Annotated in this window: 174 protein-coding genes and 4 pseudogenes (1 of these 178 running past the window's edge); 72 read left to right on the forward strand and 106 right to left on the reverse strand. The window is 71.9% G+C overall.

Annotated features, from left to right (window positions below):
* A protein-coding gene (locus B9S57_RS09715; protein ID WP_103515121.1) for a cupin domain-containing protein crosses the window boundary here: on the reverse strand, positions 1–193 show its 5' portion. 251 nt of this gene lie to the left of the window's left edge; only the first 193 of its 444 coding nucleotides appear in the window; it begins with the start codon at positions 191–193; its stop codon lies beyond the left edge, outside the window.
* A gap of 71 nt (positions 194–264) precedes the next feature.
* Entirely contained in the window at positions 265–1383 is a 1119-nt protein-coding gene (locus B9S57_RS09720) for a TcmI family type II polyketide cyclase (protein WP_103515122.1), read from the reverse strand.
* A 274-nt stretch (positions 1384–1657) separates the two neighbouring features.
* Between B9S57_RS09720 and B9S57_RS09725 the strand changes: the two genes are divergently transcribed.
* Positions 1658–3292, forward strand: a complete 1635-nt coding sequence (locus tag B9S57_RS09725) for an FAD-dependent monooxygenase (RefSeq protein ID WP_103515123.1) — start codon at positions 1658–1660, stop codon at positions 3290–3292.
* A 39-nt stretch (positions 3293–3331) separates the two neighbouring features.
* Here the strand turns inward: B9S57_RS09725 and B9S57_RS09730 are convergent, their stop codons facing one another.
* Entirely contained in the window at positions 3332–4852 is a 1521-nt protein-coding gene (locus tag B9S57_RS09730) for an alpha/beta fold hydrolase (protein WP_103515124.1), read from the reverse strand.
* 56 nt (positions 4853–4908) lie between these two features.
* Complete coding sequence (locus tag B9S57_RS09735) at positions 4909–5472, reverse strand: TetR/AcrR family transcriptional regulator (protein WP_103515125.1); 564 nt, start codon at positions 5470–5472, stop codon at positions 4909–4911.
* 114 nt (positions 5473–5586) lie between these two features.
* Here B9S57_RS09735 and B9S57_RS09740 point away from each other — a divergent pair, with 114 nt between their 5' ends.
* Positions 5587–6054 (forward strand): nuclear transport factor 2 family protein, encoded by a 468-nt coding sequence (locus tag B9S57_RS09740; protein ID WP_103515126.1) that lies wholly within the window; start codon positions 5587–5589, stop codon positions 6052–6054.
* 115 nt (positions 6055–6169) lie between these two features.
* A complete protein-coding gene (gene paaK, locus B9S57_RS09745) occupies positions 6170–7459 on the forward strand; it encodes a phenylacetate--CoA ligase PaaK (protein ID WP_103515290.1) in 1290 nt (429 codons plus the stop codon).
* 51 nt (positions 7460–7510) lie between these two features.
* On the opposite strand, the gene B9S57_RS36200 is transcribed toward paaK, so the two are convergent.
* The 3 genes from B9S57_RS36200 to B9S57_RS09760 form a co-directional block, all read right to left on the reverse strand.
* Entirely contained in the window at positions 7511–8404 is an 894-nt protein-coding gene (locus B9S57_RS36200; RefSeq protein WP_103515127.1) for a class F sortase, read from the reverse strand.
* Positions 8405–8494: 90 nt separating this feature from the next.
* Positions 8495–8995 (reverse strand): sortase, encoded by a 501-nt coding sequence (locus tag B9S57_RS09755; protein WP_103515128.1) that lies wholly within the window; start codon positions 8993–8995, stop codon positions 8495–8497.
* A 509-nt stretch (positions 8996–9504) separates the two neighbouring features.
* Complete coding sequence (locus B9S57_RS09760; RefSeq protein ID WP_103515129.1) at positions 9505–11004, reverse strand: acyl-CoA synthetase; 1500 nt, start codon at positions 11002–11004, stop codon at positions 9505–9507.
* A gap of 291 nt (positions 11005–11295) precedes the next feature.
* Between B9S57_RS09760 and B9S57_RS09765 the strand changes: the two genes are divergently transcribed.
* Positions 11296–13161: a serine hydrolase domain-containing protein gene (locus B9S57_RS09765; protein ID WP_103515130.1), complete on the forward strand. Its 1866-nt coding sequence runs from the start codon at positions 11296–11298 to the stop codon at positions 13159–13161.
* A 503-nt stretch (positions 13162–13664) separates the two neighbouring features.
* On the opposite strand, the gene B9S57_RS09770 is transcribed toward B9S57_RS09765, so the two are convergent.
* On the reverse strand, positions 13665–15239 hold the full coding sequence (locus tag B9S57_RS09770; protein ID WP_103515131.1) for an NAD(P)/FAD-dependent oxidoreductase: 1575 nt from the start codon (positions 15237–15239) through the stop codon (positions 13665–13667).
* Positions 15240–15292: 53 nt separating this feature from the next.
* Between B9S57_RS09770 and B9S57_RS09775 the strand changes: the two genes are divergently transcribed.
* Positions 15293–15535, forward strand: coding sequence for a hypothetical protein (locus tag B9S57_RS09775; protein WP_146057742.1), 243 nt, complete (start codon positions 15293–15295; stop codon positions 15533–15535).
* 10 nt (positions 15536–15545) lie between these two features.
* Here B9S57_RS09775 and B9S57_RS09780 read toward each other — a convergent pair whose 3' ends face one another.
* Positions 15546–17792 carry a serine/threonine-protein kinase gene (locus B9S57_RS09780; protein WP_103515133.1) on the reverse strand — a complete coding sequence of 749 codons (2247 nt, stop codon included), beginning with the start codon at positions 17790–17792 and terminating at the stop codon, positions 15546–15548.
* Between the two features lie 35 nt (positions 17793–17827).
* Positions 17828–18715 carry an oxygenase MpaB family protein gene (locus B9S57_RS09785; RefSeq protein WP_103515134.1) on the reverse strand — a complete coding sequence of 296 codons (888 nt, stop codon included), beginning with the start codon at positions 18713–18715 and terminating at the stop codon, positions 17828–17830.
* A gap of 139 nt (positions 18716–18854) precedes the next feature.
* Here B9S57_RS09785 and B9S57_RS09790 point away from each other — a divergent pair, with 139 nt between their 5' ends.
* A complete protein-coding gene (locus tag B9S57_RS09790; RefSeq protein ID WP_103515135.1) occupies positions 18855–19319 on the forward strand; it encodes a hypothetical protein in 465 nt (154 codons plus the stop codon).
* Positions 19320–19357: 38 nt separating this feature from the next.
* On the opposite strand, the gene B9S57_RS09795 is transcribed toward B9S57_RS09790, so the two are convergent.
* Both B9S57_RS09795 and B9S57_RS09800 read right to left on the reverse strand, forming a co-directional pair.
* Positions 19358–20512, reverse strand: a complete 1155-nt coding sequence (locus B9S57_RS09795; RefSeq protein WP_103515136.1) for a methyltransferase — start codon at positions 20510–20512, stop codon at positions 19358–19360.
* 70 nt (positions 20513–20582) lie between these two features.
* A complete protein-coding gene (locus tag B9S57_RS09800; RefSeq protein WP_103515137.1) occupies positions 20583–20789 on the reverse strand; it encodes a hypothetical protein in 207 nt (68 codons plus the stop codon).
* 212 nt (positions 20790–21001) lie between these two features.
* Between B9S57_RS09800 and B9S57_RS09805 the strand changes: the two genes are divergently transcribed.
* Positions 21002–21823 carry an endonuclease I family protein gene (locus B9S57_RS09805; RefSeq protein WP_103515138.1) on the forward strand — a complete coding sequence of 274 codons (822 nt, stop codon included), beginning with the start codon at positions 21002–21004 and terminating at the stop codon, positions 21821–21823.
* 3 nt (positions 21824–21826) lie between these two features.
* Here the strand turns inward: B9S57_RS09805 and glsA are convergent, their stop codons facing one another.
* Positions 21827–23179, reverse strand: a complete 1353-nt coding sequence (gene glsA, locus B9S57_RS09810) for a glutaminase A (protein ID WP_103515139.1) — start codon at positions 23177–23179, stop codon at positions 21827–21829.
* A gap of 52 nt (positions 23180–23231) precedes the next feature.
* Positions 23232–23726 carry a DUF1269 domain-containing protein gene (locus B9S57_RS09815; protein ID WP_103515140.1) on the reverse strand — a complete coding sequence of 165 codons (495 nt, stop codon included), beginning with the start codon at positions 23724–23726 and terminating at the stop codon, positions 23232–23234.
* A gap of 137 nt (positions 23727–23863) precedes the next feature.
* Between B9S57_RS09815 and B9S57_RS09820 the strand changes: the two genes are divergently transcribed.
* The gene (locus B9S57_RS09820) at positions 23864–24979 is read left to right on the forward strand and encodes a chemotaxis protein (RefSeq protein WP_103515141.1); all 1116 of its coding nucleotides are present in this window, start codon (positions 23864–23866) and stop codon (positions 24977–24979) included.
* Positions 24980–25090: 111 nt separating this feature from the next.
* A complete protein-coding gene (locus B9S57_RS09825; RefSeq protein WP_103515142.1) occupies positions 25091–25498 on the forward strand; it encodes a hypothetical protein in 408 nt (135 codons plus the stop codon).
* A gap of 88 nt (positions 25499–25586) precedes the next feature.
* Here the strand turns inward: B9S57_RS09825 and B9S57_RS09830 are convergent, their stop codons facing one another.
* The 7 genes from B9S57_RS09830 to B9S57_RS09860 all read right to left on the reverse strand — a co-directional run bounded on the left by B9S57_RS09830 (position 25587) and on the right by B9S57_RS09860 (position 34303).
* On the reverse strand, positions 25587–27965 hold the full coding sequence (locus tag B9S57_RS09830) for a phosphoketolase (RefSeq protein WP_103515143.1): 2379 nt from the start codon (positions 27963–27965) through the stop codon (positions 25587–25589).
* A gap of 22 nt (positions 27966–27987) precedes the next feature.
* Positions 27988–29394 carry an NADP-dependent succinic semialdehyde dehydrogenase gene (locus B9S57_RS09835; protein ID WP_103515144.1) on the reverse strand — a complete coding sequence of 469 codons (1407 nt, stop codon included), beginning with the start codon at positions 29392–29394 and terminating at the stop codon, positions 27988–27990.
* Positions 29395–29542: 148 nt separating this feature from the next.
* On the reverse strand, positions 29543–30040 hold the full coding sequence (locus B9S57_RS09840) for an ATP-binding protein (RefSeq protein ID WP_103515145.1): 498 nt from the start codon (positions 30038–30040) through the stop codon (positions 29543–29545).
* 154 nt (positions 30041–30194) lie between these two features.
* Entirely contained in the window at positions 30195–32291 is a 2097-nt protein-coding gene (locus tag B9S57_RS09845) for a xanthine dehydrogenase family protein molybdopterin-binding subunit (RefSeq protein ID WP_103515146.1), read from the reverse strand.
* Positions 32288–33304 carry a xanthine dehydrogenase family protein subunit M gene (locus B9S57_RS09850; protein WP_103515147.1) on the reverse strand — a complete coding sequence of 339 codons (1017 nt, stop codon included), beginning with the start codon at positions 33302–33304 and terminating at the stop codon, positions 32288–32290. Before B9S57_RS09850 ends, B9S57_RS09845 begins: the two co-directional genes overlap by 4 nt.
* Positions 33301–33873, reverse strand: a complete 573-nt coding sequence (locus tag B9S57_RS09855) for a 2Fe-2S iron-sulfur cluster-binding protein (RefSeq protein ID WP_103515148.1) — start codon at positions 33871–33873, stop codon at positions 33301–33303. Before B9S57_RS09855 ends, B9S57_RS09850 begins: the two co-directional genes overlap by 4 nt.
* 34 nt (positions 33874–33907) lie before the next feature.
* Positions 33908–34303 carry a hypothetical protein gene (locus B9S57_RS09860; RefSeq protein ID WP_103515149.1) on the reverse strand — a complete coding sequence of 132 codons (396 nt, stop codon included), beginning with the start codon at positions 34301–34303 and terminating at the stop codon, positions 33908–33910.
* A 357-nt stretch (positions 34304–34660) separates the two neighbouring features.
* Here B9S57_RS09860 and B9S57_RS09865 point away from each other — a divergent pair, with 357 nt between their 5' ends.
* From B9S57_RS09865 to B9S57_RS09875, 3 genes are all read left to right on the forward strand, one after another.
* Positions 34661–34999, forward strand: coding sequence for a DUF6479 family protein (locus tag B9S57_RS09865; protein WP_103515150.1), 339 nt, complete (start codon positions 34661–34663; stop codon positions 34997–34999).
* A 118-nt stretch (positions 35000–35117) separates the two neighbouring features.
* Positions 35118–36032, forward strand: coding sequence for a cation diffusion facilitator family transporter (locus tag B9S57_RS09870; RefSeq protein WP_103515151.1), 915 nt, complete (start codon positions 35118–35120; stop codon positions 36030–36032).
* 101 nt (positions 36033–36133) lie between these two features.
* A complete protein-coding gene (locus B9S57_RS09875; RefSeq protein WP_103515152.1) occupies positions 36134–36961 on the forward strand; it encodes a VOC family protein in 828 nt (275 codons plus the stop codon).
* 4 nt (positions 36962–36965) lie between these two features.
* Here the strand turns inward: B9S57_RS09875 and B9S57_RS09880 are convergent, their stop codons facing one another.
* Positions 36966–37538, reverse strand: a complete 573-nt coding sequence (locus B9S57_RS09880) for a DUF6328 family protein (protein WP_103515153.1) — start codon at positions 37536–37538, stop codon at positions 36966–36968.
* A gap of 304 nt (positions 37539–37842) precedes the next feature.
* On the opposite strand from B9S57_RS09880, the gene B9S57_RS09885 reads away from it, so the two are divergent.
* Positions 37843–38229, forward strand: a complete 387-nt coding sequence (locus B9S57_RS09885) for a VOC family protein (protein WP_103515154.1) — start codon at positions 37843–37845, stop codon at positions 38227–38229.
* 83 nt (positions 38230–38312) lie between these two features.
* On the opposite strand, the gene B9S57_RS09890 is transcribed toward B9S57_RS09885, so the two are convergent.
* The gene (locus B9S57_RS09890; protein WP_103515155.1) at positions 38313–38795 is read right to left on the reverse strand and encodes a GNAT family N-acetyltransferase; all 483 of its coding nucleotides are present in this window, start codon (positions 38793–38795) and stop codon (positions 38313–38315) included.
* A 37-nt stretch (positions 38796–38832) separates the two neighbouring features.
* Positions 38833–39246, reverse strand: a complete 414-nt coding sequence (locus tag B9S57_RS09895) for a DUF1992 domain-containing protein (protein ID WP_103515291.1) — start codon at positions 39244–39246, stop codon at positions 38833–38835.
* Between the two features lie 229 nt (positions 39247–39475).
* On the opposite strand from B9S57_RS09895, the gene B9S57_RS09900 reads away from it, so the two are divergent.
* Both B9S57_RS09900 and B9S57_RS09905 read left to right on the forward strand, forming a co-directional pair.
* Positions 39476–40051, forward strand: a complete 576-nt coding sequence (locus B9S57_RS09900; RefSeq protein WP_103515156.1) for a hypothetical protein — start codon at positions 39476–39478, stop codon at positions 40049–40051.
* On the forward strand, positions 40048–40584 hold the full coding sequence (locus B9S57_RS09905) for a hypothetical protein (protein ID WP_103515157.1): 537 nt from the start codon (positions 40048–40050) through the stop codon (positions 40582–40584). The genes B9S57_RS09900 and B9S57_RS09905 overlap by 4 nt, the downstream gene beginning before the upstream one ends.
* Before the next feature lie 107 nt (positions 40585–40691).
* Here the strand turns inward: B9S57_RS09905 and B9S57_RS09910 are convergent, their stop codons facing one another.
* Both B9S57_RS09910 and B9S57_RS35345 read right to left on the reverse strand, forming a co-directional pair.
* The gene (locus tag B9S57_RS09910; RefSeq protein WP_103515158.1) at positions 40692–41489 is read right to left on the reverse strand and encodes a tyrosine-protein phosphatase; all 798 of its coding nucleotides are present in this window, start codon (positions 41487–41489) and stop codon (positions 40692–40694) included.
* 103 nt (positions 41490–41592) lie between these two features.
* Positions 41593–42087, reverse strand: a complete 495-nt coding sequence (locus tag B9S57_RS35345; protein ID WP_103515159.1) for an SHOCT domain-containing protein — start codon at positions 42085–42087, stop codon at positions 41593–41595.
* Positions 42088–42457: 370 nt separating this feature from the next.
* Here B9S57_RS35345 and B9S57_RS09920 point away from each other — a divergent pair, with 370 nt between their 5' ends.
* The 6 genes from B9S57_RS09920 (at position 42458) to rho (ending at position 52213) form a co-directional block, all read left to right on the forward strand.
* Positions 42458–44842, forward strand: a complete 2385-nt coding sequence (locus B9S57_RS09920) for an excinuclease ABC subunit UvrA (protein WP_103515160.1) — start codon at positions 42458–42460, stop codon at positions 44840–44842.
* Between the two features lie 165 nt (positions 44843–45007).
* Positions 45008–46864 (forward strand): methylmalonyl-CoA mutase subunit beta, encoded by a 1857-nt coding sequence (locus B9S57_RS09925; protein WP_103515161.1) that lies wholly within the window; start codon positions 45008–45010, stop codon positions 46862–46864.
* On the forward strand, positions 46864–49107 hold the full coding sequence (gene scpA, locus B9S57_RS09930; protein WP_103515162.1) for a methylmalonyl-CoA mutase: 2244 nt from the start codon (positions 46864–46866) through the stop codon (positions 49105–49107). Before B9S57_RS09925 ends, scpA begins: the two co-directional genes overlap by 1 nt.
* Before the next feature lie 10 nt (positions 49108–49117).
* Positions 49118–50107: a methylmalonyl Co-A mutase-associated GTPase MeaB gene (gene meaB / locus B9S57_RS09935; RefSeq protein ID WP_103515163.1), complete on the forward strand. Its 990-nt coding sequence runs from the start codon at positions 49118–49120 to the stop codon at positions 50105–50107.
* A gap of 322 nt (positions 50108–50429) precedes the next feature.
* On the forward strand, positions 50430–50819 hold the full coding sequence (locus tag B9S57_RS09945; RefSeq protein WP_103515292.1) for a MerR family transcriptional regulator: 390 nt from the start codon (positions 50430–50432) through the stop codon (positions 50817–50819).
* A gap of 254 nt (positions 50820–51073) precedes the next feature.
* Positions 51074–52213, forward strand: a complete 1140-nt coding sequence (gene rho / locus B9S57_RS09950; RefSeq protein WP_219818558.1) for a transcription termination factor Rho — start codon at positions 51074–51076, stop codon at positions 52211–52213.
* Between the two features lie 100 nt (positions 52214–52313).
* Here rho and pgm read toward each other — a convergent pair whose 3' ends face one another.
* The gene (gene pgm / locus B9S57_RS09955; protein WP_103515165.1) at positions 52314–53960 is read right to left on the reverse strand and encodes a phosphoglucomutase (alpha-D-glucose-1,6-bisphosphate-dependent); all 1647 of its coding nucleotides are present in this window, start codon (positions 53958–53960) and stop codon (positions 52314–52316) included.
* 581 nt (positions 53961–54541) lie between these two features.
* Here pgm and B9S57_RS09960 point away from each other — a divergent pair.
* The 9 genes from B9S57_RS09960 to B9S57_RS10000 all read left to right on the forward strand — a co-directional run bounded on the left by B9S57_RS09960 (position 54542) and on the right by B9S57_RS10000 (position 64319).
* Positions 54542–55717 carry a glycosyltransferase family 4 protein gene (locus B9S57_RS09960; RefSeq protein WP_103515166.1) on the forward strand — a complete coding sequence of 392 codons (1176 nt, stop codon included), beginning with the start codon at positions 54542–54544 and terminating at the stop codon, positions 55715–55717.
* Positions 55714–57204 (forward strand): sugar transferase, encoded by a 1491-nt coding sequence (locus B9S57_RS09965; protein WP_103515167.1) that lies wholly within the window; start codon positions 55714–55716, stop codon positions 57202–57204. The genes B9S57_RS09960 and B9S57_RS09965 overlap by 4 nt, the downstream gene beginning before the upstream one ends.
* 15 nt (positions 57205–57219) lie before the next feature.
* Positions 57220–58569, forward strand: coding sequence for an O-antigen ligase family protein (locus tag B9S57_RS09970; RefSeq protein WP_181011303.1), 1350 nt, complete (start codon positions 57220–57222; stop codon positions 58567–58569).
* Positions 58566–60182 (forward strand): lipid II flippase MurJ, encoded by a 1617-nt coding sequence (locus B9S57_RS09975; protein ID WP_103515169.1) that lies wholly within the window; start codon positions 58566–58568, stop codon positions 60180–60182. The genes B9S57_RS09970 and B9S57_RS09975 overlap by 4 nt, the downstream gene beginning before the upstream one ends.
* Entirely contained in the window at positions 60172–60933 is a 762-nt protein-coding gene (locus B9S57_RS09980; protein WP_103515170.1) for a polysaccharide deacetylase family protein, read from the forward strand. The genes B9S57_RS09975 and B9S57_RS09980 overlap by 11 nt, the downstream gene beginning before the upstream one ends.
* A complete protein-coding gene (locus B9S57_RS09985) occupies positions 60930–62075 on the forward strand; it encodes a glycosyltransferase (RefSeq protein WP_103515171.1) in 1146 nt (381 codons plus the stop codon). The genes B9S57_RS09980 and B9S57_RS09985 overlap by 4 nt, the downstream gene beginning before the upstream one ends.
* Positions 62072–62740 (forward strand): lipopolysaccharide biosynthesis protein, encoded by a 669-nt coding sequence (locus B9S57_RS09990; protein WP_103515172.1) that lies wholly within the window; start codon positions 62072–62074, stop codon positions 62738–62740. The genes B9S57_RS09985 and B9S57_RS09990 overlap by 4 nt, the downstream gene beginning before the upstream one ends.
* A complete protein-coding gene (locus tag B9S57_RS09995) occupies positions 62737–63903 on the forward strand; it encodes a GNAT family N-acetyltransferase (RefSeq protein WP_103515173.1) in 1167 nt (388 codons plus the stop codon). The genes B9S57_RS09990 and B9S57_RS09995 overlap by 4 nt, the downstream gene beginning before the upstream one ends.
* A gap of 110 nt (positions 63904–64013) precedes the next feature.
* Complete coding sequence (locus B9S57_RS10000) at positions 64014–64319, forward strand: chaplin (protein ID WP_103515174.1); 306 nt, start codon at positions 64014–64016, stop codon at positions 64317–64319.
* Positions 64320–64406: 87 nt separating this feature from the next.
* Here the strand turns inward: B9S57_RS10000 and B9S57_RS10005 are convergent, their stop codons facing one another.
* Both B9S57_RS10005 and B9S57_RS10010 read right to left on the reverse strand, forming a co-directional pair.
* Positions 64407–65267, reverse strand: a complete 861-nt coding sequence (locus B9S57_RS10005) for a tyrosinase family protein (protein ID WP_103515175.1) — start codon at positions 65265–65267, stop codon at positions 64407–64409.
* Positions 65268–65286: 19 nt separating this feature from the next.
* Positions 65287–65751, reverse strand: coding sequence for a tyrosinase family oxidase copper chaperone (locus tag B9S57_RS10010; RefSeq protein ID WP_103515176.1), 465 nt, complete (start codon positions 65749–65751; stop codon positions 65287–65289).
* Between the two features lie 189 nt (positions 65752–65940).
* On the opposite strand from B9S57_RS10010, the gene B9S57_RS10015 reads away from it, so the two are divergent.
* Together B9S57_RS10015 and B9S57_RS10020 are read left to right on the forward strand one after the other, a co-directional pair.
* Positions 65941–67230 carry a cytochrome P450 gene (locus B9S57_RS10015; RefSeq protein WP_103515177.1) on the forward strand — a complete coding sequence of 430 codons (1290 nt, stop codon included), beginning with the start codon at positions 65941–65943 and terminating at the stop codon, positions 67228–67230.
* 111 nt (positions 67231–67341) lie between these two features.
* Complete coding sequence (locus tag B9S57_RS10020) at positions 67342–68526, forward strand: glycoside hydrolase family 26 protein (RefSeq protein WP_103515178.1); 1185 nt, start codon at positions 67342–67344, stop codon at positions 68524–68526.
* A gap of 97 nt (positions 68527–68623) precedes the next feature.
* On the opposite strand, the gene B9S57_RS10025 is transcribed toward B9S57_RS10020, so the two are convergent.
* A complete protein-coding gene (locus B9S57_RS10025) occupies positions 68624–70048 on the reverse strand; it encodes a hypothetical protein (RefSeq protein WP_103515179.1) in 1425 nt (474 codons plus the stop codon).
* Between the two features lie 161 nt (positions 70049–70209).
* Between B9S57_RS10025 and B9S57_RS10030 the strand changes: the two genes are divergently transcribed.
* Entirely contained in the window at positions 70210–71466 is a 1257-nt protein-coding gene (locus B9S57_RS10030; protein ID WP_103515180.1) for a molybdopterin-dependent oxidoreductase, read from the forward strand.
* A gap of 310 nt (positions 71467–71776) precedes the next feature.
* Here B9S57_RS10030 and B9S57_RS10040 read toward each other — a convergent pair whose 3' ends face one another.
* The 3 genes from B9S57_RS10040 to B9S57_RS10050 are packed head-to-tail and all read right to left on the reverse strand — an operon-like array spanning position 71777 to position 73937.
* A complete protein-coding gene (locus tag B9S57_RS10040) occupies positions 71777–72553 on the reverse strand; it encodes a methyltransferase domain-containing protein (protein ID WP_103515182.1) in 777 nt (258 codons plus the stop codon).
* Positions 72550–73209, reverse strand: coding sequence for a DUF2064 domain-containing protein (locus B9S57_RS10045; protein WP_103515183.1), 660 nt, complete (start codon positions 73207–73209; stop codon positions 72550–72552). The genes B9S57_RS10040 and B9S57_RS10045 overlap by 4 nt, the downstream gene beginning before the upstream one ends.
* Positions 73206–73937: a glycosyltransferase family 2 protein gene (locus B9S57_RS10050; RefSeq protein WP_103515293.1), complete on the reverse strand. Its 732-nt coding sequence runs from the start codon at positions 73935–73937 to the stop codon at positions 73206–73208. The genes B9S57_RS10045 and B9S57_RS10050 overlap by 4 nt, the downstream gene beginning before the upstream one ends.
* A 125-nt stretch (positions 73938–74062) precedes the next feature.
* On the opposite strand from B9S57_RS10050, the gene B9S57_RS10055 reads away from it, so the two are divergent.
* Both B9S57_RS10055 and B9S57_RS10060 read left to right on the forward strand, forming a co-directional pair.
* On the forward strand, positions 74063–74842 hold the full coding sequence (locus B9S57_RS10055) for a response regulator transcription factor (RefSeq protein ID WP_103515294.1): 780 nt from the start codon (positions 74063–74065) through the stop codon (positions 74840–74842).
* A complete protein-coding gene (locus B9S57_RS10060) occupies positions 74839–75951 on the forward strand; it encodes a sensor histidine kinase KdpD (RefSeq protein WP_103515184.1) in 1113 nt (370 codons plus the stop codon). The genes B9S57_RS10055 and B9S57_RS10060 overlap by 4 nt, the downstream gene beginning before the upstream one ends.
* A 29-nt stretch (positions 75952–75980) precedes the next feature.
* Here B9S57_RS10060 and B9S57_RS10065 read toward each other — a convergent pair whose 3' ends face one another.
* Positions 75981–77051, reverse strand: a complete 1071-nt coding sequence (locus B9S57_RS10065) for an NAD(P)-dependent oxidoreductase (RefSeq protein ID WP_103515185.1) — start codon at positions 77049–77051, stop codon at positions 75981–75983.
* Between the two features lie 261 nt (positions 77052–77312).
* Between B9S57_RS10065 and dhaK the strand changes: the two genes are divergently transcribed.
* Genes dhaK through B9S57_RS10080 form a run of 3 tightly spaced genes read left to right on the forward strand, consistent with a single transcriptional unit; the run spans position 77313 to position 79370 of the window.
* A complete protein-coding gene (dhaK, locus tag B9S57_RS10070) occupies positions 77313–78305 on the forward strand; it encodes a dihydroxyacetone kinase subunit DhaK (protein WP_103515186.1) in 993 nt (330 codons plus the stop codon).
* A 40-nt stretch (positions 78306–78345) separates the two neighbouring features.
* Positions 78346–78963 carry a dihydroxyacetone kinase subunit DhaL gene (gene dhaL, locus B9S57_RS10075; protein ID WP_103515295.1) on the forward strand — a complete coding sequence of 206 codons (618 nt, stop codon included), beginning with the start codon at positions 78346–78348 and terminating at the stop codon, positions 78961–78963.
* Positions 78960–79370: a PTS-dependent dihydroxyacetone kinase phosphotransferase subunit DhaM gene (locus tag B9S57_RS10080; RefSeq protein WP_103515187.1), complete on the forward strand. Its 411-nt coding sequence runs from the start codon at positions 78960–78962 to the stop codon at positions 79368–79370. The genes dhaL and B9S57_RS10080 overlap by 4 nt, the downstream gene beginning before the upstream one ends.
* Before the next feature lie 52 nt (positions 79371–79422).
* Here the strand turns inward: B9S57_RS10080 and B9S57_RS10085 are convergent, their stop codons facing one another.
* Entirely contained in the window at positions 79423–82914 is a 3492-nt protein-coding gene (locus B9S57_RS10085) for a phosphodiester glycosidase family protein (RefSeq protein ID WP_103515188.1), read from the reverse strand.
* 207 nt (positions 82915–83121) lie between these two features.
* Here B9S57_RS10085 and B9S57_RS10090 point away from each other — a divergent pair, with 207 nt between their 5' ends.
* Positions 83122–83622: an NUDIX domain-containing protein gene (locus B9S57_RS10090; RefSeq protein WP_103515296.1), complete on the forward strand. Its 501-nt coding sequence runs from the start codon at positions 83122–83124 to the stop codon at positions 83620–83622.
* Here B9S57_RS10090 and abc-f read toward each other — a convergent pair.
* The 3 genes from abc-f to B9S57_RS10105 form a co-directional block, all read right to left on the reverse strand.
* The gene (gene abc-f, locus B9S57_RS10095; RefSeq protein WP_103515189.1) at positions 83592–85289 is read right to left on the reverse strand and encodes a ribosomal protection-like ABC-F family protein; all 1698 of its coding nucleotides are present in this window, start codon (positions 85287–85289) and stop codon (positions 83592–83594) included. The two genes, B9S57_RS10090 and abc-f, sit on opposite strands and share 31 nt — an antisense overlap.
* A 303-nt stretch (positions 85290–85592) precedes the next feature.
* On the reverse strand, positions 85593–86801 hold the full coding sequence (locus tag B9S57_RS10100; protein ID WP_103515190.1) for a PP2C family protein-serine/threonine phosphatase: 1209 nt from the start codon (positions 86799–86801) through the stop codon (positions 85593–85595).
* 24 nt (positions 86802–86825) lie between these two features.
* Positions 86826–87668, reverse strand: coding sequence for a GNAT family N-acetyltransferase (locus tag B9S57_RS10105; RefSeq protein ID WP_103515191.1), 843 nt, complete (start codon positions 87666–87668; stop codon positions 86826–86828).
* A 384-nt stretch (positions 87669–88052) separates the two neighbouring features.
* Here B9S57_RS10105 and B9S57_RS10110 point away from each other — a divergent pair, with 384 nt between their 5' ends.
* A complete protein-coding gene (locus B9S57_RS10110; protein ID WP_103515192.1) occupies positions 88053–88925 on the forward strand; it encodes an RNA polymerase sigma factor SigF in 873 nt (290 codons plus the stop codon).
* A gap of 113 nt (positions 88926–89038) precedes the next feature.
* Here B9S57_RS10110 and B9S57_RS10115 read toward each other — a convergent pair whose 3' ends face one another.
* Together B9S57_RS10115 and B9S57_RS10120 are read right to left on the reverse strand one after the other, a co-directional pair.
* Positions 89039–89941 (reverse strand): NAD(P)-dependent oxidoreductase, encoded by a 903-nt coding sequence (locus B9S57_RS10115; RefSeq protein WP_103515193.1) that lies wholly within the window; start codon positions 89939–89941, stop codon positions 89039–89041.
* 46 nt (positions 89942–89987) lie between these two features.
* Positions 89988–90614: an adenosylcobinamide amidohydrolase gene (locus B9S57_RS10120; protein WP_103515194.1), complete on the reverse strand. Its 627-nt coding sequence runs from the start codon at positions 90612–90614 to the stop codon at positions 89988–89990.
* Positions 90615–90950: 336 nt separating this feature from the next.
* Between B9S57_RS10120 and B9S57_RS10125 the strand changes: the two genes are divergently transcribed.
* Positions 90951–91994, forward strand: a complete 1044-nt coding sequence (locus B9S57_RS10125; protein ID WP_103515195.1) for a PRC and DUF2382 domain-containing protein — start codon at positions 90951–90953, stop codon at positions 91992–91994.
* Between the two features lie 230 nt (positions 91995–92224).
* Here the strand turns inward: B9S57_RS10125 and B9S57_RS36340 are convergent, their stop codons facing one another.
* From B9S57_RS36340 to B9S57_RS10220, 20 genes and pseudogenes are all read right to left on the reverse strand, one after another.
* Positions 92225–92395: a hypothetical protein gene (locus tag B9S57_RS36340; RefSeq protein ID WP_181011295.1), complete on the reverse strand. Its 171-nt coding sequence runs from the start codon at positions 92393–92395 to the stop codon at positions 92225–92227.
* The gene (locus B9S57_RS10130) at positions 92392–94254 is read right to left on the reverse strand and encodes an acyl-CoA dehydrogenase (RefSeq protein ID WP_103515196.1); all 1863 of its coding nucleotides are present in this window, start codon (positions 94252–94254) and stop codon (positions 92392–92394) included. The genes B9S57_RS36340 and B9S57_RS10130 overlap by 4 nt, the downstream gene beginning before the upstream one ends.
* Before the next feature lie 45 nt (positions 94255–94299).
* Positions 94300–95250, reverse strand: coding sequence for a carbohydrate kinase (locus tag B9S57_RS10135; RefSeq protein ID WP_103515197.1), 951 nt, complete (start codon positions 95248–95250; stop codon positions 94300–94302).
* 112 nt (positions 95251–95362) lie between these two features.
* A complete protein-coding gene (locus B9S57_RS10140) occupies positions 95363–95611 on the reverse strand; it encodes a type B 50S ribosomal protein L31 (protein WP_103515198.1) in 249 nt (82 codons plus the stop codon).
* Positions 95612–95712: 101 nt separating this feature from the next.
* Positions 95713–97050: an MFS transporter gene (locus tag B9S57_RS10145; RefSeq protein WP_103515199.1), complete on the reverse strand. Its 1338-nt coding sequence runs from the start codon at positions 97048–97050 to the stop codon at positions 95713–95715.
* Entirely contained in the window at positions 97047–97679 is a 633-nt protein-coding gene (locus B9S57_RS10150) for a helix-turn-helix domain-containing protein (protein ID WP_103515200.1), read from the reverse strand. Before B9S57_RS10150 ends, B9S57_RS10145 begins: the two co-directional genes overlap by 4 nt.
* Before the next feature lie 67 nt (positions 97680–97746).
* Complete coding sequence (locus B9S57_RS10155) at positions 97747–98622, reverse strand: ABC transporter substrate-binding protein (protein ID WP_103515201.1); 876 nt, start codon at positions 98620–98622, stop codon at positions 97747–97749.
* Between the two features lie 5 nt (positions 98623–98627).
* Positions 98628–98825, reverse strand: a pseudogene (locus B9S57_RS10160) (GNAT family N-acetyltransferase); the annotation flags it as partial.
* A 5-nt stretch (positions 98826–98830) separates the two neighbouring features.
* On the reverse strand, positions 98831–99742 hold the full coding sequence (locus B9S57_RS10165) for a YihY/virulence factor BrkB family protein (RefSeq protein WP_103515202.1): 912 nt from the start codon (positions 99740–99742) through the stop codon (positions 98831–98833).
* Positions 99743–99863: 121 nt separating this feature from the next.
* Positions 99864–100181: a cupin gene (locus B9S57_RS10170; protein ID WP_103515203.1), complete on the reverse strand. Its 318-nt coding sequence runs from the start codon at positions 100179–100181 to the stop codon at positions 99864–99866.
* 32 nt (positions 100182–100213) lie between these two features.
* Positions 100214–101848, reverse strand: a complete 1635-nt coding sequence (locus tag B9S57_RS10175) for a glycoside hydrolase family 13 protein (protein ID WP_103515204.1) — start codon at positions 101846–101848, stop codon at positions 100214–100216.
* A gap of 106 nt (positions 101849–101954) precedes the next feature.
* Positions 101955–102896 (reverse strand): carbohydrate ABC transporter permease, encoded by a 942-nt coding sequence (locus B9S57_RS10180; RefSeq protein ID WP_181011296.1) that lies wholly within the window; start codon positions 102894–102896, stop codon positions 101955–101957.
* Positions 102897–102911: 15 nt separating this feature from the next.
* Positions 102912–103874: a carbohydrate ABC transporter permease gene (locus B9S57_RS10185; RefSeq protein ID WP_103515205.1), complete on the reverse strand. Its 963-nt coding sequence runs from the start codon at positions 103872–103874 to the stop codon at positions 102912–102914.
* Between the two features lie 88 nt (positions 103875–103962).
* A complete protein-coding gene (locus B9S57_RS10190) occupies positions 103963–105378 on the reverse strand; it encodes an extracellular solute-binding protein (RefSeq protein WP_103515206.1) in 1416 nt (471 codons plus the stop codon).
* A gap of 581 nt (positions 105379–105959) precedes the next feature.
* Positions 105960–110249, reverse strand: coding sequence for a discoidin domain-containing protein (locus tag B9S57_RS10195; protein ID WP_103515207.1), 4290 nt, complete (start codon positions 110247–110249; stop codon positions 105960–105962).
* 439 nt (positions 110250–110688) lie between these two features.
* Positions 110689–111873: a S8 family peptidase gene (locus B9S57_RS10200; RefSeq protein ID WP_103515208.1), complete on the reverse strand. Its 1185-nt coding sequence runs from the start codon at positions 111871–111873 to the stop codon at positions 110689–110691.
* Positions 111874–112245: 372 nt separating this feature from the next.
* On the reverse strand, positions 112246–113640 hold the full coding sequence (locus tag B9S57_RS10205; protein ID WP_103515209.1) for a condensation domain-containing protein: 1395 nt from the start codon (positions 113638–113640) through the stop codon (positions 112246–112248).
* A 129-nt stretch (positions 113641–113769) separates the two neighbouring features.
* On the reverse strand, positions 113770–114771 hold the full coding sequence (locus tag B9S57_RS10210; RefSeq protein ID WP_103515210.1) for a beta-ketoacyl-ACP synthase 3: 1002 nt from the start codon (positions 114769–114771) through the stop codon (positions 113770–113772).
* 52 nt (positions 114772–114823) lie between these two features.
* Positions 114824–115381, reverse strand: coding sequence for a flavin reductase family protein (locus tag B9S57_RS10215; RefSeq protein WP_219818559.1), 558 nt, complete (start codon positions 115379–115381; stop codon positions 114824–114826).
* Positions 115378–116385: an LLM class flavin-dependent oxidoreductase gene (locus tag B9S57_RS10220; protein WP_181011297.1), complete on the reverse strand. Its 1008-nt coding sequence runs from the start codon at positions 116383–116385 to the stop codon at positions 115378–115380. Before B9S57_RS10220 ends, B9S57_RS10215 begins: the two co-directional genes overlap by 4 nt.
* Positions 116386–116616: 231 nt before the next feature.
* On the opposite strand from B9S57_RS10220, the gene B9S57_RS10225 reads away from it, so the two are divergent.
* The 3 genes from B9S57_RS10225 (at position 116617) to B9S57_RS10235 (ending at position 121674) form a co-directional block, all read left to right on the forward strand.
* Positions 116617–117867 (forward strand): condensation domain-containing protein, encoded by a 1251-nt coding sequence (locus tag B9S57_RS10225; protein WP_103515212.1) that lies wholly within the window; start codon positions 116617–116619, stop codon positions 117865–117867.
* Positions 117868–117952: 85 nt separating this feature from the next.
* On the forward strand, positions 117953–120415 hold the full coding sequence (locus B9S57_RS10230; RefSeq protein WP_181011298.1) for an ATP-grasp domain-containing protein: 2463 nt from the start codon (positions 117953–117955) through the stop codon (positions 120413–120415).
* Positions 120412–121674 (forward strand): ATP-grasp domain-containing protein, encoded by a 1263-nt coding sequence (locus B9S57_RS10235; protein WP_103515214.1) that lies wholly within the window; start codon positions 120412–120414, stop codon positions 121672–121674. Before B9S57_RS10230 ends, B9S57_RS10235 begins: the two co-directional genes overlap by 4 nt.
* Before the next feature lie 71 nt (positions 121675–121745).
* On the opposite strand, the gene B9S57_RS10240 is transcribed toward B9S57_RS10235, so the two are convergent.
* The 6 genes from B9S57_RS10240 to B9S57_RS10265 are packed head-to-tail and all read right to left on the reverse strand — an operon-like array spanning position 121746 to position 134100.
* Positions 121746–126347 (reverse strand): condensation domain-containing protein, encoded by a 4602-nt coding sequence (locus tag B9S57_RS10240; protein WP_103515215.1) that lies wholly within the window; start codon positions 126345–126347, stop codon positions 121746–121748.
* Complete coding sequence (locus B9S57_RS10245; RefSeq protein WP_103515216.1) at positions 126347–129814, reverse strand: non-ribosomal peptide synthetase; 3468 nt, start codon at positions 129812–129814, stop codon at positions 126347–126349. Before B9S57_RS10245 ends, B9S57_RS10240 begins: the two co-directional genes overlap by 1 nt.
* Positions 129815–129817: 3 nt before the next feature.
* A complete protein-coding gene (locus tag B9S57_RS10250) occupies positions 129818–130039 on the reverse strand; it encodes an MbtH family protein (RefSeq protein ID WP_103515217.1) in 222 nt (73 codons plus the stop codon).
* 55 nt (positions 130040–130094) lie between these two features.
* On the reverse strand, positions 130095–132233 hold the full coding sequence (locus B9S57_RS10255) for an amino acid adenylation domain-containing protein (protein WP_103515218.1): 2139 nt from the start codon (positions 132231–132233) through the stop codon (positions 130095–130097).
* Positions 132230–133021, reverse strand: a complete 792-nt coding sequence (locus B9S57_RS10260; RefSeq protein ID WP_103515219.1) for a thioesterase II family protein — start codon at positions 133019–133021, stop codon at positions 132230–132232. Before B9S57_RS10260 ends, B9S57_RS10255 begins: the two co-directional genes overlap by 4 nt.
* Positions 133018–134100 (reverse strand): thioesterase domain-containing protein, encoded by a 1083-nt coding sequence (locus tag B9S57_RS10265; RefSeq protein ID WP_181011299.1) that lies wholly within the window; start codon positions 134098–134100, stop codon positions 133018–133020. Before B9S57_RS10265 ends, B9S57_RS10260 begins: the two co-directional genes overlap by 4 nt.
* Positions 134101–134326: 226 nt before the next feature.
* Here B9S57_RS10265 and B9S57_RS10270 point away from each other — a divergent pair, with 226 nt between their 5' ends.
* The 4 genes from B9S57_RS10270 (at position 134327) to B9S57_RS10285 (ending at position 140584) form a co-directional block, all read left to right on the forward strand.
* Positions 134327–135310: a TauD/TfdA family dioxygenase gene (locus B9S57_RS10270; RefSeq protein ID WP_103515221.1), complete on the forward strand. Its 984-nt coding sequence runs from the start codon at positions 134327–134329 to the stop codon at positions 135308–135310.
* 243 nt (positions 135311–135553) lie between these two features.
* The gene (locus B9S57_RS10275) at positions 135554–137470 is read left to right on the forward strand and encodes an ABC transporter ATP-binding protein (protein ID WP_103515222.1); all 1917 of its coding nucleotides are present in this window, start codon (positions 135554–135556) and stop codon (positions 137468–137470) included.
* Positions 137463–139253, forward strand: coding sequence for an ABC transporter ATP-binding protein (locus B9S57_RS10280; RefSeq protein WP_103515223.1), 1791 nt, complete (start codon positions 137463–137465; stop codon positions 139251–139253). The genes B9S57_RS10275 and B9S57_RS10280 overlap by 8 nt, the downstream gene beginning before the upstream one ends.
* A complete protein-coding gene (locus B9S57_RS10285; RefSeq protein ID WP_103515224.1) occupies positions 139250–140584 on the forward strand; it encodes a helix-turn-helix domain-containing protein in 1335 nt (444 codons plus the stop codon). Before B9S57_RS10280 ends, B9S57_RS10285 begins: the two co-directional genes overlap by 4 nt.
* A 31-nt stretch (positions 140585–140615) precedes the next feature.
* Here the strand turns inward: B9S57_RS10285 and B9S57_RS10290 are convergent, their stop codons facing one another.
* The 3 genes from B9S57_RS10290 to B9S57_RS10300 form a co-directional block, all read right to left on the reverse strand.
* Complete coding sequence (locus B9S57_RS10290; RefSeq protein WP_103515225.1) at positions 140616–141449, reverse strand: aminoacyl--tRNA ligase-related protein; 834 nt, start codon at positions 141447–141449, stop codon at positions 140616–140618.
* 131 nt (positions 141450–141580) lie between these two features.
* The gene (locus B9S57_RS10295) at positions 141581–141850 is read right to left on the reverse strand and encodes an acyl carrier protein (protein WP_103515226.1); all 270 of its coding nucleotides are present in this window, start codon (positions 141848–141850) and stop codon (positions 141581–141583) included.
* A complete protein-coding gene (locus B9S57_RS10300; protein ID WP_103515227.1) occupies positions 141838–143229 on the reverse strand; it encodes a condensation domain-containing protein in 1392 nt (463 codons plus the stop codon). The genes B9S57_RS10295 and B9S57_RS10300 overlap by 13 nt, the downstream gene beginning before the upstream one ends.
* Positions 143230–143395: 166 nt before the next feature.
* Here B9S57_RS10300 and sbnA point away from each other — a divergent pair, with 166 nt between their 5' ends.
* The 13 genes from sbnA to B9S57_RS10365 all read left to right on the forward strand — a co-directional run bounded on the left by sbnA (position 143396) and on the right by B9S57_RS10365 (position 157930).
* The gene (gene sbnA / locus B9S57_RS10305; RefSeq protein ID WP_258036336.1) at positions 143396–144391 is read left to right on the forward strand and encodes a 2,3-diaminopropionate biosynthesis protein SbnA; all 996 of its coding nucleotides are present in this window, start codon (positions 143396–143398) and stop codon (positions 144389–144391) included.
* A 3-nt stretch (positions 144392–144394) separates the two neighbouring features.
* Positions 144395–145417, forward strand: a complete 1023-nt coding sequence (sbnB, locus tag B9S57_RS10310) for a 2,3-diaminopropionate biosynthesis protein SbnB (protein WP_103515229.1) — start codon at positions 144395–144397, stop codon at positions 145415–145417.
* Between the two features lie 37 nt (positions 145418–145454).
* Positions 145455–146405 (forward strand): ornithine carbamoyltransferase, encoded by a 951-nt coding sequence (locus tag B9S57_RS10315; RefSeq protein WP_103515230.1) that lies wholly within the window; start codon positions 145455–145457, stop codon positions 146403–146405.
* The gene (locus B9S57_RS10320; RefSeq protein ID WP_103515231.1) at positions 146389–147330 is read left to right on the forward strand and encodes a 3-oxoacyl-[acyl-carrier-protein] synthase III C-terminal domain-containing protein; all 942 of its coding nucleotides are present in this window, start codon (positions 146389–146391) and stop codon (positions 147328–147330) included. Before B9S57_RS10315 ends, B9S57_RS10320 begins: the two co-directional genes overlap by 17 nt.
* A 1-nt stretch (position 147331) precedes the next feature.
* Positions 147332–148771 (forward strand): ATP-grasp domain-containing protein, encoded by a 1440-nt coding sequence (locus tag B9S57_RS10325; RefSeq protein ID WP_103515232.1) that lies wholly within the window; start codon positions 147332–147334, stop codon positions 148769–148771.
* Positions 148768–150048 (forward strand): type III PLP-dependent enzyme, encoded by a 1281-nt coding sequence (locus tag B9S57_RS10330; protein WP_103515233.1) that lies wholly within the window; start codon positions 148768–148770, stop codon positions 150046–150048. The genes B9S57_RS10325 and B9S57_RS10330 overlap by 4 nt, the downstream gene beginning before the upstream one ends.
* A 38-nt stretch (positions 150049–150086) precedes the next feature.
* Positions 150087–150362 (forward strand): acyl carrier protein, encoded by a 276-nt coding sequence (locus B9S57_RS10335; protein ID WP_103515299.1) that lies wholly within the window; start codon positions 150087–150089, stop codon positions 150360–150362.
* A 3-nt stretch (positions 150363–150365) separates the two neighbouring features.
* The gene (locus B9S57_RS10340; RefSeq protein ID WP_103515234.1) at positions 150366–151244 is read left to right on the forward strand and encodes a hypothetical protein; all 879 of its coding nucleotides are present in this window, start codon (positions 150366–150368) and stop codon (positions 151242–151244) included.
* Complete coding sequence (locus B9S57_RS10345; protein ID WP_103515235.1) at positions 151241–151873, forward strand: acyl-CoA dehydrogenase family protein; 633 nt, start codon at positions 151241–151243, stop codon at positions 151871–151873. Before B9S57_RS10340 ends, B9S57_RS10345 begins: the two co-directional genes overlap by 4 nt.
* A complete protein-coding gene (locus B9S57_RS10350) occupies positions 151870–153024 on the forward strand; it encodes an acyl-CoA dehydrogenase family protein (RefSeq protein WP_258036337.1) in 1155 nt (384 codons plus the stop codon). Before B9S57_RS10345 ends, B9S57_RS10350 begins: the two co-directional genes overlap by 4 nt.
* An 8-nt stretch (positions 153025–153032) precedes the next feature.
* Positions 153033–153389 carry a holo-ACP synthase gene (acpS, locus tag B9S57_RS10355; RefSeq protein ID WP_258036338.1) on the forward strand — a complete coding sequence of 119 codons (357 nt, stop codon included), beginning with the start codon at positions 153033–153035 and terminating at the stop codon, positions 153387–153389.
* Positions 153390–153406: 17 nt separating this feature from the next.
* The gene (locus tag B9S57_RS10360) at positions 153407–154495 is read left to right on the forward strand and encodes a MupA/Atu3671 family FMN-dependent luciferase-like monooxygenase (RefSeq protein ID WP_103515236.1); all 1089 of its coding nucleotides are present in this window, start codon (positions 153407–153409) and stop codon (positions 154493–154495) included.
* A 429-nt stretch (positions 154496–154924) separates the two neighbouring features.
* Positions 154925–157930, forward strand: a complete 3006-nt coding sequence (locus B9S57_RS10365; protein ID WP_181011300.1) for a carbohydrate binding domain-containing protein — start codon at positions 154925–154927, stop codon at positions 157928–157930.
* Positions 157931–157985: 55 nt separating this feature from the next.
* Here the strand turns inward: B9S57_RS10365 and B9S57_RS10370 are convergent, their stop codons facing one another.
* From B9S57_RS10370 to B9S57_RS10400, 7 genes are all read right to left on the reverse strand, one after another.
* Entirely contained in the window at positions 157986–159998 is a 2013-nt protein-coding gene (locus B9S57_RS10370) for a translation factor GTPase family protein (protein ID WP_103515238.1), read from the reverse strand.
* A gap of 131 nt (positions 159999–160129) precedes the next feature.
* On the reverse strand, positions 160130–161194 hold the full coding sequence (locus B9S57_RS10375) for an aldose epimerase family protein (protein ID WP_103515239.1): 1065 nt from the start codon (positions 161192–161194) through the stop codon (positions 160130–160132).
* Positions 161194–162231 carry a LacI family DNA-binding transcriptional regulator gene (locus B9S57_RS10380; RefSeq protein WP_103515240.1) on the reverse strand — a complete coding sequence of 346 codons (1038 nt, stop codon included), beginning with the start codon at positions 162229–162231 and terminating at the stop codon, positions 161194–161196. Before B9S57_RS10380 ends, B9S57_RS10375 begins: the two co-directional genes overlap by 1 nt.
* 65 nt (positions 162232–162296) lie before the next feature.
* A complete protein-coding gene (locus tag B9S57_RS10385; RefSeq protein WP_103515241.1) occupies positions 162297–163340 on the reverse strand; it encodes an ABC transporter permease in 1044 nt (347 codons plus the stop codon).
* Complete coding sequence (locus B9S57_RS10390) at positions 163337–164335, reverse strand: ABC transporter permease (RefSeq protein ID WP_103515242.1); 999 nt, start codon at positions 164333–164335, stop codon at positions 163337–163339. The genes B9S57_RS10385 and B9S57_RS10390 overlap by 4 nt, the downstream gene beginning before the upstream one ends.
* Entirely contained in the window at positions 164332–165939 is a 1608-nt protein-coding gene (locus B9S57_RS10395) for a sugar ABC transporter ATP-binding protein (protein ID WP_103515243.1), read from the reverse strand. Before B9S57_RS10395 ends, B9S57_RS10390 begins: the two co-directional genes overlap by 4 nt.
* Positions 165940–166040: 101 nt before the next feature.
* Positions 166041–167126 (reverse strand): ABC transporter substrate-binding protein, encoded by a 1086-nt coding sequence (locus B9S57_RS10400; RefSeq protein ID WP_103515244.1) that lies wholly within the window; start codon positions 167124–167126, stop codon positions 166041–166043.
* A 468-nt stretch (positions 167127–167594) separates the two neighbouring features.
* On the opposite strand from B9S57_RS10400, the pseudogene B9S57_RS10405 reads away from it, so the two are divergent.
* Positions 167595–169300 (forward strand): annotated as a pseudogene (locus B9S57_RS10405) (beta-L-arabinofuranosidase domain-containing protein); the annotation flags it as partial.
* A 91-nt stretch (positions 169301–169391) separates the two neighbouring features.
* Entirely contained in the window at positions 169392–171743 is a 2352-nt protein-coding gene (locus tag B9S57_RS10410; protein WP_103515245.1) for an AbfB domain-containing protein, read from the forward strand.
* A 134-nt stretch (positions 171744–171877) separates the two neighbouring features.
* On the opposite strand, the gene B9S57_RS10415 is transcribed toward B9S57_RS10410, so the two are convergent.
* The 4 genes and pseudogenes from B9S57_RS10415 to B9S57_RS10430 form a co-directional block, all read right to left on the reverse strand.
* Positions 171878–172351 (reverse strand): GNAT family N-acetyltransferase, encoded by a 474-nt coding sequence (locus B9S57_RS10415; protein WP_103515246.1) that lies wholly within the window; start codon positions 172349–172351, stop codon positions 171878–171880.
* 342 nt (positions 172352–172693) lie between these two features.
* Positions 172694–176023: a LamG-like jellyroll fold domain-containing protein gene (locus B9S57_RS10420; RefSeq protein WP_103515247.1), complete on the reverse strand. Its 3330-nt coding sequence runs from the start codon at positions 176021–176023 to the stop codon at positions 172694–172696.
* Positions 176024–176162: 139 nt separating this feature from the next.
* Positions 176163–176756: a hypothetical protein gene (locus B9S57_RS10425; RefSeq protein WP_374935924.1), complete on the reverse strand. Its 594-nt coding sequence runs from the start codon at positions 176754–176756 to the stop codon at positions 176163–176165.
* A gap of 289 nt (positions 176757–177045) precedes the next feature.
* A pseudogene (locus B9S57_RS10430) lies at positions 177046–177408 on the reverse strand (2-phosphosulfolactate phosphatase); the annotation flags it as partial.
* A 387-nt stretch (positions 177409–177795) separates the two neighbouring features.
* On the opposite strand from B9S57_RS10430, the gene B9S57_RS10435 reads away from it, so the two are divergent.
* Both B9S57_RS10435 and B9S57_RS10440 read left to right on the forward strand, forming a co-directional pair.
* The gene (locus B9S57_RS10435; protein WP_103515248.1) at positions 177796–178323 is read left to right on the forward strand and encodes a hypothetical protein; all 528 of its coding nucleotides are present in this window, start codon (positions 177796–177798) and stop codon (positions 178321–178323) included.
* Between the two features lie 121 nt (positions 178324–178444).
* Positions 178445–179101, forward strand: coding sequence for a bifunctional 2-polyprenyl-6-hydroxyphenol methylase/3-demethylubiquinol 3-O-methyltransferase UbiG (locus tag B9S57_RS10440; RefSeq protein ID WP_103515249.1), 657 nt, complete (start codon positions 178445–178447; stop codon positions 179099–179101).
* Positions 179102–179194: 93 nt separating this feature from the next.
* Here B9S57_RS10440 and B9S57_RS10445 read toward each other — a convergent pair whose 3' ends face one another.
* The 4 genes from B9S57_RS10445 to B9S57_RS10460 all read right to left on the reverse strand — a co-directional run bounded on the left by B9S57_RS10445 (position 179195) and on the right by B9S57_RS10460 (position 182726).
* The gene (locus B9S57_RS10445) at positions 179195–181093 is read right to left on the reverse strand and encodes a rhamnogalacturonan lyase (RefSeq protein WP_103515250.1); all 1899 of its coding nucleotides are present in this window, start codon (positions 181091–181093) and stop codon (positions 179195–179197) included.
* A gap of 37 nt (positions 181094–181130) precedes the next feature.
* On the reverse strand, positions 181131–181469 hold the full coding sequence (locus B9S57_RS10450; RefSeq protein WP_103515251.1) for a YkvA family protein: 339 nt from the start codon (positions 181467–181469) through the stop codon (positions 181131–181133).
* A 41-nt stretch (positions 181470–181510) separates the two neighbouring features.
* Positions 181511–181768, reverse strand: a complete 258-nt coding sequence (locus tag B9S57_RS10455; RefSeq protein WP_103515252.1) for a WhiB family transcriptional regulator — start codon at positions 181766–181768, stop codon at positions 181511–181513.
* Between the two features lie 100 nt (positions 181769–181868).
* On the reverse strand, positions 181869–182726 hold the full coding sequence (locus B9S57_RS10460) for a Scr1 family TA system antitoxin-like transcriptional regulator (RefSeq protein WP_103515253.1): 858 nt from the start codon (positions 182724–182726) through the stop codon (positions 181869–181871).
* 248 nt (positions 182727–182974) lie between these two features.
* Between B9S57_RS10460 and B9S57_RS10465 the strand changes: the two genes are divergently transcribed.
* Positions 182975–183388, forward strand: a complete 414-nt coding sequence (locus B9S57_RS10465; RefSeq protein ID WP_258036346.1) for an ATP-binding protein — start codon at positions 182975–182977, stop codon at positions 183386–183388.
* Positions 183389–183413: 25 nt separating this feature from the next.
* Here B9S57_RS10465 and B9S57_RS10470 read toward each other — a convergent pair whose 3' ends face one another.
* The 13 genes and pseudogenes from B9S57_RS10470 to B9S57_RS10530 form a co-directional block, all read right to left on the reverse strand.
* Entirely contained in the window at positions 183414–184109 is a 696-nt protein-coding gene (locus tag B9S57_RS10470; protein ID WP_103515255.1) for a ribonuclease H, read from the reverse strand.
* Between the two features lie 26 nt (positions 184110–184135).
* Positions 184136–184228: pseudogene (locus B9S57_RS10475) on the reverse strand (oxidoreductase); the annotation flags it as partial.
* A gap of 110 nt (positions 184229–184338) precedes the next feature.
* On the reverse strand, positions 184339–184836 hold the full coding sequence (locus B9S57_RS10480; RefSeq protein WP_103515256.1) for a peptidylprolyl isomerase: 498 nt from the start codon (positions 184834–184836) through the stop codon (positions 184339–184341).
* A gap of 153 nt (positions 184837–184989) precedes the next feature.
* Positions 184990–185475, reverse strand: coding sequence for a lamin tail domain-containing protein (locus B9S57_RS10485; RefSeq protein WP_103515257.1), 486 nt, complete (start codon positions 185473–185475; stop codon positions 184990–184992).
* 341 nt (positions 185476–185816) lie between these two features.
* Positions 185817–186050 (reverse strand): hypothetical protein, encoded by a 234-nt coding sequence (locus B9S57_RS10490; protein WP_181011301.1) that lies wholly within the window; start codon positions 186048–186050, stop codon positions 185817–185819.
* Between the two features lie 88 nt (positions 186051–186138).
* The gene (locus tag B9S57_RS10495; protein ID WP_103515258.1) at positions 186139–186567 is read right to left on the reverse strand and encodes a DUF6221 family protein; all 429 of its coding nucleotides are present in this window, start codon (positions 186565–186567) and stop codon (positions 186139–186141) included.
* A 167-nt stretch (positions 186568–186734) separates the two neighbouring features.
* Positions 186735–189179 carry a SpoIIE family protein phosphatase gene (locus B9S57_RS10500; RefSeq protein WP_258036339.1) on the reverse strand — a complete coding sequence of 815 codons (2445 nt, stop codon included), beginning with the start codon at positions 189177–189179 and terminating at the stop codon, positions 186735–186737.
* 56 nt (positions 189180–189235) lie between these two features.
* Entirely contained in the window at positions 189236–190150 is a 915-nt protein-coding gene (locus tag B9S57_RS10505; protein ID WP_103515259.1) for a PfkB family carbohydrate kinase, read from the reverse strand.
* Positions 190147–191136, reverse strand: a complete 990-nt coding sequence (locus B9S57_RS10510) for a zinc-dependent alcohol dehydrogenase family protein (RefSeq protein ID WP_103515260.1) — start codon at positions 191134–191136, stop codon at positions 190147–190149. Before B9S57_RS10510 ends, B9S57_RS10505 begins: the two co-directional genes overlap by 4 nt.
* The gene (locus B9S57_RS10515; RefSeq protein ID WP_103515261.1) at positions 191136–192011 is read right to left on the reverse strand and encodes a carbohydrate ABC transporter permease; all 876 of its coding nucleotides are present in this window, start codon (positions 192009–192011) and stop codon (positions 191136–191138) included. The genes B9S57_RS10510 and B9S57_RS10515 overlap by 1 nt, the downstream gene beginning before the upstream one ends.
* Positions 192008–192973 (reverse strand): carbohydrate ABC transporter permease, encoded by a 966-nt coding sequence (locus B9S57_RS10520; RefSeq protein ID WP_103515262.1) that lies wholly within the window; start codon positions 192971–192973, stop codon positions 192008–192010. Before B9S57_RS10520 ends, B9S57_RS10515 begins: the two co-directional genes overlap by 4 nt.
* A complete protein-coding gene (locus tag B9S57_RS10525) occupies positions 192970–194328 on the reverse strand; it encodes a sugar ABC transporter substrate-binding protein (RefSeq protein WP_103515263.1) in 1359 nt (452 codons plus the stop codon). The genes B9S57_RS10520 and B9S57_RS10525 overlap by 4 nt, the downstream gene beginning before the upstream one ends.
* 145 nt (positions 194329–194473) lie before the next feature.
* Positions 194474–195235 carry a DeoR/GlpR family DNA-binding transcription regulator gene (locus tag B9S57_RS10530; protein ID WP_103515264.1) on the reverse strand — a complete coding sequence of 254 codons (762 nt, stop codon included), beginning with the start codon at positions 195233–195235 and terminating at the stop codon, positions 194474–194476.
* 437 nt (positions 195236–195672) lie between these two features.
* Between B9S57_RS10530 and B9S57_RS34415 the strand changes: the two genes are divergently transcribed.
* The 3 genes from B9S57_RS34415 (at position 195673) to B9S57_RS10540 (ending at position 197416) form a co-directional block, all read left to right on the forward strand.
* Positions 195673–195819, forward strand: coding sequence for a hypothetical protein (locus tag B9S57_RS34415; protein WP_181011309.1), 147 nt, complete (start codon positions 195673–195675; stop codon positions 195817–195819).
* Positions 195820–195955: 136 nt separating this feature from the next.
* Entirely contained in the window at positions 195956–196741 is a 786-nt protein-coding gene (locus B9S57_RS10535) for an SAM-dependent methyltransferase (protein WP_103515265.1), read from the forward strand.
* Between the two features lie 27 nt (positions 196742–196768).
* Positions 196769–197416 (forward strand): class I SAM-dependent methyltransferase, encoded by a 648-nt coding sequence (locus B9S57_RS10540; RefSeq protein ID WP_103515266.1) that lies wholly within the window; start codon positions 196769–196771, stop codon positions 197414–197416.
* A gap of 12 nt (positions 197417–197428) precedes the next feature.
* Here B9S57_RS10540 and B9S57_RS10545 read toward each other — a convergent pair whose 3' ends face one another.
* The 6 genes from B9S57_RS10545 to B9S57_RS10570 all read right to left on the reverse strand — a co-directional run bounded on the left by B9S57_RS10545 (position 197429) and on the right by B9S57_RS10570 (position 205848).
* Positions 197429–200131 carry a SpoIIE family protein phosphatase/ATP-binding protein gene (locus B9S57_RS10545; RefSeq protein ID WP_103515267.1) on the reverse strand — a complete coding sequence of 901 codons (2703 nt, stop codon included), beginning with the start codon at positions 200129–200131 and terminating at the stop codon, positions 197429–197431.
* 81 nt (positions 200132–200212) lie between these two features.
* Positions 200213–202327: an MMPL family transporter gene (locus tag B9S57_RS10550; protein ID WP_103515268.1), complete on the reverse strand. Its 2115-nt coding sequence runs from the start codon at positions 202325–202327 to the stop codon at positions 200213–200215.
* A gap of 118 nt (positions 202328–202445) precedes the next feature.
* On the reverse strand, positions 202446–203192 hold the full coding sequence (locus tag B9S57_RS10555; protein ID WP_103515269.1) for a DUF2071 domain-containing protein: 747 nt from the start codon (positions 203190–203192) through the stop codon (positions 202446–202448).
* Between the two features lie 46 nt (positions 203193–203238).
* Entirely contained in the window at positions 203239–204252 is a 1014-nt protein-coding gene (locus B9S57_RS10560) for an NAD(P)/FAD-dependent oxidoreductase (RefSeq protein WP_103515270.1), read from the reverse strand.
* Positions 204249–204776 carry an isoprenylcysteine carboxyl methyltransferase family protein gene (locus B9S57_RS10565; RefSeq protein ID WP_103515271.1) on the reverse strand — a complete coding sequence of 176 codons (528 nt, stop codon included), beginning with the start codon at positions 204774–204776 and terminating at the stop codon, positions 204249–204251. The genes B9S57_RS10560 and B9S57_RS10565 overlap by 4 nt, the downstream gene beginning before the upstream one ends.
* Positions 204777–204789: 13 nt before the next feature.
* Complete coding sequence (locus B9S57_RS10570) at positions 204790–205848, reverse strand: type III polyketide synthase (RefSeq protein WP_103515303.1); 1059 nt, start codon at positions 205846–205848, stop codon at positions 204790–204792.
* 119 nt (positions 205849–205967) lie between these two features.
* On the opposite strand from B9S57_RS10570, the gene B9S57_RS10575 reads away from it, so the two are divergent.
* Positions 205968–206855: a UbiA family prenyltransferase gene (locus B9S57_RS10575; RefSeq protein ID WP_103515272.1), complete on the forward strand. Its 888-nt coding sequence runs from the start codon at positions 205968–205970 to the stop codon at positions 206853–206855.
* A 54-nt stretch (positions 206856–206909) separates the two neighbouring features.
* Here B9S57_RS10575 and B9S57_RS10580 read toward each other — a convergent pair whose 3' ends face one another.
* From B9S57_RS10580 to B9S57_RS10590, 3 genes are read right to left on the reverse strand one after another with little or no spacing between them, the layout of a single operon-like run.
* Positions 206910–207809, reverse strand: a complete 900-nt coding sequence (locus B9S57_RS10580) for a carbohydrate ABC transporter permease (protein ID WP_103515273.1) — start codon at positions 207807–207809, stop codon at positions 206910–206912.
* Positions 207806–208768 carry a carbohydrate ABC transporter permease gene (locus B9S57_RS10585; protein ID WP_103515274.1) on the reverse strand — a complete coding sequence of 321 codons (963 nt, stop codon included), beginning with the start codon at positions 208766–208768 and terminating at the stop codon, positions 207806–207808. Before B9S57_RS10585 ends, B9S57_RS10580 begins: the two co-directional genes overlap by 4 nt.
* Positions 208765–210105, reverse strand: a complete 1341-nt coding sequence (locus B9S57_RS10590) for an extracellular solute-binding protein (protein ID WP_103515275.1) — start codon at positions 210103–210105, stop codon at positions 208765–208767. The genes B9S57_RS10585 and B9S57_RS10590 overlap by 4 nt, the downstream gene beginning before the upstream one ends.
* Positions 210106–210566: 461 nt before the next feature.
* Between B9S57_RS10590 and B9S57_RS10595 the strand changes: the two genes are divergently transcribed.
* The gene (locus B9S57_RS10595; protein ID WP_103515276.1) at positions 210567–211481 is read left to right on the forward strand and encodes a diiron oxygenase; all 915 of its coding nucleotides are present in this window, start codon (positions 210567–210569) and stop codon (positions 211479–211481) included.
* Positions 211482–211490: 9 nt separating this feature from the next.
* Positions 211491–213152, forward strand: a complete 1662-nt coding sequence (locus B9S57_RS10600) for an FAD-dependent oxidoreductase (RefSeq protein ID WP_103515277.1) — start codon at positions 211491–211493, stop codon at positions 213150–213152.
* The last annotated feature ends 33 nt before the right edge of the window (positions 213153–213185 follow it).

Genomic DNA, 213185 nt, shown 5'->3' on the forward strand with positions numbered 1-213185 from the left:
CGTACACGAACTCCTCGGAGTACGGGTGGTAGTGCTCGCCGATGCGGTCACCGGGGGCGACGATGGCCAGGCCCATGAAACCGCTGGTGGCGCCCACCGCTGTGGGGGTGAGCAGGGCGCGCAGGTCGCCTCCGCGCCTGCGGTTGGGCTGAGTCTCGCTGAGGTCCACGATGCGAGGCCGGTGGGTGGTCATGGCTGTTCTCCTCCAGGCACGTTGTGCGGTGTGACGGCAGCACGGGGGTGACCGTGCTGCCGGTGACACGGTCAGGAATCGGTGGCCCGACGGTCGGTGATCAGATCCATCTCGGCCTGCTCCAGGAAGCGCGCGGCCTCTTCGTCGGTCGTCGGCAGGCCGTTCGCACCGCCGTCGAGCAGCCGGCCGAGCATGGCTGCCTTGCGGTGGTCGCCGATGCCGAGGGCGTGCGCGGGCTGTGCGCCGAGCGGGCCGCTCACCTCCAGGAGCCGCACCACGATGTCGTCGCGCTGGAATATCGTGCTGCTCTCGACGGGGCTCGACGCGTCGTTCGCCACTTCCTCGTCCTGGCCGGCGAGCAGCCGTGCCAGTGCCATGCCGCAGCCTTCCTTGGCCTGGTAGAAGAGCGCGTGCCGCTGGACGTCGCCGGCGGCGTGACGCCCTGCCGTCACGTGGTGGACGGTCGGGAGTGCCGCCCGGGTGAAGAACATCCGGGCGGAGTCGGGATCGCTGAGGTCGCGGTCCTGCTCCAGGTAGGGGTTGATGGCCTCCTCGACGGCCCTGACCTCGGGCTGGCGGGAGACGTGGCGCAGAGCCGCCATGAGGTCGCCCTCGACCTCGACCGCCCGCACGACACGGTTGCCGTGCATGAAGAGCGAGGTTCGGCGCAGCCGGGTGTTCTCGTCCACGCGGGCCTGGGGGGAGTCGTAGTCGGCGAGGATCTTCGCGACCATCTCCTCCGTGCCCGGCTTCACCGTGAAGGTGAGCGCGTGGCGCACGACGCCGTCGCCCAGCCGCGGGGCGGACTGGAGGCGGCTCTTGACGGGCTCGGGTGATTTCTCGAACGCGACCCCGGTCTCCCGCAGGACGCTGAAGCGGAGGGAGCGCGTGTCACGGACGCAGCTGTGCAGCGGCTGCACCGTCGCGACGTGCTCCTCGCTGTTCACCCACGCGAGGAAGGGCGGGGCGCTCTCCCACTCGCTGGTGATGAGCCACTGCGAGGGGTTCTCGATGGACTGGCACAGCTGGTCGCTGATGTGTCCGGGGATCGAGGCCACCTGGTTGCGCATGTGCTCGTACGCCTCGAGGAACTGGTTCTGGGCGCCGTCGTGCAGGTCCAGCAGCAGTATGACCCGGAGCCTCGAACCGTCGAAGGCGGACTGAGATATCCGTTCCGAGAGGGTTGTCATCTTTCGCTCTCCTTCGAGACGGTGCGGCGGCCACGTCCCGTGGCCCCTCGTCATCCGTCGGTTTCGGTTGGAAGCGGCGCAGGTCCCTGCCCGCCGGCACGTGGCATCCACCCCCGCATAGCGAGCATCGCTCCCGCGACTGATCGTGGAACGCTGGTACGGGCGGCGCGATATTTATGAACCGTTCAGGTGAGGCGCCGCCCGAAGCCCGGCCGAAGACCTCCCGCGAGGGCATGGACACTGCATCCGTCATGCGTCCGAGCTGGAGCAACTGATGAACGAGAACGTCGACCTACGCGTACCGGTCCTCATCGTGGGCGGCTCCCTTGTGGGCCTGTCCGCATCCCTCTTCCTGAGCCGGCTCGGCGTGCGCCACCTGCTGGTGGAGAAGCACAGCAGCACCTCGACGCACCCTCGGGGGCGCGGCAACAACGTCCGCACGATGGAGGTGTTCCGTGCCGCGGGCGCGGAGCACCTGATCCGCGATGCGGCGTCCGTGCTCGCGGAGAACCACGGCATCCTCCAGGCCGGATCGCTCACCGGCGACGACCAGGAGTGGCTGTTCAAGGAGATCGACCCGGGTGGCGGGCTCGCCCGGTTCAGCCCGAGCGGCTGGTGCCTGTGCAGCCAGAACGACCTGGAGCCCGTACTCGTCGGACACGCCCGCGCGCAGGGCAGCGAGCTGCGGTTCTCCACCGAGCTGGTCAGCTTCGAGCAGGACGCGGACGGTGTCACCGCCGTGGTGAAGGACCGGGAGACCGGGCAGCACACCACGGTGCGCGCGGACTATCTCGTCGCGGCTGACGGGCCCCGCAGTCCGGTCCGTGAGCAGCTGGGAATCGGCCAGACGGGTCCGGGTGACCTCTTCCACAACGTGAGCATCACCTTCCGCTCCCGCCGGCTCGCGTCCGTGGTGGGCGACCGGCGCTTCATCGTCTGCTATCTGACCGCCCCGGAGGCGGACGGGGCGCTGCTGCCCGTGGACAACGAGGAGCAGTGGGTGTTCCACGCGCCGTGGCAGCCCGACCGGGGCGAGACGCTGGAGGACTTCACCGACGAACGGTGCGCGGAGCACATCCGCAGGGCGGTCGGAGCGCCGGACCTGGACGTGGAGATCACGGGCAAGGCTCCGTGGCACGCCGCGGAGCGGGTCGCCGAGCGGTACGGCGCCGGCCGGGTCTTCCTGGCCGGCGACTCGGCCCACGAGATGTCGCCCACCGGGGCGTTCGGCTCCAACACCGGCATCCAGGACGCCCACAACCTCGCGTGGAAGCTGGCCGCCGTGATCGACGAGGTGGCGGGGCCGGGACTGCTCAGGACTTACGAGGCGGAGCGGCTGCCGGTGGCGCAGGCCACGAGCGCGCGTGCGTCGGCCCGTTCGAGCGAGCACAGCCACCCGGGATACGCCGGCTCGCCCGGACCCGGCGGCGGTCGCAAGGGCGGGATGCTCGCGGTCGCGCTCGGCTACCGCTATGTGCGGGGCGCCGTCCTGGACGTCGATCCCGGTCTCCCGGTGGTGCCGGAGGGCGTGGGCCTGACGGGCGACCCGGGTACCCGCGCGCCGCACATGTGGCTCGGCCGGGACGGCGGTCGTGTGTCGACGCTGGATCTGTACGAGAAGTCGTTCGTGCTGCTGAGCGACGCCCGGTATCCGGACTGGCGCACGGCGGCGGAGCAGGTGGCGAAGCGTCTGTCGGTCCCCTTGGACGCCTACGGGGTCGGCTCCGCCCCGGGTGCCGATCTGGAGCCCGAGAACGGGGCCGACTGGGCCGCAGCGCACGGCACGTCCGCCGAGGGCGCGGTGCTGGTGCGCCCCGACGGATTCGTGGCCTGGCGTTCCGAGGGCGCGGCGGCGGACCCGGAGGCGACGCTGTACGAGGTCATGCTGACTCTGCTCCACCGCGGCTGACGCGGCGGGACGGCGGGCGGGCCCCCGGGGGCCCGCCCGTCAGCCGATGCCGAACGCCCTGAGGGCTGCGAGGAATTCCTCCGGGTTGTCGGTGTGCACGAGGTGGCCCGCGTCGACGGAGACGAACTGCCCACCGGGTATCTGCCGTGCCGCCCAAGCCAGTTGCTCCTGATCGATGGGGCTGCGGGAGCCCCCGACGACCAGTGCCGGAGCGGTGATGTCGCCCAGGCACTCCCTCGCGGCCGGGTCAGGGGCGTTCAGCTGGGCGTCGGTGGAAGGGACGACCTGCCAGTCGAAGTCGAGGTCTCCCGCCGGTCGCTCGGCCGGGGGCCGGGGCGGGTCCAGCGGGAACAGGGGCGGCGCGTCCTCGATGACCAGGGTCCCGATCAGTGCGGGGCTCCGCTCGGCGAGCAGCAGCGCGGCCGCACCTCCCATGGAGTGCCCGATCACCGTGGCTCCGGACAGGTTGCGGGCCTCCAGGAAGGCGTGCAGGTCGTCACGGAAGAGCTCGAAGGAGTATCGGCCGGGCCAGTCGCTCAGGCCATGGCCGCGGAAGTCGAGTGCGTACACCCGGTGACGGTTCGCGAGCTGTTCGGCGATGCCCGCCCAGTCCAGGCTGCTGCCGCTCCGCCCGTGGGCGAGGACGACGGGCGGGGCCGAGGGGGCGCCCCAGGTGCGGTAGGCAAGGCGGATCCCGCCCGCCTGCACGCTCCTGACGTCGGGGTCGAGGAAGGCGGCGACGGCGCGGACGAAGGCGCCGGGGCCGTCCATCCACGGAAAGTGGGCGGCGCCGCGCTGGACGACGAACTCCGCCCGGGGGAAGAGCGCGGCAAGTTCCGCCGCGCGGTCGGGGCTGGGGCCACCGTCGTACTCCCCCGCGAGGACGAGCACGGGCACTCGCAGTTCCCGCAGCGCCGCGACCGTGGCTTCGGTGTCGAGACCGCCCTCGGGGTAGTAGTGCGACGCGGCGGCGGCGTTCCGCTGCACGGGCGACTGGGCGGCGTGCGTCTGGGCGGCCTCGTCCCAGCGCCCGTAGGTGAACGGCCGGATCCCGGCCCAGGCCTCGGGCGTCGCACGTCCCGCCTGGATCTCGTCCAGCGCGGCCCTGGCCTCGGGGTACCAGGGTTCGTGGGCGCGCAGTGCCGCGGCGTCGCGCCGGTCCTGGTCGGTGGCGGGAAGTCCCAGGGTGCCCGTTCCCGGTGTGACGAGGGTGAGTGAGTGCAGCCGCTGCGGGTACTTGGCCGCGTAGAGCGCGGCGAGTTCACCGGAGGCGGAGTGGCCCAGCAGATCGACGCGGTCGAGACCGAGGTGCGCGCGGAGCGCCTCGACGTCCTCGACGAGCCGGTCGATCCGGTACGTCTGCGGGTCCTGCGGGACGGCGGAGTCCCCGGTGCCGCGCAGGTCGAGCAGGACCAGTTGCCGTACGCGGGCCAGACCGCCGAGGTCGCCGAAGTAGCGGGCCGCCCGCATGGGGCCGCCGGGGAGGCAGATCAGTGGTTCGCCCTCGCCCACCAGGTGGTAGGCGAGGGCGGTTCCGTCGTACGTGCTGAAGATCGGCATGGCTGTCATCCAAACAGGGCGGGCGGCGCGGCGCGGGTGCGTACGCCCACAGCGAATCAGGTGACGGTGGTCGGGGCCAGCAGCCGTGCGGCCGCCCGCCCTGCCTGGAGGGCGGGTTCGGGCGTCCCGGACACGGCAGCGGTGACGATCGCGCCCTCGGCGAGCAGGACGTACGCGACGGCGGATTCCTCCGGCTGGCCCGCGGCCACCACCAGACCGGTGACGTAGGTACGGAAGGCCTCCTTGTGGAGGTGTGCGATGTCGGCGACGGAGGCGTCGGCCGCGCCGAGTTCACCGAAGGCGTTGATGAAGGCGCAGCCGCGGAATCCGGGCTCGGAGAACCAGGTGTGCAGCCAGTCGTAGACCGCGAGGACCCGGTCCTCGGGCGAGCCCTGGCAGCGGTCGACATGCGCGGCGAGCCCGGCTCGCCACCGGGTGTCCCGGGCTTCGAGACAGGCGCGGACCAGTGCGGACTTGGAGGGGAAGAGTGCGTACAGGCGTTTGAGGGAGACACCGGAGGCGGCTCGGATCTCGTCCATGCCGACCGCCTGGACTCCACGGGTGTAGAACAGGTCCTCGGCTGCTTCCAGCGCCGAGGACCGCGCGTGTGCGAGATCCACCCTGATTCCCCTTGCCGCCCTGCCCTGCACCTTGCGCGAGAACGCGCGTTCTCCTACCGTACGACACTTACGAGGAGAACGTACGTTCTCCTCCCGTGGCGAAGGAGAGACACCATGAACGCGCAGCCTCTCGCACCACCGTTCACACGGGAAACCGCGGTCGCGAAGGTGCGCCGCGCCGAGGACGGCTGGAACACGAGGGACCCGGAGAACGTCGCGCTCGCCTACACACCGGACTCCCGCTGGCGCAACCGTGCCGAGTGGGTGAGCGGACGGGAGGAGATCGTCGGCTTCCTGACCCGCAAGTGGGCCCGTGAACTCGATTACCGCCTCGTCAAGGAACTCTGGGCGCACGACGGTGACCGAATCGCTGTGCGCTTCGCCTACGAGTGGCACGACGACGCCGGCCGGTGGCACCGCTCCTTCGGGAACGAGAACTGGGAGTTCGACGGCGCCGGACTCATGCGGGTGCGCCACGCGTCCATCAACGACCTGCCGATCGGGGAGGCGGACCGCCGGTTCCGCTGGCCGCTCGGGCGGCGGCCCGACGACCACCCCGGACTCACCGCGCTGGGGTTCTGACCAGGAGTTGTCCACAGGTGACGCCTCCCCCTTGCCAGAACCCCTCACCTCCTGAATTACTGCTCCAAGGAGGCAACCGAATGGTCGGTCGCCGGTCGGCGAGGGGATGATCCGTATGACCGGGCTGCTGGACGCCGGCGAACGGCTGGGCCGCGAAGAGCTCGAAGCCCTCCAGTTGGAACGGCTCCGGGCCACGCTGCGGCAGGCCTACGAGAACGTCGGTTTCTACCGTGCGTCCTTCGACAGGGCGGGGCTGCGCCCCGAGGACTGCCGTACGCTCGCGGACCTCTCCCGCTTCCCGTTCACCGTCAAGTCCGACCTGCGCGACAACTACCCGTTCGGAATGTTCGCCGTGCCGGAGGACCGGGTGCGGCGGATCCACGCCTCCAGCGGCACGACCGGCCGACCCACGGTGGTCGGATACACCGATCGGGACCTGGACACCTGGGCCGACGTGGTCGCCCGCTCGATCAGGGCGGCGGGCGGGCGTCCGGGCCACAAGGCCCATGTGGCCTACGGGTACGGACTGTTCACCGGCGGGCTCGGGGCCCACTACGGGGCGGAGCGCCTCGGCTGCACCGTCATCCCGGCGTCCGGGGGCATGACGTCCCGGCAGGTGCAGCTGATCCAGGACTTCCGGCCCGAGATCATCATGATCACGCCCTCCTACATGCTGACGCTTCTGGACGAGTTCGAGCGCCAGGGCGTCGATCCCCGTTCGACATCGCTGAAGGTCGGCATCTTCGGCGCCGAGCCGTGGACCGAGCAGATGCGTGGTGAGATCGAGGAACGTTTCGCCCTCGACGCGGTCGACATCTACGGGCTGTCCGAGGTGATGGGGCCGGGCGTCGCGCAGGAGTGCGTCGAGACCAAGGACGGGCTGCACATCTGGGAGGACCACTTCTATCCGGAGGTCGTCGACCCGTTCACCGGCGAGGTCCTGCCCGACGGCGAGGAGGGCGAGCTGGTCTTCACCTCGCTCACCAAGGAGGCGATGCCGGTCATCCGCTACCGGACCCGGGACCTGACGCGGTTGCTGCCGGGGACCGCGCGCACCTTCCGGCGCATGGAGAAGGTCACCGGGCGCAGCGACGACATGGTGATTCTGCGCGGGGTGAATCTCTTCCCCACGCAGATCGAGGAGATCGTGCTCCGGACACCGGGGGTCGCCCCGCACTTCCAGCTGCGGCTGACACGGCAGGGGCGGATGGACGCGCTGACCGTACGGGCGGAGGCTCGGACCGGCGCGACGACGGACGAGCGCGAGGCTGCCGCCCTGTCGATCGCGGCGGCCGTCAAGGAGGGGGTGGGCGTGAGCGTCGGGGTGGAGATCGTCGATCCGGAGACCCTGGAGCGGTCGGTCGGCAAGATCAGGCGGATCGTCGACCTGCGGGAGGCCACCTGAGGCAGGCCACCCCCGCAGCGGTCGGCGCGTGGCAGTCAGCGCGCATCCCAGTCAGCGCGTCGCGGTCAGAACTGCGAAGACGACGACGTTGTCCTCGTAACCGGCCTTCTTGCTGTACGCGCCACCGCAGGTGATCACCCGCAGTTCGGGCCGGGCCGAGCGGCCGTAGACCTTCTCGTCGGGGAAGTCCTTCTTGCCGTAGACCTCCACGGCGTAGACGGTGAACACGGCGGTGCGCTGATCCGCCCGGACGATCTCGATGACCGCGCCCTTGCGCACGGAGCCCAGCTTGTGGAAGACGCCGGGACCGAGGCTGGTGTCCACGTGCCCGGCCGTGACGGCGGTGCCCACGGCACCCGGCACGGTCCCCCCGGCGTACCAGCCGGTGAGCACGGGGTTGTTGTCCGGCGGAGGCTCCAGGGCGCCCGCCGTGTCGAGCCCGAGCTTCATCATGGGCGCGTCCACCTTGGCTGCCGGGATCCTCAGCCGGAGCGGTGTCGAGGGCGGGAGCGGCTGCACGGCAGGGTTCGGGGCAGGGGAGCTCCGGGCGGGGACCGGCCCGGCGCCCGGCGCCTGCGGCGTGGGCCTCGCGGGGGCGGGGGCTGCCGGGAGAGGACGCAGAGGCGCAGGGCGGACGGGGGCTTCGGGCAGGAGAACCGGTGGCGCGGTCGGGCGTCGCACGAGGGAAGGCGGTTGAGCGCCGCGCTCGGAGGCCAGGTAGGCGGGGGCCGGCAGGAGCGCTGCGGGGACGGCCGGGCGGACCGCGGCCGGTGGCGCCGGGGCAGCGGGCGCCGCGGCGGCTCCGGACCCCGGTGGCTGTGGCGGTGTGCTGTCGCGCAACCCGCCGGCCACCAGGGCGGTGCCCGCCACGAGTGCCCAGACGAGGTGCTTGACCGCCGGGAACCGCTCGGACGGGGTGGTGCTGGTCCTTCGCCCGGTATCCATCGCATGTGCCTCTGCTTCGCAGCGGGTGGGTGGCGCGTCCGCGGGGACCGGACCGGTGGCGGCCGGTCCCCGCGGACGTACGTCGTACGGTCAGGAACCGGCCTGGGTGGTCCGGCGGCGCATCCTGACCACTCCCCCGGCCACGGCCCCGGCGAGCAGCACGCTTCCCAGCGCCAGCTGCGTGCCCTGGTCGGTGGGGGCTCCGAAACCGGCGTCCACCCCGCCGGAGGGCGCGCGCTCCGCGATCCTGTAGGTGTCCGTGATCATGATCCGCGGCGGACACTTCACCGTGACGGTGTCGGTGCCCGGCTCGGTCCCCCTCGGGATCTCGAACACGCCGACGAGCACACCCTTGCGTTCGCCCTCGAAGAGGTGGAAGGCGCCCGCCGCCTCCGAGGTGCCCTTGCCGTAGGTCTCCTTGCCGCAGGCTCTGGTACTGACGGTGACCTGCGAGCCGGGCGAGGCCTTGGCGGGGCTGATGCGAATGGTCTGGTCGCCTGAGGGGTCGGCCGCCGCTCCGGCGGCCGGGGCCGCGAGTGCGAGAGAGCCCACGGCCAGACAGATACCCGCACCGATGCGTGTGTTGCGCATGAGGATCCTCCAACGGGAGCAGGGTCCGGCCGGTCTGCGCGGCACCTCTGCTGTGCTCCCGAGGCAACCGACAGTCCGTCACCTGCGCAACACGAGGCGCCGCCCGCCACGTCACCCGGCCAGGTGCGCGGCCATGTCACCCGGCGATCGTTTACGCAGGTCACCCGATTCGGACCGTCAGCTGAGGAGGAGTCACGCACAGGACAGCGAACGGGCTAAGGGCCCTGCCCGGCGACGGCGGTCACGGCCTTGCCGATCCCCCTGATCGCTCCTCAGCCGTAACTCACGAACGGCTCTGCGACACCCGTACGACCTCGCCGGCCGAAGGACCGCCGGGGAGCGGAAAAGTGCTGGGTCCGGGGGATTTAGCCCGGACCGACGGAGCCGGCGGAGCGGTGCCGTCCCGTCGCCGCCGCCTCTGCGGCATCCGGCGTGCCGGGTGCCCGGGGCGCTCGCGCGGCGGGGATCCGGCCGCGCGAGTCCGGCCCCGATGCCGTCCCCAGGCGCCGTCAGGAGAACCGGTCCCGCAGTTCCCGCTTGAGGATCTTGCCACTGGCGTTGCGGGGGAGTTCACCGACGAACAGGACCCTCTTGGGGGCCTTGAAGTGGGCGAGTTCCGCGCGGGCGTGCTCGATGAGCTCGACCTCCGACGCCTCGCCCCGGAGCACCACGATCGCGGTGACGGCCTCGATCCAGCGCTCATCGGGCAGGCCCACCACGGCCGCCTCGGCCACCGCGGGGTGGGTGTAGAGGGCATCCTCCACCTGCCGTGAGGCCACGAGCACACCTCCCGAGTTGATGACGTCCTTCACCCGGTCGACGACGGTGAAGTAGCCCTCGGGGTCGCGCACGGCCAGATCACCGGAGTGGAACCAGCCGTCCCGGAAGGCCTCGGCACTCTCCTCCGGCTTGTCCCAGTAGCCCTGGCACAGCTGGGGGGACCGGTAGACCACTTCACCTGAGGTGCCGTCGGGTACCTCCTTGCCGTCTTCGTCGACCACCTTGGCCTCGACGAAGAGCACGGGCCGCCCGCAGGAGTCCATCCGCCCCTCGTGCTCGCCGGGGCCGAGGACCGTGGCGAGGGGGCCGATCTCGCTCTGACCGAAGCAGTTGTAGAACGCCAGGTCCGGCAGTCGCTCGCGCAGGCGCTCCAGGACCGGCACGGGCATGATCGACGCGCCGTAGTACGCCTTGCGCAGACCTCCCAGCTCACGGGTGGGGAACTCCGGGTGGTTGGCGAGCCCGATCCACACGGTCGGCGGCGCGAAGAGGCTGTCAGCCTTCCCTGCTTCGACCAGGTCGAAGATCCGCACAGCGTCCGGGGCGTCGAGGATGGTGTTCTCGGCACCGACCGCGAGGTAGGGCAGCAGGAACACGTGCATCTGTGCGGAGTGGTAGAGGGGCAGCGAGTGCACCGGCCGGTCGGTGGCCCGCAGGTCGAGCGCGGTGACCGCGCTGAGGTACTCGTGGACGAGCGCCCCGTGCGTCATCATCGCGCCCTTGGGCCGGGCGGTCGTACCGGAGGTGTAGAGCAGCTGCACCAGGTCGTCGGCGCCTGGTTCGCGCACGGGGGCGAAGGGGCGCGGCGTGTCCAGTTCGCGGAGGAGGGAGTCCGGCGCGTCGCGCAGCGGCCGTACGGGGCGGCGCTCGGGAACGCGCGGGGCAAGGTCCGGGTCGGTGAGCACGAGGGCGCTGCCCGACTGGCTCAGGATGTAGGCCAGGTCCTCGCCGGTGAGGTTCTGATTGACCGGCACATGGACCAGCCCGGCCCGGGCACAGGCCAGATAGGCGATCAGGTACACGTCCGAGTTGTGGGCGTAGGAGGCCACCCGGTCGCCGGGGACCAGCCCGTGGCCGGCGGTCAGCACCGCGGCCGCCGTGCTGACCGCCTCGTCCAGAGCGGCGTAGGTCCAGGACCGCTCGGCGTACCGTACGGCAGTGCGCCCGGGGGTGCGCCGCGCGCTGCGGGTCAGGACGCCGTCCACTGTGCTGCTGCGTACACCTGTCATGGCGTGATCCTGAGTGGCGCGCGGCCCGGAATCAAGAGGCCGGGGCAGCTGTGTCGGGCCGGGCCCGTCCCGTGGCATCGCCGGATCCGCCCCCCCTCGGCGGCGGGACCGGACGGAATCGGCAGCCAGGACGTCGTAGCTGACGGAACGTCAATTACTTGTCTCCTTCAGGACTCCCACGGCCGGCGACGGTGACAGTAATCTCTGCTTCGGCAGGAAGTTTCATCACCGTACGAGAATTCGAAAGTTACTTTCACTCGGGTGCTTTCGACGTGAGGGGAAGGGTTCCGGATGGCCGGAGACGTGTCGGACCGAGGAATGAGCCGTCGGAGGATGGGCGGCGGGATACTGGCACTGGGCGGGGCGCTCGCCCTCGCCCCGATCCCCTTTGCCGGGGCAGCGGGAGCGGCGGCCGGCGTCGAGCGGGGCGTGGAGCCGTCCGGTGGCGGCACGGCAACGGGAACCGGGACAGGTATGGGGTCAGGGCGGAGCCGACCGACACTGCGCCGTGGGTCGGCCGCGCGTGCCGGGCTGCTGGCGAACCAGCTCGACCAGCTCGTCACCGACGCGGAGAAGTACCTGGACGCCTCCCCCGTGCACCCCTGGTACGCGGGTGCGGTCCTGCTCGCGGGCCGGGGCGGCACCGTGGCCCTGCACCGTCCGGTCGGGAAGGCGGTGCGCTACTCGGCGTACGACGAGAAGACCGACACCGGGGTGGAGTTGCCGCCGGACCAGCAGATCGCGATGGCCGAGGACACGGTCTTCGACCTGGCGTCGGTGTCCAAACTGTTCACCTCGATCCTCGCCGTGCAGCAGATCGAGCGCGGCGAGCTGGAGCTGGAGGCCCGGGTCGCCTCCTATCTCCCCGACTTCGCCGGCGGCGGCAAGCAGGACGTCACCGTCCGTCAGCTGCTCACCCACACCTCGGGCTTCCGTGCCTGGATCCCCCTCTACAAGGAGCCGACCCGCGAGGGGAAACTGCGCCTGATCTGGGACGAGGTCCCCGTCTCGGCTCCGGGCACGGCGTATCTCTACTCCGATCTCAATCTCATCTCCTTGCAGCTGATCGTGGAGAAGATCACCGGCCGCACCCAGGACGTCCTGCTCCGCGAGGAGATCACCGCGCCACTCGGGATGCACCGCACCCGCTACAACCCGCCCGCCTCCTGGAAGCCGAAGATCGCCGCCACCGAGGACGCCCGGCTGCCCTGGTCGGGGCTGGAGCGCGGGATGATCCACGGTGAGGTCCACGACGAGAACGCGTACAGCCTGGGCGGAATCGCGGGCCACGCGGGTGTCTTCTCATGCGCCTGGGACCTGGCCGTACTGGCGCGCACCCTGCTGAACGGGGGTGCGTACGGCCGGTCCCGGATCCTGTCCGAGGAGTCCGTGGAGCTGCTGTTCACCGACTTCAACACCGCTTTCCCCGGCGACGAGCACGGCCTGGGCTTCGAGCTCTACCAGCACTGGTACATGGGTGCGATGGCCACTCCGCGCACGGCGGGCCACACGGGGTTCACCGGGACGAGCCTCGTCCTCGACCCGACGACGGACTCCTTCCTGATCGTCCTGGGCAACTCCGTCCACCCGGTACGCAGCTGGCGCTCGGGAAGCGCGCCCCGGGTTGCCACGGCCAACCGGATGGCGCGAGCCGTTCCCGTACGGCCGGCCCGGGGCGGCACCGCCTGGTTCTCCGGCATGGCGAGTGCGGCCACCGCGACGCTCGCACTGCCCGCGCTGCGCCCCACGGCAGCGCGCCCGTTGCTGAGCTGCGGCTTCTGGTGGGACACCGAGCCCGCTTCGGACCTCCTCGCGCTGGAGTCCTCGTCGGACTCCGGAGTGACGTGGCAGCACGTGCCGTTCACCACCGTGCCGACGGAGGGTGAGCACCCGTGGGAATCCCAGCCGCATCCGGACGGCTCGGCCTCCGGCTGGTCGGGGCGCCTGTGGCACCGGCTGGAGGCGGACCTGAGCACGTTGCGAGGGGGTGAGATCCGTCTGCGATGGCGTTACACCACCGACCAGTTGTACGTCGGGCGTGGGGTGTACGTCGACGGCATCCGGGTCGAGGACGGCGGCCGTACCCTCTTCGACGAGCGCCGGCCGGGTGACGCCCGCCGCATCGAGGCGACGGGTTGGACCCTCTCAAAGGACTGACCTCCTCGGTCGAACGACGGGGCCCGAAGGGGCCGGGGCCATCCGTGCCCCCGGAAGACGTGGCGGTGTGCGGACCGGCATGCGCGGTCCGCACACCGCCACGGGTGACGTCAGCACATGGCAGGCGTTCGGCGTGACGCTCGCCGAGGAGCGGTCCTGCCCGGACCGGGAGAGCGCGGCCCGGACGCCCGCCCCGGCCCGCCCCGGCCCGCCCCGGCCCGCCCCGGCCGACGGATACCCTCATCGCCGCGATACGGCTGTCACGGGGCCGGCCGGTTGTCGCGGCGGTTGCCGCTCCCGCCTCGGCCACGTGTCCGCCCCGCCGCCTCCAGGTTCCCCGCAGGGGCCGCGCACCCCTGCACCCCCGGGGACCGTGGCGGCCGCGCGGTGCCACCCCGCGCGAGCACCCGCAACTCGTTCAGCTTCTCCGCCGCCGACCAGATCGTCAGTCACGCCCAGGGCAAGGGCAAGGGCATGAAGGTACGGCCGGGCAGGGGCCTCGGTCACCGGCCCAGCGCCGCCATGGCGGCGTTGTGGCCCGGTACCCCGCTGACCCCTCCGCCGCGCACCGCACCGGCCCCGCACAGCAGCACGTTGGCGTGGGCGGTCTCCACGCCCCACCGGCCGGTCTCCCCGGTGGCGTAGGGGAAGGAGAGGTCACGGTGGAAGATGTGGCCGCCGGGCAGCCTCAGGTCCCGCTCCAGGTCGAGCGGCGTCTTCGCCTCGATGCAGGGGCGCCCTTCGGCGTCCAGGGCCAGGCAGTCGGCGATCGGCTCGTCGAGGTGCGCGTCGAGTTCGGCCAGCGTGGCGGCGAGGAGGGTGGCGCGTGTCGCCTCGTTGTCCGCCGTGAAGAGCCGGGCGGGGGTGTGCAGGCCGAAGAGCGTGAGGGTCTGGTAGCCGCGGGCCACGAGATCGGGGCCGAGGATCGACGGGTCGGTCAGCGAGTGGCAGTAGATCTCGGAGGGCGGGGCGCCCGGCAGGCGCCCGGCGGCCGCCTCGCGGTAAGCGGTGGCCAGTTGCTCGTACCCCTCGGCGATATGGAACGTGCCGGCGAACGCCCGGTGCGGGTCGACGGAGCGGTCACGCAGCTTCGGCAGCCGCGTGAGCAGCATGTTCACCTTCAGCTGCGCGCCTTCGGCCGGGGCAGGCTGATGCTCGCCGAGGAGCGCGGCCAGCGCCTGGGGCGAGGCGTTGACCAGGACGCGGGCGGCGCCGACGACGTGTTCGCCGCCGGGCGAGCGGACGGTGACCTCGGCGCGGGTCCCGTCGGTCTCGATACGGGTGGCCTCGTGCAGGACGCGGATCTCGGCGCCCGCCGCGCGGGCCGCCGCGGCCAGGGCGTCGGTCAGCGCGCCCATGCCGCCGACCGGGACGTCCCAGTCCCCCGTGGAATTGCCGATCACGTGGTAGAGGAAGCAGCGGTTCTGGACGAGGGAGAGGTCGTGGGCGTCGGCGAAGGTGCCGATCAGCGCGTCGGTGAGCACCACTCCGCGGACGAGGTCGTCGGCGAAGGTCTCCTCGACGGCGACACCGATGGGCTCCTCGAAGAGCATGCTCCAGGCAGCCGCGTCGCCCACGCGTGCCCGTAGTTCCTCGCGGGTCGGCAGGGGTTCGGTGAGGGTCGGGAACACACGCTCGCCGACCCGGCCCGTCATCCCGTAGAAGCGCTGCCAGGCGTCGTACTCCCGGTCGCCGCCGGTCAGGGCGGCGAAGGAGTCCCGGGTGCCCTCACCGCCGATGAGCAGCCCGGTCGGCCGGCCGCCGCGTGTCGCGGGGGTGTACGAGGAGACGGTGCGCTTGCGCACCGCGAAGTCGAGGCCGAGTTCGCGGACGATCTTCTGCGGGAGGAGGGAGACGAGATAGGAGTAGCGGGAGAGCCGGGCGTCGATCCCGTCGAACGGGCGGGTCGAGACGGCCGCTCCCCCGGTGCTGCCGAGACGTTCCAGGACGAGCACCGACCGACCGGCCCGGGCCAGGTAGGCGGCGGCCACCAGTCCGTTGTGGCCACCACCGACGATCACCGTGTCGTAGGCGGCGTGCGCGGGCGTGCCGGGTGAGGCGGTCTCGTCTGCGGGCATGTCCCTTCCTAACACGGGACGATCTCCGTGGACAGGGGTGCCGTGCCCGTGGCGTGGCAGCGGGGCAGGAGCTCTCGCGCACTTCGACGCCTCGGCTTCCGCGTGGCGTGCGGCGCTGCGCGGCGCGGACGACGCGGCGCTCGACGCCGTCGGGGGACAGCACCGAGCCGTACGGCAGTGGCCCGGAGGACTTCTTCGTGGACATCGTGTGGTGGGCCGACCGGGAACTGCTCCACCACGGAGCGGAGATCGTGCTGCTGCGCGATCTCTCCCGCGTGCGGGGTGGTCCGGCCTGAGGCCTGACGGTCAGTGCGGCGGCATCCCGCGCTGCCGGCGCAGGTCGGCGACCCTCCGGTAGAGGTCCACCGCCTCCGTGCTGCGGCCGAGTTGTTCCAGGCAGTGGGCCTCGTCGTTGCGGCTCGCGAGGGTGTCGGGGTGATCGGGCCCCAGAACCCGTTCGCGGATCTCCGCCACCGTGCGGTAGTCGGTGAGCGCGTCGCCCCAGCGGCCGAGCCAGCCCAGACCGACGGCCACCTCGCGTCGGCTGACGAGCGTGTCGGGGTGATCGGGCCCCAGGGTGCGTGCACGGATCGCGCAGACCTCGCCCGACTCGGCGAGCGCCTCCTCCCACCGGGCCATGCGGCCCAGGTTGACGCCGAGGCCGTGCCGGGCCCGGAGTGTTTCGGGGTCGGCGGGGCCGCCGACGCGGGTACGGTCCTCGGCCAGTGTCCGGTAGAGCTCCAGTGCCTCGGCGCTGCGGCCCAGCCGACCGAGGCTGATGCCCACCTCGTAGCGCGCGGACAGGGTGTCGGGGTGGTCGGCGCCGAGCACGGCGGCGCGTGCCTGTGCCACCTCACGGTAGGTCTGCAGGGCTTCGGTCCAGCGCTCCAGCCGGCCGAGTGTGTAGGCCACTTCGTACAGCGTGACGAGGGTGTCCGGGTGGGTCGCTCCCAGAAGACGGCCGCGGGCGTCCGCCACCTCGCGGGCCATGCGGTACGAGTCCTCCAGGCGGCCCAGTCTGCTGAGGTTGAAGGCGAGGTTGTGGCGGCAGCGCAGGGTGTCCGGGTGGTCGGGGCCCATCGAGCGCTCCCGCGAGGCGAGCACCGCAGCGTAGACCTGGTGCGCCTCGAAGTGGCGGCCGAGCTGGCCGAGGACGTACGCCGTCTCCTGCCGGGCCGCCAGGGTCTCGGGGTGGTCGGGGCCGAGGGCGCGCTCGCGGCTCTCCGCCACACGGCCGAACTCACCCAGCGCGTCCGCGGGGTGGCCGGTGCGGCTGAGGCTGAATCCGACCTCGTACCTGCTGGCCAGGGTGTCGGCGTGGTCGGGTCCGAGCACCCTTTCGCGCTCGGCGGCGACCGCGCGGTGGACGTCGCCCGCTTCCTCCCAGTGGCCGAGGCGGCCCAGGTTGAGGCCGGCGCTGTGCCGGCCGGCCAGGGCGGCGAGCAGCCCGGGCTCCGGGCCGGACCGGCCCGCCTCCTCGTGCGGAAGACTGCCCGTGAGTGCCTGTCCGGCGCCGGTGGTCCACGCCCCGGTCAGGGCGGCCGCCCGGTCGATGGCCGCCGTCCCGGGGTACGCCGAGCCGGTCGCCTTGAGCCCGGTGGTCATGTTGCGGGTCCAGGACGGCAGTCGGGGCCGGTGTTCCCCGGGGTGGCGGACCGGGACGGGCGGCGCGAGGCGGGCCCGCCCGGCCACCGGCTGCTCGCCGGTGCGCCCGAGAGCGATGCGCTGGCGCAGGTCACCGGCGTCGGCCGGCCGCTCCCCCGGTGTCTTGGCCAGCAGTTCCAGCACGACCCGGTCGAAGAACCCCGGGAGTTCGGCGCGGTGGGATCGCGGAGGTGCGGGCACGGTGTCGCGGTGCCCGACGAGCACGGCCCAGGCGTCGTCCATGTCGAACGGCGGAACGCCCGTGGCGATCTCGTACAGCACACAGCCCAGGGAGTAGAGATCGCTGCGGTGGTCGACCTCCCCGCCGCTGATCTGCTCCGGCGACATGTAGTGCGGGGTGCCCATCGCGATGCCGGTGCCGGTGAGCTTGGAGGTGAAGCCGATGTCGTGACCCAGCCGGGCTATGCCGAAGTCGCAGATCTTCACCGCGCCGTCGTCGAGCCGCATGATGTTCGCCGGCTTGAGGTCACGGTGCACGATGCCCTGCCGGTGCGTGTAGCCGAGGGCGTCGGCGACCTGCTCCGCGATGTCGACGACGTCGTCCACCGGCAGCGGGTGCTGCTCGTTGTCCTCGAGGAGCTGGCTGAGGTTACGCCCCTCCAGGAGCTCCATGACGAGGTAGAGGACACCGTCCCACTCTCCGAAGTCGTGGACGACGGTGACTCCGCGGTGCTGGAGCGCCGCGGCCACCCGGGCCTCGCGGCGGAAGCGCTCGCGCAGTATGCGGGTGAAGTTCTCGTCGTGCTGCGGGCCCATCGGTTTCAGACACTTGACGGCCACCTGCCGGCCCAGCGATTCGTCGCGCGCACGCCACACCTCGCCCATGCCTCCGCGCCCGATCAGATCGAGCAGCCGGTAGCGGCTCTGGATCAGCCTGGTGTCCGCCATCGCGTGTTGTCGCCCCCGTCTGCATCACTGCCCGCTCACCGCTGCGCCCTCCCCGGCCTGTCCAGTATGGCTGCCTGTCTGCGAAGTCTGTACGGTGCGGGTCGGCTGCCGGGGCCGAGCCGCACCATCGCCTTCGCGATGTGCCCGGGCGGCAGACGCCGGCGGAGGCGGCCGGGAATACCGCGCAGGGCGGTTCCGGCGGTCCGCAGGCGGCGGTCGACCACCGCCTGCGGAGGCGCGGCTCTGCCGTACAACGCGTGGGCGTACGCGGGCAGCGAGTCGTAGGCGAGTGCGGCCACCCGTCGCCAGAGCAGGGCACGTGCGGGCGCGAGCAGCGCGGGGACAGGCGGGTTGCGGAGGAAGTCGTCGACGTCCGACGCCTCCGGCCCGGCGGCGAGCAGCGGCCGGACCTCTTCGAAGTAGGCCCCGAGGGCCCTGGTCGTGGCGGGGACGTCCGGCGGGTCGAGCCCGACGAGGCGGGCGGCCTCCCGCTGCTCGTCGACGTAGCGGTCGGCCTGGGCGGCGGTCAGAGGGAATCCTGAGCGCCGCTCGACCTGGAGGTAGGAGTCGACCTCGGCGCAGTGCACCCAGAGCAGCAGTTCCGGCTCGTCGATGCCGTAGACCTCGCCGGTGACCGGGTCGGTGGCCCTGAGGTGCCGGTGGATCCTACGGACGCGCGCGCCGTACTGCTCGGCGGAGTCCGTGGTCCCGTAGGTCAGCGTGCCGACGAAGTCGGCCGTACGCAGCAGACGCCCCCAGGCGTCGTTCCGGAAGTCGGAGTTCTGCATGACCCCCCGCACGGCGCGCGGGTGGAGGGCCTGGAGGTAGAGGGCGCGGACTCCGGCCACCCACATCATGGGGTCCGCGTGCATCTGCCAGGTGACGGAGCCGGGGCCGAAGAGTCCCGCGTCCGGATCGTTCATCGGCTCGTGCCTTCCGTTCGGCGGTGGAACCGGGGCGTCGTACCGGGGTCGCACGGGGAGGGACGTGGTTCGTAGGATGACGTCCTGTCGCGGTGACATGCATACCGCAACTGCGAGCGTGACGGGGAGGGGTGGGGACGTGCCCAGGTGGGGACTGGTCGTGGAGCAGAACCTCGGCTACGGCCGCCAGGGCAGGATGTGGTCGGTCGGCGTGATGGACCATGTGGAGGGGACGCGCGAGGAGGCGCTCGCGGCGCTCAGGATCCGGGCCGAGCGCTTCGAGCCGGTCCATCCGGCCAACCCGAAACGCCGGATGCTCTACCGCGAGGCGGACGGTTTCCTGCTGGTGGTCGACGGGGTCTGGCAGCCCTTCCACTGCCGGTTCACGGTCGCTGAGCAGCTGTACGACAGTGACGCCCCGGAACCGGTCGCGGCGCAGCCGCCCGTCCCGGTGACGGCACCGGAGGACCCCGACGGGCCGGCGCGCGGGACGAAGGCCGCGTCCCCCGCTCCCGAGACCGCGCCCGACCCCGGGCCCCCGCCCGCCTGGGACGCCGAGGTGCCCGAGGTGCCGTCCTGGCTGGGGCGGGACGACCTCGCCTGACGTCGGTCGGCGGCCGGGACCGACTCTCCTGATCCCGGTCAGCGCTTGACGGCCCGCAGGACGACGAATTTCGGGTCGCCGGCCACGGTGACGCAGTTGCCGAAGATCCGGCGCAGCTGGGTGTGGTAGCCGAGGTGCCGGTTGCCGACGACCCACAGCTCACCGCCCTGGCGCAGCGCGGTTCGGGCTCCGTGGAACATGTTCCTGGCCGTGGCGTCGGTGACCGCCTGGTGCGAGTGGAACGGCGGGTTGGTGAGGACGAGGTCCACGCTCGCCGGAGCCATGTCCGCCATCGCGTCGCCGACGAGGAAGCCGGCCTCGGCGTCCGGCCCCGTGTTGTCGTGGAAGGTCGCCTCGGCTGAGGCGACGGCCTGGTACGACTCGTCGATGAAGGTGACGGCGGCATCCGGGTTGGCGAGGGCGGCGGCCGTCCCCACCACGCCGTTCCCGCAGCCGAGGTCGACGACGCGGTCGGGACCCGTGCGGTCCGGCAGGTGCTTCAGGAAGAAGCGGGTGCCGATGTCCAGGCGTTCGGCGCAGAAGACGCCTGCGTGGTTGGTGACGGTCCGGCCGGAGACCACACCGACGTCGTCGGGCAGGTCGTAGTGGTACGGCCACGGGCTGGGCGTCCTGGGCAGGGCCGGGTCGGGGGTGCAGAAGATGAGGCGGGCCTTCTTCACCGCGAGAGACGTGCGGGTGGGCCCGATGATCCGCTCGAAGAGCTTGAGGGTCGAGGTGTGGATCTCCTTCACCATGCCGGTGCCGATGACGACGGTGCCGGCGTGCACGGCGGGTGCGAGCCTGTGGAGCTGGTCCTCCAGGAGCGCGAGGCTCTTGGGCACCCGGACGAGCAGCAGGTCGACGCGTTCCGGAGGGGGGTCGAGGACCGAGAGCATGCGCACCGCGTCCGGTGCCGCGCCGTTGCGCGCCAGATTGGCCTGGGTGGCGCGCCGGGTGAGGTAGGAATCGGTGATCTGCAGGGGGCCCTGCGCGGCCAGCACCGTGGCGAGCGCACCCCAGCGGTCTCCGACGACGGCCACGGTGCCGGAGGGCAGGACCGGCTCGCTCTCCGCTCCCTCCAGCCGGCGCAGCAGGTATTCGTCGGCGGCGTCCCACGCACGGAGCGGGTCGCGGGGGTTCTCGGGAAAGCGGGCGAGATCGAATTCGCCCTGTGACGTCGTCAAACGGTTCATATTGCGTTCAGGCTAACCGAGGGGCGGGGAGCGTTCCGCATGCTCCCCGCCCCCGGAATGCCGCCCGGGTCTACGGGAGCCGCTTGTCCATGGCCGACCGGCCCTCCTCGGACAGCCTCCGCCTGGCCCAATCGAGGCTTTCGGGGGTCAGGTCCCGCCCGGAGGCGAGCACCAGGTCCTCCGCGGTGGGCTGATCGTTGCCACCGGTGTGCAGCAGACGGTCGGGGGTCACCCCTCGTACCTTCGGTGCGGATACGGATTCGGACTCTTCGCTCATACCGCCTCCTCGTCCTTGCGGCAATTCTCGCGCCGGGGCGGCATCCGCGCATCCGATGTCCCGGCAGGCCCGGAAAACCTGTCACTTGACTTGCACATGATGAATACGCAACGTTCACACGACCGGCACCGTGCGTGTGGAAGGCTCCCGATCGAGCAGACAGCATCCGGCCACCTCGACACCGTTTCGCCGCCCCGGAGAGGACACCCCACATGTCCAGTCGTCGCCGTTTCTACGCGCGTCCACTACTCGCGACAGCCGTCTCGATCGCCGTACTCACCGGCCTCGCCGCCACAGCGCCCGCCGCCACCCCCACGAACGACCCCGCGGCGTCGCCGGCCGCCGCTCTGGACGACACCTACTACCAGGACGCCCTGGGCAAGACCGGCACCGCGCTCAAGAGCTCCCTGCACACGATCATCAGCGACCAGACCACGCTCTCCTACACCCAGGTGTGGGACGCGCTCAAGGCCACGGACGAGGACCCGTCCGACTCGTCCCACGTGATCCTCCTCTACACCGGCCGTTCCCAGTCGAAGAGCACCAACGGGGGCAACACCGGCGACTGGAACCGCGAGCACGTCTGGGCCAAGTCCCACGGGGACTTCGGCACCTCGACCGGACCCGGCACCGACATCCACCACCTGCGCCCCACGGACGTCCGGGTCAACTCCGTCCGGGGCAACAAGGACTTCGACAACGGCGGGAGCACCGTGTCCGGGGCGCCCGGCAACTACACCGACAGCGACTCCTTCGAACCGCGCGACGCGGTCAAGGGCGACGTCGCACGGATGATCCTCTACATGGCGGTGCGCTACGAGGGCGACGACTCCTTCGCCGACCTCGAGCCGAACGACAGCGTGGACAACGGCTCGGCCCCGAACATCGGGCGGCTCACCGTGCTGAAGCAGTGGAGCCAGGAGGACCCGCCGGACAGCTTCGAGCAGAACCGCAACGAGGTCATATTCGACCAGTTCCAGCACAACCGGAACCCGTTCATCGACCACCCCGAGTGGGTCGAGGCCATCTGGTAGAGCTCAGTCCGGCCCGGCCACGACCTCCGCGCAGTGCGCGGCGGCCTCCTCACGGGAGCCGAAGCGCGGGAGGTCCTGGCCGGTCCGCTCCCGGAGCAGGTCCGGCGGACCCAGGCGGTCACCGGGATCGACCACGGCCGCACGCCGCCCTTCCCCGGCGAGCCGGGAGAGCCCGGCGTGCAGCAGTTCGAGGGCGACGGAATCGGTTCCCGTCACCTCACGCAGGTCGAGGACCACCGCACCGGCCCGCTCGGGGCCCGACTCGTCCAGGGCGTACAGCACGCGCTCGGCGGCCGTGAAGTCGAGGGCGCCCTGCGCCGCGACGACCCCGACGCGCTCCCGCGACACGCGCTCCCGCCGCCCGGACGGCGCGGAGGACAGGACGTCCGCGGTGGTGACCAGCGTGACGGTGGAGCCCGGGAGCGCCGGGTTCCTCATGAGGTGCAGCCCGAGGCGTTCCGAGAGTGCGCCGAGCGCCGCGTGGCCGCGCACCGAGGTGCCCGCCGTGTCCAGCAGGGGGCTGTAGGCGGCCAGTCCGAAGCGGGCCGGTCCTGCGGCGATCAGGCCGCCCGACACTCCGCTCTTGGCGGGCAGCCCGACCCGCAGCAGCCAGTCACCGGAGGCGTCGTACATCCCGCAGGTTGCCATCACCGCGAGGGCCTGCGCCGCGACCCCGGCGGACACGACCTTCTCCCCGGTGACCGGATTGACCCCGCCGTGCGCCAGGGTTGCGGCCATCACCGCGAGGTCGACGGCGGTCGCCCGGACCGCGCACTGCCGGAAGTAGGTGTCCACGGCGGCCACCGGATCGACGGGCAGCGTCCCGGTGCTGCGGATCAGATAGGCGAGCGCCCGATTGCGGTCCCCGGTCGCGGCCTCGGATCCGTACACGCCCTCGTCGACGTCCAGCTTCCGCCCGGCGAACCGGCTGAGGCAGGTCACGATGCGGTCGAAGGCGGGAGCCTCGCGGGTGTCGGGGACCAGGGCTGTGGTGACGATGGCTCCGGCGTTGACCATCGCGTTGGCGGGGCGCCCGGTTCCCGGTTCCAGACTGATGGCGTTGAACGCCTCCCCGCTCGGTTCGGCGCCCACCCAGCGGCCCACCTCGTCGAGGCCGAGCGAGGCCAGTGCGAGGGCGTAGACGAAGGGCTTGGACACCGACTGCAGGGTGAACGGGGTCTGCGCCGCGCCCGCTCGGTAGGTGTGGCCGTCCATGCTGACGAGGGCGAGCCCGAAGTCGTCGGGGTCGGATCGGGCCAGCTCCGGGATGTAGTCGGCCCGCCGGCCGTCGCGCACTCCGGCGAAGCGGCGGTGGAGATCGCGCAGTGCGTCGGTGACGGCCTCGGACGCGCTCACCTGGCGCCCTCCGGGTGCCGCGCGGGGCGCGGCGGGAGCGGCCCCTGCCGTGTCACTCCGCCTCGTCGCCGAAGATCTCGCGGAGCTTCGCCTCGCGTTCGGTGTCGAGGTTGCTGTGCAGCAGTTCGGCGCCGTCGCCGGGCAGCGACTCACTGATACGGCTGGGGACCTCGTCCATGGTGAGCAGGAAGAGCGCGGAGGTCCCCGGGGTCACCTTCTCCTTGACCTCGGCGATGAACTCGTCGTCGATCCCGATGTCGGCGAGCCTTCCGCCCAGCGCACCCGCCGCGGCGCCGATCGCGGCGCCCAGTAGCGGCATCAGGAAGATGAGCCCGAAGAGCATCCCCCAGAAGGTGCCGCTCAGCGCGCCGGCGCCGACGAGGTTGATCAGCTGTCCGGTCTTCGGCTTGGAACGCCCGGCCGGCCAGGTCACGACGGCGGCGTCGAGAATCCTGAGCAGCCCCTCCTTCTGGAGAGACTTCAGGGCCGTCTCCACGTTCTCCGCGCCTTCGGCCGACTGGAACTTCCACACAGTGAGCGTGGACATCGCACGCACCTCCGGAAAGCAAGGGAATAACTCGCTCATATTAGGATCAAAAGGTATGTATTGACTCGTTGAACGGCCCGCTCCACATCCAGGGGCGGCTCCAGCACCGAGGACCCCGAGCCCTCCGGGAGGGAACGATGGATACGGACGCCCTGACGCCGGACCTGCTGCAGAGACTTCGCGCGGCCAGGCCCTATCCGGCCCTGTCCCTCACGATGCCCACCCACCGCAGGGCGCCGGACAACGCCCAGGACGCCGTGCGGCTGCGGAATCTGGTGGCCGAGGCCGGCAGCCGGCTCGACGCCGATCCCCGCGTGGGCAACGAGGCACGGGCCGCGGTGAAGGCGCAGCTCGACCGCGCGGTGGCCGAGGTGGACCAGCGCCGCGCCCTGGAGGCTCTCGTCATCCTCGCCGATGCCGACGAGTACCAGATCTGGCAACTGCCGCGCACCGCACCCGAACGAGTGGTCCTGAGCGACAGCTACCTCACCCGCAACCTGGTCGCGGCGAAAGCCGGCGCACAGCCGTTCTGGGTCCTCAGCATCTCGGCGGAACACGCCTCCCTCTTCTCGGGCACGGGCGACGGCCTGCGCCCGGAGAAGAGGGAGGGCTTCCCGCTCACGGCCCCGCACGAGGCGCCCAACCCGCAGCGCGAGGAGCGGATCGGCGACACCCCGAGCACCTACAGCAGCGAGGACGCCCGCAACTTCCTCCGCACGGTCGACGGGAAGCTGCGCACGGTACTGGCGAGAGATCCGCGCCCGCTCTTCCTGGTCGGCCTCGCACCGGCACTCTCCCTGCTCGACGAGGTCGGCGAGAGCGCGAAGCCGGCCGCCGGGAAGGTCGCGAAGGGCACGACCGCGGAGACGACGCCGCCCGAGCTGCTCAAGGAGCTCACCCCGGCGCTGGAGGACTGGCGCCGGCAGGCGGCGGCCCGCATCCGGGAGAGGCTCGACAACGCGCACAGCAGCCGCTCCTTCGCGGGCGGGCTCGACGAGGTGTGGCTGGCCGTACGGGAGGGCCGGGCGGGACTGGTCGCGGTCGAGGAGCACTTCGACCGGACCGTGAGGGTCACCGACGGGCACCTGGAGCCGGTGGGCCCGGACACCACCTCGGCCACGGACGGCCAGGTCCGCGAGGACATCGTCGACGAGCTGGTCGAGGCGGCCCTGGACAACGGCTGCGAGGTGGCCTTCGTGGCGGACGACTCCCTCGCCGCCCACGGACGGCTCGCGGCGGTCCTGCGCTTCTGACCGCGTGTCCCTGAGTGAGTATTATGTGAATTATGTCTAGATTTGGCGCTCCGAAGTCGATCTCACTGCGTTGATCTCTCTGATCACGTCGTGCACGAAGGAGAGCCATTCATGGACCGATTCAGGCGCGCATCGGCGGCAGCCCTGCTGACAGCGGTGGTACTGGCCGGCGCGGTGGGCGGGGCCGCGGCGTCGTCCGGTGTCCCCGCACCGCCGTCCGGGGAGCGCGCGCAGGACCTGGCATCGCGGCCGGCCCTCTCCGCCTACGCGACCGCGCGCACCGTGGCGGCCTGGGAGGAGTTCCGCATCCACGGCTCCGCCCGCAACGTCGGCTCCGGCACCCCCGTCACGCTGCAGCAGAGGCAGGGCAAGCGCTGGGTGTCCCTTCCCGCCACGATGAGGACCGCCGGCAGCGGCGAGTACAGCCTGCGCGTGAAGCTGGGCATGAAGGGCGAGAACGCCCTCCGGATCGTGGGCGGCGGAGCCGTCTCGCCGGTCGTCCGCACGATCGTGAACTGAACGCCGCTCTCTCCTGCGCACTCGGGCCGGCCTGCTCCCCCCGCAGGCCGGCCCGAGTGCGTCGGGACGCGGCAGGACCACCCCGCGTTCAGCCCTCCCAGCTCCAGTCGGCCACTTCGGGCAGGTCCGTTCCGTGCTCCCGGATCCAGGCGTGATGACGGGTGCGGGCATCCGCCATCGCCTGCCGCACGGCGACGGCGCGGACCCCCAGGCCCGGTACCCGGTCGACCACGTCCATGACCAGCCGGTAGCGGTCCAGGTCGTTGCGGACCACCATGTCGAACGGCGTGGTGGTGGTCCCCTCCTCCTTGTAGCCCCGGACGTGCAGGTGGGCGTGGCCCGCGCGTCGGTAGGCGAGACGGTGCACCAGCCAGGGATAACCGTGGTAGGCGAAGATCACCGGCCTGTCCCGGGTGAACAAGGAGTCGTACTCCGCGTGGGGCATCCCGTGGGGGTGCTCCTCGTGCGGCAGCAACCGCGTCATGTCGACGACGTTGACCACGCGCACCGCGAGGTCCGGGAGGTGACGCCGCAGCAGCCCGGCCGCCGCCATCGTCTCCAGGGTGGGTACGTCCCCGGCACAGGCCAGGACGACATCGGGTTCCCGGCTGCCGTCCTCGGTGCCGGCCCATTCCCACACCCCGGCCCCCCGGGCACAGTGTGCGCGGGCCTCGTCGAGCGTGAGCCAGTCGAAGCCCGGCTGCTTGCCGGCGACGATCACGTTGACGTAGTCGCGGCTGCGCAGCACGTGGTCGGCGGTGGACAGCAGGGTGTTGGTGTCGGGCGGCATGTAGACCCGGACGACCTCGGGGCTCTTGTTGAGGATGTGGTCGACGAAGCCGGGGTCCTGGTGCGAGAAGCCGTTGTGGTCCTGGCGCCAGACGTGCGAGGTGAGCAGGTAGTTCAGCGAGGCGACGGGCGCGCGCCAGTGCAGCCGGCGCGAGGTGCGAAGCCACTTGATGTGCTGGTTGACCATGGAGTCGACGATGTGGGCGAATGCCTCGTACGAGGAGAACAGGCCGTGGCGTCCGGTGAGGAGGTATCCCTCCAGCCAGCCCTGGCAGAGGTGTTCCGAGAGCACCTCCATCACCCGGCCGTCGCGGGCCAGGTGCTCGTCGGTCGGAAGGGTCTCCCCCTGCCAGGCCTTGCCGGTCGCACCGTAGAGCGCACCCAGGCGGTTGGACTCGGTCTCGTCGGGGCCCACGACGCGGAAGTCCCTGCGGCCGGCGGTGGCCGCCATGACGTCCGCGAGGAGCTCGCCCAGGATCCGGGTGGGCTCGTGCAGTCCGGCCCCTGGCCTCTCGACCGCCACGGCGTGCTTCTCGAGGGGCGGCAGCGGAAGATCCCGCAGGAGCAGCCCGCCGTTGGCGTACGGCGTCGAGCCGAGCCGAGCCGTGCCCTCGGGGACGCAGTCCAGGACCTGGGCGGTGGGCCGGCCGTCGGCGTCGAAGAGTTCCTGCGGCCGGTAGGAGCGCATCCACTCCTCCAGTTGGCGCAGGTGGTCGGGGTTGTCCCGGACACCGGGCAGCGGGACCTGGTGGGCGCGCCAGGTGTTCTCGACGGGCAGGCCGTCCACCTCCGCGGGTCCGGTCCAGCCCTTGGGGGTGCGCAGCACGATCATCGGCCAGCGGGGCCGGGCGGACGTGTCCCCGGCGCGGGCCGCACGCTGGTACTCCCCGATGCGGTCCAGGGCGAGGTCCATGGCGGCGGCCATGGCGCGGTGGACGGCGGCGGGCTCGTCGCCCTCGACATGGACGGGGTCGTGGCCGTAGCCGCGCAGGAGCGCGTCGAGTTCGTCCTCGGGGAGCCGGGCGAGCAACGTCGGATTCGCGATCTTGTATCCGTTGAGGTGGAGGATCGGCAGGACGGCGCCGTCGTGCACGGGGTCGAGGAACTTGTTGGAGTGCCAGGAAGCCGCGAGGGGCCCGGTCTCCGCCTCGCCGTCGCCGACCACGCAGGCGACCAGGAGCTCCGGGTGGTCGAAGGCGGCGCCGTAGGCGTGGGTGAGGGCGTAGCCCAGCTCCCCGCCCTCGTGGATGGAGCCCGGGGTCTCCGGTGCGACGTGGCTGGGCACACCGCCGGGGAAGGAGAACTGCTTGAAGAGGGCTCCCATTCCGGCGCGGTCGCGGCTGACATCGGGGTACTTCTCCTCGTAGCTGCCCTCCAGCCAGGAGTTGGCGAGGACGGCGGGGCCGCCGTGACCCGGCCCCCAGACGCAGATCGCCTGCCGGTTCCGTTCCTTGACGACCCGGTTGAGATGGGTGTGGACGAGGTTCAGCCCGGGCGAGGTTCCCCAGTGGCCGAGCAGCCGGGGCTTGATGTGCTCGGGGGCCAGCGGCTCCTCCAGGAGCGGGTTGGCCATCAGGTAGATCTGGCCGACCGCCAGGTAGTTGGCGGCCCGCCAGTGCGCGTCGAGCGCCGCGACCTCGGAGTCGCAGAGCGCGGACGGCGTGTGGGCGTCGGTCATGAGGGCGTCTCCTCGGCAGGGCTCAGCGGGCGTCCGGGGCGGGGCCGTACCAGACGGTGGTGGCGTTGCAGAACTCCCGGATGCCATGCCCCGCCAGCTCCCGCCCGTAGCCGGAGCGCTTCACTCCGCCGAACGGCAGCGCGGGGTGGGACGCGGTCATGCCGTTGAAGAAGACTCCGCCGGCCTCCAGGTCACGCACGCAGCGGTCCATCTCCCCCTGATCACGCGTCCATACGTTGGAGCTGAGCCCGAAGGGGGTGTCGTTGGCCAGTTCCACGGCCTCGTCCAGGTCCGCGACCCGGTAGAGGGTCGCCACCGGACCGAAGGTCTCCTCGCGGTGGACGCGCATGGCGGGGGTGATTCCGGCGAGCACCGTGGGCTCGTAGAACCAGCCTCGGTCCAGCCCTTCCGGCCGGCCGCCACCGCACAGTGCGGTGGCACCCTCGGCGAGGGCGTCCTCCACGAGCTCCTCCAGGTCGGTGCGGCCCTGTTCGCTGGAGAGCGGTCCCACGTCGGTGGACTCCTCCAGCGGGTCTCCGACGGTCAGGGCGCGCATTCCCGCGGTGAACCGCTCGGCGAACGCGTCGTACACGTCGGCATGGACGATGAAGCGCTTGGCGGCGATGCAGGACTGGCCGTTGTTCTGGACGCGGGCGGTCACCGCGGTCTCCGCGGCTTTGTCGACGTCGGCCGAGGGCAGGACGAGGTAGGGGTCGCTGCCGCCGAGTTCCAGCACGGTCTTCTTCACCTCGTCGCCCGCGACGGAGGCGACCGCGCGGCCGGCCGGCTCGCTGCCGGTGAGTGTCGCCGCGGCGACCCGGGGGTCGCGCAGGACCGCCTCGACGGCGCCGGAGCCGATGAGGAGCGTCTGGAAGCAGCCGGCGGGGAATCCGGCCCTGGTGAACAGGTCCTCGATGTAGAGGGCGGTCTGCGGCACGTTCGAGGCGTGCTTGAGCAGACCGGTGTTGCCCGCCATGAGGGCGGGTGCGGCAAAGCGCATGACCTGCCAGAGCGGGAAGTTCCACGGCATCACGGCCAGGACGACCCCCAGCGGCCGGTAGCGGACCAGGGCCCGCGCGGCACCGGAGTCCTTGACGTCCGTGTCGTCGGGGTGCTCGTCGGCGAGCAGGCGTTCGGCGTTGGCCGCGTACCAGCGCATCGCCTTGGCGCACTTGGCGGCCTCGGCGCGGGCGGCCTTGACCGGCTTGCCCATCTCGGTGGTCATGGTGCGGGCGATGTCCTGCTGGTCCTCGTCGAGGAGATCGGCCGCCCGGCTCAGCAGGCGGGCGCGCTCGGCGAAGCCGGTGGCGCGGTGAGCGCGGAACGCCCGGTGCGCGGCGGAGAGCCTGCGCTCGGTCTCCTGCTCGTCCAGGGCGTCGAAGGTCCTGAGTGTCTCGCCGTTCGCGGGGTTGACCGTCGCGATGGGCATGGCAGTGTCTCCTTGCTGTGTTGTCCGGCCGTCCCGCGCCGTGCGTCCGTCCGGGGCGCGGCCCCCACGCACGCGTACCCGGCCGGCGCGGATCATGCGTGCCGGGGGCACACCGTCCGCGCCGGCCGGGCCGGCGCCGGGCTGTTCGTCACACGAGTTCGGCCACCGGCGTGCGCTCACCGACGGCAGCGCCGTCCTCGACCGGGCCGCCGAGGAACGTGAGGCCGCCGGGGAGGGGCGTACGCGGAAGCAGCCCGGTGGTGCAGGGCGTCTCGGCGTAGCGCGTGAACCACACGACCTTGCCGTCCGGGGTCCGGCAGGTCCCCCAACTGTCGCTCAGGGCCATGACGCGGCTGAGGCCGCCGCCACCGCCGTCGAGCAGCCGGGGCATCCGGGAATCCTGGTCGGCCACGGACACCGTCAGGTGCCGGCCCGTCCAGCGGAGCTCGACGACGCAGCGCTTGTCGTCGCCGACGTGTCGCTGGACGTTCGTCAGCAGCTCCTCCGCGGCCCGGCACACCGGCCGGACGTGCAGGTCGAGACTCCAGTGACGAAGGTGCGCGGCGACTATGCGCCGCACCTGGGAAATGCGCTCTGCCGACACCTGCAGTTCGACCAGATAGTGCCGGTCGAGTGGAACGGTCATCGTCGAGGCTCCTCACCGCGAGGGCTCACGTGCTTCACCCCGTTTGAACCAACGACCCCCGAACACGAAGCGTGAGCTGCAATCACTTCTGGGTCACTCATCAGGGTGACCCCGGGGGGCCGGTTGCGCAACCGAGAGCGCCGGTCACCGGGTGTCACGGCAGGTAGGGCAGCAGTTTGTCCGGGGTCAGGGGCAGTTCGCGCAGCCGGGCACCCGTGGCATGGCGGACGGCGTTCCCGATCGCGGCGGCGGTTCCGACGATGCCGATCTCCCCGATGCCCTTGCTTCCCATGGGGTTCAGGTGGGGGTCGTCCTCGTCGATCCAGTGCGCCTGGATGTCGGGGACGTCCGCGCAGGACGGGACGTGGTAGGAGGCCAGGTCGCTCTCGGTGAAGTCGCCGAAGACCGGGTCCATGGTGCTGCTCTCGGTGAGGGCCATACCGAGGCCCATCACCATGCCTCCGATGAACTGGGACCGAGCCGTACGGGAGTTGAGGATGCGTCCGGCGGCGTACACGCCGAGCAGCCTGCGCACCCGCACCTCGCCGGTGAGGGAGTCGACGGCCACCTCGGCGAAGTGGGCGCCGAAGGCGTGCCGTGCGTAGGGGGACTCCTGCGCGGTCTCCTCGCCGGTGTCGGCCGTGACCGTGATCCCCTCCGGCGGGAGCTGCCCGGTGTGCGCGGCGATCCGGTGCGCCAGGGCGGTGGCCGCCTTGTGCACGGCCCATCCCCAGGAGGCGGTGCCCGAGGAGCCGCCCGCGACGGACCCGGTGGGCAGGTCGCTGCTCCCGATGTCGACCCGGACGTTCTCCGGGGGTGTGTCCAGGACGGAGGCGGCGATCTGGGCCAGCACGGTGCGGGCGCCGGTGCCGATGTCGGTTGCGTTGACCCCGATGCGGTAGGAGCCGTCCGGGACGGCCCGCGCGGAGGCGGACGACGTCGCGACGAGGACGGGGTACGTCGCCGAGGCGACCCCGGTGCCGAGCAGCCAGGGCCCCTCCTCGCGGGAGGCGGGCTGCGGGTCCCGGCGGGACCAGCCGAAGCGCCTGGCGCCCTCGGTCAGGCACGCCGTGAGGTTGCGGCTGCTGAAAGGGCGTCCGCTGTCGGGTTCGGCCGACGGCTCGTTGCGCAGGCGCAGCTCGACCGGATCGATCCCGAGGGCGCTCGCCAGTTCGTCCATGGCCGATTCCAGCGCGTACATGCCCGAGGCCTCCCCGGGCGCCCTCATCCAGGACGGGCTGGGCACGTCCAGGGCCGCCACCCGGTGTTCGGTGCGGCTGTGGGGCGAGGCGTACATGACCCGGGCGGGTACGGCGGCCTGTTCGACGAACTCCTTGATCCGGGAGGTCTGTGTGACGATCTCGTGGGAGACACTGTTCAGGACGCCGTCCCGGTCGGCGCCGAGACGCACCCGCTGCAGGGTGGGCGCGCGGTGACCGACGAGCGCCGCCATGCAACGCCGTTCCAGGGCGAGCTTCACCGGGAGTCCGGTGTGCAGTGCGGACATCGCGGCGAGAACGGCCTGGGGACGGGGGGTGCCCTTCGACCCGAAGCCGCCACCGACGTGTTCGGAGATGACGGTGATGCTGCCCCGGTCGATCCCGAGGGCCTTCGCCAGGCTGTTGCGCACGGCGGTCGAACCCTGGCTGGAGTCGTGGACGGTCAGGTGCCCGTCGGCCCACCGGGCGGTGGAGGCATGCGGTTCCATGGGGTGGTTGTGCAGCGGTCGCAGGGTGTAGACGGCGTCGATCCGCACGGGTGCGGCGTCGAAAGCCCGCATGGCGTCGCCGCGTTCGCGCAGACCGGGGTGGCCGCCGTTGGCCTCCTCCGGGGTGTAGAGCCCCGGGTGGTCGCCGGTGAGGACGACGTCGTGCCCGGTGGTGGCGTACTCGACGTGCACGGCCGACGCGCCGGCCCGCGCGGCTTCGGGGCTCTCGGCCAGGACGAGGGCGACGGGCCAGCCACGGTGCGGCACCCGGTCGTCCTGGAGCACGGCGAGGATGGGGTCGTCGGCCTCCTCCAGCCGCGGCGCGTTGTCGTGGGTCAGCACGGTGTGCACCCCGGGCACGGCGAGCGCGTCGGCGGTACGGATCGCGGTGAGGCGACCGCTCGCGACGGTGGCAGGGACGATCCAGCCGTAAAGACAGCCGGGTGCGGTGTGTTCCGCGGCGTAGCGGGCGGTGCCGGTGACCTTGTCCCGGCCCTCCCGGCGGACGACGGGCGCGCCCGGCGCCCGGGAGGAGTCGCTCATGACGGAAGTCCTCGGTCACTAGGAGAGGCGGTCCGGGCGGCGAGTTCGGTGAGGGCGCCGACGGCGAGCCGGCGGGCGAGGTCCACCTTGAAGCCGTTGTCGCGCAGGGGCCTGGCGGCCGCCAGCTCGGCCTCCACGGCTCGTACGAAGACGTCCTCGTCCGCGTGGGCCCCGCGCAGCACGTCCTCGGCCACCCGGGCACGCCACGGCCGGTGCGCGAGCCCGCCGAAGGCGAGTGCGACCCGGTCGACACGGCCCTCACGCACGCTCAGCACGGCTGCGACGGAGGCCAGGGCGAAGGCGTACGAGGCGCGGTCCCGGGCCTTGCGGTAGAGGGAGACGGCGCCGGCGGGCGGCGGTGGCAGCACGACCTCGGTGATCAGCTCGCCCGGGCGGATGACCGTGTCCTGGTCGGGGTTGTCGCCGGGCAGCCGGTGGAAGTCGGTCACGGACACGGTCCGCTCCCCCTCGGGTCCGTGCAACTGGACGGTGGCGTCGAGGGCCGCGAGGGCGACCGCCATGTCGGAGGGGTTGGTGGCGACGCAGTCCTGCGAGTGGCCGAGCACCGCGAGGTCGCGGTGCGCTCCCTCGCGTGCCGGGCAGCCCGAGCCGGGAATCCGCTTGTTGCAGGGCTTGGAGACGTCCTGGAAGTACGGGCACCGGGTGCGCTGGAGCAGATTCCCGCCGGTGGTCGCGGTGTTGCGGAGCTGCCCGGACGCGCCCGCCAGCAGGGCCTGCGACAGGGCGGGACGGACGCCGCGCACGTCGGGATGGGCGGCGAGATCGCTGTTGCGTACGGTAGCGCCGACCCGAAGGCCGCCGTCGTCCGTCCGTGCCACCCGGTCCAGGGGCAGGCGGCTGACGTCGATGAGCAGGTCCGGCGACTCCACACCGAGCTTCATCAGGTCGACGAGGTTGGTGCCGCCTCCGAGGAACCGCGCGCCGGGATGCGCGGCTCCCGCACGGACGGCTTCGGCGACGGTTCCGGGGCGCAGGTAGGCGAAGGGTTTCACGGGGCCACGTCCTGGATCGCTTCGACGATGTGGGGGTAGGCGCCGCACCGGCAGAGGTTGCCGCTCATCCGCTCCCGGATCTCGTCCGCGCCGAGCGGGGCCGGTCCCTCGTCGGCGAGCGTCGCCGCAGGGGTCGCGTGCGACGGGAAGCCGTCCGCGGCCTCACCGAGCATGCCGACCGCCGAACAGATCTGCCCGGGGGTGCAGTAGCCGCACTGGAGCGCGTCCCGCTCCAGGAAGGCGGCCTGCACCGGGTGCAGCCGGTCGCCGTCGGCCAGTCCTTCGACGGTGGTGATGTGGGCGTCCTGCTGGGCGACGGCCAGCAGGAGGCAGCTGTTGGCGCGCCTGCCGTCGACGAGGACGGTGCACGCCCCGCACTGGCCGTGGTCGCAGCCCTTCTTGGTGCCGGTGAGTCCGAGATGCTCGCGCAGTGCGTCCAGCACGGTGGTGCGGTGATCCAGCGTCAGGGTCCGTGCCGTGCCGTCGACGTGCAGGGTGAACGTGGAACGGTCGTCGGGAACCGGCGCCTGCACCGCTTCCCCGCCGACGGTCCCGGGGGTGGCATCCATGTACGCGTACCTTCCGGTTCGTGTGGTGCGGTGGTCACGCGGGACGGTGGCTCTCCAGCCGCAGGCGGATCTCCTGCTCCTGGTCGCCGGCCGCCGTTCCGACGAGCCGGACGCTGAAGGCGTCCGCCAGGTGTGTGCGGAGGCGGTCGACCGCCCAGTAGCCGCCCTGCGCCTCGACCATCACCGGCGCGGAGAGCCGAGCCGGGCCCTGGCCCGCCTTCGCCTCGGAGACGTCGACGGTCGCCGTCCACACCGTGGGGCGGGTGTCCGACGCGTCCTCGGGCGCGTCGCTCGCCGGGCGGTCGGAGGCGAACGAGCGGCGCAGCACGTCGAAGACCGTGCGCGCGTCCTCCTTCGGGCACCCGGTCACCGCCACCACGACGTCGCCGCTCTCCTGGTGTTCCTGTGTCTGCTCCTGCGTGCTGTTCACCCTGGATTCCTTTCACTGGGGCATCCGGGCACCGACCGGCTGCCGGGACACCGGCGGCGGCCCCACCGGTTACCTGCGGCACATCACGTCGCCTCCAGCGGTCCCGGGTCTCCTTCCAGGCTCGCCCCACGGCTCCGTGTCGGCGACACGAACGACAACCGGGCCCGTACCGGGGTACGGGAGGGGCGACCCCACCCGGCACCCACCCCTGGGCCACCCCCAGTTCGCGAGGCACCGTCAGAGATCATGGTGTAGCCGATTTACACCATATGAAACACATTTACCGTGACATCGTCATAAAACATGAATTCATGTCAATGGCTGTCTGCGATCGAGTCCCCGGGGTATGCGCCATGCATGGACGTAACGAACGGAGCAAAGGACTCGCTCGCCGCCATCCTCGCCGACGACGGCCCGGGCGCGGTGGGCGTGATCGTCGGCGTCGCCGGACTCGCCGTGGTGATCCTGCTGATCGGTGGCTTCTGGTTCGGGATGCGGCGCCGGGACAAGGAGTCACCGCCTCCGCGCCCCGAGGAGCAGCCGCCCCGTCCGGACCACCGGACCGAGATCCAGGAGGCCGGAAGGCACCACCCGGACCGCTTCCCGGAGGACGGCCGGGCGATGACCCCGTACGAACTCAGCGACCGCGGTAACGAGGTGATCCCGCCGCCGGAGGACGACAACCGGCGTGACTGACGCACGAAGCGTGCCGCAGGCCGCAGGGGAGCAGCCGTCCGGGCCCGTCCGCGAACGGGCCCGGACGGCTGATTCCGGGCCGCACCGTCGATCGGAGGAACATGAAGCCGGGGGGCATATGAACCAGCCCGAGTCGGACCGCAGGACCCGTGTGACCGTCCTGGTCGCTTTCGCCGCCAATCTCGTGATCGCGGCGGCCAAGACCGCCGGCGGGCTCGTCACGGGGTCCCCGGCGCTCCTGTCCGAGGCCGCCCACTCCGTGGCGGACAGCGTGAACGAGGTCTTCCTGCTGGCCGCCCTGCGGCGCAGCCACCGTCCTCCCGACGCCCGCCACCCCTTCGGGTACGGCAAGGAGCGCTACTTCTGGTCGCTCCTCGCGGCCGTAGGAATCTTCGTCGTGGGCGGCTGCTTCTCGTTCTTCCAGGGCTTCGAGGCGCTGAGCAGCGACGACCAGGAGTCACCCGACGGATACACGGTGGGCCTCGTCGTCCTCGGAGTGGCCTTCCTCGCCGAGGGCGGCTCGCTGGTCCGCGCGCTGCTGCAACTCCGCCGGGAGAAGGGCGCCGCACGCGACCCCGCGCTGCGGACGGTGATCGCCGAGGACAGCACCGCCGTACTGGGTGTGCTGCTGGCCATGGCAGGGATGGTGCTGCACCTGGTCACGGGAGACGTCGTGTGGGAGGCCTCGGCCTCCCTGGGGATCGGTCTGCTGCTGGTCTACGTCGCCTTCCGGCTCGGCAAGGACGCCCGTGACCGGCTGATCGGGGAGTCCGCCGATCCGGAGCTGCGCCGTGGTGTGGAGGATTTCCTCACCTCCCAGGCCGAGATCGACAACGTCGCGGCCCTGTTCACCATGGGCCTGGGTCTCGACTCGGTGCTGGTCGCGGCCAGGGTCGATCTGGCACCGGGCATCGACAGCGAGGAGGTCGAGCGGGTCTCCGTCCGGATCAAGCGGTCGATCGCGGGGACCTGGCCGGAGGCCGAGCACGTCTTCCTCGACATCACGAACGCGCCGCCGCGCGGCGGGGTGTGATCGCGGCCGCCGCGTTGCGGGACCAGCCGACGCGCATGAGGCTGGTCCTGGCCGCGCGGCACCGAAGAAGTCATGCCGCAGAACCGATAGGGCAGTGGACCATGACTACTGGCGATCCGCGGACCGCGCCGGAACCGGCGGTGCTGAGCGGTGCGAGCGCTCCGTGCTGGGTGCACCTGGTGACCCGCGACCTGGAGGACGCCCAGCGCTTCTACGGCGCCGTCCTGGGCTGGACCTTCCGCGCGGGGCCGCTGGGCAGGGAATTCGTGATGGCACGCTCCCAGGGTGTGCCGGTGGCGGGTATCGGCGCCGTGGCGTCGGCCTACCAGGTGGCTGTGGCCTGGATGCCGTACTTCTCGGTCCGGGACGCCGACGTCGTCTCCGACCGTATCCGCGAGCGCAGCGGCACCGTGGGGGTGGGCCCGCTGACCGTCGGCCAGGGCCGTGCCGTCCTGGCCGCCGACCGGGACGGCGCGTCCTTCGGCGTCTGGGAGTGGACCGGTCGCGCGGCCACCCTCGCACCCTCCGGGAACCGGGCGCACGCCTGGCTCCGGCTGCGCACCAGGGACGCCTTCGACGCCGCCATCTTCTACGGCGAGGTCCTCGGCTGGGAGAGCGGGGAGCCGGGCGGGTGCGAGGTCGCGTACGTGAAGGAGGAAGTGCTCGTACGCTGCAACGGGCGCCCGCTGGCCCGGATCAGCTCCGGTGCCGTGGAAGCCGCGCCGGACCCCCAGGTACGGCCGCACTGGCAGGTGCAGTTCCCGGTGGCCGACGTGGGCGCGACGGTCCTCGCGGCGGAGCGGAGCGGCGGGAGCGTCATGGAGCGGCGCGAGGTGCAGCACGGCAGCGAGGCGACGCTGCGGGACCCCGACGGCGGGCTGTTCACCGTGACGGACGTACGCAGCCCGGAGGACGCGGACGAGGACTGACGGGTCAGGGGCGCGGACCCCGGTCCTCGGCGTCCCTGACCCCGTCGTCGCCGGGCCGGCGACCGGCCTCCCGGGCGATGGCCCACAGCGGGAACACGAACCAGCAGGCCAGGAACCACAGGGCCATCGCCCCGACCAGCCACAGGGCCACCACATTGTGCAGCGCCACCCGCAGGATGAGCAGCAGCGTGCAGCACATCGTGCAGAAGAGGAGGCCGAGCCCGAGTTTGGTCAGACGGGAGGCCCAGATGACCGTCTGCGGCTTCATCCGTCGGCCGGTGAGCAGCCGGTGGTACGACACGGGCCCTATCAGCACGGCAGCGGTGGCCGATCCCAGCATGACGGTCACGACGTAGATGTTCCGGTCGACGGTGGACAGGTCGGCGAAGCGGGGCTGGAAGACCACGGCGAGCAGGAAGCCGAACAGGATCTGCACACCGGTCTGCGCGACCCGGAGCTCCTGGAGCAGGTCGCCCCACTGGCGGTCCGCCCTCTCCTCCTCCGTCTCCTGTCGGCCGCCGCCCGGCTTCCCACCGGACCGGTCTCTCCCGTCACCGTCCCCGGGTATCTGTCCCATCCCTGCCTCCCCCACCTCGTCGAGGTGGTACTGGTGCCCCGCGAGGCCGTCATGATGCCTGGGTCCCCGCGTCCACCGGCAGCAGCGGGGCAGTCCGCCCGCCGACGCTCTCCATGGTCGCAGCCGCCGGGGAAAGCACCACACCACCGGCGGCCGGGGCCCGGGAGCCCGTTGCCGACCGCGGGCCACTGCCTCGACACACCGTGACGACTCGCTTAGGATCGTCGCACGGCATCGCGCGTCGGTCACCGTCCGGGTGAGGCGTGGAGGTAGCCCGTGAGATGCCCGTTGGAGGCATTCCACAGTGTCAGTCGAGTTGAACCACACCATCGTTCACAGCCGGGACAACCGCGAGTCCGCCGAGTTCCTGGCGCAGCTGCTGGGTCTCACCGTCGGAACGGAGTGGGGACCCTTCATCCCCGTCGTCCTCGCGAACGGCGTCACACTGGACTTCGCGACCGTTCCCGCCGCGTCGATCACCGTGCAGCACTACGCCTTCCTCGTATCGGAGGCGGACTTCGACATCGCCTTCGAGCAGATCGAGGCGCGGGGGATCGCCTACTACGCCGATCCCCACATGAAGCACCCCGGCGAGATCAACCACAACGACGGCGGGCGCGGGGTGTACTTCCCCGATCCCAGCGGTCACGGGATGGAGCTCATCACCCGTCCGTACGGCGGCTGGTCCTAGGGTCTTTCGTCCGGCGCGAGCCCGGCATGATCCAGACGAGAGGCCCGGTCGACGTCCGTTCCTGAGCAGGACGGCCGTCCTGCTCAGGAACGGACGTCGACCGGGATGGCCAGCTCGGGCCGGTCCCACATGACCGCGGGCGGGCGGGCCGCGACAGTGCCGGTGCGTTCGGCGCCCACGCTGCGGTAGAAGCCCTCGGCCGGCGGATGCGCGACCACGCGGACACGATCCAGACCGGCACGGCGCGCCTCGTCGCGCAGGTGGCCCACGAGCAGGCGCCCGATCCCCAGCCCCTGGGCGTCGTCGGCGACGAACATCAGGTCGAGTTCGGGCGGGGACAGGACCAAGGCGTAGAAGCCGAGCACCCGGCCGTCGTCGTCCACGGCCACGTGGACGGCGTGCGCCTCGATGTAGTCCGGGCCGACCTTGTAGCCCTCGACCATGGGCGCGTACGGGCCCTCGTAGGCGCGCGAAGTGGTGACCAGGCGGGTGAGCCGCTTGGCATCCCGTGCGACGGCCCGCCTGACACGGACCTCACGGCGTCGGCCCGTAATGCTCGATCTCATGAGGCGAGTATTACCCACTCCGGGCGCACCGCGGGCATCACACCTCTCGACGACCACCGCGGCCGGCGTGCCACTCCCCCACGACCGCCTCGACGTCGAAGGGCACCAGGTTCAGCGGCGGGCCCGCGGGCGGCCTGGCCAGCGCCTCGCGGATCCTGTCGTTCACCTCGCCCAGAACGCGCCGGACCTCCGCCTCCGAGCGGGCCCGGGACGCTTCCTCCAGGGCATCCTCCGCGACCTTGCGCAGCACGAGGGAGGGCGGGAGCGCCGACAGGCCCTCCCTCTCCATCTTTCCCTTGATCCACCACATCGGGTCGTACGGCCTCTCGAGGCCGGGAATCGGTTTGCCCGCGCCCGGCAGGTCCGCGAAGGCGCCGCGCTCCTCCGCCTCGCGGATCTGCCGGTCCACCCATGTCTCGAAGCTGACCCCTGCGGGCTTGCGCTCGGTCACCACATGCCCCTCTCGCCACGCGTTCCCGGACGGCTCGGCGTTCGTCCGGGAACGTCCGGTCCGGGGCGGTCCAGGATACCGGGAACATTCCCGCCTTGAACGGTGCCGAGTGGGTACACGGCTGGTGCGGACAGCCCGGCGGACACACCGAACCGGGCCCGAACCGGAAGGGGTTGACGAGAGTGGAAGAGCACCACGCACCGACCGCGAACCGACGGGAGCGCCGCCCATGACGACCGTGGTGATCATCGTCGCCGTCGTTCTGGTGGCAGCGCTCGCCTTCTTCCTCGTCCGCGGCCGGGTGACCGGCGGACATGGACTGCAGCGCCGCTTCGGACCCGAGTACGACCGCACCGTCGCCCGTCACGACGGCGACACCAAGGCGGCCGAGCACGAGCTCTCCGAGCGGGTGAAGCTGCACGGCTCCCTGTCCGAGCGGCCCTTGCCGGCGGAAGCCCGCGAGACGTACGCCCGCCGCTGGGCAGAGGTGCAGGAACGGTTCATCGACTCCCCCAGGGACGCGGTCGTCGAAGCCGACGCCCTCCTGGCACAGCTGGCTCGTGACCGGGGCTTCCCGGACGGCGAGAGCTTCGAGGAACAGACGGCCGCCCTCTCCGTCCATCACGCCCACCAGGTCGACGGCTACCGCAGGGTGCACACGGCCGTGCGCGGCCAGGGCGGCACGGAGGAGATGCGGAAGGCCCTGATCGAGTCCCGAGCACTCTTCGACGTACTGCTCGCGGACGCACCGGACGAGCCGGCCCCTAAGGACCGGCACGAGGCGAAAGGCAGTGCAGCAGCATGACCGAGCGCATCGAACACAAGACGGACCCCGTTCCCACCGAGGAGCCGCGGCTCAACGGCACTCCGGCCGCGGCGCCCGATGCGGCAGAGGCGAGGACGTCCGGGACCACCGGAACCACTGCCGCAACCGCGTCACGGGACAGCAGGAGCCTGAAGCCGAAGAGCGACGGCCCTGACGATCCCGGTGTCCCGCCCGCCCCGCGAACGGCCCCCGCCGTTCCGGCACCCGAGCGGACCGGCCACCACGGGACCACCGGCACCGAGGGACCTCTGGTGCCCCGTGACGCCCAGGACAAGCTCGCGCAGCGCATGCAGCAGGCGGTCACCGACTTCGTCGAGAGCCCGCGCAGGGCCGTCGAGGAGGCGGACAGCACCTTCGACCAGATCGTCTCGGGCCTGACCGAAGCCCTCACGGAACGCAGGCGGGTCCTGCGCGCGAGTTGGCAGGAGCAGGACACCGACGCCCAGACCGAGGAACTGCGGATAGCGCTCCAGCGCTACCGCGACATCAGCGAACAGCTGCTGAAGATCTGAGCGGTGCGCACGCCGCACGCCGGCCCGGTGCCACGTCCCCCGACGCGGCCCCGGGCCGGTTCGCGTCCACGGGCCGCCACGGACGTCACCCGACGCGAACCGGCCCGTCAGGCCGGAACGGCCAGGTCCGCGCTCAACTGCGCGGCCACGGCGGGAGGAAGGCGCAGCGCCTTGCTCAGATAGCCGTCCAGACCGCCCCAGCGCTCGTCCATCGCGTCCAGGGCCGCCTCGAGATACCGGGGCCGGGCCTCGATGACCGCGGAGGCGATGCACGGGTCCCCGCCCTCGTCGAGGAAGCGCCGTACGGCCGGCCCGTAGGCGGCGCGGACGGCACGGTTCACCGCCAGGAACTCCGCGCGTACGACCTCGCGCGAGGCGCCCGCCATCATCAGCAGCAGAGCGGTGGCCCAGCCCGTCCGGTCCTTCCCGGTCGCGCAGTGGAAGAGCAGTGGTCTCGCCCGCGGATCCGCGACCGTGTCCAGGAAGGCGCGGTAGGCCGCCGCAGCCCCCGGGGCGAGGACCATCTTCCGGTAGGTCTGCGCGAACAGTTCCTCCGCCTTCCCCCCGCCGAGCAGGGCGGCCGCCCCCTCCGGGTCGCTGAGCAGCGCCCGCAACCGGGCCGGCGCGACGCCCGGATTGTCGCCGAGGACGTCGGCGACGAAGAGCCTGGCACCCGTCGGAAGCCGGTCGGGCGCCCACTGGCGCTCCTCGGCGGTGCGCAGATCGACGACGGTGCGGATGCCGAGTGCGGCCACCGCCATGTCGTGCTCCGCGTCGAAATCGCTGAGCTGGCCCGAGCGCAGGAGGATTCCCTGCTTCAGGCGGCGGTGGCGTCCCAGGGCGATGCCGCCCAGATCGCGCAGATTGACAACGGTTGAGGCGGGGACGGCCCGGGCGGTCTGCACGATGAACTGCCTCTTTCCCGACAGAATGCAGGTCGGAATCAACGTCGCACGGCGTGCGAATATCGACATGGGGACGTGAGGTACCTGGGCGCCGGCGGCGGGGTCAGTCGGCGAGGATCCTCGTCTTCTGGGCCGCGAACTCGGCGTCGGTGAGGACGCCCTGCTGTCTCAGGCCGGCGAGCCGCTCGAGGAGCGTGATGACGTCGTCCCCGCCGTCCGCCGGTACCCTCTCGTGCGCCAGGAGCAGGCCCCCCGCCTCCTGGACCGCTCGGGTGAGGGGCACCGACCAGCGGTCCTCCCACACGATCAGGGCGGCGGAGCCCTCCTCGGGCACCCGGTCGAGCAGATCGAGGTCCGCGATCCGCGGCAGCCCGGCGGGCCGGTCCTCGGGCGGCTCGAACGAAACCAGCCCCTGAGGGTCCATCTCGCGCGGCGCGACGGTCTCGAGAGCGCCGCCCCCGGCTCTGCGCGCGTAGGTGAGGTCGAGGATGCGTACCGCCTCGGAGGCCACGGCTTCGGCCAGTACGGGCGCGATCGCCCCGGCGAAGCTTCCGCCGGGAAAGGTGACGACGAGGTACTCCACGGGTGCCACGGCCACGGTACGTCCTTCCCCTTGCGGTTCTGGGTCGACAGCAGCATAACTTCGGACAAACGGTGACGCATGGTGAAAGGCGATGATCGGCGAGGTGGGGCCGTGGCACCCCGCGGCCGGACCGCCCCAGGACCCGCGGCAACCGGTCAGGAATGAAGAAGCGGAGGCACCCGGCCCCCCGTAGCGTGATCTGCGGGGGCGACGGGCGTGCGCGGCGATGGACCGGAGTCGCCGGCGACGTGCGGTGCTCCGGCCCGCCCCGCAGGTGATTCCGGTCCGGACCGCGCCACCGGTCTGGTAGACAACCACCGTTGCCGCGACCACGCAGACGGGAGCCGCGAAGACGGCCCCGCGAACAGATGGAGAGACGACGAGCATGGCCACGAGGAAGAGCACGGGGGCGTCCGCGCCGCATGTGTCCGACAGTCACGATCTGATCCGTGTGCACGGTGCGCGTGTGAACAATCTGAAGGACGTCAGCGTCGAGATCCCCAAGCGCAGGCTCACGGTGTTCACCGGCGTCTCCGGCTCGGGCAAGAGTTCGCTGGTCTTCAGCACGATCGCCGCGGAGTCTCAGCGGATGATCAACGAGACCTACAGCGCCTTCGTCCAGGGCTTCATGCCGACGCTCGCGCGACCCGAGGTCGACGTCCTCGAAGGGCTGACGACCGCCATCATCGTCGACCAGCAGCGCATGGGGGCCGACCCCCGCTCCACGGTGGGCACCGCCACCGATGCCAACGCGATGCTGCGCATCCTCTTCAGCCGCCTCGGCGCACCGCACATCGGCCCGCCCGGAGCGTACGCCTTCAACGTGCCCTCGGTCCGTGCGAGCGGGGCCATCACCGTGGAGCGGGGCAACAAGAAGACGGTGAAGGCGACCTTCAGCCGCACCGGTGGCATGTGCGCGCACTGCGAGGGCCGGGGCACGGTCTCCGACATCGACCTCACGCAGCTCTACGACGACTCCAAGTCCCTCGCCGAGGGGGCGTTCACCATCCCCGGCTGGAAGTCGGACAGCTTCTGGACCGTGCGGGTCTACGCCGAGTCGGGCCTCCTGGACCCCGACAAGCCGATCAGCAGGTTCACGAAGAGGGAGATGCAGGACTTCCTCTACCGGGAGCCGACCAAGGTCAAGGTCGAGGGCGTCAACCTCACCTACGAGGGGCTGATCCCCAAGATCCAGAAGTCGTTCCTCTCCAAGGACAAGGAGGCGATGCAGCCGCACATCCGGGCGTTCGTGGAGCGGGCGGTCACCTTCACCACCTGCCCCGAGTGCGATGGAACCCGGCTCAGCGAGGCGGCCCGGTCCTCGAAGATCAAGAAGATCAGCATCGCCGACGCCTGCGCGATGCAGATCAGCGATCTGGCGGAGTGGGTCCACGGCCTCGACGAGCCGTCGGTCGCGCCCCTGATCGACGCGCTCGGACAGGCTCTCGACTCCTTCGTCGAGATCGGCCTCGGCTATCTTTCGCTGGACCGGTCGGCGGGCACGCTGTCGGGCGGCGAGGCCCAGCGCGTCAAGATGATCCGGCACCTCGGCTCCTCGCTCACCGACGTCACCTACGTCTTCGACGAGCCCACCATCGGCCTGCACCCGCATGACATCCAGCGGATGAACAACCTCCTGCTGCGGCTGCGGGACAAGGGCAACACGGTGCTCGTGGTCGAGCACAAGCCGGAGGCGATCTCGATCGCCGACCACGTCGTCGACCTCGGCCCGGGTGCGGGCACCGGGGGCGGCACCGTCTGCTTCGAGGGCACCGTCGAGGGGCTGCGGGCCGGCGGTACCGTCACCGGCCGCCACTTCGACGACCGGGCCGCCCTCAAGGAGACGGTGCGCAAGCCCACCGGCGCCCTGGAGATCCGCGGTGCCACCACGCACAATCTGCGGGATGTCGACGTCGATGTCCCGCTCGGGGTCCTGACCGTCGTCACGGGCGTCGCCGGCTCCGGCAAGAGCTCGCTCGTGCACGGGTCGATCCCTCCGGGCGAGAACGTGGTGTCGGTCGACCAGGGAGCGATCCGGGGGTCGCGACGGAGCAACCCGGCGACGTACACGGGTCTGCTCGACCCGATCCGCAAGGCCTTCGCGAAGGCCAACGACGTGAAGCCCGGTCTGTTCAGCGCCAATTCCGACGGCGCCTGTCCCAACTGCAACGGCGCCGGGGTCGTCTACACCGATCTGGCGATGATGGCCGGTGTCGCGACCACCTGCGAGGAGTGCGACGGCAAGCGGTTCCAGCCCTCGGTGCTGGAGTACCGCTTCGGCGGCCTCGACATCAGCCAGGTGCTGGCGATGCCGGTGGCGGAGGCCGCGGAGTTCTTCGGCACCGGCGAGGCACAGACCCCGGCCGCGCACCGCATCCTCGGCCGGCTCGCCGACGTGGGACTCGGCTACCTCAGCCTCGGCCAGCCGCTCACCACGCTCTCGGGCGGCGAACGGCAGCGGCTCAAGCTGGCCACCCACATGGCCGAGAAGGGCGGCGTCTACGTCCTCGACGAGCCGACCGCGGGTCTCCACCTCGCCGACGTGCAGCAGTTGCTGGGCCTGCTGGACCGCCTCGTCGACTCCGGCAAGTCCGTCATCGTCGTCGAGCACCACCAGGCGGTGATGGCGCACGCCGACTGGATCATCGACCTCGGGCCGGGCGCCGGCCACGACGGGGGCAGGATCGTCTTCGAGGGCACACCGGCCGATCTCGTCGCGGACGGATCCACCCTCACCGGCGAGCACCTCGCGGCCTACGTCGGCGGCTGACCGGGGCGGGCCCGGCGCCAATCCCCCTGCCCGGCGTCGGGATTCGCCTCCGGCCGTGTCCGCGGACAAGGCCGCTCTACCCAGGGAATCCCGTACATTTCGGAGAGTGCAAGGTCACAGCGTGTGGCCCTGCTGCTCGCCATAGCGCTGACCTAGCATCTGAGCATGACGGTCCTGCCTGCTGACGGGCTCTCTCCGGCCGCCGCGTTCCCCGCCCCTTCCCACGATCAGTGGCAGAGCCTTGTCGAAGGCGTACTGCGCAGGTCGGGCAAGGAAGTGACGGGACCGGCCGCCGAGGAAGCGCTGTCCACCGCACTCGGGGACGGGCTCACCGCCCGTCCTCTGTACACCTCCGCCGACGTGTCGGCGGACCCCGGCCTGCCCGGCTTCGCGCCCTTCACCCGGGGCAGCAGGGCCACGGGGAACACCGCGGGCGGCTGGGACGTGCGCCAGCGCCACGCGCTGGCCGATCCCGTACGCCTGAACGAGGCCCTGCTCGGCGACCTGGAGAACGGAGTCACCTCGCTGTGGCTGTCCGTCGGCGGGCCCGGAGGGGTTCCGGTCTCCGGCCTCGCCCGTGCGCTGGAGGGAGTCCTTCTCGACCTGGCGCCCGTGGCGCTCGACGCCGGCGCCGATCCCGGCCCCGCCGTACGGGAGTTGCTCGGGCTCTACGAGTCCAGGGGTGTGGCGAAGGAGGCCGCGCGCGGCACCCTCGGGGTGGATCCGCTCGGGCAGGCCGCGCGCACGGGGACGGACCCCGGGCTCGACGACGCCGTCCACTGGGCGCGGCTGTGCTCCCGCGCCTACCCGGAGCTGCGCGCTCTGGCCGTGGACGCGCTGCCGTACCACGAGGCGGGTGGCTCCGCCGCGGAGGAGCTGGGGCTCTCGCTGGCCACGGGTGTCGCCTACCTCAGGGCGCTGACGGGCGCGGGGCTCTCCGTCGAGGAGGCCTGCGCACAGCTGGAGTTCCGCTACGCCGCGACGGCCGATCAGTTCCTGACGATCGCGAAGCTGCGGGCCGCGCGCCTCCTGTGGGGCCGGGTCGCCGAGGTCTGCGGTGCCCCTGACGCGGGTGCGCAGCGGCAGCACGCCGTGACCTCGTCGGTGATGATGACGCGGCGCGACCCGTGGGTGAACATGCTGCGCACGACCCTTGCCTGCCTGGGCGCGGGCGTCGGCGGAGCCGAGTCCGTCACGGTGCTGCCGTTCGATCACGCGCTGGGTCTGCCGGACGCCTTCGCCCGGCGGATCGCCCGCAACACCTCGACGATCCTGATCGAGGAGTCCCATCTGGCCCGGGTGACGGACCCGGCGGGCGGCTCCTGGTACGTCGAGCGGCTGACCGGGGAACTCGCAGCTGCCGCCTGGTCGTTCTTCCAGGAGATCGAACGGGCGGGCGGCCAGGCCGAGGCTCTGGGCTCCGGCATGGTCCGGGAGAGGCTCGCGGCCACCTGGGCGGTCCGGAGCAAGAACCTGGCGCGGCGCAAGGAGCCGGTGACCGGGGTGAGCGAGTTCCCGGACGTGGCCGAGCGGCCGGTGGACCGCGAGCCGGTGTTCGCCGCCCCGGCGGGTGGCGGGCTGCCCCGGGTCCGGCGCGACGAGGCGTTCGAGGCGCTGCGGGCCAGGTCGGATGCGTATCTGGCTTCCACGGGAAGCCGCCCCAAGGTCTTCCTCGCCGCGCTGGGTCCGGCCGCGGTGCACACCGCGCGGGTCTCCTTCGCGGCGAACCTCTTCCTGTCCGGCGGCATCGAGCCCGTCCAGGACCCGGTGTCGGTCGACGCGTCGACCGCTGCCGCGGCGTTCACGGCCAGTGGGGCGTCTATCGCCTGCCTCTGCTCGACGGAGGCCCTCTACGCCGAGCAGGCCGACGCCGTCGCAGCGGCTCTGAGGGCAGCGGGCGCGGACCGGATCGTCCTCGCGGGACGGCCGGGCGAGTACCCCGACGCCGACGTCCACGTGTTCGCCGGCTGCGACGTGGTCGCCGTCCTCTCCTCCGAACTCGACCGCATGGGAGTGGCGTGATGCAGAGCCACGAGAACACCGGGTCCCCCGAGACCTCCGCGCAGACACCGGTGCCGGACTTCTCCGGCATCGCCCTGACCGGGGACACGGCCGCCGAGGTCTCCGAGGACCGCTGGCGCGCCGCGGTGAAGGAGTCGGGCCGTTCCGAGGAGGAGCTGCTCTGGGAGACCCCGGAGGGCATCGACGTCAAACCGCTGTACACCGGGCGTGACCTGGAGGGGCTGGACTCCCTCGGCACCTACCCGGGTATCGCGCCGTATCTGCGCGGCCCGTACCCGACGATGTACGTGAACCAGCCCTGGACGATTCGTCAGTACGCCGGATTCTCCACGGCCGAGGAGTCCAACGCCTTCTACCGGCGCAACCTCGCGGCCGGCCAGAAGGGCCTGTCCATCGCCTTCGACCTGCCCACCCACCGCGGCTACGACAGCGACCACCCCCGGGTGACCGGTGACGTCGGCATGGCGGGCGTGGCGATCGACTCGATCTACGACATGCGCCAGCTCTTCGACGGCATCCCGCTGGACCGGATGTCGGTGTCGATGACGATGAACGGCGCGGTGCTGCCGGTGCTCGCGCTGTACATCGTGGCTGCCGAGGAACAGGGCGTGCCGCCGGAGAAGCTGGCGGGGACCATCCAGAACGACATCCTCAAGGAGTTCATGGTCCGCAACACCTACATCTATCCGCCCGGCCCCTCGATGCGGATCATCTCGGACATCTTCGCGTTCACCTCGCAGAAGATGCCGCGCTACAACTCCATCTCCATCTCCGGCTACCACATCCAGGAGGCCGGTGCCACGGCCGATCTGGAGCTGGCCTACACCCTGGCCGACGGCGTGGAGTACCTGCGGGCGGGGCAGGCGGCGGGCCTGGACGTCGACGCGTTCGCCCCGCGGCTCTCGTTCTTCTGGGCGATCGGCATGAACTTCTTCATGGAGATCGCGAAGCTGCGTGCCGGCCGGCTGCTGTGGGCGAAGCTGGTCCGGGAGTTCGGCCCGAAGAACTCCAAGTCACTCTCCCTGCGCACCCATTCGCAGACCTCGGGCTGGTCCCTGACCGCGCAGGACGTGTTCAACAACGTGACGCGCACCTGCGTCGAGGCGATGGCCGCCACCCAGGGGCACACCCAGTCGCTGCACACCAACGCCCTCGACGAGGCGCTCGCCCTGCCGACCGACTTCTCGGCACGGATCGCCCGCAACACCCAGCTGCTGCTCCAGCAGGAGTCCGGCACGACGCGCGTGATCGACCCCTGGGGCGGCAGCGCGTACGTCGAGAAGCTGACGCACGACCTGGCGCAGCGGGCCTGGCAGCACATCGAGGAGGTCGAAGCGGCGGGCGGCATGGCCAAGGCCATCGACGCCGGCATCCCCAAGCTCCGCATCGAGGAGGCCGCCGCCCGCACCCAGGCCCGGATCGACGCAGGACGCCAGCCCGTCATCGGCGTCAACAAGTACCGGGTCGAGACCGACGAGAAGATCGACGTCCTCAAGGTCGACAACTCCTCGGTACGCACCCAGCAGATCGAGAAGCTGCGCCGGCTGCGCGAGGAGCGCGACGAGACCGTCTGCCGGGACGCGCTGCGCGCCCTGACCAGGGCCGCGGAACGGGACCCGGGCCCGGGGCTCGAGGGCAACCTGCTGGCGCTGGCCGTCGACGCGGCCCGGGCGATGGCCACGGTAGGGGAGATCTCGGATGCTCTGGAGAAGGTGTACGGCAGGCATGCGGGCCAGATCCGTACGATCTCCGGGGTGTACCGCAAAGAGGCAGGGGAGTCACCGTCCGTGGACCGCACCCGCGCACTCGTCGACGCCTTCGAGGGGGCCGAGGGGCGGCGTCCGCGCATCCTCGTAGCCAAGATGGGCCAGGACGGCCACGACCGGGGCCAGAAAGTGATCGCCACCGCCTTCGCCGACCTCGGCTTCGACGTCGACGTCGGCCCGCTGTTCCAGACCCCGGGCGAGGTCGCCCGGCAGGCGGTCGAGGCGGACGTCCACGTCGTGGGTGTGTCGTCGCTCGCCGCCGGGCACCTCACGCTCGTTCCCGCGCTGCGCGAGGAGCTGGCCGCCGAGGGCCGGGAGGACATCATGATCGTGGTGGGCGGGGTCATCCCGCCGCACGACGTCGACGCGCTGCACGAGGCCGGCGCCGCGGCGGTGTTCCCGCCCGGCACGGTCATCCCGGACGCCGCCCACGACCTGGTCACGCGGCTCGCTGTCCTCCTCGGCCACGAGCTGTGAGCGTCCGACGGTGGCCGTGAACATCGACATCGACGCCTACGTCAAGGGTGTGCTCGACGGGAAGCGGGCGTTCGTCGCGCGCGCGATCACTCTCGTGGAATCGGTCCGGCCCGACCACCGGGTGCTCGCCCAGCGGTTGCTCGGCGAGTTGCTGCCGCATGCGGGGCGGGCCAGGCGTATCGGGATCAGCGGGGTGCCGGGCGTGGGGAAGTCCACGTTCATCGACGCGCTCGGCACGCTGCTGACGGGCCTGGGGTACCGGGTCGCGGTGCTGGCCGTGGATCCCTCGTCCAGCCGTACGGGCGGGTCGATCCTGGGTGACAAGACCCGGATGGAACGCCTGGCTGTGGACGCGCGGGCCTTTGTACGCCCCTCCCCCACGGCGGGGACCCTGGGCGGGGTGGCCAAGGCGACCCGGGAGTCCGTCGTGGTGATGGAGGCGGCGGGCTACGACGTGGTGCTGGTGGAGACGGTCGGGGTCGGGCAGTCGGAGACTGCGGTCGCCGGCATGGTCGACACCTTCCTGCTGCTCACGCTGGCCCGGACCGGTGACCAGCTCCAGGGCATCAAGAAGGGTGTCCTGGAACTGGCCGACGTGATCGCCGTCAACAAGGCCGACGGCCCCCACGAACGCGACGCCCGCTCCGCGGCACGCGAACTGGCGGGAGCGCTCCGGCTGATGCACCCGGTGGACGCCGCCTGGACTCCTCCGGTGCTGACGTGCAGCGCCAGGGAGTCGACCGGTCTGGACACGCTGTGGGAGCGGCTGGAGCAGCACCGGACGCTCCTGGACTCCACCGGGCGGCTGTCGGCCAAGCGCCGAGAGCAGCAGGTGGAATGGACCTGGACCATGGTCCGTGACGAACTGCTCGACGGTCTGCGTAACCATCCGGCGGTGCGCACGCTCGCCCCGGAGCTCGAACAGCGCGTCCGCGAGGGCGGGTTGACGGCGACCCTGGCCGCCGAAGAGATCCTCCGGGCGTTCCGCGGGACCGGCTGAGGGCGGCTCACACGACGGCCGGGCCTCGCCTCCGGTCGCGATGACGTCGCCTTCGGTGGGGGCGGGCCGGCGGGGCAGGAGCAGGAAGGTCAGCGCCAGCCCCGCCGGGCTCAGCACGGCTCCGGCCGTGCCGGTCCACCGCGGGCCGCCGGCGGCGGCGCCCAGGTTGAAGTCGCCGACGTTGGCGGAGACGGCCAGAGTCGGCGCATCACCCGCGTGACGCAGGATCAGTCCCTGCAGCGGCGCGACGGTGGCGGTGGCGAGCAGTCCCAGCACCAGAACCGCCGCGACGGCGGTGGGCTTCAGCATCACCGCGAACGGCATGCGGATCGGCGAGCTGTCACGACGGACGGGCGTCCACGAGCGTCTTCTGCGCTCCTGCGAGGAGCAGGGCCTCCTCGCCCCGGAGCGTCGCCTCAGCGGGTACCGGGAGTACCGGGAGGAGGTCGTCGGTGCCGTCCGGCGCATCCGCGGGCTCCTGGCCGCGGGGCTCAACACGTCCGCCATCGTCACGATCCTCCCGTGCCTGCGCGAGACCGGTGAGCGGCTGATCCCCGCCTGCCCGGACCTGCTGGCCGACCTCCACCGTGAGCGCGAGCGGATCACCCGGTCGATCACCGACCTGGAGAGGTCGCGCGGCGCTCTCGACGGCGTCATCGCGGCGGCACCGCCCGTGGTCGCCCGGCAGGCGCTCACCGCCGTCGAGGGCTGAATCCCGGCCCTGCCCGGCCCCTTCCCCTCCGCCAGCTTGCATGGTACGGTCCGATCAGCATTCGCGAACGCCCGTATCGGGCGCCGGTGCTTCTCCTCCGCTGTCGCTCCCGTCCCTTCGACGGCTGGCGATCCAGCTTCTCGCACCACCTCTTCCGTCCGGTCCGGGCCTTTTCCGCCCGTCGTACGAGGCGTGATTCCACCGCCTTGCCTTCGCCGGACCTCTCCTGTGCCATGTCCGCGAAAGGACCCACCATGACCAGCACACTCGACCACCCCGTGACCCAGCAGAACCGGCCATTCCGCACCGCGGGTGTCCTCGACACCACGAACAACGGGCACGGCGTCCTGCGCACCGACGGCGGCCACCCTTCCGCCCGGGACATCCAGGTGTCGCCCGCACTGATCCGCCGTCACGGCCTGCGCAGGGGCGACGTCGTCGAAGGGAGCTGCGAGCGGCCTCGCGCGCTCTCCCTCGTCGAGTCGGTCAACGGCCGACCGGCGCACGAGCTCCGGGGCCGTCCGCACTTCCGTGACCTGACTCCGCTGCACCCCAGGGAGCGGCTCCGCCTGGAGACACCGAACGGCGGGCCGGCCCCGCGCATCATCGATCTCGTCTCCCCCGTGGGCAAGGGCCAGCGAGGGCTGATCGTCGCGCCCCCGAAGACCGGCAAGACCGTGCTGCTGCAGCAGATCGCCGCGGCGGTCGCCGTCAACCATCCCGAGTGCCACCTGATGGTGGTCCTCCTGGACGAACGCCCCGAGGAGGTCACCGACATGCGCCGCTCCGTGCGGGGCGAGGTGTACTCGTCCACCTTCGACCGGCCCGCCAAGGAGCACATCGCACTCGCGGAACTCGCCCTGGAACGCGCCAGGCGACTGGTCGAACAGGGCCGGGACGTCGTGGTCCTCCTCGACTCCCTGACCCGGCTGTGCCGCGCCCACAACAACAGCGCCGGTGCGGGCGGACGGACGCTCAGCGGAGGCGTGGACGCGGCGGCGCTCACCGGCCCGAAGAAGCTCTTCGGGGCCGCCCGGCTTGCCGAGGAGGGCGGTTCGCTGACCATCCTGGCGACCGTGCTGGTGGACACCGGCTCGCGCGCCGACGACTACTTCTTCGAGGAGCTCAAGGGCACCGGCAACATGGAGCTGCGCCTCGACCGGGCACTGGCGGACCGCCGGGTGTTCCCCGCCGTCGACATCACCCCCTCCGGCACCCGCCGCGAGGAACTCCTGCAGCCCGCCGCGGAACTGGCCGCCGTACGCGGACTGAGGCGCGCCCTGCGGTCGAGGGACGGGCAGGCCGGGCTCGAAGCGCTGCTCGACCGGATTCGCAGGACCCCCGACAACGGCGCCTTCATCCAGCAGGTCCACCACACCGTGCCCGTCGCGTGACCCCCCGCCGCGCCCTCACGCCGCGCCGGCCGCGTCGGCCCGGCTCCGCGCTGCCGGCCGGGGACGGGCGGGCCGGGGGAGCCGGCCCCGCCCGCCCTGCTCAGCCCGTGGCGCCCAGCGCGTCGGAGACCAGGGACCGGGCCTCGTCCTGGACCCTGGCCAGGTGTCCGGCGCCCTGGAAGCTCTCCGCGTACACCTTGTAGACGTCTTCCGTGCCGGACGGCCGGGCGGCGAACCACGCGCTGTCGGTGCAGACCTTGAGCCCTCCGATCGCGGCGCCGTTGCCCGGCGCCTCGGTGAGTACGGCGGTGATCGGTTCCCCGGCCAGCGTGTCCGCGGTGACCTGTTCCGGAGAGAGCCTGCCCAGCACCGCCTTCTGCTCCCGGGTCGCGGGGGCGTCGATCCGGACGTAGGCCGGATCGCCGAACCGGGCGGTGAGTTCGCCGTAGTGCTGGGAGGGGGTGGAGCCAGTGACGGCGGTGATCTCCGAGGCCAGCAGGGCGAGCAGGATGCCGTCCTTGTCCGTGGTCCACACCCGGCCGTCACGGCGCAGGAAGGACGCTCCGGCTGACTCCTCGCCGCCGAAGCCGAGGGTCCCGCCGAACAGGCCGTCGACGAACCACTTGAAGCCCACGGGGACCTCGACCAGCCGGCGGCCGAGGTCCTCGGCGACCCGGTCGATCATGGAGGAGGAGACCAGGGTCTTCCCGATGCCCGTACCGCCCGGCCAGCCCTCCCGGTGGGAGTAGAGATAGCGGATCGCCACGGCCAGGTAGTGGTTGGGGTTCATGAGTCCGCCGTCGGGCGTGACGATGCCGTGCCGGTCGGCGTCGGCGTCGTTGCCGGTGGCGATGGTGTACGCGTCGCGCTGCTCGATCAGGGAGGCCATGGCGTACGGCGAGGAGCAGTCCATCCGGATCTTCCCGTCCCAGTCCAGCGTCATGAACCGCCAGGTGGGGTCGGCAAGCGGATTGACCACGGTGAGGTCGAGCCGGTGGCGCTCGGCGATCCGGCCCCAGTACCCGACCGAGGCGCCGCCGAGGGGGTCCGCGCCGATCCGGATCCCGGCATCGCGTACGGCGTCGAGGTCGAGGACGGCCGGGAGGTCGTCGACGTAGCCGGTCAGGAAGTCGTGCCGGCCGGTGCTGTCGGCGGCGAGCGCCCGGGCCCAGGGAATCCTCCGGACATCCTTCAGGCCGCCCTCGATCAGGGCGTTGGCCCGGTCCTGGATCCAGGAGGTGGCGTCGGAGCCGGCCGGGCCTCCGTGCGGCGGGTTGTACTTGAACCCGCCGTCGGCGGGCGGATTGTGCGACGGGGTGACGACGATGCCGTCGGCGAGGCCGGCCGTGCGGTCCCGGTTGTAGGTGAGAATCGCGTGCGAGACGGCCGGGGTCGGGGTGTATCCGTCCTCGCTGTCGATCAGCACGGTGGCGCCGTTGGCCGCCAGGACCTCGACGGCCGTGATCCGGGCGGGCTCGGAGAGCGCATGGGTGTCGGCACCCAGGAACAGCGGCCCGTCGGTGCCCTGCCGGGCGCGGTAGTCGCAGATGGCCTGGGTGGTGGCGGCGATGTGGTCATCGTTGAAGGCGGCCGCGAGCGCCGATCCGCGGTGGCCCGAGGTTCCGAACGCCACACGCTGGCCGGGCTCGGCCGGGTCGGGGTGCACCGTGTAATAGGCCGTCACCAGCCGTGCCACGTCCACCAGGTCTCCGGGCTGCGCCGGCTGACCGGCCCGTTCGTGAACCATCGGATCTCCTCGTCCTCATCGGCCGCTCGCGGACCGCCACCGTCGGACGATCATCACGAGTCGTACCCGATACTGCCTCCTCGGTGGCGCTCCCGGGTACAGGGCCCGGGCCGACGGCACATCCGGAACACGGCGGACCTCGGGGCCGATGACGCGTGACGGGCCGGTCCGCAGGGAAAGCACACCGAGTGGCGGGCGGGCCGGGAAATACCGCACCCGAACGGCGGAAAGGCTGCGGCAGGAATTCCTGAGCGCAGCTGGACGTCAAATACGGCACATTACTGCCGGGGGCATCCGGGGCCCTGGGATACGGGCGGGCCGTGGGGCACCGGCCATCATGCGGCACGGCTGCGGAGAAAGCCGTCCACGCCTGCCTGACACGCCGCAGGACACGGGTATCCGGTGGTCGGAGGCCCGGCCGCGGGCAATCCATGAGGACACGAACGCGAGTCCTGCGTGTATTCCCAGGCACGGTCTGCCACAGTGCATTTCGGTTTTACCTACTGATCTCCGCCGCCCTATTCCTTGCCGCCGGTGTATTTCCGAACCGGCTCTTCAAGGCTTGCGAAAGAGAGCCGTGCGTGCTGCAGAAGAGTTGCACCGATGAAAGTCGTCTGACCGTCCTTCACCTGGTCCAGCCGGTGGAGGGAGGAGTCGCGCGGGTCGTCACCGACCTCGTCGCGGCGCAGGTCCGCGCAGGGCTGCGGCCCGTCGTGGCCTGCCCTCCGGACGGACCACTGGCGGCCGGGGCAGCAACGGCCGGAGCCCGGGTGTGCGCCTGGCCGGCGGACCGCGCGCCCGGCCCGAGGCTGGGCCGCGAGGTCTTCACCGCGGGCCGCCTCGTCCGGGCCTGCGCTCCCGACGTGATCCACGCCCACAGCGCCAAGGCGGGACTCGCCGGGCGGCTGGCCGTGCGCGGTGCGGTTCCGACGGTGTTCCAGCCGCACGCCTGGTCGTTCGAGGCCATGGAAGGCAGGGCGGCGGGGCTGGCCGCGGCGTGGGAGCGGTTCGGGGCGCGGTGGAGCGACCGCATCCTCTGCGTCAGTGAGTCGGAACGCCGGACCGGGCAGCGCGCGGGCATCACGGCACGCTGGTCGGTGATCCACAACGGCATCGACCTCGGCCGCTTCCGGCCCCCCGGCGGGGACGCCGCGGCGTCGGCCCGGGCCTCGCTCCCGCTGCCCGGCGGGATCCCGGCCGATGCGCCGCTCGTCGTGTGTGTCGGCCGTCTGAGCCGGCAGAAGGGCCAGGACGTGCTGTTGCGGGCCTGGCGGTCGGCGGATGTCGGCGACGCCCGGCTGGTCCTGGTCGGCGACGGGCCCTACGGGGACGAACTGCGGCGCGCGGCACCTCCCGGCGTGCTGTTCACCGGCCCCAGCACGGACGTGCGGCCCTGGATCCACGCCGCGGACCTGCTGGTTCTCCCCTCGCGCTGGGAGGGGATGGCGCTGGCCCCCCTCGAAGCCATGGCCTGCGGCACCCCCGTGCTGCTGACCGACGTGGACGGGGCCAGGGAGAGCCTGCCACCCGGACACCTGCCCCACTGCCTCGTGCCGCCCGAGGACCCCGCGGCCCTGGCGGCCGCGCTGACCGCGCTGCTGGGCGACCCGGCGCTGCGGGCGGAGCTCGGCCGCACGGCGCAGAGCCGCACCCGGTCGGTCTTCGACGTGACGAGGACCGCCGGAGCGGTCCTGCGCCTCTACCAGGAACTTGTCGGCCAGTCCCGCCCCATGACGAGGAAGCGCACCGAGCGATGACGACGGAGAGTGCACCTGCCCCCCGAGCCGCCCAGGCAACTGCCGTACGGCGTGCGGCTTCCGCGATCCGGCCACCGCGCAGCGGCCAGGAGGACTCCCCGGCACCACGGGCTTCCGGGGAAGTCGCGCGCCGACGTGCCCCGGCGGCGCTCATGGTCTGCGACGCGCTCGCGCTCGGCCTGGCCGTGGCGCTGGTCGCGCCCGGATCCTGGCCGCCGGTCGTCGTCCTGCTGCAGGCCGCCGTCCAGTTGCTCCTCCACACCTACCGGGGCCTCTACCGCAGCGGGCTGTCCCCCTCCGCCCTGGCGGAGCTGCCCGCGATGGCCGGACTGGCGGCGGTGCAGTGGTACGTCGTCGCCGAGGCGGTCTCCGTACACGACCCGCGCCTCACCGCAGGCTGGGTGGCGCTCGGCTGCGCGGCGGGCGTCCAGATCCTCGCGAGTTGCGGAGCGCGGGCCCTCGTCCACCGGGCGCGGCTGTGGTCGGCGGCACGCCATCCGCAGTCCACCCTGGTGGTCGGCGACGGCCCGCTGGCCGACCGGGTGGTCGCCGTTCTCCAGGATCACCCGCGGTACGGGATGCGTCCGGTCGGCAGGATCGTGGGCGCCGGCGCCGATCCGGACGAGGGCGTGGACCCGCCGGCCGGCGAAGCGCCCCTGCCCGTCCTCGCGTCGGCGCAGGACGCGGGCCGTGCGGTGGTGCAGAACTGCGTGCGGCACGCCGTCTTCACGGTCCCGCCCGAGCACGTGTCCGACGGGGAGGAACTCTTCGCCCTTTTCGCACGGCACGGGTGCCGTGTGTGGCTGATCACCGACCAGGGCACCGTCGCACGGTGCCGGACCGTGCCCCGGCCGGACCATGTGTGGGGTTTCGCGGCCTACGCGCTGCACGCCGGCCCGGCCCGGCCGGTGGCCCACCGGGTGAAGCGGGGCATGGACGCCGTCCTGGCCGCGCTCGCCCTGGTCGCGGCGTCCCCGGTCCTGGCGGCCTGCGCACTCGCCGTCCGTGTGTGTGACGGACCGGGCGTCATCTTCCGCCAGGAGCGCATCGGTGAGTCCGGGCGTCCGTTCGTCCTGCTGAAGTTCCGGACCCTGCGCCCGGCCGACGAGCACGAGTCGGCCACCCGGTGGAACGTGTCGGCGGACGGGCGCATGAGCCGCGCCGGGAAACTGCTGCGCAGGACCTCGCTCGACGAGCTTCCGCAGCTGTGGAACGTCGTGCGCGGCGACATGAGCCTGGTCGGGCCCCGCCCCGAACGCCCCTACTTCGTACAACAGTTCAGCCGGATGCACCCGGGGTACCGGATGCGGCACCGGATGCCCGTCGGCATCACCGGTCTGGCCCAGGTGCACGGGTTGCGGGGGGACACCTCGATCGAGGACCGCGCCAGGTTCGACAACCGGTACATCGAGACGTGGTCGCTGTGGCAGGACCTGTGCGTGCTGGCGCGCACGGCCGGCTCGGTGTTCCGGCTCGGAGGCAGCTGAACCGTGACCCTCACCATGACCGCGGCGCCCGCCGTACCGACCGCCCGCCAGGAGGCGCCCCCTCCCGGATGGGGCCGCCGGTGGCCCCTTCTGCCGCTGATCGCGGCGGTCCTGCTCGTAGCCGTGCCGGGCGACGAGGGCGGGGCCGGCGCCCTGTTCGGGGTGCCGGCCGCCGATCTCCTGTCGGGAGTGGCCGTCCTCGTCTGCGCGGGCGTCCTGCTGTTCCTGCGGCGACGTCCGCTCACCCCCGCGGCCGCGCTCGTGCTGGGGCTGCCGGCGGTGGGCCTGGCGGTGGCCACGGTCACCGCCGCGGACCCGATGGCGGCCCTGCCGGGTTTCGTGCGGTATCTGCAGATCTTCGTCCTGGTGCCGGCAGCCGTGCTCCTCCTGGTCCGGGACGCCCAGGACTTCCGGACCGTCGCGGGCGCGCTCGTCCTGCTGGGCGTCGTCGAGGGAGCGACCGGCGTCCACCAGTACCTCACGGGCTCCGGAGCCTCGTACATGGGTGAGGAGATCCGCGCCGTCGGCACGTTCGGCCCCGGCGACGTGATGGGGATGGCCACGGTCGTCGGCTACGGACTCATCGCGGCTGCCGCGTTCGCGTTCCGTCCCCCTGCCGGAACACCCCGGCGTCTGAGGGTCTGGGCTCCGGTGACCGCCGCGCTGCTGGTCGTCCCGCTCACGCTGTCCTTCAGCCGCGGGGCGTGGATCGCGACGGCGGCGGGGGCTCTCGCCGTGATCGCGCTGACCGGGCTCCGGCAGGCCGTCCGCGCCCTGGCGGTGCTGGGAGCGGCCGGAGTCGTGCTCGTCGGCGGATTCGGCGTCGGGTCCGAGATGATCTCGCAGCGCCTCACCAGCATCACCGAGGTGACCAGCGCGCCCGACCGTTCCGTCAACGACCGCTACACCATGTGGGCCGCCGCGGCGGGCATGTGGCGCGAGCAGCCCGCCACGGGCGTGGGTCTGAAGGGCTTTCCGGCCCACCGGGACGGGCACGCCTCGATCGGGCTCTCCTCCGGCAGCGACACGGCGGGCGCCGGGCAGGAGTTCCGCAAGCAGCCGCTGCTCTCCCCCCACAACATGTATCTGCTCGTCCTGAGCGAACAGGGACTCGTCGGGTTCACCGTGCTGGTGGGCTCCTGGGCGGCGCTCCTGGTGGCAGGGGTGCGCCGGCTCGTGCTCTCACGGGCACGGGGCGCAGCGGCCGTCGACTGCGGTCTCGCCGCGGTCGGGCTGATGACCTGGCAGACGGTCGACTTCCTCTACGCGGACATCGGCGGCCCCTCCACCGTCCTGACGGGCGTGGTCCTCGGCCTCGCCGCGTGGTGGGCCCTGGCCCGACCGGAGAGGACGAACACCGCGTGAGCGGGACCGCCACGGGGCAGGCCGTGGAGGAGGCCGCCGCGGGGACGTCAACGCCCGACGCTCCCGTACGGCCCGGGCGCTTCCTGGTCCGGGCGGCGGGCGGCGCGGCCGGACTGACCGTGGTCGCCGCCCTGCTGGGGCTCGTCCGGGACCAGGCCATCGCCCGGCTCTTCGGCGCCAGCCATGCCAGCGACGCCTTCCTGATCGCCTGGACCGTCCCGGAGATGGCGGCCACGCTGCTGATCGAGGACGGTATGGCGCTGCTGCTCGTGCCGGCGTTCAGCCTGGCGCTCACCCGGCGTGCCGAGGACGGCCACGCACAGGATCCGGTGCGTGCGCTGGTGGCCGATACCCTTCCGCGGCTGTTCGCCGCGCTGGCCTGCGCGGGCGGCCTGCTCGTCTGGAGCGCCCCCTGGGCCGTCGGTGTCCTGGCCCCGGGACTGGACGATCCGCGGCTCGCGGTGGAGTGCACACGCCTGACGGCCGTCACGGTGCTCACCTTCGGCATCACCGGGTACTTCAGCGCGGCGCTGCGGGCCCACGGCCGCTTCCTCGCACCGGCCGGCGTCTACATCGCGTACAACATCGGCATCATCGGCATGACCCTGGCCCTGCACTCCCTCTGGGGGGTGCGCGCTGCGGCCGCGGGGGTCGCGGTCGGCAGTCTGCTGATGGTCCTCACCCTGCTGCCCACGTTCCTGCGGCTGGTGCCCCGGGGGCGCGGGAAGCGGGCGGCCCGGGAGCACGGTTCGGCCCTGCTGGGTGCCGCGGTCCTCGCGCCGGTCGTCCTGTTCGTGGTGAGCCGTCAGTCGCAGGTCTTCGTCGAGCGGTTCCTCGCCTCGTCGCTGCCGGACGGGGCCATCTCGCACCTCAACTACGCGCAGAAGGTCGCGCAGCTGCCGATGGTGCTGTCCATGATGATCTGCACGGTGACCTTTCCGGTCGTCGCCCGGGCCATGGCGGCCGGGGACGGTGAGGGCGCCCGGCGGAGGGTGGAGCGCGATCTCGCCCTGGCGGGGACCGTGGTGCTGCTGGGCGCGGCGGCCGTACTCGGCTGCACGCACCCGATCGTCGAAGTCCTCTTCCAGCGCGGCGCCTTCGACGCGGCGGACACGGCCGCCACCGCCGGTGTGATGCGGGTGTACGCGCTGGGCCTGCTCGGCCACACGCTGGTCGGAGCCCTGTGCCGGCCCTTCTTCTCGGCCGGCCGGCCCACCTGGTACCCGCTGGGCGCGATGGGTGCCGGGCTCCTGGTCACGACCGTGGCGGGTCTGTTCCTGACCGGCCCGTTCGGCGTCGACGGCATCGCCGCCGCCAACGCCCTCGGCATCAGCACGGCAGCCCTGCTGATGCTTCTGGGGCTGGGCTCACGGGCGGTCGCCGTCCGGACCGGCGCCGTCGTCCTGTCCCTGGCCCGTCCGGCCGCCGCGGCGGCGGTCGCCGCCACCGCCTGCCGGCTGGTCACGGACCTGGTGCCGGGACCGTCGGCGGCTCTCGCGGCCGGCTGCCTCACCGCCCCCGTCGCCTTCGTCCTCACCGGGCTCGCGCTCCGAGCACCCGAAGTCGTACATCTGCTGGCACTCATCCGACAGAGGTTCCCCCATGGCCGCTGACACCTCACCGCCTCGTGCCCGTACCTTCCCTCCCCGGTCACGGCCCTGGATCCTGACCTACCACTCGGTCAGCGATCCCACCGACGACCCCTACGGCATCACCGTCTCCGCCGACCGTCTGGACGAGCAGCTGACCTGGCTCCGGCGCCGGGGGCTCACCGGCGTGGGGATCGCTGCGCTGCTGCGCGCGCGGGCCGCCGGACGGCGCGGACTCGTCGGCCTGACCTTCGACGACGGGTACGCCGACTTCCTCGACGAGGCGCTCCCGGTGCTGCTCGCGCACGGCTGCACCGCCACGGTGTTCGTCCTGCCCGGCCGTCCCGGCGGCTCCAACTCCTGGGATCCGCTCGGCCCGCGCAGACCGCTGCTGACCGAGGAGGGCATCCGCACCGTCGCCGCGGCGGGCATGGAGGTCGGGTCGCACGGCATGCTCCACCGGGATCTGACGGCGTTGTCCGACGACGAACTGCGCCATGAGACGCACGCCAGCCGGGACGCGCTGCACCGCATCGTCCGCCAGGCACCGTCCGGATTCTGCTACCCGTACGGGACGGCCGACCGGCGGGTCGCCGCATCCGTCCGGGACGCCGGATACGCCTACGGGTGCGCGCTCGTCCCCGGCGCGCTGACGGGACCGCTCGCCCTCCCGCGCACGCACGTCAGTCACGCCGACCGGGGTGCGCGCCTGCGTGCCAAGGAGGTACGGCACCGGCTTCGGTACCGCTCCGCCGGGACGGGTGAGGCCGGGTGAGGGCGCTCCACGTCATCACCGGCCTCGGTGTCGGCGGGGCCGAGCAGCAGCTGCGTCTGCTGCTGCGTCATCTGCCGGTGCGGTGCGACGTCGTGACGCTCACCAACCCGGGGGCGGTGGCGGAGGGGCTGCGCGCCGACGGCGTCCGCGTCCGGGACCTGGGGATGCGGAGCAACCGGGACCTGGGCGCCGTGCCCAGGCTCGCCCGGCTCATCCGCCGCGGCTCGTACGACCTCGTGCACACGCACCTCTACCGGGCCTGCGTCTACGGCCGGATCGCGGCACGCCTGGCCGGGACCACGGTGGTATCGACGGAACACTCCCTGGGGCGTGCGGAGATCGAGGGACGGCCGCTGACCCGCGGCACCCGGGAGCTCTACCTGCGCACCGAGCGGCTGGGGGCGGCGACGGTCGCCGTCTCCGACACCGTCGCCGGCAGGCTGCGCGCCTGGGGTGTGCCGGCCGCCCGGATCCACACCGTGCCCAACGGCATCGATGTGACCGCCTTCCGCTTCGACGAGGAGCGACGGCGCTCCACCCGGGCGCTGCTCGGCCTGCCCGACACGGCGTTCGTGGTGGGAGGCGTGGGCAGGCTGGTTCCCGGGAAACGCTTCGACCTGCTGATCCGCGCCGTCGCCGACCTCCCCGGGGCGTGGCTCGTCCTGGCCGGGGACGGGCCCGAGAGCGTGGCGCTGCACGCCCTCGCCGCCCGGCTCGGCGTCACCGGCCGGATCCGTTTCCTCGGGGAGTGCGGTGCCCCGGGGGCCGCTCCGGACATCCCCGAGGTGCTGAGCGCGGTCGACACGTTCGTCTCGGCGTCGCGCGAGGAGTCCTTCGGACTTGCCGTGGTCGAGGCCCTGGCCGCGGGACTGCCCGTGGTGCACGCGGCCTGCCCCGCCATCGAGGACCTTCCCGCGGGCCGTGTGCCCGGCACCACCCGTCTCGGTTCCGCCACGGCGGATCCCGCGGCGGAGCTGACGGCCGCGCTGCGGCACCGCATGGACAGCGGGGCGCGCAGGCTGCCGCCCCCTTCCGCCGTCGACCACTACGACATCCGGCTCAGCAGCCGGCGCCTCATGGACGTCTACGCACAGGCCGTCGACACCGCCACCGTCACCCCGACCGAGAGAGCACACCCATGACCGAGTCGCCCGAGCAGAATCCGGCCGTCCCCGGACGGTTCCGCAGGCTGCGCCCCGCATCCGTACGGCCCACCTGGTGGCCCCTGCCCGCCTGTGTCCTGGTCGGAGCCGCCTGCGGATTCTCGTACGGCATGCTCGCCACGCCCGAGTACGCGGCCACCAGTTACGCCATGGTCACCGCCGGCAAGGACATCGATCCGGCCGCGGCGCTGGGGTACGCGCAGTCGTACGGCCGGCTGGCCACCAGTGACGCCACGCTCACCTACGCCAGGGGCGCCGCAGGGGAGCCGGTGCGTGAACTGCGCACCCACGTGCGCTCCGAGACCTCCCCGGACTCGCCGATGATCGCGGTCACCGGCACGTCGGCGGACCGGGACCGTGCGGCGGACATCGCCAACGCGGTGGCCGAGGCCGTGGTCGTGAGCAGCGGGCACGTCTCGAAGGAGACCGGGGTGAAGCTGATCAAGTTCTCCCACGCCGTGCCGCCCGTCGATCCCGTGTCCCCCTCGACGCCGCTCGGCACGGCCGTAGGCGCGAGCGCGGGCGGGCTTCTCGGCGGGCTGATCCTGCTCGTCCGCCCCCGCCCCGCACGCCGGGACGTCACGGCGCAGGTTCCGGGTCCGTCCCAGGGCGGTTCCGCCGACGACCGGGAGCTCGTGCGATGAACACCGATCGTCGTGGGCGGCTCGCGGTCACCCTCTGCCGTGATCTGGCGGACTTCGCGGACCTCGCCGCGGAGTGGGACGCGCTGCACCGTCGCTGCCCCACCGCCACACCGTTCCAGAGCCATGCGTGGCTGCACTCGTGGTGGCTCTCCTACGGCGTCTCCGGCCGCCTCCGGGTCCTCCTGGCGCGCCGGGACGGACGGCTGATCGGTGCGGCGCCGCTGATGCTCGTGCACCGGCCGATGCCGCTGCTCGTCCCGATGGGCGGGGCGATCTCCGACTTCTTCGACATCCTGGTGGACGGCGAGGACGCCGAAGCGGCGGTCACCGCACTGGAGCGCGGCCTGGACCGGGCGGCCGCGCACACGGTCGTGGACCTGCGTGAGGTACGGCCGGGCGCATCGGCGAACCTGCTGTTCGAGGCGTGGCCGGGGGCCCGGAGCAGCCTCACGGACTCGACCTGCATGGAGCTGCCCGCCGAACCGATCGACGTCCTGATCGGCAGGATGACCGGTTCGCGTGCACAGCGGGCCCGGGCCAAGCTGCGCAGGATCGACACGCTGGGCATCGAGTGCCGCCCCGCGCCCGTCCACCGGGTGCCGGGTGCGATCGGCAACCTGCTGCGGCTTCACGAACTCCAGTGGCTCGGCAGAGGGGTCAATCCGGAGCACCTGCGGCCCCGCTTCTGCGCCCATCTGGTGCGCTCCACCCGCCGGATGGTGCGCGACGGCGAGGCCTCGGTCAGGGAGTTCGTGCTCGACGGTGAGGTGGTCGCGGCCGATGTGTCGTACCGGTCGGCGCGGTTGACCGGTGGATACCTCTACGGCGCCGACCCCCGGCTCAGGGAGAGGAAGGTGGACGTCTCCTCGCTGCTGCTCCGTGAGATCGCGCGGGAGGCCGGGAATCTGGACCGCGGAGTGCTGAGTCTGCTGCGCGGCTCGGAACAGTACAAGAACAGCTGGGGTCCGGTGCCGGTCGTCAATCAGCGTCTGCTGCTGTCCCGTTCGTCGCTCGAACCGTTGCTGAGGCTGCGCGAGGCGCAGGTGGCGGTGCGGGAGCGGGCGGCCGACAGCGTGAAGTCCCGTTTCCCCGGGGCACGGGACTGGCGCGGCAGGCTGAGCGAGCTGCCGGCGGCCGGGCTTGCCTTCATCGGCCGGAGTTGAGCCAGGATGATGACTTTTGCGGCGATCCGTTACCGTCTGTCGACTCCCGCGTTGTCCAGGCATAACGGCCGCAGCTCGGCGGCCGGGTCCGAACTTCTCAAGGAGAACTGATGTCGCGTATCTCGAAGGTGGCCGCTGTCATGGCTGGTACCGGTGCCCTGGTCGCCGGCGGCGCCGGCATGGCCACGGCCGACGCCGGTGCGGGGGCCGTCGCGGCCCACTCCCCCGGTGTCCTTTCGGGCAACGTGGTCCAGGTGCCCGTCCACGTCCCGGTCAACGTGTGCGGCAACACGGTGAACGTGATCGCCCTGCTGAACCCGGCCTTCGGCAACACCTGCGCGAACGTGTCGGACAGCCACGAGGAGGTCCACGAGGACAGCCACGACGACAAGGGTGAGTACGGCTACGGCCACTGATCTCCCCGCGGCGCCTTCCGGGCCTCCCCTCCCCGCCTCCTGGCGGGGAGGGGAGGCCCGGTCCGCTCCCGGGGACGGCCGCACTGCTCAGACGTACCGGTAGAGCCGGGAGTGGTCCATGAGCTGTGAGGGCGGGACGTCCCAGGGCGGCATGGGCCGGTCGAACGGGAAGATCCGCTCCTGCTGCGGGTCGTCGGCGGGGAGCGCGCGGGCCGGCAGGTAGCGGGAGCGTGGATGTGCCTTCTGCCAGCGCGCCCAGAGCAGGTCGATGTACGCGTGATGCAGCCAGAAGACAGGGTCGTCGGGCGACGCCGCACCGGCCATCGACCCGCCGATCCAGCGGTGCACCCGGTTGTGGTTGGCCACCCCCCTGCCGCCTCTGATGCCCCAGCCCTCGATCCTGTTCCGGAAGCCCGTCGTGCTGACGCTGTTCCAGGGCGCCGCGTCGTAGACGGGGTCCTTCAGCGCACGCTCCACCTCCGCGGCACCGGGCAGTGTCACGGGAGAGGAGGGCCGGCCGAAGTTGCGCCGCAGGAAGGGGTCGTCGGTGACCCCGCCCCGGATCCGCCAGTTCCCCTGCCGGTAGGCGAACGGCCCGGTCATGACCTGCCGGTCGCCGGGCCTGCCGTTGCCGCCGAGGAAACCGTCCGCCCAGAGCGAGGCGCTCGCCGTGCTGTCCCGGGTCCAGTCCCAGTACGGGATCGACACGCGGGGGTCGACGGCCTGCAGCGCCTGCTCGAACTCCAGCAGGTATCTGCGGTGCCAGGGGAAGAAGGAGGGGGTCATGTGGGCGGGGCGTGGCCTGCTCTCGGCGTCGGTGACGTAGAACTCCCGGTGCAGAGCGACGAAGTCGTCGTACCGTCCCGAACGCTTGAGCTCCAGGATCGCGTCGACCAGTCGTCTCTTCTCCGTGCGCGTGAGATCGCGCTGATTCTTGCGGCTGTGCATGCGTGCTCGTCCTCGGGTCTCAGATGGTGTGCGGGGAGACGGCGGACAGCTGGGCGGTGCCGAGTTCGTCGACCGCCGCGCGCGCCGTCTCCAGGAGGGTCGGGAACGACTCGTAGTGGTTGACCGTGCTGAGGTAGCTGCCGTCGGCGCGCCGCATCACGTGCAGGGTCCGCCCGTCGACACGGACGTCGATCCCGGGCACCGCGGCGGCGGGGCCGGCGCCGGGCAGGGACCCGGCCGCCACGAGGGGCGTGGCCGTGCCCCGGATCCGGCGGCCCTTGTACAGCTCGGCGAACCGCTCCGGGCCCACGGCGTCGCGTTCCGGGGCGGATCCCGGGGCCGCCGGGTCTTCGAGGAGGACCGGGGCGAGCGCGCCGCCGGTGCCGGCGATCACGGCCGCGGTGAAGACGGTGCGCAGCACCGCGCGGCGGACCGGGCGGTGGGCGCCGTCCGGTTCCGTGCTCGTGTCGGTGGTCGGATTCATGGTGGTGTACCTCCTTCTCGTCACTCCTGCGGGGTATCTCGTTCGAGTGGGCAACGAGACGGGGCGCGAACGGTTCTCGTCCGCCGGGCATCGGGCGACCGTGGGAATTCTCCGGCCCGCCCGGCCGTGTCGGCGGCCGGGCGAGGCCCGTCGGGCCAGCATGGCGGTCCGAACCCCCGGAGGTTGTGAATGAACGCGCCGACACAGGTGTCAACGGACCGCGTGCGAGGGACGGCGGTGGCCGATCTCGCCGACCCCGCGTTCTGGCGGCTGCCACGGTCCGAACGGCTGTCCGCGTTCGCCCGGCTGCGGGAGCTCGGAGCGCCGGTCCGCTTCACCCCCCGTACGGGGCCGCGCACGCCGTTCCACGCACTGGTGACCCACGCGGACGTGAAGGCGGCCAGCCGGCAGCCACAGCTCTTCGCCAGCGCGCCCGGTGTCACCACCCCCGAACCCGCTCCCTGGGCCAAGGCGGTCTTCGGCAACTCCATGGTCAACATGGACGGCGCCGAGCACGCCGGGCTGCGCAGGACCATCTCCCGCGCCTTCACCCCGAGGCTCCTCGCCGCGGCCGAGGAGAACATCGGCGCCGTCGCCCGGCGGCTGGTGGACGAGATGATCGCCGAGGGTCCCGGGGACTTCATGCGTGCGGCTCCCTCCCGTATGCCGTTCGAGGTCATCTGCGACCTGATGGGCATCCCCGCACGGCATCGCGCCGGCATCGCCGCGCGCATCGACCACGCGTCCGAGTACGTCGGGGTGCAGAGGCGTGGGCGCGCCCGGCTCCGGGTCCCGGGGCGCGGTCTGCGTTCCCTGGCCCGGATGCAGCTGGAGATGGCGGGCATCGCCCGCGAGCGGCGCCGCGCCCCGGCGGACGACGTGATCTCCGCACTCGTCCGCGCGGACGTCGGCGGGCAGGCCCTGTCCTCGCGTCAGCTCGGGGCGTTCTTCTCCCTGCTGCTCGTCGCCGGTGTGGAGACCACCCGGAACGCGATCGCCCACGGGATGGTCCTGCTGAGCGCGCATCCGGAGCAGCGGGCGCTGCTGGAATCCGACTTCGACCGCCATGCCGACGGCGCGGTCGACGAGATCGTGCGCCATTCGACGCCGATCATCCAGTTCCGTCGGACCGTGGCAGCCGAATGCACGCTGGGCGGGCACACCTTTCTGCCCGGGGAAAAGGTCGTGCTGCTCTACGCGTCCGCGAACCGGGACGCATCCGTCTTCGGCGACCCCGATGTCTTCGACATCACCCGCTCACCCAATCCGCACCTCGGATACGGCGGCGGAGGACCGCACCACTGCCTGGGGGCGCACCTTGCGAAGCTGGAGATGAAGGCCCTGTTCAGGGAGATGCTCACGCGGCTGGACGGCGTACGGACATCGGGCGGACCGGGGCTGGTCGATTCGAATTTCGACAACCGGGTCGGTTCACTTCCCTTCACCTTCGAAACGGGTCACCCGAACGGCCCGCTCTGAAACCCGGCGTGTCGCGAATGGTCTATTCACGGGCAGTCCCCCAGCCCATTGTTGAATGTTTCTCCTTAGGGTCGACAGGGTCGGAGACAGGCCGCAATCCAAGGAGGAGCCGTGCCCGTACAGCGCCGTCTCATCAATTTCGGCATCGGGGCGACCGCCTTCTGCCTCCTCGTCGGCGGCGCGGTCCTCACCGACCACGACGCCGCGGACACACAGGCCGGCAAGGGCGCCGCCCGGGGGGCGCCGGAGCCGGACGCGTCGACCGCCATCGGCGCCTACCTGGACTACGGACCGGCGGGTGTGCAGCGGATGGGCGAGCTGTCGCGCTGGCTCGGCGGTACGGAACTGCGCGTCGGGCACAGCTACCTGCCGGGCGACCTGTGGGAGAACATCGAGGGCCGCCCGGGCTTCCTCGCCTCGTGGGCCGCCTGGCGCAAGGCCGCCGACGACCGGATGTTCGTGCTCAACACGCCGATGCTGGAGCGGAACGAGGAGCGCGTCCCCGACTACGAGGTGCGCGGCCTGCTCCGGGCCGGCGCCGCGGGGCAGTTCGACGAGCACTTCCGCAGACTGGCCGAGCGCCTGGTCCTGCTGGGCGTCCCGGACACCGTGATCGTCCTGGGCTGGGAGATGAACGGGACGACGTACACGCACCGGTGCGGTCCCGACCCGGTCGCGTGGAAGGCGTACTGGAAGCGCATCGTCACGGCCATGCGGTCCGTGACCGGCCAGGAGTTCCGCTTCGACTTCGCGCCCAGCAGGGGACGGGACGCGGTGCCCTGGACGGAGTGCTATCCGGGCGACGACGTCGTGGACGTCATCGGGATGGACTCCTACGACCAGCCGCCGGCGCGGACCTTCGACGAGCAGGTGAACGAGCCGTACGGACTGCAGAAGCAGGTCGACTTCGCGGCCGAGCACGGCAAGCCGATCTCCTTCCCGGAGTGGGGGCTGTTCCGCAACGGTGACAACCCCGAGTACATGCGGCGCATGCTGGAGTGGATCGAGCGGCACAAGCCGCTCTACCAGACGATCACGGACTACTGCCCGCACGGAGTGTGGCAGTGCGCGGAGAACCCCGAGTCCTCACGGGTGTTCCGCGAGATGCTGAGCGGGCTGCCCGACGCTCCGGCGCCGTCCGACCCGAGCGGGACGCCGCCTCCGCCCAAGCCCGACAAGCCCACCCCGACCGTGCCCGTCCCGGACACGAACGAGTCGGGATGGTGCATCACGGTTCCGCTGAGCGAATGGTTCGGCCAGTGGCTGAGCGACCGTGAGTTCTGCGTGACCGACTGAGTCCCGTCCCGACGGGTCGCCCGCGCCGGCACCGTTCCCGCGGAGGTGGTTCACCTGACCGCGGGACGGCGCCGGCCGGTGCGTGTCCGGCGCCTGCTCACCATCCGGTCCAGAGCAGGTGGTTGACGAGCAGGGCGAGGGCGGCCTGGGCGGCCAGCCAGCCCCGTCTGCCGGGGTCCGGCAGCAGAGCGGCCGCGGGAATCAGCCAGACGACGAACGGCTGCCAGATCCGCTCGGTCTCCGCCTTGCTCATCCCGGACAGATCGGCCACGACGAGGGCCAGGAGCCCGGCCAGGGTGAGGAGCGCGAGGCGCTGTACGGCGGTGGTGGTGCCGGACGGCAGGGCGCGCAGGGCGGCGGGGACGGATGCCGCAGTGCGGCGCAGGCCCGCGACGGTGGCCAGGCCCACGGCGAGGGTGGCGCAGGCGAGGTTCGCCCAGACCCAGTAGGAGTAGGGCCGGACGCCCCCCGCACCCTGGTAGTAGCGCTCGACCAACAGGTGGTAGGCCTCCCACCAGTTGAACCCGGCCAGGGTGAAGGCCACGGGGGCGGCCAGGGCACCGAGCAGGACGAGGCCGAGCGGGCGGGCGGTCCGTGCGAGGACCAGGACCGCGACGAGCAGCCCCGCGATGAGCGTCAGACCGTAGCTGAGGTAGCAGGTGAACCCGAACAGGAGTCCCGACCCGAGCGCGGCGGCCGCCGGATACCGGGCCGTACGTGTCGCGGCGAGGGCCAGCAGGGCGACGGACCACGCCGCGACAGCGGCGAAGTAGCCGTCCGCCGACGTCCCCGTCCAGACCGCGAAGGGGGCGAGGACGAGGAAGGGCGCAGCACGCCGGGCGAGGTGCTCGCCCGTCAGGGCGCGCACCGCGACCATGACGGCCACGGCGGTGGAGCCGCCCAGCACGATGCACCAGATCCCCGCCCAGGCCCCGCCCCCGAGTCCGATCCGGTCCAGGCCGACGAAGGTGAGGGTGGCGCCCGGCGGGTGCCCGGCGACGTGGGCGGGCCAGTTGCCGGGCGGGCCGATCACGATGTGGTCGGTGAACCCGCGCAGGGCGGCACCGATATCGTCGAAGCGGTCGATGACCTGCAGGTACTCGTGTTTGGTGGTCAGCCTGCGGGCGACACCCCGGTACCAGCCCTCGATCAGGGCCAGCGAGAGGATCCAGGCGACGGACGTCCCCCAGCAGGCAAGGAGCAGACGCCGCCAGGCGAGGCGCTCGGCGACACGGGGCCCGTAGGCGATGACCCCCAGGGCCACGGTGATCGCGGCGGGGGTGCCGGGACCGAGGTGCGGGTCCCAGGAGGCCAGGAGCGGGGGCCAGTGGACCTGCAGGCTGCCGTTGCTCTCCTGGATGATCCAGCCCACGACGGCGGCCACGGCCACGAGCAGCGCTCCCGCGGCCGCGGCGACGAGGTCCCTGCGGCGGCCTGCCGGGGTGGCGGATGGATGGTCGGAGTGCCCGGGGCCGGTTGGTTCGAGCGGTTGGATGCGGTCACTGTGCTGCTCGGTCTTCACGCACGCACGCTACGCACCGGGAGGGCGTCACGGGCGGTGCGACGCCGCCGCGTCACACAACCGTCAGATCCGGCCCGGCCGGCCGGCCGGAGACCGACGTCAGACTTTCGTCAGGAGTCGCGGGCCACCAGGAGCGCCGTTGCCGCCATAGCGTCGGGGCCATGGGCGACACACGACGAAGAACCGCAGCGCGACTCTCCTCCCTGCCCCTGCCCACCAGGCCCGCCTTCTGGCGCAGCCCGGTGCGCGGGGTCGGATTCACGGCCGTACTCGGTGTGGTGCTCCTCGCCGGTCTCACCCTGCTGTTCGTGACGGGACTCGTCTCCTACGCGGCGTACAACCCGGATCTGGCGGCCGTGAACGACAAGACACCGGACAAGGGGTGGCTGGGGTTCTACCTGTTCGACTGGCCCACCGGGCCCCGCTGGCTGTACCGCCTCAACCAGGGGGTGCACGTCACGCTCGGCATCGTGCTCGTGCCGGTGCTGCTGGCCAAGCTGTGGTCGGTGATCCCGAAGCTCTTCGCGCTGCCGCCGGCACGGTCCGTCGGGCACGTCCTGGAGCGCCTCTCCCTGCTGCTCCTGGTCGGCGGGGCACTCTTCGAATTCCTCACCGGACTGCTCAACATCCAGCTCGAGTACGTGTTCCCCGGTTCCTTCTATCCGCTGCACTTCTACGGGGCGTGGGTCTTCTTCGCCGCGTTCGCCGCCCATACGGCGCTGAAGCTTCCCCGGGCGCTGCGTGTGCTGCGCGAGGGAATTCCTCCGGGTGAGAAGGACGAGCTGGCGGCCCCTGACCCCGCCGAGCCGACCGTGTCCCGGCGCGGGGCCCTGGCGATCGTGGGGGCGGGGTCGCTGGTCCTCCTGGCCACCTCGGTGGGACGGAGCTTCGACCCGCTGCGGCGGACCGCCCTGCTGGCGCCGCACGGAGGCGCCGAACCGGGACCGGGCGACTTCCAGATCAACAAGACCGCCGCGAAGGCCGGCATCGCGCCGGCGGAGACGGGAGAGCGCTGGCGGCTCACACTCGTCGGACCGGCCGGGGAGGTGCACCTGTCCCGGAAGCAGCTGGAGGCCATGGAGCAGCACGGGGCGGCCCTGCCCATCGCCTGTGTGGAGGGCTGGTCGACGTCGGACCAGTGGTGGCGCGGGGTGCGTCTGCGCGACCTCGCCGCGCTCGCGGGGTATCCGCAGGAGGCGCCGGGGGTGCTGGTGGAGTCCCTGCAGCGCAGCGGGTCGTTCCGGACGGTCGCGCTGCGGGAGAACCAGGTCCGCGACGCCCGGTCGCTGCTGGCGCTGGAGGTGAACGGTGAGGCGCTGTCACCCGACCACGGATATCCGGCGCGTGTCATCGTGCCCGCCGCCCCCGGAGTGATGAACACCAAATGGGTCGCCCGTATGACGTTCGGAGAGCTGTGATGAGGATGGTGCGCCGCTGGTACGGAGAAGGCCCCCTGCACCTGGTGCTGATGGTCTCGTCGTTCGCGCTGGCGGGCTGGGCCGGGCTGCGGCTGCTCGACGGGGACGCCTTCCGGATCCTGGTGTGGTTCGTCGGCGCCGCGTTCGTCCACGACCTCGTGCTGCTGCCGCTGTACGCGTCGGCGGACCGGGCGCTGCGGTTGCCCCGCGCGCGACGGTCCGGTCCGGTCAACTTCGTCCGCGTGCCGCTTCTTCTCTCCGGGCTGCTCCTGCTCGTGTGGTTCCCGCTCGTCGTGGGCCGCTCGGAGCGCTACGGACCGGCGACGGGGATGTCGCCGGACAGGTTCCTCGGGAACTGGCTGCTGATCACGGCCGTACTGTTCGGCGTGTCGGCCCTCTGGCTCGTGCTCCGGACCGTGCGCGGCCGCCGCAGGGCGAGGAAGGGGCGGCTGTCGGCCTCCCACTGACCGGCCGTCTGCCAGCCGTCCGCCCGTGCGTAGTCGTGCAGGGCGGACACACCGACCCTGGCCCAAGGGAAGTGGGGGGCGGCATCCGCGTCCCCGCGGCCGTCGTCGAGCCGGACCTGTACCTGCTCGTCCACCTCGTGCGGTGCCGCCTCGGTGATGAGCAGTCCGCCGGGCGCCAGCAGGGCCGCGACCCGGCGGAGCAACGCCCGGGGGTCACCGCCGATTCCGATGTTGCCGTCGATGAGCAGCGCGGTGCCCCAGCGGCCTTCGCCCGGCAGCGGCTCGAACACGCTCCTGCGGAGTGCCGAGCCGCCGAGCCGCTGCGTGTGCCCGATCGCGGCGTCGCTCACGTCGATGCCCAGGGCGCGGTGCCCGCGCGCGGCGAGCGCGGCGACCAGCCGTCCCGGGCCGCAGCCGATGTCGATGACCGTGCCCTCGCAGCGGCGGAGTGCCGACAGGTCCGCGGCGTCGGCGTCCGCGCACCAGCGTTCGACGTCCAGCGGCAGCAGCCAGCCGTCCGCCCGCCGGAGGAAGAGGGGGCCGCGCCCCCTGCTGAGGGCGCGTGCGTAGGGGTCGGTCGCCCAGGCCGCGGGTCCCGCCGCGGGTGTCACCGTGCTCATCGGACCACCGGCCGGCCGAGACGGGAGAGGACATCGGCGAACCGTCCGCCGGGAGCGTCGGCGGCGACGCGCAGGGCGTCCTCCGCGGTGTCCACGTCGCGGAGTTCGGCGAGATCCCGCACGGTGAGCCCTGCGTCCACCAGGCGGGCCCGCTGGAGTCCTCCGGTGTACGGGAGGGACATCGGGACGCCCTGGACGAGGGCGGGGTCGGGCCTGGCCATGCCGAGGGCCCAGAATCCGCCGTCCTCGGCAGGTCCGAACCAGGCGTCGCAGTCGTCCCAGCCGTCCGGGGCGAGTGCCGGCGCCAGGAGCGGTGCGGTGATCTGCGGAGTGTCCATGCCGATGAGGACGGCCGGCCCCGTGCACAGGCCGAACGCGGCGGCGATGCGCCGGTCGAGGGTGCCCGTGCTCTGCGGGACCACCTCGAATCCCTCGGGCAGCCAGGGTCCCGGGCGCCCTTCGAGTACGAGGACCCGGCGCAGGGCAGGCAGGGTGAGCACGGTCCGCAGGGTGTCCTCGAGCGAGGCGGCCGCGAGTGCGGCGGCCTCGTCCGGGGTGAACGGCGGGGTGAGCCGGGTCTTGACGCGGCCGGGGACCGGTTCCTTGGCGATGACCAGCAGTGTCGTCGCACCGGCGGGGGGCTGGGGCGCGCTCATCGGACCGCCTCCGCCCTGACGCCGCGCACGGAGGGCTGTGCCGGCTCCCGCAGCACCGCACGCATGTCCCGTACGGCGTTCCAGGTGCCCCGCCAGGTGCCCGTGACCTTGGACCTGCCGGTCCTGGGGACGTAGGGCACATCGGTCTCGGTGACACGCAGACCCGCGTCCGATGCGCGCACCACCATCTGGAGCGGATAGCCGCTGCGACGGTCCGTCAGGTCGAGCGCGAGGAGCGCCTCACGACGTACGGCCCTCATGGGCCCGAGGTCGTGCAGCCGCAGTCCGGTGCGGCTCCGGAGCATCCGGGAGAGGGCCAAGTTGCCCGCACGCGCGTGCGGGGGCCAGGCGCCGCGGCCCTCGGGGCGTCGTCTGCCGAGGAGCAGATCGCTCTCTCCCGCGGCGATCCGGCGGACGAAGCCGGGAAGCAGCGCCGGGTCGAGCGAGCCGTCGCAGTCGCAGAAGCAGACGTACTCCGCTTCGGCGGCGAGCAGCCCCGCGTGGCAGGCGGCGCCGAAGCCGCGGCGCGGTTCGTCCACGACGGTCGCGCCGAGGGAGCGGGCGATGTCCGCGGAGCCGTCCGTGGAGCCGTTGTCGACGACGATGGCCCGCCACCCCGACGGGATGCGGGCCAGCACCAGAGGCAGGGCCTCCGCCTCGTCGAGGCAGGGCAGGATGATGTCGGCGCGGACGGAGTCGGCGGGATCAGCCGGAGAAGTGTCGGTCACGTAGATCACCCTACGGAGCGGAAAGCGACATTTCGGCCTTCGGGTTCTTACGAAACGTGGACATCGACCGTGTGGCGGCCGGGGGGCTGCCCGTCCGGCGGACAGGGAGTGCCAGAGTGGTCGCCATGCAGAACATCTCCTCCGCTCCGGAAACCCGTGCCGTGACGTCCCCCGGGCACGGGCACGGCGCGCCGCGCGGTCGTGTACTCGTCGTGGACGACGATCCGACCGTCCTGGAGGTCGCCACCGGATATCTGGAGCGCGCGGGATACGACGTCGACCACGCGGACGCGGGTCCCGCGGCCCTCGCGCGGTTCGCGGCGCTGCGGCCCGATCTGGTGGTGCTCGACCTGATGCTTCCCGGGATGGACGGCTTCGAGGTGTGCCGGCGGATGCGCGCGCACGGAGCGGTGCCCGTCATCATGCTCACCGCGCGGGGGGACGAGGACGACAGGATTCTCGGTCTGGAGACCGGCGCGGACGACTACGTCACCAAGCCGTTCAGCCCGCGGGAACTCGTGCTGCGCGTCGACTCCGTCCTGCGCCGCGCCCGCCTGGTCCAGGACCCCTCCCCCGCCACGCTGGGCGGCGCGGGGCTGGTCCTGGAGCCCTCGGCCCGCCGCGCCTCCCGCGACGGACGGGACCTCGCCCTCACCCTCCGCGAGTTCGACCTGCTGGCGTTCTTCCTCGGTCACCCCGGGCAGGCGTTCACCCGTGAGGAGCTGATGAGGGAGGTCTGGGGCTGGGACTTCGGAGACCTGTCGACGGTGACGGTGCACGTGCGCCGTCTGCGGGGAAAGGTCGAGGACGACCCGGCCAGCCCCGGCCTGATCCACACGGTGTGGGGTGTGGGCTACCGCCTCGACCTCCCGGCCGATTCCACTTCCCGGGAGCTGAACCCGTGACCGACATCCTGCTCATCGCCCTCTTCGCCTTCCTCGGTGCCGCCGCGGCGGGGCTGCTGGGCGCACTGGTTCTCCGGCTGCTCCGCCACCGCCCGCTGGCGGTCTCGCTGACGGTCGTCGCCGCGGTGGCGGTGACCGCGATGCTCGCCGGCACCCTGACCGTGGCCTGGGCGATGTTCCTCTCGCCGCACGATCTGACGGTGGTGACGACGGTCGTCGCCATGGCCGCCGTGGTCTCCCTCGCGACCGCGGTGCTGCTGGGCCGCTGGGTGGCGGCCAGGAGCCGGGACCTGACGCTGGCGGCCCGCTCCTTCGGGGACGGCGGCACCTTCGCCGCCCCGGCGGAGCAGGCGACGGCCGAACTTGCCGCGCTCACGCGCGAACTGGCGGCCACGAGTGCGAAGCTCGAGAACTCCCGGGAGCGGGAGCGGGCGCTGGAGAGCTCGCGCCGTGAACTCGTCGCCTGGATCTCCCACGACCTGCGGACCCCTCTGACCGGTCTGCGCGCCATGTCCGAGGCTCTGGAGGACGGCATGGCGGCGGACTCCGGCCGCTACCTCCGGCAGATCCGGCGGGAGGTGGAACGCATGAACGACATGGTCGGCGATCTCTTCGAGCTGTCCCGGATCCACGCCGGCTCGCTCACGCTGACTCCCACCCGGGTCTCCGCCCACGACCTGGTGGGCGACGCGCTCGCGGGGGCTCATCCGCTGGCGCGGGAACACGGTGTGCGCCTCATCGGCGACCGGATCGAGGCGGTTCCGGTGGAGGTCGACAGCAAGGAGATGAGCCGGGTCATGGGCAACCTGCTGATCAACGCGATCCGCCGTACCCCGGCCGACGGGACGGTCGCGGTGGCCGCGCGGCGCTCGCAGGACGGGGTCGTGCTCTCGGTGACCGACGGGTGCGGCGGAATCCCCGACGAGGACCTTGCCCGCGTGTTCGACACGGGCTGGAGGGGCAGCCACGCCAGGACCCCGCCCGGTGGTGCGGGCCTGGGGCTCGCCATCGTCCGCGGGATCGTCGAGGCACACTCCGGACGGGCCGGCGTCCACAACGTGTCCGGCGGGTGCTGCTTCGAGGTCACGCTTCCGGTGGCGGTCGGCTGAGCACCGGCCGCCACCGGCGGCGGCCACGCCTACCGGGCGCTGCGCAGGGGCGCGGTGGCGAACTCCCGCATCCCCGCCGCGAAGTCCGTCTCCGGCTTCCAGCCGAGCTCCTCACGGAGCCTGCGCGAATCGGCCGTCACGTGCCGGACGTCCCCGAGCCGGTACTCGCCGGTGACCACGGGCTCGGGGCCGCCGTGGGCCGCGGACAGCGCCCGGGCCATCTCACCGATGGTGTGGGGTGTGCCGCTTCCCGTGTTGTACGCGTCGAACGTGCCCGGTCCCCGCTCCTCCAGGTCCGAGAGCGCCGCCGCGTTGGCCGAGGCGACATCGCGCACATGCACGAAGTCGCGGCGCTGGCAGCCGTCCTCGAACACCCGGGGCGCCTCGCCCCGGGCCAGGGCGGACCGGAAGAACGAGGCCACCCCCGCGTAGGGGGTGTCGCGAGGCATCCCGGGGCCGTACACGTTGTGGTAGCGCAGCGAGAGCGCCCGGCCGCCGGTGGCGCGAGCCCAGGCCGAGGCGAGGTGTTCCTGCGCGAGCTTGGTCGCCGCGTACACGTTGCGCGGGTCTCCGGCCGCCTCCTCCGTGACGAGGCCGGGCACCAGTTCGGCGCCGCAGACGGGGCACAGCGGCTCGAAGCGGCCGGCCTCCAGATCGGCCACCGCCCTCGGCCCGGGCCGGACGGGACCGTGCGCGGGGCAGTCGTACCGTCCCTCGCCGTAGACCACCATCGAACCGGCGAGCACCAGGGCGCGGACGCCGGCCGCGGCCATCTCACCGAGCAGGACCGCGGTTCCGAGGTCGTTGCATCCGACGTACTCCGGCGCGTCCGCGAAGTCCTTTCCCAGACCGACCATCGCCGCCTGATGGCACACCGCGTCGATGCCGGACAGCGCTCGGGCGACCGCGTCCCTGTCCCGTACGTCGGCGACGGTCAGCCGGACACCGGGGGGAAGGTCCACGGCGGAGGCGGCTCCCGCCGGTCCGTGTGCGGACGGCAGCAGTGCGTCGAGGACGACGGGCTCGTGCCCGCCGGAGGCAAGTGCCCGGACGATGTATGACCCGATGAAGCCGGCTCCGCCGGTGACCAGTACGCGCATGGCCGCCACGCTAGGCCGCCCGGCCGCGGGATGGGGGGTGCGGCACGCCCGCGTCACAGGACCGTAAGAACGGCCCGTTCCGGCAGCGCGTCCGGCGCCCGTGTGCCCGGCGGGCCCGTCCCGCTCCGACGCGTCGCTTCCCGATCACCGATGTCTCTTCGATACTGGTTGTGTCACGCACCTGAGACAAGTTGATCGGATTCACGCTGACGGCCGGTCAGCACGATCGGCCGGCCGACGCACTCTCCCCAGGAGGAACCGTTGCGCATGCTCATCAACGTGCCGGAGACCGTCGTCGCGGACGGACTCCGCGGAATGGCCGCCGCCCACCCGGAGCTCGTCGTGGACGTGGAGAACCGCCTCGTCGTCCGGCGTGACGCCCCGGTGGCCGGGAAGGTCGCTCTCGTCTCCGGCGGAGGGTCCGGGCACGAGCCGCTGCACGCGGGGTTCGTCGGGCCCGGGATGCTGTCCGCCGCGTGCCCGGGCGAGATCTTCACCTCGCCGGTGCCCGATCAGATGGTGCGGGCCGCCGCCGCGGTCGACAGTGGCGCGGGAGTGCTGTTCGTCGTGAAGAACTACACCGGGGACGTGCTCAACTTCGAGATGGCCGCGGAGCTCGCCGAGGACGAGGGCGTCCAGGTCGCCAAGGTCCTGGTCGACGACGACGTGGCGGTGGCCGACAGCACGTTCACGGCCGGTCGGCGCGGCACCGGGGCGACGCTGTTCGTCGAGAAGATCGCCGGGGCGCTGGCCGACGAGGGTGCGCCGCTGGAGCGGGTCGAGTCCATGGCCCGGCGCGTCGACGGGGCCTCGCGGAGCTTCGGGGTGGCGCTCAGCTCCGTCACCACGCCGGCGAAGGGGACTCCGACGTTCGACCTCCCGCCGGGCGAGCTGGAACTGGGGATCGGGATCCACGGCGAGCCCGGCCGGGAGCGCCGGCCGATGATGACCTCCGGGGAGATCGCCGACGTCGCGGTCGACGCGGTGCTGGAGGACCTGCGTCCCGGCGGGCCCGTGCTGGTGCTCGTCAACGGGATGGGCGCGACACCCCTGCTGGAGCTGTACGGGTTCAATGCGGAGGTGCAGCGGGTGCTCTCGGAGCGGGGCGTGACGGTGGCTCGTACGCTGGTGGGCAACTACGTGACCTCGCTCGACATGGCGGGCTGCTCGGTGACGCTCTGCCAGGTGGACGAGGAGATGGTGCGGCTCTGGGACGCGCCGGTGGAGACCCCCGCCCTCCGCTGGGGCCGGTGAACCGACTTACCGCCGTGTGTGAGGAACAGGAGATCTTGTGCTGCTCGACACCGAATTCTTCCGTCGCTGGATGGCCGCCACCGCGGTCGCCATGGACCGTGAGGCGGACCGGCTGACCGAGCTGGACGCCGCGATCGGGGACGCCGACCACGGAAGCAACATGCGCCGCGGCTTCGCCACCGTGAACGACGTCCTCGACAAGGAGGCCCCGGACACACCCGGCGCGTTGCTGACGCTCGCGGGCCGGCATCTGATCTCGACCGTCGGCGGAGCGTCCGGGCCGTTGTACGGGACCTTGTTGCGCCGCACCGGGAAGGCTCTGGGCGACGCGCGCGAGGTGACCCGGGAACAGCTGGCCGAGGCCCTGGGAGCGGGCGTCGCCGCGGTGGCCCAGCTCGGTGGCGCCGGAACGGGCGACAAGACGATGCTCGACGCGCTGTCCCCGGCCGTCGAGGTGCTGGGTGCCTCGTTCGCCGAGGCGCGTGACGCGGCGCTGGCCGGGGCCCTGGAGACCGTGCCGCTGCGGGCGCGCAAGGGCAGGGCCAGTTATCTGGGCGAGCGCAGCATCGGGCACCAGGACCCGGGCGCCGCCTCCGCGGCGCTCCTGCTCGAGGCGCTCGCGGAGTCCGCGGGACCGAGGGGCGGGGGCGACGCGTGAGCGGGGATGATCAGGTCGGGATCGTGCTGGTCTCGCACAGCGGACCGGTGGCGGAGGCCGTCGCCGAGCTGGCCAGGGGCCTGGCGGCCGGTGGTGCCACGGCACCGGTGGCCGCGGCGGGAGGTACCTCGGCCGGAGGCCTGGGGACCAGTACGGAACTGATCGCCGAGGCGGCCAGGAAGGTCGACAGGGGCGCCGGGGTCGCCCTGCTCGTGGACCTCGGCAGCGCCGTGCTCACGGTGAAGTCGATGCTGGCGGAGGGCGGAGAACTGCCCGACGGGGCGCGGCTGGTGGACGCTCCGTTCGTGGAGGGTGCGGTCGCCGCGCTGGTGACCGCGTCGGCGGGAGGCGATCTGGACACCGTGGAGGCGGCCGCGGCCGACGCGTACGGCTACCGGAAGGCGTGAACGCCCCTCGCACCGCCGCCGTGCGGCGGTGCGAGGGGCGGGCGACGGGGCGTCAGGCGGCGGGTTTCACCGCCTCGGCCGCGATCCGGATCCGTACCTGGCGGGTGACGCCGTTGACGGTCGCCGCGAGCGTGACGCTGCCCGGCCGGAGCGCGGTGAGCGTGCCCGTGGCCGGGTCGAGGGTCGCGACGTGGCGGCCGCGGGCGTCGCCCGGCTTCCCGATGGCGAGGTTCGGGGAGCCCGTCCAGTCCACGCTGAGCGGGAAGGCGGCCGGCACCGTCCGCGTACCTTGGGTCACCTGTGCGCCGACCACCGTGCGCTCGCCCTCGACGAGCGTGGAAGGAGCGTCCAGGGCGAGCGCGTCGACGTGTGCGCGGGTCTGCGCGGACACCCAGTCCGGCCCGCCCTTCCACGGCGTCAGCCGCGCGAGCACCTGTTCGGCCGGCGAGACGCGGTCGGCGCCGATCAGCGACCAGCCGGTGAAGCCGCCCTCGTCGGCGGGGCCGGCCGGTGCCTTCCCGGAGTTGCCGTTGACCAGGTAGGGGACCCCGTCGACGTGCGAGGCGTGGAAGACCCCGACATGGCTGCCGATGAAGGCCGCGCCCTTCCCCGTCGTGCGGCGGAAGTCGGCGAGCCACTGTTCGACGAGGGCCGCCTCCTTTCGATCGCCGAGCTGACTGCCCTTCTGCACGGTGGGATCACGCGGCGGTACGTGCTCGATCAGCATCACGGAGCCGACGGACCGGTCCTTTGCCGCGGCGTCCAGCTGGGCACAGAACTCCTCGATCTGGGCGAAGCCGCCGCCGCGCAGGCCGAGGCTCGACGTGTCGAGGGTGATGACGCGGGTGCCCTCGTGGTCGAAGGTGCGTTGCGCAGGTCCGAACTCGGTGATGAAGTTGTCGATCTTCCCGCCCATCACCTCGTGGTTGCCCGGTACGTAGTACCAGGGCACGGTGTCGCCGAGTTCCTCCTGGAGGACCTGGCGGGCGAAGGCGAGGTCGGCGGGTGATCCCTCGTCGACGAGGTCGCCGTTGACGACCAGGAAGTCGGGTCGCGCGGCCTTGATCTCACGGAGCGTCCGGCGGGCCTGGCGGACGATCGCGCTGTCCGGTTCACGTGCGACGAACTGGGCGTCCGACATCACCGCGAACTGCCAGTCGCGGTGCCCGGTGACAGCGGCACTGTCGATCAGCGGGTCCGCGGACGCGGGCTGTCCGGGGAGTTCGACGGTCGGCGGGACCTGGGCCGAGAGGCCGTCGATGACGATCTCCCCCGTGTACTGCTCGGCCGCCGCCGTCTCCGCGAGGTAGAAGCGGTACACCGACAGCGGCATCGCCGCGCCCGGCGGAACGGCGAACGTCACCTGGCGCCAGCCGGTCCAGGTGACGTACGGGCCGCGCAGCAGTTGGTCCGAGCCGGCGGCGTCCTTCAGGTGCAGGGTCGGCCAGGCGCCGTTGCCGTCGCCCTTGATCCAGAGGGTGAACGACTGGGGCTGTCCGGGGACGGCGACCGGCTGAGGGGGCGCCGCGTAGGCCGCGCGGGTCGCCGTCGACCGGGTGAAGTCGTAGGTGAGCCGAAGACCTGTACCGGTGTGTCCCTCGGGCGTCGCGGCGAGTGATCCGTCCGCACGGGCCTGGCTGAACTTCCAGTCGGCGGCGTCGTCGAAGGAGGACACGGCCTGCTCGGTGAGGCCGACGCTCACGGCGAGGACGGTCTCGGTGCCCGCCACCGTGGCCTTGATCTGGCCCGATCCCGCTCCGGTACGGGAGCGCACGGTGAAGGACCCGTGGCCGTCGTCCGCGATGGCGAACAGGGTGCGGTCGTAGTCGAGGGTGATGTCGCGCGGCTCGACGGGAGCGCTCGTGCCGTGGGCGTCGAGTCCGACGATGCCGAAGCCGCCGGTGGCCTCGGCGTCCGCGAGGCCGACGCGTGCGGTGGTCGCCTTGATCCGGGCGAGCCGGTCGAGGACGGTGAGCCGGGTCTCGCCGTGGGCACCCGCGCGTTCGGCCCGTACGTCCGTGGCCCCGCTGTGGCGGGCGGTGAACGTACCGTTGCTGTCGACGGTGCCGACCAGCGGGTTGACGGCGCGCCAGCGCGGGGTGCCCGCGGCCGGGCCGTACGTCTCGTCGTATCCGGCGGCGGTGAGCGCGCGGCTCAGCCCGGGGAAGACCCGCTCGGGGTGTCCTCCGGCGACGGGGTCGTCACCGGGGGCCGCACCGGCGGGTGTACGGGTCTCCACCCAGAAGCCGTCGAGCCTGCCGCTGCCGTCGGGGGCCGTCAGGGCGAGACCGTTGGCGACGCTGCGTTCGCTGCCGTCGGACGGACTGTTCTCCACCTGGAGCGCGTCGCTGCCGGGCTCGCGGGCGAGGAGCGTCGAGGAGCCGCCGCCGTCGAGGTTCAGGGCGCTGTAGGAGCCCGCGCGGCGCATCATCTCGCCGAGTTCGGTGAGGGTGACGCCGCCGCTGTCGGTCTGGCGGCCGTCGACGGTGACGACCTGCATGGTGCGGCCGTCCTCGGAGAATCCGACAGCGGTACGCGGCGCCGCGGTGTTGTTGCCCTCGCCGTCGTGGTTCTGCGCCGCCCCGTCGACGACGAGCAGCTCCCGGCCACCGACCGCGGTGCGGGGCACGGCTCCCGTGTCGGTCCGTGCCCGGTAGGCGATGCCCACGGGGTCACCGGGGGTCAGCGCGCCCAGCAGGTCGGCTCCTGCCTCCCGGCCGACGAGGACCACGGTGTCCTCGGGCACCGGTCCGGCGCCGGGGGTGTCCGACACGGAGACGACCTTCCCGTCCCGTACGGCGGCCTCGGCGAGGGGTCCTGCGCTGTCGACGGTCAGTTCGCGGTCGGCGCTGCCCCAGGCCGAGGTGTAGGCGCCGACTCCCTGCACCGGCACGTTCGCCGCGTTGTACGCGGCGAGCGGGTGGTCGCCGGACGGGAGGGTGAGCGTGCCCTCGAAGTACACCTCCAGCACACGGCCCGCGTTCTCCGGTCCGATGCCCACCGCGCGGTTGACGCCGGGGGCCGGTGAGTGGACGGTCCGGCCGTCCTCGATCGCGGGGCCCTGGGGCGCGCCGGTCTCGTTGATGTCGAAGAAGTCCGCGTTGATCGCGGCGACGGTCCGCCGGCCATGCCCCGGATCGTGCCCTGCGGCGAGCTCGGAGACCGTCCCCCTGCCGGAGACCTTGCCCGTGGAGAGGTAGTCGGCACGCACGTCGCTGCCGTCCAGATCGACGGAGAGGCTGTCGACCCGCAGCCACTTGTCGGACTCCAGGCGGTCGTACGAGCTGAGCCGGACGCCGGGCGCGACGGGGCGGGACGCACGGGCGGTCTCGATGCCTTCGCCGTCCAGGACGGATCTCGCTTCGCCGGACGGGCCGCTCGCGGCCGGCGGGGCGACGGGTCTGAGGATCTCGGCCGTGGTGTGCGGGCGGGGGTCCGGCGTCGGGTCGGCGGCTGCGGGTGCGACGGCTCCGGCCGCCAGCGCCGACACGGTCGCCAGCAGCACGAGTGGCCGCAGGGCGGTGCGGAAGCTGCCAAGGCCCACAAATCCTCCTGGTGCAGAGCGGATTGCGCGTGGAAAGCGCTGTCGGCGGACAGCATGACCGGGCTCGGTGGGCCGCACCAGAGGACGACGGGGACATCAGGAGGAACAGCGTGCGGCGAAGGGGTGACCCTGGTGGTCCCGCGCCTTGTCCCGGACCGGTTCCGGCCCCGGTGGCCCTTCGGGCGCCCGCACCCCAGACTTGACGACATGTCGACAGCCAAGCGGAGCGCCGGGATGCTGCTCTTCCGTGTCGTCGCGGGCGAGGACGGCCTGCCGGACGCCGAGATGCTGATCGGTCACATGGGCGGACCGTTCTGGGCACGCCGTGAGAAGGCGGCCTGGTCCCTTCCCAAGGGCGAGTACGGACCGTACGAGGAGCCTGCCGCCGCCGCCCGCCGGGAGTTCGCGGAAGAGCTCGGACTGCCACTGCCGGAGGGCCCCTGGGTTCCGCTGGGCGAGGCACGTCAGTCGAGCGGCAAGGTCGTGACCGTATGGGCCCTGGAGGCCTGGCTCGACCCGGGCGAGGCGGTCCCCGGCACCTTCACCATGGAGTGGCCGAGGGGCTCCGGCGTGCTGCGTGAGTTCCCGGAGATGGACCGGTTCGCCTGGTGCACACCGGACGAGGCCCTCGATCGGCTGGTGGCGGGCCAGCACGTCTTCGTGGAGCGGTTGCGCGCCTATGTGCGGGGGGAGTCCTCCGCGTCGTAGGCCTGGGCTTTGGAGCCGTCCACGGTGCGGCCCGCCCGGAGTTCGAGGCGGTCCGCGGTGAAACGGCCTCGGAAGCTCCGGTCGTGCGAGACGACCACGACGGCTCCCGCGTAACGGTCGAGCGCGGCCTCCACTTCCTCGACCAGACCGAGCGCGATGTGGTTCGTGGGCTCGTCGAGGATCAGCAGATCCGCCGGACGGGTCACCAGCCGGGCCAGGGCGAGCCTGCGCTGCTGCCCGACGGAGAGGGAAGCCACGGGCACGGTCAGGTCCTCGGGGCGGAACAGGCCGAGGGCCAGCAGGTCGTCCCTGTACGCGTCGGGGAGTCCGGGCCGGCCTGCGGCGAAGGTGGCGAGCAGCGTGCGGCGGGTGAGCCTCCGGGGCAGCTCCTGCGGCAGGTATCCGATCCTGCCCCTGCGCCGCACCGTGCCGGCGTCCGGTGCGAGGTCACCGGCCAGGACGCGCAGGAGCGTGGTCTTGCCCGCGCCGTTGGGCCCGGTGACCAGGAGCCGCCGGCCGGGTTCGACCCGCAGCGAGGCCATGTCCAGCCGTGTGCCCACCAGGACGGATTCCAGCTCGACGACGGGGGCCGGACCGCTCTCCCCCTCCGCCGCTACGGCGACCGCACCGGCGAGGACCGGATCGGCGGTGAAGCGCAGGGGCGTGGGAGGCGCGGGGACGGGACAGCGGCGCAACGCCTCCAGCCGGGCCCTGGCGGCCCTGACCTGACCGGACAGTTTGGCCTCGTGCGACCTGCGGTGCTTGCCGAAGCCCTGTCCGGGGTCCTTGCCGCTCCCTCCGAGGCGCTGGCCGGCGGAGCTCACCAGTTCTTCGGTGCGCGCCAGTTCGGCCAGCCACGCCTGGTGCTCCTGGGACCGGCGGCGGCGCGCCGCGGCCTTCGCCGTGCGGTAGCCCTCCCAGCCGTCGCCGTACCGGGAGACGCTCCGCAGGTCACGGTCGACCTCCAGGATCACGGTGGTGGTCCGCTCCAGGAACGTCCGGTCGTGGGTGACGACGACCACGGTGCCCCGGTGGGCGCGGAGGTGGTCCTCCAGCCAGCCGACGGCGTCGGCGTCGAGGTGGTTGGTGGGTTCGTCCAGGAGCAGCAGTTCCGGCGCCGCGGCCAGCACGCAGGCCAGCGCCAGCCGCGACCGCTCACCGCCGGACAGGGTGCCGAGCGTACGGTCCCGGTCGAGACCGCCGAGCCCGAGACCGTCCAGTGCGGCGTCGGTCCTGGCGTCCGCCTGGTAGCCCCCGCGGTCCTCGTACTCCGTCAGCAGGTCGCCGTAGGCGCCGAGCCGGGCGTCGGTGGTGCTCCCGCCGGACATCTCCTCCTCCGCCGCCCGGATCAGGCCTTCGAGCGCGCGGAGCTCGGCGAGGGCGGCGTCGACGGCGTCCTGGACCGTGCGGCTGAGGTCGAGGGTGAGGGTCTGGGCCAGGTGACCTGTGCCGCCCGGGAAACCGACGGTGATGTCACCGCTGTCCGGGGTCTCCGCCCCGGCCATCAGGCGGAGCAGGGTCGACTTCCCTGAGCCGTTCTCGCCGATGACACCGGCCTTCTCCCCGGGGCGGACGGTGAGGGACACCTGGTCGAGGACGGGCCGGTCCCCGTAGGCCTTGGAGACGTCGCTCATGGCCAGTTGGGCGCGTGGGTGCTGAACAGTCATGGATGCTTTCCCTGAGGTGGCGTGCCCTCGACGGCGCGCACGTCGGCGTCACCGGCCGACGCGCGCCGCGGGCCGGGCGTACCGGACGGCGGAGGAGGACGGCGTTCGGCGCGAGGCCCAGGTCACGCGGCGACGGTCGGTCGCGGGGGTGTCCTGGCAGCGTCGCGGGCGGCGTCCCGGCCGCGGATCAGAGAAAGAAGTGGTGCGAACCCATGACGCCCATGATAGCCACGCGGCCGTCCGCCGGACGGCGGCTCCTGCGGAGTCCGGGCCCGTCCGGGCGGGGCGCGCCGCCTCCCGGTGTCACGTCGCAGGGCCCTGCGTCTGCTGCGTCCCGGCGTCCCCGGGAGACCCGGCGGCCTTCTCTCCGGCCGGTGGCCTGCTCAGGACGAGCACGGCGACGTCGTCGCGGCGCACTCCGCCGGTGAACGTCTCCAGGTCGGCCCGGAGCGCGTCCAGGAGGTCGTCCGGTTCCTGCCCCACCCACCGGCCGACCCGTTCGTCGAACGGGTAGAAGGCGCCGTCGGCGTCGCGTGCCTCGGTCACCCCGTCGGTGAAGACCATCAGATCGGCGCCCGGCGGGAACCCGACCCGCTCGGCGGTGCGCGCCTCTCCGCCGAGCGCGGCCATCCCCAGAGGGACGGACGTCCGGTCCAGAGCGACCGCCGAGGCCGTACCCCCGTGCAGGAGACGGGGCGGCAGGTGGCCGCAGTTGACCACCTGCACCCGGTCGCCGTCGTCGAAACCCAGCAGCAGGGCGGTGACGAAGCGTTCGGTCTCGCCGGTCTCCGCGGAGAAGCCGTTGTGACGGACGACCGCGTCCTCGACCGCGTCGGCGACCGCGGTGAGGTCGGGCTCCCTCACCGCCGCCTCCCTGAACGCGCCGAGCGCGGCGAAACCGACACCGATCGCGGGCAGGCCCTTGCCCTGCACATCACCGATGATCACCCGGGTTCCGTGGGGCGACTGCACGACCTCGTAGATGTCACCGCCGACGAAGCGGTCCTCCTCGATCGGCTCGTAGAGGCCGTGGGCACAGACCTGCCTCGTGACGACGGGGAGCGGGCGCAGGATCTGGCGCTGCAGCGCGACGGCCGCCGAGCGGAGCCTCGCCACCTCGTTGGCGTGCCGGATGCGCGCGGCACAGGCCACGACGCCCAGGCCGCTGGCGAGCGCGGTGAAGCCGATGAGGAAGGCCACGTCCCAGAAGGCCCCGGTCAAGGCGATCCGGGACCCGACGACGACGAGAGTGACCCATACGGCCACACCGGTGGTCTGCCGAACCGTGCAGAAGACGGACGCCAGCGCGGGCAGGACGACCATGAGCGGGATCAGCGGGAGCTCAGTGCCGGTGAAGACGTCCAGGAGCACCACCGCGGCGGTCAGGAGAAGGACCCACAGGGCGAGCGCCCAGCTCCCGATCCGGGTGTCGCCCGCCACCGTCTCGGCCGGATCGGCTCCGGGCAGTGGTTCCCTGGGCGGCGCCGACGGGCGCCGGAGTCCCATGACCACGGCAGGCCTCCCGCATCTTCGTCGCTATCGCCCCACCTGTTCCAAGCTACCCGTCCCGTGGTCCCCGGTCCTGGCGTGGATGTGCCCCTCGGCGCGCAACGGGACGAGCGCCGAGAGGAAGGAGGTCCTGCGGCGCAGGACGAAGCCGAGGGATTCGTAGAGCCGGACGGCCGAGGTGTTCGATGCCGCGGCGTGCAGGAAGGGTGTCTCGCCCCGCTCCCTGATGCCGTGGGCGACGGCCCTGACGAGGCGCGAAGCGAGTCCCTGGCCGCGTACGGAGCCGTCGGTGCACACGCCGCTGATCTCGGTCCAGCCGGTCGGGTGCAGCCTCTCCCCCGCCATCGCGACCAGGACACCGGAGCGGCGGATACCGAGATACGTGCCGAGCTCCACGGTGCCCGGCAGGAACGGGCCGGGGCGGGTGCGCTCGACCAGGTCGAGCATCTCCGGCACGTCGGACGGCCCCAGGAGCCGCGCTTCGGGGTCGGGGGCGGCGTCCACCGAGCCGTCGACGAGTTGGACGCCCTCGGCATGGAAGACGACCTCCCAGCCGGCCGGCGGGGGCTCGCGGAAGGCGGTGAGGGTGACGGACGCCCCGGGACCTGCGAGGGCGGCGACGTCGGCCCAGTCCTGGGCGTCGGGCTCGTCCGGCAGGGCGAGCCAGGGGGTGACGTCGGGGCGGTAGCGCAGGATGCGGCCGCGGCCCTCGGCGAAGTGGGCGTGCGGACCGGTCAGCGAGGCGCGGACGGGGTTGTCCAGGGGATGGGCCGCCTCGATCGCCGCACCGGGGCCGGACACCCACGACGGGGACGGGTCCGTGGACCCCTGCGGGGACGCGTTCGTGGGCAGAGGCGTGACCTCGGGCATGGACTCTCTCACTCCGGTCGAATCGGCTGTCGGCGACAGGGATGGAAGGCTGATCGGCCCCGCGCGTATTCCCAGGTCGGCGTTCCGTTCACCGAGCCGCGAACGAAGTCGGTGCCGGGGACCGCGCGGGAACGGCCCCAACGGGCCTCGGGCTGTGGCACTCTGGAGACGGCCGCCCCACCGGGCTCCCCCGTACCGGTGGGGCGGTTCTGTGCGCTCCCGCGCCCGTGCGGGCTCCGCCGTCACGGCCACCGAGGGCCTTCGCCGCACTTTTCGGCCAATGCCGTCATCGATGTGGCTCAAATCGGCCTTCTCATGCATGAGTTGCGGCCCACCGGGCAGGCGCCTACACCTCACGGCATGCAACCTGAGGAGCGTGACGGGATGACCGTGCACACTGCACAGACCGCCGGTGCGGAACGAGCAGACGCTCCGGTCGGTCTTCCCTGGATCGAGGATGCCGGGCGGATCGCCCCGCAGGACGCGCGGAAGCTGTCCAGGCTCTTCTTCGACCGCCTCCAGGTCCTCGAGGAGGGCACTCCCGAGCACCAGTACGCGCGCAACACCCTGATCGAGATGAACCTCTCACTCGTGCGGTTCGCCGCAGGCCGCTTCCGCAACCGGGGCAGCGGCGACATGGAGGACATCGTCCAGGTGGGCACCATCGGCCTGATCAAGGCCATCGACCGCTTCGACCTCTCCCGCGAGGTGGAGTTCACCTCGTTCGCCGTGCCGTACATCGTCGGCGAGATCAAGCGCTTCTTCCGCGACACCACCTGGTCCGTCCACGTGCCGCGGAGGCTGCAGGAGTTGCGGGTGGACCTCGCGAAGGCCAAGGAGCGGCTGGCCGCCGACCTCGACCGGGATCCGACGGTGCGGGAGCTCGCCGAGGACCTCGGTCTCGAGGAGGGGGAGATCACCGAGGGCATCGTCGCGGCCAACGGCTACACGGCCGGATCGCTCGACATGCCGACGGACTCGGCGGACCCGGTGGGCCGGGCGCCGGGCGCGCGCACCTACGCCGACGTGCTGGGTGAGCCCGACCCCGCGATGGAGGCGGTCGAGAACCTCCATACGCTGGCCCCGCTGCTGGGCGGCCTCGACACACGTGAGCGCCGCATCATCGACATGCGGTTCGGCCAGGAGCTGACGCAGGCACAGATCGGCGAGGAGCTCGGCATCTCGCAGATGCATGTCTCCCGGCTGTTGAGCCGCATCCTGCGCAAGCTGCGCAGCGGGATGCTCACCGAGGACTGAACACACGGAACGCGCCGTACCGGACCCCGCGGGGTGCGGCCCGGCGCGCTCCGTCGCGAGGGCATCGCGGCGCCCGGTGACCACGGCCGGACCGGCCGGGGCTCGCGGCCTGATCAGGACGTGGCATCCCGGGCGGGACGGCCGGCGTAGTACGTGGCGATCATGTCCTCGTCGCCGTGTCCGGCCGCCTCGGCCCGGGTGAACCGCTCGGTGGAGGCGGCGACGAGATCGAGCCTCACTCCCGCTGCCTCGGCCGCTTCGAGGATCAGCCGGGAGTCCTTGAGCGCGGTGGAGAGCGCGAAGCTCGGGCTGAGGTCGCCGGAGAGCACCGCGGCGGACTTGCCCTGGAGGTACGGCGTGTCCAGGGGGCCGCCCTTCATCGCGTCCAGGAACAGCTGCGGGTCGAGCCCGAGCCCTTCGGCGAGATTGAGGCACTCGGCCACCCCGTTGACCATGTTGATCACCCAGGTGTTCGCGACGAGCTTGAGCCGGGTGGCGGCTCCGGGTTCTTCCCCGACCCATACGGTGCGCTGCCCGATGGCCTCCAGGACCGGCAGCACGGTGGCGCGGGCAGCCGACGGGCCGGAGACGAACACCGTGAGTGAGCCCTGTTCGGCGGGCTGCTTCGTACCGGAGAGCGGCGCGTCGAGGTAGACGAGCCCCAGGCCGGCCGCCCGGTGGACGAGGTCGGTGGTGGCGGCGAGGCCGACGGTGGAGCACTGCAGCCAGACCTGCCCCGGGCGCAGCCCGGGGGCGGCGGCGGTGAGCGTCTGCTCCACGGACGGGCCGTCGTTCAGCGCGGTGAGGACGACATCGGCTCCGCGTACGGCTTCCTCGGCCGTGTCCGTCACGGTGGCGCCGTGGCCGGCCAGGGGCTCGGCCCTGGAGCGCGTGCGGTTCCAGACCCGGACGGGGATCCGTTCCCTGAGAAGGCTGCGGGCCATCCCCGATCCCATGATCCCGGCGCCGAGGACCGCGACGGCCGGTGTTCCGGTGGACAGGGGTGCGGTGGTCATGGGGCTTCCCTTCGTCGGGGCGGGGCGGTCTCGGGACCGTGGTGCTTCAAGACTGCGGCAGCGCGCTCTCCAGAACAGCGTGGTGCACGGCTCTGGCGAGTCGCGCACCCCACCGCGAACGCGGCCCCGCGAAGGGTTCGCCAGGCCGCCCCGCCGGGTCGGGCGCCGCGACGCACACGGCGTCCGTCGGCGTGCCGGAGCAGTCGAGTCCGGCGTCCAGGAGGGCTTGGACCTTCGCTTCGGTGGCCGTGGCCACCGCGTTGACCAGAGCGGCGTCGGAGAGCGCCACGGGGAGGACGGCGACGATGTTGACGGTGCCCGGGAGCGGCACGCCGTCGGCGCCCTCGGCCGGGGCGGCGGCCCACCCCCGTACGCCGAGGCCGCTGGTGACGGTCGCGGTGACCCCGCCGTCGTCGGCGAGGGTGTACGCGGTCACGTCGGCGGCGGTCATCAGACCGGCCCCCGGGCCGTCGAGCGCCTCGGCCGCCGCGATCTCCGCGAGGTGCCGGTCGGGGTCCAGCCGGGGATAGCCGCCGGGCACCTGGGCGTTCAGGATCCAGTGGCGCGGGCCGATACCACCGCCGAGCACGGCGCTGCTGCACACCCGCCAGCCGGGGCCCAGCCGCCAGACGAGATGGTGCAGCCCGGCGCCGTCCTCCTGCCGGGCGAGCAGTTCGCCGTGCTGCCGGGGCAGCCGGATGCCTGCGGATCCGATGGCGCACCCCCGTGACAGGCCTGCCGACGGTCGGCACAGGCGCGTCGATCATACGGGCGGGGCACCGCCGCACGTCGGGCGCACCCGGGCGAGTGCTCACCCGAATGGCGTAACGCGTGTGGCGGGCGTATATCCGCGTGGGGCGGGGCCACCGCCCCTCCCCGGTGTCCTGCGCCCTCCACCGCCCCAGACGGGAAGTTGCAGCGTCCAACCGGGTGAGGCGCGATGGAATCCGGACGCGCCTCCCCTGCTGGATCCAACCGCAGGACGCGCCCGGGCGAGGAGGAATCGGCCATGGGAGCCGCTGACGGTTTCACGGATTCCGGAGAACTCGACGGTCTGACCGTCTACGACAGCGACGGGGAGAAGGCCGGGACAGTGGGGCGGGTGTACGTCGACGACGACACCGGCAAGCCCGACTGGATCACGGTCAAGACCGGCATGTTCGGCATGAAGGAGAGCTTCGTACCGCTTGCCGGTGCCCGCCGCGTGGGCTCCGACCTGCACGTCTCGCATCCCAAGGACCGCGTCAAGGACGCCCCTCGGGTGGACGCGGACGCGCACCTCTCCGTATCGGAGGAGGAGGAGCTCTACCGGCACTACGGCATGACCAGGAAGGCAACCGGCAACGCCGGTGCGGGCGGGGACGCGCGCACGACGTCCGGGACCGGAACGGCGGCCATGGGTGCCGCGGGTGCGGCCGGGGCAGCCGGTGCCGCCGGAACCGCCCGCACCACCTCGACCGGCCAGGCGAAGGCGACCGGCGACAAGGCCGGCATGAGCACCGCAGGTGCCGGCGCGGGCATGGGCGCCGCAGGCTCCGCCGGTGCGGGCAGGCACCGCGACACGGAGACGTCCTCCACGTCGCGCCCGCTCGCGGGAGCCGGAGCCGAGCGGTCCGCCACGGGCGCCGGAGGCCGGGAGGAGATGATCCGGTCCGAGGAGCAGCTCCAGGTCGGCACCGAGGAGTACGAGAGCGGAAGGGCACGCCTGCACAAGTACGTGGTGACGGAGAACGTCACCCGGACGGTGCCCGTGTCCCACGAGGAGGTGCGCGTGGTACGCGAGCCTCTGCAGCCCGGTGAGAAGGGAGCTGGCACGAAGGGGCGGAGCGAACTCGGCGAGCAGGACGTCGAAGTCACCCTGCACGCCGAACGAGCCACCGTCAGCAAGGAGGCGGTCCCGGTGGAACGGGTCCGTCTGGAGACCAGCAGGGTCACCGAGCAGAAGGAAGTCTCCGCCGAGCTCCGCAAGGAGAAGATCGACTACGCGGACGGCAAGGACATGGGCAGCGACAAGGACATGGGCGGCGAGTTCGGCCAGGGACGTCGTCGCTGACCCCCTCCGGCAGCGGCGGAAGGCCGCATGAGTGACGAGGGGCGGACCCGGGTGCTCACGGGCCCGCCCTTTCGTCTTCCCGGCGACGCGCGGGACCGTGGGATCCGTCCTTCTCCGGGCAGTCACGCGTCGAGCTCCGGGGCAGTCACGCGTCGCGGCGACGGCCTCGGGACCGGCCGGCGCGAGGGCGTGCCCGCCTCACCCCTCCGCCCGGCGGTCCGCCAGGGCCGTCAGCGCCTGTGACGAACCGATTCGCCGCCGTCGGCAGGGGGACTCCCGCTCCGTCGGGCCAGCACGGACGCCGTGCCCCAGTAGGCCAGCAGGACGGCGCGCAGTCCCAGGACCTCCAGGCGCTCCCCGAGCCGGCCGCGCAGGGCCCGGCTCCTGCGTACGGTACTCATCGGGCGTTTGCCGGGGAGTCGTGCCAGCGGCCCCGGGGATCGTCGTACGCGTCCGCGTAGCCGGGTCCGGCGATCGGCCAGTCGGCGAGCAGTTCCTCGGGAAGGGCGAAGGAGTCCGCGAGCTCCCGGGCGTGGGTGGCGACGGCCGCGATCAGCTCCTCCCTGCTCTCGGCCAGCGCGTCGACCTGATCACCGCTCAGGAGGCCCCGGGCGAGCAGATCGCCGCTGTTGCGGGCCACCCACTCGACGGCGAACAGCCGCTCCAGCTCGCCGAGCCGGTCCCTGGCGGCTCCCTCGGGGAGCGCGGCGCGGGCTTCCGCGTAGGCCTCGGCCGCCTGTCGGTAGGCATAGGCCTCGACCCCGCGAAGGGCGGGTCCCGAGGCCGCGTTCCAGCGTCCGAGGGCGTCGGCGTCGGCGTCGGCGTCGGGGGTGCGCAGCACACGCTCCCTGGCGCGGGCGAACCAGATGTCCTGGACCGAGGCGAGGAGCCGGCCCAGGAAGCGGGGGTCGGCCAGGTCACCGGGGCGCTGGTCCCGGTCGGGACCGTCATCGCCGCCGGGGACGGCGGCGAAGAGCATGTCGGCCGCCGCCTTCGCGTACAGGGCGATGTTGTCGCCCTCCGCCGTGATGGCCCCTTCGACGCCCGTGACGAGTTCCGTCATGCCGTTGTTCTCCAGCAGTGCCTGCGCACCGCAGCGTTCACGGCTCTCGACGATGACCTCACGGGCCCGCCAGGTGATCCACGCCTTGGCCACGTCGACGAGTCCGGCGGCCTCCGACCGACCCACCTCGTCGGTGCATGCCTCCCACCGCTCCTGAGCCCTGCGGGAGAGCAGGCTCATGGCGAAGACCGTGGCCATGGCCGAGGCGAGGGGCCCGTGGTGGGTCCGGTGGGCCTCGACCGGCACCGGCGGGGCGCCCCGGGTCCCGGAGATGACCCGGTGACCGCCGTAGCGGACGGCGACCGCCAGGGTCGCGCGGGCCGAACCGGCGGCGCAGGCGCTCATGGAGATACGGCCGGGGGTGACCCGCCCGATCGAGGTCAGGAACCGCCGCCGTCTGTCCCCGGGCCCGGTGCGGAACTCAGCCTGGACGTCGCCCGGCTCGCCAGGTCCCAGCAGGGCGTCCCGCTCCACGAACAGCCGGTCGAACGAGGTCAGGCAGTGGTCGACGGGGCTGCCCATGCGGGCGGGGAGACGCCGCACCCGGATGCCGGGGAGCGGTCGTACGTCATCGGTGAGCGGCACCAGGAAGAGGCGCACGCCGTGGTCGCCGCCGTCGGCGACCAGACGTGCGGCGACCAGTCCGGACTTGGCCCCGCCCGCCGGGCTGGTGTTGGGCATGAACTTCTGGGCGCCCGCGTTCGGGGTGTGCAGGACGAAGCCGTCCCGTTCGCGGTCGTACGTCGCGGTGGTCTCCATGGCAGCGGCGTTGTTGCCGTGCGCCACCTCCGTACAGAGGTAGGTGCCGATACGCCGCATCGTCAGGTAGTCCGACAGATCGCGGCGGCCCACGCAGCCGTGGTCGAGGAGGGTGCCGAGGAAGAGGTTGTAGTGGATGCCCGCCACGGTGGTCAGTGCGGGGTCCACCGGGCCGAGCCAGGCGTGCAGGGCGGCCAGCGCGCGGGGGTCGGAGGCGAGGCGGGCACCGCTGTCGAGGCAGTGGTTGAGGATCCGCAACCGGTCGTAGGCGAGTTCCAGTCGCTCTTCGGGCGTTCCGCCGGCGGGGCGGCGGAACGGTTCTGTGCTGATCAGCCGCTGCCAGAATCCGTGTTCGTGGCGGAATTCCGGACCGAGAAGGACGCCGGTCAGCTGTTCGACGGTGGACGGTGGGACGGTGTCGGTAAGGGGCACGGTCATAACGAAATCAACGACCGCGGTACGGGCGAGGACACCCTGGACGCCCTACCGCTCCGGGCCCGGCACACCGGCCAGGGCGGCCGCCAGCTCCTGCGCGTCGGGAGGCAGCGCACCGGTTCTCCCGACGGTCACGGCCGCCGACGCCGCGGCGTGACGCAGTACGTCGCCCAGCACGGTGGTGTCCAGGGTGCGCAGCCGCGCGCGGCCCCGTGCTCCGAGCAGTCCGTGTGCGGCCAGGGCGTGCAGGGCGCCGGACATGAAGGCGTCGCCCGCGCCCACCGTGTCCGCGACCTGGACCGGCGGTGCGCCGATGCCCACCGTCGCTCCGGGCAGGAAGGCGAGCGCGCCTCCCGCCCCCCGGGTGAGCAGGACGACCGCCGGACCGGAGCGCAGCCACCGCTCGGCGGCCTCCTCCGGCTCGTCGTCCGGGTACAGCCAGCGCAGGTCCTCGTCGCTGGCCTTGACCACATCGCTGAGCGCGGCACAGCGCTCCGCCCTGCGCACGGCCCGGGTCCGGTCCCCCATCAGCGCGGGCCGCACATTGGGGTCGTAGCTGACGGTGGCGTTCGTACCGAGGGAGCGGACGAGGTCGAGGACCGTGTCCGCGCCGGGCTCCAGGACGGTGGCGACGGACCCGGTGTGGACGTGCTGGGGCGGCTTGGCCGGCTGCCCCACCGGGCCGAGCGTCCAGGTGATCTCGAAGGTGTACGCGGCGCTGCCCGCGTCGTCGAGGTCGACCGTGGCCACCGGGGTGGGCGCTCCGCTCCCGTCCGTCAGGACCCGCACGCCGGCCGAGGCCAGGTGGTCCTCGATCAGGCGCCCGTAGGAGTCGGGGCCGAGCTGGGTGATCAGGGTGGTGCCCCGCCCGAGCCTGGCCAGGCCGTACGCGACGTTGGCGGGGCTGCCGCCGGGGTGGATCCGGTCGGGCGCGCCCGGCTGCCTGACGACGTCGGCGACGCATTCGCCGATGACCAGCAGGGCGGGGCTCTCGGGCATGGGCGCGGGTCTCCTGGAGGGGGCGGGCGGACGTGCCCGGTGGGGCACGGCCGGCGGTGACGCGGTTCCGCCGATTCTGCACCGTGCGCGGTGAGCCGAGGAGACCCGGGGCTCAGGCCTCCTCGCCGTAGCGCTTCTCGAACTTGGCGACCTGGCCCTCCGTGTCGACCACCCTGGCCTTGCCGGTGAAGAACGGGTGGCTCTCGGCGGAGATCTCCACGTCGATGACCGGGTAGCTGTTGCCGTCGTCCCAGTCGATCGTCTGCTCGCTCGACGCGGTGGACCTGGTCAGGAAGGCGTACCCGGCGGAGCGGTCGCGGAAGACCACGGGACGGTACGACGGGTGCTTGTCCTGTTGCATGTCTGCTCCTGGAGGTACGGGGATCTCGCGTCCCGGCTCCGGCCAGCCTCGCCAAGGACGGGGTCCCGCGCGATCCGGGGGCGTCCGTACGGAGCAGGGGGTCAGCCGGCGCTCCCGGCGGCCGGATCCGCCGACGGGGTGGCCAGGGTGCGACGGGCCCAGAGCAGCGTCCCCGCCAGGAGCACGACGGCGCCCAGGAGCCAGGGCAGGGGGCCCGCGGGGAGTACGCCGATGACGACGCCGGCCGCCGCCCCGAGGAGCTGCTGGGCCAGCGACTGCACGGAGAGGGCGGTCGCCCTGCCCGAGGTGTCGACCCGGCGGTGCAGAAGCTCGTTCTCGCTGGGGCCGGCGGCGCCGAGGCCCAGGTACACCAGTCCGTAACCGGCGGTGGCCACGGCCGCCGGGAACACGCCGGTGGCGCCCACCGTGGCGGCGAGGGCCAGCAGACCTGCCGTGCTCGCCCCGAAGCTCACCATGATCGCGCGCTCGCCGTCCCCCGCGAGCCGTGCGACCAGCGGCGCCAGCCTGCTGCCTGCCGCGGAGCAGACGAACCCGGCCGCGGCGAGCCCGGCGAAGAGCACCGCGCCGGACTCGGGGGACCCCGTGGTCTCGGCGGCGCGGCCCGGGGTGAGGAGTTCGAGCGCCGCGAGCGCCGTGCCTGCGGCGCCCGTGGTCATCAGGATGCGGCGGATCAGCGCGTCCCCGGCCCCGAGCCGCAGTCCCGCGCCGATGGCTCCGGGAACACCTCGCAGGACACCGCGCAGGGTGGCGGCGGGGCGAGGAGTCTCGGTCAGGGCGCTCAGGACGTAGAAGACGAAGACGACGTGGACGGCCGCGCCGAGCAGCACGGGGACGGACAGCGGCAGGACGAGGTCCGAGGTGAGGGTCCGCAGGCGCTCCCCCGGGTCGGTGCCGAGGCCGAGCAGCCACGGCATCCCGCCGCCGAGGAGCACGCCGAGCGCGATGGCGCCGGACGACGCGGCGCTGCCGCGCGCCAGACCGGTGCGCAGGTCCGCGCCGGGGCCGGCGTGAGCGTGCACGGTGTCGACGTACCAGGCTTCGGCGGGGCCGCTGGACAGGGCGCGGCCCGCCCCCATGAGGGCCATGCCCGGGACGATCACCCAGGGCGTCGTGCCGAGGGCGATGAGCACGAGGGCGCAGGCGTTGAGTGTCCCGGCACCGGCGAGGACGGTGCGGCGGCCGATGACGTCGGAGAGACCGCCGGTGGGGAGTTCGAGGGCGGCCACGGTCAGGGAGTGGGCGGCGTAGGCCGCGGCGACGGCGGCGAGGGTCAGGCCACGCTCGGTGAGCAGCAGCACCATGGGAGCCAGCCCGAGGCCCGCCGGCAGCCAGAAGAGGAACGACACCGTGACGAATCTGCGGACGGCGGCCTGTTCGGTGAGCGCGGTGTCCGTCCGGGCGCCCTGTGTCCCGGTCACGTGGCGGTTCCGGTGCCGGAGGCGTCGCCCGCGGGTTCGCCCGGTCCGGTGCGGGCCAGCGGGAGTCCGGCGGTGAGCAGCACGACGCGCTCGGCCCGGGGGTCGTGCTCGTCGCGGCCGGTCAGCTCGGCCACCTTGGCGCGGATCGTGTCCTGGAGCTCGCGGAGGGACTCGGGCGTGAGCCGGGGCATGAGGTCGTCGATCCCCGAGGAGTCGTGCCACTCCTCACCGAGCCGGCCCGCCTCGATGTCCGCCTCGTGCCGGTCCAGCGTCTCCTGGAGGTGCTCGATCTGGCGGCGCCTGCCCAGGACGAGCATGGACCGGCCCGCCGGAGTGGCCAGCATGGCGGCGCTGCTCGTCGTGGTGACGGAGTGGACGGCCTTCCAGCGGCGCTCACGTCCGTCGCGGTGCTCGGCCTCGGCGACGAAGGCGTACTTGGCCAGCACCCGCAGGTGGTAGCTGGTCGAGGCGGACGACTCCCCCGTGCGGACCGCCAGCTCGCTCGCGGTGGCCGGTCCGTGCTGCCGCAGCAGGCCGAGCAGCCTCAGACGCAGGGGGTGGGTGAGCGCCTTCAGGGCTGCCGAGTCACGCTCGGGATCGAGTACGCGGTGCGACGCGTCGTTGTCCATGGCGGCAGCCTAGAGCGCCGGAGGACTTTGCCAAATAGTTTTTGCAGAATTTCTTTGGGAAACCCGCTCAGCCCCCTGCCGCCTCCTCCACCGCCTCGGCCACGAGCGTGAGGAAGAGCGCGTGGGCCCGTGGGCTGCACAGGGGTTCCGGATTCCACGGCACGCTCCGCGCACTCCGGCCCGCCGCCCTCCAGGCGGGGGCGGTGATTCCGTCGAGCGGCACCGCGTTGGACCGGATGTCCGTCAGGACGATGCCGGGCTCCAGGGCAGCGACGCCCGCCCAGTCGACGGTGGCCCAGTTGACACCCGCCCCCTCGGGCGGCGAGACGAGATCGACCCCCAGCTCGGCCAGGACGCGCAGCTCGGGCCACATCTGCGGCCGGGCGGCGTACGCCTCCTCCTGGCTCGCGGGCGAGAGGGCCACCACCCTGGGGCCGCGGTCACCCACGGCGGCACGGAGCCGCTCACGGGCGGCGCGCAGGTCACCCGCCGCGTCCGGGACCGATGCGCCGCCGAGAGAGCGGGCGAGCTCGGCGAACCGCTCGGCGACCCGGTCCAGGGTGCGCGCCTGGCCCACGTCGATCACGACGACGGGGACGCTCTCCTCGAGGTGCTTGGCGGTGTCCGGGTCCAGCCCGTAGAGCTGACCGTGGCCGTAGCTGACGGCGACGACCAGGTCGGGCCTGCCCCGTAACAGCGTGTCCACGTCCAGGTCGTCACCCGCGCCCCGGTAGTCCACGGAGTCCAGCGGGAGCGTGCCCGTCTTCGCGCGGTCGGGCTCCGCCCCGTCGTGTCCGGAGCCGAAGATGCCCTCCGGGCGTATCCCGTAGTCCCACAGCGTCGCTCCCGCCTGGATGTACGCGAGCACCCGGGACGGCCGGCGGTCCGCCGCCACCAGTCGGCCCCGGTCGTCCGCGAAGCTCCACGCGCTGCCCTCGGTCATGCCGCTCACCCCTCCGAACCGGCGGCCCTGGCCCTCTCCCGGGCTCGCACTCCACAACCTGCCCAGCCCGCGGGCTCCACACCCTCCGTGGTCCGCCCCAGATACGTGAGGGGCCCGGGGTCGGGAACGTCGATCACCTCGAAGCCGAGCCGGTCGTAGAACGCTCTGGCAGGGGAGTTCGCGGTGAGCATGGACAGGTGGAGGCACGTCAGGGCACCTCGCTCCCCCGGGTCCCGGCCGTACGTGACAGCTCGACGTTGAACTGGGCTCCGGTCAGGAGCGCCAGGTTGGTGAACCAGATCCAGATCAGGAAGACGACCCGGCCGGCCAGCGAACCGTACAGCCGGCTGTAGCTGCCGATGTGCGTCGCGTAGAGCGCGAAACCGGCCGACGCGATCAGCCAGAGGAAGGCGGCCAGGACACCCCCGGGCAGCCCTTGGCGCAGCCCCCTCGCGGAGCGCGGCCCGGTGTTGAAGAGGACCACGATGAGGCAGACGGCCAGGCAGAGCAGCACGGGCCACTTGAGGCCCGCCCAAAGCGTCTCGCCCGCCTGCGCGAGACCGGCCCTGCGGCCCAGCCAGCGGGCCAGGGGGCCGGTGAGCACGAGGGCGAAGGCGCTCGACATCAGCAGGACGAGGAGCCCGAGGGCCGAGGCCACGATGATGGGCGCCTGGCGCAGCGGGGGCCTGGTGTCCTTCACCTGGTGCATCGCGTGCATCGCACGGCGGAAGACCGCGAGGTAGCTGGAGGCCGACCAGACGGCGCTGACGCTTCCGGTGGCCACGAGCAGCCACACGGCGGTGCGCTCATGGGTGGCCGCCTCCAGGGGCCTGCGCAGGGCCGCACCCGACTCGGCGGGCGCGAAGGCCGTGATGTCGGCGATCAGGGCGTTGGTCGCACCGGGGGTGGCCAGACCGATGACGGAGACGGTGACCAGGAGCGCCGGGAGCAGCGCGAGGATCGCGTAGTAGGTGAGCGCCGCCGCCCAGTCGGAGAGGTCGTCGTTCCACAGCGACACGGGGGTACGGCGCAGAGCGGTGCGCCAGCGCCTCCCCCGCGCGGCGCGCCCTGCCGGGGGTGCGGTCGGTTCCGCGACGGGGTCGTCGGTCCTGCTGGACACGCGGATACTCCGGGGGGACGTAGGAAGGGGCGGACGGTCGGGCCGCCGGGCACAGCTGCGACCCGGCGTACCGCCTCCCTTTCTCTCATGCCTCCGTCCCGCCGGAGTACTCCAGGTCGGCTCAGTCGTTGACGGCGGTGAGCAGCACCACCGAGTCCTCCAGGGCCAGCAGCCCGTGCCGCTCCTGGGGGATGGGGTGCAGCCCGCCCGCCGCGAGGTCCACGTCCCCGGACCCCGCCGTGAGCCGGACGGCTCCGCGCAGCACCTGGAGGGACGCCGCGGGCGGCGCGTTGTGCTCGTCCAGGGCGGACCCCGCGGTGAGCGCGATCACCGTCTGCCGCAGTGGCTCCTGGCGCAGCAGCAGATGTGCGCTGCGCCCGTGGGCGTGGGCGCGGGCCGCGGCCAGGTGCTCGTCGGCGAGAGCGTTGAGATCGTCCATACGACCACTGTGCCGCAGCCCCCGCTCCCCCGCTATCGCGTGCCGCGCAGCCAGGCCGCCGTGTCGTCGGGAAGCAGCCCCGCGGGGTCCAGCGGGGCACTGGTCAGCAGGATCTCTTCGTGGCCGGGGAGCGGCACGGGGCTTCCCGAGAGGTTGACGACACAGATCAGGCCCTCGGTCCGCGCGAACGCGAGGACGCCCGGGGAGGAGGGCAGCCAGTTCAGCCGTCCGTCGGCGCTCTCGCCGGGGACCGCGGCGAAGCCGGGTCCGGCGCGTCGCAGCCCCAGGGCCTCGCGGTACAGGCGGAGCATGGAGCCGGGATCGGCGCTCTGCTCGTCGGCGGCGTACGAGGGCCATGACGCCGGCTGGGGAAGCCAGGGGTCGACCGTGGATCCGAAGCCCGCGTGGGGCTCGGCGGCGGACCACGGCAGGGGGACCCGGCAACCGTCGCGCCCCGGGTCGATCCCGCCGGAGCGCAGGTGCATCGGGTCCTGGATCCGGTCGCGCGGGATGTCGGCCTCGGGCAGGCCGAGCTCCTCTCCCTGGTACAGGTAGACGGCGCCCGGCAGTGCCAGGGAGAGCAGGGCGGCGGCCCGGGCCCTGCGGGTGCCGAGCTCCAGGTCGGTGGGCGTGTCGAAGACCTTGGCCGCGAAGTCGAAGCCGGTCGCCTCGCGTCCGTAGCGGGTGACCGTGCGGGTCACGTCGTGGTTGCACAGCACCCAGGTGGCGGGTGCTCCCACCGGTGCGTGCTCGGCGAGCGTGTCGTCGATCGCGGAGCGCAGCAGCCCGGCGTCCCAGGGGCAGGCCAGGAAGTTGAAGTTGAAGGCGGTGTGCAGCTCGTCGGGGCGCAGGTAGCGGGCGAAGCGCTCGGAGTCGGGGAGCCAGACCTCGCCGACGAAGACGCCGTCGTACGTGTCGGCGATGGCGCGCCACGAGCGGTAGATGTCGTGGAGCTCGTCCCGGTCGACGTAGGGGTGGGGATCGACGTCCTTGACGAAGTCGGGCAGGGCAGGGTCCTTGGCGAGCAGGGCCGCCGAGTCGATCCGCACCCCGGCCACGCCCCGTTCGAACCAGAAGCGCAGGACGTCCTCGTGCTCCTGGCGGACCGCGGGGTGCGCCCAGTTGAGGTCGGGCTGGCCGGGGGCGAACAGGTGGAGGTACCACTGGCCGTCCTCGATCCTGGTCCACGGGGTGCCGCCGAATTCTGAGACCCAGTCGTTGGGCGGGATCTCCCCGTGGTCGCCGCGCCCTTCCCGGAAGTGGAAGAGCGCGCGCTCGGGGCTGCCGGGGGCGGCGTCGAGCGCGGCCCGGAACCAGCTGTGCTGGTCGGAGACGTGGTTGGGGACGATGTCGATGATGGTGCGGATGCCCAGCTCACGGGCTTCCACGATGAGCTTCTCCGCCTCGGCGAGGTGGCCGAAGGCGGGGTCGATGGCCCGGTAGTCGGCCACGTCGTAGCCCCCGTCGGCCAGCGGGGAGAGGTACCAGGGGGTGAACCACAGTGCGTCGACGCCCAGTTCGACCAGGTACGGCAGCCTGGCCCGTACTCCTGCGAGGTCGCCGGTGCCGTCTCCGTCGCCGTCGGCGAAGCTGCGTACGTAGATCTGGTAGATGGCGGCGTCGCGCCACCAGGATGCGGTGGCCTCGGTCGGACGGATGGCTGCCACGTGGCGTTCCTTTCGGGCAGGAGGTACTCCGCCCCCGGCCCTGGCGCGGGGCGTGCGGTGGAAGGGCCGGCGGCGGAGTGCTGGAGGGAGCGGTGGTGCGGGTGCGTCAGCCCTTCAGGCCGCCCGCGGTGAGACCGCTCATGATGTTGCGCTGGAAGAGCAGGAAGATCAGCAGCGTCGGGACGGACGCGATGGTCAGCGCCGCGATGAGGACGTTCTGCGGGACCCCGTTGGAGAGCGAGTAGATGCCGACGTTGAGGGTCTGCTTGGCCGGGTCGGGCAGGGTGAGCATCGGCCAGAGGAAGTCCTTCCAGACTCCGACGACCGCGAAGATGGAGACGACGCCGAGGATCGGTCTCGATATCGGCAGGATGATGGAGCGCAGGGTGCGCAGGGGCGAGGCGCCGTCGATGGCCGCCGCGTCCAGGAGCTCGCCCGGGATCGAGTCGAAGAACCGCTTCAGCAGGAAGATGTTGAAGGCGTTGGTGACCGAGGGCAGCCAGATCGCCCAGGGCGAGTTGAGCAGGTTGCGTTCAAAGATCGGCACGTCGAGGACCGTGAGGTACTGCGGGACCACGAGCACGGTCGCCGGGATCATCAGGGTGGCGAGCATCATGCCGAGGATGACCTTGCCGAACATCGGCCGCAGCTTGGACAGCGAGTAGGCGGCCGCCACGTCGAGGACCAGCTGGAAGGCCAGCGCCCCGAAGGCGTAGTAGAGGGTGTTGAAGAGGAGTTTGGACAGGCCCATCACGGTCCACGCCCGGGAGTAGTTCTCCGTGTGGACCGAGGAGGGGAAGGCGCTGGGAGGGGACTGCACCACTTCCTGGGTGGTCTTGAGTCCGCCGGTGACCATCCAGTACAGGGGGCCGAGGAACGCGAGCGTGAAGGCCGCCACCACCACGGCGAAGATGATCCAGTAGAGGACCTTCCCCCGGGGCCGGCCGAGCTGTGCGGGTGAGATCAGGGTCCGCTGGCGGCTCTCGTCCGCCTCCCGGCGGCGTGCCCGGCCGGGTCCGCGCCGCGACACAAGCGTGTTCGATGCCATCGTCGTGCTCCCGTCCTAGTCTTCGCTGCTGCGGCTGAGGCGTACGTACACCGCGGAGAAGCCCGCGAGGACGACCAGCAGGAGGAGGCCGAGGGCCGCCGCTCCGCCGTAGTTGTTGAAGTTGAAGGCGTACTGGTAGATGAGGTAGACGACGGTCGTGGTGGAGCCCTCGGGGCCCGCGCCGTTGGTGAGCAGGAAGGGCTCGGTGAAGACCTGCATCGTCGCGATGATCTGCATGAGCAGCAGGAGCGACAGGATGAGCCGGGTCTGCGGGATGGTGACGTGCCAGATCTTGCGCAGCAGTCCCGCGCCGTCGAGCTCGGCCGCCTCGTACAGCTCGCCGGGGATGCCCTGGAGGGCGGCGAGGTAGATGAGCGTGGCTCCCCCCATGTTCATCCAGGTCGAGGCGATGACGACGGAGAGCATGGAGGTGTCGGGGTCCTGGAGCCATTGCAGTGCCGGCAGGTGCAGGAGTTCCAGGATGCGGTTGAAGAGTCCGTAGCCGGGGTCGTAGAAGTACTTGAAGAGCAGGACCGAGGCGACCGGCGGCAGCATCACCGGCAGGTACACCAGGAGACGCAGATACCCCTGCGCGTGCCGGAATTCGTTGAGCACGACGGCGACGACGAACGGGACCGCGAAGCCCAGGACGAGCGCCAGGACGGTGAAGAGCAGGGTGTTGCGCCATGCCTGCCAGAACGCCGGGTCGTTGAAGACGTAGCTCAGGTTGGACCAGCCGGCCCAGGTCGTCGTGCCGTCCTCGGTCTTCTGGAAGGCCAGGACGAACTCCCTGGCCATGGGATACCAGGAGAAGAAGGAGAAACAGAGGACGGCTCCGATCAGGAAGCCGTGCGCCGAGATGTTGCGGCGCAGGGCGCGCACGAACTCCTCACGGCCGGAGTCCGGCCCGGTGGGCCGCGGGTGGTGCCCGGGTGGCGGTGCGCTCGCCTTCCCGGTGGACAGGGTGGGGGCCGACATGGTCTCTCCTCGGTGCCGGTGCAGTCGCTCGCAGACGGACGGTGCGGATGCGGGGCCGGGCCCGCCCGGCCCGGCCTCCGCACGTCCGTTACTGGTTCGCCAGAACCTGGTTGACCTGCTGCTCGGCGGTGTCGAGCAGCTTGTCGATGTCGGCGTCCTTGTTGGTCAGGACGCCGGACATGGCGTTGTCGAGGATCTTGTAGATCTCCTGGGCCTTCGGCGGCTCGGCCTTGCCCTGGACGGGGTTGTCCATGAATGCCTTGAAGTTCTCGACGGGCATGGTGGCGTTGGCGAGGCGTTCGGCGTCGTCCTTCGTCTTGCTCTCGCCGGTGAAGAAGTTCGGCTGCGGCAGCCCGACGGGCAGCTGGTCCGTCTTGGTGCGGGCCCACTCGAACTGCCCCTTGCCGGGGCTCAGGTTCTTGAAGTTGAGCCAGGCGACGGCGGCCTTGATCTTGTCGGGCGAGCTGCCTTTCTTGATCATGTAGTTGTTGCCGCCGAAGAGGGTCCCCTCGGCGCCGGGGATCGGGCCGAGCCCGAAGTTCTCGTACTTCGCCCCCAGTTGCTGCACCATGTAGGTGATGTCGTCGGGCGCGGCGAGGAACATCCCGAGCTTGTCGGTCGCTATCTGCTTCTGCAGATCGCCCCACTTCAGCAGCTGGGTCTTGCCCATGCTGTCGTCCTCCCAGCGCATGTCGTGAAGCTGCTGGAGGACCTGCTTGCCCTTGCCGTCGTTGAACGCGGCCTTCTTGCCGCTCGCGTCCACGACGTCTCCGCCCAGGCCGTACTGCGTGGCGGTGAAGTGCCAGCCGCCGTTGTTCCCGGCACTGTACTCGCCGAAGCCGGCGATGCCCTTGCCGAGAGCGGCGATCTTCTTGCTCGCGGCCCGGACCTCGTCCCAGGTGGCCGGCGGGGTGTCCGGGTCCAGACCGGCCTGCGTGAACAGCTTCCGGTTGATCATGAGGCCCATGGTGTAGTTGCTGGTCGGCAGCGCGTAGAGCTTGCCGTCCTTGCGGGCGACGTCGAGGACCTGGGGCTGGATGTCCTTCAGCGCGGGGACGGACGTGTCGTTGACGTACGCGGAGATGTCCTCGACGCCGTCGTTGTCCAGCACCTGCTGGAGGTCGGTGAAGTACGCGTAGAACACGTCCGGCTGGGACTTGCCCTTGAGCATGGCCGTGAAGCGCGGCGGCTCCAGACACTGACCGGGAGTGGACCTACCGTTGATCTTGACGTTCGGGTACTTCTTGTTGAACGTCTTGATGTCCTCGTTCCACTCGCGCAGCTCCGCGGCCTTGGCGGCCGGCGGCATGCAGTCGATCGACAGCGTCACCTTGGCCTTCGGGTCGAGCGGGGCGGACGGGTCGGACGACCCGCTGCCGGAGTTGTCCTTCTCGTCGCTGCCGCTGCTGCTCGTGCCGCAGGAGGCGAGGGCGGTCAGGGCGAGCGCGGTGACGACGGCGGCCGCGGAGGCTCGGCGGTTACGGCGGAAGCCAGCACTTCTCATCGGTGGTCCCCTTCGGGCAAGAGCACGGGAGGCCTCGGCCGACTGTCTGCCGGGGCGCGGCACACTCAACCACCGGCAACATGTGAGCGCAATATCTCGCGCAGATTTAGAAAATGTTTGACAGCACTCCGTAGGTGAGGAGGCGTCCAGTCGAACCGGCCCAACCCCTCACAGACGCGCCTCTGCCCGCCTCGCACGAGGCGAGCCGGGCAGGCACGCACGGTCAGGGCGCAGGCCGGCAACCCGAACTCTCCGACGGGGCCCCAGGCCGAGCACCGAGGTGCAGAATGCAAGAGGCGGACTTCTGGGCGCAAAGAGCTACGCGACTCTCCAGTCACTCCCGGAGGCCGGGCCCGAGGCCCCTCATGGTGTAGAAGACGGGTCCGGCGCGCACCCCGGCCGAGACTTCTTCACGCGACCGGAACAACCCGCCCCCTCCCCCACGAGCAGGCCGACGGCCCGGCCGGCTCGAAGCGAACGCACCGGCCCCGCGAGGCCCCGGGGAGGGAGCCTCGCGGGGCAGCGCCGGCGGGCGTGCGGAGCCGGGGAGCACCGCCTCCGCACGCCCGCCGCCCCGCCCCCTACGGATTGATGTTGATCTTGAACGAGGAGGTGGTGTTCTTCACGTCCTGGGCGTTGCCACTCATCCTGAGCCCGTTGAACGTGACCTCACCGACGGCAGGCCCCTGGCCCGCCTCCGGCATCTCGTTGGCCCACAGGCCGAAGCCGGACTTCGCGTCGAAGGCGTCACCGCTCCTGCGTGCGCCGGTGATCGAGATGTCGGTGAGCACGGTGTCCTTGATCGGGAACTGCGGCTGTCCTCCCACGTAGTTGGTCTGGAACATGATCCCGCTGTACGTCGGGTCGACGATGTCCACGTTCGAGATCCGGATGCCCTGGAAGACCTTGGACGCCGAGAACAGCCAGATCCCGGGGAAGGTCTGCGTGCCCCAGAAGTGACCGCCGGACCTCACCACCGACACGTTCTCCATCGCCGTGGGGCCGGTCCCGAATCCGTTCATCGGGTAGCCGAAGTCCAGCGAGCTGACCGTGATCCCGGAGTACACCAGGGTGTCGGCGATGTGGATGTTGCGGAAGGTGTTGTCGTAGCCGCCGTACACGGCGACTCCCGCGGCCCGCCAGGTCAGGATGGACGTGAGGTTCTCGTACACGTTGTTCTTCATGTCCGCGCCGCCGGAGTCGATCGCCGAGAACAGGGCGAAGCTGTCGTCCCCGGTGGCGCGCGCCTCGTTGTTGGTGACGTGGTTGTCGGTGGACCCGTTGGTCATGTTGATGCCGTCGGCGAACATGTTGCGGATCCGGGAGTTCCTGATCGTCACGTTGTCGGTGTTGGCGCCCCAGTAGAGGCACACCATGTGCTCGTTCCAGATGTTGTCGATCACGATGTCGGAGACGTTGGAGAAGTCGAACACCTTGCCGGGCCCGTCGATGCGGGACGTGTAGTTGCCGAAGTAGGCGAAGTTCGAGAAGGAGGAACCCTTCGCGCTCGCCTCGGCACGGAACCCGATGTCGGTGTTGTCCTGCGTGGACGGAGCACGGAATCGGGTGAACCAGGGGCCCGCTCCGACGACCTTCACGGCCTTGCCGTAGACCTGGAACTTGCTGGCGGTGGAGTAGTCACCGGCCGGCAGGTAGACGCCGACGAGCTTCCCCGTGGTGTCCATCCGGACCTTGTCCAGGGCGTTCTGGACGTCCTGGTGGGTGAAGCCCGCGGGCACCGTGTAGGTGGCCTGGTCCGGGTTGGCCACCTCGGAGACCTGCTCCAGGCTGACGAAGTCGATGGCGTAGGTGCTGGTGTTGGCCGCGTCCTTCTGCAGGCGGATCCTGCTGCCCGCCGGGACCGTCTTCCCCAGCATGACGTTCGCCTCGTCGTAGATGTGCCGGGGCGCACCCGAGCCCGGGTCGTTGCCCGGACCTGTCTCGTTCCCGTACAGCCAGGCGTACTTCGACGTGAGGTCGATGGCCTTCAGGAAGGTGCCGTCCACGTAGACGTTCAGCTTCGAGTCGATGCCGCCACCCCCCGCGGAGTCGGGGATGGAGAAGCGGGTGACCAGGGTGTTGGTGGACGCCTTCGTCGTGAACTCGACGTAGTTGCCGGTGCTGTCGAGGGTGACCGCCTTGCGCCCGGAAGCCTCGCCCGCGATGTCGCCGACGGTCCTGTTCGGGCCGACGACCTTGGCGCCGCCGCCGGTGACGCCGTCCTCCGCCTCGTAGGTGTCGTACGGCATGTCGGCACCGCGTCCGACGAAGAGCGACTCGGTGCTGGTGTTGTTCGCGCGCTTCACCGGCAGTTCGTTGGCGTCGTCCGCGATGACCACCTTCACCGTGTACGAGCCGTTGGCGGCCGTCCAGGTGCCGAGGGAGACCGGTGAGGTCGTGGACCCCGCCGCGATGGCGCCGTCGTGCGCTCCGGTGAGGGTCTTGACCGTGGCGCCCTTGGAGTCGACCAGGCTGAGGGTGATCCCGTGTCTGCCGCTCGCGGAGGCCACGGTGCCCTGGTTCCTGAGGGCGACGGAGAAGGTGACCGTGTCACCGTTCGAGGGGCCCGACGGGGAGGTCGTGACCGCGCTCGCCACGAGGTCGGAGCTGGAGACCGGCTTCACGACCAGCGGAGCGCTGTTGGTGAGGCGGTTGTTGGTCTCGTTCTGCTCGATGATGTCGCCCGCCGGGTCGACGACCGCGCCCAGCGTGTAACTGCCGGCGTCGCGGGCTCCGATGGAGGCGGTGACCTGCGCGGACGCGCCTGCGGCGAGAGCCCCCACCGAAGCGGTGGCCACCGTGGAACCGCCGAGTTCGAAGTCCACCTTGCCGGCCGGGGAGGAGACCGCGCCCGCGTTGCGGACGGTGGCCGACAGAGTGATGGCGTCGGACTCCACGGGAGCCGACGGCGAGGCCGCGACCGCCGTGACCGTCAGGTCCGGGTTGGGCGCCGGAGCGCCCAGCACCTGGAACTCGGCGACCTGACCCGCGCCGGATCCGGTGTTGGAGGTGAACTTGAGCTGGACGTCGGCCACGCGCGCGGTGACCGGGATGGTCACGGCGTTGCCCGTCGCGGGGCTGAACGCGTAGTCCTCGGCGGCGGCCAGGCTCGTGAACGAAGTGGCGTCCTGCTCCCGCCCGAGCACCTGGATGTTCTGGGTGCGGGCCCCCCAGCTGCTGTCGGGGTTCAGCTTGACGACGACGTTCTCCGTGTCGGCGTTGGCACCCAGCTCGACCGTCAGGGTGTTGGGGTAACTGCCGCCCGCGCCCTCCCAGTAGGTGCTGAGCGAGTTGTCGTTGGCGTTGGCCGCGACGAACGTGTGGACCACCGAGGAGGCGGTGATCGGCTTGGAGACGGCGAGGTTGGACGCGGCGCCCGTGGATCCGTTGCGCGTCACGGTGTTGCTGGCGCCGGACACGTTGCCCGCCGCGTCCTTGGCACGCACGACGTAGCTCACGGTCGTGGCGGCGGACTGGGTGTCGGTGTACGTGGTGACGTCGCCGGCCACGCTCTTGCGGAGCACGTTGTTGGCGTAGACGTCGTAGCCGGTGACGCCCCTGTTGTCCGAGGACGCCGTCCAGGTCAGCTTGATCTGCCCGGAGGACGGCTCGGTGAAGGCCAGACCGGACGGCGCGGTCGGCGCCTGCGTGTCACCGGAGTCGCCGGTGCGGGTGACGGTGTTGCTGTTGCCCGACTGGTTGCCCGCCGCGTCCTTGGCCCGGACGTGGTAGGAGACGGTCTCGCTCGCCGGGCGGGTGTCGGTGAACGTGGTGACGCCGCCGCCCACGCTCGTCAGCAGCGTGTTGTTCGCGTAGACGTCGTAGCCCGTGACCGCGGTGTCGTCCGAGGACGCCTTCCAGGTCAGCTTGATCTGGCCGGTGGCCGGCTCCGTGAGGGCCAGGCCGGACGGCGCGGTCGGCGCCTGTGTGTCACCGGTGCTCGGGCCGTAGATCTCCAGCTCGGAGAGCTGGGCGGCCGGCTGGACGGAGTTCGCGGAGACGAGCACCCGCACGTGGCGAGTGGTGGTCGCGTCGAAGGTGATCGTCGCCGCCTGCCCGCTCGTGGGGCCGAAGGTGTACGTCTTGGAGGCGGTCAGGTCGCTGAAGTCCGAGCCGTTCGCGCTGCCCTGGATCTTCAGCGTCTGGGTCCGCTGCTCCCAGCCGTCGGGCAGCCGGAGCACGACCCGGTCGACCCGGACCGAGGAGCCGAGGTCGGCCTGGATCCACTGCGGAAGCTCGTTGTTCCTGCTCTCCCAGTAGCTGGCCCGGTTTCCGTCGTTCCCGTTGGAGGCGACGTAGGTCTCGGTGTGACTGCTCGCGGTGAGCGTCCTGCCCGCGGCGAGATCGGCCGAGGACTCCCCCGCGGCCCTGACCTCCAGCTCGGAGAGCTGCGCGTTCTGCCACCCCGTGTTGGCCGTGATGTTCACCCTCACGAACCGGGCCTGGGTGGCCGGGAAGGATATCTTCACCGCGTTGGAGGTACCGGGGCTGAAGGTGTAGGCCGCCGAGGTCTTCAGCGTCGAGAAGCTGGTGCCGTCGGCGCTCCCCTGGAGGGAGAGGGTCTGCTGCCTGGTCTCCCAGCCCGCCGGGAGCTTCAGGGTCACCTCGTCTACCCGGGCGGGCGAGCCGAGGTCGGCCTGCACCCACTGCGGCAGAGCGCCGCCCGAACCCTCCCAGTACGTCGACTGGTTGCCGTCCGTCACGTTGCGGGCGGCGTACTCGCCGCCGGCACTGCTCGCCGCCGCCGTCCGGCCGGCGGCGACGTTGGGTCCGTCGGCCGCCGAAGCGGTGAACGTGGGCCATCCGACCATCAGAAGACTGGTCGTGATCACGGCGGAAAGGGCCCGCCATCTCCAGCGTTGGGCTCTCATAGATCCCCGATCTTGGGCCTCGGCGCGGGACACGCCGAGGACGCGGCTCTGTCGGCAGGGCCTTGCAGCCCCGTTTGTGCGCATGGATAGCTGAGTTTTGCGTTTAACGGTCAGAGAGTTGCAGACAACTGCAGGAGCGTCCACGGTTGGGACAGAAAACGGAACAAGGAACCACGTCACGCGTGATCTGCAAAGGCCGTTACATACAACCGATTTGGTGGCAATCTCCCGAGAGCCACGGGACGCAGATGGAGGCCTCAACCGACGTAAGAAATTTGCGCGCAGGCGCAAGCCTCCGGAAAGCTCCTGTTCCACGGCACGGAGAACGGCGGGGAACGCGAGGCGGAGAGCGGCGGCGCGGGAAGCGGCGGCGCGAAACGGCACAGCGAAGAGCGGGGCCCGCGCCACGCGGACCCCGCCCCATGGAACCGGCCGGAGGTCAGAGACCGCCGGTGTACAGAAGCCGGTCGGGCGAGCCGGAGCCCAGACCGGTCAGGACGCCCGAAGTCGCCTCCACGGCGAGCCGGTCGGCGACCTCCTGCGGCGTCGCGTCGGGGTTCTGCCCCTTGTAGAGCACCGCCGCGCCGGCAACGTGCGGGCTGGCCATGGACGTTCCGCTCAGCGCGGTGGAGCCGCCGCCGAGCTTGGCGGACACGATGTCCACACCGGGGGCGTACAGCCACACACAGGTGCCCCAGTTGCTGAACGTCGCCTGCCGGTCCTGGCGGTCGGAGGCGCCCACGGCGAGGACGCCGTCGGCCCGAGCCGGAGAGACGTCGCAGGCGTCCTGGTTCTCGTTACCCGCCGCGACCACGGGCAGGGTGCCCTCCGCCGCGAGGGCGTCGAACGCGTCGTCGACGGCCGACGAAGCCGGTCCGCCGAGAGACGCGTTGACCACGGCCGGCTGCTCGGCGTTCTGGGCGATCCAGTCGAGTCCCGCGATGATCCCGGCCCAGGTGCCCGAGCCCTCGCAGTTGAGCACCCGCACCGGTACGAGGGAGGCGGCGGGGGCGACACCGTACGTCGCACCGGCCACGGTCCCGGCCACGTGCGTTCCGTGGCCGTTGCAGTCCTCGCCGTCGCGGCCGTCGCCGACCGCGTCGTAGCCGGAGCCCACCCTGTCGCCGAACTCGGTGTGGGAGGCCTCGATGCCGGTGTCGAGGATGTAGGCGGTCACGCCCTCGCCGGTGCCCTCCACGTCGTACGTGCCGTCCAGCGGCAGATTCCGCTGGTCGATGCGGTCCTGCCCCCAGCTCCCGGCCGCCGCCCGTTTCCCGCCCGCCGCATGGGCGGCGGGCGGCGAGACGGACGCCTCACTGTTCTCCTCGACGGTCTGGACGCCGGCCGCGCCGCGCACCTCCTCGAGCTGCGCGGCCGTGAGGGAGGCCGCGAATCCGTGCAGGACCTTGCTGTACGTGAAGAGGGTGCTGACCCCGAGCTGTTCGGCCATGGCGCTCGGCGTCTGGTCGGGAGAGAGGGTGACGATGTACTGGCCGGGCACGGCCCGGGCCGACTCCTGCACCGGCACGAGGGTCTCGCCGGTGTCGGCCGTGGCCGTGGTGGTGCCGATCAGGGGCGCGATCAGCAGTAGAGCGGCTGGTGCCCAGCGGGCGCGCAGGCGCATGCGTTCTCCCTTGGGATGGAGGAGCGGGTCGCGGACCACGTCAGGTCCGCGACGTGCGAACACCTGACCTTTCGTCCACATCCCGGGCGGGCCTTGAGCCACGTCAGCCGGACAGCGCAACGATCGGTACGGGGCAGGCCCATTCGGCCGATCTGGTGAAAGGTTTCAACACGTGCTTGCGGGCGTGGTCCGCCGAGGCTCGACAGGGACACCCAAGCCCCACACCGTCGACTTACGACCATCGTGCCAGAGGCAGCACGATCTCGAAGTGTCCTCGGGCAGGAAGCCACTCCGTCCATGGTTCACAGATTGAAACGTTTTGCCAGCTGCTCCGGCTCCCGGCACGGGCACGTCGGCCGGGACGGTACCGGCTCAGCCTCCGAAGGCCGGCACGGGCCTGCCCGGTGTCGCCTCGTGGGTGATGAGGTCCGCGACGTACCGGAGCATCGGCTCGGCCCACTGCTGCCAGCTCGTGTCCTCACGCCAGCGCAGGGTCAGGGTCACCCTGTCCTGCCGCGCGATGACCATCAGCATGCGGGGAGCGGCGGTCGCACGGGTCGGCATCGCTTCCACGACGTCGCACGGGGCGTCCCGCATGACCGCCGGGACCGGGTCGCCCCGCAGCGCGGCCTCGGGCATGAAGTTGAAGACCGCGCTGGTGACCGCGCCGCCCCGCAGACCGCCGAGGACTTCCTCGGCGATGCCCCCGGTCAGCCGGTGATCGGCGTTGGCGTACCGGAAGACCTGGACCTGCTGGGCCGCCGCGGCCACCACGGTGGCGGCGAAACCACCGGGCCCAGCGACGTCCAGGACGACCGGCGCGCTCATGACGGCGTTGCGGACCGAGCGCATGGCGGCCGCCGTGAGCCTGTTGGCCGAGAGCATCAGTGTGCCGACGACACCGGCCTGTTCGGCGGCACCGATGGCGCTGCTGAAGGCGGCGAGGTAGACCGCGGCAACCGGGACCCGGAGCCGGGCGGCGATCGTGGACGCGGCCTCGGCGAGCCGGAAGGACGTCATCGTGCAGCCCGGGAAGGACAGCGGGGGCCCGTCGAGCGGTGCCTCCGGCACCGGGTCGGGCCTGTGGCCGGCGAGGTCCCGTGACAGCCGCTCGTACTGCTGCCGCCAGTAGGCCAGGGCCCGTTGGAGGTGCGCGGCTCCGGCGGGCGTGGCCGACTCCCACAGGGCGAGGTCGACCGGCTGCTCCACGGGTCCGGCGGGGGTCCAGCCGGTGCCCCGGGTGTGGGCCAGGAGTGCCGAGGCGGTGTCGTCGTGCAGCGCGAGGACGCCGAGACCGTCGGACGCCCAGTGGTCGACCACCACGGCGATCCGCAGGACCTTCCCCGCCCGGGTGCCCATCAGCAGCGTGAGCGGCCACTGCGAGGCGAGTCGGAAGGACGTGCCCCGGGCCTCGGCCACGGCCTCGTCCCATGTGCCGAGGTCGACCGTCCGCAGTACCCGCTCGTATCCGGGGTCGAGGGCGTCCACGACCTGCCGGGCGTCGTCCCCGAGGCCGGTGACGCGGCTGCGCAGCACCTCGTGGCGGGCCAGTACCTGACGCACCGCCCGGCGTGCGGTGCCGGGGTCCAGGGGCGTGGTGAGGGACAGTTCGCGGAACTGGTTGTCCTCGTGCGAGGCGATCTGGCGGTCGGGCGCCTCGGGCAGCCACAGCCGCTGGACCCAGGTCAGCGGCCCGGTCCGGTCGGGGGCGGCCCGGTCTGCGGGGTCCGCGGGTCTCCACAGGGGGTTCGGCTCTTCGACGGACACGTGGGCGTTCCTTTCGCGGGATGCGGACCGGGCGGCGGACCGGAACGGCACCCGGTCCGGGGCGCACCGGGTCGTGTCACGGCTCATCCGTGGGTCCGTACGGGAGTGTGTGCACGACCCGGGGCGTGTTCAGGGCAGGAGGACCGTCTGGGCGCAGTGGCCGAGTCCTGAGCCGAATCCGAGCAGCAGGGCCGGGCGCCCCGACATCTCTCCCTGCGCCAGCAGGGATTCCAGCGCCAGGGGGATCGAGGCGGCCGAGGTGTTCCCCGCCCGGACGACGTCGCGCGCCACGCGTACCTCCGGGGGAAGGCCCAGTGCGCGCACGAGGGACTCGGTGATGCGCAGGTTGGCCTGGTGCGGCACGAACGCGGCGAGGTCCTGGACGCTCATGCCCGCACGGGCCAGTGCGCCTTCCGCGACCGCCGGCACGGAGTCGGTCACCCAGCGGAACACCTCCTGCCCGTGCATGCCCAGGTAGCGGTTCGCCGCTTCCGGCCGCGCCGGTCCGCAGTCCCAGGGATCGGGCTGTGCGATGGCATCGGCGCCGGACGGGTCACTGCCCCATTCCGGGGGGAAGATGCGGGTCTCGCGCGACGGTGCGACCACCACGGCTCCCGCGCCGTCGCCGAAGAGGAAGGCGGTGGACCGGTCGGTGGGGTCGACGATGTCGGACATCCGCTCGGCGCCGACGACGACGACGTGGTCGGCGCTGCCGGAGGAGACCAGGACTCGGGCCAGTTCCAGGGCGTGGCAGAAGCCCGCGCAGGCCCCCGACACGTCGAACGCCGCGCCGCGGAACCCGTCGAGCAGGGCGCCGGCCCGGGCTGCCAGCGGGGGTGCCTGGTAGAGGTAGGACATGGTGGCGGCGATGACCACCCCGACCTGGGACGGGTCCACTCCTGCCTCGGCGAGTGCCTTGTCGGCGGCGGCAGCCGCCATCGCCTCCAGCGTCTCGTCGGGCTCGGCGAAGTGCCTGGTCTCGATCCCGGTCCGGCGGCGGATCCACTGGTCGGTGGAGTCGACGTGGTGGCAGATCTCCTCGTTGCCGACGACGCGGCGCGGCCGGTAGCCCCCGACCGCCGCGATCCGCGCCTGCCTCGGGAGTTGTCCAGCCTGTACGTGCTGCGGCATGGGGGGGGTGCCTTTCGTCGCGAGTGGGCTGCTTCCCGGCGCTGCGGACCGGTCACCGCCCGGCGGGGTCATCGTCCGGCGCGCTGCCGCCCGACGGGAGGGGTGACTGACCGGCGAGTCTGCGGTACCTGCTGCCGTGGAAGACCAGGGGCGGCACCTGCGGGTCGACGCCCATGGCGTGCACCCTGAGGAGGGTGATCCGGTGGTCCCCGGCGCCGATCTCCTGCTCGGTCGAGCAGTCGAACCAGGCGCTGGCGCCGCTGAGCAGTACGGCGTTGCCGGGCGTCCCGTACCACGCGAGGCCGGCGAAGCGTTCGGCGCCGGGGGACGCGAGCTGCCTGCTGGCCCCTTCCTGGCTGCCGCTCAGCACGCTGATCCCGAGGCGCGCGGCGCCGCGCAGCCGGGGCCAGGTGGTCGAGGTGAGCGCGGTGCAGAACGACACCAGCGGAGGGTCGAGCGAGACAGGGACGAAGGAGGACGCGGTCATGCCGACGGGCTCACCGTCGACGAGCGCGGCCAGGGCCGTCACCCCGGTCGGGAAGGCCGCGAAGACCCGGCGCAGCACGATCGGGTCGAACGCGCCGACGGCCAGGCCTGCTTCGGCACTCACCGCTTCAGCGCGCGGTGGAAGACCGCCACGATCCTGGCGTAGTCGTCCTCGGCACGCGCCGTGTCCAGGACGAACGTCCCGCACCCGGAGTCCACGTAGCCCCCGATCTCGCGCTCCACCTTCTCGTGGCTGCCCACCAGATAGGGGCAGTAGGTGGCGTGGTTCAGGAAGGGACCCATCCAGTACGGGCTGTCCGGCCCGCCGGGGAACTCGTCCGCGGCGGACAGGTCCGCCACCCACCGCGAGTCGGAGACGCCGCGCGCCGCCATCTGCGCGAGGCGGCCCGCCCGGCTCGCCGGAAAGCGCTCGTGCGCCACGGCCCAGGCCTCCTGGTCGGTGTCGCGGGCGATGACGCCGATGCGTACGCCGCCGCCTCCCGGGTCGCCCCCTGTTCCCGGCGTGCCGGTGCCCGGCGGTTGCGGGTAGCGCACCTGAACCGCCCCCAGTGTCTGCCCCGCCCGGCGCCCCGCGTCGGAGGAGCCCGAGATGAACAGCTCGGGTGCCAGGTGGACGGGCAGCGCGGGTGACAGCGGCAGGGACCGCACCCGGTAGTAGTCGCCCTCGAAGGTCACCGGTCCGCCACCGGCGAGCAGCAGCCCGATCAAGCGGGCGTACTCCGTCAGGCGGAGGTAGCGGTCGTCGTGAGCGCCGTTGTCGTCGCACAGGGCCGCGAGATCACCGACGGATCCTCCCGCGACCAGGTTGAGGGCGATGCGGCGTCCGTACAGCGAGGCGTAGGTGGCGATCTTCTTCGCCACCGCGTACGGGTGTACGTACAGGGGTTGCAGGGCGACCAGCGGGACGAAGTCCGCGGTGGCCGCCAGTACTTCCTGTGCGACGACCCACGGGTCGACGGTGTTGTTGTCGGAGTAGACGAGGGCGCCCGTGAAGCCCGCCGCCTCGGCGGCGCGCGCGGCCCGCCGGACCGTCTCCGGATAGCCGCCGGGACCCGTGGGGGGTGGGATCGTCGCGAACAGCCGGAGGCCCAGCGCTGCATCGGCCACGGAAACACCTCTCGTCATCTGCTCCGCCAGGAAGCACCGGGGGACCGGGGCACTCACGGTGGGCGAGGCGGACGGGGTGCGTCCAGGTAGTCCGCAGGCAACTTTGCTGCCTGTCCTCGGAGGCGCCCAAGCTGCCGCTCGCTTGCCTGTTCCCGTGCAGGCCGGCGCTTCTAGGCTGACGCGGCGTCACCAGTACCGGCGCAAGCCTCGTGCGAACGAACGGAGCCGTCCGTGAATGAGCCCGCCCCCCTTTCCTACGGCCAGCTCTCCGTGTGGCGCGACGTCCGGGAGCTGAGCAGGGGCCGCTGGCACGAAGCCAACACCCAGACGTTCTGGCCGCTGGCCGAGGACGCGGAGTACGGCGCTGCGGAGGTCGAGAACGCCGTTCTGACCCTCGTCGGCCGGCACGAGTCGCTGCGGACCGCCTACGTCCTCACGGACCCCTTCGCCCCGGCCCAGCGGGTGCTGCCCTTCCTCGAGAGGGTGGATCGCGGTGTGGTCGAGTGCGGTCCGCACGAGTTCGACGACGTCGTCGCGCGGCTGGCGGCCGAGCCCTTCGATCTTCGCGCCGCGCCCAGTTGGAGGTTCCGGGTCCTCACCCACGGTGGGCGTCCCCGGGTGGTGGTGCTGGTCCAGCACCACATCACCGCCGACGGCTGGAGCAACGGCATCCTGGAGGCGGACTTCCGGACGGCCCTGTGCGCGTCCGCTCCGGCGGCCGCCGCCCCCGTCTCCACCCCGCGGGGGCTTGCCGCGTGGCAGCGCTCCGAGGCCCGGCACGCCCGCCGTGCCGCGCTGACGGCTTACTGGGAGCGGATCTTCGGCCTCACCACCGCCTCGCTCGCCGGGGTCGGGCCCCCGGCACCGCCCGACACCGCGTGCCAGTACTCCGTCCGCTCCCGGCAGGTGTACTCCGGGTGCCGGCGGCTGGCGGAGCGGCTGTCCGTCCCGGTCTCCAGCGTGGTGCTCGCCGCGTTCGCCCGCAGTGTCGAGCACGCGGCGGGGCCGGGCTCCCTCGTCGCACAGCTGATGTCCTCCAACCGCTTCGTCCCCCCGTGGAACACCGTGGTCAGCTCCATGAACCAGTGGACGGCAGCCTCCGTCAGCCCGGCTCCCGACGACTTCGCGGCATACGTCGGGCACGTCAACACCCAGAGCCTGCTGGCCTACCGGTACGGGATGTACGACGTGGACGAGATCGATCTGCTGCGCGACAAGGTCCGTGCCGGCCGCGAGCCGTACGAGGCGTCGCTCGGTTTCAACTTCCTCACCGGTTCGGCGCCCCCGACCGGCACCACGCCCGAGTCGGACACGCTCCGGGAGTCACCCTTCTCCCGCATCGGGCACCCCTGCTATCTACGGGCCACCGACGAGGGCGGTGAGTCGCTCCACCTGCGGCTGCGCACCATGGGGCTGGCGGACTCACTCACCCGGGACCTGCTGGAGGGGACCGTCGCCCGGCTGACGGACGCGGCTGCCTGACCCCGGCCGGCTCCCGATCCGGCCGACCTCCCGGTCCGGCTCACCCACAGATCCGGACCACGACCTTCCGTTCATGGAGCCTCCTGTGCCTGCCCACGTGATCGTCCTTCACCGTTGGACCGACTCCTACGCCGACTACGCCTCCTACCTCGACCACAGCGCCCTGCGGGTCAGCTACGTGACCACGGCGCGCGCCCGTCCGGTCCTGCCCGACGCGGCTGCCGGCGTGCGCGTCGTGCCGAGCACCGAGGACCGCGGCGCGGTCCGTGGCGCGGTCGGCGAACTCGTGGCGCTCCACGGCCGCCCCGACCGGATCGTCGCCCTGCACGAGGTGGACCTGGACGTCGCCGCGGAGCTGCGTGAGGACCTCGGGGTGCCGGGCGAGACCCCGGCCGGGCTCCACCCCTTCCGCGACAAGCTGGCCATGACGCGGCGGCTCGCCGCGCGGGACGTCCCGGTGCCGGCCGCCGAACCGGCCCCCGACCACCGGGCGGTGGCCGGGTTCGCACGGCGGCACGGCTGGCCGGTCATCCTCAAACCGGTCCGTGGCACGGCGAGTTCGGATGTCACGCGTCTGGACGACACCACCGATCTGGACGCGTACGTCTTCCCTCCGGACCTCCCGCTCATGGTGCAGGCATACCTCCCGCACGCGGTCCTGCACGTGGACGGGATCGTCGACGGCGGCGATCTGCGGGTGTGGCGGGCGTCGCGGTACGTCAACACCTGCCTGGACTTCGCCCGTGGCGCGGCCCTCGGGTCGGCCGAGATCGACGATCCGGTACTGCTGAAGAGCATCGGGGAGTTCACCCGGCGGGCCGTGCTGGCGATGTCGGCCGACCCGTGGGTCTTCCATCTGGAGCTGTTCGCCTCCGACGACGGCACCGACCCGGTGTTCCACGTCCTGGAGGTGGGCGCCCGCCCCGGCGGCGCCGAAGTGCCCTTCGTCTGGCGCGAGGTGCACGGTGTCGACCTGATGGCCGCCACCGTCGACGTGCAGATGGGCAGGCCGCTGCCCGACCACTCCCCCGGGGCGGAACCGGACGCGGAGGAGGGGGCGTACGGCGGGTGGCTGCTCGTTCCGACACCGGCCGCGCGCCCGTGCCGGGTCCTGGCCGCGACGTCGCGGACGGGCGCGGCGGACGGGCCGTACGCCGAGCGGCTTCCCACCCCGGGCGGGTATCTGGCGGACCTGCCGGGATACGAGCACTCCGGCGCCCGATTCCGCTTCCGGGGACGTACCTCCGCCGAGGTCGAGGGCGCGATCACCCGTACGCTGCGACACCTCGACTTCCGCTGCGAGCCGGTGGACCCGGCCCGCCCGGCGCGGGTGGTCGTGGTCGCATCCGGTGGCCGCGCCTACCGGGAGTACGCGCTCCGGGACGCGGCGGCGCACGGCCGGGTGCTGGCGGTCGGGGACACCACCCCGGACTGGGAGTCGCCGTACCTCACGGCGCATCAGGTCGTGGACACCGGGGACGTCGATGCCCTGACCCGGGCCGTGTCGGGGCTGCTGGAGTCGGACAGCGGACCGGCCGGCCTGCTGACCTGGAGCGAGGTGCACCTGGAGCGGACCGCCCGGGCGGCCGCGCGCCTGGGGCTGGCGCACATGACGCCGGAGGCGGTGCGCAACTGCCGTGACAAGCTCCGTACCCGGCAGTTGCTGGAGCGGGCGGGGCTGCCGTCGGCCCGCTACACCGTGGTGCGGTCCCTCGCGGAGGCGCACGAGGCGGCGGCGGCGATCGGTTATCCGGTGGTCCTCAAGCCGCGCGCCCTGGCGGGCAGCAGCGGGGTTGTGCTGGCCCGCTCCCCCGCCGATCTCGACGAGGTCCACCGGCATGCCGCCGGGGCGGCCTTCGCGGGTCTCGACGCGCTCGACGGCCTGATGGTCGAGGAGTACCTGGACGGGCCGGAGATCAGCCTGGACAGCGTGGTCCTCTCCGGTGAGGTGCACTGCGTCAACCTGGCGCGCAAGCGGATCGGCTACCCGCCCTTCTTCGAGGAGGTCGGGCACCTGGTGTCGCCGTGGCGCCAGGAGCCGTGGGCGGACGAGCTGACCGACATCGTCACGCGCGTCCACGCGGCGCTCGGTGTGACGGCCGGGGTGACCCACGCCGAACTGCGGCTCACCGCGGGCGGGCCGCGCCTGGTGGAGCTGAACGGGCGCCTCGGCGGCGACTTCATCCCGCTGCTCGGCCGGCTGGCCACCGGCGTCGACCTGACGGCGGCGGCCCTGGACGCCTCGCTCGGTGTCGTCCCCGATCTGCGGCCCACCCGGGACCGCTGCGCCGCCGTGCGGTTCCTCTACCCCGAACAGGACGGCACCGTCGACCGGCTGGACGTGTCCGCCGCACGCGCGGTGCCGGGCGTCGAGCGTGCGGTGGCGCTGGCGGAGGCCGGGCAGTCGCTGCTGCTCCCGCCGCGCGGGGTCGTGCCCCGGCTGGCGGCCGTCATCGCCACCGGTGACGACGCCGCCGCGTGCGACCGCGTCCTGGACGAGGCGGTCAGCCGTATCCACGTCCGTGTCATCCCTGCCGAGGAGCGATGAGCAATCTGATGGAATCCACGGACATCTCCCATGTGGTCCTGGGGTACAGCGTCGGCCTGCTGAACCAGCTGGATCGGGTGCTGCCGGCCGGCTCGGTGCTGGTGGTCGAGGAACCCGCGATGTGCGCGGCCAGGGACGTGGCCGGCCAGCTGGCACGCTTCGCCTGCGCCGCCGGTCTGGTCGAGGCCCCGGTGCAGGACGAGGCCGGTGCGGCGCGGCTCGCCGAGCACGTCGAACGGCCCGCCACCGTACGCGCCGTGCTGCCGGGGCTGGAGTACACGGTGGTCGCCGCGGCCGGACTGGCCGAGTCCTGGGGGCTGCCGAACGGCGGCACGGCGGCTGTCCGCGCCTTCCGTGACAAGTCCCTGCTGCGTGAGCGGGTGGCGGAGCAGGGCATCGCCCAGCCGGACTGGCGGCGGGTCGAGGGCCCCGAGGACGTGGCGGCCTTCCGTGGAGCCCATGGCGGTGAGTGCGTGCTCAAGCCGACGCATCTCCAGGGCAGCGTCGGTATCCAGCTCCTCGGCGCCGGGGACGACACCGCCGAGGCGTGGCGGCGGACGGCGGCCGCGGACGAGGCGAACCTGCGCACCGAACACGCCGGCACCGCCGGCTACGTGGCCGAGGAGTGGCTGCACGGCCCCGAACTCAGCGTCGAGGCGCTGGTCCACGACGGCGGCGTCGTCTTCCTGAACACGACCGGGACGCAGCTCTACCCGGGGCCGCACCCCGTCGAGCGCGGCCACGTGGTCCCCGCCGCCGCCGATGACGCGGTGGCGGCCGAGAAGGCGATGCACACCCTCGTGGCGGCCACGGGCTTCCGCAGCGGCATCCTGCACGCCGAGTGGATCCTGCGCGACGGCACACCGCATCTCCTGGAGTGCGCGGCCCGGCTGCCCGGGGACTACATCCCGCTCCTCATCGCACTCGCCTACGACAGCGACCTGGTGCGCGGCCTGCTCGACGTGCTCGAAGGACGACCGCCCACGATGGCCGCCGCCCCGGTCAGGGGCGCGGCGGTCCGCTTCCTCGACGCGGCCCCCGGCACCGTGCGGGAGATCCGCGGTCTGGACGCGGCGCGCGCCCTCCCCGGGGTCGTGGACGTCTGGATGTCCGTCGAACCGGGCGGGCGGGTGGCTCCTCTGACCAGCTCCTGGTCCCGGGCGGGTGAGGTCGTCGCCCTCGGCGGCGACCGTGAGGAGGCCGCTGCCAACGCCCTGGCGGCGGCCCAGGCCGTGGAGGTCGTCACCGTATCCGCGTAGCGTCCCGAAACGCCGGGGGCCGGCGCCGACTTCCGTGTCGGCGCCGGCCCCCGGCGTTGTCGGAGGTCCCGTCAGACCTGGGCTGCCCGGAACCCGCGGACCTCCTCCCACAGCGTGCGCGGGGTGCGGAACATGTCGACGATCTGGAAGTCGTCGGGGATGACGAGGTCGTAGAGCTGCTCGATCGCCACCATGAGGCCGACCGTGGCCATCGAGCTCAGGCCCGCGTCGGCCAGGGGAACGTCGGGATCGAGCGCGGTGTCCTGGGGCACGTCGGTCAGCACCCCGCGCAGCAGCTCCTCGAAGTCGGCGTCCCACGGCACCGGCGCCTGCCCGGTGTACCCCTGGGCCGGGTCCGTCGCGGTGCCGGGCGGCTCGGGGAGCCGGTCCGGGTCGACGGTTCCGGCCCCGGTCAGCGGCCACTCGTCCACCACCACCAGGACGTCCGGGATCAGATGGCGCGGCAGTCTGCGACCGGCCAGCGCCCGGCGGATCCCGTCCGGGGAGAACTCCTCGGCGGGGACCGTACGCACGTAACCCACCAGCAGCCGCCCGCCCGTGGCTGTGTCCGGCCGCTCGACCACCCGGCAGTCCAGCACCGAGGGGTGGAGCCCGAGCAGTTCGCGGGTCCGGTGGACGGCGGCCGGACCCATGGGCTCCAGCCGCCCGGACCGGTGGACGCGTGCCGTCCGGCCGGTGCGGTGCGGTCCTTCGGTGCCGTCGACCCGCATCTCGGCGACCACTCCGGCGGGTACGGGGCGGCGCCGGGTGTCGACCACGTCCAGGGCCAGACCGCACGGCGGTACTCCGTCGTAGGCGACCGGGCCGATGAGTCCGTCGGCGGCGACGGTCTCGATCACCCGGGCCCGGCCGCGCAGGGCTGCGGGCAGGGCGGGCCCCGCCTCGTCGTCGCCCCCGAGGACCACCGTGAGGGGGCGGGGCGGGTCGACGACGACCCGCTCCGCGACCAGCGGCGTCGTCCCGAGGTGGGTCACCCGGCCCGCGGAGATCAGGCGCCTCATCTCGGGAAGGGCCTCCGGCAGCGGGGTGGGCACCATGACGACGGTGGCTCCGGACGTCAGCGCCGTCAGCATCTCGATCAGACCGGTGGGGGTGACGGCGGGGCCGGCGCAGAGCCAGGAGCATCCCGGCTCCGATCCGGCGCCGCGATCGGCCAGTTCGCCGCGGAACCGGGCGAGTGCGCGGTCCAGGGCGTGGTGCGTCACCGGGGCCCCCGGCTCACCGGGCAGGACGCAGGCCGTACCGGCGGGCATCTCCTCAGGGCGGGTGGCGGCCGGCGGGCCGGCGGCCGGGGCCGCGGCGCCGGGCGCCGCGAGGGTGAAGGCGGCTCCGGCGCGTACCGCGGCGAGCAGCATGGCGACCGTGTCGGGGCCCCGCTCCGGTGAGAGGGCTCCGACCGCGACGAGGTCGCCGGGTCCGACGCCGCGCTCCCGCAGTTCCCGGGTGAACCGGTCCGCTGTGGCGCCGAGTTCCCGGTAGCTGAGCTCGCTCCCGCCGCAGCGCACCGCGACCACGTCTGGGTGAGCGGACACCACCGCGGCGAAGGACTCGGAGACGGGCCGCGGTTCGGGTAGGGGCTGTGCTGCGCGGTCCAGCCGGAGCAGTCCCTCGCGCTCGGCGGCGGGGAGGCAGTGGGCCCGGGAGTCGCCGTCCGGGCCGAGGGACATCCGCTCCAGGACCGTGCGGTAGAGGGCGGTGAGCCGGGCCGCGGCCTCCCGGTCGAGGCGGTGGCTGGTCGTGTTGAGTTTGAGGACCCCGGAGATCGTGAAGACGTGCAGCGCGAACTCGTTGTCGTTGTCGTTGTACGTGACGTCCTCGTCGATCAGCGACGCGTCGACCTGCCGGAAGTCGAGGTAGTTGAAGAAGACGTCCAGCAGCCGGCCGCCGGGGCCGAACTCCTGCTGGATGACCTGCATCGGGAAGACGCGGTGCGGCCACAACTCCGTCAGGCCGTCGTAGACCGCCCTGACGAGATCGCCCCAGGTCTCCGCATCCGTGGGCATGGCGAACGGCAGGGTGTTCAGATACATGCCGAGCACCTGGTCCGCGCCCAGGACCTCGGGCCTCGCGTCGCACACCAGCCCGGTGTAGAAGTCCTCCGTGGCGACGACCATGCTCATCACCTTCATGTGCGCGGCCAGCAGCACCGCCTTCATCGAGGTGCCGGTCCCGGTCGCCAGTCTGCGCAGGTCGTCCTCCAGGTCCCGGAAGTCCAGCGTGTGCTGGTACCGCTCGCGGACCAGGGCCCTGTCGCCCTGCCAGGCGGAGGGCAGTGCCGTGCCGGTGCGGCCCTCGACGACGCCGCGCCAGAAGTCCCGGTCCTCCTGCGACTCCCGGGCCGCCGCCTCGGCCGCGACGTAGTCCGCGTACCGGAAGGGCACCGGCTCGGGTTCGGCGGGCGTGCGGCCCTCCCGGATCTCGGCGTAGCCGGTGAGGATCTCCATCAGCATCGTGTGGAAGCTGAATCCCTCGAGGATCGGATGGCACTCCGTGATCGTGATCCACCACTCGGGGGAGTCCTGCGCGGTGTGGGCGTGCACCCGGATCAGCGGGAAGGTCGTGATGGCCATCGGGTCCCGGCGCTCGGACGCCGCGTACTCCTCCAGCGCGGGCCGCCAGCCGCCCGGGCCGAGCGTGCCGTGTCCCGTCGCACCGACGTCGATCCGCGCGGTGCGGTGCACCAGCTGCAACGGCTCGGTGTAGCGGTTGAGTTCGAAGCTGGTGCGCAGCACCTCGTGTCGGTCGACGACGAGTTGGGCCGCGGCCTGGAGTGCCGCGACGTCCGGTGCCACGCCGTCGCGGACGAGGTAGGAGGTGGTGTCCTGGTAGGTGTTGATGTCCGGGCGGGCCCGCAGTTCGATGATCATGCCGAGCTGGGTCGCGGTGAGCGGATAGGCGTCCACCACGTCCGTGGGCAGTGCCGCCCGGTCCTGGGCGCTCAGGAGGGCGAAGGGTTCCAGCGCCGCGGGCAGGGCGGCGCCGCCCGGTGCCGCGTCGAGGGCCTGCCGCGCGCACCACGCGGCCAGTTCCTCGACGGTCTGGTGGGCGAAGATGTCCGTGGCCGACACCTCCAGGCCCTCCGCACGCAGCCGGCCGGCCAGGGCCACGGCCCGCAGCGAGTCCCCGCCGACGTCGAAGAAGTTGTCCTGGAGACCGATGTGGTCCGTTTCCAGGACCTCGGTCCAGACGCGGTGCATCATCTCGGTCGGCACTGTCGGGGACGGGACGGCGGACGGGACGGGCTCAGGCGCCGGTTCCCCGTCGGCCGGACGGGCGGCGGGCCGCGCGGGAGCGGGGCCGATCGGCTCGTACGGGCGGCCGACGAGGCCGGCGAGCAGCTCCTCCCACTCCGCGGCCCAGGTCCGCGCCGTCTTCTCGTCGATCACCGCGGCGGCGTACTCCAGCCGGGCGTGGAACCGTCCGCCCGGGGCGGTGACCGTGTGCAGGGTCAGATCGAACTTGGCGTCGGGCACGGCGTCCGTCGCGATCCGCTCGACCCGCAGGCCCGGGAGCCGGAACCGGCCGTCCTCGTCGGCTTCCTCCATGTCGAAGGCCGCCTGGAACAAGGGGTTCCCGTCGAGTCCGCGCGCCGGGTTCACCGCGTCGACCACCCGCTTGAAGGGGACGAAGCGGTGGTCGAACGCGTCCAGCACCCCTTCCCTGACCTGGACCAGGACATCGGCGAAGGGCAGGCCGGCGGTGCGCCGTGAGCGGACGGCGACCGTGTTCACCGTGTAGCCGACGAGCCCGTCCAGGTCGGGGGTCCGGGTGGAGACGGGTATCCCCACCGTCACGTCCTCGCTCCCGGTGAGCTGGGCGAGCATGACGTGGTAGGCCGCCAGCAGCACCATGTACGGGGTGGCGCGGTGCGCCGACGCCAGGGCGTGGACGGCCGCGGCGGTCTCGGGTCCGACCGTCAGGTCGACGAGTCCGCCGCGCCGGTCGGGACGGGCCGGGCGGGGGCGGTCCAGCGGCAGCGGCAGGTCCGACACGCCGTCGAGTGCGGCGCGCCAGTGGTCCAGGTGCGGGCGCAGGGCGGCGTCCGTGGTCCGGGTCCCCTCCCGGGCGGCGAAGTCGGCGTACTGGATCGGCGGTGCGCCGAGTGCCGTGGGGTCCCCCGTGGTGCGGGCCGCGTAGAGCGCCGCCAGTTCGGCGGAGACGACCTGGTAGGAGTCCTCGTCGCACGCGATGTGGTGGATGTTGACGACCATGAGGTGCAGTTCGGGCCCGGTACGGATCAGCGTGACGCGCAGCGGCTGGTGCCGGGTGAGGTCGAAGGGCCGGCTCCGCTCCCAGTCGGCGATCTGTCCGGCCCGCGTCCCGCGGTTCCCGGCCGGTTCGTCCGCCAGGTCGACGACGCGGAAGTCGACGGGCCCGGGCGGGTCGATGATCTGGTGGGGTACGTCGTCGATCTGCCGGTAGCGGGTGCGGAGGATCTCATGGCGTTCGACGAGGGTCTCCCACGCCCCGCGCAGGGCGTCGGTGTCCAGCCGGCCGGAGAGCCGGAGCGTCCAGGTCATCAGATAGGCCCGGCCGGCCGGGGCGAGTTGGTGCAGCAGCCACATCTGCTGCTGGCCGGAGGAGAGCGGAAGCGGTCCTGTCCGGTCCACCGTCTCGATCGTCCGTGTCTCCTGGGTACGGGCGGCCGGCATCAGGCGTCCCTCTCTGTCGTTTCACCGTGCGCTGTCGTTTCACCGTGCGCTGTCGGGTCGCCGTCCGGGACCTGGGTGTCCGGCGGCGGCTGGAGTCTCGCGACCTCACGGGCGAGGGCGGCCGCCGTGGGCAGGTCGAAGAAGGAACGCATGGACACCTCCACGCCGAAGACGTTCTGGACGTTCCACAGCAGGCGGGCCGCGAGCAGCGAAGTGCCGCCCCGGGCCATGAAGTCGTCGTCGGGCCCCACGTCCGGCTGGGTGAGCAGTTCACGGACGAAGCCGAGGACGGTGTCCGGACACGCGGCCGGGCCGTCGGCCGGCGCCGGGGTGGCCGGGGCCTCGTCGGTCCCGATGTCGTGGTGCACGTCGTCGTCCTCGTCCTCGTCCAGGTGGGTCGCGCCGATCGCCAGGCCGGGATCGGCGGCGAACTGTTCGGCCAGCCGGCGCAGGCGCTCGGCGAGACCTGTCGCCACCGTCCGGTCGTAGAGCGCCGAGGAGTATTCGAGCGCTCCCCCGTACCCACCGTCGGGGCGCGGCCACAGGGTGAGCGCCAGGTCGGTCCTGGAGACCGTCCACGCCCGGCCGAGCAGTTCGAGATCGCGTTCGCGCGGGACCTGCCCGACCGTCTCGTCACCGGTCAGCGCGAACAGGTTCTGGAACAGGGCGGTGCGGGAGGGTTCGCGCGCCGGTGCGACCGCGTCGGCCACCGCTTCGAAGGGCACGGCGTGCCGGGCGAAGCCCTCACGGCAGGTGTGCTCGACGGCGGCGAGTGCCTCGGCGAAGCTCAGGTCCGGTGTCAGCTCGGGCCGCAGGACGACGGTGTTGAGGAACAGCCCGACCAGGTTGTGGAGTTCGGGACGGGTGCGGCCGGCGTGCGGGGAGCCGACCCCGAAGTCCCACTGCCCGGCGGCTCGGGCGAGCGTGACCGTCCAGAGGGTCAGCAGGACCACGTAGGGGGTCGCCCCGGTCCGGCGGCCGAGGGTGATCAGGGCCTCGGCCGCCTGAGCGGGCACATTCACGACGATCCCCGAGCCGTCGATGCTGCGCCGGGCGGCGCGCTGCCGGATCGCGGGGAGTTCGAGCGGGGGAAGTCCCGCCAGCTGTCGGCTCCAGTAGGCGAGCTGCTCGGCGGACTGCGCCTCGGTGATCTGGTCCCTCTGCCAGGCGACCGCGTCGACGTAGCGCAGGGCGGCTTCCGGGAGGACCGGTTCGCGGCCTTCCCGGATCGCCGTGACCGTCTCACGCAGCTCCTGTTCGAGCAGCCGGGAGGACCAGCCGTCGCCGATGATGTGGTGGCACACCAGGAGCAGCAGCTGCTCGGGCCCGCCGTCCCGGACCAGGGCCGCCCGGAACAGCGGGGCGACCGCCAGGTCGAAGCCCTCCGCGAGTTCCTCGGCGAGGATGCCGGCCATCTGCGCGGGCGTGGTCTCCACGGTCCGCAGGGCGTCGGGGACACGGGGCTCGACGACGGCGGCCAGCCCCTGCGCGTCCATGCCGTAGCGGGTACGCAGCACCTCGTGCCGTTCCACGAGCCGGGCCAGTGCCTCCCGGACCACCTGTGCGGGCACCTCGGACGGCAGCCAGACGAGGATCGGCAGAAGGTACTCACGGTTGCCCGGGTCCATCCGGTCCAGGACCCAGAACCGTTCCTGGGCGTGGGAGAGGGGCAGCCGGGCACCGGGCGGCAGCTGGGCGACAGGCTGCGCCTTCGAGGCCCGGCCCAGCAGTTCGGCCTGCTGACGGGCCGTCGAGGCGTAGTGCAGGTCGCGCAGTGTCACCGCGAGCCCCGAGGCCCGGGTGAGCCGGGCCGAGAGCCGGGTGAGCATCAGGGAGTGGCCGCCCAGCTGGAAGAAGTCGTCGTCGAGGCCGATCTCGTCGGTGTCGAGCATCTGCCGCCAGGCGTCCAGGACGATGCGCTCCTCGGCGGTGCGCGCTGCCGCGACGGTACCGGGCGCGCGCGACCAGTCGGGTTCCGGCAGCCGCGCGCGGTCGGTCTTGCCGCTGCTGGTCCGGGGCAGCGTGTCGATCTCGGCGACGACGGCCGGCACGAGCGCCGGCGGCAGCCGGTCGCGGAGGTAGGCGGTGAGGCGTTCGGCCGCACCGGGCCGTGTGGTGACCGCCCAGGCCGCCAGCCGGCGTGCTCCGCCGGGGCCTTCGGGGCCGTCGACCGCGCGGACGACGGCCTCGACGACCTCGGGATGGGTCTCCAGCGCGGCCTCCACCTCGCCGGGTTCGACGCGCACACCGTTGATCTTCACCTGGCTGTCGGCCCGCCCGACGAACTCCAGCGCTCCGTCGGGGCGGCGACGTACGAGGTCACCGGTGCGGAACATCCGGGATCCGGGCGGGCCGTCGGCGTCCGGCACGAAGCGCTCGGCGGTGCGCGCGGGGTCCTGGTGGTAGCCGCGGGCGACGCCCGGTCCGCACAGGTAGAGCTCCAGCGGGGCGTCGCCGTCGGTGCTGTCGCCGTCCGCGGGCAGCGCCAGGACCCGGGCGTTGTCGATGGGCCGGCCGATCGGGACGGCGCCGGTGAGCTGGGCGGGGTCGAAGCGCTGGGCCAGAACGTCGATGGAGCACTCGGTGGGGCCGTAGGTGTTCCAGATCTCCACGTCGACCTGGGCGAGCACGCGCCGGCACAGTTCGGCGTGCAGCGGTTCGCCCGCGGAGCAGACCGTCCGCAGGCTCTTGCACGAGGCGAGGTCCGACTGGGCGGCGAGCAGGCGCAGCATGGTGGGCACGACCTGCACCACGGTGGCCTCCTGCTCGCGGATCGAGGCGAGGAGTTCGGCCGGGTCGCGTCCCGCGTCGGCGCGGCCGAAGGTGACCGGGGCACCGCAGACCAGCGGGCCGAATATCTCCCAGCCCGCGGCGTCGAAGGTGAGCGGCGTCTTCTGCAGCACTCGGTCACGGGGCGTCAGTTCCAGCGCGTGTACGCCCCACAGCACCCGGTTGGCGATGCCCGCGTGTTCGACGACGACGCCCTTGGGGACGCCCGTGGAGCCCGAGGTGAAGATCATGTAGGCGGCCCGGTGCGCTTCGGTGGCGCACGGCGGGGTGTCCGGGTCGCCCGCCCTCAGGAGCCGGTCGACCCGGTGGGCGGTGGTCGTCGGGGAGAGTTCGGCGCCCCGGGCGGCCCACGTCTCGTCCACCACGGCCAGGCGGGCGCCCGCCGCCTCGACCGTCTGACGCAGCCGGGCGGGCGGGGCGTAGGGGTCGAGCGGGAGATAGCAGCCTCCGGCCAGCCAGATGCCGAGCAGCGCCGCCACCAGGTCGGGGCCCGGTGTCATCAGGACGGCGACGACGGACTCGCGCCCTGCTCCGAGTCCGGTGAGGGCGCCGGCGACACGGCGAGCCGAGTCCTCCAGCTCGCGGTATGACACCTCGTGGGGGCCGGAGACGACCGCGGGTGCGGCGGGGTTCTCACGTGCCCGGTCCAGGAAGAGTTCCGGCAGCAGCGCGGTCATCGGCTACCTCGCTCCGGTCTGCGCGGGGCGCTGCCCGCCGCGGACGCTGAGCGGACGCATGTCCGACCAGACGGAGGCGATGTGGTCCAGGCACTGCTGCCGGTCGCCGGTGAACCCCTGGGCGCGCCAGCCCGCCGGAGGCTCGCGGTGCGCGTTCCAGATCGAGTACTGCTCCTCGTGGTTGACGACTACTCGGTACGCCGTGTCCGCGGCCGTATCACTCACCGGGTCCTGCTTTCCTGAGGTCTTCGGATGCGTGGGTCTGGGTGGAGCGGGATGGTCACAGCCGGGTCCGCAGTGCGTGGGTGTCGACCTTGCCGTTCGCGGTCAGCGGGATCTCCCGGACGGTGCGGAGGTCGGCGGGGACCATGTAGTCGGGCAGGTCCTGTGCCAGCTCGGCCCGGACGCGGGAGAGGTCGGGGCCGGCTTCGGCGGCGGGGACGACGAACGCGGCCAGCCGCTGTGCCCCTGACGGCCCCGGGTAGGCGGTGACGACCGCGTCGCCGACGTCCGGGCACCGCAGGATCGCGGCTCTGACCTCACCCGGCTCCACCCGGTAGCCGCGGATCTTCACCTGATGGTCGGTGCGGCCCATGAACTCCAGCCGGCCCTGGCGCCAGCGGCCTCGGTCACCGGTGCGGTAGAGCCGGGCTCCCGGCTCCCCGTAGGGATCGGGCAGGAAGCGCTCCGCGGTGAGCGCGGGGGCGCCGAGGTAGCCGCGGGCCACCCCCGCCCCGCCGACGTACACCTCGCCGGGAACACCGTCGGGGACGGGTTCGAGGCTGTCGTCGAGAACGTACATCGCGGTGTTCGGGATGGGCAGGCCGAGCGGGACGAGGCCGTCGGCCGGCAGACGGGTGACCACCTGTCCGGAGTTGCCGACGGTGATCTCCGTCGGGCCGTACTCGGTGGCGACCGGGGTACCGCCGGGTCCGGTCAGTTCGCCCCAGCGCCGGGCCAGTTCCACCGGGAAGGCGTCACCGGCGGCGATGACCAGTCCGGCGAGGCCATGGGCCTCCTCAGGTTCGAGGTCCGTGCTGAGCAGGTTCAGGTGGCCGGGCGTCATCTTGATGAAGCTGTACGGAGCGCCCGCGAGCAGGTGCCCACCGAGATCGGCGGCGTCCAGCGGGTCGGGCAGCAGGTCCACCCGCTGACCGACCACCAGGGGCGCGAAGAGGCTCGGGACGCCCAGGTCGAAGCCGATCGAGCTGAAGTGCGGCGATCCGCCGATTCCGCGGGCCGCGTACTCCAGAGCGGTCCACAGCACGTAGTTGGCCAGGCCGCCGTGGTGCACCATGACGCCCTTGGGCGCCCCGGTGGACCCGGAGGTGTAGATGACGTAGGCGAGGTCCGCGGGGCCGACCGGGACGTCGATGGGGTCGAGGCCTGCCGTGTCGATCGCGTCGCGGTCACGGTCCAGGAGGATGTATTCGCCCTGGTCGAAGGGGCCGAGCGCGGGCAGCAGTTCCGAGCGGGTGACGATGAGGGCGCAGCCGGCGGCGGAGACCATGTGGCGGAGCCGGGGTCGGGGCAGGTCCGCGTCGAGCGGCAGGTAGGGCGCGCCGCACTTCCAGATGCCCAGCAGCGTCGGCAGCAGGTCCGGGCCGCGCCGCAGACCGACGCCGACGGGCACCTCGGGACTCGCGCCGTGTGCGAGGAGGTGGTGGGCGAGCCGCGTGGAGGCCTCGTCCAGTTCGCGGTAGCTGAGGGCCCGTCCGTCGGCCCGGACGGCAGGGGCGTCCGGGGTCCTGGCCGCCTGGTTCCTGAAGAGTTCCAGGACGTCGGCGGGTTCACGGGTGACGGTGCGCCCGACCGCCCAGCGGCGCAGTACGGCGTCGCGTTCGCCGTCGGGCAGGACGGTGGTCACCGCGTCGCCGTCCGGCGCCTCGGCCATCGCCTCCAGCACGCGGCGGTACATCACCGCCAGCCGGTCGAGACCGGCGGCGCCGATGTGGCCGGCGGCGTGCAGGATCAGGGTGTGCGCACCCGACACCCCGACGCACAGGCCGTGGCGGCCCGTGGCGGGCGCGGTGTCGGGTGCGGCGGCGAGGAGCACGCGGTCGGCCCGCGAGGCCCCTTCGTCCGGCCCGGGTGCCGGTGGCATGGCGCGCAGGGCTCGCCCGGCCTGTACGACCAGTTCCCGCCAGGTGCGCGCGGCGCCCGGCCGCACCGTCATGGCGCGCACCTCGCGGCCGCCGGCCGGCAGGACGTCCGTACGGAACGCCGGCTCCTCGACCAGGGTGTTCAGCACCTTGATGTGGGCGGCGGCCGGCACGGCGAAGGGCTCGGCGCCGGCGGAGACCGCCAGCGCGTCCAGCGCGGGGGCGAGGTCGGCGTAGTCCACCTCGACACGGTGGCCCGCCTCCGCGGGTGCAGCGCACAGCCACGCGCCCGGCAGTGTGAAGTCTCCCGTGCTCACCCGTCGCCCCCTCTCTCCAGCAGCCGTCGTGCGATCTGTCCCATCCGTTCCCCCGCCTCGTTGAGGATGTAGTGGCCCGCGTCCAGCAGGTGCAGGGAGAATTCCCTGGTCGTGGCGGTGCTCCACGCGGCCATGGCCCCGGCGCCGACGAACTCGTCCCGGCGGCCGCCGATGACCGTGACGGGCAGCTCCAGCGGGGCACCCGAGGAGTACGCGAGCGTTTCGACGACCTGGTAGTCCGCCCGCAGAATGCGTTCGAACATGGCCATCAGGTCGGGGTCGTCCAGGACTTGTTCCGCCATTCCGCCGTATCCGACGACCCGGGTGATCAGCTCGCCGTCGGGCAGCCGGTACAGGGGCGGGTCCTCCACCGTGCGCATCGACGGTCCCTCGGAGGAGGAGACCACCAGCTCGACCGGGAGCGGGCCGCCCGCGGCACTGAGCCGGCGGGTGAACTCGTAGGCCAGCACGCTGCCGGAGCAGTGGCCGACCACGACGAACGGCACGTCGAGCAGGGGTGCCAGGTGCGGACAGGCTTCGTCGAGCAGGGTGCGCCCGTCGGTGAGCGGGGCTTCGCCCATCCGGTTCTCCCGGCCGGGCGGCCGGACCACGCACAGGTCGGCCTCGGGCGGCAGGTGCTCCAGCCAGGGCCGGAAGACGCCCGCGCCCGCGCCGACGTGCGGGAAGCACACGATCCGCAGCCTCGCGTCGTCGTTGGGACGCGGCCGGGCGATCCACCGGCTGGTGACCGGCCGCGTCGCGGCGGCGGTCGTGGGAGCGCCGTTCATGCGGCGAGCACCTTCCTCATCAGAGCGGCCACGTGCGGGTCGTTGAAGACGGGCAGGGGGGAGGCGAGCGCGAGGTCCATCCGGTGGACGGTCAGCTGCTCCGGGGCGTCGCTCCAGGCCTGCTCGGCCGGGTGGGCGGTGCTGCTGCCGGCGACCAGCACGGCCGGTCCGTCGTAGGGCGGGTAGCCGTACTCCTGGACTGCCAGGGCTACACCGGCCCAGGCGCGCTGGAGTCCGGGCAGGTCCTGCGGCCGGGACACGTCCTCGTACCAGCCTCCGTCGTGGAACCTGGCGTGGATGTCCTCGATGCTCTCGTCACCGGTGAGCGCGAACCGCCCGGCGAGCATCGCCAGCCTGCGGCTCAGCAGATCGTCCAGGTCCGCGGGCGCCTCACCGGGAGCGGACACGGCGGGCGGAGCGATCAGGGCCAGCAGGGCGGCCTCGGCGCCGAGGCCGCGCAGACGGCGGGCCACCTCGAGGGCGACCACCGCCCCGTGTCCGAATCCGGCCAGCCGGTAAGGGCCGAGCGGCTGGTGTCGCCGCAGAGCGGCCAGGTACCGGTCCGCGAGCTGCTCGACGGATCCGGCCGGCGGAGTGGAGCCACCCGGGCCGGTCAGCCGCAGCGCCACGGCCGCGCGCCCCTCCGCCCACGCCGCGACGGCGTCCCGCTCGGCCCGGACATGGCTCTGCGAGTGGATCACGTGGAGCCGGCCGGCCGGGTCGCCGTCGGCGATGGACACCACCCGGACCTCCACCGGTCCCGAGTCGGGGCCGGGCCCGGTGGCGCCGGGGTCCAGGGCGCCCGGCCGCACCCTCGGCGCGCTGTCGCGCGGGAGGGTCAGGCGCTCGGCGAGCCGGGCCGGCACCGGGAACCGCAGGACTTCGGAACTGCGGAGGGACAGGCCGTGCGCACGCGCCGCGGTGGCGATCTGGATGATCGAGAGGGAGTCGCCTCCCAACTCGAAGAAGTCGTCGTACGGCGAGACCGCACGCCCGAGGTGCACGCCGCTGATCTCGCACAGCAGGCGCTCGACTGCCTGGCAGGTGAGCTGTGTTCGATTCCGCTGGTTCGAATGCACGGCGGGCTCCGTCTCGTGGATCGAGCTTCTCGGAAAGCATCGTTTCCGGGCCCCCCGCGGTACAGGCATCCCGCAGGCAAATTGCCAGGATCCAATTGCCGGTCCGCTGCCTGGAGATGACACCACGTGGCCGTGAAGACTTCCCAGGGGTCGCCGAGACGGGGATCCGTGCAATCGCCTCATTGATGCAGAGAAACGCGGAAGAGGAGAGGCAGGCGTGACAACGATGGCGAGCGCGAACGCCGACCACGGCACAGAATCCTCACTGCTCGGACTCACCGGTGAGGAGCGGACCGCACTGGAGGAACTGGCGGAGCGGCTCGCTCTCGTCGAACCCGCCCTGATCGACGATCCGGGCTGGCGTACCCTCGCCCGGCGGGAGAGCTGCCGGGTGCCGGTCCGGCTGAGACGGGCCGTGCGGGACTTCGCCTACGACGCGGGTCCGGACGGGACCCTGACCATCAGCAACCTGCCCCTGCCGGCCGCGGGGCTCCCGCCCACGCCCACCGTGCGGGACTCCGTGGAACGCGCCGCCACGACACCGGCGACGCTGGCGATGCTGCTGGGCAGCGAGCTCGGGGCGGTCATCTCGTACCGTGAGGAGAAGCAGGGCGCGCTCGTACAGAACGTGGTCCCCGTCCCGGCGCTCGCCGACTCGCAGAGCAACGGCGGCTCGGTGCGCCTGGAGTTCCACACGGAGAACGCCTTCCACCCGCACCGGCCTGACTTCGTGGGCCTGTTGTGCCTGCGGCCCGCGCACGAGGACCAGGTGGGCACGCAGGTCGCGTCGATCCGACGGGCCCTGCCTCTGATCGACGACGGGATCCGCACGGTCCTGCACGAGCCGCGCTTCCTCACCGAAGCGCCGCCCTCCTTCCGCTCGAACGACCGGTCCGACCCGAGGCCGGTGCTCGACGGCGCTCCCGAGGACCCGGACATCTGTGTCGACTTCAACGCGACCGGCGGGCTCGACGAGGGCGCGGAGAAGGCACTGGTCCAGCTGCGGGAGGCACTGTGGGCGGTGCGTTCCGACGTGGTGCTCGGGCCCGGGGACATGATCTTCGTGGACAACCGGATCGTGGTGCACGGACGGGTGGCGTTCTCGCCCCGCTACGACGGGAACGACCGCTGGCTGCACCGGGTCTTCGTCCACCTCGACCACCGCCGCAGCCGCGGCTTCCGGCCGGGCAACGGCACCGTGCTGACCTGACCCGCCCGCGGCGGCGGGCCGGGGCGCGTGTCCTCGGATCCCCGCGCCCGGCCCCCGGACCCACCGGTTCGACCCGCGGCTGCCTCCGTGCTCGGGAGTTCCGCCACCGGGGCCCGTGGTGGGCGAACAACGAATCCATACCGCCGCCGTACCGTCCTCGAACCGGGCCTTCCTAGCTTGGGGGCCGTCTGCGCCCCTCCCCTCGCGGCATCATCTCGACCGGACAGGAAGTGTGCCCATCCCATGCCCCTTCTGCGCATCCCCCTGAGCCGAAGGCCGAAGATCCCCCCGACCGTCCACGGAATCATCACCCTCCTGGGCCTGCTCCCCCGCATCAGCCGGACCAAGGCGGTACTCGGCCTGTTCAGTGTGCTGGTGGCCGCGGTGCTCCCGATGGCCGGCGCGGTGGTGACCGGGCTGCTCATCGGATCGATCGCGGAGGCGCTCGACGGCGGACTGTCCTCGCCGGCCGGGCGGCACACCTTCGTCCTGCTGGCCGTGGCCGGGGGGCTGGTGCTGGTGCAGCAGACCCTCGCGCCGCTCCTGACCGCGCTCGGTGAGACCCTCGGCCGCGAGGTGGACCGGGATCTGCAGCAGCGTGTCATGGCGGCGACGGGCCGCCCGGAGGGCACGGCCCACCTGACGGACCCCCATGTGCTCGACGCCCTCAGGGTGGTGCGCGGACTGGGGACCACGGAGACCGACCGGCCGAGCCACGCCGTGGCCGCTCTGTCGGTGGTGCTCCCGGCCTGGCTGCGCGCGCTGGCCGCGGCGGCCCTGCTGCTGACCTTCCACTGGTGGCTGGGACTGCTCTGGCTGCTGGCCTGGCCGGTGATCGTGCACTTCATGCAGCGGGAGTACTTCCGGGTCGGCCAGGCGGGCGGCGAGAGCAGCACCGCCCTGCGCCGGGCGGAGTACCTGCGCGATCTGGTGCTGACCCGGCCCGCGGCCAAGGAGGTACGGATCTGGGGCCTGCTGGACTGGCTCATCGACCGGTTCGGCCGGTCCTGGAGTGAGGCGACGGAGCCGGTCTGGCGGGAGCGCAAACCGCGCGCCCGGGTCGTGCTGGGTGCCACCGGGTCGGTCGCCCTGATCAACCTGGTCTCGTACGGCGTGCTGGCGTGGGCGGCAGTCCACCAGGAGATCGGGCTCGGAGCGGTCGCCGTCTACACCCAGGCGCTCGTACTGGCCAACAACTACACGGCGTTCGACGACAACAACGCCTACCTGTCGTTCGCCGGTGCCGCGGTCCCCCGCGTCCTGAGCCTGGACGCGCGGCTCTCCGCGGAGGTGCGGGACAGGCCGCGGCTCACCGAGTTGCCCGCCGGGTTCCCCACGGCCCGGATCGACTTCGAGGGGGTCAGGTTCCGCTACCCCGCGAACGACCGGGAGGCGCTGAGCGGGATCGACCTCCGGATCGCCGCCGGCCGTTCACTGGCCATCGTCGGGGAGAACGGAGCGGGAAAGAGCTCGCTGGTGAAGCTGGTGTGCGGTCTGCACACCCCGACCTCCGGTGTCATCCGCGTCGACGGCCACGATCTGGCGGACCTGGACCCCGCGGCCTGGCGTGAACGCATCGGCGTGCTGTTCCAGGACTTCGCGCGCTACCACCTGACCGCTGCGGAGAACATCTCCATGGGCGCGCCGCAGTGGGCCGGCGACCGGGACCGTCTGCGTGAGGCGGCGCACCGGGCGGGGGCACTGCCCCTGATCGAGGGGCTGCCGGGCGGCTGGGACACCGTGCTCTCGCCGGAGTACACGGGGGGAACGGACCTGTCGGGCGGGCAGTGGCAGCGCATCGCGCTCGCCCGTGCCCTGTTCGCGGTGGACGCGGGCGCCCGGGTCCTGATCCTCGACGAGCCGACCGCCGCGCTCGACGTGCGGGCCGAGGCGGAGATCTACGAACGTTTCCTGGAGCTGACGGCCGGACTGACCACGATCCTGATCTCGCACCGCTTCTCCACCGTACGGCGTGCGGAGCGCATCGTCGTACTGGAGAAGGGTGTGGTCGTGGAGGACGGCGGTCACGAGGAACTGCTCGCCCGTCAGGGGCGGTACGCGGCGATGTTCGACCTCCAGGCGGCTCGCTTCGTCGAGCCCCGGAGCGGTGGGAGCGCGGCCGCGGCGTCGCGGGCGGCGGCGGAGGCGGGACATGCGTAAGACACTGCGGGGCTACCGGGAACTGATGCGGATCGGTGTGGGGTCTGCCCCCTTCCACGCGACGATGCAGTTCCTGACCGGCATTCTCTTCGAGGTCTCCGTGCCTCTGGGCGGGCTCGGCGCCAAGCTGATCATCGACGCGGCGGTCTCGGGCGACACCGGCCTCGGCCTCGGCGCCGCCGTGCTGCTCGCCCTCGCCGTCGGTGTCGCGCTGGGCTCGGTCTTCTACTACGTGCACTGCCTGTTCACCGTCCAGGAGCGTGCCACGGCGGCGGCCGGCAGGCGGCTGATGAGGCTGCTCGGCGGCGCCGAGGGGCTGACGCACTACGAGTTCCCGGCCTACCTGGACCAGGTGCAGCGCATCCGCGAGCAGCAGGGCCAGATGTCCGGCATGGTGAACGCGACGGCCGGTGTGCTGCGGGTCGGGGCGACGATGATCGTCACCGCGGTCCTGCTGGCGGGTGTGGACCCGCTGCTGCTGTGCCTGCCCGTGCTCGCCCTGGTGTCCTTCTGGCTCGGCAAGCTCAGCCGTGATCTGACCGTACGGGCGCAGGAGGCGACGAGCGAGCAGGAACGCCTGCGCCGGCACCTGTTCGAGCTGGGCACGTCGACCGACGCGGCGGGCGAGCTGCGCGTCTACGGTCTGACAGACCTGCTCGGCGCCCGCCACCGGCAGGTGTCGGGCGGGGTGATCGGGCAGCGCAACCGGGCGAGTTGGCGGGGTGCGGGCCTTCAGGCGCTCGACGCCGTGGTCACCACCCTCGGATACATCGCCGCGATCACGCTCGTCGTGGTACTCGCCGTGCGCGGTGAGGCCACGGCCGGAGACGTCGTCCTGGTGCTGGGCCTGGCCGCCCAGCTCACCATGACGGTCAGCACGGCGGTGCGCTACGGCACCTACTTCCTGGTGGTTCTGCGAGTGGGCCGCATCCTGGTGTGGCTCCAGGACTACGTGGCCGAGGAGCGCGCCGCCCGCAAGGTCTCCGCCACCCTGCCCGAGACCCTCGAACAGGGCATCGAGCTGCGCGATGTCGGCTTCGCCTATCCGGGTGCTGAGGACGGCCGCGGCGTGCTCGCCGGGGTGGACCTGCACCTGCCGCCGGGTGCGGTCGTAGCCCTGGTCGGGGACAACGGGGCGGGCAAGACCACGCTGATCAAGCTGCTCTGCGGCTTCTACCGGCCGGACTCCGGCAAGATCCTCGTGGACGGGGTGGACCTGGCGACGTGCGACACCGCCGAGTGGCGGTCCCGCTGTTCCGCGGCCTTCCAGGACCATGTCCGGCTGGAGTTCCCCGTCCTGGAGACGGTGGGCGTCGGTGATCTGCCGCGGATCGAGGACCGGGCCGCCGTGGGAGCCGCCCTGGAGCGGGCCGACGCCTCGGGTGTCGTGGACAGCCTGCCGCAGGGTCTGGACACCCAGCTCGGGAACCGCTGGGACGACGGGGCGGAGCTGTCCGGCGGCCAGTGGCAACGGCTGGCGCTGGGGCGCGGGCTGATGCGTACCGATCCCCTGATCGCCGTGTTCGACGAGCCGACGGCCGCGCTGGACGCCCACACCGAGAACGCCCTGTTCGAGCGTTTCGCCGCGGCGGCGCGCGAGGGGCGGCAGCGCAGCACCGTCACCCTGCTGGTCTCGCACCGGTTCTCGACCGTGGGCATGGCCGACCTGATCGTCGTACTGGACGGCGGAAGGATCAGGGAGCAGGGCAGTCACCAGGAGCTGATGGCCCAGGGCGGCCTCTACGCCGAGCTGTTCGAACTTCAATCCCAGGGGTACCGATGACGCTCGACTACACCGACGGATTCGCCCTGTTGGGCGGGCACCTGCCCGTCTGGAACTCCCGGCGGTTCGCGGCACTGAGAATGCAGCGCGGCTGGACCCAGGAAGAACTCGCGGAGTACTCGGGCCTGAGCGTGCGCACCATCAGGAACCTGGAGCTGGGCCGGGTGCAGAACCCGCGCCGCTCCTCGGTGGACCTGCTGGTGAACGCGCTCGGCGTCACGGACGAGCAGCAGCAGTGCGCCGAGAGCCCGGAGCCCGCACGGTGGCGCGGGCTCCAGGCGCCGGACTCCGCTCTGGTCGGCAGCCCTTCGGCGCACCAGCAGCTCGTGCACACCGTCCGCACGCACCGGCTGACGACGTTCCTGGGCCCGGGAGGGGTCGGCAAGACCCGGATGGCCCTGGACGTGGCCGCGCAGGTCAGCCATTTGTTCCGGGACGGCGTCGAGGCGGTGGAGCTCGGCGACCTCGATCCCGAGGACGGCCGGCACGGGGAGCAGACGGCCGCGGTGCTGGAGCGGGTGCGCCGGCAGATGGCGCGGGGCCTCGCACCGGGCCGGCCCGGCACCGGCACTCCGGAGATCGGGCCGGACACCGACATGCTGCTGGTGCTGGACAACGCGGAGCACATCCCGGCCGGTGTGATGGCGGCCACCAGGGAGCTCCAGGCCGCGTTCCCCGCCGTCCACATCATCATCACCACCCGTCGCAGGCTGACCGAGCGGATGGGCGCGAACCGGGAGATCCAGCCGCTGCCCCTCGAGCACCCGCCCGGTGAGCCGCTGTCCCGCGCACCGGCTGTGGAGCTGTTCCTGCGCCATGTCGGCAGCGCGACCCCCGCGGCCACGGAGCTGGAGAAGGACCTGCCGCTGGTCGCCGAGCTGTGTCGCCGGCTCGGCGGTCTGCCGCGCTACATCGAGTTCGCGGCCGAGTGCCTGCGGGCGATACCCATCCGCCTGATGCTCTCGTACGGGCCGACGCCGGAAATGCTCTGGTCCAACGACCACGCGCTGCTGCGCCACCAGCGGTCGGTGACGGACAGCATCCTGTGGAGCGTCGACCTCCTGAGCAAGGACCACCGGCTGCTGCTGGAGCGCATCGCGGCTCTGCCCTCGCGCCGTTTCGTGCTCGACGAGATCAGTGCCGGCTACGACCGGTCGGCCCACCCCGAGGGGCCCAACCCCCTGACGCTCGTCTCCGACCTCCTGGACACCTCACTGCTGCTTCCCGATCCGGCACACCCCTACCACTACCGGCTGGCCCCCTTCGGGTCCGAGGTCCTGCTGCGCTCGGGCCGTCCGACGCCTGAGCCCGGCGGTCCAGCACTCGGCTGAACCACCGGGCCCGTACGGCCCGCGGACCGGCTCAGCCGATCTCGGGCCAGTCGTCGAGGTTGTCGCCGTGTGCGTGGACCAGGGCGGATACGGTGCGTTCGAGACCGAAGGCCATGCAGGAACTGTGTGCCGGTCCCTGGTCGGCGAAGCCGATGGCGAATCGCTCGCCGAGATGGTCCTTGTGGCAGTTGGCCGAGGCGATCGCGGTGCCCGGGTCACCGTCGTAGACCTGCGTGTGGAACTCGTACTTGAGGTCCTGCTGGATCTGGCTCGTGCGCATGAAGCGGTCGCCGGGACCGAAGAAGGGGTCGCTGGCCTGCTGGACGGAGATCTTCAGCCCGAGCCTGGTGAACAGCTCCTCCGTGCGCGCGATCCAGGCGTCCCTCCACTGCCAGGCCTCCTCCTGCCCGGCGACCACGACGAACTCACGCATCCGGAAGGAACGGAAGCGCCCGTACTCGCTGGTCGCCTCGTGGCGGTAGCAGTGCCCGACCGCGTCGAAGAAGTGGGCTTCCTCGACGGTGCTGTCCGCGATCTGCGGATAGACGCTGTAGCAGATGGCCGGGGCGAGCACCACGTCCGTCTCGGACGGTGCGGCGGTGGGGTCCTGGGACTCCGGGTTCTCGCCGGTCCGCAGTGCGTGCACCGACCCCAGCAGTTGCGGGAAGGACTCGGCGTACTGCGCGCGGTCGATGTTCGCACGCGGGACGACCGGTGCGTACCAGGTCGGGCCGGGCGAGGCGGAGGGGTCCACGGCCGTGAGGGCGGCCTGGAGATTCGTCAGGACCTGCTCGAACTTCGGGGTGAAGCTCAGCAGCCCGGGTATCCCGGTGGGCAGCACCCAGCCGGCCTTCGTCGTCGTCATCGGGACAGTCACGCTCCTTGGGGAATGCGGGATGGGTGAGAGGTGGACACGCGGTGCGGTGTGCCTGGGGGGCGTGGGCGTGCCGACGGGCACGGGAGGTGCGGGGACGCGGGTGGCCCCGGCGCGGGCGTCTACCAGCCGGCGGTCTCGGCGACCGTGTCGTAGGCACCGTCGAGACCTGCCATGAGCGCGGGGATCTGATCGACGTGCAGGGGAACGCCCAGCACGCTCTCCAGCTCGACGACGAACTCCACGGCGAGCAGGGAGTCGACGTCAAGGTCCTTCTCGAAGTCCGTGGCCGCCTCGACCGCGGCGGGCTCGGCGGAGAAGATCGCGACCGCGACATCGCGGATCAGCGCACGGCGGGTGGCCCGGTCGGTGTCGATTCTCATGCTGTCCATCGATTCACTCTCGCTTCTGGGATCAGCTCGCGCAGAGCAGGGGGAAGGGTTTCGCCGACGGCCGAGCGCAGGAGTTCCAGATAGTCCCCGGCCAGCCGTCGGGCAGTGCGCTCGGTGAACAAGGAGGTGTTGTACTTGAGCTTGGCCTGCATGCTGCGGGCGCGCCGCGTCATCTGGAGGGACAGCTCGAACTGCCCCTGCTGCTGCGGCAGGTAGTACTCAGTGGTGCGCAGCCCGGCGTGTTCCACCTCGCGGCCGGGTTCCATCGCCGCGGCGATGGGGTCGTCCACGTCGAGCTCGTTGAGTGCGAACAGGACGGTGACCGGCCCCGGCCGGCCGGGGTCGCGCGGCAGGTCGACGAGTCCGGACAGCAGCGCGAACGGGTAGTCGCGGTGCATCAGACTGCGCCACAGGGCGGCGGACGTGCGGCGGACCAGGGCGTCGAAGCCGTCCTCGGGGTCCAGGTCCGCCCGCAGTGCCAGGGTGTTGACGAAGTATCCGATCGCGTCGCGTGCTCCCGGACCCCGCCGCTGGGTGACCGGGTAGCCGACCACGAACGTCGTCCGGCCGCTGAACCGGTAGACGAGCAGCTCGAAGACCGAGAGGAGATAGGCGAACAGGGTGACGTTCCTCGCGGCGACCGCGCCGTCCAACCCCGCCACCAGGTCTGCGGGCAGTTCGAGGTCGATCTCCGCGCCCTCGGGACGGTAGATCGGCGGCCTCGGCCGGTCGGCGGGCAGGGTGACGTGCTCCGACACGCCCCGGAGTTCACGCTTCCAGTGCTGACGTGCCCGGTCCGCGCGCGGCGAGTCCAGATACGCACGCTGACGGGCCACGAACCGGTCGAACACGGCACCGGCGTCCTGGGGCTCGTGTCGGCGGCCCGCGCGTAGCGCCGCGTACCGCGAGAGGATCTCCCGGCAGATCAGCAGTTGCGAGATGTTGTCCGCCACGATGTGGTGGGCGGTGATCAGCAGGACGTCCGGACGGCCGCGGGGCCGCAGGAGCGCGGCCCTGACGGGCGGTTCCCGGTCGAGGCCGAACGGGCGCCGGGTCAGGCCAAGCGCGAAGTCGCGGAAGTCGTCCGCGCCGAGGTCCGGCTCGTGCCGCTCGAAGACGGGGGCTGTGGCCGGCGCCGGGTGGCGGCGGACGCGGCCGCTGTCGTCGCAGGCGAACACCGAACCGAGCAGGCTGTGGTCGAGGATCGTGGCCCGGACGGCCGACTCAAGTACCGCGGCGTCCACCGGGAAATGCAGACTGAGCGCCGCCGTGACGTTGTAGGCGACGCAATCGGGGTCGAGATTCTGGATAAGCCAGAGAGCTTCCTGACCAGGAGTCAGCTCGCCGCCGACCGCGGGCACGGAATTCCTCTTCGTCATGGGTCAAGTACGGCACGGGTCCACGAGGCTCGACAAGGAATCGGAACGGCAACTTTCCTGCCTGTACCAAACTGCCGGGCACTTGCCTGTCCCCCGCCGGAAACCCCTCCCTACGCTGTGCTCGTGATAATCGTCCTTGAATTCTCCGATGCGGGGTTGACGAGAATTGATATATGAAAACGCGTACGAGATGGTCCAGGACGATGTCTTCCTTCATCTCGACGACGCTGCCGCGAATATCGATCTCTATCTGAAGATAGAGGGCCTCAACCCTGCCGGGTCCATCAAGCTGAAGACGGCACGGAGCATGGTGGAGGACGCCGAGCGCCGGGGCGTCCTGCGCCGGGGCTCCCGGCTCGTCGAGTCGTCCTCGGGCAGCCTCGGCATCGCCCTGGCGGTGGTCTCCGCCGCCAAGGGGTACCGCTTCCTGTGCGTCACCGATCCCAGCACCTCGGCACTGAGCGTCGAGATCATCAGGGCCCTCGGTGCCGAGGTGGTGACGGTGAACCGGCTGGACGCCAGCGGCGGCTACCTGGGCACCCGGATCGGCTACATCCACGAGCAGCTGGCCGAGGACCGGGACCTCGTCTGGCTGAACCAGTACGCGAACCCGGCGAACTGGGCGGTGCACGACCGGTGCACGGCGGCGGCGATCACCGCCGCCGTCCCGGACCTGGACTACCTGTTCGTGGGCACCGGAACCTCCGGGACCCTGATGGGCTGCATCCACCACTTCAGCCGGCACTCGCCGGGGACCCGGATCATCGCGGTGGACGCCGTCGGCTCGGTCAACTTCGGCCATCCGGCGGCACGGCGGTACATCCCAGGGATCGGGACGAGCAGACGCCCGGAGATCCTGCGCACGGAGCTGGTGGACGACACCGAGCTGGTCGCGGAGACCGACACCGTACGCACCTGCCGATGGCTCGCCCGGCGCTACGGGCTCTTCGCCGGGGGCTCGACCGGGTCGGTGGTGCGGGCGGTTCTGCAGCGTGCCCCCGAACTCCCGGCGGGTTCACGGGTGGTCGCTGTCTCACCCGACCTGGGCGAGCGCTATGTCCAGACGATCTACAACGACGACTGGGTGACCGGCACCTTCGGCCCCGAATGCCTCAAAGAGTCCGACGACGAGCTGTTCGAGCTGACGAGGGCGAGGAGCTGACCCATGTTCTCCTTCCAGGTGATGGGCGGAAAGAGCGTCCGCGCCGTGATCGAGACCTCCCGACCGGAGATCTACGCCCGGGTCAGGGAGACCTACCTGGCCCATCACCGCGGCGCGACGATCAACCCTGACAGCTACTTCCTGCGCTTCCCCGACAGGCCCGACGCGAGGATCATCGCCCTGCCCGCGGCCCTGCCGGCGGACGCGGCAGCCGGTGGGACGGAGGGCCTGGCCGGCATCAAGTGGATCGGCAGCTTCCCGGGCAACATCGCGCGCAACATCCCGCGTGCCTCGGCGGTACTGCTGCTCAACGACCTGGAGACGGGCTATCCCTTCGCCTGTCTGGAGGCCGCCCAGATCAGCGCGGCGCGCACCGCGGCCTCCGCCGTGCTGGGGGCCGAGCAGCTGCACGGCTCCCGGGAGGCGGCGAAGGTGGCCGTCGTCGGCGCGGGCGTCATCTCCCGCAACATCCTCGAGTTCTTCCACGCGCTCGACTGGGCCTTCGGCGAGATCACGGTGCACGACACGGTGGAGGAGTACGCGAGGAGGTCGGCAGGGCACGCCGGGACACTCGGCTACCGGGCCCGCGTCTCGGGCACCCTCGAGGAGGCGGTGGACGGCGCCGACCTCGTGGTACTGGCGACGACCGCCGCCACGCCCCACATCCTGGACCCGGGCGCCCTGGCCCCCGGCCAGACGGTGCTCAACATCTCGCTCCGCGATATCGGCCCGGAGCTGATCGCCGCTTCCCACAACGTCCTCGACGACGTGGACCACTGTCTGAAGGCCGGTACCTCGCCCCACCTGGCGGTGCAGAAGTTCGGCCACCGCGACTTCATCGACGGGACGATCGCACAGCTCGCACTCGGGGAGCTGCGCCTGGGGCAGGACCGGCCGCGGATCTTCTCACCGTTCGGCCTCGGGGTTCTCGACCTCGCTGTCGGCCAGGAGATCCTGCGGGTCGGCCGGGAGGCCGGCCAGGTACAGCAGGTGCCCGACTTCTTCGCCGAGGTCGAACGATGGTGAGGCCCGGCGTCCGCCGCAGTGAACGGAGGCTGGCTCCATGACGAAGCACCCCAGCAGGCACCTGATCTCTCTCGACGACCTCGCCGACTCGGAGGTGCGGGACATCGTCGAGCGTGGCGCGGCCCTGGCCCGCAGGTCGGCGCAGGGGCACGGGGTCACCGGCACGGCCCTGGCCGGCGATGTCGTCGGTGTCTACTTCCGCAAGACCTCGACCCGCACGCGTACGGCGTTCTCGTCCGGAGCCCTGCGGCTCGGGGCGGGTCTGGTCACCTACGGACCCGGCGACCTGCAGCTCAACACCGGGGAGACCACCGAGGACACCGGCCGGGTGATGGCGGGGATGCTCGACGTCCTGGTGGCGCGCACCGCGGGGGACATGGGCGAGCTCCGCGCCTGGGCGGCGCAGCAGCGGATGGCCGTGATCAACGCGATGAGCGCCGAGGAGCACCCCACCCAGGGGCTGACCGACCTGACCACCCTGACCCAGCGGTTCGGTGCGGTGGACGGCCTGAGCGTCGTGTACGTCGGCGAGGGCAACAACTCGGCCGCGGCGCTCGCGCTCGGCCTGAGCCGGTACCGCGGGGTCCGGCTCGAACTGCGTACGCCGCCGGGTTACGGCGTGGACGGGTCGGTGCTCGCCCGAGCACGGCGGTCGGCGGCCGAGCACGGCTCCGACGTGAGTGAGCGACACGACGTGGACCGGCTGCCGGTGGATTTCGACGTCGCCTACACCACGCGCTGGCAGACCACCGGGACCAGCAAGCCGGACCCGGACTGGCGTGGCGTGTTCGCTCCCTTCCAGGTGACGGACGCGCTGATGGGAGGCTCCCCGAAGGCCGTGTTCATGCACGACCTGCCTGCCCACCGGGGCGAGGAGGTCACCGCCGAGGTGCTGGACGGCCCCGCGAGCATCGCGTTCGACCAGGCCGAGAACAAGCTCTACAGCGCCATGGCCGTCCTGGAGTGGTCCCGTGCTCTATCTGCGTAAGATCGTGCCCTTCGTCCCCGCGCACAGCACGGCCATCGCGGATCTGCGTGAGCATCTGGAGCTGTCCCGTGCCGAGCTCAGGCTGCTGACCCGGTTCCTGGGGCTCGAACGGGTCGTCATCGCCGAGGGGCTCTCCACACTGGACATGCTGCTGTCGATCGGGCAGGAGGCGCTGGCGGACCTGGACCGTTCCCGGGTGCGCTGCCTGATCCACGCCCACACGGTGCAGCACCTCGCGCCGCCCGGCCTTCGCTGGATGGACGTGCTGCGCGCGAAGCTGGGACTGGACGGTGCCACCGCGTTCTCGATGTCCCACCAGGGCTGCACCGTCGGCCTGAACGTGCTGAAGGTGGCGGAGAGCCTGCTGGCGGCAGAGCCGGCCGGGAGCACGGCGCTGGTCCTGGTCGGTGAGAAGGCCCTGTCCTCGGTGATGCAGCACCTTCCGGGGACGTCGGTCCTCGGGGACGCGACGGTCGGCCTGGTGGTCGGACTGGAGGGTCCGGGCGACGCACTGCTGAGCGTGGCGCACCGCACCCGCGGCGAGTTCCACCAGGCCATGAACATGCCGGAGGAACTGCAGCACCACTACACCCTCGCCTACGCACCGGAGTTGGCCTCGGTGATTCTTGACGCGGTGAACGCGGCGGGTCTCGATCTCGACCGGATCGACCTCGTGCTGCCGCACAACGTGAACCGCTACTCGTGGACGACCACCGCGCGGAGGCTGGGTCTCCCCCTCGACCGGATCTATCTGAAGAACGTACCGAAGACCGGCCACTGCTTCTGCGCGGACCCCTTCATGAACCTCTCGACCGCGCGCGCCGAGGGCGTGGTGCGGCCGGGAGCGACCGTGCTCCTGGCCTCCGCCGGCCAGGGCGGGACCTTCACCGCCGCGGTGGCCAGAACCTCTACCGGACAGGAGTGACATGTCTTCCCCACCCGCGTCTTCCCCACCTGCGTCGTTCCCGCCCGCGCCGTCCCCACCACGGCCCTCGACGGCCGCCGGGTTCACCGCACGGCTGAAGTACGCCCTGGTCTCGGACCCGACCGCCCGGTTCGTCTACGTGAACAACTTCGAGGTCGAGCGCGTCTGGGGCCTCGACGAGCCGAGGCTGCCCGGCACCGGGCTGTCCTTCTCGTCGGCCACGGTGAACCGGATCGAGGAGGTCGGCGTCCTGCTCGCCGACGAACACGACGCCGTGGTGCTCAAGGGCGCGGTCGATCCCGGCTACGCCGAGTATCTGGACGCGCTCGGCGCCGCCGAGGGCGAGCACCTGACGGTCGACCACAACGTACCGGACCGGTCGGTCACCGTGGACGCGCTGGAGTCACCCCGGCTGCTGGAGGCGCTGCGCGCGCTCGCCGACGGGCGTACGTATCTGATGCCGCTCGGCATCTCCCCGGACGAGGAGCTTCTGGCCGAGGCCGTCGGGCTGCCGCTGGCCGGTCCCGGCGCCGCGGTCTGCAAGGAGGTGAACGGGAAGATCTTCAGCCGGGAGCTGGTCGACGCGGCCGGGCTGACCGCAGTCCCGGGCGCCGTGTGCCGGACGGTGGAGGAGCTGGCCGCGGCACTCGACACTCATCTGATCCGGACGGGCACCCCCGTGGTGGTCAAGGAGTCACTGGGCGTCTCGGGGCGCGGCATGGTCGTCCTGGAGGACGCGGGACGCGGTGAGCGGCTGCTGCGGATGATCGAGCGCCGGGCAGGCGCCGACCGGCGTGTGTCGGTCGTCGTCGAACGCTGGATCGACAAACAGGCGGATCTGAACTACCAGTTCGTCGTCGGCCGCGACGGCGGGGTCGCGTTCGAGACCGTGAAGACCGCGCTGACGGAGAACGGCGTGCACCGAGGGCACCTCTTCCCCCCGGCCCTGCGGCCCGACCAGGTCGGGGAACTGCGGGCGGCCGCCGACGTGATCGGCAAGGAGCTGGCGGCCGCGGGCTACTTCGGACTCGTCGGGGTCGACGCGCTGCTCGCCGCGGACGGCACGCTCTATCCGTGCCTGGAGATCAACGCGCGCTTCAACATGGCGACCTACCAGAACCGGATCTCGGAGCGCCTGATCCCGGACGGGCAGTACGCCCTCGCCACGGCCTTCGATCTCAGGCCGGGCCGTGCGTACGGCTTCGGGGAGGTCCGCGCCGCGCTCGGCGATCTGCTCCTGGAGAGCCTCCCCGAGGCGGGGGCCCGCGGTCGCGGCGGTGTGCTGATCAACAACTTCGCCACGCTGAACGCCATGTTCCTGGCCGAGGGAAAGCCCTATGGGCGCCTCTACGCGATCTGTGTCGGTGACGACGAGCAGGACGTGCGGCGGACGAGAGAACGGGCCGAGACCCTGCTGAACGAAATGGTGGCCACGCCGTGAGTGAAGAGACCGACTGGAACGGGCTCGCCGAACAGTACGGAACCCCGACCTATGTGTACGACGGCGACTGGCTCGCCGCCAACCTCAAGGCGCTGCGCTCGGCGCTGCACCCCTCGCTGGAGATCTTCTACTCGCTCAAGTCGAACCCGAACCGGGGCGTCTACGACGTCCTGCACTCGGCGGGAGCGCGAGCCGAGGTCTCCTCCCTCGCCGAGCTCCGCCTCGTCCTCGACGCGGGCACGGACCCGGCCGACATCATCTTCCTCGGCCCCGGCAAGAGCCAGGAGGAGATCGACGCCTGCGTGGAAACGGGCATCTACGCGATCGTCTGCGAGTCGTTCGACGAGCTCGAGAGGATCGACGGGACGGCCCGCGCGCGGGACGTGCGCCAGCGGGTGCTGCTGCGGGTCAACCCCGCGCTTTCCATCGCCGGTTCGCGTCTGACCATGGGTGGCAAGCCGCGTCAGTTCGGCATCGACGAGGCCCAGATCCTGGCGGCGGGGCCGGCCCTGGCCGCGTACCGGCACGCCGACGTGGCCGGGGTCCAGGTGTATCTGGGCACGCGCATCCTCGACGCCGAGGTCGTCGTCAAGAACACGGCGTACATCCTGGACCTCGCCGAGCGCATCGCGGCGGCCACCGGCATCAGCCTCGCGGCGGTCGACATCGGGGGCGGTCTGGGTGCGGCCTACTTCGCCGGTGAGGAGGAGCTGGACACGGCCGTGCTGGCCAAGGACCTCAATCCGCTGCTGGACAGGTTCGTCTCGGCGCACCCGGAGACCCGTCTCGTCATGGAGTCCGGCCGGTATCTCACGGCGCTCGGTGGCACCTACCTGATGCGGGTGCGCTACACCAAGGAGTCCATGGGCGAGAAGTTCGCGGTCGCGGACGGCGGCACCCACCACCACATGGCCGCGGTGGGCATCGGGTCCTTCGTCAAGCGCAACTTCCCGATCGGGCTGCTCTCCCGGACGGCCGATCCGTCCGAGGAGCCCGGCCGCTGGAACATCGCCGGCCCGCTGTGCACCCCGAACGACACGGTCGCCAAGGGGGTCGCCCTGCCCGAACTCCGTCCGGGCGACCTCATCGGCGTGCTGCGCTCCGGCGCGTACGGTCCTTCGGCCTCGCCGGTGTACTTCCTCAGCCACGGCTACCCGGCCGAGGTCGTCCTGCGGGGCGGCCGCTCGTACCTGGTGCGCCGCCGGGACTCCGTCGAGGACGTCCTCGGCAAGCAGGAGACCCATCCCGAACTGCGCGACGCCGATCACCTCGGCTGAACCGCCCCCCGCCCCGCCCTCGTATGGGAGAAGAGACCATGGTGAACACCGACAACACCACGACGGCCGGCACGCTGCAGGAGGCCCTCGCCGCCGTACTGAACAAGGAGCTGCCGGAACTGACGCCGCAGACACGGCTGTTCAGTGATCTGGGGCTGGACTCCACGAGCGTGATCGAGCTGCTGATGGAGCTCGAGGACTCGCTCGGGCTCCAGATCGATCCGGACGAGCTGACGCCGGACGTCTTCGAGACGGTCGGCAGCCTGACCGCGTACGTCGAGGCGCGCATGCCGGAACAAGAGCAGGCGTCCTGACCGATGCGGCAGACGACGCGGACGACGGACGTGCCGCCGCGTGACACCGCGCGCCCGGACGGCACCAGGACTCTGCTGCTCGGCCGCCCGGCCGCCCGGGACTTCCCCGGGCGGCCGGCCGCGCTGGCCGGGGTCGATCTCACGTTCATGACCCAGTTCCTCGCCGCCTTCGGCGAGAAGCCCGACCACGCGCGCTACGAGGGCGGCGGCGGCAACAGCTTCATCGGCATGGCGGGGCGGCTCCTCGACGGCCTGGACCGGCCGCTGCCCCCGCTGGACAAGGTAGTGCTCGCCTACCACGTGCCCGACATGAGTGTCGTCGACGTGGCCGGCTGCTATCTGGCCGAGAAGTGCCCGGGGAATCCGGAGGTGTTCTCGTTGTCGGGACAGGGCGTGGGCGCACCGTTCACGGCGCTGCGCGTCCTGTCCGGCATGCACGCGGCCCGGCAGTTGACCGAGGGCGCCGTCCTCGTGATGGACCAGTCGACTCTCCCCTACTACGACGCCGACACCCACACCGGGCCGAGCACCGACTGCGCGGTCCTGCTGGGCGCGGGCAGCACGGAGGGGCAGGGGAGCATGGAGCTCGACTTCGTGGACGAGCGGGCCGTCGGCCCGGACGCGGCGGCGGGGCTGCTCAACGGGCACGGGCACGGGCCGCGGACCAGGACGGTGGTGGGCCGGATGCTCGCCGACCTGCTCGATCCGCTGCTGCGCGCCGGGGACGACCTGGTCGAGGGGGCGTCCGACCGGCTGTGCACCAGTGCGTGGGCCGCGCTCGCCGAGCACTGGGCGCCGGACCGCTACACCGTGGTCGCCGACTACGATCCGCACTCCGGCCGGCTGTTCCGGGCCGGGCTGCGGCCGGCGGCGGCCTCGTGAACGGCACCACGGGGGCCGACCTGAGGCGCTGCCGGGACCTGGGGTGCGAAGACGGTCTGGCCGCCGGGCTGACAGCGGTGCTGGAGGGCCTGGACGTCGCCGTCGAGGCACCGGGCGGCTCGGCGCTTCTGCCGATGGCCTCGCTGGAGCCGGGCGGGGCGGCCGGAGGCGCGGAGATGCTTCCGCACCCCTTCGCCGCGCTCGAAGGGCTCGCCCTCGTCCGCTTCACCGCGACGGGCACGGGCACCGGAGCGGGGCTCACCGGGCTGCGCGCCGCCCGCCTTGCCGCCGTACGGGTCGGTGTGCTCTCCGCCCTTCTGGACGCGGCCGTGGAGCGGCTGACCGCCCGGCGCTTCGGCGGGGTCCCGCTGATCGAGCATCAGCTGGTGGGCGGGGCGCTGGCCGACGTGGTCACCGAGATCGAGATCGCCTCGGTGGATCCCGCGAGTGGGTCGGCCGAGGCCGTGTGGGACCAGCATGAGCGGCTGACCGAGGCCGGCTGGGCGACGACACGACTGTTCGGCGCGGAGGGCTACATCACCGGGCATCCGGTGCGCGCCCTGTATCTGTCCTCGCTCGCCTCGGACCTGTGGCTCGCCCGGCCGGGCGTCCCGGAAGGAGCACGATGACCGTGGACGGACTCGACGAACGGCGGGTGGCGCTGCGCGGCGCCGCCGCCGAGTGTGCGGGTGAACTGCGTGAGCACGCGGCGGCGCTCGACGCGGCCCCCTCCGAGATGAAACCGCACCTGGGTGTGCCTGGCTTCGACCTGGTGCGCCGGTGCACGACTCCGGAGCGCTACGGCGACCCGCTGCGTGTCGGCCGATTCACGTACGCCTCGGGGTCGTCCCTGGACACGGTGGTGTGGATGACCGAACTCGCCTACGGGGACGCGGGGATGGTGCTTGCCGCCCCGGGCCCGAGCCTGGCCGGCATCCTCGTCGACCAGCTCGGCGACGAGGGGCAGCGCGAGTACTTCTACCGTGCGGTCGCCGGTGCGGACGTCTGGGCGTTCTTCGCCGTGACCGAACCCGCCCACGGCAGTGACGCCAGCGGGATGGAGTGCGCCCTGAGCCTGGGCGCTCCCGGTTCGCACCGGCTGGACGGGACGAAGAAGTACGTCGGCAACGGCGCCCGCGGCAGCGTCGGCGTGATCTTCGCCCGGACGGGCGCCGGCCCGCTCTCGATCCGTGCCGCACTCGTGGAGGCCGGAGCTGACGGCTTCGACGCCCAGGGGCTGGACATGGTGGGCCTGCGCGGCGCCGCCCTGGGCGAGATCCGGCTCGACGGCGTCGCCGTACCGGACGAACGGCTGCTCGCCCGGCATCTGCCGCCCACCAGGCGCGGACTGTGGGGCGCGGTCCGCGTGTTCAACACCGTGCGGCCCCAGGTCGCCGCGCTCGCGGTGGGCACGGGACTGGCCTGCGCGGACCTCGTGCGCACCGAGCGTCCGCGGGCGCCGGGCCTGGAGACGGTCAGGGCCCGCCTGGAGAGCTGTCGTCGCCTGGTCTACGAGGCGGGCGCGGCCCTGGACCACGACCGTGACGCCGGTGCGCTGTCCAGCACGGCCAAGATCGCCGCCGTGGCGGCGGCGCGCGAGACGTCCCGATGGGCGGTGCGGTCGCTCGGTCCGGCGGCGCTGACGGACCATCCGCTGCTGGAGAAGTGGACGCGCGACGTGTGCTCCTTCGAGTTCATGGAGGGCACCAGTGACATCCAGCGCCTGCACGTCTCGCGTGCGTGGGTGCGGGGGCGGGTCAGGGCGGGCGGTCCGCGGTGAGAGTGGGCGTGGATCTGCTGGAGATCGCCCGGTTCGCGAAGATCGCCGCTCATCCGGGCGGCCGGCGGATCGTGTTCTCGGCGGCGGAGCTCGCCCACGCCGAGACCCTGGGCGCGCCCCGGCGCGCGGAGTACCTGGCGGGGCGGTTCTGCGCGAAGGAGGCCAGCGCGAAGGCGCTCGGCCGCGGCCTGGGACAGGGCCTGGTCTGGCACGAGATCGAGGTGCTGACCGACGCCCACGGGGCGCCGCGGGTCCGGCTCGGCGGTGGGGCCCTGGCGGTCGCCGAGCGGGCCGGCGTCGAGCGGATCGACCTGTCGCTCAGTCACCACGGCGGCCTGGTGGTCTGCGTGGCCATAGCAACCTGAATCCGAGGGACGGACCGATGGACCTGAGTCTCTTCTTCTTCGCCGACACCGCGGCCGACAGCTCCGCGGACGGCGACGGCGACCTGTACCGCCTCCTGATGGAGAGCGCGCGCTTCGCGGACACGCGTGGATTCCGCGCCGTGTGGACGCCCGAGCGGCACTTCCACAGCTTCGGGGGGCAGTATCCGAACCCCTCGCTGACCGCGGCGGCCCTGGCCGCCGTGACCGAGCGGGTGGCGATCCGCGCGGGCAGTGTGGTGGCCCCTCTGCACCATCCGGTCCGGATAGCCGAGGAGTGGTCCGTCGTCGACAACCTCTCCGGCGGCCGTGCGGGCGTCTCCTTCGCCTCCGGGTGGCACGAGGGGGACTTCCTGCTCCAGCCCGGGAACTACAAGGACCGCAAGAACATCATGGTGGAGACGGTCCGCACCGTACAGCGCCTCTGGCGTGGCGAGGAGGCGGAGTTCGACGGGCCGGAGGGCGAGAGGCGCCGGGTCCGACTCTTCCCGCGCCCCGTCCAGGCGGAGTTGCCGGTGTGGATCACGGCGGCGGGATCGCCGCAGAGCTTCCGGATCGCGGGCACGCTCGGCGCTGGCATCCTGACCCACCAGCTGGGGCAGGCCGACGACGCCCTGGAGCGCAACATCGCCACCTACCGGGAGGCGCTGGCCGAGGAGCACGGCGCCGACGCCCCCGGCCATGTCGTGCTGATGCTGCACACCTTGATCGGCGAGGACCGCGCGCGCATACGCGACCTGGTGCGCGAACCGCTCACCGGGTACCTGCGCAGTTCGATGGAGCTGATCGCGGCGTCCCCGGCCACTCCCGGCGCCGACGGCTTCGACCTGAACCGGGTCTCCGCCCAGGACAAGGAGTTCATGCTCTCCAGGCAGTTCGACCGGCTGTTCACCAGCGCGGGCCTGTTCGGCACCGTCGAGGACGGCGTCGAGGTGGTGCGCAGACTCACCGCGCTCGGCGTGGACGAGATCGCGTGCCTCGTCGACTTCGGCGTGGACCGGGAAGAGGTGATGCGCTCGCTGCACCACCTCGACGCGGTGCGTGCCAGGGTCGCCACGGACAGCGGGGGCCCTGGCACGGAGGTCTGAGGCCCCCGGCCGGGCGGAGGCGATCGCGGGCGTCGTCCGGCGTCGGCGTCCGCGAGCCGTTGTTCCCGGCTCCGCCCGGGGCTGCCCGGGGTCTCCCACGGGCGCCCTTCCGCTCCTCGGCCGCAGCGGGCCCGGGCGGTGAACACCCGGATCACGTCCACACGCCGGCCGACCCTCCAGGATGCCGGCCCGTACGGTCGCGCACCCGCTGCCGCGCGACCTCTTTACGGCTTTGTCATGCACCGGTAACTTCCTGACTGCAATGGATTGCAGCAAGCTTCTGACGGAGTTTTCCGCCAGGAGGTACCGCTCGCCCGAACCCCGAGGCGCGTCCGGGTTCTCCGGCGGGACAACGCGGCCGTTCACGCAGCGGCCGCGTTACCGGCAGCCGCGGTCCACCCGCCGCGGCACTCCCCTGGAGACAGACGAATGAAACGCACCCCTGTGCGGAAGCTGGGACACCTGCTCCCGGCAGCCGTCGCGGCCACCGTGACGCTGGGCCTCCTCACCTCCGCGCCGAACGCCCCGGCGCTGGACTCGGCACCCGCGGCGGCCTCCGGATCCACCGCCACCGTCTTCTACTACACGAAGACCAAGAACTGGTCGTCGTACAAACTGCATTACGCGCCCGACGGCGGGTCCTGGACCACCGTCCCCGGTCTGGCCATGGAAGCCGCCTGCACGGACTGGGTGAAGCAGACCGTCAGCCTGGGCACCGCCTCCGGCCTGGCCGCGACGTTCAACAACGGTTCCGGGGTCTGGGACAACAACGCCGGGAAGAACTACGCCCTGGGCTCCGGGACCGTCACCGTCAAAGACGGCGTGGTGGCCCACAGCGACCCCTGCGCGGGAGCCGGTACGGAGCCCGCGGAGGGCAACACGGCCTCGGTCTACTACTCGACCGCCACCGTCGGCTGGACCACCACCAACCTGCACTACCAGCCGGCGGGCGGAGCCTGGACCACCGTGCCCGGCGTGGGCATGGAGCCCGCCTGCGCCGGCTGGGTGAAGACGTCGGTCGGCCTCGGCTCGGCCACCACGATGCTGGCCACGTTCAACAACGGCAACGGGGTCTGGGACAACAACAACGGGAGCAACTACTCGGTCCCCGCCGGTCTCACCACGGTGAAGGACAAGAAGGTCACCGGCGGCGCGAAGGATCCCTGCGCGGCCGAGGCCCCGGACACCCAGGCCCCCACCATCCCGGCAAAGGTGTCGGCGAGCGCGGACGGGGTGTCCGTCGTGGTGACCTGGGAACCGTCGACCGACGACGACGGCGTGACGAAGTACCAGGTGACGAGGGTCGGCGGGACCAAGGGCACGCTGGTCAGCGATGTCGGCTCCACGGTGTTCTCGGACACCGGCCTGGAGGCGAGGACGGTCTACAGCTACACCGTCAGGGCCGTCGACGCCGCCGGGAACGTCTCGGCGGCCTCCGCCGCGGCCACCGCGACCACCGGGGAGAAGCCGACGGCCCCCGCCTCCGGGAAGCCGCTCGGCACCGACCCCCGCAAGGACCCGATCTACTTCGTCCTCACCGCCCGCTTCAACGACGGTGACACCGCGAACAACCGGGGCGGCGGCCAGCACAGCAAGTCGGGCAACGCGGCCAACGACGACCCCATGTTCCGGGGCGACTTCAAGGGCCTGGTCGACAAGCTCGACTACATCAAGGGCCTCGGCATGTCGGCCGTCTGGATCACCCCGGTGGTCCTGAACCGGTCCGACTACGACTACCACGGCTACCACGGCTACGACTTCTACGAGGTCGACTCCCGGCTCGAGTCGGCGGGGGCCTCCTACCAGGACCTCATCGACGCGGCCCACGCCAAGGGCATGAAGATCTACCAGGACGTCGTCTACAACCACTCCTCACGCTGGGGCGCCAAGGGCCTGTTCACCCCGACGACGTACGGCGTCCGAGACTCCCAGTGGAGCTGGTACTACGACGAGAGGAACGACGGCTTCGCGTACGACGGCCTGACCGTCGAGACCACGTCGGGGAAGTCGTACTACAACGGCGACCTCTGGTCCACGGCCGAGCCCTCGGGCAACACCTGCGTCAACTGGGGCGCCCCCACGCAGTACACCTCGCCGGAGGGCTACCGGATCTACAACTGCCAGTGGCCCAGCCCGACGTCGGGCATGTTCCCCAAGGCGTACTACCACAACTGCTGGATCGGCAACTGGGAGGGCGAGGACTCCCGTTCGTGCTGGCTGCACGACGACCTCGCCGACTTCGACACGGAGAGCGCGCCGGTGCAGAACTACCTGATCGGCGCCTACAACAAGTACATCGACATGGGCGTCGACGGATTCCGGGTCGACACGGCCGTCCACATCCCCCGCACCACCTGGAACCGCCGCTTCCTCCCGGCCATCCAGGAGCGCGTCACCCAGCAGTTCGGCACGGAGGCCGCGAAGAACTTCTTCGTCTTCGGTGAGGTCGCCGCCTTCGTCAACGACAAGTGGAACCGCGGCTCGGTCAACCACTCCGCGCAGTTCTACACCTGGAAGGAGCGCAAGGAGTACAGCGCGGACGACGAGAAGGCCGCCCTGGAGATGTACGCCTACGAGCAGCAGCAGGGCACCGGCTCCCAGCCGACGTCCACCAACGCCTTCCTGACCGGCAACAGCTACCACGCACCGGACCACAGCGGGTTCTCCGGGATGAACGTCATCGACATGCGCATGCACATGAACTTCGGTGACGCGAACAACGCCTACAACAACGGCAAGGACTCCGACGACAGTTACAACGACGCCACCTACAACGTCGTGTACGTCGACAGCCACGACTACGGTCCGAACAAGAGCAGCGAGCGGTACGCGGGCGGCACGGACGCCTGGGCCGAGAACATGTCCCTGATGTGGACCTTCCGGGGCATCCCCACGCTGTACTACGGCTCCGAGATCGAGTTCCAGGCCGGCAGGAAGATCGACTGCGGGCCCACCTGCCCGCTGGCGACGACCGGCCGGGCGTACTTCGGGGACCACCTCGCCGGCACGGTGAAGGCGTCGGACTTCGGCACGGTCTCCTCCGCCTCCGGCGCGGTCGCGGACACCCTGGCGAAGCCGCTGGTCACGCACGTGCAGCGGCTCAACCAGATCCGCCGGGCCGTGCCCGCCCTGCAGATGGGGCAGTACTCGACGGAGGGCATCAGCGGCTCGATGGCGTACAAGCGGCGCTACACCGACGCCGCGAGCGGCACGGACAGCTTCGCGCTGGTGACGGTCACGGGCGGCGCCACGTACACGGGCATCCCCGACGGCACCTACACGGACGCCGTCACCGGTGACACCCAGGTGGTGACCGGCGGCACGCTCACCGTCGCCGCGCCGGGCAAGGGCAATCTGCGGGTGTACGTCCTCGACCTCGGCGGCAGGAACGCGGCCCCGGGGAAGATCGGTGCGGCGGGCCCGTACCTGAAGTGAACCCGCGGTGCGGCCGGACATGCTCCCGAGCGTGTCCGGCCGCATCCGCCGTGCCTCACCGGCCGCCGGCGACCCGGCGCAGGGTGCGCAGGAGGTACTCCTTGCGGTTCAGCGGATCACGGTCGGTCCTGGACCTGCGCGGAAGGCGACCCTCGACCGGCCGGTAGTCCTCGAACGCGGACTCCATCACCCCTTCCCCGCGCGTCATCCCCGGTAGCAGCTGCTGGAGTTCATGGACGCGGGCGGCCGGGACCACCCCCTCCACCGTGCAGACGACGCCGTCCGTCACCGGAGGCCCCGGAACGGCGCCCAGCCGCGCGACGACCGGCGCAAGCGGGCCGATCGCGTCGGCGGGGAGCTCGGCGCGGAAGCGGTGCACGGGCTCGTACACCGTCGTCCCGGCCCGTCTCAACGCCTCCATCAGCACCAGCGGCGTCAGATTCCGGAAGTCGCCCGCCGTGCTCGACATGCTCTTGTCGAACACCGCGTGCGCATGGCTCTGCCTGGGCCAGTATCCGGTATGGGTCAGGGTGACCGTGCAGTCGGTGACCCGCCATCCGTGAATTCCCTGGGCGAGCGTCTCCTGCACAGTTTCCTCCACCGCCCGCATCAGGGCGTACGGCATGGCTCCCAGCTCCACTTCCCGGCGGAATTCCACTCCGCTGCCGAATGCGGCGGGCTCCACGCGCAGACCGACGGTGGCGAGAAAGGGATTCGGATCGACGTCGATGAATTCGACGGCCGCGCCCGTCCCCGCGGGCCGCTCCAGACAGATGGTCGTCGTCTCCCGGAAGCCGACCTCGATGCCGTACTCGTCCGCGAGCGTCGCCTGGATGACCTCCTTCTGGACCTCGCCGTAGAGCGACAGGGAGACCTCCTGCCGGAGCTCGTCACGGCGCACGCCGATCAACGGGTCCTGCTCCGCCAGGTGTCCGAGGGCGATGTGCAGCGCTCCCCTGTCCTCGCTCCGGCAGGGGGTGACGACGGTCTCCAGAGTGGGTGGGGCGAAGTGGGACCTGGCCGGCCGTCCGCCGACCTCGCCGATGGTGTCCCCGATCCGGACGGTGTGGAGACCGCGCAGTCGGCCGATCCTGCCCGCAGGCAGCGCGTCGCCGCGGACGTCGGTCCCGTTGTCGAAGACGGTGATGGCGGAGATCTTGCCTTCGCGGGGCTCCTGGTCGCCGTCGCCCAGCAGTCGGACGCGTTCCCGGGTGCGCACCTCTCCGGAGAACATGCGGGCGTACGCGATCTTCTCCCCCGCCGGGCCGCGCTCGACCTTGAACACCGTGCCCGAGGCCGGGCCTTCGGCGCCCTGGCCGACCGCGGGCAGGAACGCGGCGATGCCCGCGGTCAGTTCGGCCACTCCGGCGCCGGTGGCGGCGGAGCCGAAGTACACGGGGTGTACCAGGGCCCGGCGGGTCTGTGCCGCCAGCCGCTCACGGAGCCGGCCGTACGGAACGCCTGCGGCTGATTCGACGTACGCGGCCAGGAGGTCGTCGTCGTGGGTGGTGAGCAGGTCGGTCAGCGCGGTGACGAAGCCCGGGTCCCCGGCGGTGAAGGCCCGTGTGGCGGCGCTCCTGGTCCCCGCGGCCTCGACGGAGCCCATGGCCACGACCGCGGGCGACAGCCGTCGGGCGACGTCGGCCAGGACGCCTTCGCACCGTGCGCCCGCGCGGTCGGTCTTGTTCACGAAGACGAGCGTGGGGATGCGCAGGCGGAGCAGCGCCCGCATCAGGATGCGGGTCTGGGCCTGGACGCCCTCCACGGCGGAGACGACGAGCACCGCACCGTCGAGTACGCCGAGGACCCGTTCCACCTCGGCGATGAAGTCGGGGTGGCCCGGGGTGTCGATCAGATTGACCGTGACACCGTCGACGGCGAAGGACACCACCGCCGACTTGATGGTGATGCCGCGCTGCCGCTCCAGGGCGAGGGAGTCGGTCCGTGTGCTGCCGTCGTCGACGCTGCCGACCGCCGCGATGACTCCGGCGTTGTGGAGCAGCCGCTCGGTCAGGCTCGTCTTACCGGCGTCTACGTGCGCCAGAATTCCCAGGTTCAATGTGTGCACTGAGCTTCAGGTCCTCGAGATAGGGGTGAATTCCTGTCTGGGCGGACTCAGAAGCTCGGCGCATGGACATCTCCCGGGTTGATCAGCTGGTGCCGGAATTACAGCAGGCCGTCGCGCCGGCGGGCAATCGATTAATGGTTCAGGTGCGGGAAGCGGAGCTCGGTACGGCTGCGTGCGGTGTCGCCGGGGCGCAGCACGGTGCTGGGCAGGTCCGGACGGTTGGGCGAGTCGGGCAGGTGCTGGGTCTCCAGGCAGACCGCGCCGTGCCGTTCGTGTCGTCGGCCGGTGCCGTCGGTGAAGGAGCCGTCGAGCTGGTTGGCGGTGTAGACCTGGATGCCGGGCTCCGTCGTCCACACCTCCAGGATCCGGGCCGCGTCCGGGGCGGTGAGCCGCGCGGCACGGCGCAGGCCGCCGCCGGAGTCGCGCAGGACCCAGGAGTGGTCGAAGCCGCCCGCCGCGCGCAACTGGCCGTCGTCCTCGCCGAGGCACTCCGCCAGGACACGTGGTCCGGTGAGGTCGAAGGGGGTTCCGCGGACCTCTGCGGGCGGCCCCAGGGGGATGCCGTCGTCGTCCACCGGCAGGTAGGTGTCGGCGTCGACCTCCAGGCGGTGGCCGAGGACGTCACCGTGGCCGGTCAGTTCGAAGTAGGCGTGGTTGGTGAGGTTGACGACCGTGGGGCGGTCGGTGACGGAGGTGTACTGGAGAGCCAGGGTTCCGGCCGTGCCGAGGGTGTAGGTGACGGTGGAGTCCAGTGCTCCGGGAAAGCCCATGTCGCCGTCCGGGCTGTGCAGGGTGAGGCGCACGGAGACGCTGTCGTCGCTCCGGTCCGCCTCGGCCTCCCACACCTTGGTGTGGAAGCCGTCCGGTCCTCCGTGCAGGGCGTGGCCGCGGTCGTTGGCGGGGATGTGGTGCTCGGTCCCGTCCAGGACGAAGCGGCCGTGCGCGATGCGGTTGGCGTAGCGACCGACGACGGCGCCGAAGTAGGGGTGCTTGGCGGTGTAGTCGTCGAGGGTCTCCAGGGACCGGACGACGGAGGCGGTGACACCGCTGGTGTCGGGCACGGTGAGGCGGTGCAGCGACGCGCCGTAGGTCAGGACCTCGGCACGGACACCCGTGCCGCTCTCGAGGGTCCACAGGTCGGTCGGTGTCCCGTGGGTGGAGCCGAAGGGGGTGCGGTGCACGGTGGGGCGCGGCATCAGAGGTCCTCGGTGTGGCCGGAGTCGGGCCCGGGGGTGGTGGATTCGCGGACGACGAGGCGGTAGCCCGGGCGTGGCCTGCGCGGTTCGGCGACGGGTGTGCCGGAGAGCTGTTCGACGAGGCTGTCGACGGCGAGGCGCGCGATGGCCTCCTTGTCGGGGGCGATGGTGGTGAGGGTGATGGTCGTGTAACGGCTCTCCTCGATGTCGTCGAAGCCGACGACGGCGATGTCGTCGGGAATCCGGAGGCCGCGTTCGGTGATGGTCCGCATCGCCCCGATGGCGATGAGGTCGTTGTACGCGAACACGGCGTCGGGCCGGTCCTCCTGGTCCAGGAGCCGCACCATGCCGGCGGCCCCGTCCTCGCGGCCGTAGCCGTCGGTGACCACGACGAGGGACTCGTCGGGGGTGATGCCGGAGGCCTCGAGCTCCTCGCGCCACCCACGGAGCCGCAGATGGGCGGGCTGGCGTTCCTGTCCCGTGCGCGATCCGAGGAAGGCGATGCGCCGGTTGCCCTGGCCGACCAGGTGGCGTACGGCCGCGCGGGCGGCCGCCACGTTGTCGATGGCGATGTGGTCGTAGGGCGCCTCGTACTCGCGCTCGCCCAGCAGGACCAGCGGCGCCGTCTCGGTGCGCGCCATGAGGTCCTCGGTCTCCAGGTGGATGGGGCTGAGGATGAGGCCGTCGATCACGTGGGACCGGAATCCCTGGCTGACCAGGAGCTCCTTCTCCCTGAGTCCGGCGGTGTGGTCGACCAGGACGGTGTAGTCGTGCCGGGCGGCCGCGTCGATGACCGCTCCGGCCAGCTCGGCGAAGTAGGGGTTGCCGAACTCGGGGACGGCGAGGGCGATGATGCCGGTGCGGCCCTTGCGCAGATGGCGTGCGGTGAGGTTCGGCCGGTAGCCGAGCTCGTCGATCGCCTGCTGCACCTTGGCCCGCATGGCCGGTGTGACGTGCTGATAGTTGTTCACCACGTTCGACACGGTCTTGATGGACACGCCCGCCCGTTGTGCAACGTCCTTGAGGCTGACGCCCACGGCACTCCTTGGTTCGGCTCGGCTCGACTTGGCTCTGTGGGCCGGCCCGACCGGCCGGCCCGTCGTCAGGTGCTTCTGCGGTTGCGCGCGAGATAGCGCTGGGCCACCACGACAACGATAAGGAAACCGCCGCTCACCACCGACTGGTACGAGGAGTTGAGCGAGCCGATCTGGTTGATCAGGTTCTGGATGACGGCCAGCAGCAGCACGCCCCAGAGGGTTCCGCTGATGGATCCGGCGCCTCCGACGAGGAGTGTGCCGCCGATGACGACGGCGGAGATCGCGTCGAGTTCCATGCCCACGCCGACGATGGTGACGCCGGAGGAAAGCCGGGCGGCGTTGAGGGCGCCGGCGAGGCCGGCGAGCAGGCCGCTGAGGGTGTAGACGAGGATCTTCGTACGGGCGACGGGGAGGCCCATCAGGGTGGCCGCGTCGCTGCTGCCGCCCACGGCGAAGAGCGTCTGCCCGAAGGAGGTGCGCTGCAGGACCAGCCCGCCGACGCCGAAGAGGACCAGTGCGATGAGGATCGGGTGGCCGAAGCCCCAGACGCTGCCCTGGCCGAGGTCGCCGAAGGCGGAGTCCTTGGGCACGAGATAGGTGGTGGCGCCCTCGTCGGTGAGGGCGAGCAGCAGTCCGCGGGCGCCCAGGAGGGTGGCGAGGGTGACGATGAAGGGCGCCATGTTCCCGCGCGCGATCAGCAGACCGTTCAGCAGGCCGATCCCGCCGCACACCACGAGGGGGAGCAGCAGTGCGGCAAGGAATCCGTACTGCGAGGCCCAGGCGGCGAGGACGCCCCCGAGGGCGAAGACCGATCCGACGGACAGGTCGATGCCGCCGGTGATGATGACCATCGTCATGCCGAGCGCGACCACGGCGAGGAAGGATGCCTGGATGGTGACGCCGCGGGCGTTGTCCGGGGACGCGAAGGTCGGGTAGACGAACGAGGCGGCGATCACGACGGCCAGGAGGACCGCGAGGACGCCCTGGCGTCGGAGGAGTTCGGCGGCGCGCTGCCGGCCGGTCTGCTCGGGGCCGGCGGCCGGGCGGGCCGCGGGCGTCTTCGTCGGCACCGGGGCCGGGGCGGCGGTGACGGGCTTGGTTTGGTTCATCGGGACCGACGCTCCCGGGCGACGTAGACGGCGGCGATGATGATGGCCGCCTGGGCGATCTGTGCGGTGGAGTCGGGCAGGTCGTGCTTGACGAGCGTGGCGCGCAGGAGCTGCATGAGCAGGGCGCCGGCGACGGTGCCGAGCACCCGGACGGAGCCTCCGTTGAGGGGGGTTCCGCCGACCACGACCGCCGTGATGGCGGAGAGTTCCATGAGGGTGCCGAGCGAGGACGGGTCGCTCGCGGTGAGCCGGGCCGTGGCGAGGATGCCGGCCAGGGCGGCGAGCACTCCGCAGAGCACGTACACGCCGATGAGGACCCGCTTGACGGGCAGTCCGGCGAGGGCGGCGGCGGAGCGGTTGCCGCCCACGGCCACGATCTGCCGGCCGAAGGTGGTCCGCTGCACCAGGAAGGCGACGGCGACGGCCAGTACTCCGGCGATCCACACGACCACCGGGACGCCGAGGAAGGAGCCGGTGCCCAGCGACAGCAGGTCGGGGTTGACGATCTGCTTGAGCCGGCCGTCGGCCATGACCAGGGCGAGTCCCCGGCCCCCCACGAAAAGGGCGAGCGTGGCCACGATGGGCTGGAGTCCGACGAGCGAGACGAGAGCGCCGTTGACGGCTCCGACGACCGCGCCGGCCAGGAGCGAGACGACCAGCGCGGGGACGAGCCCGTAGCCGAGGTAGAGCGGGAGGAACGCGGCGGCGAGGGCCATGGTCGAGCCGACGGACAGGTCGACGCCCTCGGTCCCGATGACCAGGGCCATGCCCAGGGCCACGATGACGATGGGGGCGACCTGGACGAGCTGGGTGCGGAAGTTGCCGGCGGTCATGAAGTGTTCCGTGAACAGGGCATTGAAGAGGAGCACCACCGCCACGGCCACGTAGACGCCGTACCGCTGGTACCAGGCGGGGTCACGCAGCCGGACCAGGGGGCTCACGGGCGTCTGGGGCTGGCCGCTCTTCGTGGGCGGGGCGACGGCGGTCTCGGTCATCGGGGGTCCTCCTGGGCGGCCGGGGCCCTGTCCGCCGGCTCCGGTGCGTGGTCGGCGAGCACTTCGAGCAGCCGGTCCTCGGCCACGTCGTCGCCGGAGAGTTCGCCCGCGACCGCCCCGCCGCGCAGGACGACGATCCGGTCGGCGCCCTCGATGAGCTCCTCGATGTCGGAGGAGATGAGCAGGACGGCGAGGCCCTCGCGGGCGAGGTCGTCGATGAGGCTCTGCACCTCGGCCTTGGCTCCGACGTCGATGCCCCGGGTGGGTTCGTCGAGCAGCAGGACCTTGGGCTCCAGGCAGAGCCAGCGGGCCAGCAGGACCTTCTGCTGGTTGCCGCCGGAGAGTTCCCCGACCTTCTGTTCGGGGCTCGACGCCTTGATCCGCAGGCGCTTCATGAAGATGTCGACGATCCGGTCCTGCTTGGCGCGCGAGACGACTCCGGCCCGGGAGAGGCGGGGCATGGCGGCCAGCACGATGTTCTCGCGGACGGAGAGGCCGGGCACGATGCCTTCGGCCTTTCGGTCCTCGGGCAGCAGGCTGATGCCGGCCCGGATGGCGGCGGCCGGGGTGAGGCGCTTCAGAGGGGCGCCGTCAACGGTGATCTGCCCCTCGTCCAGGGGCAGCGCACCGGAGAGGGCCTTCGCCGTCTCGCTCCGGCCGGAGCCGAGGAGACCGCCGAGGCCGAGCACCTCTCCCGCGTACAGGGAGACGGATATGTCGTGGAGCTGGAGGCGGCTGGAGAGGCCGGTCGCGGTGAGGACGGGCGCACGGGCGGCCTCGTGTCCCTCCGCGGCGAAGCTGGTGGCGCCGGAGCGCCGCACCTCGGACAGGTCGCGGCCGAGCATCATCGACACCAGCTGCATCCGGTCGAGGTCGGCCAGGTCGCCGGTGTGGATGTGGCGGCCGTCGCGCAGGACGGTGACCCGGTCGCAGATCCGGTAGAGCTCGTCCATGCGGTGGCTGACGTAGAGGACGGCGATGCCCTGGCCGCGCAGGCGTTCGATGACGCGGAAGAGGGTCTCCACCTCGCGGGGTTCGAGCGAGGAGGTCGGCTCGTCCATGATGACGACCTGGGCGTTGACGGAGACCGCACGCGCGAGGGCGACCATCTGCTGGGTGCCGACACCGAGGGTGTGCAGCGGGCGACGGGGATCCACGCGCACGCCGAAGCCGTCGAGCAGCTCGCCGGTCTCCCGGTGCATCCGGGCGAAGTCGATGAGGCCGAAGCGGTTGCGGGGCTCGCGTCCCAGGAAGATGTTCCGCGCCACGCTCATGAGCGGGACGAGGTTGACCTCCTGGTAGATCGTGGAGATGCCGGCCTGCTGCGCCTCGAAGGGCCGGGCGAACCGGACCGGTTCACCCGTCATCCGCAGTTCCCCGCCGTCCGGCCGGTAGACACCGGTCAGCACCTTGATGAGGGTGGACTTGCCCGCGCCGTTCTCCCCGACCAGGGCGTGGGTCTCCCCCGCGCGGAGGGAGACGGAGACGTCGTCGAGGGCGACGACGCCGGGGAACCGTTTGCTCACCGAGCGGGCTTCGAGCACGGCGGAGGCCGCGGACGGTGCCGCCTCCGGTGCCTGAGGTACTGCTTCGGGTGGTGCCATGGGTGTTCGTGGCCTTCCGCTGTCCAAGGAGGAGGGCCCGGGGGCCGCCGTGGCCCGGTCAGGGTGCCGCGGCGGCCGGGGCCGTTGGCTTCAGGAGCGGATCAGTACGCCCCGCCGAGGGATTCCTTGGCGTTGGTCTCGTCGTAGGCGCGGTCGCTGATGATGACGTTCTCGGGGATCTCCTCGCCGCCGTAGAACTTCTCGGCGGTCGCGAAGGCCAGCGGTCCGAAGCGCGGGTTGGACTCGATGACGGCGTTGTACTCACCGTTGACCAGGGCCTGCACGGCGTTGCGGGTGCCGTCCACCGAGACGATCTTGACGTCCTTGCCGGGCTTCTTGCCGGCGGACTTCAGCGCGGTGACGGCACCGAGGCCCATCTCGTCGTTCTCGGCGTAGACGGCCGTGATGTCGGGCTTGGACTGGATGAGCTGCTCCATGACCTGCTGGCCCTTGTCGCGGGCGAACTCGCCGGTCTGCTGGGCGACGATCTCGATCCCGGGTGCCTGGGCCTTGATCTGGTCGACGAAGCCCTTGGTCCGGTCGGTGGTCACGTTGTTGCCCGAGGCGCCGAGGAGGATCGCCACCTTGCCCTTGCCGTCGGTCGCCTTGATCATTGCGTCGGCGGCGCGCTTGCCCTGCTCGACGAAGTCGGAGCCGAGGAAGGCCACGTAGTCCTTGCATGCCTCGGAGTTGACCTTGCGGTCGACGGTGAGGACGGGAACCTTCTTCGCCGCCGCGGCCTTGAGCGCCGGCTCGAGGCCGTCGGAGTTCAGCGGGGCGATGATGAGGAACTGGGCGCCCTGGGACAGCATGTCCTGGATGTCGCTGATCTGCTTGGACAGCTGCGACTGGGCGTTGGTGGTGAGCAGCTTCTTGACGCCGACCTTGGCGGCCTCGTCCTTGATGGACTGGGTCTCGGCGATGCGGAAGGGGTTGGCCTCCTTCTCCGACTGGGAGAAGCCGACCACCGCGTCCTTGAGGTCGATCTTGGGTGCGCCGTAGGTCTGCAGCGAACAGCCCGGGCCGGAGGCGGCTTCGGGGGACTTGGCCGCCTGTGCTCCCTGGCTGCTGTCACCGCCCGCGTTGTCCGCGGTCTCCGACTTGGAGCAGCCGGAAACGGCCAGCGTGGCGGTGGCGGCGAGCAGGCAGGCCGCGGCGAGGGTACGGGATCGACGCTGGGTCATCATGCGCGGGACGCTCCTTGGCGAGGTGACGGCACGCCGTGCGGCGTGCGGTCGGGCATGGCGGGACGGTGCATCGGCCGCTCGGCGGCAGATGACGACGTATCCCTCACGAACCCGCTTCCAGCTGCGGAAACGGGTGGCCGTGAGGGCTTGTGCGGCCTCTCGGCGGCTCGGTTTACAACGTTATATAGGCGCGGCAGCACAGGCGGCAAGAGAGTTGTCGACGCGTTTCCAAAATGTGTCGGCCCGGGGCGTGCCGCCCGGCGGGGCGGTACGGCACCAGGTCCTGCGTCACCCCTGGACACCGGCTTGACCGCGTGCTGTCATACCGCCGACATCAATTTCTAACGTTGCAAGTGAGGTGTCGTGCCGTCAGGTCCGGGTGCCACGGCCACCTTCGCCAGGGGCCGGTCCGATCCGGACCGGTCACCCCGCTCTTGTCCGGCAGAGCAGAAGCGGAGTCCCCACACGATGCCCCTCAACCGCAGACAACTCATGACCGGCGCCCTGGCCACCGCCGCCGCGGTCACCGCGGGCGGCCGCTGGGCCACCACCGCGACGGCGGCCGGGGGTGTGATGCCCGCCGTGCCCGGCGGCCACTACTCCCCCGACACCGCGCCGCTGCACCCGACGGCGTTCCTGAAGCTTCCCCCCGGGCACGTCGCCGCCAAGGGCTGGCTGGCCGGCCAGCTCCGGATGCAGCTGGACGGTCTCTGCGGCCGGTACGAGGAGTTCTCCCACTTCCTCGACTTCGGTGAGTCCGGCTGGGTCAGGCCCGACAAGGGCGGCTGGGAGGAAGTCCCCTACTGGCTGCGGGGGTACACGGACCTGGCCATCGTCACCGGTGACGCGACGGCGCTGGCCGGCGCCCGGAAGTGGATCGACGCCATCCTCACGACCCAGCAGTCCGACGGCTTCTTCGGCCCGAAGGCCCTGCGGACCTCGCTCAACGGCGGTCCTGACTTCTGGCCCTTCCTGCCGCTGGTCCAGGCGCTGCGCTCCTGGCAGGAGTACAACGGCGACAGGCGGATCATCCCGTTCCTCAGCAGGTTCTTCCGCTACATGAACACCCAGGGCCCCGGCGCCTTCGACACCAGCTGGATCGCGCTGCGCTGGGGCGACGGGCTGGACAGCGTCTTCTGGCTGTTCAACCGCACCGGCGACGCCTTCCTGCTCGACCTCGCCGACACGATCCACCGCTACGGGGCCGACTGGGGTGACAACCTGGTCAACCCGCACAACGTCAACATCGCCCAGGGCTTCCGCGAACCCGCCCAGTACGCCCTGCGCAGCGGCTCGCAGCAGGACACCCGGGACACGTACGGGACGTACGCCAAGGCCATGGACCGGTACGGGCAGTTCCCCGGCGGCGGCTTCGCCGGGGACGAGAACGCCAGGGAGGGACACGGGGACCCCCGCCAGGGGTTCGAGACCTGCGGAATCGTCGAGTTCGTGGCGAGCCACCAGCTGCTCACCCGGATCACGGGCGACCCCCTCTGGGCGGACCGCTGCGAGGAACTGGCGTTCAACTCGCTGCCCGCCTCGCTGGACCCGTCGGGGAAGGCGATCCACTACGTCACGAGTGCGAACAGTGTCGACCTGGACAACGTCCCCAAGAAGGACCGGCAGTTCCAGAACGGCTTCGCCATGCAGGCGTTCCTGCCCGGCGTCGACCAGTACCGCTGCTGCCCGCACAACTACGGCATTGGCTGGCCCTACTTCACCGAGGAGCTCTGGCTGGCCACCCCGGACAACGGTCTCGCAGCGGCGATGTACGCCCCCTGCGAGGTCACGGCGAAGGTCGCGGACGGCGCGGAGGTCACCTTCACCGAGGAGACCGGCTACCCCTTCACGGACACGGTCACCCTCTCCCTCAGGGCCCCGGAACAGCTGCGCTTCCCGTTGGTGCTGCGCGTGCCCGCATGGTGCGCCGATCCGGCAGCACCGAGCCGGTCGAGGACGTCACACTCGTCCCGATGGGCGCGGCACGGCTGCGGATCACGTCGTTCCCGACAGCGAACCCGGACGCGGCACCCTGGCTCGGTGACCGCTGGTACAGGATCGCCAGCCGCAACTCCGGCAAGGTGCTGGGTGTGGACGGCATCTCCACCGCGAACAGCGCCCACGTCGTCCAGTACGACGACAACGGCACCGCGGACCATCTCTGGCATCTGCTCTGAGGACAGCGCGCCGCCCGGCCCCCTTCCGATCCACTCCCCGCGACACTCCGGCGCGGGGAGTTCTTCCCTCCATCAAGGAGAACCTCGGATGAAGCCCGCACCCGCACCACGCCCCCGCACCTGGTGGAGACGGTTAACGGCCGGCACCGGCCTGCTGGCCCTTCTCGCCACCGCGCTCGTCGGCGCCGCCACCGCCCCGGCGGCCGCCGCACCCACCGCCTGGACGCCGAAACCGGCCCCGATGACGACGCCCTGGACCGGCCAGGTGTCCGTCGACCACCCGCTTCCCGAGTACCCGCGCCCCCAGCTCACCCGCCCCGACTGGGCCAATCTCAACGGCATCTGGGACTTCGCGGTGACCGGCCGCGACGCGGGGCAGCCCGCGTCCTTCTCCGAGCAGATCCGGGTCCCGTTCGTCGCCGAGTCCTCGCTTTCCGGGATCAAGCGGAAGATCACCGAGAACGACAAGCTCTGGTACAAGCGCACCTTCACGGTGCCCTCGAACTGGAACGGCCGCCGGACCGTGCTCAACTTCGGCGCCTCCGACTGGCAGAGCACCGTCTGGGTCAACGGCACCCAGATCGGGGCCCACAAGGGCGGTTTCGACTCGTTCTCGTACGACATCACGCCCCAGCTCAACGGGGGCCCGAACACCATCGTGGTCTCCGTGTACGACCCGACGCAGACCGGTGGCCAGGCCGCCGGCAAGCAGCGGATCAACGACGTGAACCCCCATGCGGGCGGCGGGATCTTCTACACGGCGGCCTCCGGCATCTGGCAGACGGTCTGGCTGGAGCCCGTCGCGGCGTCGCACGTCACGCGCCTGGACATGACGCCGAACATCGGCAGCAGCACCCTGAGGGTCAAGGTGCAGGCGGCGGCCGGCAGCGGCCGGACCGCCCGGGTCACCGTCTCCAGCGGCGGCACCGTCGTGGGTACGGCGACGGGGGCTCCCGGTGCCGACATCTCCGTGTCCGTGCCGAGCCCCCGGCTGTGGAGCCCGGACGACCCGTTCCTCTACGACGTACGCGCCGACCTGCTGGACGGCACGAGCGTGGTGGACACGGTCGGCAGCTACGCGGGCATGCGGTCGATCGCGGTCGCGAAGGTCGACAACATCCTGCGCCCCGTCCTCAACGGGAAGTTCGTCTTCCAGACGGGCACGCTCGACCAGGGCTACTGGCCCGACGGGATCTACACGGCGCCCACCGACGCCGCCCTCAGGTCGGACCTCCAGGCGCACAAGGACCTCGGCTTCAACATGGTCCGCAAGCACATCAAGGTGGAGCCGCAGCGCTGGTTCTACTGGGCGGACAAGCTGGGCCTCCTGGTCTGGCAGGACATGCCGGCGATGGACACCGGGAAGACCCCCGACGGCGCGGCACGGACCCAGTGGGAGGCGGAGTACCACGCGGTGATCGACCAGCACCGCAGCTCGCCGTCGCTGGTCATGTGGGTGAACCAGAACGAGGGCTGGGGCCAGTACGACCAGGCCAGGGTCGCGAACGAGGTCAAGGCGTACGACCCGTCCCGGCTGGTCGACAACATGAGCGGGGTCAACTGCTGCGGCTCCGTGGACGGCGGCAACGGTGACGTGGTCGACAACCACATCTACGTCGGTCCGGGCAACACCTCACCGACCGCCACCCGAGCGGCCGTCCTCGGCGAGTTCGGCGGGCTGGGCTGGAAGGTCCCGGGCCACGAGTGGTATCCGGGCGGCGGCTTCAGCTACGAGGACCAGGCCAGCGTCTCCGCCCTGAACAACCGCTTCGTGGGACTCCTGGACAGCATCCGTGTCGGGCAGCTCCCGGCCGGGCTGTCGGCCTCCGTCTACACCGAGATCACCGACGTGGAGAACGAGGCGAACGGGCTGCTCACCTACGACCGCCAGGTGGTCAAGGTCGACACCGCCCGGGTGAAGGCCGCCAACCAGGCCCTCATCCAGGCGTCGAAGACGCCTGCCCCGCCCGTCACCCTGCCCACCGGGCAGTACAGGTCGCTCCGGGTCACCACGCCCGGCCACACGAACAAGTACCTGCGCCACTCCCAGGCGCTCGCCTACACCGCGGTCGTCGACGGCGGAAGCAGCGCGCTGCTGAAGAGCGACGCCACGTGGAAGGTCGTCACCGGTCTGGCGAACAGCAACTGTTATTCGCTGGAGTCCCGCAACTACCCCGGTGAGTACCTCCGGCACCGGGACTTCCGGGTCCGCCGCGACGCGAACGACGGCTCGGCCCTCTTCAAGGCCGACGCCACCTGGTGCGCGGTCGCGGGCAGCGGCGGGGTGCGGTTCTCCAGCGCGAACCTGCCCGGCAGCTATCTGCGCCACATCGACTCCGAGGTGTGGCTGGCCACGCCCGGTGGGGGGCACGCCTGGGACAACGCGGCCACCTTCACCGAGGACACCACCTGGGCGGTGGACGCGCCCTGGGCACCGTGATCTGACGCCAGCGCTCTCCGCGGGCCCGGTGCCGGCGTATCTCACGCCGTCACCGGGCCCGCCCGCGCAAGGAGACACCCGCTTCACCGTTGACCAAGCCCGGCCCGACCACTCGCAGGGGACGCGCGAGAAGATCAGCGAGGGCGTCGGACCGGAACCTCGAGCAGGTACTGGGCAAGGGTGCGGCCAGGAATCGACCCGGAGGGAACACGACCGGCGAGAACGCCCCCCATCGCCTCGTAGAAGGGCTCGGCGTTCGGGTCCGCATCCATGGTGAACCGGGTGAATCCCCGTGCTCGAGCAGTCTCTACGGCATGGGTGAACAACAGACGTCCGACGCCCTGTCCGATCGCATCCGGGTCGACGAACATCATGCCCAGGACGCCCTGCGGCGGCTCACCCTCCAAGGTCGTGAAGCCCACGATGCCGCCGCCGCGCTCCGCAACAGCCGTGCGGCGGACGGCCAGCTCTTCGCCCTTGAGCGTGAGTTCCTCCCGACACGACGCGAGGAACTCGGCGTCATATCCCCAGTGAGCCTTCGAGCGGAGCGCCAGACGAGACAAGAGGCTCGCTTCCTCAGGCTGAGCGGGCCGGATCGAGACTTTCACTCTGCACCTCCAGGGCGTGTTGTCATCACCTCATGATCCACCGGGTCGTTTCGGAGAACGGGCGATCCGGGGAACATGTCCGCCCGGGCGCCGTGCGCGCACGGTCCGTCGTCGCCTCGGTGTCGGAGAGGACGCCTGGGGGCGGCTCCGCGCGGAGCCGGCGGCAGCAGGCCTCCGGGCCCCCTCCGTCCGGCCGGGATACGGCCGGACGGGCCGCGCAGCCGTCCTGCGGCCCGTCCCGTTCCGGACGCGCGGAGCTGCCGGCAGTACGGCGCGTGCACGCACTGCCGGGAGCGGTCCTGCGGGGTGCTCCCCACGGCTGTTCGCCGTCGTGGGTGCTCCTTACGGCTGTTCGCCGTCGTGGAGCGCGGTCACCTCCTGGTCGGTGAGCGCCTTGTCGAACACCTTCACCTGGTCGACCGAGCCGTTCCAGAAGTCGGTGTTGCGGCCGTCCCACTTGGCGCGGCCCAGGGAGAGCGCGCCGCTGCTGACATCGGCGGAACCGGCCGCCGCCGTCGAGGCGAGCTTGCCGTCGACGTACAGCTTGATCTCGTCGCCGCTGCGCACGCCGACGAGGTGGTACCACTGGCCGAGCTCGGGCTTGATCTCCAGCCGGGCCCGGTGGGCGCCCGGGGTGGAGAAGGCGAACCCGCCCTGCCCGTACTGGAGGTAGAACGGGTTCTCCTGGCGCCGGCCGTCCTGGCTGACGACCGTGCCGTAGTTGTCCGGCAGGGCGTCGAGCGACGCCCACGCCGACACGGTGTAGTCACCGGTCGTGTCGACGACCGGGCCCTCGGTCTCGGCGGACTGGCCCTCGCCGTCGAACTTCAGCGCCGAACCCTGCACGCCCGGCGCCCAGGACGTCCCCTCGGAGAGGGTGAGGTCCTTGTGGTTCGGGCCGCTGTCGGCGCTCTTGGTCCCCTTGTTCTCGTCGAGGGACCAGGCGGCGCCGCCCTTGATCTCGTCGCGGTCGCCCGCGGCGGCACCAGCCGCGATGACCTCCTGGTTGATCTTCCGCACCTTCGCCGGGTCGACCTTGATCTCGCGGCGGTCGTACGTCCAGAGACCGTTGAGCTCGTTCTCGAGGTCGGTCACCTGGGTGTAGATGGAACCGGAGAGTTCGGCGCGGGCCGCGTCCAGGTAGTACGTACGGGTGTTCTCGACGTACTTGGCGGTCAGCGCGTCCTTGTCGGCGACACCGCTGTAGATCGCGGTGGGGGCACCCGGCCACATGTTTCCCGGCATCCGGAGGGTGAAGCCGCCGTGCTCACCGTCCATCGCCGCACGGTTCTCGTCCGGGAAGGCCGGGTCGGTGTTGTTGTAGTCGTGGTGGTCGATGATGTCGCCCTTGCCGCTGTCACCCTTGGAGTTGCAGCAGTTGACACCACTGTGGGCGTTGACGACCCGGGAGGGGTCGGCGGCCTGGACCTTCTCGGTGATCTTTCCGGTCTCGGTGCGGTCCCACTCGCCCCAGCCCTCGTTGAAGACGATCCAAGCGCCGATCGAGGGATAGTTGTGCAACTGCTCCATCATCTCGGCACCCTGGTCGAGGAAGGCCTTCTGGCCCTTCTCGCCGGTGATGTTGCCGGAGACGAAGTCCTGCCAGACCAGCAGTCCGAGCTGGTCCGCGTGGTAGTACCAGCGGGCAGGCTCGACCTTGATGTGCTTGCGCACGGAGTTGAAGCCGAGGTCCTTCTGGGCTTTCAGGTCGAAGACCAGGGCGTCGTCGCTGGGCGCCGTGTTCAGGCCGTCGGGGTAGAAGCCCTGGTCGAGCTGGGCGAGGGAGAAGAAGGGCTTCCCGTTGAGCACCAGCTTCCGGTAACCGCCGACCTCCGCGACACCGAAGGAACGCATGCCGAAGTAGCTGTCGACGGTGTCCTTGGAGCGGCCGTCCCTGAGGGTGACCTTCAGGTCGTACAGGTACGGGTCGTCCGGCGTCCACAGGTGCTGCTTGGCGACCGGGAGACTCAGCTCGCTGTTGGCCGGGCCGGTGACGGTCCCGACGACCTTGCCCTTCTTGTCACGGGCGACGGCGGTGACCCGGGCGGACTTCGAGGCGGCCTCGGAGCTGACCGTCAGGGCGAGCCGGCCCTTGTCGATGTCGGGCGTGGTCTTCAGGGAGTCGACGGCCGCGGGCGCGACGGGCTCCATCCAGACGGTCTGCCAGATACCGGAGGAAGCGGTGTAGAAGATGCCGCTGGGATTGGCGGACTGCTTGCCCGTGGGCTGGTCGGCACCGGTGGTGTCGGTGACCGCGACCACGATCTCCTGGGGGCCCCTGCCCTTGACGGCGTCGGTGATGTCGGCGCTGAAGGCGGTGTAGCCGCCGGTGTGCTCGGCGACCTGCTTGCCGTTGACCCAGACGGTCGCCTCGTAGTCGACGGCACCGAAGTTGAGCTTCAGGCGGTCCTCATGGCCGCGCTTGCCGACCGACCAGCTCCTGGGCACCGTGACGAGCTTGCGGTAGAACATGTGGTCTTCGTGGCGCTCCAGCCCGGAAAGCTGGGACTCCACGGGGTAGGGCACGGTGATGCGCTCGTCGAGCTTCTTGCCGAAGACCGGCTTCTCGTCGGCGGTGGCTCCCGCGAACTCCCAGGGCCCGTTGAGGTTCTTCCAGTCGTCGCGCACCTGCTGCGGCCGGGGGTACTCCGGCAGCGGGTTCTTCGGGTTCACCTTCTCGCCCCACGGGGTGAGGAGACGGTGCGTGGAGAGGTTCTTCGCCCTGCGGCTGATCTCCGGGACGGTCTCGTCGCCGTTCTTCAGGCCGCCCTCACCGTCGTACGCGAACCTGACCTGCTGGCCCTTCTGGACGGCTCCGCCCAGGGTGACGATGAGCGCCTTGCGGTTGTTCGAGGCCCTGACGACCGACTTCACCGGCATCGGCGTGGTGTCCGCCTCGATGCCGAGGTGGCCCTTCACGTCCTGGATGCCGCTGACCTCGTGGTCGAAGGTCGCCTGCACCTTCAGGCCGTCCTCCGCGACGCTCAGCCCGACCGGGTAGACCTCGAAATCGGCCGGCGGGGTGAACGCGGACTCGGGGACGATCTGCTTGGCGAGCTTCGCGCTCGACCAGCGCAGGAACATGTTCGCCCCGCCGGTGTCCTGGAACATCTCCAGCCGGAAGGTGTGCTGTTCGCCGGCCTTCAGGGTGACGGGCTTGCTGGTCTGCTCCTTGTCCCAGTCCGGCTCCCAGTGGTCGATGACGGCCGTGTCGTCGATGAAGAGACGGAAGCCGTTGTCACCGATGGCGGAGAACGTGTAGTCGCCGTCCTCCGGTGCCTCGATCTGCCCCGTCCAGCGGGCCGTGGTGTTCTCGGTCCTCCCGGTGGCCGACTCGAACGCGCCGGTCAGGCCCGGGAAGTTGATCTCCGGGTCCAGGGCCGTGGCACCGAGCTCGGCGAAGTCACGGGCGCCCGGGGCGGACATGGCGAAGTACTCGCCCTTGAGGCCGTGCACCTCGGTGGAGGGGTCCTCCTTCACGAACGCGGAGGCGGTGGGAGCGGCCTCCGCGGAAGGTGCCGCGGCAGCGGCAGGGACCAGGACCGCCCCCACGGGGAGCAGCAGCGCCGCCGTACAGGCGAGCGTTCTCAGAACGGTTCGGGGGCGGGCTAGTTGTCGTATCAAGGCGTCGTCCTCGTCGAAGAAGCCAAAGTGCTCCCCACTGCGGAGCACTGCACATAGTCGAACATTGAGCCACAGCCTCAAACACCTGACAACGGTCGTGCAGTGAGAATTTTCAACGATAGAAAAATGAGACGTTCTCTGCCCGCCCCGCCGGGCACGCCTGACCCGGTGAGCGGCGTCGAGCCGCTCACCGGGCTGCGAGACAACCGTCGTTGGCGTGATACTGCGGTAGATCCGCAGGTCCGGTGACCCAGGACGTGTTCGGCCTGTCCGTGAGACGGTAGGCCAACGACCGTCCCCGGGTGAGCAGTCGGGCGTCCGTCCAGGATCTGTCACTCACCCTCCCGTCGACGCGGACGGCATCGATGTACGGATGTGTCGCACCCTTCGAGTCCGCGGACGGCAAGGAGGTGACGTCACCGGCGAACGGCACGTCACCCGCGGCGCCGGGGGTACGTCCGGCACCGTTGCCGTGGGTGAGGCTCAGGCCGCGCATCCGGGGCACCCCGTACTCGTAACCGTTGGCCGCCCCGGTGCTGGTCCGGTCGCCCGTGGTGCTGGTGGGCGACCAGGCGATCACGCCGTAGGGGCGCACGGTGCCGGGGTAGGTGTTGCCGCCGTTCGCCGTGCCGATCATCGGGTCCACGGAGGCGGTGGGACGCGTGACGAGCGCGTCGGCCTGGGCTGCGGGCGGCGCGACGGCACCGGCGAGTGCGCCGGTGAGGACGAGCGCGGCGTTCCGTGCGGCGAGACGCCGGGGCGCGGACGGCCTGGAGGGCATGCTCTCGGATACCTCCGACAGTTGGACAACGTTGTCAAGGCTGGTCGGACATCGAGGTCCGCAGCGTCGACCGATTCGCGGCCGAGCGTAGATCGCCACGGCGTGCGAGGGAATGCCACGGACGGATCCGAGCGGTGAACGCGTGGTGAACGGGTCCCGGGACACATCACCGCGGAGGGCGGCCGCGGGGCGGGGCCACCGGTGGACGTCCGGCTCCCGCAGGGTGGGAGCCGGAGGCTCAGGCAGAAGCCCCGGCGTACGCACGGAGGACCATGAGCGAGTCCTCCGGGGCCGCCACCATGGCGAAGGGGGCGCACAGCACCAGCGACGCCTCCTGGACCGCGAGGGCGCCGACCGTCCCCGCCGTGGTCTTCTGCACCACGGTCCTCCCGCCGAGGTCTGCGGACCGCAGCAGGCCCGGCGAGTTGACCGCGTCGAACCCGAGCGCGGGCGGGCCGTCCTTGATGGCCACCCACTCCGGGTTCCGGGCCTTGAGCGCCAGGGCCTCGTCCAGCGACCCGGCGAGCACGATCTTCTCCGCCCCCCGGGCAAAGGCCCAGGCGGCCACCGTGAAGGCGCGCATGACATCGACCACGACCGCCACGGGCGGGATTTCGGCCAGCTCGGCGATGCCGAGGAATCGAGCGTCCATCCGGACATGATCGAGCACACCCTGCCGGCACCGCCACGACAGCGGCGCGCATCACACGGCCTCCGGTGTCGCCCTCTTCGTACGCCTGGAGCCGTGGGCACACGGATGCACGGAGGTGGCGCTCACGGAAGAAGCGCCGGCGACTCCCGCAGATCGTGTTCGGCCACCCGCGCGTGAAGTCCTGGTCGGGGAGGTCGCCGCCGTCGAGGAGTCGCAGACGGAGGCAGACGTGCTCCCACTCGGCGTCGAAGTGGATCAGCGGCGGGCCAGAAGTCCGCCTCGTCCGCCCACCGGTGGACGATCACGCTCGCCGACGCGGTGACGCGGGCCCGGCGGGGTACCCGAGGGACGACAGCGTCACCCACCGGACCCGAGGAGGCACACGCCGTGCACAGTGTGAAGCTCTGGCTCAACCGCAGCCTGACCGCGCAGGCGGTGCTCGCCCTGGTCATCGGGGTGGGGATCAGCGCAGCGTTCCGCCGCGACGAACACCCCGTCATCTGGCTGATCCACGGCACGGCCTACGCCGCTGTCGCGACCGGGATCCTGGCCGTCCAGCGGCGCAGGGCCGGGCGCGCGGCCGGTACGGACACGCGTGGGGTCGCCGACCTCACCCGCAAAATCCGGCACCGCGAGGTTCCGGGCGATCCGCAGGAGCGGGAGACCATGCGACGGCTGATCGACGACCAGCTGGGGACGATGGAGCGGGCAGGCCGGTGGCTGCCGTACTGGCTCGGGCTGATGGGCCTGGTGGTGGTCGGCATGATCGCTCTCGGAATCATCGGCGGCTCGCTGGTCTTCCCGCTGCTCTTCGCGGTCGCCTCGGCGGCGTTCTGCTTCTGGATCCTCCGGATGCGCCGCCGCACCCTGGACACCTACCGCCACATGCGCTCCACCCTGGAGAGCCAGGCCTGACGGGCCCGGCGGCCGGTTCCGTACAGGTCGTGCGCGGGATCCGCATGGCAGGAAGGGGTGGTACGCCGGCCGGAGGGGCGAAACGCTCCCCGCAGGAGGCCTGTGATGATGGAATCGCGCCATGGAGTCACCGATGTCCCGCGTGGTCCAGGCACTCGACCGCTTCCACGCCGCCCGCCCCTGGGACCACAACGCGCACTACCACCGCTGGCTGCTGCGCCGTCTGCCCAGGCGCTTCGGCCGGGCGTTGGACGTGGGGTCCGGCAGCGGTGACCTGGCCCGCCTCCTGGCCGGACGGGCCACATCGGTCGAGGGGATCGACAACGACCCCGACGTCGTCGCCCGTGCACGGGACCTCACCGCGCCCGCCCTGCCCGTCGTGTTCACCGTCCAGGACGCGGCGGTGGGCCTGCCGTCCGGCCCCTACGACGTCATCACCTGCGTGGCGGCCCTCCACCATCTGCCGTTCCCCGGCACGCTCGCCCGCTTCCGCTGCAGCCTGACGCCGGGCGGGACTCTGGTCGTCGTCGGCGTGGCACGGGCGGAGACGTTCGTCGACCATGCCCTCGGGGCGCTCGCGATCCCGATGAACGTCGTCATGGCCCTGGTCAGGAACAGGGGACGCAGGGTGGCCCGCCCCGCCTCGATGACCGCGCGCACCCGCCCCGCGGTCATGAGCTTCGCCGAGATCGCGCGTGACGCCCGGGACGTACTGCCCGGCGCACGGCTGCGCCGCCGCCTCTTCTGGCGCTGGACGCTGGTCTGGCAACAGGGCTGACGGCCGCTCGTGCTGCGCCTCCGGCAGGCGCGCGCACCGAGTCCCCGACCGGAGCCGTGCCCCCGCCCGAGGAGGAGGCACGGCATGCCGGCGCTACGGCGTGGTGATCGTCGGCCGGGGCGCCCTCGCCATCCCGCCGCCGATGGCGAAGCTCGGGTGCGGCGGCTGGTTGTACGCGGTGTTCTGCCAGGCCAGGGCCGTGCGGTACATGGTGTCGTGGAGCAGCGTGGTGATCCTCGTGCCGGTCTCGACGGGCGTGGAGTAGACCCGTAGGGCCGTGTTGTTGGCGGTCGGCCAGACGACTTCCTCGCGCCAGTCGCCGAGGATGTCGCCGGACAGCGCGGGCGTGGCCTTGGTGCCGTTGTTGGAGTGGACCGAGGCCCCGGTCAGCAGCCGGGTGTCCGCCGAGGTGCCGTACTTGTCGATGTGGGTTCCGTCGAGGAGTTCACGCGTCGTGTCACCGTCCCACCAGGACAGGAAGTTCGAGCTGGACGGCTTGCGGCTGGTGACGACGTCACCCTTCGGACCGCGCACACCGGAGACGGCCGAGGACCAGGACTCGGCGCCGGGGCTGCCGGACCAGATGTCACCGGAGACACCACGGCCGTTGTCACCGCTCGCCGGCGTGGACCACAGGATCTGACCGGTCCTGGCGTCCGCCATCCACGAGGACGGCTTGGAGCTGTCCTCGTCGACCTTGAACTCCTCCAGGCCCGCACGGGAAGGGTCGAGGTCCCCGACGTGCAGGTCGCCGTGGCCGTTCCTCGTCGTCCACAGCCCGCTGCCGTTGTCGTCGACGGCCATCGAGCCGTACATGATCTCGTCCTTGCCGTCACCGTCCGCGTCGGCGACGGACAGCTGGTGGTTGCCCTGGCCGTCGTACCCCTTGCCGGAGTTGGTCGAGCTGTTCGTGTCGAAGGTCCAGCGCCGGGTGAAGGCGCCGCCCCGCCAGTCCCAGGCGGCGATGACGGTGCGCGTGTAGTAGCCGCGCGCCATGATCAGCGACGGCCTGGCTCCGTCGAGGTAGGCCGTACCGGCGAGGAAGCGGTCCACCCGGTTGCCGTAGGAGTCGCCCCACGAGGACACCGTGCCACGTGCGGGGACGTAGTCCACGGTGCCCATCGCGGCCCCGGTCCCGCCGTTGAACATCGTCAGGAACTCGGGCCCTGACAGGATGTAGCCGGAGGAGTTGCGGTGGTCGGCCGAGGAGCTGCCGATCACCCTGCCGGCGCCGTCGACGCTGCCGTCGGCGGTCTTCATCGCCACCTCGGCCCGGCCGTCACCGTCGTAGTCGTACACCTGGAACTGGGTGTAGTGCGCGCCGGAGCGGATGTTGCGCCCGAGGTCGATACGCCAGAGCCGGGTGCCGTCGAGGCGGATCCCGTCGACGATCGTGTTGCCCGTGTAGCCGGACTGGGAGTTGTCCTTGGCGTTGGTGGGCTGCCACTTCAGCACGAAGTCGAGGGCACCGTCGCCGTCCAGGTCCCCGACGGACGCGTCGTTGGCCTCGTAGGTGTAGGCGACCCCGTCGGGTGTCGTCCCACCGGCGGGCGGGCTGATGGGTACGTCCTTGTATCCGGCGCGGAACTGGACCGCGTGGACGGAGTCGCCCTGCTCCACACCGCCGACGACCGCGCGCACCGTGTAGTCGGCGGTGGCGGGCGCGCCGGAGTGGAAGTAGTTCGTCGAGGCGGTCACCGGCGAGGCGTTGACCTTGGTGCCGGCCCGGTAGACGTTGAACGACACGTCGTCGGGGTCGGTGCCCAGCCAGCGCCAGCTGACGAGGTTCCCGCTGTCGGTGTGCACGCTCACGACGCCTCGGTCGAGCGCCTCGGCCTGCCGCGCGGTCGCGGCCTGCGAGGCCGGGCCGAGAGCGACGAGCCCGCCGGCCGCGAGCAGCCCCGCTGTCAGAGCGACGAGCAGGGTGCGGGTACGGGTGACGCGGTGTCTGCGGTGGGGGCGGGGTTCGGAGGGGGGAAGCAGAGGCTCCACGAGGGGCACCTTCCGGCGGGGGACGGCTTACGCCCCCTCAGTTGCTCCCGGAAGCCGAAAGGTTGCCGCCGGATTCCTTCGGTGTCTCGACCGTCCGCCGCCGCCCGACGCCGGCCGCGTTCGCCGCGGAGTGCAGCGAGCGCAGGGCGAGCAGCAGGAAACCGATGTCGTCGAGGTACACCGGGTCCGGCAGGAGGTCGACGGGTGAGACGGTGTAGATCACCGCGGCCCATACCAGTGCCTTGTTGTGCAGGGGGACGCCCGCGTCGACGAGCAGCTTCCTCGCCCGGATCACCCGGATGAGAAGGACCGCGGCGAACCCCGCCATGAGCAGGAGCGCCAGCGCGCCAAGGATGAGCCAGACCGAGATGTCCATGGTTCATCGTCTCCGCTGGAAGCGGCCGGGGCCAGAAGGCGTCATCCGTGGATCCTGGCCTGCTGCCGGGAACGGCGGCGCTTCAGGGCACGGCGTTCGTTCTCGTCCATGCCTCCCCACACGCCCGCGTCCTGTCCGTTCTCCAGGGCCCATTCCAGGCACTGGTCCCGCACGGGGCAGGCCCCGCAGACGGCCTTGGCGTCCTCGACCTGCACGAGGGCGGGGCCGCTGCTGCCGATGGGGAAGAACAGGTCGGGGTCCTCTTCGCGGCACGCCGCGTGCATGCGCCAGTTGTCCATGGCCCTCACTCCTTCTCGTGGGGATCGGTCGGCCGATCCGGTGTCCGTACTGTGCGCGTGACCGTCATCGGGCGTCCGAAACCCACAACAGGCCTGGCGTTCAGGGGATTCCGGAACCCTTCCCGGCCTCCGGCAGGGGGGAGCCCGGGTGCGGGGCGGCGGCGCAGGCGCCGTCCAGGCGGATGCGGTAGGCCATGACGACCGCCGGTTCGTCGATGATGTCCACCCTGGTCCCGGGGGTCTCCAGGACGGCCCGGTCGCCGATCTCCGGGGCAGGGACGCGCAGCAGGTGCAGCGACGGAACCCCCGTCATGGGATGCGGCGGATGGTCGAGGGGTACCACCTGCACGGTGAGGTGCTGCCGGTGCGCGGCCTCCTCGAGCACCGCCCGCTGCTCGGCCATCACCGTGGGGCCGCCGACCGTCGTGCGGAGCGCGGCCGCGGGGAGCAGCGCCCAGAGGGCCGCTCCGCGCTCCTGCAGGCGGCGCTGCCGCTCCCCCAGCAGTTCGACGTGCCGGTCGTCGCGCCGCGGAGGGCCGTCGGCGGCGAGCGTCCGGCACAGGGCTGCCTCGTAGGCCGGGGTGCGCAGCAGTTCCGGGACGAGGGCGGGGTGCCAGGTCCTGACGAGCGCTGCGGAGGACTCGATGCCGATGACCTCCTGCTGCCAGGGCTCCATCGCGTCCCGCCAGTGGTGCCACCAGCCCGGCAGATTGGCGGCCGCGAGGCCCGTCATGATCGGCTCGGCCTCCGCGGCGGACACCGCGTAGCGCTCCAGGAGGACGCGTACCTGGTGGGAGTCGAGCCCGGTCTCGGCCCGCTCGATGCGACGCACGGTGGCGGGGTGGGCGCCCAGTGCCACGGCCGCAGCCTGGAGGCTGACGCCCGCACGTTTCCTGAGTATCCGCAGCCGTGCCGCGAGGACTCGGTGTTCGACGGTGGGGCCGGACCGGGGCCTCATCCACGTACCCTTCCGCACCTGGCGCTCCGACCCGGGGCGTCGGAGCTCTTTCAGCGCTGATTCGGAACCATCCGGGCATTCTGCCCCTTGCAAAGTATGCGCTTTGCACGGAGAGTACGTACATGTCGGAAATAGTCACGTGCGCGCGTCTGGCCCCGGAGGGCTCGGGCAGGCGTAGCGCACAGAGCTGGTGGATCCCCCGCCTCCCCCGGGGTGTCCCCGTGGCCAGGCACCGCGTGCAGGAAGCCATGCGGCGCTGGGGAGAGCCCGACGACCGTGTCGAGACCGCGGCCCTCGTCGTGACCGAACTGGTCACGAACGCGGTGGAACACACGGCGGGCCGCCGGATCCGGTGCCGCCTCCTGCGGACGCCCGGCCGGGTGCGCATCTGTGTGTGGAACCGCGGCCGACGGCACATCCCCGAGTTTCCGGGTCCACGGAACCCGGAGCCGCATGCCGTCACGGGCGACGGGCCTCACGGCCAGGACGGCAGGGAGGGCCCCGGCCCGGTGGCCCTCATCGGCCCGGACGGGGCGGACGAGGGCTTCAGCCTGGCTTCGGTGGCCGAGGACGGCCGGGGCCTCATGCTCGTGGACGCCCTGGCGACGCGTTGGGGCACACGCAGCAGCGTGTCCGGCCGGCTCGTCTGGGCCGACATCTGAGCATCCCGGACGGGACGGGGACGCCTCAGGCGAGGGCGGTCCGGCACTCCGGGTGACCCCAGCCACTCGGATTCTTCGCGATCATGTCCTTGGCCGCATAGGGCTTGCCGCACGCGCACCGGCCCGCGAACTTCGCCCGGATGGTGCCTGTGCCTCCTGCGCGCGGCTTGCCCGTGGACCCGCTCTTCGCCCCGGCACCGGCCGCGCGGCCCTTGGTCGAGCGGGCAGGGGCCGGCACGGGCATGCCGGCGGTGCCGTACGCCGTCCCCGCCGCCTGCTGCGAGACGGCCACCTCACTGGCGGCCTGGTCGGCCAGGGCGTTGAGCGGGTCGCCGTCCACCTGGTGCGCCGGCACGTAGCGGAAGCTCACACTGCGGCTGCTCAGCAGCTCGTCGATGCCGACCACCAGCTCACGGTTGGCGACCGGCTTGCCCGCCGACGTCTTCCAGCCGTTGCGCTTCCACCCCGGAAGCCACTTGGTCACCGCGTTCATCGCGTACTGCGAGTCCATGCGCACCTCGACGGGAACGGCCGGGTCGGTCGACCTCAGCAGTTCCAGCAGAGCGGTGAGCTCGGCGACGTTGTTGGTCGCGGTGCCCAGCGGGCCCGCCTCCCACCGTCGGGGGTTCCCCTGGTCATCGGCCACGACCCACGCCCAGGCGGCTGGTCCCGGATTGCCCTTCGATGCCCCGTCACACGCGGCGATGATGCGCTCGTCCATGCCCCCGATCATGCCAGCCCGGAGGGTCAGGGCACGATCGAGTCGATGTAGCCGCCGTCCACCCGTACGGCCGCACCCGTGGTGGCCGACGCCTGCGGGGAGCTCAGGTGGACGACGACTCCCCACCCTGACACTCCGGGGGCGAAGGCGCCTTCCGGCCGGTGCGGTCAGCACACGACGCGGGGCTCCCGGCCGGAGGAAGAACCGGCAGGGAGCCCCGTCCCGTGCGTCAGAGAACGCCGGACGCCGAGACGGCGATCTGCGCCTTGGTCCTGCCGGACGAGGAGCCCAGGGACTCGATCTTGCGGACGAGCTTCATGCTGTCGTCGTCGGCGACCTCGCCGAACACGACGTGCTTGCCGTCCAGCCACGGGGTGAGGACCGTGGTGATGAAGAACTGCGAACCGTTGCTGTTCGGTCCGGCGTTGGCCATGGAGAGCAGGCCCGGCTTGTTGTGCTTCAGGGTGAAGTTCTCGTCGGCGAACTTCTCGCCGTAGATGCTCTTGCCGCCGGTGCCGTCGCCCCGGGTGAAGTCACCGCCCTGGAGCATGAAGTCCGGGATGACACGGTGGAACGGCGAGCCGGCGTAGCCGAAGCCCTTCTCACCGGTGGCGAGCGCACGGAAGTTCTCCGCGGTCTTGGGGGCCACGTCGTCGAACAGGTTGAACACGATCCGCCCGGCGGGCTGGTCGTCGATGGTGATGTCGAAAAACGCCTTGATGGTCATGAGCCCATCCTGACATCCTCCGGCGCTCCCCGATGCACAGGCCCCGCCCCCGCGGGCGCCTCGGGAAACACGGATACGGCGTACCACGGGGGTGAGCCGTGGTACGCCGTCACGTCAGTCAGGGAGAACGCCGCTTCTCCCTACCGCCGGCGTTCAGCGGTGGCCGCCGTGCTGGTTGCGTCCCCAGGACTTGGAGTCGACCTTGTTCCCGCGGTTGTCGCGGAGCGTGGCGGTGTCCCTGTTGTCCCAGACGTAGTTGCGGCGGTCCTGGTACACGTCGTGGCGGGTGTCGCGGCCGACACCGGTGTGGACGCGGACGGAGGAACGGGCGGGCAGCCGCAGGTCGAACCTGTAGGTGCGACGGCTCTCGTCACTGAGGGTCCAGCCGCGCAGGTTGACCGCGTGACGGCTGGTGTTGGTGACGGTGACCCACTCGGCGTTCAGGCTCCGGTTGGAGCCGTTGTCGCGACCGGGGCTGTCGTACTGGACCTTGCCCAGGACGACGGCCGAGCGCTGGGCCGGCCGGTCGTGGCCGTGGCCGTGACCCCGGCCATCGGCCGTGGCCGGCAGGGCCGCTGCGGCGAGCAGGGCGCCCGAGGCGAGAACGGTGGCGGTGATCCGTCGTGCGGAACGGGACATGGAAACCCCTCATCATGCAGGCCCGGAATGGAGTCCCGGGCGTTTTCCGACCTCGGCGTCGTGCCGAGAACGCAAACTTTGTCCCGCTTTCGAGGTGGCCGAAAGGTGCCCCGGTTCGTGTGACAAAGTGCGGACATTTCTGTCACACACAACTGCACCCGGCACGGACTCCGGCGGTCGTAGACCTGTCAACCGTTGATCGTTGCACCGACCCTTTCGGGGGACCGCCCGCCTGGTCATGGCGCCCCATTCACCCCGCCTCCGCCCTCCCGGGCGCCCCGGCCGGGACCGCGCGGATCCGTGTAACAGAACGGACAGCGCTTACCTGGACAGACATTCCATTACCGCCTGGAAAGGTACTCATGCGTTCGAGCCTTGAGCGCCCACCGCGAGGGGCCGAGGCGGGCGCGCTGCCCGCCGCTGGTGACCAGCGCGTTCACCGGCGCCATCGGATCCAGCGCCATCGTCCTGGCCAGCAGGATGCCCACGGCCAGCGGGAGCAGGGTCACGGCCAGCGCCGTGCCGGCGCCGGCGAGGGTGTGGATACGGGGGCGCGTCGGCGCGTCGGGGACCATGCCCTCCATTCGACCGGCTGCGCCCCGCCCCGGGATCCGGGCACGTACTCAGACACACCGCTCCCCCGTACTCAGCCCACAGGGGCGGTCATGCCCCCTCGGGGCCGGACGCGGGGCCCCAGTGGGAGAAGCGGGGCAGCCACTTGACCCGGTAATCGGCGTGCCCGGCGTGCTCGGCCGCCATCTGCCGGACGACGAAGCCGAGGCCGACGGCGCGACCCGAGGAGAAGTCCTGGGCCGGGCGGTCGGTGTCCAGGGCTGCGATCTCCTCGTACTCGTCCAGGAGGACCCTGGAGGTCTCGATACGCCGCAGGGTCCGCGCCGGGTCCTGGAAGGCGATGTGCCGGTCGTAGCCGCGCGACCGCACGACGAACGCGATGCCACTCGTGCGGTCGTGCACCTCACCGGGTGCTTCGGCCGGCATTCGCCAGCCGTCGCCGCCCGCCTCCCGCGCGAGGTGCTCCTCCTCCGCGAGGCGCGCCCGCACGAAGGCCAACAGTTCCGCGTTCTCTGCCATCTGGTTCCGAATCCTTCTCCGTCACAGACCGCAGCGGCAGGCCCGCCCACCGCCACGGACCCGTTCTGCCCGACCAGCAGAGGATGCCTCACCGGCCTGCCGTCGGCGCATTCCGCACCGTCCGCGTTCCGCATGACGGACACCCACACGGCCGTGACCGGCGACGGTCAGGGTGTCGGGGCCCGGCGGGCGGCCATGAGCAGCGCGATGTCGTCGGGCCTGTCCTCGGCCTGCCGTGCCTGCCCGATGATCTGGTCCGCACTGTCGGCGAGCGGCATGTGGCCGACCGCGGCCAGGGTGCTGCGCAGACGCTCGATGCCCTCGTCGATGTCCGTGCCCGCCTTCTCCACCAGCCCGTCCGTGAAGAGGGCCAGGACCGCACCCGGGCCGAGTTGCAGCTCCGTGACGGGGTAGGAGGCTTCCGGGTCGACTCCGAGCACCACGCCCCCGGGCAGGTCCAGGACCTCGGTCCGGCCGTCGGCGTGCCGCAGGACGGGCTGCGGGTGCCCGGCGCGCACGGCCAGGGTGGCACCGGTGACGGGGTCGAGCAGCACGTAGCAGCAGCTGGCGAACTGGCCGGGGTCGAGTCCGATGAGCAGCCGGTTGGTGGCGCTCATGATCTCCTGCGGGGCGTGCCCGATGAGGGCGAAGGCCCTGACCGCGCTGCGGATCTGCCCCATCGTGGCGGCCGCGGCGACACCATGTCCCTGGACGTCCCCGATGACGAGGGCGAGTCCGCTGCCGGTCTCGATGACGTCGTACCAGTCGCCCCCGATCTCGATGTCCTGGGTGCCGGAGAGATAGCGGCCGACGGTGTCGACCTGGTCGACGACCGGCAGCCGGTGGGGCAGCAGGGCGTCCTGCAGTCCCCGGGCGAGCGCGGCCTCGGTGTCGTAGCGCTGGGCGCGCTGGAGCGCCTGGGCGATGAGCCCGGCCAGCGCGGTGAGCACGGTGCGCTCCTCCGGACTGAAGCCGCGGGACTGGTCGAATCCGAGGATGCACGACCCCACGGGGCGGCCCGAGGCGATCAGCGGCAGGAAGGCCCGGGCTCCGACACTCGTGTCCATGGGGATGCCGGGGTAGGCCTCACCCAGCTGCTCCATGGACTCGAAGAACAGCGGCCGCCCGGTCGTGAGCGTCTCCACGCCCGGAATGTGGGTGTCGAGGCCGACTCCGTCGAACCGGTCGAGGAAGCCGCGGGGGAAGCCGGTCTCCCAGGCCAGGTAGAGGCGCCCCTCGTTCTGGAGGTAGATGGCCAGCTGTCTGCCTCCGAAGGCCGGCAGCAGTTCCTCCGTGACCACGGCCGAGACCTGACGGGCCGTGACGGCCTCCGTCAGCGCGATGGCCAGCGCGACCGGCCGGTACAGGACGGTGGAGCGGTCGGCCGGTGAGCCGAGTTCCTCTCCGGGGGTGGTGCGGGACTCGTCGGGTGTGCGCCCGGGCCGGCTCGCGGGGCTGAGAGAGATCGTGACCCCGTCGCGGCCGGGGAACAGCGCCACGGACAGCCACTGCGCCGGGGTGCGCCGGGCGAGGAAGTACACGGGGTCGTCGGAGAACAGGGCCGCCCGGCGGTGATCCTCGTAGGCCGGGTCCGCGAGCCAGGGCAGCGCCTCCCCGAGGAGCCGCCCGGTCAGTTCCGCACCGCGGTGGCCGAGGAGCTCCTCGGCCTCGCGGTTGGCGTAGGTGATCCGCCCGAGCCGGTCGTGGGAGAGCAGTCCGCGCGGGATCCGGTCGGCGGCGTCCGGGACGACGGGGCCCGCACCGCGGTCGAACAGCACACAGCTCAGCCTGCCGGCCCGCCCGTCGTGCTCCCCGTGGCCCGAGAGCTCGAGGAGCAGCGGGCGGCCGCCGGGCCCCCAGAGCCGCATGCGGCGCACATGGGGCTCCGCCGACCTCGAGGCCCTGCTCCCCAGCGTCCAGAGTCCGTAGAGGTCCTCGGGCAGCAGCCGCGCCGTCAGGGTCTCCATGGACAGCGCCGGCGCGTCGGTCGGTCGGAGGCCCAGGATCTCGTGCGTGTCGTCGTCCGCGGTGACGGCTCCGGTGCCCGTGTCCCACTCGAAGTGTCCGACACGCAACGGCCGGGCCGTGCCCGTCGGGAGCCGTACGGGCAGGGGGGCGCCGTCCCACAGGGCGGGGCCGTCCTGCGCGGCGATGTCGGTGCCGAGCCGAGCGGCGACGGCTTCCATGCGGCGCCGGTCCGCGCCGCCGACCGGCACGCCCCGGGTGGCGTAGCGCAGCACGACGAGTACGCCCACGGGGGTGGTCCCGTCGGAGACGGGCGCGTAGAGCGACCCGAACGGGAACGGAAGGCCCGCCATCAGCTGCGGGAAGCGGCGCATGGCCTCCTCCGCGTCGCCCAGGTAGACCGGCCGGTTCGAGCGGTAGGCCTCGGCCACCGGGAAGGGCCGGTTCACGTGCATCCGCCACCAGGGACGCAGCAGTGGGCCCGGCAGCCCCGCGAGCACGGCCATCAGCAGGAGGCCGGGGGTCCGGGAGCGCAGGTAGACGCTGCCCGCGTACCCACCGACGGCGTCGACGGCGCTCACCACGGCCTGGGCGAGCACCAGCGACAGCCCGTCGGGCGTTCGGCTGCCATCGGGGCTCCAGGTCACACTGCCAGGATGCGCACCCCGGCGCGGGTGCGCATGTGCTCGGCATGCACCGATCCTCAGGTACCGGCGGGGACCGACGGCTCCGTGCCCGCCCGCGCGCACACCGAGGCGGCGGCCGCGGAGGCGAAGGACAGCAGGTCCCGCACCTCGTCAGGCTCCGGATGAGCGGTGAAGGAGCCCTGCGCGCACATCCGGCTCAGCAGACCCGCGGCGAACGCGTCGCCTGCGCCGATCGTGTTGACGACCTCGGCCGGTACGGCCGCGACCGACACCGGAGGTGCCGACGCGGTGTACGCCGTGCTGCCCCGGGCGCCCCGGGTGAGGACCACCAGGCGTCCCCCGGCCGCGAGTGTCCGGCAGGTCTCCTCCGGGTCCGTGCCCGGCCACAGCTGCTCCAGGTCCTCGTCGCTGGCCTTGACGACATGGGCGAGGCCGCACAGGTCGCGCAGGGCGGCCGAGCCGTGGTCCGCGCCCAGGGTGCGGTCCCGGCGGACGTTGGGGTCGACCACGAGGAGGGTGCGTCCCGCGGCCGCGAGAGCCGCGGCCCGGACGACCGACGCGGCGGGTTCGACGACCGCGGCGAGGCCGCCGACGTACACGGCGCCGAACCCCGCGGTCCGCGCGGAGAGATCGGGCAGCCGGAACGTCGCCGTGTCCTGGAGATGGAAGTGGTAGCCGGTGCCTCCGGTGCCCGGCTCGGCGACGGCCAGCGCGGTGGGCAGGCCGGAACGTCCGCAGAGCGTGAGGTCGACCCCCGCCGACCGGAGCGTGGCTTCGATCATGCGGGCGAACCCGTCGCCGCCCAGGCCGCCGGCGAAGGCGGCCGGGGTGCCCAGCCTGGCCAGTCCGACGGCGACGTTGGCCGGGGCCCCGCCGAACTGGGCCGCCCGTACGCCGCCGTCCCCGGCCACGGGTACGAGGTCGACGAGGGCCTCGCCGATCACCAGGACGGAGCCGGGGCCGCCCGTCACGGCTCGACCACGATCTTGCGGCCGATGCCCGCCTTGAAGCGGTCGATCGCCTGCGGGTACCGGTCCAGCGGCAGCCGGTCGCTGATGAAGACCGCCGGGTCGAGCACCCCGCCGGCGAAGAGGGAGGCGGCGCGTTCGTAGCTGTGCAGGACGGCCATCGAACCGGTGATGGTGATCTCCTGGTTGTAGATGCGGTAGGGCTCGATGACCGCCGTCGTGGCGTAGTCGGCCACTCCGAACTGGAGGAAGGTGCCGCCCTTGGCGACACGGCCCAGGCCGTCCTGGATGGCAGCCGCGTTGCCCGTCGCGTCGATGACGACGTCCCAGCCGCCGGGGCGGTCGAGCTCGTCGGCCCCCGCGGCCGACCGGGAGCAGCCGAGACGCCCTGCCGTGGCGAGCCGTTCGGGGTTGACGTCGAGGACGTCCACGCCTGCCGCCCCGGTGCGCTTGGCGAGCTCCAGCATCATCAGGCCCATGGTGCCGGAGCCGTAGATCAGCACCTCGGCGCCGAGGGTGCTGTTCAGTACGTCGTAGCCCCGGACCGCGCAGGACAGCGGCTCGATCAGGGCCGCGTCCTTCACGTCGATGTGTTCGGGCAGCCGGACGCAGTTGGCGACGGGCGCCACGGCGTACTCCGCGGCGCCGCCGGAGACGGTGACGCCGATGGCCGCCCAGCGTTCGCAGAGGTTGCCGCGTCCGCTGCGGCAGTAGCGGCACTCGTGGCAGTGCAGGGAGGGGTCGACGGCGACGCGGTCGCCGACGGCCAGCTCCGTGACGTCGCGTCCGACGCCGACGATCTCCCCGGCGAACTCATGGCCCGGGACGAGAGGCAGGGTGGGTGCGAACTCGCCCTGCAGGATGTGCAGATCGGTGCCGCAGAGCCCGCACGAGGCGACGGAGACGACGACCTCGCGCGGTCCGGGCGTGGGGTCGGGGACGGTGGTGACGGAGACCTTGCCGGGGGCTTCGACGATCGCTGCCCGCATTATTTCACTGCTCCCAGAGACAGGCCCTGGACGAGTTTGTCCTGGGCGGCGTAGCCGGCGGCGAGCACCGGCAGGGACACGACGACGGACGCGGCGCACAGCTGGGCCAGGAAGAGACCCTGGCTGGTGACGAATCCGGTGAGGAAGACGGGTGCGGTCTGGGCGACGACGCCGGTGAGCACCCGCGCGAAGAGCAGTTCGTTCCAGCTGAAGATGAAACAGATCAGCGCGGTGGCCGCGATGCCCGGTGCGGCCATGGGTGCGACGACCCGGGCCAGGACGGTCGGCAGCCGCGCGCCGTCGACCTGGGCGGCCTCGATGACGGACACCGGGACGTCGGCCAGGAAGGACTGCATCATCCAGACGGCGATCGGCAGGTTCATCGAGGTGTAGAGCAGGACGAGGAGCCAGATGTTGTCCAGCAGCCCGGCGTTCTTGGCGAACAGGTAGACGGGCAGGAGCCCGGCGACGACGGGCAGCATCTTCGTGGAGAGGAAGAAGAACATCACGTCCGTCCACTTGCGTACCCGCCGTATGGACAGCGCGTACGCCGCGGGGAGCGCCAGCAGGAGCACCAGGAGGGTGGAGAAGACGGATGCGCCCAGGGAGTTGAGCAGGGGCGGCCACGGGGTGACGCCGCTGTCGGCGCCGAAGAAGGCCTTGTAGCCGTCGAGGGTGAGCGGCGCGAAGAGCGAGGGCGGATTGGTCGCGGCGTCGGACTCGGCGTGCAGCGAGGTCAGCAGCATCCACAGTGCGGGCAGGCAGAAGGCCAGTCCCGCGGCCCAGGCCAGCAGGCCGAGGACCAGGGAGCGTCGCTTGGCCCGCCGCAGGACGCGTCGCGCGGACGGGGCGGGCGCGGGGACGGTCGTGGTCATGCGCGGTTCGCCTCCTCACTGAAGAGGGACGAGACGGTCCGGAGCGCGAAGGTGGCGATGACGATCGTGCCGATCACCACCACCACCCCCGCGGCGGACGCCAGTCCGTATTCGTGGGCCTGGTAGAAGGTCTGGTAGATCGTGTAAGGCAGGTTGGCGGTGCCGAGGCCGCCCGCGGTGATCGTGAAGACGGCGTCGAAGTTCTGCACGATGTAGACGGCGCCGAGCAGTACACCGAGTTCGAGGTACCTGCGCAGGTGCGGCAGGGTCAGGAAGCGGAAGGTCTGCCAGGCGCTCGCGCCGTCGAGGCGCGCCGCCTCGACGACCTCGGCGGGCCGGCTCTGGAGTCCCGCGAGCAGGATGAGCATCATGAACGGCGTCCACTGCCAGACCAGTGCGGCGATGACGGCGAGCAGCGGCATGTCCGCGATCCAGTCCAGCTGGCTCGGGCTCGTGTCGCCGAAGAGCTCGCCGATCCAGCTCAGCGCGCCGTTGAGGAGGCCGTACTCCGGGTTGTAGAGCGCGTGCTTCCAGAGAAGGGCGGCGGAGACGGGCACGATCAGGAACGGCGTGATGAGCAGGGTGCGGACCATGCCCCGGCCGAAGAACGCGCGGTCCAGGAGCAGTGCGAGGGCCAGTCCGATGACGACGGTGGAGACGACGACGCCCGCCGTGAGCAGGGTGGTGGTGAGAACCGAGTCACGGAGCGCGGCGTCGGTGAAGACGGAGGCGTAGTTGTCGAGCCCGTTGAAGGCGCGCTTGTCGGGGCTGAGGGAGTTCCAGTCGAAGAGCGAGATCACCAGGGTCGCCACGAACGGCAGCTGGGTGACGACGATCAGGAAGACCAGCGCGGGCAGCAGCGGAGCCCTGGTGGCCCAGGCCCGGGGTCCGCTCCTCCTTCGGGCGGGCGCGGCCGGTGGTCCGGGTGGTGCCTGGGGGGTGGTGCCGACTGCTGTGGTCATCGGTACTCCTTGGCGACCTGTTCGGCCAGCTTCTGGGACGTGGCCAGCGCCTTGTCGACGGACTGCCGGCCGGCGATGGCCGCGCTGATCTCCTGCGCGACCCTGGTGCCGAGATCGGTGAACTCGGGGATGCCGACGAACTGGATGCCGGGGACGGGGCGCGGCTGGGTGCCCGGGTTCTTGGGGTCGGCGCCGGAGATGGCCTGCTCGGTGACGTCCGCGAAGGCGCCGGCCGCCTCGCGGTATTCGGGGTTCTCGTAGGTGGAGGCCCGTTTGCCCGCAGGGGCGTTGGACCAGCCGCTCGTCTCCCCGACGAGCGACTCGTACTCCTTGCTGGAGGCCCAGGAGACGAACTTCCACGCGTCGTCGGACTTCTTGGAGGCCTTCTGGATGCCCCAGGCCCAGGTGTAGAGCCAGCCCGAGCTCCTGGTCCTCTCCACCGGCGCCGGTACGTAGCCGATCTTCCCCTTGACCGGGGAGGCCGCCGCCTCCAGGGATCCGGCGCCGGCCGTGGCGTCGTACCACATGGCGGTCTTGCCCTGGGTCATGTTGTTGAGGCACTCGGCGTACCCGGACTGGGAGGCGCCGCGCTCGCCGTGCTCGCGGACGAGGTCGACGTAGAAGCGGGTGGCCTTCTTGAACTCCGGTGAGGTGAGTTGCGGTTCCCAGTCCTCGGTGAACCAGGTGCCGCCCATGGTGTTGACGACGGTGGTCAGCGGGGCGATGAGCTCTCCCCACCCGGGCAGTCCGCGCAGGCAGATGCCTTTCATGCCGGGCTCGGCGCCGTCCGCCTGCGCCGCGAGTCCGGCCACCTGTTCCCAGGTGGGGTGCGCGGGCATCGTCAGCCCCTTCGCCTCGAAGACGTCCTTGCGGTACATGAGGAAGGACGACTCGCCGTAGAACGGTTCGGCGTAGAGCCTGCCCTCGGCGGTGAGCGACTCCCGCAGGGGTTCGAGGATGTCGTCCTGGTCGAAGTCGGCGTCCTGCGCGGCGTAACCGTCGAGCGGGTGCAGCCAGTCGTTCTTCGCGAAGAAGGGGACCTCGAAATTGCTGATGGTGCCGACGTCGTACTGGCCCGCCTGGTTGGAGAAGTCCTGACTGATCTTGTCCCGGACGTCGTTCTCCGGGAGCACCGTGAAGTGGACCTTGATGCCGGTCTCCTCGGTGAAGTGCTCGGCGGTGAGTTTCTGCAGTTCGACCATCTGCGGGTTGTTCACCATGAGGACGTTCAGTGCGTCCCCCCCTCCGAAGGCGGTGCCGCCCGCTCCGGCGCACCCGGCGGTGAGGAGGGCCATCGCTGCCGTGCCCGCGACCGCACGCACGCGGATCCCACGGCGTCGTTGCTGGTGGGGCATAAGTTCTCCTGATCGGTCGTAGCGGCTCGTGGAGCACTGCCCTTGGTTCCCGGTCCTCGTGACCGTTCGGGCAGGGCGAGGCTGTCCTCCGGCCCCCGGACGGGGGCGGGAGAGGGGGTGCGCGGGACCGTTCCCGCCGTGGTGGTCAGACGCGGATGACGTGAGGGCCGAGCAAGGAGTAGCGCTGCGCCTCCGCCGAGGGCAGACCGGTGTCGGTGATGACGGCCTCGAAGTCGGCGACACCGGCGAATCGGCAGAAGCTCACCGCTCCGAACTTCGAGTGGACGCCGGCGAAGACCCGGCGGCGGGCGCTGCGCATCGCCTGTGCCTTGACCTCCCCGACCGCGGGGTCCGGGGTGGTCAGCCCGTACTGGCGGGAGATGCCGTTCGCACCGACGTACGCGAGATCGATGACGAAGTCGGCGAGCATGCGGGTGGCCCAGTGGTCGACGGTCGCCATCGTGCTGCCGCGCAGCCGCCCGCCGAGCAGGAGCACGGCCGTCTTCTCGGCGTCCGCGAGGACGGTCGCGACGGCCAGGGACGCGGTGACCACGGTCAGCGGACGGTCCCGGGGAAGGGCTTCGGCGATGAGCTGCGGGGTGAAGCCCTCGTCGATGAAGACCGTCTCCGCGTCGCCGAGCAGTTCGGCGGCGGCCGTGGCGATCCGTGACTTCTGCGGCACGTGGTGTGTGGTGCGCATGGCGAGTGTCGTCTCGAAGCCCGCGCTCTCGACCGGGTACGCACCGCCGTGCGTGCGCCGGACGAGACCGTGCTCCTCGAGGGTGTGCAGATCGCGCCTGATGGTCTCCTTGGCCACCTCGAACCGCTCGGCGAGCCGGTTCACGTCGACCGCGCCGTCCCTCCGGGCGGCCTCGAGTATCCCTCGTCGGCGTTCCTCGGTGCCCACGACACCATCCTTGCTCTCGTACGGATCCGGCGCGGCCCGGCGTCCGTTCGGGCCCTCGCATCGTTTGTACAAGCAGGAACAGCTGTACGACCACCTTCTTCGCACCCCGGACTGTGCCCGTTGATGCCCGTTTCGAACCCGGGCCCTGCCCTGACCACCCCTGGTCCGGGGCCTGACGGCCGGACGGACGCCGCCTGCTTCGCCGGTCGCCGTGCCCGTTTCGCGCCCGTCGACGGTCATGGAGGGGCATCGGGCCGGACGACCGTACGGAGATGCGAATGCGAACGGCTCGGAATGTCCAATTCCCGCCCACATAGCCTGCTTCAGGAGAAGAATTCCTGTCTCCTGCCCCTTCGGACAACCTCCCCCACCCCTCGGCACCTCTCACAGGCGAAGCGACTGGACCGCCCCCCGGGGCGCTCGGACATCGGAGAACCATGAGCACCGAAACCCCCCGCAGAGGACGGTGGCGCCCGGCGGTCGCCGCCGCCGCGGCGATCGCTGTGACCGCAGGCGTCGCCGCCGCCCCTGACGACGCGAAGGCTCCGCCGGTCCCCCGGATCGGTCTGGTCGCCGCCCCCTGATCCGTGCGCGGGAGGGGCCCGGATGCCCAGGGCCCCTCCCGCAGCGGCTCGGCCGGACCAAATGCTCTCCGCCGGTGGGAAGTTGCTGGCAGACTGCGCAGGTGGAGCGGCCACCTCATCTGCAGCGGAGCTTGTCATGACGACCGGAACACCCCAGCCCCCCATCGACACCAGCAGGCCCCACTCGGCGCGCGTGTACGACTCGTTGCTCGGCGGCAAGGACAACTATCCCGTCGACCAGGCGGTGGCCGAGCACCTGCCCGCCGAGGCGAAGGCCGGGGCCTTCCAGAACCGCGCCTTCATGAACCGCGCGACGGCCTGGCTGGCCCGGGAGGGCGTGGACCAGTTCCTCGACATCGGCACGGGCATACCCACCGCTCCGAACCTGCACCAGATCGCCCAGGAGATCGCTCCGGCGTCGCGCGTCGTGTACTGCGACAACGACCCGATCGTCCTGCGGCACGCGGAGGCCCTCCTCGTCAGCAGCCCGGAGGGGGCCACGGACTACGTGCACGCGGACGTGCTGGAGCCCGCCAAGATCATCGAGGCGGCCCACAAGGTCCTGGACTTCGACCGCCCCGTCGCGCTCTCGCTGCTGGGGCTCCTCCATTTCCTGCCCGACGACGTGGACCCCCTGGGCATCGTGCGCACCCTGACGGCCGGACTGTGCCCGGGCAGCTACGTGGTGCTCTCCCAGGGAGCGTCCGACGTGAACCCCGAGGGCGGGGAGCGCGGCTCGGCCGAGTACGGCAAGGGCGGCATACGGCTCGCGCTGCGCACCCGCGAGGAGTTCACCCGCTTCTTCGAGGGCCTGGAGATCGTGGAGCCGGGTCTGGTGACGGCTCCCGAGTGGTTCCGCGGCACACCGGGTCCCCTGCCGGAGTTCAGCGGCGTCTACGTCGCGGTCGCCCGTATCCCGTAGCACCCCCGATCCGGAAGGGACGTCCTCATGGCCGACGGAATCCCGCACGCGGCAGCCGCGGCGTTCGACGCGATCGGCGACGACTACGAGCGTGCCTTCGCCGGCTCGGCGGCGCACGGGGCCTCACTGACCCGACTGCTGGAACGGCTCGCTCCCGGGAGCCGGATCCTGGACGTCGGCAGCGGAACGGGCCGCCCCACCGCCCAGACCCTGGCGGCCGCCGGACACGAGGTGCTGGGGGTGGACGTCTCGCCCGTCATGGTGGAGCTCGCCTCCCGCCGCGTGCCCGGGGCGTCCTTCCGGCACGCCGACATCCGCGAGGTCCCGCTGGAGGAGGGGTTCGACGCGGTCTGTGTCTACTTCTCGCTCCTGCAGATGCCGCGCGAGGACCAGCGCCGCCTCGTGCACCGGCTGGCGGGCGCACTCCGGCCGGGCGGGCACCTCGTCCTGGCGACGGTGCCGCTGGACGTGGAGGACGTGGGCGCCGTCTTCATGGGCCAGGAGGTACGGGTGACCAGCTTCGGCCGGGAGGCGTTCAGGGAGCTCGCGGCCGGGGCCGGGCTCGGGATCCTCGACGAGGACGCCACGGTGTTCACGCCGGCGCACCCCGGCGCCGTACCCGAACCGCACCTCTTCCTCCACTGCCGCCGGGAGCCGGTACCCCCGGGGCCGTGAGGCGGCCCCGGGTCACACGGGACCGTTCGTGCCGGGCTGCATCACCTGCTCCGTCCAGATGACCTTGCCGCCGCCGTCGGTGTACCGGGTGCCCCAGCGTTCGGCCAGCTGGGCGACGAGGAAGAGGCCACGGCCTCCCTCGTCCATGCTGGCCGCCTGGCGCAGATGGGGCGAGGTGCTGCTGCGGTCGGACACCTCGCAGATCAGCGTCCGGTCGCGCAGCAGCCGTACGCGGATGGGTCCGGTGGCGTAGCGGATCGCGTTGGTGACCAGTTCGCTGAGGATCAGTTCGGTCGTGAACGCCTCCTCGGCAAGACCCCACTCGGCCAGCTTGCGGGACACCTGGGAGCGGACCTCGGCGACCGCGGAGGGGTCCGAGGGCACGTCCCACTCGGCCACGTTCCCGGCGGCGAGCCGGAGGGTCCGGCCGACGAGAAGGGCGACGTCGTCGCGGGCGCGTGCGGGCACGAGGACGCGCAGGACGGCCTCGCAGGTCTCCTCCGGCGTCCGGTCGGGGTGCCCGGCCAGGGTCTCGCGCAGCAGTTCCAGACCCTCGTCGATGTCGCGGTGCCTCTCCTCGACGAGCCCGTCCGTGTAGAGCACCAGGCGGCTGTTCTCCGGGATCTGCACGTCGAGGGTCTCGAAGGGCATGCCGCCCAGCCCCAGGGGCGGTCCGCCGGGCACGTCGACGAAGGCGGCGCTCCCGTCGGGTCCGACGATCACCGGCTGGAGGTGACCGGCCCGGGCCATGCTGCAGCGCCCGGACACCGGGTCGTAGATCGCGTAGAGGCAGGTTGCCCCGGTGACTCCGCCTCCCTCCGAGCCCTCGGCCGACTCGTCCTGGTCGATGCGGGCGACGAGCTCGTCCAGGTGCCAGAGCAGTTCGTCGGGGGGCAGGTCCAGGGTGGAGAAGTTGTGGACCGCGGTGCGCAGGCGCCCCATCGTGGCGGCGGCGTGGAGCCCGTGCCCCACCACGTCGCCGACCACGAGCGCCACCCGGGCGCCGGGCAGGGGGATGATGTCGAACCAGTCGCCGCCGACCCCGCCCAGCCCGCCGAGACCGGCCTGCGCGGGGAGGTAGCGGTAGGCGGCGTCGATGGCGCTCTGGTCGGGGAGGCCCTGCGGGAGCAGGCTCCTCTGCAGGGTGACCGCCACATTGTGCTCGCGTGAGTAGCGGCGTGCGTTGTCGATGCTCACCGCGGCGCGGGCGACGAGCTCCTCCGCGACGGACAGGTCCTCGTCCTCGAACGCCTCGGGCCTCTGGGCCCGCCAGAACATGGCCACTCCGAGGATGACGCCCCTGGCCCTCATGGGGACGGCCATGAAGGAGTGGATCCCGGACGCGACGATGCGCTCGGCGCGTTCCGGGTGCTGCTGCTGCCAGCCGGAATGTCGTGTCAGGTCGGTGACGAGGACGGCATCGCCCCTGAGCAGCCCCGCGCCGATCTCCGTGCTCGGCAGAAAGCGGATCACCGAGCCGAGCGGGTGGATTCCCGTGTCGTCGCGGGCGCCGCTGAAGGCGGACCGGCGCAGGCCCTCCGTGGTGGCCCGGACGGCTGTCGGCTCCTCGCCTCGCAGTACCCCCTCGGCCAGGTCCACGGTGGCGTAGTCGGCGAATCTGGCCGTGGCGAACTCCGCCAGCTCCTCGCACGTCCGTACGACGTCCAGGGCGGTGCCGATCTCCGTACCCGCGTCGTAGAGGAGCTTCAGCCTGCCGCGCGCAAGGGCGGCCTTGCCGGTGAGGACCTGCAGTTCCGTGGTGTCCCGCAGGGTCGTCACGGTGCCGGGTGGTCCGCCGTTCCTGTCTGTGGACCGTCGGCTGACGGCCAGGAGGCGGTCGCCCGCGGAGTGCACCTCGTCGGTGGCGCTGCGTCCCGAGTCGAGGAGGCCGGCGATCTCGGGGTCGAGCCCGAGCTCCGCGACGTACCTGCCCTCGACGTCCGCGGGGAGGCCGAGGAGCCGTCGCGCCTCGTCGTTGGCCAGCAGCAGCCGCCCGTCGCCGCCCGCGATGAGCACGCCTTCCCGGACGGAGTGGAGTACGGCGTCGTGGTGCTCGTACATCCGGGTCATCTCGGTCGGACCGAGACCGTGGGTCTGGCGTTTCAGACGCCTCGTGATGAGGGCCGTGCCTCCCATGGTGAGCAGGAGGATCCCGGCGGCGGAGCCGAACAGGAGGGGGAACTGGTCCTCGGTGACGCCGCTGACGTTCTGGATGGTGATTCCGGCGGACACCAGCCCGATCACCTTGCCGTCGGCGCCGAACACGGGCACCACGGCCTGGACGAGCGGGCCGATGGTGCCGGTGATCTGCTCCGTGACGACGCGGCCCTCCAGGGCGGGTTGCACGTCGCCGACGAACTTCTTGCCGATCCGGTCGGGCAGCGGGTGCGTGTAACGGACGCGGTCGAGGTTGGTGACGACGATGAAGTCGACGCCCGACCTCTTCCGCGCCGCTTCGGCCTTGGGCTGCAGCACGGCGGTGGGGTCGGGACTCCTCAGGGCCGCTTCCATGCCCGGGGCGTTCGCGAAGGTCTCGGCCACGGCGACGGAGCGGTTGCGGGCTTCGCGTTCGCTGTCGGCGCGGGACTGCAGCACGAGCGCTGCCACGGCGGCAGCGACGATCAGCACCACGATCGCCACCTGCAGGAGAAAGACCTGACCAGCGAGGCTTCTCATCCGGAGAAACGAACGCGGGCGGCCGTAGCGTCCGGCCATGTCCCCCTTTTTACACCCTGGTCATACGCCGGGCGAGCCGTGCGGGACGGCTCCGGGCGCCGCGGACGGCGGTGGAGGCCCTCAGACGGTCTCGGGGGCCCGCGCCGCGCCGCCGTCCTCGCGTGCCAGCCGGTGCGGCCACCACACGCGCGGCCCGATGTCCAGGAAGAGCGAGGTGACCAGCACGGACCGTACGACGAACGTGTCCAGGAGGACGCCCAGGGCGACGGTGAAGCCGATCTCGGCGAAGGCGACCACCGGGAGGGTCCCGAGCGCGGCGAAGGTCCCCGCCAGGACGAGGCCGGCGGAGGTGATGACCGCGCCGGTGGCGGCGAGCCCGGTGACCACGCCCGCGCGGGTGCCCTGGTGCAGGGCCTCCTCGCGGATCCGGGTGGTCAGGAAGATGTTGTAGTCGATGCCGAGCGCCACCAGGAAGACGAACACGAAGAGCGGGAAGTCCGTCGTCTCCCCCGCGTAGTCGAAGACGTACCGGAAGGCGAGCGCGCTGATGCCCAGCGCGGCGGCGAAGGACAGGACCACCGTCGCGACCAGGAGGAGGGGAGCCACGAGGGCGCGCAGCACCAGCGCGAGGATGATCAGGACGACCAGCAGCACCAGGGGGATGATCAGCAGGTTGTCGTGCCGGGTGGCGGCGTCCATGTCGAGTGCCGCCGCGGTGTCACCGCCCACCTGCGCGTCGGCGCCCGGGATCCGGTGGACCGCGTCGCGGACCCGCTCCACGGTGTGCTCGGCCCGGTCGCTGTCCGCGGCGTCGGTGAGGGTGGCCTCGAAGATGGCCCGGCCGTCCTGCACCGGCCGGGCGCCGGGCGGCACGACGAGGGACCCGGGCACGACGCCCCGGGTCCCCTGGACGGCCGCGCGCACCTGGACGCTCCGGTCGGCCGCCGCGATGACGACGAGCGGGCTGCCGCTCCCGGCCGGGAAGTACCGGTTCTGGATCTCCTGTCCGACCACGGAGTCCGGCTTGTCGGGGAAGGAGTCGGCGTTGCTGAGGCCCGCCGCGCGCAGTTGCACGAGGCCGAGGGAGAGCGCGGCCAGCACCAGGGCCGTGGCCACCCAGACCCGCCGGGGGTGCGCGGCGAGCCGGCGCCCGGTCCGCGCCCAGAATCCGCGCTCGGTGGGCTCGGGTGTGCCGTGGTGCGGGGCGACCGGCCAGAAGACCCAACGGCCGAAGATCACCAGCAGCGCCGGGAGGAGGGTGAGCATGGCGACCAGGGCGACGGCCACGCCGATCGCGGCCACGGGCCCGAGCCCGCGGGTCGAGTTCATCTCGGCGGCCAGCAGGACGAGCATGCTCAGCACCACGGTGCCGCTGCTCGCCAGCACGGCCGGTCCCGCGCGGTGCAGCGCGCGGGCCATGGCCTCGTGCCGGTCCTCGTGGCGCCGCAGCTCCTCGCGGTAGCGGGCGACGAGGAGGAGGGCGTAGTCGGTGCCCGCGCCGAAGACGAGCACGGTCAGGATTCCGGCGCTCTGACCGTTGACGGTGAGTCCCGCGTGGGCCGCGAGGAGGTAGATCAGTGCCTGTGCGGCGAGGAGGGCGGCGACGACCGAGACGACGGGCAGCACGAGCAGCGTCGGGCTGCGGTAGGTGATCAGCAGCATGACGATCACGACGGCGAGCGCGGCGAGGAGCAGGGTCGAGTCGATGCCCGAGAAGGCGTCGGCCGAGTCCGCGGCGACTCCGCCGGGCCCGGCGATGTGGACGGAGAGTCCGCCCCCGCCGCTCCCCACGACCTCGCGTACGGAGTCGACGGCGGGGCCGATCCGTTCCCAGCCCTTCTCGTCCATGGTGACGGGCACGAAGATCTGGGCCGCGGCGGGCGCGGCCTTGTTGTCGTAGAGCGGGCCGCGCACCTCCTCGCCCCGCACCCCGTGCGCCCGCAACGCCATGAGCTGCTTCTTGTCCGCTGCGATCCGCACACGGTCGGCCGGGGTCAGGCCGCTCTCGCGTGCGTACACGACGACGGCGGTGATGACCTCGGGCCGGAACTCCTTGGACTCCTCCCAGACCTGGGTGGATTCGGCGCTGCTGGGCAGCCAGGAGGCGGCGTCGTTGTCCTGGGCGCCCGTGAGCTTGCCCGCGAGGGGAGCCGCGACGACGACCACGAGGAGCCAGAACACCACGACGAGCCATTTGGTGCGGCGTCCGCACAACAGCCGGGCCACCTCGCGCATGCCGCTCCCGCCCCTTCGTCCGGTCCCGTGGCGGAGACAGTAGGGCGAGGCGTGGCGGCCTGCCCGGCGACATGCCGTGGGCGGCGGCCGGCGGCCACGGTCGGACCATCGCCGGGCTCTACGGGCGGGCCGGACGGCCGAAGCGCACCGGGACCCCGGGTGAGTAGAGCACGCTCGTCGGGGCCCCGGTGGGTGCGGGCAGTCCCGCGGCCGCCACCAGGCTCTCGTCGCACTCGAGGAGCTGGGCCCGGTGCAGGGGCCAGCGGGGGTGCGCGTTGGGGAGGTACAGAGTGCGCCCGTGGAAGGTGCTGTGCATGCCCCAGCGTGCGGTGAGGAAGTGTTCCAGCTCGCTGGGTTCGCCGATCCGTCCGCCGGGACGCAGCACGATCCGGCTGTGGGCGCCCCGGGGCCCGGGCAGGCGCCGCCGGCTGGTGTAGGTGAGTGTGCCGGCGTCGTCCCGGACCTCCATCCGGGACCACACGTACGGCAGCCGGAAAAGCGTCCGGGCGACGGCGACGGGGATCAGCCGGGAGGCGTCGAGCGAGCGGAAGACCACTCCGCGCCTGCCGTGCGCGTCCCGGGAGTAGAGGCGGACGTTGGCCTCGGGGAAGGTGCCCAGGTAGGGGATGCCGGGGAGGCCGAGCCATCCGACGCGGTACATCCGGAAGGCCACGAGTCCGACGTAGGTGACTTTGTCCAGGGTGTCCGGCACGGTCCCGGCGGGCAGGAGCGGCGCCACGACCCCGGGGTCCGCCGCCCAGTGCAGGAAGGCCAGGTCCAGCCACGACTGCGTCATCAGCGGGCTCATCGACGGGTGGGGCGGGTCGGGGGTGACGGGCTGCGGCGTACGGAGGGTGGGCGGCACCCGGACAGGATGGCAGAGCCGGTGGGAGCCCCCGCACGGGAAGCGGCTACTGAAGGGCGCGCACCACGGCGGTGAACAGCGGGGGCAGGCGGTGGGCGGCGGGCACGATCAGTCCGGCGGTCACCGGGTGGCCGGCGGCGCCCAGCAGCGCCCCGGTGAGCAGACGGTGACGCCGGGTCAGGCCTGCCCACCGTGCGGGGTAGGCCTCGGGGCGATTCGCGACCAGGCAGTCGACGGCCGCGGAGGCGGTGGCCACCGCCAGGGCGACTCCCTCGCCGGTGAGCGCGTCGACGTAACCCGCCGCGTCACCGGCCAGCAGGACCCGTCCTGCGCGGCGTGCGCTCGCGCTCTGCCTCAGGGGGCCGGCGCCGCGTACGGGGCCGGCGGCCAGCCCCCGGAGCGTGCGGGCCAGTGCGGGGAAAGCGGTCAGGTGCTGGTCGTGGGAGCGCCGGTGGCGGCTGAGGACGGCGACGCCCACCAGCCCCTCCCCCACCGGCGTGACGTAGGCCTCGCCGTGGCGCGACCAGTGGACCTCCACGAAATCGGTCCAGGGGGCGATCCGGTAGTGGCGGCGCAGCCCGTAACGGCGCGGTGCGGGAGTGCGGAGTTCGAGGCCCAGTGCGCGGCGCAGGGGCGAGTGCAGGCCGTCGGCCGCGATCAGCCAGCGGGCCGTCAGCCCGGCCGTCGTGACGCTGACCGGTCCCTGGCTCACCTCCGTCACCCTGCCCGTGACGACCCGTACGCCGAGCTCCCGGGCCCGCTGGTGCAGGGCGGTGTGCAGTTCGGTGCGCCGGACGCCGAGCCCGGGGCGGCCCCGGAAGGCGGCCTCGGCCTGCCGGGCGCCCTCGATGTAGCGGATTCCCCGGAGTTCGCGGCCGGCCGGGGTGACGCCCAGCGCCCGCAGGGCCGCCACTCCGCTGGGCATGATGCCCTCGCCGCATGCCTTGTCCACGGGTGCGGCGCGGGGTTCGACCACGACGGCCTCGAGGCCCGCCGCGGCGGCCCGGATCGCCGCCGCGAGACCGGCCGGTCCGCCGCCCGCCACCAGGATGTCGATCACGCGCGCGCGTCCGCCCCCGCGAGGCGGGCCAGCGCGCCGTCCTCGCAGCGGATGCGTACGGTCAGGAGCGCCGCGTTGCCCAGGGTGAACAGGACGGCGGTCACCCAGGCGCCGTGGGCCAGGGGCAGAGCCGCTCCTTCGGCCGCGACCGCCACGTAGTTGGGGTGGCTGAGCCACCGGTAGGGCCCGCCGGTCACCAGGGGCAGGCCGGGGACGACGATGACCCGGGTGTTCCAGCGGCGCCCCAGGGTGCGGACGCACCACCAGCGCAGCACCTGCGCGGCGGCCACCACCGCCACCATGGTCCACCCGAACCAGGGCAGGAACGGGCGGCCGGCCAGCCATGTCTCGGCGAGGCACGCGCCGAGCAGCCCGGTGTGCAGGGCCACCATCGCCGGGTAGTGCCCGCGGCCGGTTTCGGTGCCGCCCCGGGCCAGGCTCCAGCGGGCGTTGCGCAGGGCCACCGCGAGCTCGGCGAGGCGCTCGGCCGCGACGGCAAGGACCAGGGCCGTGTACCAGATCATGTGTTCCTCCGGACTACCAGCGCAGCAGCACCAGTTCGCAGCAGAAGCCGGGGCCCATCGCCATCAGCAGACCGGGCGCACCGGGCTCGGGCCGCCGCTGCTCCATCGTGTCCCGCAGGACGTGCAGGACCGAGGACGAGGACAGGTTGCCGACCTCGGCCAGGGAGCGCCAGGTGACGTCGAGGGCGCCTTCGGGCAGGGACAGGACGTCGGAGACGGTGTGGAGGACCTTGGGCCCGCCGGGGTGGCTCACCCAGCGGGCGACGTCCTTCGGCTTCAGCCCGTGCCGCTCCAGGAAGCCGCCGACGTCCTCGGCGAGATACCGGCGTACGACGTCGGGGACGGCCGGGTCGAGCACCACGGTGAAGCCGGAGCCGCGGATGTCCCAGCCCATCACGTGCCCGGTGTCCGGGTACAGGCGGCTGCGTGTGTCCACGATCTCGGGGCCGTCCACCGGCGCCGGGTGAGCGTCGCCGACGAGGACCGCCGCCGCGGCGCCGTCGCCGAACAGCGCGGTCGCGACCAGGTTGGCCGGGCTCGCGTCGTCGCGCTGGAAGGTCAGGGAGCAGAGCTCGACGGAGAGCAGCACGGCCACCTGACCGGGGTGGCCGGCCAGGTAGTCGTGCAGCCGCGCCACCCCGGCGGCTCCGGCGACGCAGCCGAGGCCGAAGACCGGGAGCCGCTTCACATCGGGGCGCAGGCCGAGCCGTCCGACGAGACGCGCGTCGACGGAGGGCGCCGCGATCCCCGTGACGGAGGTGAACATCAGGAGGTCCACGTCGTCGGGGCGCAGCCCGGCCTTGCGCAGGGCTCCGCGTACGGCTTCGGCGCCCAGGTCGACGGCGGCGCCGATGAACACGTCGTTCGCCGCGCCGAAGCCGTCCAGTTCGCCGTAGCGGTCCAGGGCCAGCACCGTGTTCCGGGTGCGCACTCCCGCGTTCGCGTGGAGCCGGTCGAGCACGCGGCGGTCGGCTCCCGCCGGCAGGCAGGTGCGCGCCACCATGTCGGTGACGTCCCGCTGGGTGTGGCGGTGGGGCGGCAGGACCCCGTGCACGGCCGCGATCCGGGTCACCCTGGCCACCGCTTCGGAGAGATCATGGCCCATATCCTGCCCACCTGTCGGGGCAAATCGGTGTACATGCGACGCGCGGCTGCCGTGTCCGTGTGCTCAGGGGTCCCTACGATCGGTCCGTGGACACCACGGACCGGCCACCGGCACACACCGTCGCCGCGCGCGGGCCGCACCCCTGGGCGGGGCTCGCGCTCTCCTGCCATCCGGGGCCGGTCGCGGCGGTGACCGTCCTCGTCACCGCACTGGCCGTCGCCTCCGGTCCGGCGGGCGCCCGATGGGTGCTGGTCGCGGCCGCCGTGCTGACCGGGCAGCTCTCGGTCGGCTGGTGCAACGACGCGTTCGACGCACTCCGCGACGCCGGGGCCGTGCGCCAGGGGAAACCGGTGGCGCGGGGCGCGGTGGGTCGGGACGTGGTGTGGGGCGCCGCGTTCACGGCCCTGTTCCTGTGCGCGGCGCTGTCGCTCGCATGTGGCGGGGCCGCGGGAGGGGCTCATCTGGCGGGGGTGGGGGCGGCGTGGGCGTACAACCTGAGGCTCAAGGAGACGGTGCTGTCCTGGCTGCCGTACGTGATCGGCTTCGGCAGCCTTCCGTGCCTGGTCACCCTGAGCCTGCCCGGGAGTCCGTGGCCGGCCTGGTGGGCGGTGGCGGCGGGTGCGCTCCTCGGCGTGGCGGCCCATCTGGGCGACGTGCTGCCGGACATCGAGGCGGATCTGCGGGCGGGCATCCGAGGTCTGCCCCAGCGGCTGGGCCCGGTGCGCACCCGGCTGCTGCTGCCCCTCCCCCTGTCGGCGGCCACGGCGGTTCTGGTCCTGGGACCGGCGGGGGCGCCGGGCGGAGCGGGCGTCGCCGTGCTCGGCGGGGTCGCTCTCTGCTCCGTGGCGGCGACATTCACGTACGCCGGTCCGCGGCCGGAAGGGGCCCGGCGCAAGACGGCGCTGGCGGGGACGGTGGTGGTGGCCGCCGTGGATGTGGCGCTGCTGCTGGCCCGTGCCGCGCAGATCACGTGACGTCCGGGCGGACGCGGTGACGTCCGCCCGGGCCGTCGGGTGCGGGTGTCCGCGCTACCGGCCGGCGAGACCGGTGTGCGCGATCCCGCGCACGATCTGCCGTTGGAAGAACGCGAAGACGATCAGGAGCGGCGTTCCCGCGATCACGAGCGAGGCCATGATCTGGGCGTAGCGCACGCCGAAGGTCGACTGGACGTTGACGAGCCCGACGGGCAGGGTCATGCCACCCGGGTCCGTGGTCACGAGGAACGGCCAGAGGAAGTTGTTCCAGGTCGAGATGAAGGTGAAGATCGCCACGGCCGCCAGCACGGGACGGGACAGCGGGATGACGATCGTCCAGAACACCCGCCAGCGCCCGGCTCCGTCGACGAAGGCCGCCTCCTCCAGCTCGCGCGGGACACCCTCGAAGAACTTCACCAGGATGAACACCATGGCCGGCACGGCGACCTGGGGCAGGATCACGCCCCAGTACGTGTCGACGAGGCCGAGCTGGACCATCTCCCGGAAGAGAGGCGCGATGAGGACCTGCGGGGGCACCATGATGCCGGCGAGCACCAGTCCGTAGAGCAGCCGCCGGCCGCGGAAGTCGGTGCGGGTGAATCCGTACGCGGCCATCGCGCACGTCACGACCGTGAGCAGGGTGGTCATGACGGAGATGTACGCCGAGTTCATGAGCCAGACCAGCAGGTCGCCCGACTCCCAGACCTTGCTGTACGCGTCGAAGGTGATGCGCGAACCGATCCAGGAGAGCGGTGTCCTCGTCGTGTCACCCTCCGGCTTCAGGGAGGTGGCGACGGCCCAGGCCAGGGGCAGGAGCCAGGCGGCCGTGAGGAGCAGGGCGACGACGAGCAGGACGATCCTGCCGGGCGTCCAGCGCGGGCGGCGTCCCCCCGCGTCGGCGGACCGCCCGGACCGCGGCGCGGGGCGGGCGGTGACGGTCGTGGAACCGCTCACTTCGCGGCCTCCTCAGCTCGGCGCCGGGACAGCAGCGGCTGCACCAGGGAGACGGTCAGGATCAGGGCGAAGAAGATGTACGAGACGGCCGAGGCGTAGCCGATGCGGTAGCCGGTGAAGCCCTGCTGGTAGACGTACTGCAGGATCGGCCGGGTGGACTCGTCGGGGCCTCCGCCGGTCATGATGTAGACCTGGTCGAAGATCTTCAGCGAGGCCAGCACCTGGAGGACGACGACCAGTCCGGTGGTGCGGCCGAGCATCGGCAGGGTGATGTGCCTCAGGCGCTTCCAGGCTCCCGCTCCGTCCAGTTCGGCGGCCTCGTACAGATGGGCCGGGATGGCCTGCAGGGCGGCGAGGTAGAGCAGGAAGTTGAAGCCGACGGTCCACCAGACGGTGGTCGCCACGATGCTGAGCATGGCGTACCGCTCGTCCGTCAGCCATCCGATCTCCGGCGTCAGGCCGACGGCGGCGAGCATCTGGTCGGCGAGGCCGAAGTCGGACGGCAGGATCATGTTCAGGAACAGCAGGCAGACGACGCCGGACGGCAGCAGGAACGGCGCGAACCAGCTGAGGCGCCACAGCCACTGCACGACCCGCAGCTGGTGGGCGAGCAGCGCCAGGACGAGCCCGACGACGACGAGGGGGACCGTGGACAGGACCGTGAACCAGACGGTGTTCCACAGCGAGGACCACACGTCGGGGTCGCGCACGGCCTCGGCGTAGTTGTCGAGACCGACGAACTCCCCGCCACTGCCCGTGATGTTCTCGCTGGTCAAGCTCATGCCAAGGCCGGATATCAGCGGCCAGATCAGGAACATGGCGTACACGAGGAAGAAGGGCGCGATGAACACGAGACCGTGTTCGGTCCACTTCCTTCGCACCGTGCGGGCCGGGCGTCCGGCCGCACCGCCGGAGGGCTTCGCCACGGGTGCGGGCGCCGCCGCGGTGGTGGAGGTCATGACGCGGCTCCCGGGAGGGGGTTGCGGGTGTCGAGGAGTGTCCGCAGCCGCGCCTTGGCCTCGGTCAGGGCATTGCTCGGACTCCGGGAGCCGGTGAGGACCCCGGAGATCACGGCACCGAGCTCGATCCACATCCGCGAGGCGGAGCCGGCGAACCAGGCGGGTTCGTCGAGGGCCACGTCGTCGATCACCGTGCGGTACTCGGACTGCGGCTTCAGCGCGAGGTACTCGGGATCGTCCAGGACGGGCAGGTAGGCGGGCACGTGGCCGCCTTCGGCCCAGGCCACGGAGTTCTTGAGCATCCAGGCGACGAGGGCGTGGGCGGCCTCGTCCGGGGCGCCGCCGCGGTCCGCCTGGTGCGGCAGGACGAAGGCGTGGCAGTCGGCCTGCGTGGCCGCCGTGCCGAAGAGCGCGGGGACGCGGGTCATGGAGAAGGGGAGCCCGGTGGCCTTGAAGGTGCTGATCTCCCATTCCCCGTTGAGGTGGAAGGCCGTCTTCCCTCCGTTGAAGACGCCCACGGACCCGGGGTAGTCGACGCGGCGCACCATGAGCCCGTCCTCGACGAGCCGGGCCAGGTACTCCAGTACCCGCAGCGCCTTGGCGTCGTCGAGCGCGAGGCGCTTGCCGTCCTCGGAGAGAACCGTGCCGCCGGTCTGCGCGTAGAAGCTGGAGAAGAGGCGCCAGGGGGTGACGCAGTCGGGACCGAGCGTCTCGGTGACCAGCCCCGGCTGCCCGGTCGTCCTCTTCGCGGCGCGCAGGGCGTCGGCGAACTCGTCCGCACCGCTGATCGGCTTGAGCCGGCCGCCCGACATCAGTCCGGCCTTCTCGCAGACCTCGGTCTGGTAGTAGAGGACGAAGGGGTGGGTGTCCAGGGGGACGGCGTACTGCTTGCCGCCCGCCCGGCCGCGGCGCCAGATGTCCGGGGGGAAGTCCTCCTCCGTGACGCCGTGCTCGGCCAGCAGGCCGAGGTCGAACGGGTCGAGGAGCCTGCCGGGCGCGAAGCCCGCGAGACGGGCGAGGTGCAGGGCGGCGAGCTCGGGCGCCCTGCCTCCGGCACCGGCCATGCCGAGCTTGGTGTAGTACGGGGCGCCCCACTGCAGGGTCGAGGCCTCCAGGGCGATGTCCGGGTGCCCGGCCCGGAAGTCGTCGAGCATGGCCTGCATGTTGACGCCGTCGCCGCCGCCGAACAGATGCCAGAACCGCAGCAGGGTCTGTCCCGGACCCGCGGCGGTGGCGGGAGCTGCGCAGCCCGACAGGGAGCCCAGGGCTCCGGCGGCGGCCAGGGCGCCGGCACCGCCCGCGAGGGCTCGGCGCCGGCTGAGGAGGGGTGGGTGCATGGCGGCTCGTCTCGTCTCGGCTCTGAGGTGCTGGGACGCGTGAAGGGAGCGTGGCGCGTTCGATATTTCGGTGCTCGCCCGCGACTTCGGACGGGACCGTAGGCGCGGGAAAACGCGGCGTCAATGACTCGCGCTGAAATTGCGAACAATGTTCGATATCACGAACCCACCAGGTCTCCGAGGTGCCCACCGGCGCCGGATACGCGCACCGGTGGGCACGGGCGAGGAGATACCGCGGGGATCGGCACACATTCCTTACTGGGGGGTAGGCCCGCCCGGCATCCTTGCTATACCTTCCGTCTAACAAGAGGGGCGGAAGGCGCCCGGCCGGGGGCCGTCGCCGGTCCCTTGCTCGACGCTGCCGCCGTGTACGCCGCGCAGCACTACATATGACGATCCGTCACTCATCACGCACCTGTGACAGCACCAAGGACATCGCTGACGAACCGAGGAGCCGCACCATGGCAAGCAGCACCGTACGACCGGATGCAGAGGACCGGCCGCCCGAGGACCACCTGACCCGCCGCCTGCTCGAATCGGCCGCCACGCTGGCGTACGACCCGGCCACGGAGGTCGACTGGGACACGCCGCTGGACAAGGACTTCCACGGCGCCAGCCCGGAGTGGAGCACCCTGTACGGCACGGCGTACTGGGGGGAGCTCACCGAGGAACAGCGCAAGGAACTGACGCGCCAGGAAGCCGCCTCGGTGGCCAGCACCGGCATCTGGTTCGAGATGATCCTCCAGCAGATGGTCCTGCGCGACGTCTACGCGAAGGACCCGACGAGCGCGGACGTCCAGTGGGCGCTGACCGAGATTGCCGAGGAGTGTCGGCACTCGATCATGTTCGCCCGCGGTGCGCAGAAGCTCGGCGCCCCGCCCTACCGGCCGCACCGGTTCGCGGTCGAGCTGGGACGGGCCTTCAAGACGCTCGCGTTCGGCGAGGCCGCCTACGCGGCGATCCTCGTCGCCGAGGAGGTCCTCGACGTCATGCAGCGCGACTGGATGCGGGACGAGCGGGTCGTCCCCTTCGTCCGCACCATCAACAACATCCATGTCGTCGAGGAGTCCCGGCACATGAAGTTCGCCCGCGCCGAGACCCGCAAGCACCTCGGCGGCGCCGGCCCGGTGCGACGCCGGATCAACGCGCTCGTCATCGCGATCGCGTCGTACGTCATCGTCACCAGCATGGTGAACAAGGACGTCTACGCCAACGCCGGACTCGACCGGAAGCGCGCCCTCGGCGAGGCAGGGGCCAACGAGCACCACAAGTCGATGATGCGTTCCAGCTGTTCGGGCCTCATGGACTTCCTGGCCTCGGCCCGCCTGCTCACCAAGCCCGCGCTGATGTTCTACAAGCGTGCCCATCTGATCTGAGCGGACGACATGACCTACGCCATCACCCAGACGTGCTGCAGCGACGCCACCTGTGTCTCGGTGTGCCCCGTCAACTGCATCCATCCGACGCCGGAGGAACCGGACTTCGGCCGGACGGAGATGCTGTACATCGACCCGAAGTCCTGTATCGACTGCGGTGCCTGCGCGGACGCCTGTCCCGTGGAAGCGGTCTTCCCCGTGGACAGCCTCCCTGCCTCACAGCAGGAGTACGGCCCGCTCAACGCGGCGTACTTCGCGGACCGGCAGGCCGAACAGGACCCGTCGGGGCCGAACTTCCACGTGTGGGGCGAGCCGTCCTTCACGCGCAGCCTGCCGTCGGACTTCGCGCCTCTGCGGGTCGCGGTGGTGGGAACCGGGCCGGCGGGGATGTACGCCGCCGAGGACCTGCTGCTCCACACGAGCGCGGAGGTGACGCTGATCGACCGGCTGCCCGTCGCCGGCGGCCTCATCCGCTACGGCGTTGCGCCCGACCACCTGTCGACGAAGAGGGCCGGCGACACCTTCGCGAGATTCCACACCCACCCGCGGGTGCGCATGCACCTCGGCGTGGAGGTGGGCCGCGACATCAGCCCGGAGGAGATCGCCGCCCATCACGACGCGGTGATCTACGCGGTGGGCGCCTCGGGCGGCCGTCGGCTCGGGATTCCCGGCGAGGATCTGGCCGGCAGCATATGCGCGACGACCTTCGTCTCCTGGTACAACGCCCATCCCGAGGTCGCCCCGGACGCCGTGGACCTGTCCACCGAGAGGGTGGTGGTGGTCGGTACGGGGAACGTCGCCCTGGACGCGGCCCGGATCCTGGTCTCCGACCCCGACGCGCTGGCCGCGGGGGACATCGCCGGCCACGCGTTGGACGCCCTGCGCGCCGGCTCGGTGCGCGAGGTCGTGCTCCTGGGACGGCGGGGGCCCGAGGACGCGGCGTACACCAGGTCCGAACTGCTCGCGCTCACGCACCTGGACGGCGTGGATCTGGTCGTCGACGACCACGACCCGCGGACCGGCGCGGCCGTCGACGCCGCGGGGCCGGACGACCGGGCCGGACTGCTGAAGGGCGTCGCCCGGGAGACCGTGGACTGGTCCGGGCCCGCACCGGCAGGCCGTCGCATCGTGTTCCGCTTCCACTCCGCGCCGCTGGAGGCGCTCGGCGGCGTCGCGGTGGGCGCGGTCCGTGTCACGGACGGGACGAACGACGGCACGAGCGGCCGGGAGATCCCGGGCGGGCTGCTGCTGCGGGCCGTCGGCCGGCGCGGACTCCCGGTGCCGGGGCTGCCGTTCGACGAGGCCGCCGGCATCGTTCCGCACGAGGGCGGCCGGGTGACGGGACGGCCGGGGACGTATGTCGTGGGATGGATCAAGCGCGGCCCCACGGGCGGCATCGGCGCCAACCGCACGTGCGCCGCGGAGACCGTGGGCACCCTGCTGGACGATGCCGTCGGCGGCACGCTGCCCGCTCCGGAGCAGGGGGCGAAGGCCTTCCAGCGGCTCGTGCGGCGCCGTAACCGGCGCGTCGTGGACGCGCGCGGGCTGGCGGAGATCGAGCGCACCGAACTGGCCCTGGGGCGCCGCGACGGCCGCCCACGGGTGAAGCTGGCGACGGTGCCCGAGCTGGTGGCGGCGGCCAGGGGCGGCCGCCGGCGGATTCCGGGCTGAATCCCCGGCCCGGTCCGCTGACAGCACGTCGGC

The sequence above is a fragment of the Streptomyces sp. SM10 genome (genome assembly GCF_002910915.1).
GTDB lineage: Bacteria > Actinomycetota > Actinomycetes > Streptomycetales > Streptomycetaceae > Streptomyces.

Coding starts and splice junctions, on each gene's coding strand:
- B9S57_RS09720 (WP_103515122.1), bottom strand. CDS start 1,383: ATGACAACCCTCTCGGAACGGATATCTCAGTCCGCCTTCGACGGTTCG.
- B9S57_RS09725 (WP_103515123.1), top strand. CDS start 1,658: ATGAACGAGAACGTCGACCTACGCGTACCGGTCCTCATCGTGGGCGGC.
- B9S57_RS09730 (WP_103515124.1), bottom strand. CDS start 4,852: ATGCCGATCTTCAGCACGTACGACGGAACCGCCCTCGCCTACCACCTG.
- B9S57_RS09740 (WP_103515126.1), top strand. CDS start 5,587: ATGAACGCGCAGCCTCTCGCACCACCGTTCACACGGGAAACCGCGGTC.
- paaK (WP_103515290.1), top strand. CDS start 6,170: ATGACCGGGCTGCTGGACGCCGGCGAACGGCTGGGCCGCGAAGAGCTC.
- B9S57_RS36200 (WP_103515127.1), bottom strand. CDS start 8,404: ATGGATACCGGGCGAAGGACCAGCACCACCCCGTCCGAGCGGTTCCCG.
- B9S57_RS09755 (WP_103515128.1), bottom strand. CDS start 8,995: ATGCGCAACACACGCATCGGTGCGGGTATCTGTCTGGCCGTGGGCTCT.
- B9S57_RS09760 (WP_103515129.1), bottom strand. CDS start 11,004: ATGACAGGTGTACGCAGCAGCACAGTGGACGGCGTCCTGACCCGCAGC.
- B9S57_RS09765 (WP_103515130.1), top strand. CDS start 11,296: ATGGCCGGAGACGTGTCGGACCGAGGAATGAGCCGTCGGAGGATGGGC.
- B9S57_RS09770 (WP_103515131.1), bottom strand. CDS start 15,239: ATGCCCGCAGACGAGACCGCCTCACCCGGCACGCCCGCGCACGCCGCC.
- B9S57_RS09780 (WP_103515133.1), bottom strand. CDS start 17,792: ATGGCGGACACCAGGCTGATCCAGAGCCGCTACCGGCTGCTCGATCTG.
- B9S57_RS09785 (WP_103515134.1), bottom strand. CDS start 18,715: ATGAACGATCCGGACGCGGGACTCTTCGGCCCCGGCTCCGTCACCTGG.
- B9S57_RS09795 (WP_103515136.1), bottom strand. CDS start 20,512: ATGAACCGTTTGACGACGTCACAGGGCGAATTCGATCTCGCCCGCTTT.
- B9S57_RS09800 (WP_103515137.1), bottom strand. CDS start 20,789: ATGAGCGAAGAGTCCGAATCCGTATCCGCACCGAAGGTACGAGGGGTG.
- B9S57_RS09805 (WP_103515138.1), top strand. CDS start 21,002: ATGTCCAGTCGTCGCCGTTTCTACGCGCGTCCACTACTCGCGACAGCC.
- B9S57_RS09815 (WP_103515140.1), bottom strand. CDS start 23,726: ATGTCCACGCTCACTGTGTGGAAGTTCCAGTCGGCCGAAGGCGCGGAG.
- B9S57_RS09820 (WP_103515141.1), top strand. CDS start 23,864: ATGGATACGGACGCCCTGACGCCGGACCTGCTGCAGAGACTTCGCGCG.
- B9S57_RS09825 (WP_103515142.1), top strand. CDS start 25,091: ATGGACCGATTCAGGCGCGCATCGGCGGCAGCCCTGCTGACAGCGGTG.
- B9S57_RS09830 (WP_103515143.1), bottom strand. CDS start 27,965: ATGACCGACGCCCACACGCCGTCCGCGCTCTGCGACTCCGAGGTCGCG.
- B9S57_RS09835 (WP_103515144.1), bottom strand. CDS start 29,394: ATGCCCATCGCGACGGTCAACCCCGCGAACGGCGAGACACTCAGGACC.
- B9S57_RS09840 (WP_103515145.1), bottom strand. CDS start 30,040: ATGACCGTTCCACTCGACCGGCACTATCTGGTCGAACTGCAGGTGTCG.
- B9S57_RS09845 (WP_103515146.1), bottom strand. CDS start 32,291: ATGAGCGACTCCTCCCGGGCGCCGGGCGCGCCCGTCGTCCGCCGGGAG.
- B9S57_RS09855 (WP_103515148.1), bottom strand. CDS start 33,873: ATGGATGCCACCCCCGGGACCGTCGGCGGGGAAGCGGTGCAGGCGCCG.
- B9S57_RS09865 (WP_103515150.1), top strand. CDS start 34,661: ATGGACGTAACGAACGGAGCAAAGGACTCGCTCGCCGCCATCCTCGCC.
- B9S57_RS09870 (WP_103515151.1), top strand. CDS start 35,118: ATGAACCAGCCCGAGTCGGACCGCAGGACCCGTGTGACCGTCCTGGTC.
- B9S57_RS09875 (WP_103515152.1), top strand. CDS start 36,134: ATGACTACTGGCGATCCGCGGACCGCGCCGGAACCGGCGGTGCTGAGC.
- B9S57_RS09880 (WP_103515153.1), bottom strand. CDS start 37,538: ATGGGACAGATACCCGGGGACGGTGACGGGAGAGACCGGTCCGGTGGG.
- B9S57_RS09890 (WP_103515155.1), bottom strand. CDS start 38,795: ATGAGATCGAGCATTACGGGCCGACGCCGTGAGGTCCGTGTCAGGCGG.
- B9S57_RS09900 (WP_103515156.1), top strand. CDS start 39,476: ATGACGACCGTGGTGATCATCGTCGCCGTCGTTCTGGTGGCAGCGCTC.
- B9S57_RS09905 (WP_103515157.1), top strand. CDS start 40,048: ATGACCGAGCGCATCGAACACAAGACGGACCCCGTTCCCACCGAGGAG.
- B9S57_RS09920 (WP_103515160.1), top strand. CDS start 42,458: ATGGCCACGAGGAAGAGCACGGGGGCGTCCGCGCCGCATGTGTCCGAC.
- B9S57_RS09925 (WP_103515161.1), top strand. CDS start 45,008: ATGACGGTCCTGCCTGCTGACGGGCTCTCTCCGGCCGCCGCGTTCCCC.
- scpA (WP_103515162.1), top strand. CDS start 46,864: ATGCAGAGCCACGAGAACACCGGGTCCCCCGAGACCTCCGCGCAGACA.
- B9S57_RS09945 (WP_103515292.1), top strand. CDS start 50,430: ATGCGGATCGGCGAGCTGTCACGACGGACGGGCGTCCACGAGCGTCTT.
- rho (WP_219818558.1), top strand. CDS start 51,074: ATGACCAGCACACTCGACCACCCCGTGACCCAGCAGAACCGGCCATTC.
- pgm (WP_103515165.1), bottom strand. CDS start 53,960: ATGGTTCACGAACGGGCCGGTCAGCCGGCGCAGCCCGGAGACCTGGTG.
- B9S57_RS09965 (WP_103515167.1), top strand. CDS start 55,714: ATGACGACGGAGAGTGCACCTGCCCCCCGAGCCGCCCAGGCAACTGCC.
- B9S57_RS09970 (WP_181011303.1), top strand. CDS start 57,220: ATGACCGCGGCGCCCGCCGTACCGACCGCCCGCCAGGAGGCGCCCCCT.
- B9S57_RS09980 (WP_103515170.1), top strand. CDS start 60,172: ATGGCCGCTGACACCTCACCGCCTCGTGCCCGTACCTTCCCTCCCCGG.
- B9S57_RS09990 (WP_103515172.1), top strand. CDS start 62,072: ATGACCGAGTCGCCCGAGCAGAATCCGGCCGTCCCCGGACGGTTCCGC.
- B9S57_RS09995 (WP_103515173.1), top strand. CDS start 62,737: ATGAACACCGATCGTCGTGGGCGGCTCGCGGTCACCCTCTGCCGTGAT.
- B9S57_RS10000 (WP_103515174.1), top strand. CDS start 64,014: ATGTCGCGTATCTCGAAGGTGGCCGCTGTCATGGCTGGTACCGGTGCC.
- B9S57_RS10005 (WP_103515175.1), bottom strand. CDS start 65,267: ATGCACAGCCGCAAGAATCAGCGCGATCTCACGCGCACGGAGAAGAGA.
- B9S57_RS10010 (WP_103515176.1), bottom strand. CDS start 65,751: ATGAATCCGACCACCGACACGAGCACGGAACCGGACGGCGCCCACCGC.
- B9S57_RS10015 (WP_103515177.1), top strand. CDS start 65,941: ATGAACGCGCCGACACAGGTGTCAACGGACCGCGTGCGAGGGACGGCG.
- B9S57_RS10030 (WP_103515180.1), top strand. CDS start 70,210: ATGGGCGACACACGACGAAGAACCGCAGCGCGACTCTCCTCCCTGCCC.
- B9S57_RS10040 (WP_103515182.1), bottom strand. CDS start 72,553: ATGAGCACGGTGACACCCGCGGCGGGACCCGCGGCCTGGGCGACCGAC.
- B9S57_RS10045 (WP_103515183.1), bottom strand. CDS start 73,209: ATGAGCGCGCCCCAGCCCCCCGCCGGTGCGACGACACTGCTGGTCATC.
- B9S57_RS10055 (WP_103515294.1), top strand. CDS start 74,063: ATGCAGAACATCTCCTCCGCTCCGGAAACCCGTGCCGTGACGTCCCCC.
- B9S57_RS10065 (WP_103515185.1), bottom strand. CDS start 77,051: ATGCGCGTACTGGTCACCGGCGGAGCCGGCTTCATCGGGTCATACATC.
- B9S57_RS10090 (WP_103515296.1), top strand. CDS start 83,122: ATGTCGACAGCCAAGCGGAGCGCCGGGATGCTGCTCTTCCGTGTCGTC.
- abc-f (WP_103515189.1), bottom strand. CDS start 85,289: ATGACTGTTCAGCACCCACGCGCCCAACTGGCCATGAGCGACGTCTCC.
- B9S57_RS10105 (WP_103515191.1), bottom strand. CDS start 87,668: ATGCCCGAGGTCACGCCTCTGCCCACGAACGCGTCCCCGCAGGGGTCC.
- B9S57_RS10110 (WP_103515192.1), top strand. CDS start 88,053: ATGACCGTGCACACTGCACAGACCGCCGGTGCGGAACGAGCAGACGCT.
- B9S57_RS10115 (WP_103515193.1), bottom strand. CDS start 89,941: ATGACCACCGCACCCCTGTCCACCGGAACACCGGCCGTCGCGGTCCTC.
- B9S57_RS10125 (WP_103515195.1), top strand. CDS start 90,951: ATGGGAGCCGCTGACGGTTTCACGGATTCCGGAGAACTCGACGGTCTG.
- B9S57_RS36340 (WP_181011295.1), bottom strand. CDS start 92,395: ATGAGTACCGTACGCAGGAGCCGGGCCCTGCGCGGCCGGCTCGGGGAG.
- B9S57_RS10130 (WP_103515196.1), bottom strand. CDS start 94,254: ATGACCGTGCCCCTTACCGACACCGTCCCACCGTCCACCGTCGAACAG.
- B9S57_RS10135 (WP_103515197.1), bottom strand. CDS start 95,250: ATGCCCGAGAGCCCCGCCCTGCTGGTCATCGGCGAATGCGTCGCCGAC.
- B9S57_RS10140 (WP_103515198.1), bottom strand. CDS start 95,611: ATGCAACAGGACAAGCACCCGTCGTACCGTCCCGTGGTCTTCCGCGAC.
- B9S57_RS10150 (WP_103515200.1), bottom strand. CDS start 97,679: ATGGACAACGACGCGTCGCACCGCGTACTCGATCCCGAGCGTGACTCG.
- B9S57_RS10155 (WP_103515201.1), bottom strand. CDS start 98,622: ATGACCGAGGGCAGCGCGTGGAGCTTCGCGGACGACCGGGGCCGACTG.
- B9S57_RS10170 (WP_103515203.1), bottom strand. CDS start 100,181: ATGGACGATCTCAACGCTCTCGCCGACGAGCACCTGGCCGCGGCCCGC.
- B9S57_RS10180 (WP_181011296.1), bottom strand. CDS start 102,896: ATGGCATCGAACACGCTTGTGTCGCGGCGCGGACCCGGCCGGGCACGC.
- B9S57_RS10185 (WP_103515205.1), bottom strand. CDS start 103,874: ATGTCGGCCCCCACCCTGTCCACCGGGAAGGCGAGCGCACCGCCACCC.
- B9S57_RS10190 (WP_103515206.1), bottom strand. CDS start 105,378: ATGAGAAGTGCTGGCTTCCGCCGTAACCGCCGAGCCTCCGCGGCCGCC.
- B9S57_RS10195 (WP_103515207.1), bottom strand. CDS start 110,249: ATGAGAGCCCAACGCTGGAGATGGCGGGCCCTTTCCGCCGTGATCACG.
- B9S57_RS10200 (WP_103515208.1), bottom strand. CDS start 111,873: ATGCGCCTGCGCGCCCGCTGGGCACCAGCCGCTCTACTGCTGATCGCG.
- B9S57_RS10210 (WP_103515210.1), bottom strand. CDS start 114,771: ATGCCGCAGCACGTACAGGCTGGACAACTCCCGAGGCAGGCGCGGATC.
- B9S57_RS10235 (WP_103515214.1), top strand. CDS start 120,412: ATGAGCAATCTGATGGAATCCACGGACATCTCCCATGTGGTCCTGGGG.
- B9S57_RS10240 (WP_103515215.1), bottom strand. CDS start 126,347: ATGCCGGCCGCCCGTACCCAGGAGACACGGACGATCGAGACGGTGGAC.
- B9S57_RS10245 (WP_103515216.1), bottom strand. CDS start 129,814: ATGACCGCGCTGCTGCCGGAACTCTTCCTGGACCGGGCACGTGAGAAC.
- B9S57_RS10260 (WP_103515219.1), bottom strand. CDS start 133,021: ATGAACGGCGCTCCCACGACCGCCGCCGCGACGCGGCCGGTCACCAGC.
- B9S57_RS10270 (WP_103515221.1), top strand. CDS start 134,327: ATGGCGAGCGCGAACGCCGACCACGGCACAGAATCCTCACTGCTCGGA.
- B9S57_RS10275 (WP_103515222.1), top strand. CDS start 135,554: ATGCCCCTTCTGCGCATCCCCCTGAGCCGAAGGCCGAAGATCCCCCCG.
- B9S57_RS10280 (WP_103515223.1), top strand. CDS start 137,463: ATGCGTAAGACACTGCGGGGCTACCGGGAACTGATGCGGATCGGTGTG.
- B9S57_RS10285 (WP_103515224.1), top strand. CDS start 139,250: ATGACGCTCGACTACACCGACGGATTCGCCCTGTTGGGCGGGCACCTG.
- B9S57_RS10290 (WP_103515225.1), bottom strand. CDS start 141,449: ATGACGACGACGAAGGCCGGCTGGGTGCTGCCCACCGGGATACCCGGG.
- B9S57_RS10295 (WP_103515226.1), bottom strand. CDS start 141,850: ATGGACAGCATGAGAATCGACACCGACCGGGCCACCCGCCGTGCGCTG.
- B9S57_RS10300 (WP_103515227.1), bottom strand. CDS start 143,229: ATGACGAAGAGGAATTCCGTGCCCGCGGTCGGCGGCGAGCTGACTCCT.
- sbnB (WP_103515229.1), top strand. CDS start 144,395: ATGTTCTCCTTCCAGGTGATGGGCGGAAAGAGCGTCCGCGCCGTGATC.
- B9S57_RS10315 (WP_103515230.1), top strand. CDS start 145,455: ATGACGAAGCACCCCAGCAGGCACCTGATCTCTCTCGACGACCTCGCC.
- B9S57_RS10325 (WP_103515232.1), top strand. CDS start 147,332: ATGTCTTCCCCACCCGCGTCTTCCCCACCTGCGTCGTTCCCGCCCGCG.
- B9S57_RS10335 (WP_103515299.1), top strand. CDS start 150,087: ATGGTGAACACCGACAACACCACGACGGCCGGCACGCTGCAGGAGGCC.
- B9S57_RS10340 (WP_103515234.1), top strand. CDS start 150,366: ATGCGGCAGACGACGCGGACGACGGACGTGCCGCCGCGTGACACCGCG.
- B9S57_RS10350 (WP_258036337.1), top strand. CDS start 151,870: ATGACCGTGGACGGACTCGACGAACGGCGGGTGGCGCTGCGCGGCGCC.
- B9S57_RS10360 (WP_103515236.1), top strand. CDS start 153,407: ATGGACCTGAGTCTCTTCTTCTTCGCCGACACCGCGGCCGACAGCTCC.
- B9S57_RS10365 (WP_181011300.1), top strand. CDS start 154,925: ATGAAACGCACCCCTGTGCGGAAGCTGGGACACCTGCTCCCGGCAGCC.
- B9S57_RS10375 (WP_103515239.1), bottom strand. CDS start 161,194: ATGCCGCGCCCCACCGTGCACCGCACCCCCTTCGGCTCCACCCACGGG.
- B9S57_RS10385 (WP_103515241.1), bottom strand. CDS start 163,340: ATGAACCAAACCAAGCCCGTCACCGCCGCCCCGGCCCCGGTGCCGACG.
- B9S57_RS10390 (WP_103515242.1), bottom strand. CDS start 164,335: ATGACCGAGACCGCCGTCGCCCCGCCCACGAAGAGCGGCCAGCCCCAG.
- B9S57_RS10395 (WP_103515243.1), bottom strand. CDS start 165,939: ATGGCACCACCCGAAGCAGTACCTCAGGCACCGGAGGCGGCACCGTCC.
- B9S57_RS10400 (WP_103515244.1), bottom strand. CDS start 167,126: ATGATGACCCAGCGTCGATCCCGTACCCTCGCCGCGGCCTGCCTGCTC.
- B9S57_RS10410 (WP_103515245.1), top strand. CDS start 169,392: ATGAAGCCCGCACCCGCACCACGCCCCCGCACCTGGTGGAGACGGTTA.
- B9S57_RS10425 (WP_374935924.1), bottom strand. CDS start 176,756: ATGCCCTCCAGGCCGTCCGCGCCCCGGCGTCTCGCCGCACGGAACGCC.
- B9S57_RS10440 (WP_103515249.1), top strand. CDS start 178,445: ATGGAGTCACCGATGTCCCGCGTGGTCCAGGCACTCGACCGCTTCCAC.
- B9S57_RS10450 (WP_103515251.1), bottom strand. CDS start 181,469: ATGGACATCTCGGTCTGGCTCATCCTTGGCGCGCTGGCGCTCCTGCTC.
- B9S57_RS10455 (WP_103515252.1), bottom strand. CDS start 181,768: ATGGACAACTGGCGCATGCACGCGGCGTGCCGCGAAGAGGACCCCGAC.
- B9S57_RS10460 (WP_103515253.1), bottom strand. CDS start 182,726: ATGAGGCCCCGGTCCGGCCCCACCGTCGAACACCGAGTCCTCGCGGCA.
- B9S57_RS10465 (WP_258036346.1), top strand. CDS start 182,975: ATGCGGCGCTGGGGAGAGCCCGACGACCGTGTCGAGACCGCGGCCCTC.
- B9S57_RS10470 (WP_103515255.1), bottom strand. CDS start 184,109: ATGGACGAGCGCATCATCGCCGCGTGTGACGGGGCATCGAAGGGCAAT.
- B9S57_RS10480 (WP_103515256.1), bottom strand. CDS start 184,836: ATGACCATCAAGGCGTTTTTCGACATCACCATCGACGACCAGCCCGCC.
- B9S57_RS10485 (WP_103515257.1), bottom strand. CDS start 185,475: ATGTCCCGTTCCGCACGACGGATCACCGCCACCGTTCTCGCCTCGGGC.
- B9S57_RS10490 (WP_181011301.1), bottom strand. CDS start 186,050: ATGGTCCCCGACGCGCCGACGCGCCCCCGTATCCACACCCTCGCCGGC.
- B9S57_RS10495 (WP_103515258.1), bottom strand. CDS start 186,567: ATGGCAGAGAACGCGGAACTGTTGGCCTTCGTGCGGGCGCGCCTCGCG.
- B9S57_RS10510 (WP_103515260.1), bottom strand. CDS start 191,136: ATGCGGGCAGCGATCGTCGAAGCCCCCGGCAAGGTCTCCGTCACCACC.
- B9S57_RS10515 (WP_103515261.1), bottom strand. CDS start 192,011: ATGACCACGACCGTCCCCGCGCCCGCCCCGTCCGCGCGACGCGTCCTG.
- B9S57_RS10520 (WP_103515262.1), bottom strand. CDS start 192,973: ATGACCACAGCAGTCGGCACCACCCCCCAGGCACCACCCGGACCACCG.
- B9S57_RS10525 (WP_103515263.1), bottom strand. CDS start 194,328: ATGCCCCACCAGCAACGACGCCGTGGGATCCGCGTGCGTGCGGTCGCG.
- B9S57_RS34415 (WP_181011309.1), top strand. CDS start 195,673: ATGAGCACCGAAACCCCCCGCAGAGGACGGTGGCGCCCGGCGGTCGCC.
- B9S57_RS10535 (WP_103515265.1), top strand. CDS start 195,956: ATGACGACCGGAACACCCCAGCCCCCCATCGACACCAGCAGGCCCCAC.
- B9S57_RS10540 (WP_103515266.1), top strand. CDS start 196,769: ATGGCCGACGGAATCCCGCACGCGGCAGCCGCGGCGTTCGACGCGATC.
- B9S57_RS10545 (WP_103515267.1), bottom strand. CDS start 200,131: ATGGCCGGACGCTACGGCCGCCCGCGTTCGTTTCTCCGGATGAGAAGC.
- B9S57_RS10550 (WP_103515268.1), bottom strand. CDS start 202,327: ATGCGCGAGGTGGCCCGGCTGTTGTGCGGACGCCGCACCAAATGGCTC.
- B9S57_RS10565 (WP_103515271.1), bottom strand. CDS start 204,776: ATGATCTGGTACACGGCCCTGGTCCTTGCCGTCGCGGCCGAGCGCCTC.
- B9S57_RS10585 (WP_103515274.1), bottom strand. CDS start 208,768: ATGACCTCCACCACCGCGGCGGCGCCCGCACCCGTGGCGAAGCCCTCC.
- B9S57_RS10590 (WP_103515275.1), bottom strand. CDS start 210,105: ATGCACCCACCCCTCCTCAGCCGGCGCCGAGCCCTCGCGGGCGGTGCC.
- B9S57_RS10595 (WP_103515276.1), top strand. CDS start 210,567: ATGGCAAGCAGCACCGTACGACCGGATGCAGAGGACCGGCCGCCCGAG.
- B9S57_RS10600 (WP_103515277.1), top strand. CDS start 211,491: ATGACCTACGCCATCACCCAGACGTGCTGCAGCGACGCCACCTGTGTC.